This window comes from Mesoflavibacter sp. SCSIO 43206, from assembly GCF_019904215.1.
In the GTDB taxonomy this organism is placed as follows: Bacteria; Bacteroidota; Bacteroidia; order Flavobacteriales; family Flavobacteriaceae; genus Mesoflavibacter; species Mesoflavibacter zeaxanthinifaciens.
The window spans coordinates 2,663,699-2,894,384 of sequence record NZ_CP063201.1 but is presented as its reverse complement, the minus strand read 5'-3'; the positions used below and the strand labels follow the sequence as shown (position 1 = coordinate 2,894,384).

Genomic DNA, 230,686 nt, shown 5'->3' with positions numbered 1-230,686 from the left:
TATATTTCTAATTATAATCAAACTTTAGATGAATTTGATCCTGAATTTCCAAACGGAAATCAAATTAGTATTGCACAACTGTTATCACACCAATCCGGTATTCCAGATTATCAATTTGTGGTTGAAGACGCTGCAGCACAAGGAAACTTTTTTGATGAAGAAGACATCTATGAAGTGATTATGGAACTCATTTCCGAAAACGGACTCAACTTTACACCTGGTGCAGGAAAACAATACAGTAACTCTAACTACCTTATCGCTGCGTTGTTGGTTGAAGAACTTACAGATATGTCTTATCACGAGTACATTCAGCAGAATATTTTCAATCCTTTGCAAATGACAAACACGTACAGAGGCACAGATAATATTAACCCAAATATACATGCAGAAGGCTATAACAATGGTAATGCAAACAGTGTTTACCCGATGAATTTAGCGTTTGGCGCTGGTGATTTTAGCAGCACACCAAAAGATATGGAAACGTGGACAAATGCGGTAAAAACAAACTGGTTTTCAGCTACAGAAAAAGAAGACATATTCGCTCAGGATGTACCAAGTGGCTATGTAGATTTTGGTTTGGGTTGGTTTACAACACAAGAAGGTAACACCACACTATACTGGCATGGTGGCGATATAGACGGTTATTGGAGCATGATTGGTTTTGTGCCAGAATACAACGCAACTATTGTATTATTAAGCAATCAACAAGACGATTCTGGAGAGCAGCGCAATACCATAATTCAGCAACTGTTAACTAATGAGTTTAATTAAGGTTCAATCTTAAACATCACACAAAATGCAACATACCAATATATTATTAGCTGGTGCTACTGGTTATCTTGGTAGACATTTATTAAAGGTTTTAATAGAGAAACAAAACCAGGTGGTTGCTATTGTCCGTAAGCCAAACCAACTAGATAATCCTAATGAAAATTATCTGGAAATTAAGCAAGCCGAAGTCACCAAACCAGAAACTTTAAGAGACATTTGCAAAGGGATAAATACGGTCATTTCAACCGTTGGTATTACGAGGCAAAAAGATGGTTTAACCTATATGGATGTCGATTATCAAGCAAATATGAATTTGCTTATTGAAGCCAAAAAAAATGGTGTTAATCATTTTGTTTATGTGTCTGCCATTAATGGTGATAAACATCGAAATTTGAAGATTTTTGAAGCCAAAGAAAAGTTTGTTGATGCTTTAAAAGCTTCAGGGTTAAATTACACGATTGTAAGACCTAACGGGTTTTTCTCAGATATGAAAGATTTTCTGCAAATGGCAAAATCGGGTCGTGTGTATTTATTTGGATCAGGAAATCAAAAATTTAACCCAATTCATGGAGAGGATTTAGCAAAAGCTATTGTCGATAACTTAGAAGATTACAATAACGAATTATCCGTTGGAGGTCCTGATATATTGAGCTTAAATGATATTAGTAAACTCGCACTGACCTCATTAAAAAAGCCAATAAAAATAACGCATTTACCAGATTGCTTAAGACGATTCACCATTTGGACTTTAAGAACTTTTACCAGCGTTAAAATATATGGTCCTATTGAATTTTTCTTAACATTAATGGCAGACGATAATGTGGCACCTACCTATGGAAGATACCATTTAAAAGACTATTTTAGAGAAGAAGCTAAAACGCTATAAATTATGAATATTCCAGATCCAAATACCGTTTTTCCGTTAGCCAATTACGATAAGTTGTGCTTTTTGAAAAACTCCATTAACAATCCTAATATTGAAGTTGGTGACTACACCTATTATGACGATTTTGAAGATGTTTCTAACTTTGAAAAAAACGTAAAATACCATTTTGATTTTATAGGTGATAAACTCATCATTGGTAAGTTTTGTATGATTGCTTCTGGTGCAACCTTTATTATGAATGGTGGTAATCATTTAACCGAAGCCACATCAGCATATCCATTTGCCATATTTGGTGGTGCATGGCAACACGCTATGGATGGTAAAAGCTATCCAACCAAAGGTGATACCGTAATTGGTAATGACGTATGGATTGGTCATGATGCTACCATTATGCCTGGCGTAACCATTGGTGACGGCGCTATTATAGCCACAAAAGCAGTGGTTGCAAAAAACGTAGAACCCTATACTATTGTTGGTGGAAATCCTGCAAAACCTATTAAAAAGCGGTTTTCTGAAGATACCATTTCAAAACTATTAGAACTTAAATGGTGGGATTGGGATATCGAGAAAATCACTCAACATGTAGATAAACTTTCATCTCATCCTGAAACATTGTTATAAAATATTACCCTAAGAACGAATAAGAGGTTTAGCACTAATTGTGTTAAGCCTTTTTTTTATTCAAAAATACTTCAAATTGAATAATAAGTATTGAATTTCAAAAAGGTTTGAAATCATAATTCAGGACGATTAACATTCACTTCTGTTTCATTTTTGTCACATCAAATAATCAATCAAAATACGAACAATTTAAACATCAATCACAATGAAAAAATTACTAATTATTTGCTTAACATTATTCACAATTCACGGTTTTGCTCAACAGATTTCAAAACAAGGAAAAAACCATGACACAGATTTAAAATACAGAGTTAGTTTTCCGGCAATTATTTTAGGAAATATTGGAAAAGGCGGCGAAAGAACCAACACACAACACATTGAATTACACGTTAAACGTGAGCTTGACGCCAAAAACATCGTTGGTTTTAAATTTGCTACATGGAGATTATTTCAACCTATGGGCATTCAATGGTGGGACGGACTAAAAGATAAAATAGACTCTGAAACCGAATTTTATCTTGGTTATTTACGCGAAACAGGTATAGGTATATCTTATCAACGTATGCTTTGGAAAGGATTATTTGCTTCGGTTGAAGTTTTACCGTTATACAAAACCTATTTAGATCTTGATGACAAAAAAATAACTAACGGTTTTAAACTTTACAACTCATATCATATAGGTTATCATTTTGCTTTTGGAAAAAAGAAACAGTTTTTTATAGAACCACAATTTCATTGTAATGTTTGGCATTTTGACACCAATACGCCAGATTCATTTAAGCAACTCGACAACAAATGGGATTCTTATTTCCTATTTGAGCCTAATCTTTATATTGGTATAAAATTTTAACCTATAAGACCATCTTAAAATTCTAAAACTAACATTATGAAACATCTATTTCTAAGTTTAATATTTTTAGTTGGATTATCAGCTATTGCTCAGCAAACAAAAGAAACAACAATTAAACAACGCTTTGAAACTGAATTAGAAAAAGAGAATATAAAAAGTGGAATACTACACGTGTATTCTGAATCTCGTGGTATTAACATTAAGATAGCGGAAAGTAAAGAAGATTCTATTTCAATAGATCATCCCTTTTATACAGCTAGCATTACCAAGATGTTTACCGCAACAGCAATAGGTATTTTAAAGGATCAGAATAAATTAAATTTTGAAGATAAAATTGCTCAATATTTACCAGATTCATTAGTAAATAATCTTCATGTATTGGATGGTAAAAACTATTCAAAAGAGTTAACCATTGCACATTTATTGCAACACACCTCTGGCTTACCTGATTATTTCACAGACGAAACTAAAGACGGAAGTCCAAATATCATTAATCAACTATTAATGAATCCTAATAAATTGTGGTCTGCAGAAGAACTGATTCAGTTTTCAAAAGACAAGATGACACCACATTTTGTTCCCGGGACAGACTATCATTATACAGACACAGAGTATGTGCTTTTAGCGTTGATTATTGAAAATGTGAGTGGTTTATCTTTAGATAAGTTCTTTAAGCAGCATATTTTTCAACCTTTAAACATGCATAGTTCTTATGTTAACTTAAAATCATTTCCTGTAGAAAACAAACTACCAATCGTTAAGTTTTATGCGAGTCAATATGAATTATCGTCTCTTAAAAGCTTAAGTGCCGATTGGGGCGGAGGCGGTTTAGTCTCAACCACTCACGATTTAATAGCATTTTTAAAAGCCTTTAATACCGATAAAATTGTAAAGAAAGACACACGTTTAGCCATGCAAAATTGGGTAACTGAAACAAAAGGAATGGAATACGGTTTTGGGATAAGACAAGTGTCTATTGATAAATTAACTAATACAAAATCTGACTTGCAGCTTATTGGTCATTCTGGATCTACAGCGTCGTTTTTATGGTATTGTCCGCAATTAGATACATATATTTCGGGGACTTTTAATCAATTAGAAGTTTCGAAAAGCGCTTTAATACTAGTATATAAAATATTAACAATGATAGAAAAACAATAGGCTTATTCTTTTTTAGCTAGAATACATAAATTTACACCCATAATTAAACCTAAAAGTAAAAACCCTTGCAAAATGAATATTTTACAAGGGTTTTAGCGGAGAAAGAGGGATTCGAACCCCCGGAGGTGTGACCCTCAACAGTTTTCAAGACTGCCGCATTCGACCACTCTGCCATTTCTCCAGTGTGTCTCATTGGGTATTTCCCAAATGCGAGTGCAAATATAGATAGCTTTTTGATTTATTTCAAATAAAAATGAACTTTTTTTTATAAAAAAAAAATTCTGATTTTGAAAGAGTTTAAGTATGTTAAATTTATCTTTTTAGGACTCTATATATCAGTAAGCTATATTATTTTTGCTCAAAAAGTTAAGATGAATATTTCAGAAGATTTAAAATGGAGATATGCCACAAAAAAATTTGATAATAATAAAAAAGTATCTAAAGATGATATCGATAAAATTATAGAAGCTTTTAACCTTACAGCTTCTTCTTACGGTTTGCAACCAATAAAACTTGTTGTTTTGCAAGATGAATTAAAACAAGAAGAGTTAGTAAAATTTTCAATGATGCAACAACAAGTAAAGGATGCATCACATGTTTTAGTTTTTTGTATAGACTCTGAAGTTAATGAAGATAAAATTTCAGACTATTTTAATTTAGTAAAGCAAACCAGGAATACTCCAGACGATATTTTAAATCCTTTTAAAAAGTTTTTGATTGAAGATTTTAAACTAAAAACTCAGGAAGAAATTGAAGCATGGGCAAAAAACCAAGCATATTTAGCTATGGGAAACTTATTGACTGTTTGTGCTATGTTAAAAATAGATTCATGCCCAATGGAAGGTTTTAACCCAGATAAATTTGATGAAATTTTAGGTTTAAATAAACTAAATTTAAAAAGTGTATTGGTTATGCCTATAGGTTATCGTTCTGAAGATGATTTTATGGCTAGTCTAAAAAAAGTAAGAAAGCCCATAGAAGATATGATCATCTTTAAATAATGTAATATGTTGGCTTAATTGTTGTTATTTAGATATAAATAATAGATTTTTACATATAATCTTAAAGTAATGAAACATTTAATTTTCATATTTAGTTTATTTTTTTCTTCACTTTTATTTTCTCAAGAGGAAGAACATTCAAGTTTAAACTGGTTAACAGATTTAAGCAAAGCAAAAGTAGAAGCAACATCTTCTAAAAAACCTATTTTAGTGTTATTTACAGGAAGTGATTGGTGTGCACCATGCAAAATGTTAAAAGAAGATTTTTTTGATTCTGATGAATTTGAAACTAAATCTAAGCAATTTGTTTTATTAATGATTGATATACCAAGACGTACAGACATAATTACAGAAGAACAAAGAAAAAAGAATTTTGAAGTTGTAAGAAAATACAACAAAGAAGGTAGTTACCCTAACCTTGTTGCTTTAGATGATAATTTGAAAGTTATAGGAGAGCTGTCAGGCTATACTTTTTTAAGAGAAACAGATAGACATTTTGCATTTATAGATTCAATATTAGAAAATTATTAAATATTAATAATTTATAGAAAAAAGCGTTGTGACTTTATGTTATGACGCTTTTTTTTTCTTCTTATTAATAGTAAATTTGAAATTAATAAAATAAAAATTATGCCAGGATTTGAAAGCTTTGGTGAAGCAGAGCGAAAAGAAGTGCAAGATGTATTAGATAGCGGTATATTAATGCGTTACGGATTTGATGCTATGCGTAACGGACATTATAAAGCTAAATCTTTAGAAGAAGAATTACAATCTACTTTACAAGTAAAGCACGCACAATTAGTTACAAATGGAACAGCTGCAGTTTCTGCGTCTTTAGCAATAGCAGGCGTAGGAGCAGGAGATGAGGTTATTGTACCTTGTTTTACATTTGTAGCGTCTTTTGAAGCTATTATGATGCTAGGAGCTATACCTGTTTTAGTAGATATAGATGACACATTAACTTTAAGTCCTGAAGCAGTAAAAAAAGCAATCACACCAAAAACAAAAGCTATAATGCCTGTACATATGTGTGGTAGTATGGCAGATTTAGACGCTTTAAAAGAAATTTGTGATGACAATAATTTAATTCTTGCAGAAGATGCATGTCAAGCTGTTGGTGGTACTTATAAAGGAAAATATTTAGGAACTTACGGTGATGTAGGTTCTTTATCCTTCGATTTTGTAAAAACTATAACTTGCGGTGAAGGTGGAGCAGTGCTAACAAATAATCCAGAATTTGCCAAACATGCAGATCAGTTTAGTGATCATGGTCATGACCATATTGGTAATGATAGAGGAGCAGAATCTCATCCAGTTTTAGGTTATAATTTTAGGATTTCAGAACTTAATGCTGCAGTTGGATTAGCTCAAGTAAGAAGGTTGAAAGACTTTATAGCTATTCAAAAGAAAAATTACACAACTTTAAGAAAAGCAATATCCGAAATTGAAGAAGTTACTTTTAGAACTGTTCCCGAAGGAGGAGAAGAAAGCTATGCTTTTTTAAATTTCTTTTTACCTAATTTGGATACAGCAAGGAAAGTTATTGCTTCATTTAAAGAGAAAGGTGTAGATGCTTGTTTTCATTATTACGATAACAATTGGCATTATGTACGTAAATGGGAACATTTAAAAGAGATAAAAACCCTATATCCTGTATCTAAAGAGGTAAAAGAAGGTTTGTCTTATCTAAAGGATAAAACATTTGATCAATCAGACCACTTTATTGGTAGAAATATCTCATGCTTAATCAAATTATCTTGGACTGAAGCAGAAGTGAAAGAAAGAGCTAAATTAATGGTTCAAGCTATAAAAGAATCTCTTTAATAATTTACATATTCTACAATTTCTAACCCATAACCAATCATTCCTACACGTTTGGTTTGTTGTGAGTTAGAAATTAATTTTAATTTATGAATATTTAAATCATGAAGTATTTGGGCTCCAATCCCAAAGTCTTTATTGTCCATTGCTATAGCAGGAGCTTTTGTAATTTTATTAGGTACCTGTTTTTCTTTTAAAACCGAAAGACGTTGTAATAAATTCATGCTTTCTGCTTGTTGATTAATAAATAAGATGGCTCCTTTACCTTCTTTATTTATTACTTTAAACATATTATCTAACTTTTGGTCTGCATTATTAGTTAAAGTACCTAAAATATCATTATTTACTAAAGTAGAGTTAACTCTAGTTAATACTTCATCCTTACTAGTCCAATCGCCTTTAGTTAAAGCAATATGAATTTGGTTATTAGTGGTTTGTTGGTAAGCTCTTAACCTGTAATTACCAAAACGTGTTTCTATATTAAAATCTTCCTTTTTAATTATTAAGGAATCGTGTTCCATACGATAAGCCACTAAATCTTCAATAGAAACTATTTTTAAATCGAACTTTTCAGCAACTTTTATTAATTGAGGTAAGCGCGCCATAGTACCGTCTTCATTCATGATTTCAACGATAACACCAGCTGGTTGTAGTCCAGCTAATCTGGCAAAATCTATAGCTGCTTCAGTATGACCAGTACGTCTTAAAACACCACCTTCTTTTGCTACTAAAGGAAATATATGACCTGGTCTTGCTAAATCATAAGGTTTTGTATTTGGATTTATTAAAGCTTGAACGGTTTTAGATCTATCTGCAGCAGAAATCCCTGTTGTTACACCTTGACCTTTTAAATCTACAGATACTGTAAATGCTGTTTCCATGTGGTCTGTATTATTAGTAACCATCATGTGTAGATCTAATTCTTTACATCTTTTTTCGGTAAGTGGTGTACAAATTAATCCTCGACCATGTGTTGCCATAAAGTTAATCATCTCCGGAGTAACTAATTCGGCAGCAGCTAGGAAGTCGCCTTCATTTTCTCTGTCTTCATCATCAACAACTATAATTACTTTTCCTGCTTTAATATCTTGAATAGCTTCTTCTATAGTGTTTAATTTTACGTCTACTGCGCTAACTGTTTTTGTGCTCATTACCTTAAAATTTGTGCAAAGATAAGCTATTTTTAAGCTTTTATAGGTTTAAGATTTGATTTTTAGATTTCTATTAACATGAATAATAGGATAGAGGATAAAACCTAATATTTTAAATAAAAGTGTCTCTTTAGTTTTATTTAAAGTTTTAAGCATTTTACTGTAGTGCCTAAATGTTTTTATATAGTTAAAAATAAAAACTATATAAGATATTGCACTAATCTGTATTCCTGCTTCTGCTAATTGTGGTAACTTATTGTTTTTGAAAACAAAAAATAATATAAATAAAGCTAGAGCCAATATGTAGGTTATAAGACTAATTTTGGAAAGCAGTTTAAATTCTTTTAAAGTAGTCTTATCTATTGGGTTAACTTTTGGTTTTATGATAGTTTCTGTAGTTTCACCTAAAGCCTCTGCTACAATAGCTCTTTTTTTGTCTTGATTGGTTGTTTGTGTTTTTGATTTTTTACTTCCAAATTTCGAGTTGTACCATTTTTTAATTGGTACTGTTATGTGGTCAAATTCAAACAAGCCTCTATCTTCTGTAGCACGTTTTGTTAAAAATATACTTAGAGGAAACATTATTAGTGTAGAAAACCAAGCCGAAAGAACTGGATTTAATTTACCATTTTTGGCACTATTTTCTGCAAATAAACCAATAAAATGATAGGTTAAAAATAATACAATAGCAATAACCATTGGTAATCCTAATCCACCTTTTCTAATTAAAGCACCTAAAGGAGCTCCTACAAAAAATAGAATAATACAAGCAACAGCTAAAGCAAACTTTTTATGTAATTCTATACCATGTTTGTTAATCCAAATACTCTTGTTTTTTAGAGTTTTTTCTTTAGAAGTCATTATTTGTTTTGTACTTGATACATTATTTACCGCATAATCTAATAACTGTACTTTAAATCTAGTATCAAAGAGGTCTAATAATGGTCCTTCGTATATAGTATCTTTTTTTGACTTTAAAGAGATGTTTAAGGTAGCAATGTTTGTTCTATTATACATGGATTTAGAAAACTCCATGACATTATCTTGTCTTTCTAGTTTAAGAGAATCTAAAGTGTGATTTAGCTCTGCTATATTTAGCATCGTGTATTTATTATCAACATTTTTTTCGTCTAAATCTACATTATTTAGCTCTGTTAAATCAATGTTCATAATGTGCTTCTTAAACTCACTTTTTACAAATGGTTTTTTCTGGCGGTCTTTTAGTTTTTTTGGAGGTGTATCATCATAATAATACCCATCATAAAGAATTAGTTTTAGTATGTTAGAATCTTCTTGACTTGCTAACTCACCAGTTTTAGCAACTATCACTGTATGGTTACCAGCAATTGTCTTAGATCCTTTTTTATGAATTGTAACACCTTTTAAAAACTTACCGTTTTCGCCGCTTTTTTCTTCAACTTTAATATTAAAATCATCACCAATGTCATTAAATTGTCCTTCTGCTATTGCCATAGCTGGTTTAACTTTGGCTATATTTTTTCTTAAGTTATGGCTTTCGTAATGTGCCCAAGGAATAACATTATTACTAAAGAAAAAAGTTGTTATAGATAGAATAAATATGAAAACGCCTAAACCAGACATTGCTCTTTGAAGAGAAATACCTGTACTTTTCATTGCAGCAAACTCATAGTTTTCAGCAAAATTACCAAACACCATTATAGAAGATAACAAAATAGTAAGTGGTAAAATTAAAGGAATAAGTGTAGGAGTGATGTACATTAAAAACTTAAGGATAGTCACTACGTCTAAGTCTTTTCCTGCTAATTCTTTAATGTATAACCATATGGCTTGTAAAACAAAAATCAGCATGAGTATTACAAACACGCTGATAAAAGTTTTTAAGTAAGAGGTTAATATGTATCTATCTAGTATTTTCACCCCAAAAAATTAATCTAATTTGTTGATGTAGTAGTCCTTATACTTTTCTTGATCAAATGTAAATAAGGATTTTGATAATGTTTCGTTAGTTTTAAAAGAATTAACAGTTAGGGTTGTTTTAGTACCGTTTTTGCCAATTTCAATTAATCTATAAATGTGTTTCGTTTTATTATCTATGCCTAAAAGCACATATTTAATTTCTGAAGAAGAGTCTATCGGAGTTAATTTTACAAATTGTATTTTTCTTCCTTGTACATTTTGTACAATGTCCATTTTATAAGTAAATCCATCTTCGTAAAAGCTAAGCATTTTACTTGGTGTAATTGTATTTTGATCTTCACTAGAGGCTTTAGAGACAGTAACTTCTTCATCTTCTGGGCTTATACTGTATAAATTTTGACCATCAAAAATACGTGTAATACCTAATATGTTAAGTCTATATTTTTCACCTTCCATGATTACATCACCACGTGTTTCTTGTCTTATATTCTCTTCAGTATTTTCTAATACATATTTAAAGTCAATACTTATGTTTTTGTAATTTTTTGCTTTAGTAGAAACCTCGTCTAGTAAAGCTTTTGCTTTAGCGTCTTGCGCATAAGTTGTTAGAGTAAAAATTGTACTTAAAAAAAGGAATAATAACTTTTTCATTTTAATTTGTTTCGTTTTCTAATAGTTGTTCTAAAGCTAGTAAATCAGGTACTAACACTTGTCTTGCTTTACTACCTTCAAATCCGCCAACAATACCTGCAGCTTCTAATTGATCAATAATACGACCTGCACGATTGTAGCCTAATTTAAGTTTACGTTGTAGTAAAGAGGCAGATCCTTGTTGTGCTGTTACAATAATTTCTGCAGCTTCGCGGAAGAGTTTATCTCTGTCCGATATATCTATATCAAGACTTGTGCCACTTTCTTCACCAACATATTCTGGTAATAAATAAGCATCAGGATATGCTTTTTGTGCGCCAATAAAATCTACTATTTTTTCTACTTCTGGAGTGTCTACAAAAGCACACTGTATACGTATCATATCATTACCTTGTGTGTAAAGCATGTCTCCACGTCCAATTAATTGGTCTGCTCCAGCGCCATCTAAAATGGTACGCGAGTCTATTTTTGAAGTTACTCTAAACGCAATACGTGCTGGGAAATTGGCTTTAATAATACCTGTAATTACGTTTACAGAAGGACGTTGAGTTGCAATAATAAGATGAATACCAATAGCACGTGCTAATTGCGCTAAACGTGCAATAGGTGTTTCTACTTCTTTACCAGCAGTCATTATTAAATCTGCAAACTCATCGACTACTAATACAATGTAAGGTAAAAACTGGTGTCCGTCGTTAGGGTTTAGTTTTCTAGCTTTAAATTTGGCATTGTATTCAGAAATGTTTCTACAAAGTGCATTTTTAAGCAATTCGTAGCGATTATCCATTTCTATACACAAAGAATTTAATGTGTTAATAACCTTTGTGTTATCTGTTATAATAGCATCTTCACTATCGGGTAATTTTGCTAAATAATGTCTTTCAATTTTATTAAAAAGTGTAAGTTCAACTTTTTTAGGGTCTACTAGTACAAATTTTACTTCGGCAGGATGTTTTTTGTATAAAAGTGAAGTTAATACCGCATTTAAACCAACCGATTTACCTTGTCCTGTTGCACCAGCCATAAGTAAATGAGGCATTTTGGCAAGGTCTATAACCAATGTTTCATTACTAATAGTTTTACCAATAGCAATTGGTAATTGCATTTCTGATTTTTGAAATTTTTGAGACGCAATTACAGATCGCATTGATACGATTGTTGCATTTTTATTAGGCACTTCTATACCAATAGTGCCTTTACCAGGAATTGGCGCAATTATACGAATACCAAGCGCAGCTAATGATAAAGCAATATCGTCTTCTAAGTTTTTAATTTTAGAAATACGCACACCAGCTTCCGGAACAATTTCGTAAAGTGTTACTGTTGGGCCAATAGTAGCTTTAATACTATCTATACCAATTTTGTAGTTGTTTAAGGTTTCTACAATTCGGTTTTTGTTTTCTTCTAATTCTTCTTGATTAATGGTAACACCTTCATTATCATATTTTTTAAGTAAGTCTAAAGGCGGATATTGATATTTACCAAGCTCTAAAGTAGGGTCAAATTGTCCAAAATCTTCAACTAATTTATTTGCAAGATTATCAGTTTCAGATTCTTCTTCTTTTACTGTTTCTACTTCAATTTTAACGTCTTCTTCACTATTTTCTTCTTTAATCGAAGTTTTTAAAATAGGTTCTTCAACTTCTTCTTCATCTTTTGGTGTAGATACTTCAAATGTTGTTGATGTTTCGGTTGTTGGATGATTTGTAATTGTAGGTTCTACATCTTTATTGACTTCAAAAGCAGATTTTATATTTTCTGCTTCTTCAGAATGAGAATTATCAACAGGAGTAAAATCTTCTTTTAAATCGTCTTTAATTTCTGCTTTAGCTTTATTGAAAAGCGAAGCTATACGTTGCGGGGTAAATTTAAAACGAACTGCTAAATAGGTTATAAAAGCAAAAATTAATAGAAGTACAGTTCCTAATTTTCCTATATAATCTTGAAAAAAGGTATTAACTTCAAAGCCTATTGTTCCGCTTAAAATGTCATTTTTAGAAGTGAAAAATCCGAATAAAACTGAAAACCATATGATTATTAATGTACCCCAAAACCAATGTCTTCTTAATTTGGTTTTGCTTAAATCCATTAGTACAAATACACCTGAAAGAAAAGTTAAGCCAGAAAATATAAATGACGCAATACCAAAACCACGTTGGATAAAAACATCACTTAACCAAGCACCAACTTTACTAAGCCAATTTTGTGTTTCGACATCTCTAGTTGTAAATTCTGATAAGGCACTTTGATCAGCTTTTCCGGTAAAAATAAAGGATAAGAAAGCAGTAAACAGCAAAAATCCAAGTATAACCAAAAAGCTACCAAAGACTAATTTTTGTTGATTGTTCAACGTAAAATCAGGTTTTTTAAAGCGTGGCTTGTTTTTGGTTTTAGATGTTTTTTTTGCTTTGGCCATTAACGGTTTTTTAATTTGGGTAAAAATACAAATTGTTAACGTTTATCCTAATGGATAATTGTTTAAAAAATCTTAGGAATATAAATTATTAAACCAATAATTGACGCAGCGATTGAAGCAATAAAAACAGCGCCAGCTGCAACATCTTTAATTATTCCAATTTTAGGATGATGATTGGGATGGATAAAATTTGCGACTTCTTCTACAGCAGTATTTAATCCTTCAATACTCATAACCATTCCAATAGCAAAGCATTGCATAATCCATTCTGTGTTAGAAATGGAGTAATAAAAGCCAGCAACAGTTACAATAATTGCAATAACAAATTGTATCTGTATACTAGCTTCTGTTTTAATTAAGCGTAACATACCTAAAAAGGCATATTTAACACTTTTAAGACGATTTATAATAAAAGGTTCTTTTGTTTTATTCATTAGACAAAGCACTAAGAGCTGCTTCATAGTTAGGTTCGTCTGCTACTTCTTCTACTTGTTCTGTGTAAATTACTTTTCCATTTTCATCTAAAATAACAATACATCTAGAATGTAAGGTTTCAAAAGGTCCATTTTTAAACGCTAAACCATAATTATTACCAAACTCACCTGTTTTAAAATCTGATAGCATATCTAAGTTGTCAATACCTTCTGCACCACAAAATCTAGACATAGCAAAAGGTAAGTCTCTTGATATGCAAATTATTTTTGTGTTTTCTACTTCTGATGCTTTTTTGTTAAAAGTTCTTACCGATGTTGCACATGTACCAGTATCAACACTAGGAAATATGTTTAAAACCACTTTACTTCCTTTGTAATCAGCAAGTGTTTTTTCTGATAAATCTGTATTAGTTAAATTAAAATTTGGAGCATCATTACCTACTTTAGGTAAATTTCCAACAGTTTCTACAGGATTGCCTCCTAGGGTTATTTTTGCCATAACATTTAATTTTTTTCAAATTTAAAAATAATACGCTAAACACATTTTTTAAACACTGTTTATTGTTATAATTTGAAATTATTGTTTCGTAAATTTACATAAGTTTAACTTATGATTAAATAGTAACAATCAATTTTTTTGATCAATTTTTTGTAAATTTAATAGTTAATTTTATTGAAATATTATAAAAACTTTAAAACTATTAATATGAAAAGCAATTCTAACGAAAATCCTAATGGAGAGAACTTTGAAATCAATGAAAGTTCAGCAAAATGTCCTTTTCTTAGCGGAACTATCAAAAAAACAGCTGGTGGCGGACTGAAAAACCGCGATTGGTGGCCAAACGAATTAAAATTAAACATTTTACGTCAGCATGCACCAAACTCTAATCCTTTAGACGATGATTTTGACTATGCTAAGGAGTTTAATAGTCTTGATTATAATCAACTTAAGCAAGAAGTCATAGATTTAATGACAGATTCTCAAGATTGGTGGCCTGCAGATTATGGACATTATGGTGGATTTATGATTAGAATGGCTTGGCACAGTGCAGGTACTTACAGAGTAGGAGATGGACGTGGTGGCGCTGGTGGCGGTAACCAAAGATTTGCCCCAATTAATAGTTGGCCTGACAATGGTAACCTTGACAAAGCAAGACTTTTACTTTGGCCTATAAAGAAAAAATACGGACGAAAAATATCTTGGGCAGATTTAATGATTTTAGCAGGAAACTGTGCTTTAGAGTCAATGGGCTTTAAAACCTTTGGTTTTGCAGGAGGAAGAGAAGATATATGGGAACCAGAACAAGATGTATATTGGGGAAGTGAAACAGAATGGGGCGCAAATGAAGCGCGTTATGGCGATAGTAAAGATGTAGAAGAAAGAGATCTTGAAGATCCTTTAGCAGCAGTAATGATGGGTTGGATTTATGTAAATCCTGAAGGACCAGACGGTAATCCAGATCCAATGGGTTCTGCTAAAGATGTTAGAGAAACTTTTGGGCGTATGGCTATGGATGATGAAGAAACTGTTGCATTAATCGCTGGTGGGCATACGTTTGGGAAAGCTCATGGTGCAGCAGATCCTAGCAAATATGTTGGTGTTGAGCCACATGGTGCTTCTATTGAAGAAATGAGTACGGGTTGGAAAAATACTTTTGGTACTGGAGTTTTAGACGATACTATTACTAGTGGAATAGAAGGTGCTTGGACACCAAACCCAACACAATGGGATCACGATTATTTTGATGTATTATTAAATTATGATTGGGAATTAACAAAAAGTCCTGCTGGAGCATACCAATGGAAACCTACTGAAGCTTCAAAAGCTAGAAAGGCGCCAAAAGCAGGTGATCCAAATGGGACACAAGATTTAATGATGACTACTGCAGATATTGCTTTAAAAACAGATCCTGAGTATTTAAAGATTTCTCAGAAATTCCATAAAGATCATAAAGCGTTTGAAGATGCTTTTGCTCGTGCGTGGTACAAATTAACACATAGAGATATGGGACCAATAGACCGTTATTTAGGTCCTGAAGTACCAAAAGAACAATTGTTATGGCAAGATCCAATTCCTAAAGTAAATTATAAATTATCTGAAGGCGATATTTCGAAATTGAAAGAAATGATTTTAGATTCTGGTTTATCAATATCTCAAATGGTAACTACTGCTTGGGCATCTGCTTCAACGTTTAGAGGATCTGATAAACGTGGTGGCGCTAATGGCGGAAGACTACGTTTAGAGCCGCAAAGAAGTTGGGAAGTTAACAATCCAAAAGAATTAGACAAAGTGTTATCAAAATTAGAAGGTATAAAAAACGATTTTGATGGTGAAGTTTCAATTGCAGATTTAATTGTACTTGCAGGAAGTGTTGGTGTCGAACAAGCAGCTAAAAAAGCAGGTCATAATATAGAAGTGCCATTTGCACAAGGTAGAGGCGATGCTTCACAAGAACAAACAGATATTGAAGGATTTAATTATTTACAACCTATCGCAGATGGCTTTAGGAACTATATTAAATCTGATTTAGAAATTGCAGCTGAAGACTTATTTGTTGATAAAGCTAATCTTTTAACGCTTACTGTTCCAGAAATGACTGTTTTAGTTGGTGGATTAAGAGTTTTGGGTGCAAACTATGATGGTTCTGATTATGGTGTATTTACCGATAAAAAAGAAACATTAACTAACGATTTCTTTACTAATATTTTAGATTTTACTTACACATGGAGCGCTACAAGTGAAGACGACAGATATTTTGAAGGTAGAGACAGACGTACTGGAGAAGTGAAATTTAAAGGAACTCGTGCCGATTTAATTTTTGGTTCTAATACCGAATTAAGAGCTATAGCAGAATTTTATGGTGCAAATGATGCACAAGAAAAATTTGTAAAAGATTTTGTGAAAGCTTGGACCAAAGTGATGAATTTAGATCGTTACGATTTAAAAAAATAATCAAACAATTTTAATTTAAGAGTGCTTGCGTGTCAAGCACTCTTTTTATTTTATACAGCTATGACAGAAAACGAATTATTTTTTGCCACAATACAATCTGGCAATGAAGACAATATAAAAGCACAATTAACCAGAAATCCAGATTTGGTTAATATTAAAGATCAAAGAGGTTTTACTCCGTTAATTTTTGCAACTTATTTTAATAAAGAAAATATTGCCGAAATATTGTTAGAGCACAACGCAGATGTTAATGGTAAAGATGCATCGGGTAATACAGCTTTGATAGGTGTTTCATTTAAAGGAAATACTTCAATTGCAGAAAAACTTTTGCAACATAAGGCAGACATTAATGCTAAAAACAATGCTGGTATTACAGCATTAATTTATGCAGCAATGTACAATCAAGTAGATATGGTAAAACTATTGCTTAACCATAAGGCAGATAAAACCATTGTTGATAATGAAGGAAAAAAAGCAATAGATTATGCAAAAGAAAAAGGCTTCAACACTATTGCTGAAACCTTAGAATAAAAAAAACACTTCATTTGAAGTGTTTTTTATTTATCAATCGATCCTAAAACGCGTTGCATAAAGCTGTTTACCGCTTCTTTTTTAGGCATACCATCTTTTATCATTTTATTGACTTCAATAGCACCATACATATTAGAGATTAACTCGCCAATAACATCTAATTCTTCATCTTTTAATGAAGGTACTTCGGTTAAGGCTTCTAATGTTTCAATAGTTTCAACTACGTAATCTTCGTCGTTGTCTTCTATAAACTGTGTAAGGTGTTTTATTACAGGTAATTTCATATTTTATAATTAAGCAACTTCGTTAACTAAATCTTTTAAAACGTCAAATTTGTTAGTTTGTACTTGATTAACAAAGTTTCCGTTTTTAAATGTTGCAAATGTTGGTAAGTTATCTACCGTTGCTAATTTTCTTGACTCAGGAAATTTTTCCGCGTCAGCGATAACAAAGGTTACATTTTCTAACTCGCTAGCCAATTTTTTTACTTTAGGCTTCATTATTCTACAGTTACCACACCATGTTGCAGAGTATTGTACAACTACAGTATCATTACTATTTACTAATTCTTGTAGGTTATCTTGGTCTAATTCTTTAAGCATAATTGAAAGTTTTATTGTAAACACCAAATTCTAAAATATAGAATTTGGTGTTTTTTAAATTAAGGGATTATTCTAGTTTGCGTGAGTTGCTAAGTAACTAGCAACGCCATCTCTGTTAGCATTCATTGCTTCTTTACCTTCTTCCCAGTTTGCTGGACAAACTTCTCCTTTTTCTTGTACGTGAGTTAACGCATCGATTAATCTTAAGTATTCACCAACGTTTCTACCTAATGGCATGTTGTTAATGCTTTCGTGTTGTACGTTTCCTTCTTCGTCAATGATGTATGTAGCTCTGTAAGTTACGTTATCTCCTTCTACAGTTACAACACCAGTTTCTTCGTTGTAAGTTTCGTTAGTAATATCTAAAATACCTAATGTAGAAGCTAAGTTACGGTTAGAATCTGCTAAGATTGGGTAAGTTACACCTTCTATACCACCGTTATCTTTTGGAGTGTTTAACCATGCAAAGTGTACTTCTGGAGTGTCACAAGAAGCACCAATTACGATAGTGTTTCTTTTTTCAAATTCTGCTAAAGCAGCTTGAAAAGCGTGTAATTCTGTTGGGCAAACAAAAGTAAAGTCTTTTGGGTACCAAAATAATAATACTTTTTTATTGTTGTTTTTTGCTTCTTCAAGAACGTTTAATTTAAAGGTGTCACCCATTTCGTTCATTGCGTCTACGTTTAAATCTGGAAATTGTTTTCCTACTAATGCCATGATTAAATTTTTATATAATTAATTAATAAATTTTAAGTAGCAAATATAAGCAGGACTTGAAGATTTATGTATTAAATAAATTTTAAAAATTTATGAAGCTATAGTTTTTGATTATATGTGTCTTAAAAATCTATAAGATAAAGTTATTTTTTGATAAGTTGTCTTATTTTTATTGAAAAAGCAGCGAAAATTAATGTAGTTATAGGGCTTAGCCAATTAAAAATAGCATAGGCAAAATATTCTGCTACACCAACACCTAAAACGCCGCTTTGGTAAGCTCCGCAAGTATTCCAAGGAATTAAAACAGAAGTTACTGTACCCGAGTCTTCTAGTGTACGACTTAAATTTTCTGGTGCTAAATTTTTGTCTTGATATGCTTTTTTAAACATTTTACCAGGAATTACAATTGCTAGGTATTGGTCTGAAGCAATTGCATTTAAACCTAAACAACTAAAGACAGTACTTGCAAAAAGACCAAATACAGTTGTTGCTATTTTTAAAAGCTCGTTAGTAATTCTGGCTAAAGCACCAATTGCATCCATAATACCACCAAATACCATTGCGCAACAGATTAATAAAATGGTCCATATCATACCATTCATTCCTCCAGATGAGAATAGTTCGTTAAGTTTTTCGTTATCTGTAGCTATTTGAGTATCTGTTAAAATAGAATTAAAAATTGCAGCAAATTTAGAATTTGATAAACTTGTTAAAATTTCAGGTTGAAAAATAAAAGCAAATATTGCAGCAAGAACAACTCCTGTTAATAATGCAATAAGAGGTTTGGTTTTCATTAAAATTAAAGCAATAACTACTACAGGAACAATAAATAGAAGCGGAGTAATATTAAACGTATTATTTATACTTGTTAAAAGATTACTTATATCTGCATTACCTGTTGTATCTATAGTTGCGCTTAAAATAGAAAATATAATAATTGTAACTAACACAGTAGGTACTGTAGTAAAAGCCATATATCTTATGTGTGTAAATAAGTCTGTGCCAGCCATAGCAGGAGCAAGGTTTGTAGTATCGCTTAAAGGCGACATTTTATCTCCAAAATAGGCTCCGGAAATTACAGCACCAGCAATCATTCCTGTTGGTATACCTAACGCACTGCCAATACCTATTAAAGCAATACCTACAGTAGCAGATGTTGTCCAAGAACTACCTGTTGCGATAGAAATTATAGCAGCAATAACTACAGAAGCAGGTAAGAATATTTCTGGACTTAAAACTTGTAAACCATAATATACCATAGCTGGTATAATGCCGCTTACTAGCCATGTTCCTGCTAAAGCACCAACTAAAAATAAGATAAGAATAGGTACAAAAACACTTTTTAAGTTTTCCCAGATTTCTTTTCCCATTAAGTTAAAAGATACCTTGTTAAATACACCTACAATAGCAGCAATGCCACCACCAATTAGTAATATAATTTGGTTGGTATAAGCACCAAACCATTCTTGATCATCAACAAAAAAGATATTGTAAGCAAGCAATGCCATTAGGCAGATTACTGGTATTAAGGCTTCTAAAAGGTTTAGTTCTTTATTTTTTACAATTCTTTGCTCGTTAATTTCAATATCAGAAAGGTTGTTATCTTGCATGTTTAGTTAGTTTTCAATTGTAATGTTACGATTTTAGACAGAGCTATGCAAATTGAAATTATCTTTTAGGTTAACTTAACAGATCTGTTAAAACGATATTTAAAACTTAAGTTTTAAGTATAGATATTAATAGATTGATAAATGTTATTTTTAAAAATTTAAGTGATAAAACTAATCTTTAAACTATTATAATTTAGCTATTTATAAAGATTAGTTTTATCACTTTAGTTATAGTTGTATCTAATTAGTATTACAGTATACCAACTTCTTTCATACATTGATTCATCATATTGTATGTACGCTCTATATCGGCATCTAATCCAATAGAAAATCTAATTAATCCATCACTTAAACCCATTTCTTCTTGTTCGTCTTCAGGTATTTCAGAAGATGTAGAAGTTCCTGGAGCAGAAAATAAGGTTTTATAAAATCCTAAACTAACAGCTAAATAACCTAAGTTTTTTTCTTGCATTAATTCCATTAAAGCATTAGCCTTATCTAAGCTACCAACGTCTATGGTAAGCATGCCTCCAAAACCATACTGTTTGTTCATCATATTTTTAAATAATTGATGAGAAGGATGAGATGTTAATCCAGGATATACAGTTTTTAGCCCTAATTTTTCAAATTTTTCTGCTAAGTAACTAGCATTATGACTATGTTGTTGCATGCGTATATGCAGTGTGCGTAAGTTTTTTAAAATAGAAGAAGCGCGTAAACTATCCATTGTACTACCTAGTAGCATACAAGCACCATCGTTAACACTTCTTAATTCGTTAATAAAGTCTTGTGTGCCGCAAACAACACCTCCAACAGTATCACTAGACCCATTAATAAATTTAGTTAAACTATGTATTACTACATCTGCTCCTAATTTTGCAGGTGAAATGGATAAAGGTGAAAACGTATTGTCTACTACTAATTTTAAATTATGTTTTTTTGCAAGATTAGCTAGCCCTTCTATGTCTGCTACTTCTAATAAAGGGTTACTAACACTTTCACAATACAAAACTTTGGTATTTTTTGTAATTGCGGCTTCAACAATATCTAATTTTGTTATATCAACAAAAGATGTTGTAATGCTTAATCTAGGAGCAAAATTCTTTAAAAAAGCATAAGTACCACCATAAATAGTTCTGCTAGAAACCACATGGTCACCAGCTCCGCAAAGCTGCATAATTACAGGTGTAATTGCACCCATTCCAGAAGCTGTTACATTTGCAGTTTCTGTACCTTCCATAGCGGCTAAAGCTTCACCTAAATATAAATTTGAAGGAGAAGAATGGCGTGAGTATAAATAACAACCATCAGCATTACCTTCAAAGGTGTCAAACATGGTTTTAGCTGATAAAAAAGTATAAGTTGAAGAATCTGAAATAGAAGGGTTTACGCCTCCAAATTCTCCAAAATACTGTAAGTCCTGAATATTATTTGCTGGTTTAAAAGACATAGTTTTAAGTTTTATTACATCAAAATTGATAAATACTAGAATTTAAAACAATAATGTTAATATATTTTAGAAAATTAAACTGAATTTTAATAGTTTTACAGAAATTTAGTAATGTGTTTTAAATATAATAATTTGTTTTACAGAAAATTTTTCAACTATGGTATTTGACGATATTGACAAAAAATTACTTCAACTTTTACAAAACGACAGTAAACAAACCAATAAAGCTTTAGCTAACCAATTAAACTTATCTGTTACAGCAGTTTTTGAGCGTATAAAAAAATTAGAAAACCAAGGTGTTATAAGTAAATATGTAGCCTTAGTAAATAAAGAGAAAATAGAGAAGTCTTTTGTTACTTTTTGCCATATAAAACTAATACAACATATGCAAGAATATGTAATTCAGTTTGAAAAAGAAGTAAATAAACTAACCGAAGTTATAGAGTGTTATCATATAAGCGGAGATTATGATTATCTTTTAAAAGTAGCAGTAAAAGATATGGAAGAGTTTAGAAAATTTATGGTAGAAAAATTAACCAATATAAAACATATTGGTAGCACACATAGTATGTTTGTTATCAGTGAAGTAAAACATACTACAGCAATTTCGGTTTAAATAAAAATAATTATATTGTGGTGTAAATGTTAGCTATTATCCCTTATGAAATACTCTAAAATTAAAGAGCTTTATAGCACAATTTTTGATTCTTACGCAAAACCTTCTTTAGAGACTCACATAAAGAAAATTATAGAATTAGATCAGTTTTTACCCTACAGTTCTACTTTTTTTTGCGTTACAAACACACAAGATTTAACTTTTGAATATGTAAGTAAAAATTTTACTAGCTGTTTGGGGCTAGATGATAACGATTTAAAGATTAAAGGTATGCGTTATTTTTGGAGTCGTATTCATCCAGATGATGTCGAAATATGGCTTTCTGCCATGCATCATTTAATGGACTTTACCTTAACCGAAATACCTATTAAACAAAGAAATAAAGCAAATTATACTTGGAATTATCGCTTTAAAAACGCAAAAGATAACTATGTAAATATCATTCAAAACACGACACCATTAGCTTTTGATCCAGATATGAAACCTATTATAGGATTAGCACATTACACCGTTTTAGATCCAAAAATAAAAATGCAAATTACTGCTACAGCAAAGCTACTTAATAAGAATAACGAGTATGAAACCATTTATTATAATAACTTTTCTACTAAACTATTAAAAGATGGCATTTCAAATAGAGAAAGAGATGTAATTAGGTTGTTATTATTGGATCATTCTAGCAAAGAGATTTCAGAAAAATTAAATATAAGTTCGCATACTGTTGATACACACAGACGAAACATTTTAAAAAAATTAAAAATTACATCTACTGGCGAATTAAAAGGTTTATTAAAAGCAAATAATTTATTTATTTAAAAAATACTCAAATTGAGTATTGTAAACCAGTAAACAATACAGCATCTTTACAGTGCTATTAATCTTTTTAGGGAAAAAAAGTCTATTTTAGATCTATGCATATGGTAGATTTATTTATAGGCTTTTTTTATTTATTTCAATTCAAGTCTTTACCACAAATAAAAATCAAATCCGTTGGCTAATAATCATTCAAAATTGTACTTTTGTAGTAGAAATCAATAAATTTTAATTTCCGCGAAAGCGAAAAAAACAATACATATGAGTCAATACGATGTAGCAATAATAGGTTCTGGACCTGGTGGATATGTAGCTGCAATTAGATGTGCGCAATTAGGCATGAAAACTGCTTTAATAGAAAAATACTCAACTTTAGGTGGTACATGTTTAAATGTTGGATGTATTCCTAGTAAGGCATTATTAAGTTCTTCTCACCATTACGAAGAAGCTACAAAACATTTTGAAGAACACGGAATCGAGATTCCTGGAGAAATCAAAGTTAACCTAGAAAAAATGATTGCGCGTAAGCAATCTGTAGTCGATCAAACTACAGGTGGTATTGATTTTTTAATGAAAAAAAATAACATCGATGTTTACCATGGTGTAGGTAGTTTTAAAGACGCAACTCACATCACTATTAAAGGTGAAAAAGAAGAAGAAATTGAAGCTAAACACAGTATTATAGCAACAGGATCTAAACCTTCTAACTTACCATTTATTAACATTGATAAAGAAAGAATAATTACGTCTACCGAAGCTTTAAAACTTAAAGAAGTACCTAAACACCTTATCATTATTGGTGGTGGCGTTATAGGTTTAGAGCTTGGACAAGTATACAAACGTCTTGGTGCAGAAGTAACAGTTGTAGAATATATGGATCGTATCCTTCCAACAATGGATGCAGGATTATCTAAAGAGCTTAATAAAGTCTTTAAGAAAGCAAAATGCAACATGATGGTATCTCACAAAGTACAATCTGTAGAGCGTAACGGTGATGAAGTTGTTGTTAAAGCTGAAAACAAAAAAGGTGAAGTTGTAGAGTTTAAAGGTGATTACTGTTTAGTATCAGTAGGTCGTCGTCCTTACACAGACGGACTTAATGCCGAAGCTGCAGGAGTAAAACTTAACGATAGAGGACAAGTAGAAGTAAACGATCACTTACAAACATCTGCAAGTAACATTTACGCAATTGGAGACGTAATAAAAGGAGCAATGTTAGCACATAAAGCAGAAGAAGAAGGTGTTTTTGTTGCCGAAACTTTAGCTGGACAAAAACCACATATTGACTATAACTTAATACCTGGTGTAGTTTACACTTGGCCTGAAGTTGCAGCAGTAGGAAAAACAGAAGAAGAACTTAAAGAAGTAGGAACTAAATACAAAGTAGGACAATTCCCGTTTAGAGCTTTAGGTCGAGCAAGAGCAAGTGGTGATATAGATGGGTTTGTAAAAATCTTAGCAGACGAAACTACAGACGAAGTATTAGGTGTACACATGATTGGTGCACGTTGTGCAGACTTAATTGCAGAAGCAGTAACTGCTATGGAATTTAGAGCATCTGCCGAAGATATTTCGCGTATGTCTCATGCACATCCAACATTTGCAGAAGCTGTAAAAGAAGCTGCTTTAGCAGCAACAGAAGATAGAGCTTTACATGTATAGTAAAACACTAAAAAGACTATTTATAAAATTAAAGCGAGCTTTTTAGCTCGCTTTTTTTAATTTAAAAAATATATGAATCAACTTACTTTAACAACACCAGCTTTATTATTCTCTGCAATATCATTAATCATGTTGGCGTATACTAATAGATTTTTAGCTTATGCATCTGTGGTTAGAAACCTAAAAGAAAAGTTTTTACAGCAAAAAGACGATGCGCTTTTACTTCAAATTAATAATTTAAGAAAACGACTTTATCTAACACGATCAATGCAAATATTTGGTATTTCTAGTTTGTTACTTTGTGTGCTAACTATGTTTTTGGTTTATATAAACTTGCAAACAATTGCAGTGTGGATTTTTGGTGTTGCTTTAGTATTGTTAATAGTTTCTTTAGGATATTTAATTAAAGAAATTCAAATTTCTGTAGATGCCTTAAATCATCATTTAGATGATATTGAAAGTCACTTATCGGATAAAACAAAGAATTAAAAACGTTCTAGTCGGTTTAAAACCTCTTTTTTATAACTTCTACTTATGGTTAAAGAGGTGTTTTTAAGAGTAATTTCTTCGTTTGTAAAAGATTCAATTTTAGATAAGTTAACTATATAAGACCGATGAATTCTTAAAAAATCTTGCTGAGGTAATTTAGCATCTATCGCACTTATCGTTTCTCTTGTAACTATAATTTTATTTTGAAGATGAATTTTTATGTAATCGCTTAAACTTTCGATGTAGATAATTTCATCAAAATTAATTTTTTGCATTCGTCTTTCAGCTCTAACAAAAATAAAATCGTTAGCTGTAGATTGTATGGATTTCAGTTCTGTTTGTTGCGTATGGACGTCAAAATATCTATTAACTGCTTGCAATAATCTTTCAAAAGAAATAGGTTTTAATAAATAATCTACAGCTTGAAGATTAAATCCTTCTACAGCATAATCACGATAGGCAGTAGTAAATATTATTTTAATGTTCTTATTAATTGATTTTGCAAAAGCAATTCCAGAAATTTCAGGCATATTAATATCTAAAAAAATTAAATCTACAGCTTGGTTATTTATATAATTAAATGCTTGGATTGCATTTTTACATTGTGCAACAACGTTTATATTATCAATTTTAGATAAATGAGATGCTATAACGTCTCTAGCTATATTTTCATCGTCTACTATGATACAGGTTATAGGCTTACTCATCTTTTAATGTTGAATTTAAATTAATTTTTAAGCTAACAGTAAATTTTGATTTTAAGTTAGAAATTTGCAGCGTATGCCTGTTAGGATAAAGTAAATTTAGTCGTTTTTTAATGTTTTCTAATCCTATACCAAAGGTTTTATTGTCATGATTTAAACTACTATTACTCAATTTAAATTCTATTAAATTATTAGTCGCAATTATGGATAAATTTATATCTAAAACGCCATTTTGTAGAGTTCCATGTTTAAAGCTATTTTCTACAAAAGGAATAAAAAGCATTGGTGCGACAGTTATAGATCTAGATTCAATTTTTTTTGTAAAATGAATGCGTAAAGTATCATTAAATCGCATTTTTTCAAGTGAAATATAATCTTCAATATGATTAATTTCGTCTTCTAAACTTACAGATGGTTTATCGACTTGGTATAGTAAATAATCAAGAAGATTAGACAGTTTTAGTATCATTTCAGGCGTTTCGTCTGCCTTTTTTAAAGCAGATCCATACATTGTATTTAATGTGTTAAACAAAAAATGTGGATGAATTTGCATTTTTAAATAATTAAGCTCTTGCTCTTTCAACTTTAACTGTGTTTCTAAAATTTTAGATTCTAAAATTGCTGTTTTTTTATTCGATTTTAGGTTAAGCTGTAATAGTTTAAATGCACTTACCAAGATAACGACTAGATAGACGCTAGAAGTGACTAAAATAATATTTCTGGTAATTGGATTCATTTGATCAAATTCAAAATTTGATAAATAAATCAAACTAAAAAAAATAGAAACCATAATTAAATACAACGAAATAATTAGAGTATAAACACTATATAATGTAAATAAGACATAACGTTTTGTGATTAAATAATCAGGAATTAATTTATAAATAGATACATAAGTTGTTGCAATTGTTGTTGGCATTAAAAAGGCACTAAACATTAAAGTATCTTTAAAATTAGAACTTCCAGCACTAAAAAAATAGGTGAAAAACAGAAGTACAACAGACCAAAATAATAGGTGTTTAAAGGTTTTTAAAATTAATATTTTAGTAATTGTATGTAACTTCAAAGTCTAAATAATATATTTACAATATTACAATTTTAAATGGTCTATAATTTTTTTTGTAGACCAATAACCAATTTAAAAAGGGTTTTAACAATAAGTTAAATCAATATCTAATTTGGTAGTTAGTCGCATTTTATTAAAACTAAACGTATTAAAAAATAAGTTTGTATCACGTTTAATCAAAACATTTACATTATGACTTTACTAACTATTTTTAATCATCATTTTTTAGTTGCTAATCTTTTTCAAGAAGGCGGACCATTATTTATGTCTTTAATTCTAATTGCCTTTTTAACGTCTTTATTTTTTATAATTAAAGGATTTATAAAACTAAAATCACATGCAACTTCTACTAAAGAAATTAAATTAGCAATAGATTGTAGTTTGCTAGCTTTGGTTTTAGGTTTTCTGGGTTCGGTTTTAGGGCTTATTCAAGCGTTTGATAGTGTAGAGGCAATGGGTAATCCAGATCCATCTATATTTGCTGGCGGATTAAAAATATCTTTGCTAACGGCAACTTTTGGATTGTTTTCTTTTGTTGTAACTAGAATAGGAATATTTATTTTAAGACTTGCAAATAAATAAAACTAAAAAGCCAATCTTTAAAGATTGGCTTTTTTTATTTACGTTTTTTATTACGCTTATTATAGTTTTTATCGCCTCGTGTTTTAGGCTTTTTATATTTTTTTGCAATTTCACGTTTGTAACTTCCACCAAGATTAACCTTTTTATTTTTTTCTTTTTTCTCATGAAAAGCTGGTCCAGGCGCATCTTCGTCACGTCTTCGTTTTGTTGGATTGTAACGCTCTTTTATCACTTCGCGTTCTTCAGGAATTAATTCTTCAGAAATGGAAACAGTTTCAGGTATTTCAACTAAATTAATTTCCATTTGCATTAATTTCTCAATGCGTTCTAATGCGTCTTGTTCTTTTTCTGTAGAAAATACTAAAGCATGACCTTCGCGTTCTGCACGACCAGTTCTACCAATACGATGCATGTAGTTTTCTGGATATTCAGGCGTGTCAAAGTTTATTACATGACTAATATTATCAATATCTAAACCACGTGCCATAACATCTGTTGCAACTAAAATTCGGTTAACACCTTCTCTAAATTGCTCAATACTACGAAGTCTGTAATTTTGCGTTTTGTTAGAGTGAATGACACATAATTCTTCTTTAAAAAATTCATCTAAATCTTCAAAAAGCCTATCAGCCATACGTTTATTAGATACAAAAACTAAGACTTTGTTGTATTGTTCTTCGTCTTTTAAAAGTTCGATTAAAAGATTCTTTTTGGTGTGATAATTTGGGACGCTGTATTTAGTTTGTTCTATATTTTCTAAAGGCGTACCAGAAACTGCAATCGAAACACGTTCTGGAGCAATAAAAAAGTCGGTAATTAAGTCGTCTACATCTTCCGTCATTGTTGCAGAAAACATGATGTTTTGTCTACGTTCTGGAAGTATATCAAAAATATTGATTAATTGATGTCTAAATCCTAAATCTAACATCACATCAACTTCGTCTATCACTAATTTTTGGATAGATTTAAGCTGTAACGCTCTACTAACTGCTAAATCGTATAATCTTCCAGGTGTTGCAACAATAATATCTAAACCTTGTGCTACAGCTTGTTTTTGGGTATTTATGTTTGTACCACCATAAACACCAAGCACGCGTACATTGATGTATTTGGCTAGTTTTTCTATATCATCAACCACTTGTACTACAAGTTCTCTGGTTGGAACTAAAATTAAAACACGCGGATTATCTTGTTTTGAAAATTTTAAATTTCTTAAGATAGGCAACATGTAGGCATAGGTTTTACCAGTTCCTGTTTGGGCAATTCCTACCACATCTTTACCACTTGCAACAATACTAAAAGCTTCTGCTTGTATTGGCGTAGGCGACGTAAAGCCTAAATCGTCAATAGCATTGTATAATGGTGTGTTTAATTTTAAATCTTGAAAAGTCACAGCTATAATTTAGGCTACAAAACTACTACTTATATTTTGTTTATTCTAAATGCTGGTTATGTATTTGTATGCTGTAGCTAGCTGTAAATGTTTTATTTGCTGCTAATTTAATAATACCTTCCTTTTTTGTGATATCTTGGTTGGTGTTTTCGTGATCAGCAATGCCCAACCAAGGTTCTATACACACGTAAGGTGCATTTGGTTTTGCCCAAATCCCTAAATATTTAAAATCAGGAAAACTAACATTTAAAATTTCTCCGTGGTTTTTACTTACTAATGCTACTTTTCTGGAGGTTAAATCTTTAAAAATTAAAGCGTCTTCATTAAATAAATCTGGTTTTAAATTAATGGTATTTTTGGTATTGAAAACTGGTTTTGTCTGGTCTGTAACAAGACCGTTATCCATATTTAGTAAGTAACTTTTTGCAGTTTCAGGATGTTCAAATTCTAAATGATAATCAGTGTAATTCTCTTCATCATAAAAAGGACATTTAAACGCAGGATGACCACCAATTGAAAAATACATATCAGAATCGTCTAGATTTTTAACCGTATGAGTTAAAGTTAATATGTTATCTGTAAGTGTATATTTTAATAAAAATTCAAAATCAAACGGAAACCATTCGCTTATTTTTTTGTTTTGTTTCAAGCTAAACGTTAAGCTATTTTCGGTTTGTTCTAAAAGTTTAATATCTTCATTATGTCTAACAAAACCGTGCTTTGGCATATGATAGGTTTTCTCATTAAAAACATAACTATCGTCTTTCATCGATCCAATTATTGGAAATAAATTTGGTGCGTAACTAGCCCAAACTTTTGGATCTGCATGCCACATAAATTGGCGGTTATTTTTAACTGAAGAAATCTCACAAAGCTCAGCACCTTTAGCTTTTACTTTGATGTTTAATAAGTCGTTTGATAATTGAAACATAATAATGGTTTTAAACTACTGTCAAATTAATCGTTTTTTTCTTAAATCTGCTTAACTTTACACTTCAATTTTTTTATTTGAGAACACATAAAACATATAAAGTTGCTAATGTCCAACAGTTTAAACAGTATTTGTTAAACTGGAGCAACCAATTTGAAGATATTATTTGGCTGGACAGTAATAATTACAAACAGCAGTATTCTAATTACGATGCGGTTTTGGCAGTAGATGCATTTACTAGTTTACAAACCGATTTTCATCAAGCTTTTGATAAACTAAAAGATTACCAAACTACGACTAAGGATTGGATTTTTGGCTATTTATCTTACGATTTAAAAAATGATGTTGAGCCACTTCAATCTAAAAATTTTGACGGATTACATTTTCCAGACTTATATTTTTTTCAACCTAAAAAACTATTTTTTTTAAAAGGAAATTCGGTTGAATTACACTATCTAAAGATGGTTGATGATGAAATGGATACAGATTTTGAAACTATATCAAATTTTGAAAATGTAGAACAACCTTCATATAAATCACCAATTAAAATTCATCTTCGTATTCATAAAGATGAATATTTTGAAAAGCTAGAAAAAATGTTAGCTCACATACATCGTGGTGATATTTACGAAGCTAATTTTTGTCAAGAATTTTATGCCGAAAATACAACGATAAATCCGTTAGAGATTTACAATAAGTTAAACGCTATTTCTACGCCACCATTTGCTACATTTTTAAAGCAAAATGACAAGTATTTATTAAGTGCTTCACCAGAACGTTACTTAAAAAAAGAAGGTCAAAAGGTAATATCTCAACCTATAAAAGGGACAGCAAAACGTGATGAAGATTTTATGATAGATAGCTTGCTTAAACACGATTTGGTAGCTAACCCAAAAGAGCGTAGTGAGAATATTATGATTGTAGATTTAGTACGTAACGATCTGTCTTTAACTGCCAAAAAAGGAAGTGTAAAAGTAGAAGAATTATGTAAAGTGTATACTTTTGAGCAAGTGCATCAAATGATATCTACAGTCACGTCTCAAGTTAGGGAAGATGTACATCCTGTAGATGTGATTAAAACCACTTTCCCTATGGGAAGTATGACTGGTGCACCAAAAATTTCGGCAATGAAAATTATCGAAGATTTAGAGGCTACAAAACGTGGATTATATTCTGGTGCTGTTGGTTATTTTTCGCCAGAAGGCGATTTCGATTTTAATGTAGTGATAAGAAGCATTTTATACAATCAATCTAAAAAGTACGTAAGCTACTCGGTTGGTGGCGCAATTACAGCAAAAAGTGATCCGACACAAGAGTATGAAGAATGCTTGATTAAAGCCAAAGCTATGCGAACAGTTTTGGAGGATTAATAATATTTTAATATTACTTTTATAGTATGCTAAAAGCTTTCAAAAATCACATAAATCAACAACTTTCTTTTTTAAAAGAAAGTAAGCTGTTGATTGCTATTTCTGGTGGCGTAGATTCGGTGGTTTTAACGCATTTGTGTAAAGAGGCAAAGCTGGAATTTGCTTTGGCACATTGTAATTTCAATTTAAGAGGAAATGAAAGTGACGCTGACGAGAGTTTTGTTTTAGAGCTTGCAGAAGACTTAAATGTTGAAGTATTTATTCAAAATTTTGATACCGAAAGTTTTGCTAAAAACGAAAAACTATCCATACAATTAGCCGCAAGACAACTCCGTTACGATTGGTTTTTTGAACTATCCGAACAATTAAATTTTGATTACATTTTAACAGCGCATCACGCAGATGATAATTTAGAAACGTTTCTAATCAACTTATCACGTGGTACAGGTTTAGAAGGTTTAAAAGGCATTCCAGAAGTTAACCAAAACATAGTTAGACCGTTGTTGTCTTTTTCAAGAGAAGACATCGAAGATTACGCAAAAAAACACCATTTAAAATGGAGAGAAGATAGCAGCAATGCCTCTACAAAATACTTACGCAATAAGTTGCGTCATGATGTGATTCCTACTTTAAAAAACATAAATCCAGATGTTTTATCAAACTTTCAAAATACGTTGGCGCATTTAAATGATAGTTCAACTATTGTTGAAGATGCAGTAGATTCATTTTTAAATAAAGCGATTGTAAGTATTGATAACAGCCAAATTTCATATAAAATTTCAGAATTTGAAGTTTTAAATAATCCAAAAGCGTATCTGTTTGAAATCTTTAAAGATTACGGTTTTACGCAATGGAAAGACATCGAAAATTTACTAACAGCACAAAGCGGAAAGTTAGTATTTTCTAAAACGCATCAGCTATTAAAAGATAGAGATTGTTTGATTTTAAGTGAATTGACTACTGCAGAAAACAATGAAACAGTTACCATTCTTGAAGATCAAAACGAAATAAAATTACCAAACGGAATTTTATATATAGAGTCTGTTAAAGAAATAGTCGAAACAGATAAATCCACCATTTATATTGATAAAAAAACGTTAAAGTATCCTTTAACTGTAAGACATTGGGAAAAAGGCGACTATTTTTACCCATTAGGAATGCAAGGAAAAAAGAAACTTAGCAAGTTTTTTAAAGACGAAAAATTATCTTTGCTAGACAAACAAAAAACCTTGCTATTGTGTAGTGATCACCAAGTGGTTTGGGTGATTAATCACAGAGCAGATAATAGGTTTAAACTAACTAAACAAACCCAAGACATTTTAAAAATTAAATATCAAAAATGAAGCATTTATTAGCTTTTTTAATTGTACTGTTTTCAATTCAAACTGTTTTTTCTCAAATAGAACCTGTAAAATGGTCTGCAGAAATCGAAAAAATTAGTGATACAGAATATAATCTGATTTATAAAGCAGATATAGAAGATCATTGGCATTTATATTCTCAAACTTTACCAGAAGGCGGCGCAATTCCTACAGAGTTTATCTATAACGAAGATGCTTTAAAAAATGACTTCAAATTAGTTGGTAAAGCTATAGAAAGCGAGAGTATTACTAAGTTTGATAAAGTATTTCAAATGGATTTGACTTATTTTGATAACGCAGCAACTTTTACTCAAAAAATAAAGCTTAAAAATCCCAATATAACACAAATTGAAGCCGAAATTAGTTACCAAGCTTGTGATGATGCCAGATGTATTTTTGAAAGTGAAATCGTTACATTTAACTTACAAGAAGGAAAAGTAAGTCAAAAGACTTTTGATACGTCAAATCTAGATGCTGAAAATTTAGATAAATCAAGACAGTTAGATTTAAATATTACAGGTTGGAACAATTACAAACAAGAAGAAGTTAAAGAAAAAACCAACTTTGGTATTTTCATTCTTGGTTTTATTGGCGGTTTAATAGCATTATTAACACCTTGTGTGTTCCCAATGATTCCCTTAACGGTTTCATTCTTCACAAAAAGCGCAGAAAACAGTCAAAAAGGTATTGCAAATGCAATATTATACGGATTTTTCATCCTTTTAATTTATGTGCTTTTAAGTTTACCATTTCACTTTTTAGACTCTTTAGATCCAGAAATTTTAAATACTATTTCAACCAATGTATGGCTTAATATTATCTTCTTTTTAATCTTAGGCTTTTTTGCGTTTTCATTTTTTGGTTTTTACGAAATCACATTACCAGCGTCTTGGGGAAATAAAATGGACGAAAAATCATCAAGTATAGGTGGTTTTATTGGTATATTTTTTATGGCGTTAACCTTAGCAATTGTTTCGTTTTCTTGTACAGGTCCAATTTTAGGTTCATTATTAGCAGGATCATTAACAAGTGATGGTGGTGCAATGCAATTAACTGCAGGTATGACAGGTTTTGGTTTAGCTTTAGCATTACCGTTTACCTTATTTGCAATGTTTCCAAAATGGTTAAACGCTTTACCAAAATCTGGTGGTTGGCTAAATAGCGTTAAAGTAGTTTTAGGATTTTTAGAACTAGCTATGGCGTTTAAATTTTTATCAAATGCAGATTTAGTGTCGCATTGGGGACTTTTAAAACGTGAAATTTTCTTAGCAATATGGGTGATTTTAGGTATTGGGTTGTTCCTTTATTTAATAGGGAAAATCAAATTTCCGCATGATAGTCCATTAAAAAAGTTAAGCTTTTTAAGGATTAGTACAGCTGTTTTAGTCATCTCATTTGTTATTTATATAGCACCAGGAATATTAAAAAATCCAACATGGGACTTAACAGCGTTAAGTGGTTTTCCGCCACCAATTTCATATAGTATTTATGAAAAAGATTCAGAATGTCCTTTAGGTTTAGATTGTTATAAAGATTTAGACGAAGGTATTGCTGCAGCCAAAGAAGCTAACAAACCAATTATGTTAGACTTTACAGGTTGGGCTTGTGTAAATTGTCGTAAAATGGAAGAACAAGTATGGAGTCAGAGTAAAATCTATAAAATACTTAAAGAAGAGTATATCATTATTTCATTATACGTAGATGATCGTAAAGAACTGCCAAAAGAAGAGCAATTTAAATACGTAAAACCTAACGGAAATTTAAAAAATATTAGAACAATAGGCGATAAATGGGCGACCTTACAAACGCTAAACTTTCAAAATAACTCACAACCATTTTATGTGTTGTTAAATCATAATATGGAATTGTTAAATCACACAACTGCCTACACACCAAACGCAGACGAGTATTTTGAATGGCTCCAAAAAGGCATTGAAAACTTCAAGAAATAAAAAACTAATCCTGCAAATGCAGGATTTTTTTTAGTTTAATTTTGTGACATAAAGAAATAAGCATGAAAACAATCCAAGGTCAAATAGTAGACATACAAAATAGAACAATTTTTAGCGGAAGTATTTTAGTAGAAAACGGAAAAATTAAAGCCATTAAAAAAGAAGAACATAATGTAAAACACTACATTTTACCTGGTTTTGTAGATGCACATATTCATATAGAAAGCTCCATGTTAGTACCAAGCGAGTTTGCCAAAATAGCTGTAAAACATGGTACGGTTGCAACTGTTAGTGATCCTCATGAAATCGCTAATGTGTTAGGTGTAAAAGGTGTCGAGTTTATGATTGAAAACGGGAAGCAAACACCATTTAAATTCAATTTTGGAGCACCAAGTTGTGTGCCTGCAACCACTTTTGAATCGGCTGGAGCAGTTGTAAATTCAGAAGATATTAAAACCTTAATGGCAAATCCAGACATTAAATATTTAGCCGAAATGATGAATTATCCTGGCGTTTTATTTGATGATTCTGAAGTTTTAAAAAAGATAGAATGGGCAAAACATTATAACAAACCTATCGATGGTCATGCACCAGGTTTACGTGGTGACGATTTAACCAAATATATTAGCGCAGGTATTACAACCGATCACGAGTGTTTTACCTACGAAGAAGGCTTAGAGAAACTTCAAAAAGGAATGAAAGTTCTTATTCGTGAAGGTAGCGCCGCAAAAAACTTCGAAGCGCTTATAGATTTACTTCCTGACCATTATCAAAATATCATGTTTTGTAGTGACGACAAACATCCAGACGATTTATTGTTACATCATATAAATAAATTATGTGGCAGAGCAGTCGCAAAAGGTAACGATGTATTTAACGTGTTACAAGCAGCGTGTATAAATCCTGTAAAGCATTATAATTTAGACGTTGGATTATTAAATGAAGGTGACGCTGCAGATTTTATTGTAGTTGAAGATTTAAAAGCGTTTAAAACACTACAAACGTATATTAATGGCGAATTAGTTTTTGATAACGGTACATCTTTAATGCCTCATATTAATTTTGAAAATCTTAATAATTTCAACACAGAGAAAAAAGAAGCATGTGATTTTAAAGTTGAAAGTCAAGCAAAAAATATTAGAGTAATTGAAGCTTTAGATGGCGAGTTAGTAACTAACCAAATCTTAGCAGAAGCTACAATAGAACACGGAAATTTAGTCTCTAATACCCAAACAGATATTTTAAAAATGACGGTTGTTAATCGTTATAAAAATGATACGCCAGCAATAGCATTTATTAAAAACTTCGGATTAAAAGAAGGCGCTATCGCAAGTTCTGTTGGTCACGATTCTCATAATATTATTGCTGTTGGCGTAGATGATGAAGCGATTTGTAAAGCTGTAAACTTAATTATTGAAAATAAAGGTGGAATTTGCGCAGTTTCTAACACAAAACAAGACGTTGTACCATTACCAGTTGCAGGAATTATGAGCGACCAAAATGCCGAAACTATTGGTAAAGCCTATGCCAAATTAGATCAAATGGCAAAAGATTTAGGCGCCACTTTACACGCGCCTTATATGACGTTATCGTTTATGGCATTGTTAGTTATACCTGCTTTAAAATTAAGTGATAAAGGCTTGTTTGATGGTAGTAAGTTTGAGTTTACAAGTGTAGAAGCCTAATGCCAATTTTAAACACAACATACAAACCCAATTTACTATTCCGTAATGGTCATATTGCTACGATTTATTCAGGATTGTGGCGTAGGGTAAAAGGTGTCAACCAAAAACGCGAGCGTATTGTTTTACCAGATCAAGATTTTTTAGATTTAGATTGGAGTTTTTCAACTAAAAAAACCAATCAGTTACTAATAGTTTTACACGGTTTAGAAGGTAACGGTAATAGGCATTACGTACTTGGATCGGCTAAAATAGCTAACCAAAATAATATGGATGCTGTTTGTGTTAATTTTAGAGGCTGTAGTGGCGAAGTCAACAAAAGTTTTCAGTCGTATCATTCTGGTAAAACGGACGATTTAACTGAAGTTATTAATCACATTATAACGCATTATCACTACGATACGATCTATTTAAACGGATTTAGTTTAGGCGGAAACGTTATTTTAAAATATTTAGGTGAAACGGAAGATATACCAAAGCAAATTAAGGCAGCAGTCGCAGTTTCGGTACCAGTGTATTTAAAAGGATCTTTACAACGTTTGATGGCTTTAGATAATAAAATGTATTCCATTAAATTTTTAAGAGATTTAAAGCAAAAACTAAAAGAAAAACAGGTTTTATATCCTGAAAAAATTTCAAATTCCATAATAAAGTCGGTAAAGACTTTAAAAGATTTTGACGATGCTTATACTTCAAAAGCACACGGTTTTAAAGATGCTTACGATTATTATGAGCAATCTAGTAGTCTTCAGTTTTTAAACCAAATTTCAGTACCAACGTTATTAATTAATGCGCTAAACGATTCGTTTTTATCAAAAGAATGTTATCCAATAGAAGAAGCCAAAAACAATCCAAATCTATTTTTAGAACTACCAAAATATGGCGGTCACGTTGGTTTTCATCATAAAAACAATATTTATTATACAGAATCTAGAATGATTTCATTTTTAAATCAAATTTCTAATTCAATTTAATGTTTAAATGCGTCAGGAAATCCTTCGATTGTAATATTCCAAAGTAATGGAAGGATAAAGTAAACAAACAAGGTTAATAAAATAATTGATACTAAATTCATCACAAAACCTTTTTTTACCATATCTGGTATACGTAAATAGCCAGATCCAAAAACTACAGCATTTGGTGGCGTTGCAACAGGTAGCATAAAAGCACAAGACGCCGCAACAGCAGCACCAACCATTAATACAAATGGATGAATATCTATTGAAATAGCCATAGGAGCCAACACCGGTAAAAGCATTGCGGTTGTTGCTAAATTGGATGTGATTTCGGTTAAAAAATTAACCGCAGCAATTAATAATAATAGTAAAATGATAGTGGTTACGCCTGCAAAAGTGTTCATTTGTTCTCCGATCCATTTCGCTAAACCTGTAGTTTCAAAACCTTTTGCTAAAGCCATTCCACCACCAAACAATAAAATAATTCCCCACGGGATTTTTACCGCATCATCCCAATTCATCAATTTTGTTCCTTGTTTTTTAGACGGTAACAAAAACAACACGATAGCAAAAGAAATAGCGATAATTGTATCATCTAAAGCAGGTAAAATGTTTTTAAATAAAAACGAACGCGTAATCCAGAAAAATGCGGTTAAACCAAAAATAAAAGCGACCAATTTTTCTTCATAACTAATGCTGCCTAAAGCTTTTAATTGACGGTTAACTTCGGCTTTTCCTCCAGAAAATTCTTTCTTTTCAAATTTAAAAGCAACTTCAGTTAGGTATTTCCAACAGATAAATAATAATATAATTGAAATAGGAAACCCAAACATAAACCATTGTAAAAAGGTGATTTCGTAATTATAAATATCCGAAACGACTCCAGCTAACACTAAATTTGGTGGCGTACCAATTAATGTCGCAATGCCACCAATAGAAGCGCTGTAAGCAATCGCTAACATTAAGGCTTTTCCAAAGGTTAGGTTTTCGTCTTCTGGCGTATTTGGATTATCTTTTAATTGTAAAATGATAGCTACACCAATGGGAAGCATCATCACAGACGTTGCAGTATTATTAATCCACATAGATAAAAACGCGGTAGCTAGCATAAAACCAAGGATAATTCGTTTTAAATTAAACCCAATAATTTTAATGATATTTAAGGCAATACGTTTGTGAAGATTCCATTTTTCAATAGCAATCGCGAGTATAAAACCGCCTAAATATAAAAACACAAATTTATGTCCAAAAGCACTAGTGGTATCACTTAAATTAAGTCCGCCAGACAATGGGAAAAGTGCAATTGGCAATAAGGCAGTTACCGCAATTGGTATTGCTTCTGTAAGCCACCAAATAGCAATCCAAGCAGTAGCAGCTAATACAGCGCGACCTTCTGTAGATAAACCTTCTGGTTTAAAAAATAATAGTAAGAGTACAAAAACGATAGGTCCTAAAACCAATCCAAATTTTTGAGTGTTTTTCATTTACATTGAATTGAATAAAACGAAAATACAGAATTTATTATTTTAGAGTGAAATAAGTATTTATAAAGTCTGTATAAAAATCCTCCATAACTAGTAAAGAAATCAATATTATTTTTATATTTGTTAAATAAAAATCGCCAATGCTACGAACATTGGCGATTAACGCAATCTTAGGTTGTTTAAAATTTAGCAAATGGAACTAAATTTAATGACTTTCATCTCTAATTTATTTGAGAGACTTCAAAGATTACTAAATGAAGTTGAGTATATTAAACTCGATTTCTTAATGGCTAATGAGACCATTTGAAAACCCTCATTTGAATAATTACATAAGCATCCTTCAAGGGTGCTTTTGCTTTTTCAAATATAATTCAAATTATTTCTTTTTTAAAGTGAAGTTATAAACAATTATTCACAAAAAAAACCACTAATTTTTCTTTATTAATCATTAAAATTAAACATCGAATGGCTTTTCATTCAAAATTTATATATTAACACTCTAAACCAATCATTTATGCTTAAAAAAGTATTTGGAAGTGCCGTTTTTGGTGTCGAAGCAACAACTGTAACCGTAGAAGTTAATGTAGATACCGGTATAGGTTATCATCTTGTTGGACTGCCCGACAATGCTATAAAAGAAAGCAATTATCGTATTGCAGCTGCGTTACAAAATAACGGATATAAAATCCCAGGAAAGAAGATTATCATTAATATGTCTCCAGCAGATTTACGTAAAGAAGGATCTGCTTATGATTTGACGTTAGCTATCGGGATTTTAGCAGCATCTAAACAAATTAAAGCCGAAGATTTAGACCGTTATTTAATTATGGGCGAGTTGTCTTTAGACGGAAATTTACAACCTATAAAAGGTGCATTACCCATTGCAATAAAGGCTAGGGAAGAAGGTTACAAAGGATTTATTTTACCTATGCAAAATGCAAAAGAAGCAGCAATAGTTAACGATTTAGAGGTTTATGGTGTAGAAAATATTAAAGAAGTAATTAACTTTTTTGATAAAGGTGAAGCATTGCAGCAAGTTAAAATTGATACCAGAAAAGAATTTGAAAAAAATCTAGATTTTCCAGAGTTTGATTTTGCAGACGTTAAAGGACAAGAAAGCATTAAACGTTGCATGGAAATTGCAGCAGCAGGCGGACATAACATTATTTTAATTGGTCCACCAGGCGCAGGAAAAACTATGTTAGCCAAGCGTTTGCCAAGCATTTTGCCACCAATGACTTTACACGAAGCTTTAGAAACTACAAAAATACACAGTGTCGTTGGTCGTGTAAAAGACACAGGATTAATGTCGCAAAGACCATTTAGAAGTCCGCATCATACCATATCAAATGTCGCCTTAGTTGGTGGCGGAAGTTATCCGCAACCAGGAGAAATTTCTTTAAGTCATAATGGCGTTTTGTTTTTAGACGAGTTGCCAGAATTTAAAAGAGAAGTTTTAGAAGTAATGCGTCAACCTTTGGAGGATAGAGAAGTTACCATTTCGCGAGCAAAATTCACGGTTACTTATCCATCATCATTTATGCTGGTTGCTAGTATGAATCCAAGTCCTGGCGGCTATTTTAACGATCCAGATGCGCCAGTAACTTCTAGCCCAGCTGAAATGCAACGGTATTTAAGCAAAATTTCTGGTCCGTTGTTGGATAGAATAGATATTCATATTGAAGTAACACCAGTACCGTTTGAAAAATTGTCGGATGATCAAATAGCAGAAAGTTCTGTAGAGATTAGAAAGCGAGTGACTAAAGCTAGAGAAATTCAGACAAAACGTTTCAAAGATTTTGAGAATGTGCATTACAATGCGCAGATGTCTACCAAACAAATACGTAAATATTGTAAGTTGGATGATGCTTCACTTCAGCTTTTAAAAACAGCGATGGAGCGATTAAATCTTTCGGCTAGAGCTTATGACAGAATTTTAAAAGTAGCCAGAACTATTGCCGATTTAGAGCAAAGCGAAACCGTTTTGGGTAATCATATAAGCGAAGCAATTCAATATAGAAGTTTAGATCGTGATGGTTGGTTGGGTTAGTTGATTTATAACATTAACAAAATTTTTCCTACTTTTATGAAGTAAATGAGTTATTAATCAAACTAAAATTAACCAAATGCCAAAACCACAAGGAATAATCTCTGCTCAAGAAGCACAGACATTAAACGACAACTGGACAAACTTAAGAGCAAAAGCTAATGAAGCAGCTGCAGGACAACCAGACAATAGATCATCTTGGTACTCTTTAGATGATATGCAAAACTTTTTAGACTATATAAAAGAAAAAAACGATAACGTTAATGGCGTTCGTTTTTATTTAGGTGTAGAAACTACTAAAGAAGACCCAAAAGGAATGACGACTATTTTTATGGTTCCTACAGAAGAAAAGGATGGTAAAAACATTGATATTGAAGGTGCAGAAGTTATGGATAGAGGCTTAAGAGGCGATCCGCCACCTGCTAATTATCCTCAATAATTAATGGATTCTTTTATATATTATATAAAATCAAATTACGATTTACTTTTTAAAAGTGCAGAAGTTTTAGCAGCTATTATTGGTATATTTTTGTTTAAAAAATATAAAAATGATAATGCTGCTAGGCTTTTTATATATTTTTTAATTTACGTTAATATAGTTGAAACAGTAGGAGCTTATCCACATGTTTTAAGAGGTTATCCTGATGATAATTGGGTTAACTTAGCCTTAAAAAACACCGTTTTTTATCAAAATACTTGGTGGTATACCTTAATGTGGGATATAGGCGTATCTATATTTTTATCTTTTTATTTTTTTAAAATATTAAAAACAAATTTCTTCAAAAAAGTTGTCAAGTACTTTAGTGTAATTTTAATATTATATCAAATTATACTATTTATTTACAAGTTTGACCTATTAATTAACAGTAGTATTTTAAATATTACAATGCTTCATATGATTTTGGTAGTCGTATTAACTTCACTTTATTTTATAGAGTTAATTAATAGCGATTCAATTATTAAATTTTATAAATCATTACCCTTTTATGTAGCAACTGCAACCTTAATATTTACAATAATACAGACACCAATCTATTTTTTTGAAAGCTACTATAATACAAATGATGAAAGTTTTATAGCACTACAAAGAACGATTAACGTATTTTCTATTATACTAATGTATTTTACTTTTGGTTATGGTCTTATTAAATCAGAGCCAGATACAACTACTTAAAATAATTAAGTAGTAAACTAATAAGCATTAAATTGCTGTAATGATTATACTAAATTTTTTTTATTACATTTAACCACATATTAGCTATTAATTAAAACTAACCAAAAATGAAAAATTTACTTAGCCTAATTATAGGATTAATTATCGGAGCTTTTGTTTCTTATTATTTTTTCTGTCCTTCTGGATTAACCACAGCTCCACCAACTAGCGTTGTACCAAAAGGAATCATATCTCCAAGTCAAGCCCAAGATTTAAGTGATAATTGGACTACTTATAGAAAAGCAGTAAACGACTCTGTAGCTTATAAAGGAGAAGAAAACCGATCGTCTTGGTATTCTATAGAAGATATGGAGTATTATGTTAATTATGCTCAAGATTCTTTAAACGCTAACGGGATACGTTTATATTTAGGAGTTAACACAACTTTTGGTGATGGAGGTTTAACAACTATATTTATGGTACCAACTCAAGAAGGAGATACAAGATCTTCTCCTCCTAAAGATATCTCAAATGCAGATGCTTTAGATATGGGACACAACGGAATTCCTCCAGGACACGGTTACCCAAATTAAGAGCTTTGGAAAAGTTTTTTATTGAAAATTATTCATACCTAACTTATTTTGTTGAGTTAGTAGCAGTTATTGCTGGAATTATTACGAACAAAAAATATAAAGGAACACCAGCTACTTTTTTTATTAAAATTATTTGGTTTAGTTTTTTTATAGAACTTATTGGAAGCTATTCTAATTATTATAATACTTTTGATTTTTTAAAACCTATACTTAATTCTATTTTTAAAGTTAACTATTGGTGGTTTACCTTAACCTATTTAATAGGTGTTGTAATATCTATATCCATATTCTATCAGAAAATTTTAGAAAACATCAGATTTAAACTGTTTTTAAAATATTTAACTGTAGCTTATTTTTTATCTGCAGTTATATATTTGCTAATAAATCCAGACTTGTTTTTTAGTCAAATACCGCCTATAATATCTATTTTAGCAGGTATATTGGTCTTAACATCTTGTGTGCTTTATTTGATAGAATTATTGTTAACAGATAAGATTATAAATTTTTACAAATCAGTTTATTTTTATATAACAGTCGGACTATTTTTTTGGTGGATTGTAGTTACACCTTTAACATTTTATGACGTTTATATGGTTAATAGTGATTGGAAATATATTCTTTTGAAATGGCAGGTTTTTCTGTCCTTAAATTTTATGATGTATATTGTATTTGCAGTAGGACTATTAATATCTAAACCAGAAAAAGCTAATGAGTAATTTTATAATTTTATTATTAAAAGATCCAGCAACATCAACAGCTGCAGAAAGATATTTGCTTATTTACATGATATTTGTTTTAATAGCAATTACATCTTTAGTAATCTTATTTTTTATAGTATTTCAAAAAAGAAAAAATAAGCTTTTGATAGATAAAATTAAGCAGAAACAGGCATTTGAAAAAGAATTATCTAATGCACAGACCGAAATACAAGAGCAAACTTTAAAGAATATTGGTTGGGAACTTCATGATAACGTTGGTCAATTACTAGCAGCAGCTAGTATGCAACTTAATATTTTGAAAACAAAATTAGATAATGATGATGTGTTAAATTCATTTAAAGATGCTTCAGATACTGTAAAAGAAAGTCTAAAAGAAGTACGCATGCTTTCTAGATCATTAAATAATGAAGTTATTTTAAATATAGGTTTTGAAAAGTCTATTAGTAATGAATTAGATCGCCTTAAAAAGATGAAGTTTGCTAGTGCAGAGCTTAATGTAAAAGGAGATATAGTAGAATTTGAAAATAAAAAACACGAGATAATTATTTTTAGAATTCTTCAAGAATTCTTTTCTAATACCGTTAAGTATTCTGAAGCAAAAAACCTATCTGTTATTTTAGATTATCAAGAAAATCACCTAAAGATTATAGCTAAAGATGATGGTGTAGGTTTTGATATGACCACCGTTAATAAAGGCGCAGGGTTATTAAATATGCAAAGTCGAGCAGAATTAATTAATATGGAATATCAATTATTATCTCAACCAGGTGATGGTGTTACTTTAGAACTACTTTATCCTTACAAACACGATACTTTAGAGCCATTTTAGTAAAGATTTTAATTTTTTTAATTTACCAGAATAAGGTGCGTATCGCAAGGGAATATCTAGCCAATTTGCTTTTTTTACAATAGCTTTTTTATGGCTAAAAGTATCAAAAGTATATTTTCCGTGATAAGCGCCAATACCACTATTGCCAACACCTCCAAAAGGTAATTTATGATTTGCAAAATGAACAACAGTATCATTAATACAGCCACCACCAAAAGAAAATTCTTTAATTAATTTTTTGGCTTGTGTAGTATTTGTACTAAACACATAAAGGCTTAATGGTTTTGGATAGCGGTTTATAATTTTATGCACTTCATTTAAATTTTTAAATGAAATAACAGGTAAAATAGGACCAAAAATTTCATCTTCCATCACTTTACTGTTTAATGAAGGTTCATCAATTATTGTTGGAGAAATATAAAGGTCTTCTGCATTAGTTTGTCCACCAATTATGCAGTTTTCGTTTGTTAGCATTTCTGATAGTCGATTGAAGTTTTTCTTATTAATTATACGAGCAAAATCTGAAGATTTTTCAGGGTTTTTGGTATAAATAGTTATAAGTTCATCTTTTAAAACTTCATAAAACTTATTCTTAATAGACGCATCAATTAAAATATAATCTGGTGCAATACACGTTTGACCAGCATTAATAAACTTACCCCAAACAATACGTTTTACAGTTAGTTTTATATTAGCAGTTTTATCAACAATACAAGGGTTTTTTCCTCCTAATTCTAAAGTTATAGGCGTTAGATTAGGTGCAGCTGCTTTAGCTACAATTTTACCTACACCAACGCTACCTGTAAAGAAAATATAATCCCAAACTTGATTTAGTAGTTGAGTAGAAGTATCTACACCACCTTCAACCACGGTTACAAACTCTGGTGGAAAAACATGTTTTATAATTTTTGTAAGTAAAGCTGATGTATTTGGTGTTAACTCGCTTGGTTTTAGCACTACAGTATTACCTGCTGCGACAGCACCTATTAATGGAGCTAAGGCGAGTTGGTAAGGATAATTCCATGGTGCGATAATTAAAACTGTTCCGTAAGGTTCAGAATATAAATAGTCTGATGAAGGAAAATTTAATAGGCTAGGAAATACACGTTTTGGTTTTGCCCATTTGTTTATATTATTTATTGTACGTTTTAAGTCTTGTAAAACAATTGCTGTTTCAGTTATAACAGATTCAAATTCTGGTTTTTTAAAATCGTCATAAAGTGTTTTAACAATAAGGTCTTCTTGCTTTATTAATTCTGACTGAAGTTGTTTTAGCAATTGCTTTCTGTAGGCAATAGTTTTGGTTTTACCAGTTTTAAAAAAATCTTTTTGAGAATTTACAATAGCTTCAATCATGCCTCATTTCTTTTTAATAAAAATAAGAATTATTAAACTAAATACAGGCGTCCCAAACTGGATCTTTTGGTAATGGTGCTGTGATATCTAATTCTTCTTTAGATACAGGATGAATAAATTTAATATTTCTGGCATGCAGACTTATACTAGCATCTTTGTTACTTCTATCAAAACCATATTTTAAATCGCCTTTTATTGGGCAACCAATAGTGGATAATTGAGTGCGAATTTGATGGTGTCTACCTGTTTCTAAAGTAACTTCTAATAAGTAGAAATTATCTAGTTTTTTGATAATTTGATAGCTTAATATAGCTTTTTTACTGTCTTTAACTTCGGTAGAATGTGCGTAAGATTTATTGTTTTTAGGATTCTTTTTTAGCCAATGTACAAGTCTATCTGAATCTTTTTTAGGTTTATTTTTAACTAAAGCCCAATAGGTTTTGGTAATATCTTTAGTTGCAAACATTTTATTAAGTCTAGGTAAAGCTTTGCTAGTTTTAGAAAAAATGACCAATCCAGAAGTAGGTCTGTCTAATCTATGTACCGTTCCTAAATAGACATTTCCAGGTTTATTATATTTATCTTTTAAATAAGATTTGACTACATCACTTAATGGTTTATCACCAGTTTTATCACCTTGTACAATATCTCCAGCACGTTTATTAACCACAATTATATGGTTGTCTTCGTAAATGACCTGAAGATTGTTTTTGTTGGATAGATGTTTCGATTTTTGGATCACTAGATGATTAGATTTTTAGATTAGTTTAAAGAAGTATTAAACTTTGAAGTCATTTTGATTATTGAATTTAATTCATTTAATAATGATTCTAAATCTTCATCTGAAATAAACTTTAAATCAGAAGCTATTAGAAGTTGAGTTTCAATTTCAAAAGCAGAACCTAATGTTATTTGTAAAAATCTAGCAAAATCTTTATTTGATTTTCTAGAAGAACCTTCAGCAATGTTAGATGGAATTGATACAGCAGCTCGCCTTAATTGATTTGTTAGCCCAAATTTTTCAGATTCAGGAAAGTTTGAAGTGACTTTATAAATAGCAGAGCAAAAACTTCTACTACGTTTCCAGATTTCTAAATCCTTAAATCTATGCATAAATAGTAATCTAATTAATCTAACAATCTAACAATCCAGTAATCTATATCAATATTGTTCCTTCTCACTAGGAAAATCAACCGACTTTACATCATCCACATATTGAGATATTGCAGAAGTCATATCATCATAAAGATTCATATAGCGGCGTAAAAATCTTGGATTAAACTCATGGGTCATGCCAATCATATCGTGTAAAACTAATACTTGACCATCTACACCATTACCAGCACCTATACCAATTACAGGAATTGACACGCTTTCTGCAACTTCTTTAGCTAATGTAGCAGGGATTTTTTCTAGAACAATAGCAAAACAACCTGCTCTTTCTAACATTATTGCATCAGATTTTAGTTTTTCAGCTTCAAATTCTTCTTTAGCTCTTACTGTATAAGTTCCAAATTTATAGATAGATTGTGGCATAAGCCCTAAATGTCCCATTACAGGTATACCAGCGTTTATTATACGTTTAATAGATTCTTTTACTTCTTTTCCTCCTTCAAGTTTTACCGCATGTCCGCCAGATTCTTTCATAATTCTTATAGCAGATCTTAAGGCTTCTTTAGGATCACTTTGGTAAGTTCCAAATGGTAAATCTACCACTACTAATGCACGTTTTACAGCGCGAATTACAGAAGAGGCATGGTAAATCATTTGGTCAAGAGTAATTGGTAACGTAGTTTCATGACCTGCCATTACATTACTTGCAGAATCACCAACTAAAATAACGTCTACACCAGCGCCATCTACGATAGTAGCCATAGTATAATCGTAAGCGGTAAGCATAGAAATTTTTTCGTTATTAGCCTTCATATCGACTAATGTTTTTACAGTAACTCTCTTATATTCTTTTTTTGCGGTAGACATAATTTTTAATTTGATAGACTGTAAAAGTACTAAAATTAAGGCGTATTGCTAAATTTTTCTTTTAGTTGAAAATCTTATATTTACAATAAATTATATTTAAAATGAAATCAATTTTCTATGTTATTTTGCTATTAATTTCTGTTGAAACTTTTGCGCAAAGTGAAGCTGAAGTACAAAAAACTATCGAAACGTTTTTTGAAGGTTTTCATAAACAGGATTCTACACTATTAAATAAAGTGGTTTATAAAGATGTGACGTTACAAACCATAGCGACTAACCGAGAAGGAAAAACCATTTTACATACCGAAGACTATTCAAAATTTATAACTTCAATTTTATCAATTCCTAAAAATCAAAAATTTGAAGAAAAGCTATTGAGTTTTGATATTAAAATTGACGGAAATATGGCAAATGCTTGGACACCTTACCAGTTTTGGTTTAACGACCAGTTTAGTCATTGTGGCGTTAATTCATTTCAGTTAATAAAAGTAGATAATGCTTGGAAAATTTTCTTTTTAGTAGATACCAGACGTAAAGATTGTGAAAATTAATTAAACTTAATGTCCTCTCTAGCGCAGTCAAGAGGTTGTTTTTTAGGTCTCGAATGCACTCAACCAGACAAGTAAAATTATGTGTCCAAAATCAGTAACCAAGCACTATAGAACAGTTGGAAGCTATGCGTAATCGAAAAATTGATAGCTGAGCGTAGTCGAAGCTAACAATCAGACAAACTTACTCTAACCGCTAATCCACCTTCGCTGGTTTCTTTATATTTAGTATGCATATCTTTAGCGGTTTCCCACATGGTATCTACTACTTTGTCTAGAGGTACTTTTACGTTTTTAGGATCTGTATCTAAAGCTAATTCGGCAGCATTAATAGCTTTTATTGCGCCCATACTATTACGTTCTATACAAGGAATTTGTACTAAACCAGCAATAGGATCGCAGGTTAGACCTAAATGATGTTCCATTGCAATTTCTGCAGCAATCATCACTTGTTCTGGCGTACCACCAAGTAATTCGGTTAAGGCACCAGCAGCCATAGCAGAAGATACGCCAATTTCAGCTTGACATCCGCCCATTGCAGCACTAATAGTTGCACCTTTTTTAAAGATACTACCAATTTCACTAGCTACTAAAAGAAAACGCTTTATGTCGCTAAAATCGCCATCATGATTTTCTATAACCATATAATACATTAACACAGCAGGAATTACACCAGCACTTCCGTTAGTTGGAGCTGTAACCACACGACCTAAAGACGCATTAACTTCATTTACGGCTAAAGCAAAACAGCTAACCCATTTAAGGATTTGTCTAAATTTTACTTCACTTTCTCTTATACTTTCTAACCATTCTTGTGGTGTTGTGTAAGGCACTTCGATATTTAATCGTTTGTGTGTATCGTAGGCACGTCTTCTTACATTTAATCCACCAGGAAGATTACCTTCGGTATGACAACCAATAAACATACATTCTAGCATGGTTTGCCAAATGCGATTTAATTCAAAATCAATTTCTTCGTCCGTACGAAGTGATCTTTCGTTTTCAAGTACAATTTCAGAAATACTAAGATTTTCTTTATGGCAAAACTCTAGTAACTCAGTTGCTTTGTGAACAGGGTATGGAAATTCTTTAAGCAGTTCTACATTTTCTTCATGTACAGTACGTTCTTCTTTAACCACAAATCCGCCACCAATAGAGTAGAAGGTAGACTCATGCGTTTCATTTTCCGCGTAAGCGGTAAACTTAATTCCGTTTGCATGAAATGGTAAAAACTCACGGTTAAACACAATATCCTTTTCGGGTTCAAAAGGAATTACTAACTCATTGTTTAAAACTAATTTGTGCGTATTAGTGATAGACGCAATTACAATGTCAATAGTATCTGTAGGTATACGTTCTGGATCAGCACCACTTAAACCTAGCATAACGGCTAAGTCTGTAGCATGACCTTTTCCTGTTAAAGATAATGACCCATATAGGTCAACTTTTACATTAATAATGCGGTCAAAAAAGTTATCTGCTTTTAGCTCATAAATCCAGCGTTCGGCAGCACGCCAAGGTCCTAAAGTGTGAGAACTTGATGGACCTACGCCAATTTTAAGCATATCAAAAACCGAGATACATTCCATTTACGAAAACGTTATATTTTTCGCAAATATACATTTGTTATTTGTGTTACAATAAAAAAGAGAAAATATTAACTATTAATAAAGTTTATCGTCTTTTAAATGACTTTATATCAAGTAATTCTATGACATTATTAATATCAGAATAATCAACTCTACCAACGTTATCTGCAGGAACAACAACAACTCTAAATATTTGATTATCTGTCCAGACAGGATCTAAAGTACTAAAATTTGTATCTCCTTCTAAGAAAAACCTTACATCGTTTTGAGTAAAATCAAAGTTGTAAGTTAAAGATGTGTTGTCTTCAAAAGTGGTGCTTTGAGGTAACAAACGCCAGATATCTTGACCGTTATCTGTATCCCATAAAATATACACAAGTGTCATGTCGTAAGGAAACAAATCAAAACCATATGGTTCTATAAATTCATAATTATTTTCAGCTGTAAAATCTATAGCAATTTCAAAAGCACTAGAAACAATTAGTCCGCCATCTTGACCATCAAATCCTGGAGGACCTTGAGGACCTTCACAAGCAAATAATAAAGTGATAATAATTAAGGACAATAATTTTTTCATAACTAAAATTTTAATTTTTATAAAGTTACAATTATGTTTTAAAATACTGTTTTATTAGTTGTTTAAATTTAAATCTGACATCGTGTCAGTAAAAATGTCTTGGCATATTAATTGACTTAAAGACGTCGAATAAGTTTTTTAAAACACAACAAAAAAATAAATTATATAAAATTATGAGTAAGATTATTGGAATCGATTTAGGAACAACTAACTCTTGCGTTTCTGTAATGGAAGGTAACGAACCAGTAGTTATCCCTAACGCAGAAGGTAAGCGTACTACACCTTCTGTTATCGCTTTTGTTGAAGGCGGAGAGATAAAGGTTGGTGATCCAGCAAAACGTCAAGCAGTAACAAACCCAACAAAAACTGTTTATTCTATTAAACGTTTTATGGGTAACAAATATTCTGAATCTAAAAACGAAGCAGAACGTGTACCATATAAAGTAGTAAAAGGTGATAACGACACACCTCGTGTAGATGTTGATGGTCGTTTATATACGCCACAAGAATTATCTGCAATGGTACTTCAAAAAATGAAAAAAACAGCTGAAGACTACTTAGGACAAGACGTAAGTGAGGCAGTAATTACTGTACCAGCTTACTTTAATGATAGTCAACGTCAAGCAACAAAAGAAGCAGGAGAAATTGCTGGTCTTAAAGTTAGACGTATCATTAACGAGCCTACAGCAGCAGCTTTAGCTTATGGATTAGACAAAAAAGGAACAGACCAGAAAATAGTAGTATTTGACTTTGGTGGTGGTACACATGACGTATCTATCTTAGAATTAGGAGATGGCGTTTTTGAAGTATTATCTACAGACGGAGATACACATTTAGGTGGTGATGATGTAGATGAAAAAATCATTAACTGGTTAGCAGACGAGTTTCAAGCTGAAGAAAACATGGACTTACGTAAAGATCCAATGTCATTACAGCGTTTAAAAGAAGCTTCAGAAAAAGCAAAGATAGAATTATCATCTTCTGAGCAAACTGAAATTAACTTACCATACATCACAGCTACAGCAAGTGGACCAAAACACTTAGTACGTACATTAACGCGTAGTAAATTTGAGCAATTAATAGACGATTTAGTAAAACGTACTATAGAGCCATGTGAGTCTGCATTAAAATCTGCAGGATTAAGTAAAAGTGATATTGACCAAATTATCTTAGTTGGTGGATCTACACGTATTCCAGCAGTACAAAAAGCAGTAGAAAGTTTCTTTGGTAAAGCGCCAAGTAAAGGAGTAAACCCAGACGAGGTTGTATCTTTAGGAGCAGCTATACAAGGAGGTGTATTAACAGGAGATGTAAAAGACGTATTATTATTAGACGTAACACCATTATCATTAGGTATTGAGACTATGGGTAACGTATTTACTAAGTTAATCGAAGCAAATACAACAATCCCTACAAAAAAATCTCAGGTATTTTCTACCGCAGCAGATAATCAGCCATCAGTAGAAATCCATGTATTACAAGGAGAACGTGCTATGGCGGCAGATAATAAAACAATTGGACGTTTCCACTTAGACGGAATTCCACCAGCACAAAGAGGTGTACCACAAATTGAGGTAACTTTTGATATTGATGCTAACGGTATTATTAAAGTATCTGCTACAGATAAGGCAACAGGAAAATCACAAGATATTCGTATTGAAGCTTCTTCTGGTTTAACAGAAGATGAAATTCAAAAGATGAAAGCTGACGCTGAAGCAAATGCAGAAGCAGATAAAAAAGCAGCAGAAAGTGCTAAGAAGTTAAACGAAGCAGATTCTATGATTTTCCAAACGGAAAAACAATTAAATGAATTTGGTGATAAATTATCAGACGATAAGAAAAAGCCAATTGAAGATGCTTTAGAAGAACTTAAAAAAGCTTACGAAACAAAAGATTTAGCAGTAATCGAGCCAGCGTTAGAAAAAATTAACGAAGCTTGGAAAGTTGCTAGTGAAGAAATGTACAAAGCACAACAAGAAGCACAAGGAGCAGCTGGTGCTACAGACGCTGGTGCAGGCGCACAAGGTCAAGCAGCAGACTCTGGTAACGATGTTGAAGACGTAGACTTCGAAGAAGTGAAATAATTTATTATTTCTTAGTAAAACTTAGAATCTAAATAAAACTAAAAACGCAACCTTTTCGGTTGCGTTTTTGCATTTATATAACCTACATTTGTAGTAAAATTAGTAGATGACTTTTTCAGAAAAAATAAAAGCAAATTACCAACCTAAACGCCTTGCTGTAAAATTAAATGCAAAAGGAGAACAGTTTGTGGTAAAAGGTCATCCTTGGGTATTTTCTAACAGTATTGTTAAGATAAATGACGATGCTAAAACTGGTGATTTAGCTATCATTTTCAGTAAAAACAAAAACAAAGTCATAGCATTAGGTTTGTTTGATGCTAATTCGCCTATTCGTATCAAAATCATACACAATTCTCAAGAAAAGGTTGAAGTCAATTCCGCTTTTTTTCATTATAAAATAGAAAACGCATTTGCTTTAAGGCAACCGTTATTGCAAACTAATACTAATAGTTACCGTTTATTGTTTGGCGAAAATGATGGATTTCCTGGGTTAATTGCAGATGTGTATGACAAAGTTTTGGTCGTTAAATTATATTCCGAAATCTGGCTACCTTACATAGAAACCATTATTCCTAGTTTACAACAAATTTCTGAAGCTGAAACTGTAGTTATTAGATTAAGCCGAAGTTTAGAAAATTCATCTAATCACCAATTAAAAGATGGTGATGTTATTTATGGCGAATTACATAATGAAGTTGTTGAATTTGTTGAACACGACGTAAAATTTTCAGCTCACGTCATTAAAGGTCACAAAACAGGTTATTTTTTAGATCACCGTGCAAATAGAAAACAAGTAGGAGAGTGGAGTAAAAACAAAACCGTATTAGATGTGTTTAGTTATGCTGGCGGATTTTCGGTACATGCATTGTATAATGGCGCAAAAGAAGTAACCAGTTTAGATATAAGTAAACAAGCGCTGGAAGTTGCTGTTCAAAACGGAAAATTAAACGATTATACAGGAATACATAAAACCATTGCAGGTGATGCTTTTGAAGCACTGAAGCAACTTATTAAAGACAAGAAAACGTTTGACGTAGTTGTTATCGATCCGCCAAGTTTTGCAAAACAAGCGTCAGAGATTGATTTAGCTAAAAAGAAATACGCGCAGTTAGCCCAATTAGGAGAACAACTTACTGCTAAAAATGGACTATTAGTTTTAGCCTCATGTTCTTCTAGAGTTGTTCCTCAAGCGTTTTTCGATATAAATAAACAAGTGTTATTAGACAGTAATAGAATTTTCAACTTAATTTTAAAAACTGGACATGACATTGATCATCCAGTAACCTTTCCAGAAGGAGAATACCTTAAATGTGGTTATTATAGATTTCAAAACTAAAAAGTGTTATGCATGCATAATATTTTTTGTATATTTATGCGATCAAATAAACTGATAAATATGCAAACTAAACTTACAGAGTTACTTAATATAAAACATCCTATCATAATGGCGCCAATGTTTTTGGTGTCTAACGTTGCAATGGTTAAAGAAGCAATGAATTCTGGTATTGCTGGATGTATACCAGCATTAAACTATCGTACTTTAGAAGAATTAAGAGCAGCAATTAAAGAACTTAAAGCTAGCAAGCCTGAAGGTGGTGCTTTTGGATTTAATTTAATCGTAAACAAATCTAACCCAAAAGCAAAAGCACAATTAGATGTGCTATGCGAAGAAGGTTGTGATTTTATTTTAACCTCTTTAGGTAATCCAAAAGAAACGATAGAACATGCTCACAAAGTAGGTATCAAAGTGTTTTGTGATATTACCGATTTACGTTTTGCTCAAAAAGTAGAAAGTTTAGGCGCAGATGCTGTTGTTGCAGTAAATAACGAAGCTGGCGGACATAGAGGAAATATCTCACCAGAAGAATTAATTTCAACTTTAAAAGATAATTTAAATATTCCTGTTATTTCTGCTGGTGGCGTTGGCTGTAAGGCAGATATTGATAAAATGTTAAGTTATGGTGCTGTTGGCGTTTCTGTTGGAAGTCCGTTTATAGCCTCAGTAGAGGCTGGCGTTACTGATGAATATAAGCAAGCTTGTGTAGATTATGGCGCAAAAGATATAGTAATGACCGAGCGTATTTCTGGGACACCATGTACAGTCATTAATACACCTTACGTTAAAAAAATTGGTACAAAAGCTACTTGGATAGAAAACCTGTTAAACAAGAATAAAAAATTGAAAAAATGGGTGAAAATGATTCGTTTTTCAATAGGAATGAAAGCTACCGAAAAAGCAGCTAAAAAAGCGACTTACAAAACGGTTTGGGTTGCAGGTCCAAGTATAGAACACACTAAAGAAATTTTGCCTGTAAAAGACATTATTTCAAATTTAGTTTAAGATGAAATACTTATGCTTTATCCTAGTCTTAATAGTCTCTTGTGCAAAAAAAGAGACTATAAAAACTGGTGATGTTATTTTTAGAGAACCCATTTCAATAAGTCAACTTTCTGAAGCTATAAATGAAGTCACCCAAACTCAAAAAGTGACTAATTATACGCATATGGGAATTTGTTTTATTGAAAATGATTCGGTAAAAGTCATTCATTCCGATGCAGATTTAGGCGTTGTAATTCAACCGTTGCAAGTGTTTTTACAACCAGAAGATTCTACAACGTATTTTGCAGATGTTTACCGTATAAATCAGCTTGAATCTGCTCAAGCTTCAAAAGCTATTAGTAACGCAAAAGCATTGCTTGGTCAGCCATACAATACCACTTACATTTTTGAAGATGAAGGTTATTATTGTTCAGAATTTGTCTACGAAGCCTTCAAAGATCATCAAGTATTTCAATTAGAACCAATGACCTTTAAAGATCCTAAAACCAATCAGTTTCACGAAGGTTGGGTTAGTCATTACAAAGCATTAAATATCGAAATTCCTGAAGGTAAATTAGGTTGTAATCCTAACGGAATGGCAAATAACAAGCACCTAACTTTAGTAAAAAGCTTTAGAAATTAGTTAATAAAATATTAATCTCTGAAATTGATTCTTTAAGGGTTTTTAAGTTTTGTAACTTGTAGAAAACCAACTAAAAATCTTAATGAAACGCTTTTTCTATCTTCTTATCATTGTGCTTATAATCTTTATAGGCTTATTATATTGGTCAACTTCTTCTACAGACCAAGTTTTCAAAAAGTCAGAATTAATCAATATTAAAAACATCAATTCGGTAGATTTTAAAACTAAAGATTCTGTTTTAATTGCAGCAAGTTCTTTGTTTAAAGCAGATGAAGTAAAAAAACTAATGCAAGGCGAGCAATACCGTAAAGCTTGGTCAACACCTGTAAAAGTCCCAGTTATGTATTTAGATACATTATTTGGTGGCGTTACTATAGAAAAAGAAGGTGGCGGTAAGCAAACCCATTCTCTAAAATTAAAAACCAAAAATGATATCGAATTAACGTTACGCAGCGTTAATAAAGATCCAGAAGCTTTAATTCCAGAATTTGCAAAAACTTTAGGTTTAGAAAATATTGTAGTAGATGGCATTTCTGCACAACATCCTTACGCAGCTATTTTGGTGGCTAAATTGGCAGAACACGCCAAAGTACATCACACGAAACCTAAATTAGTCTTTGTACCAAAACAGAAAACACTAGGTAATTATAATGATAAATACGGAAATAGATTATTTCTTTTAGAATATGAAACCGAAAGCAAAACCAATTGGACTAAAGAAAATAATGTTGTAGAAATTTTAGATACAGACGATTTACAAGAGCTAAAATTAGAGCAACCAGAACAACTTACACTAGATAAAAAAGCTTTGATTCGCGTACGACTTTTTGATTTATTAATTGGCGATTGGGACAGACATACCAAACAATGGGGCTGGATTGTAAAACAAGAAAATGAAGCGCTAAAAGCTATACCAATTGCAGGAGATAGAGACAATGCTTTTTTTAGTGTAGATGGCGTTTTACCAACCATACTTTCAGATAAAAATGTAGTTCCAGAATTAAGACCATTTACATCAGAAATAGATTTTATGCCAGGATTAGTCTATCCTTTTGATCAATATTTCCTTATAAATACTTCAGAAGAATTATTTGTCGAGCAAGCAAAACAGCTTCAGCAATTATTAACCGATGAGGTTTTAGAACAATCGTTGTCTGTTTGGCCAAAACAAATAGCAGAAATAGATGGAGAAGAAATTATCTCGAAAATAAAATCAAGACGTGACCATTTAATAGAATATGCCAAGCAATTTAAAGCCGAAATTGATAAAAAAGGTTTGGTAAATCAATCATTAAAAGGCTCGGAAGACATTAATTTGCCTGAAAAATTATTACAGTGTTTTGAGTGTAATAATTAAAATTCTTCTAAAATAGTTAGTAAATTTACAGCTCAAAATTATAACAATGCAATACACAAAAGAAGAAGTGCTAGCACAAGCCAATAAAGCTAGTAAAAATACACTAATGGAAACTTTAGAAATAGAAATGGTAGATTTTGGACCAGATTTTTTAGTTGCCAGAATGCCAGTTACTTCAAAGGTACATCAACCAGATGGTGTGTTACATGGTGGCGCAACAGCAGCGTTGGCAGAAAGTGTTGGTAGTTTTGCATCGGTGATATTTACAGACTCTAATTTAATGGTTAGAGGCTTAGAAATTACAGCAAATCACGTGAAAAGTATTAGAGAAGGATTTGTATTTGCAAAAGCAACATTTTTACACAAAGGTCGTACCACGCAATTGTTGGATATTAGAGTTACCGATCAAGATGAAAACCTAATATCTATCTGTAAATTGTCAACTATTTCTTTACCAAAAAAGAAGTAATTAATGCAGCAATCGTTTTTCAATCAATTACAAAATCGTTTAGAAAATCAGTTACCATTTGTAGCGTATCGTAAGCCAAATGAGACTAGCGTTTATGCTATTTTACAAAAGAATGATGCTTTAAATTATTGTCAAGATTTTACTAATTCTGGTTTTGTGTTTTCACCTTTTGAAAATATTGAAAACGCCATTATTTTTCCTTTAAATCAAAGTGAAATTATTGAATTTAAAGATGAAATAATTTTAGATGAAACTGAACATTCTCAATCAAATTTCAATTTAGAAAATAGAGAAAAAGCAAAGCAATTTCACGTTAATTTAGTTGAAAATGCTGTAAATGCAATTAAAAACGAAAGTTTTAAAAAAGTAGTTGTTTCCAGAGTTGAACAATCGCCATTTAATAGTTCAGAAACTATTTTGCTATTTAAAAGATTGCTAAATAATTACAAGACCGCAATGGTGTATTGTTGGTACCATCCAAAAGTAGGTTTGTGGTTAGGAGCAACACCAGAAACGTTATTAAAAATTGAAGGTAACCGATTGCAAACAATGTCGTTAGCAGGTACACAACCGTATGTAAATACAACAGATGTAACTTGGCAAAATAAAGAAATTGAAGAGCAGCAATTTGTGACCGATTTTATTGTAGATAGCCTTAAACCATTGATAAATACAGTAAGTACTACAAAACGACAAACTATAAAAGCTGGTCAATTACTACACTTACAAACAAAAATTTCGGCAGTTTTTGATAAAGCTAATTTCAACTTTAAAAATGTTTTAAAAGCGTTGCATCCTACGCCAGCAGTTTGCGGATTACCAAAAGCGACAGCAAAAGATTTCATTTTAAAAAATGAAAATTATAATCGTGAGTTTTATACCGGTTTTTTAGGCGAACTTAATTTTACTCAAACAAAATCAAGAAATACCAACCGTAAAAATGTAGAAAATAATGCCTACCAAAGCATTAAAACTGTCACTAATTTATTTGTTAATTTACGTTGTCTTCAAATAAAAAATAATCAAGCATTAATCTACGTTGGTGGCGGAATTACAAAAGATTCTAACCCAGAAAAAGAATGGGAAGAAACCGTTGCTAAAAGCTTAACCACAAAAAGCTTACTTTAGGCTAGATTTCTTTTAAAATCAAATTCATTTAGACTTAAAAATTGCGTATTTTTGTAAGTAGAATGAAGTACCCAAAAATTCCTTTAGCACAGACCGTTGTTCAGCTTTGTAAAGCTAAACAGATTCAACATATTATTTTATCACCAGGTAGTCGTAATGCGCCGTTAACCATAGGTTTTACGCATGACGATTATTTTAAATGTTACAGTATTGTAGACGAGCGTTGTGCGGCATTTTTTGCTCTTGGTATTGCACAACAAATTAATGCGCCAGTTGCGGTTGTTTGTACGTCTGGTAGTGCTTTATTAAATTATTATCCAGCAGTCTCAGAAGCATTTTACAGTAATATTCCTTTAGTGGTTTTAAGTGCCGATCGACCAAAATATTTGGTTGGTATTGGTGACGGACAGACAATTAATCAAGAAGATGTCTATAAAAATCACATTTTATATTCGGCAAATTTGAAGTTAGATTTAGACGAAAAAAAATCTAAAAAACAAGACGATTTACCGATAATGAAAAACATTGAAAATAGATTAGAGTCTTTTTTAGGTTTACAGCAGAATATTCAAGACTATAATGAAACTGAAATTAATAAAGCCATAAATACTTCTATAGAAAATTTAGGTCCAGTACACATTAATATTCCGTTTGACGAGCCACTTTATGATAGAGTAGACGCACTTACTGTTAATCCAAAAGAGATACAACCTAATGTTGAAGATGAAATTGAAAGCGATTACCAAACATATGCTGAAATTTGGAATAAAGCAGATCGAAAACTGGTTTTAGTAGGTGTTTTAAGCCCAAATTCTGTAGAGCAAAAATTTATCAACCAATTGGCAGAAGATGATAGTGTTTTGATTATGACAGAAACTACATCAAACCTTCATCATTCTAAGATTGTACCAAGTATAGATAAATTAATAGCAGCGTTAACACCTGAAGAATTTCAAGTTTTAAAACCTGAAATTGTATTAACATTTGGAGGTTTAATAGTTTCAAAAAAAATAAAACGCTTTTTAAGAGATTATCAACCAAAACACCATTGGCATGTTGGTAAAAATAAAGCTAACGATACATTTTTTGTTCTAGATAAAGTCTTTAAACAAAATATAAATTCATTTTTTAATGCTTTTTTACCACTAACTATTACTAATCAAAGTAAATATGCTTCATTTTGGTTATCACAATTAGAAAATCGTAGAAAAAATCATATTGATTACTTAAATAAAATAGAATTTACAGATTTTAAAGCATTTCATTCTATTTTAAATACTATACCAAATAATTGGCAACTTCAAGTTAGTAATAGCTCCACGATTAGATATTTGCAATTATTTGATGTCAATCCTACTTTAGAAGTATTTTGTAATAGAGGAACAAGTGGCATTGATGGTAGTACAAGTACAGCAATTGGAGCAGCGATAGGTAATACAAAACCCACACTTTTTATTACAGGAGATTTATCTTTCTTTTATGATAGTAATGCCTTGTGGAACAACTACATCTCAAATAACTTCAGGATTATTGTTATAAATAATGAAGGTGGAGGAATTTTTAGGATACTTCCAGGTCATAAAAACACTGCTAATTTTGATTATTATTTTGAAACAAAACATCATTTAACAGCAGAGCATCTTTGTAAAATGTACAATTTTGAATATGAAAGAACTAAAGATGAATTTGAGTTAAATGAAGCTTTATCAAAATTTTATGAACTATCAAACAAACCAAAGTTGTTAGAAATTTTTACACCATCTACCCAAAATGATGATGTTTTACTTAATTACTTTAAAGCGATAAAATAATTTTATCGTAAAAAAATACCTTTTATCGTATTTGTTATATTTGTGAATAGTAACCATTTACAATACATCAAAAAATTGTACCTTTAAAGTAGCTAAAAAATATTAATCTATAAAAAGTTATTATTATGAGTAAACGCGATGAATTAATTACTAAATATGCAGCAGATTTAAAAGATAAATGTGGTGTAAATCCTGATATGGATTTGTTAACTAAAGTAACGATAGGTTGCGGACCATCAATCTACAATGCAGATGCAGCAACTGTTTCTGGATCTGATCAATCTGAATTAGATACAGTAAAAAACAATTTTTTAATTAAAAAATTAGGTTTAAATGATGGACCAGAATTAGATAAAGCAATAGATGCTGTTATGGAAACTTACGGTAAATCTAACAGAAATAAATATAGAGCTGTTGTATACTATTTATTAACTAAACATTTTAATAAAGAATCTGTATACTAATAGATAAAAAATATTAAAAAAAGCGTTACACAATTCTGTAACGCTTTTTTTATATGCTTACATTTGCAAAATGATACAAATAGGAGAATATAATACACTTGAAATTTTAAGAGACACACAACCAGGATTATTTCTTGGTGATAGTGAAGGTAACGAAGTATTGTTGCCAAACAGATACGTACCAGAACATTTTGAAATAGGAGATAAGATTGAAGTATTTGTTTATCTAGATAATGAAGAACGTATCATAGCAACAACAACAAAACCTTACATTAAAAACGGAGAGTTTGCAATGCTACGTTGTAATGAGGTTTCTAAATATGGTGCTTTTTTAGACTTTGGTTTAGTAAAAGAATTATTCTGTCCGTTTAAAGAGCAAGCTTTCCCGATGAAAAAAGGAGGTTGGTATTTAGTAAGGTGTTATATAGATGAAAAAACAGAACGTCTAGTAGCTTCAAGTAAAACCAATAGATTTCTAGATAATACTAATCTAACCGTAGAACAGTTTGAAGAAGTAGATTTAATAGCATCACATCCAAGTGATATTGGTATGAATGTTATTGTAAATAATATACACTCAGGATTAATTTATAAAGACAATATTTATCAAGATATAAGTGTTGGAGACAAGCTAAAAGGAATAGTTAAAAAAATTAGACCAGGTAATAAATTAGATATAACTCTAGGTCAAATAGGTTACAGAAGTATAGAGCCTAATGCAGATAAAATCTTAGAAGAATTAAAAGATAACTCTGGTTTTTTACCTTATAATGATAAATCTAGTCCAGAAGATATTAAGGATGCTTTAGAGATGAGTAAAAAAAGCTTCAAAAAGGCAATAGGTACACTTTATAAACAAAAATTAATATTAATTAAAGAAGATGGTATACACCTTAACCAACATTAAACTGTCTATACTTACTTTGATTTCTTAATCTACACCAATTTATAGCTTCATATAAATCATTAAATCTTTCCATCTTAAACCTAAAGAAAAATTTTTCCATTAAAGCACTTTGCCAACTACTTTCAAATTCTGTAACTATAGCATAACCATTTAATTTTAAATTTCCTTTTTGAAATTTTAACCAATCTTGTGGTTTAACAGAGTATTTGTTAACTCTATTGGATATATAACAAATCTGTTTATCAGAAGGATAATGTTTTAAGGTTTCATGTATAATTTCTTGGGCTTCGTCCCATGTATAGGTAACACCTTCATTAATTTCAGAAATTATAATTCCGTCTAAAAAATAAAAGATACCACTATCAGATACATAAACATCTTTTATTTCATTGGCTAAGTTTGTGTTTTCAACTTTCATAAAAATTAATAGCGTTAAATTCTTTATGATTCAAAAATATTTCACTGGTAAATGAAACCATAAATTCAGGGTCAATTAAAATAAACTTTCGATAAAATTCACTTTTATAACGACAAACAAAAATAAAATGAAGAATAAATTATGTGTCTGTAACTATTTGAAAATTAGTTTTTTTAACACCTAAAACGTTTTAGATTTGTAAGAATTAAGCAAATTACTTACAAGTTATTTCTTGGTAAAACACACTAAAATTATATAATTACTTATTTTTACATTATAAAAAATAACATCATGAGCCAAATTAATTGGGAAACAGCCAAAGAATATCAAGATATAACTTATAGAAAATGTAATGGTGTTGCACGTATTGCATTTAACAGACCAGATGTACGTAACGCGTTTAGACCACAAACAACAAAAGAATTATACGATGCTTTTTATGATGCAAATGAAGACACATCAATAGGTGTAGTTCTTTTATCTGCAGAAGGACCATCTTCTAAAGATGGAATTTATAGTTTTTGCTCTGGTGGCGATCAAAAAGCTAGAGGACATCAAGGTTATGTTGGAGAAGATGGTTACCATAGGTTAAATATTTTAGAGGTACAACGTTTAATTAGATTTATGCCAAAAGCTGTAATAGCTGTTGTACCAGGTTGGGCAGTTGGTGGCGGACACAGTTTACACGTGGTTTGCGATCTAACTTTAGCAAGTAAAGAACATGCCATTTTTAAACAAACCGATGCTGATGTAACTAGTTTTGATGGTGGTTATGGATCTGCATATTTGGCAAAAATGGTAGGACAAAAAAAAGCACGCGAAATTTTCTTTTTAGGAAGAAATTATTCTGCACAAGAAGCATATGAAATGGGAATGGTAAATGCAGTAATACCACATGCAGATTTAGAAGACACTGCTTACGAATGGGCACAAGAAATCTTAGCTAAATCACCAACATCTATCAAAATGCTAAAGTTTGCAATGAACTTAACAGACGATGGTATGGTTGGACAACAAGTTTTTGCAGGTGAAGCTACACGTTTAGCTTATATGACTGACGAAGCAAAAGAAGGTCGTGATGCCTTTTTAGAAAAACGTAAGCCTAATTTTCCTAAAAAATGGATTCCTTAAGATGAAAAACACTTTAAAATGGATATCTGCAATGCGCTTGCGCACGCTACCTTTATCAATATCAGGAATAATTATAGCGTCTTGTTTTGCAGAATATAATGGTGTTTTTGATATAAAAATATTTGTATTAGCAATTTTAACCACACTTAGTTATCAAATTCTATCCAATTTAGCTAACGATTATGGAGATGGTATAAAAGGCACTGATAACGATGATCGTATTGGACCACAAAGAGCATTACAAAGCGGTGCTATCACTAAGGAAGAAATGTTTAACGCTATAAGAATAAACATATTAATATCTATAGTTTTAACTGTGGGATTGGTATATTATTCTTTTGGATCAGATAACCTTCTATTAGCTTTACTTTTTTTTGGTTTAGCAGGATTGGCGGTTAGAGCTGCTGTTAAATATACTGTTGGTAAATCTGCTTACGGCTATCGTGGCAAAGGAGATATTTATGTATTTGTATTTTTTGGTTTAGTAAGTGTTATAGGTTGTTATGTGCTGTATGCAAAGCAGATAGACCATGTAGTAATTTTACCAGCTATTAGTGTTGGTATGTTAAGTACAGCAGTATTAAATCTTAATAATATGAGAGATATAATCTCTGATACAAAATCAAATAAAATTACATTAGCGGTCAAATTAGGTAAAGAAAAATCAAAAAAATATCATTACTTTTTAGTTGGAGGTGCTATGATTTGTGCTCTCGTTTTTAGTGTTTTATATTATACTTCTTCACCTTTTAGTTTATTATTTATCATTTCTTACATACCATTACTTATACATTTGTCAAAGGTAAATAAGGTGTCAAATCCAAAAGACTTTGATCCTGAATTAAAAAAACTAGCTTTATCTACTGTATTATTTAGTGTACTTTTAGGTGTAGGTTATTTGTTGTAAATTATTTTATATGAAACTATTTAAAGTTATCGTTTTATCTTTATTGCTTTCAAGTTGCCAGTATAACCAGTCTGTAAAAAAAGACTTTAACACAGATACTTACACTAGAGGAAAAGGTCTTGCATGTAACGATGTCTATATGACAATTAATGATGTAGAGGATAACAGAAATGAAATTATCTACGGAGAAAAAATAAAGTTTATTTTCGATAATATAACAGGATTTAAAGTGGTCGAAGAGAAAGCATATCCTGCTATGTCAATTTATGTTGTTAAAAACCAAAAGGATACAGTTTTAAATATTCCAAACACGATTAAAGATATATCTGTTAATGGTACAGACTTAAAACCATTGCAATTGCAAGCTCATATAACTGCAGGCTTACCTTATTCTAAAAATGAAACATATAAAGTTTTTGTAAATATATGGGATACAAAAGGTAATGGTACTTATAATCTACAAATGCCTTTTACGATTAAAGAAAATGACCTTTTAAGAGTAAAGACTGAAGGGCTAGAATATTCTAATGTTTATTTATGGGACCAAAGCAAAGAGCAAGTATTGACTAGTAAAGATAATTTTAAATTCGGTAAAGAGTATTTATTATTTATTGAAGGTTTAGATGGATTATCAGTTAAGGACAGTCTTGTATATCCAATGTTTTCTTTAGATATTATTGATAATGATAAAGAGGAAATTTTATCAAGCAGTAATTTATTTAATGTTAGTGAAACTAAAGGAGTATCGTACAATGATATAAAAGAAAAATTTTATGTAAACTTCAGTTTTACAGAAGGTTACTTGTCTAATCCTTGTAAATTAAAATCTGTTGTTAAAGATTTATATTCAGAAAAAGAAATAAGAATCTTAACAGAAATTAATATAGAAACTCAAGAATAACTATTTACCTGACATCACTTTTAATAACTAAACTATGTAATAGTTTAGGAAAAAATCGTTTTAAATAAACTCCAAAAATTTCCTTTTTACCAATATATACTTCAAATTTTTCCTTTTGTATCGCTTTAATCATCCGTTTACTGAATTCAGAAACTCTTAATCCTTTTTCAGTAGCTTGATCTTGTTTATTTTGTAAACTTCCATCGCCAATTAAAGCATTTTTTGCAATATTAGTATTGACAAAACCAGGACAAACAATAGTTACTTTTATATTGTCTTTTTGATGTTCCATACGTAAAGCATCAAAAAAACCGTGTAAAGCATGTTTTGCGCCACAATATCCAGAACGATAAGGAGAACTAAATTTACCCATCAGACTTGTAACCACTACAAAATGACCATTTCTATTTTTGATAAAATGTGGTAGTAAAGCTTTACTTAACGCAACGGTACCTAAATAATCAACATCCATCAATTTTTTGTCTACACTAATATCTGTATCCACAATTAATGATCGTTGACTAATACCAGCATTATTAATTAAAATATCAATATTTCCAAAGCAGTTAACTGCGGTTTCAACAACCGTTTTCATGTTATCAATTTCGGCTAAATCAAAAGGAATAACAGTTACATTTTCAGGCGTTTTACAGGTTAGTTTTATAGCTTCTAATTTGGCTTTATTTCTTGCAGAAATAATTAACTTACAATCCATATTAGATAAATGCTCAACAAGACCTTTTCCTATTCCACTAGAGGCACCAGTTATCCAAACAACTTTATTGCTGAAGTTCATTTTGTCTGTTCTTTAACCATTCGTTTCTTAAATCATCGCTTAGTTTTCCTGTACCATCATGTTTCCAACCTGGTGGTTTTATTAGATAATTAATTCTATTTTTTAAAGAAATTTTATGTTTAAAAGTATCTTTAAACATAAAAAACCATTCTATAAAAGCAACTTTTACAGGATTATAAGTTTTAATATTGCTAACTAATCCATAGATCACCTTTTCATCATCTAATTCTTCTTGAAAAGTACCAAAAAGTTTATCCCAAATAATTAAAATACCAGCATGGTTTCTGTCTAAATAAATAGGATTGCTACCATGATGTACTCTATGATGCGATGGCGTATTAAATATAGCTTCAAACCATTTAGGCATTTTGTTAATAGCTTCTGTATGTATCCAAAATTGATACAACAAGCTTATTGACATTTGAAGTAAAATCATACCTGGATTAAAACCAACTAGAGGTAACCATAACCAAAAAATAAAGGTGTAAAAACCACCAGACCACGTTTGCCTTAAAGCTGTACTTAGGTTATAATGCTGAGAAGAATGATGCACAACATGCGAAGCCCAAAATAAACGACATTGATGAGATATCCTATGAAACCAATAATAACTAAAATCGTCAGCAAAAAAGATTAAAACAAAACTCCACCAAGTTACAGGAATCGTAAAAAGCCTAAAATTATCATACACAAAATAAAAGGCTGCTATAACAATAGCTTTGCTTATAAAGCCAAGTAAGACATTGCCAATGCCCATACTTAAAGACGTTACAGAGTCTTTAGTTTGGTAAGATTTTAAATTTAATCTAACAGTATAGACCACTTCTACAACCATAGCTATTATAAAAAAAGGAATAGCGTATAGTATAATATTAGGAAATTGATGCATTATAATTTGGGTTATATATGGACTAAAAATACAAAAATAATTACCTATTTTTGAAACTAACTTTATGAAAGCAACCTACAAAAAACATATTTTAAATTTTAAAGTGCCTAGTGGTACATCTAGAGGTATTTTAAAAACCAAAGAAACTTGGTTTATAATTATAGAAAATGATGGTAAGCAAGGTATTGGTGAATGCGGAATTTTAAGAGGTTTAAGTGCAGACGATAGACCAGATTACGAAGCACAGTTACAATACACGTGTAATAATATAGAAAAAGGTTTAGATGTTCTTTATACTGAAAATGAAGAATTTCCTAGCATTCAAATTGGATTAGAAATGGCTTTTAAAAGCCTAGAAGCTAAAGACCCTTTTGTCTTGTTTCCATCTAATTTTACAAAAGGTAATGACTCTATTCCGATTAACGGATTAATTTGGATGGGCGATAAGTCCTTTATGAATCAACAAATCAAACAAAAAATAGCAGATGGTTTTGATTGTATAAAGTTGAAAATTGGCGCTATAGATTTTCAAACTGAACTTGATATTTTAAAAGGGATTAGGCAAAATTTCAGCGAAAGCGATATAGAAATAAGAGTGGATGCTAATGGTGCTTTTAGTATTGATTCTGCTTTAGAAAAACTTAAACGCCTATCTGACTATAAATTACATTCTATTGAGCAGCCAATACAACCGAAGCAATGGGAAGACATGGCAAAACTTTGTGAAAACACGCCACTTCCAATTGCTTTAGATGAAGAATTAATAGGTGTTTTTAACGATGATAAAAAGCAGGAACTATTGCGTGTAATCAATCCACAATATATCATCTTAAAACCAAGTTTTATTGGCGGATTTAAAGGTAGCAACACATGGATTACCCTTGCTGAAAAGCAAAATATTGGTTGGTGGATTACTAGTGCTTTAGAAAGTAACGTTGGACTTAACGCTATTGCACAATACACATATTTAAAAGGAGTCACAATGCCTCAAGGTTTAGGTACAGGTAGCTTATTTACCAACAATATTTCTTCACCATTAACAGTAAAAAATGGTACATTGCAATACAATACAAATTTAAATTGGGACTTTAATTTTTACCTATGGATTATATAAAACAAGCCTTTTACGCTAAGCATGATGTATGGCGTTATATTGTTGGATTATTAATAATACTAGTTGCTTGGCAGTTTGTTGGCGCTATACCTTTAATGATTGCATTAGTATTAGCAATTGTTAAACAAGGTGGAGATTTAAATAATACGCCAACAGATATAGCAGGATTGGTAGATCTTTTAGGTCAAAATAGCTTTTTGGTATTAATGTTAATCTCGTTTTTAATTGGTCTTATAAGTTTATTTTTAGTTGTTAAATTTATTCATAAACAATCCTTTACTTCATTAACAACAGCTAGAGCAAAAGTAGATTGGAAGCGTGTATTCTTTTCGTTTTTCTTTTGGGGAATTATTTCTTCTGCTATGGTGATTTTAGATTATCAATTAACACCAGAAGATTATGTGTGGAATTTCGATTTACAAAAATTCTTAGTTTTAGCAGTTATCGGTATCGTGTTGCTACCATTTCAAACCAGTTTTGAAGAATATTTATTTAGAGGCTATTTAATGCAAGGTATTGGTGTTGTTGCAAGAAATAGATGGTTACCACTTGTAATTACTTCAGTAATTTTCGGTGTAATGCACATTGCTAATCCAGAAGTAGAAAAACTAGGTTATGTTATTATGGTATATTATATAGGTACAGGGTTTTTCTTAGGAATCATAACTTTAATGGACGAAGGTATGGAGCTTGCACTTGGTTTTCACGCAGCAAATAACTTGTTTACAGCATTACTGGTAACTGCAGATTGGACAGCTTTACAAACAGATTCTATTTTAAAAGACATTTCAGAACCTGGTGAAATGGCTTTAGGAGAAATCTTTGTTCCGGTGTTTATAGTGTTTCCAATTCTATTATTTATTTTTTCTAAAATGTATAAATGGAATAACTGGAACGAAAGACTATTTGGTAAAGTTGAAGCTCCAGAATTAGATATAACTACAGATATTGGCAATGACACCAACGTATAAAAACATTCATAATCGTTTTAAGTTAAACGGTACACATTACAATTTTGAAGATTTAAAAGAAGTCGCTTATAGTTTTATTAAAGAAGGCTTAGATTTTGAAAAACAAATAGGAGACTTTTTAAATCATTGGCAAGATGATAGCGAGTTTATCGATGTAAAAACTTCAGGGTCTACAGGTCAGCCTAAAACCATAAGTTTAAGTAAGCAAGCAATGGTTAACTCTGCAATAGCTACAGGAGATTATTTTGGGTTAGAACCAGGTAATACAGCCTTAATGTGTCTTCCTGCAAATTATATAGCAGGAAAAATGATGTTAGTCCGTGCACTAATTTTAGGTTTAGAAATTGAAGTTATAGAACCAAAAACAAATCCAATTTTTGATAATGAAGTACACTACGATTTTTGTGCAATGATACCTATTCAAGTACAAAAAGCAATACAAAGATTAGATCATATTAACACGTTAATAATTGGTGGCGCTTCGGTAAATTATCAATTAAAAGAAAAGCTTCAAAATTTAAAAGTGAATGCTTATGAAACTTATGGAATGACCGAAACCATTACTCATGTTGCAGTAAAAAAGCTAAATAACTTCAATACAGATAAGGATTTTAATACTGTTGAAGCGTCTTATTTTGAGACCTTACCAAACATTAAAATTTCACAAAATAAATCGCAATGTTTAGTTATTGATGCATCAAATATTTTAGAGGAAACAATAGAAACAAACGATGTTGTAAAATTACATTCTGCTACAACTTTTGAATGGTTAGGACGCAAAGACAACGTGATTAATTCTGGTGGTGTAAAACTGTTTCCAGAACAGATTGAAGCCAAATTACAGCCACAAATAGCTTCACGATTTTTTATTTCAAAAGAAAATAATGATAAGTTTGGAGAGCAAGTTATACTTGTTGTAGAAGATAAAGATTTCAACTTAAAACCTTCAGATTTAAAAGGGTTATCTAAGCTAGAAATGCCTAAAAATATCTACACTGTAGATAAATTTATCGAAACATCTTCCGGAAAAATAAACAGAGGTAAAACATTGCAACTATTTCAAAAGTAGACTTCCCTCAACAAAAAACACACTTTACTCAATAGTTGTTTTATAAGCATTGGTTTGATTATAGTTTAGTTATAAACTTTAAAACCAAGGATTATGAAAACAATTCTATCATTAGTATTATTTCTGTTTTTAACGGTCATTAATGCACAAGAAACAACGCTAACAACTAAATCTTTAAAACTTGATAATCTAATTTCATTTGTAGCAGACAATTTTCCTTTGCAATCGGAAAATAATAACGAAGATGACGAAGATTATGAAGAAGAAGTAACCCAATTAAACTACCAAGTTACTTTTTTATTAGAAACAACGACTTCAAATTTTTCTGATGAAGATGAAATTATATTAAAGCAGGCTTTTAAATTTTTATCAGATAGATTAAGTAAAGAAGATAAGCTTTCAATAGTTGTTTATTCAGGTCAAAACGGATTATTATTAGACAACCAATCACCAAAATCACTTAAAAAAATTCTTCATGCATTAAGTGATGTAAAGAAGAATATCATCGAAGAGTATGACGATGGAATAGAAGAAGCTTATTCTCATGCAAATTCAAGTTTCAATACAAAGTCTCATAACATTTTAGTTATGATAAGAAATCCAGACGCTAAAGAACAAACGAGTGCAACAGAAGAAATTGTTGAAACCTTAAAAGCTAACGGCGCAAAAACTAAAGATAATAGTATTGTGCTTTTAACAGCTATTTCATTACTACCAGAATTAATCGAAGTTATTAAAAAATAAACCATCAAATTATGAAACTATTTTTAAAATCAATTTTAGTACTTTTTACAATAGTACAAATACAAGCACAAGAAAAAATAATAAGCGGTGTTGTCTCTGATGAGAATGGATTGCCTTTACCATCTGCAACCGTTTTAGTTAAAGGAACATCAAATGGCATTCAAACCGATTTTGACGGAAATTACTCTATTACAGCACAAGTAGGAGATATATTAGTATTTAGTTACGTTGGTTACAATACAAAAGAAGTTACAGTAGGATCTTCTAATACAATAAATGTTAGTATGGTACCAGATAATAATTTAGACGAAGTTATTGTAGTTGGTTATGGTACAACTAGACATCGTGTAAAAAAAGAAAGAATAAAAAATGCTAGTCAATTAGTAAGTAATAAACAGCAAGAATCTTCTAATGTGGTACAAGCTTTAAGTGGACAAGTTGCAGGTGTAGCTGTAATAAATTCTTCTGGACAACCTGGTAATACAGCTAATATTAGAATTAGAGGTTATAATTCATTAACAGGGAATAGAGATCCCTTATATGTTATTGACGGAAAAATTTCTAGCAAAGACGATTTAAATACTATTAAAGCAAGAAAAGTATCAGAAGTTAAAGTTGCTAAAAATTTTGTTGGTCAAGCACTTTATGGAGACAAGGGAAAATACGGAGTGGTTTTTGTAAAAACTAAAAATAGCAATTATGTACTACCAGATATAGAAAGTATTGAAAACGAATCCTACACAAAAATTCACGAGAACAAGTTTAAAACTGTAAGTACTTCGCCATTATCAACATTTTCAATAGATGTTGATAAAGCAGGTTATAGTAACGTAAGACGCTTAATTAATAATGGTCAATTTGTGCCAGCAAATGCTGTAAAAATTGAAGAAATGATAAATTATTTCAATTATAATTATCCGCAACCAAAAGACGAGCATCCATTTTCTATCCATACAGAAGTCGCAAAAACACCATGGAATCAAGACACAAAATTGGTTAAAATTGGATTACAAGGTAAAATTTATGAAAATGAAAATTTACCTGCAGCAAATCTTACATTTTTAATTGATGTATCTGGTTCTATGGGAAGTCCAAATAAGCTAGGATTATTAAAAAAAGCATTTAAATTATTAGTAAATCAGCTTAGAGAAAAAGACAAAGTATCTATCGTGGTTTATGCTGGAGCAGCAGGAGTTGTTTTAAAACCAACATCTGGTAAACATAAAGATAAAATTATTGAGGCTTTAGATAATTTAGAATCCGGCGGTTCTACAGCTGGTGGCGCAGGTATACAATTAGCATACAAATTAGCACAAGAAAACTTTAATAAAAAAGGCAATAACAGAGTGATTTTAGCAACCGATGGTGATTTCAATGTTGGCGCATCTTCAGATCAAGATATGGAAGATTTAATTACTGAAAAACGTAAATCTGGCGTATTTCTTTCGGTTTTAGGTTTTGGTTATGGAAATTACAAAGATTCTAAATTAGAAATTTTAGCCGATAAAGGTAACGGTAATCACGCTTACATAGATACAATGCAAGAAGCTAGACGTATTTTTGAAAGTGAATTTGGCGGAACGTTATTTACCATTGCAAAAGATGTAAAATTACAAGTAGAATTTAATCCAAATAAAGTACAAGCTTACCGTTTAATTGGCTATGAAAATAGATTATTAGCAGACGAAGATTTTATTGATGATACTAAAGATGCAGGCGAATTAGGCGCAGGACATACCGTTACAGCACTTTATGAAGTGATTCCTGTTGGTGTAAAAAGCGAATTTATTAAAGATGAAATTGATTTAAAATACACAGACAAAAAAGCGATTAACAATTATTCTGACGAGTTGTTTACAGTAAAATTTAGATACAAAAAACCAGACGAAGATACGAGCATAGAGATGGTTCATGTTCAAAAAGATGAAACAACAGAAGCTTCCGAAAACATGAACTTTGCTAGTGCAGTTGCTTTATTTGGTATGCAATTAAGACAATCTCAGTTTTACAATAACGCATCTCAAGAATTAGTGATTCAATTAGCAGAAAAGGGAAGAGGAGAAGATAAAAACGGTTATCGTGCAGAATTTATTAGACTCGCAAAAACACAAACATTTTAATTAATTGTATAATGAATTTAGAATTAGATTGTATTTTTAATTTTTAATCATTTATTTTTATGGTCTAACTAAAAATACAATCTATGAGTTCTAAATTTTACGATTTTAAAAACTTAAAAGGAGATTTAACTGGCGGATTAGTAGCTGGTGTAGTTGCTTTACCTTTAGCATTAGCATTTGGTGTACAATCTGGTTTAGGTGCAATTGCAGGACTTTATGGAGCAATAGCTGTTGGTATTTTTGCTGCTATTTTTGGTGGTACAGCTACACAAGCAAGTGGACCAACTGGTCCAATGACGGTTGTTTCTGCAGCATTAGTTGCTGCTTCCATAGAAATTACCGGTAGTTTGGAAGCTGCAATGCCAATCATAATTCTTACATTTTTATTAGGCGGAATTTTTCAGATTGTTTTTGGATTTTTAAACATTGCAGGTTACGTTAAATACTTTCCTTATCCAGTAGTTTCTGGGTTTATGAGTGGCGTAGGATTAATAATAATTATCCTTCAGTTGTTCCCATTTGTAGGCTTAGATTCAGAAAAATCAACTTGGTTGGTGATGCAAGATTTACCTAGATTGTTTTCAGATTTTAATTGGCAAGCTTTAGTTTTAGGTGTCATAACAATTATTGTTTATTTTGTTTTCCCGTATATAACAAAAGCGATTCCTAGTGCTTTGGTTGCTTTAATTTTTTCATCTGTATTATCATTTTTATTAAAATGGGACGTACCAATTATTGGCGAAATTCCTTCAGGTTTACCAAGTTTACAAGTTTCTGGATTGTTTTCTGTAGATGCTAGTGCTTACGCTTTAGTGTTAGAATACGCTTTGGTTTTAGCTGTTTTAGGCTCGATAGATTCGTTATTAACTTCGGTTATTGCAGATAATATGACCAAAACAAAACACAATAGTAATCGCGAATTAATTGGTCAAGGAATTGGTAACTCAATTGCTGCAATTTTTGGTGGTATTCCTGGTGCTGGCGCAACTAAAGGAACGGTGATAAATATAAATTCTGGCGGACGCACAAGATTATCTGGCGCAACACATGGGTTGTTTTTATTAGCGGTTTTACTTGGTTTAGGTAAGTTAGCAGCGTTTATTCCGTTATCGGTTTTAGCTGGATTATTAATCCCTATAGCTTTTAAAATTATTGATGTTAAAGGCTTAAAGCATTTACTAGTTGTACCAAGAGCAGATGCTGTAGTTTTAATAATTGTTTTATTAATTACCACATTTGGTAGTTTAATACAAGCAGTAGGAATTGGGTTATTATTAGCCTCTTTATTATTTATGAAACGCGCTAGTGACATAGGTGAAAAAGGCATGGAAGTTGGTACTTTGGCTGGTTTTGATGGAGAAAAACCTTGGCAAGATGAAAAAGAGTTTTACGAAGCGCATAAGGACAAAGTATACATTAAACACCTTTACGGACCGTTATTTTTTGGATTTACCTCTCATTTTCAAGATGAAATCGCAAACATTCCAGAACAAGTAAAGGCGTTAATTATTAGATTAGATCGTGTACCATATATTGACCAATCAGGCTTATATGCTTTAGAAAATGCAGTGTTAGATTTAGAACAACGTGGTATACAAGTGCTTTTAACAGCTGTACAAGAACAACCAAAAGATAAATTAATATCAATAGATATTGTACCAGATTTAATATCTGAAGCACATATTTTTGATACTATAGAAGATGCTTACGCGTATTTAAGAACACATTTTAAACTATAGCAGTTTACAGTCTGTCTTTGTAGACTAAATCTTCGTTTAGATTGTAAGCTCTCCAAAGTCCGACTTGTTTGTCTTTTCGGTATTTACCGCTAATTTTTAAAATACCATTTGGATAAAATTCTTGGTATTTACCGTGTTTTAAACCGTCTTTAAGTTCAACTATAATATGTGGTTTTCCGTTAGCGTAGTTTTTGGTGAACGTTTTTGCGGTAAGGTCTGTTGGATATAATTCAGCAACATTAAATACTGTGTTTTTATCTAAATTTTCTTCGGTAATTTCTATGGAATAAGATGAAGTGTATTGCTTTTCTTCTTTAAAGGTGAAATTGTTTTTCACAGATTCTAAGTCATCGTATTGAATAACAATTTTACTGCTAAAAAACTTGTTTTCAGGTGTTAATTGTAATCCAATTTGAGAAAAACAAATAAAGTAATCTTTGTTAGCTTTTAGTTGTTTTTTTGTGTCATTATCTACAAATTGGTAAGCCGAATTATATAAACTTGTCGTGTTAATGTAGGTAAAAACACTAGATCTATTTTCAAACCGATCTTCAAAGTCTTTAAAAGCTTCAAAATTAGTAAGCGTTTCTTTATCAATGTAAGTGTTTATAATACTTTTAAGCGTGTTTGGATGATTGCTAAACACAACATAATCGTCAATAATAGTGAAGTAAGGCTTTTCAATATCTTCAAATAATCCGCCTAAAAACAGTTTAAAAAAGCCTTTAATTTGCATGTAATTAATAGCGTAACCTTTGTAGTTTATTTCCTTAAATTTTACAGGACTTCGTTTTCTAATTTGTTCTAAAACAAAACCCAAATTTTCTTTAGCATCATCTTTATGTTTTGCTTTTAAAACTAAAGCGACATCTTGTTTAGATTGCGAAACCGACGAATGTAATTGAAGCAAAGCCACTTCGTCATCAACCCAATTTATAAAGTGTCTTTTTATGTTTATTTTAAGGAAACTTTCGACTTGCTCGATACCTTTGCTATAAGATTTAAATTGTTCTGGATTTTCTTTTTGAAGCGTCTCAAAATTTTCATAAAATTCAGAAAAACGACTGAAACCAAAGCTAAGATATAAAGCGGTTTGTTTTGGTGCTATTTCGGTAATACTACGTCCGCCTTTACCTGATTTTTGTAAGGCTTTAAGGTAGATACCAGCATTTGGATTAACATTTGTAATTCCATTTGCGGTAATGATATTTTTATTTAAATCGAAACTAAAGCCACTAAACGCTAAACTTTTACTAATTGATGTGGTTAGTGTGTTTGGTTTATTGGAGAATACTTTGACAAATTCATCTAAATAATCATATTGAAAATATAGACGAAACATATCATCACCGTCGACTTCTTTTTTAACCTCTAAAAAATTAAGATTTCGACCAATTTCTGGTTCTAAATATTGATCAATAGAGGCTTCTACTAACGTGTGCACGTAGGACGCAATCATTTGATTTTTAATAAAACTTATGTATAGCGTTTCGTGTGTTTTGTTATCGTAAACTTCAGTGATTTCATGAGTTTTATAATCTCGTTTACTCACTTTGTAATTGTTATTTACAACTGTATTTAAATGCGATTTTAATACATTTAACCGTGATAGTTTTTGTAGGTCGACTACATAAAAAAAGCCATACTTTTTTGGCGCATACACGTGAGCAGAAACTAACACATCTCTGTTACCAATACGATTAAAAACCGATTCTTTTTCTTTAAAAATAGAATCGAGTTTGTTTAGATTTTTAGCAAGCGTATTAAAATAGTCGTTAGTGTTTAGATGTTGCCAAATGTCACTTTCACTAATGGTAGCCCAATTATCTACAGGTTGATCGGTTTCGATAACATAAACCGCATCTATCGGTACTAAATATATGGATTGAATGTTATCGTTTGTAGCAAAGTAAAACACATAAACTTGATACAAACAAAAAGCTATAAACAATACTCCTAAAGCAGATAAAATGGGACGTTTTTTCATTAATTAAACTTGTAAAACACCCATATTAAAAGGTTTTTCGATAGGCGAGTGGTTAGCTGCTTCTATACCCATACTTATCCATGTTCTTGTATCTAACGGATCTATAACTGCATCTGTCCAAATACGTGCTGCAGCGTAATAAGGTGATACTTGATTATCGTATTTTGCTTTTATTTTATTAAATAATTCTTCTTCTTTTTCTTTAGTAATGTCTTCGCCTTTTTTCTTTAAAGAAGCAGTTTCTATTTGTAATAAAACTTTTGCAGCGCTATTACCACTCATAACTGCTAACTCTGCACTTGGCCAAGCAGCGATTAAAGTAGGATCATAAGCTTTACCACACATTGCGTAGTTACCAGCACCATAACTATTACCAACTACAATTGTAAATTTTGGAACAACAGAATTACTAACTGCATTAACCATTTTGGCACCATCTTTTATGATACCGCCATGTTCACTTTTGCTACCAACCATAAAACCGGTAACATCTTGTAAAAACACTAACGGAATTTTTTTCTGGTTACAATTAGCAATAAATCTGGTTGCTTTATCTGCGCTATCATTATAGATTACTCCACCAAATTGCATTTCGGTTGGTTTGGTTTTAGAGCCTTTAGTTTTTACCAATGTACGTTGGTTGGCTACAATACCTACAGCCCAACCATCAATACGCGCGTAGGCAGTTATAATGGTTTGTCCGTAACCTTCTTTATATTCATCAAATTCAGAATTATCTACTAATCGTTTGATAATTTCTTTCATATCATATTGATCGGCGCGAGATCTTGGTAAAATCCCATAAATATCTTCTGGATTATCTTTAGGTTTTTTAGCATCTATACGATTATAACCAGCTTTATCATAATCACCAATTTTATCTACAATTCGCTTAATTTTATCTAAAGCATCTTTATCGTCTGCAGCTTTATAGTCTGTAACGCCACTAATTTCGCAATGCGTAGTTGCACCGCCAAGAGTTTCGTTATCTATACTTTCGCCAATTGCAGCTTTTACTAAATAACTACCAGCAAGAAATATACTTCCGGTTTTGTCTACAATTAAAGCTTCATCACTCATAATAGGTAAGTAAGCGCCACCAGCAACACAACTTCCCATAACAGCAGCAATTTGTGTAATTCCCATACTACTCATTACCGCGTTGTTTCTAAAGATGCGACCAAAATGTTCTTTATCTGGGAAAATTTCGTCTTGCATTGGTAAATAAACACCAGCAGAATCTACAAGGTAGATAATTGGTAATCGGTTTTCTATAGCAATTTCTTGCGCGCGCAAGTTTTTCTTTCCTGTAATCGGGAACCATGCACCAGCTTTAACTGTAGCATCGTTAGCAACAACGATACATTGTTTACCACTTATGTAACCTATTTTTACAACAACGCCACCAGAAGGACAACCACCATGTTCTTTATACATGTCTTCTCCTGCAAATGCTCCAATTTCAATAGATTTTCTTTTGTTATCTAAAAGATAATCAATACGTTCTCTTGCTGTAAGTTTGCCTTTTTCATGATGTTTAGTAATACGCTTTTCTCCGCCACCAAGCTTTACTTTAGCTAATTTTTTCTTTAGTTCTGAGACTAATAATTTATTGTGATCTTCGTTTTTATTGAAGTTTAAATCCATAGAATGTCATTTTTTCACGAATTTACAAAAAGTAAATGCTTTTTAATACAAAAAATGTAATACGTTAATTAATTCATAAAATGTTACCGTTGTAAATATATTCCTTGGAATATAAATTTATATTTCCTAATTTTGTATTAACAAACAAAAAGATATTTACAATGAAAAAAATAATAGCTTTTGCAGGAAGTGATAGTAAAACATCTATAAATAAGCAATTAGTAACATATGCTTCTAAATTAACTAATGGTTTTGAGGTTGAAATTTTAGACCTTAATGACTATCCATTACCAACATATAGTGTAAATATTGAAAAGGAGTCAGGTTTTCCTGAAAACGTGAAGTTGTTTTTAGAAAAGTTAAAGACTGCAGATGCTTTTATAATTTCTCTTGCAGAGCATAATAATGCTTACACAGCAGTTTTTAAGAGTTTAATGGATTGGTTATCTAGAATAGAGTTAAATTTCTTTTTTAACAAACCTTTACTTTTAATGAGTACTTCACCAGGAGCAAGAGCTGCAATTTCGTCTTTTAGTATGGGTGAAGAAAGGTTTCCAAGACATTCGGCAGAGATTGTTTCAACATTTAATTTACCATCTTTCAATGATAATTTTAAAGATGAAAAAATTATTGATCATACATTAAATGAAGAATTAAAGCAGGCGGTAGATAAATTAACATCAGTTTTAAATAAATAATAATATGTCAAGTTTTTCAGAAGCTATAAATTCATCTTTTAAAGATAATAGAGTTAAGGCTATGCTTAATATTCTATATACTGCAAATTGGATTTCTAGTCATCAAAATGAATTTTTTAAACAGTTTGGATTGTCTCCACAACAATATAATATTTTAAGAATTTTAAGAGGCGCTAAACAGCCAATTAAGGTACAAACTATTAAAGAACGTATGGTAGAACGTGCGCCTAACTTAACACGACTTACCGATAAATTATGTGATAAAAATTTAATAGAACGCATCCCTTTTGAAGGTGATAGACGTGTTGTTTTGATTGGTATTACTAAACAAGGATTAGAATTATTAGAAAAAATAGATCCGCAAAGTCCACAATTAAATTTATTAAAAAATTTAAACGAAGAAGAAGCTAACCAACTTAGTGACTTATTAGATAAAATGAGGAATTAATATTGGGAAAATATTGCTAAAAGAAAAGAAAAAAATGAAAACAATTGTACACAAAGCAGAAGATCGTGGATATGCAAACCACGGATGGTTACAAGCTAATCATAGTTTTAGTTTTGCTAATTTTTTTAACCCAGAAAAAGTTCAATTTGGAGCTTTAAGAGTCTTAAATGACGACATTATAGCTCCTAGTATGGGATTTAGTACACATCCACATGATAATATGGAAATTATTACCATTCCTTTAAAAGGAACTTTAAAGCATAAAGATTCTATGGGAAATAAGTGGGAAATGGTTGAAACAGGTGAAGTACAAGTAATGAGCGCTGGAAGTGGCGTTCAACATTCTGAAATGAACGCCAAAACAGACGAGTATTTAAATTTATTTCAAATTTGGATATTTCCTGATAAAAAAAATGTAAACCCACGTTACGATCAAAAACATTTTAATGCAGAAGATAGGCAAGGTAAATTACAAACCTTAGTATCGTCTATAGATAATAATGACGAAGGTTTAAAAATTCATCAAAATGCTAAGTTGTCAAGAATTGATTTATCAAAAGATGAGTCTTTTACTTATAATTTGATAAGTGAAAATCATGGTGTTTACATTATGACCATTTCTGGAAGTTTTTCAGTAGAAAATAATCAATTAGAATCAAGAGACGCAATAGGTATTTATGATACAAAAGATTTCACTTTAAAAACCACTGAGGAAACTCAGCTATTGTTCATCGAAGTACCGATGAGCTAACACATTTTTAAAGTATAATTTATAAAAAAAGCACTCTAAAAAGAGTGCTTTTTTTATTTATGTTTTCTAATTAGAATAATGATCCCCGCAAGAAGAATTCCTGTACCAGCCATAGCAGCTCCAACCCAATCTGCAGAGGTATAACCGTAACCCATTGCAATTGGTAGTCCTGCAAAATACGCACCAGATGCATTACCAATATTAAATGCACTTTGATTTAAAGAAGAGCCTAAGGTTTCAGAGCCTTTTGATGCTTTTATTATCAATAATTGTATAGGTGTTGAAATTGAAAAAGCTACAACACCGATAATAAAAGTCATTACTAAAACCATTATTTTATCATGTGCCGCATATGTATTGATGATTAAACAAATAGCCATCATAATTAATACAATAGTTACAGCATAAAGCGACGAGAATTTTTCAGCTAATTTAGCACCAACAAAATTACCTATAACCATACCTAAACCTGCCAATATCATTGCATAGGTAACAATATCCTCAGTGTGATGAGCCACTTCTGTGATTAACGGAGCTATATAACTATACCAAGCAAAAAAACCGCCAGTTCCAATTGTTGTTAGAAGTATGATTAACCAAAGTTCTGTACGTTTAAAGATTTTAAATTCTTCTAAAAAGCTCTTATCAGAAGAATTCTTTAAAAATGGCATCCAAAATTTGACACCTAGTACAGCCATAATACCAACTAAACCAACAAGTAAGAAAGATACACTCCAAGAAAAGTTTTTTCCTAAATAAGTACCTAGTGGTACACCTAAAAGGTTAGCAAAGGTTAGTCCGCTAAACATAATTGCTATACCTTGTGCTTCTTTACCAGGTTTAGATAATTTACCAGCAACAACAGCACCAATACCAAAAAAAGCACCATGTGGTAAACCAGATAAAAAACGTAATATAATGAATGAATTATAGCCAGTTGCAAAAGCAGATAGCGTATTAAATACGGTAAACCAAATCATCAAACCTAAAAGCACTTTATTTGAAGGAAACTTGCTTCCAAAACCTATTAATGTAGGAGCACCAACAACAACGCCTAATGCGTACGCCGAAATAAAATGACCAGCTACAGGAATAGTAATATCAAAAGCAGTTGCTACATCTGGTAGAATTCCCATAATAACAAATTCAGTAAGTCCAATTCCAAATCCGCCAATTGCTAAAGACAGTAAGGCTTTATTCATATAAAAAAGGTAGTTTAAGGATAAAACAAGTTGCAAATGTAATTTGTACAATTAACTTTAGAATCCTTAATTTTTATAATAATATGTTAATTGAAAACTCTCTAAAATAACCCCTAAAAAATTAATAAATAAAGAAAAAAAGAGAATCACTTTAATTAATTTATAATAGACAAATTGGTAACTCTTGTAATTAAATTTGTGTGTTAGAATTGTAAAAAAGCACTTAAATTATCTGCTTTTTTTACAAAATAAACGATATTTGTTTTTACTAAACTATAAAAGGATTTAAAATGGCAATGAATAAAAATACAGTCTTAGCATGGGCAACAATAATAATGATAATAGTAGGATTAGCGCTAATAGCACTTGGTGCTTTTAGGTATGATGATGTTGCTGGTTGGGGATTTGCTTCTGTAGGAATTGGTTTTTTTGCAATCGCATGGGTATTTAACGCACTTAAAGGTCGCGTATAATTGTAATAAATAATAAAAAATAAGATATAAAATATGTCAGACGATAAAAAAGTAATATTCTCAATGTCTGGTGTTACCAAAACGTTTCAAAGCGCTAATACACCAGTACTTAAAAATATATATTTAAGCTTCTTTTACGGAGCAAAAATTGGTATTCTTGGACTTAACGGTTCTGGTAAATCTACTTTATTAAAAATCATTGCTGGTGTTGATAAAAACTATCAAGGTGATGTTGTTTTTTCTCCAGGATATTCAGTTGGTTATTTAGAACAAGAGCCACAATTAGACGAAGAAAAAACAGTATTAGAAGTTGTTAAAGAAGGTGCTGCAGAAACAGTTGCAATTCTTGATGAATACAACAAAATTAACGATATGTTTGGTTTAGAAGAAGTCTATAGCGATCCAGATAAAATGGAAAAGCTAATGAATCGCCAAGCTGAACTTCAAGATCAAATCGATGCTTCTAATGCTTGGGAATTAGATACTAAATTAGAAATTGCTATGGATGCACTACGTACTCCTGAAGGCAATAAAAAAATAGGTGTTTTATCTGGAGGAGAAAGACGTCGTGTAGCACTTTGTAGATTATTATTAAAAGAGCCAGATGTGTTATTATTAGATGAGCCAACAAACCACTTAGATGCAGAGTCTGTACATTGGTTAGAGCATCACTTAGCACAATATAAAGGAACTGTTATTGCAGTAACGCACGACCGTTATTTCTTAGATAACATTGCTGGTTGGATTTTAGAATTAGATAGAGGAGAAGGTATCCCGTGGAAAGGAAACTATTCGTCTTGGTTAGATCAAAAATCTAAACGAATGGCTCAAGAAGGTAAAGCAGCTTCTAAGCGTCAAAAAACATTAGAACGAGAGTTAGAATGGGTTAGACAAGGTGCTAAAGGAAGACAAACAAAGCAAAAAGCACGTTTAAAGAATTACGACAAGTTAATGAGTCAAGATCAAAAACAATTAGACGAAAAACTTGAAATTTACATTCCTAACGGTCCACGTTTAGGAACAAACGTTATTGAAGCTAGCGGAGTAAGTAAAGCTTACGGAGATAAATTATTATACGAAGACTTAAACTTTAATTTACCACAAGCAGGTATTGTTGGTGTTATTGGTCCTAACGGAGCTGGTAAAACCACAATTTTTAGAATGATTATGGGTGAAGAAACACCTGATAAGGGCGAATTTAAAGTTGGTGAAACAGCAAAGATTGCTTACGTAGACCAAAGTCATTCTAACATAGATCCTGAAAAAACAATTTGGCAAAACTTTAGTGACGAGCAGGAATTAGTCATGATGGGAGGAAGAGAAGTTAATTCTCGTGCGTACTTAAGTCGATTCAATTTTTCTGGTAGCGAGCAAAACAAAAAGGTAAAATTATTGTCTGGTGGAGAACGTAACAGGCTTCATTTAGCGATGACTTTAAAAGAGGAAGGAAACGTATTACTATTGGATGAGCCAACAAACGACCTTGATGTAAATACACTTCGTGCATTAGAAGAAGGTTTAGAAAACTTTGCAGGTTGTGCGGTTGTTATATCTCACGACAGATGGTTTTTAGACCGTATTTGTACGCATATTTTAGCTTTTGAAGGTGATAGCCAAGTTTACTTCTTCGAAGGTGGATTTAGTGATTATGAAGAAAATAAGAAAAAACGTCTTGGTGGCGATTTAATGCCAAAACGAATTAAGTATAAAAAACTAGTAAGATAGTTTAAAAAAGCCTTCCAAACTGGAAGGCTTTTTTATGAATTAAATTTTATTCTTTAACATTTTAATTTCTTTTTTCAATTTAAAAATTTTGTAAATACTGATTATTAGTAAACAAAATACTATTAGTAAAGAATAAGACAATATGTCCGCTAGCCTTTCTGACCAAGTTACATCAGTAGTTTCTTGAAATAAAAGAAAAATAGTTAAAATCATTTGAGCATTCATTTTAACAGTTGAGGATATAAATATAATATTTTTCTCTAAATTTCATTTTTGAAGAATTTTTAATTTTGCTAACTGCTAACTGCTAACTGCTAACTGCTAACTGCTAACTGCTAACTGCTAACTGCTAACTGCTAACTGCTAACTGCTAACTGCTAACTGCTAACTGCTAACTGTTTACTGATTTGGATACCATTCCAAAAGCTCTACATTAATATCAGGATTACCTTCATTTATAATAGATTTAAATTTTTCTACATCGCTCAAACCTTCAGTACCTCTAAAATGGTAAGGATAAACGGTTTTAGGATTAAAATCTAATACAGCACTTGCTGCACTTTCAATAGGCATTGTATAAGGTAAATTCATACATACAAAAGCTTTATCAATGTTTTTAAGATTTCTCATTTCTGGGATATCTTCGGTATCACCAGAGATGTAAACACGTTCATCTCCAAAGGTTAATACATAACCATTTCCTCTTCCTTTTTCATGAAATTTTAAAGCTTCTTCACGTAAATTATACATTGGTATAGCCTCAATGTTAATGTCTTTAACAACTGCTGTTTGTCCATTATTCAACACTTTAAACATTGGTTTAAAGTCTTCAGGAAACTTATCTACTACAGCTTGTGGCGCTACTATTATTGTGCCATTAAGATTTAGTTCTTTTAAAGTATCAATACTTAAATGGTCACCATGTATATCTGTAATTAAAACAATTGTAGGTTGTTTAAAATCAGCAAATGCTGCTTTGCCACCAGTTGGATCTACGTAAATAGTTTCTTCACCATAATTCATTACCATGGTTGCGTGTGTGATTGGTGTAAAATCTAAGCTAGCTTTGGTTTCTTTTTGTTCAATTACTTCTGTTTTAGCCATTTCAGAAGTCGTTTCTTGTTTCGTATTCTCTTTACAACTAGTCAATAAAACAGACATTGAAAGAGTAATAAATAGTAGTTTTTTCATTTTTTATGGTTTTCTTTTAAAGATAAGTATCAATCGATAGAAAAAATAATTTGTAACATTTTTATAACAAATAATACCAATATTATGAGCATTAAATATTTCTTCAACTAATATTTTTTAACGAAATTGCTTACAGAAAATTTGTCCAACCTTAAATTAAAGTATATATGTCTGATGATTTTGACTTATTAGAAACCAACTCTCAAGAAAAAAACGAAAAAGTAGACGTTAATTGGGGAAAAGCAATTGACACCATGAAGTCTAAACTAGCACAAGAAGACGATCCTGAAAGTCGTCAAAAAATTCTTAACGCGACCTTAGATGATGTTGTTCACATGGCAGAAAAAGACCGTACAACACTTTTAGATGCAATTAAAGACTTAACCGATTATCAAGATGAAGTTGGTATACTTTTCGAGCGTTTTTCGTCTTTAAATGAAGACGAGCAAAAAGTTATAGACGATGCACAAAAAGCTTTAGAACGTGCTAAAATCGAACTTGAAGACGCACAAAACAAACCAGATACGTGGTGGAATAACCTTTGGGGAAGAAAAAGTAAAATCAAAAAAGCCGAAGATACTTTAAAAGAAGCCGAAAAAACACGTGCAGCTGCAGATAACAAAGCAAAAGCAATGTTTCAAGAGCGTATAGAAAGTGCAGATGTACAAACCTTATTAAGCGAACTGTCTTACAAATCTCAAGCTGCAATTACACGATTAAAAAACCGTGAGGTAGAAATTAAAGAAGTAGAGGATAAGTTACAAGATGCCATAGTAGAAGCATCTAAAAACCATACTAAAGCGTTAGAGAAAAAAGCCGAAACCGAATCTAAATTAGAAGAGCAATACGCATTATTAAAACAAGCACGTCAAGCTTTAGAAGAAGTAGCGGACAAACAATCTACAGAATACTCAGAAGCGTTAGCTAAAGTCACAAAACTTGAGCAAAAAGTAGAAGAATTAGAAGGTCTTAAAAACGCTTACACAACTTTAGCTGCATCAAAAGATAGCTTTGTTCACAAGCATAATTTAACGATTAAAGTTTTAACGTCTTTACGCAGTAATTTACAGACGCATCGAGCAAAATTAAAGTCAGATACAGACGAGCGTTTAAAGTACTACGATGGTTACGTAGTAGCGCTTAAAGCACGTACAGACCAAGAGTTTGCGTCTATTTTAGAACATTTAGGAGTAAAAACAGACGAGCATATTGGTGAGACGTTAGCAGCAATGCACACAGCAAGTGCAAGAGCACGTCAAGAGATGATGGACAATATACCAGTTCACGAAAAAGTAATGCAAGGTGTTTACAGTAGTTACGCAGAAGCCTTACAAGAAATCCGTGCTAAAGACGTAGATATTCAAAAGAATTTTGCCGAGCGTTACGGAATCGATATGAAAGAAATTTTTGAAGACTATTACAAAGCAGATGCTAATCAACCTAGTGAAGATAATTCTGGAGGCGTTGGTAATGGTGCTCCAAAACAAGACACCGAAGACGATTTATTAGGTTAAAATTGTCACTTCGAGTGATTTTGAGGAACGAGAAATTGTATCGAGAAGATGGGCGTTACCTACTTTTGCTTTTAATGGCAAAAGTAGCTCAGGCTTTCCGCTATATCTTTTTTGCGAATGGTCACTGAGCGTAGTCAAAGTGATAGAAGCAAAAAAGGATGTCGCTTTAATCCTTAACGCATCACTTAGCCAAGTAAAAGTAAAACGTAAAAGTTAGTCAATATTTACAGTGTAAAATGGATAACTTCATTCAATTTATTAAAGACAATGGATTATCAATAATCATAGTCATTGTTGGTATTTTCATAATAAAAACAACAAGTTCAGATATTGGATTAATTATAGGTAGTATTAATGTATTTGTCTTTGGTGGATTAACATTAAAGGCACTTATTCAATATTTAAAAAAATAAAAGCTAAAGCATAAAGCTAACAGCAAAAACATGTCAATAAACCATATTACAACACCATTAGATTCGGCTATTTTAGATAGTAAAGCACAATATGTGTTTTATCATAAAAAAGTAGATTTTGCTCTTAAAGAATTAATTGTTGCTGTACAGCAAAACAACTTGTGTACACAGCAAGAAATTGTGTTTTTTAAGCAATATGCAGATTTGTTGTTGTATTCTATCGAGGCTATGCGTATTAAATACATGTACGACGAGGAAGATAACATGAAAGTTGATGTAACGGATTCTGGGTTTCCTAATTATTTAGAGTTTAGATACCTATATAATGATTTATCATTACGTCATAATTACATTAATAAATTAAAAGATGTATCACAATTACAGGAAGAGTTTTTAGACCAATTATTAAGGGTAAAAGAACCAGTTAGACGTGATAAATTATTTCAAGCAGCTTCAATAGTTTATTATACTTCTGTAGAACAAAAATATATTTTCAACCGTTTTGTACAAGGTAAAATCATAAAAGCACCAGAAGCTAGTCAAGCAGAATATATGACCAGTTGGAGTTTTTACGATGTGTCTTTAAATAGACCTTTTATTTGCTACATGTATTTTGATTACGATGGTAAAGATCCTTTAAAAGAAAAAGAAGATATCTACGAGGTTTTAAGCAAAGTAGCAGATCGCCAAATGGATTTAGATACTATGGCTTATGGTATAGATAGACGTTTAAAACGTGTGTTACCAAAACATATTAAACGATTAGATGTTGGTGCATTTCATAATGTATTTGCAAAAGACGAAAACGAATTAACACATACCATTTTAGAAGCAATAGCAAAAAAAGAAGTGCCTTTAGAAGCTTACGCATTGTCTTTTAAAGTACATGAGGTTATGTCTGGAAGTACATTTCAAGAAGGTGGGTTTTTCAATAAGCAAGTGTTACAAAACTGGAGTCCAGTTATCAAACAAAAATACGTCTTTGCGCCTCATAGAATCATACAGCTATTATACAACAAAAACCCTGAAATAATGAATAAATTGGCTAAACCGCCATTTCAAATTTCAGATTTAAAAATTGAAAAAGTGTAGTTTGTAGAAGGAAAGAGATATAAGGGAAAAGGTAGAAGACTGAAAAAGAAAGAATAGAATTACAATTTAAAAGTGAAGAAATAGGAAAATTGATTAATTATATGATGAATAATCCTAATAAATTTAGATAAAAAAATAAACTCATGCAGTTTAATAAAGTAGTAGCGCAATACTGCAAACTGCTTACTGTAAACTGCATACTTAAATAAAAGATAATGGAACACAATTCCACATTCCCTATAAAAAAATCAGAACTAGATGTGTTACGTGATGAAGCTTCTTCTTACTTAAAAAGTGTAAGTTGGGAGCAAGGCGCGCGTGCAAAAAATAGAGATAAAGATGCTAAAGACGAGTCTATTTTATTATATCTGTCTCGTGCAAATAATGGTTCTTCAGTTTCTGTAATATCAGTCTCAAAAACCATATTAGCGCTAAAAAAACGTTTGTTGCCAGATAGTATTGCAATTCCAATTCATCTAAACCAGACGTTATATGCCGTTCAAGAAGGTATTACTTTAGGAACATGGATAAAAGATAGTTATTATGATGCATCGGGTTTATCAAGTTTAAACGAGCGTAAATCGGCATTAGATAGTAGCGGAAAACGCGAATACGAAAGCAAAATGCAAACCGCAACAGCGTTTATGTTATTTGCAACATCATATTATATTCTGCATCAAATAAAACCTTATACGTCAGACGACTTAAGTGTGATGAAACAGAAGTTTGCAGGTATTCCGGAAGTGTCTTTACTGTCACCATTAAAAGGAATTTCGTGCACATTATTTTACTATGATAAATATTTAGCGCATCCTGATATAATCAAATCTGATAAGGATGTAGCCGATTTTACAGCGGTTTTTTTTGAAGCTGTAATTGACGAAATTAATTTAAGACGAAGCAGTTTAGAATACACCGAAACGATTGTAGATAGAACATACAAGTTAGAAAACAGTGATTTTGCTATTTCTGGTTGGGAAAACACGTTTCAAGGTACTGCAAAAAGTGTCGAGTTTAATAAAATTAAATTCGAGCAAATTGTAGGAAACAGAGACGCCAAACATTTTGCACGTCGTTTAACCGAAAGAATGCTAAGCTACGATTTTGCAGCGCAGAAAAATCCGTTTCAAGAATTAGGCGGATTCATGCCTGTGTTTATGGGTTACGGTATTCCTGGTACAGGAAAAAGTATGCTTATTGCAGCAATAGCAACACGTCTAAAAGAACATTGTGATAATTTAGACATTCCGTTTTTGTTTCATCCAATGCCAGATACGTTAATTAGTACATTTCAAGGTGGATCTGCCGAAAAAATGGTTGATTGGATGAAACCTTTACAAGATCCAACAAAATTAATTTTTGCACCAATTGATGATGCCGAAAATAACTTGCAAGAACGTACAGCACAAGGTGTTTCGGCTGGTGTAAAAGAAGTTATTGGTGTCTTTTTACGTTATACCGAAGGTGCTTATGCGGTTAATTATGGGAACAGTTCTATTGGTTTGTTTACCAACTTACCAGAAATGTTGGATAAAGCCGTAATCTCTCGTGTACAAGGACGTTTTAAAATTGACGGAGCACGTACAGAACACGATTTTTTAGATCAAGATCATTTATGGTGGCGTAAGTTTGAAAAGACAATGCCAGACTTTGTAAACATGCAAAATCCTGCAAATTATAACTATTTGCAAGATCAAGGTTTGGCAAAAAATATGGGTGAAATTTTAAACGTGTCTAACAAACCAACAGAACAACGCGTTTTAGAAGCTTATGATATTGCCGAAAAGCAACATAAAACAACAGATCATTTATTTTATGCAACGTTGTATAAAGAGATACAAAAGATATTTCCGTTTTTCTCTTCTAGAGATGTTAGGAATATACAAAGCGCAATTTCGTTACGTTTAACCGATTTTGATTTAGAAGAAAGCTGGTTTGAAAATCCAGAGATTTATTTCAAAAAAGATTACGATACCAAGTTTGCGATGCTTCAAGAATTGATGAAAGCTAATATGAAAGGTTTAGATTTTTCTGAAATTAGACGACAAGAAGTAGTACGTTATTTAGATAACGTGGCAACCATTGCAGATACCGATTTTAAGCGTCAAGTAGAAGGTAGAGTTAATCAATTAAATATTGAAATGGAAGCTAGAAAGCAGTTTGATAAATCGTAATTAATCATGGAAACAACTAAGATTGAAACAACAAAGCAAAGTGTAACTAAATATAGTATTCAAGACTATATGTCTATTGGCTATTTGTTTTTATTAGTTTTAGGTGTTGCTAACCAAGCCATATTCTATGGGTTGTTAGGTGTAAATATTTTTGAATATACATCGGTTTTAGATGTGTTATTAAGTCCGTTGGCTGTGATAAGTTCGCATTGGCTAATGCCTGTTATTTTAGCAGTATTAATACCATTAATGATTGGATATTTTAAACTTTTACAATGGTATTATGTAAAACTTTCAAGAAAAGAAAAGTACCAATCTGGAAAAAAGAAAGAAAAATTAGATAAGGTGCTTAAAAGCTTAAATAAAAAGTATGCAGTAATTCCTTTTATATTAATGATGCTAATTTGTATGTTTTTAGGATTTGGATTAGGTGGCGGATATAAAAGTAAAGAAAAGTTAGAAACACAAAAATACAATTACACACATCAAATTGTTTATGAAGATGGAGAAGCTAAAGAAGTGAGAATTTTAGGTAAAAATAGCTTGTATGTTTTTTATGCTACAAAAGATAATAATGAAGTTCAGATTTCACCAGTAGAAGGAAATATAAAAACTATAAAAAAACTACCATCAAAAGATAAAGAAGAGTAATTTGAAAATTTTTGATTCAGATTAAAATGCAAAAACTAAAACAAGCCAATTTATATAGAAGTGAATTAATTCCCGTTAGCGGGAAACTAGTAGAGCGTTATAATAAATGCTTAGTTAAGCTTGGTTTTACGCCAACAAAATTAACTTCATTTTTTATTGATGGCGTTGGTTACAGTCCAGAAATAGCCGAAGAAAAAGGCTCGACGATGTATTTAAATAATGGTGAAGCAAATCCGCATGCTATAATCATTTCGCCTTTACAAAAGGGTAAACCAGTGTATTCTCCATTTCATAGTTTTGATAAAGAAATGATGCAGCAAGTCTTTAGGATTCATGGTGATAAAATAAATGATATTACACGCGATAGTGCTATTTGCTTAGACTTTGATCAAAATATAGATGCGTTTTATGAGCCATTAGATGTTTTAAAATATGATAAAGTAAGTATCAACTTTCATCTAATAGATAATTTAAATAAAGCTCAAAAAGAACAAGAGCAACTTATTGAAACCTTTAAAAAAGGCAATAATTTTATAGATGAAAGTATTCATCAGCAATTATTAGAATCGGCTAAAACATATGGAGACTTACGTCATAGAGATTTAAGTTTACACAGTCTTCAGCATCAGTCAGAATCTTTTTACACCAAAGCTTTTGGTGGTGTTTATGTACTAAGAGATTTTATATCTCCAATCGTGGTTTTTGAAGATTTAAAATGGTATAAAGAAGCTATAAAAGATACGATACACGATGTGTTGATTTATCATATTAATCAACCAGAATTAATAGAAAAATTACGAGATCATATTATTGTAGAATATGATTTAGAAGCTGCGTTAAATACAGATCGATACCAACGTATTAAAAAAATGGAATTTGCAATGTCTTTAAAAGACACACAACATCCAATACAGCAAATACTTAATGATAGTGTGCTATTTAAAAGTTATTTAAATAAATTGGATATTGATACAAGAAAAAAGATTATGGGTGTAGAAATATACCTTGAAAAATTAGAAGTTAGTAATCAATACAAAATACACGATTTGGTAGATATAGGTATTTTTAATGCATTACATACACCACACTCTTCATTACATGTTTCACAACAAGATTTAATATGGAAGTTGTTAATCAATATTTCTCCAAGAGATATTTTATTCTTGTTCTGGTATGATAAAGACGAATTTTACAAACAATATGCTACTTGGGATGAATCTTTTCAAGATTGGGTTGTAGAAACTATATTAAAAAATATATAAAAAAAACAGGTCTAAACGACCTGTTTTTTTGTTTCATTAAGATTATTAATCTATTTTTTTATAAACTTTTCTAAAGATTTTAAACTGTTAGAGTTAATCTCTAAAAAGTACATTCCTTGTGATAAATTTGTAATATTTATTTGATAATTAAGCGTATTATTTTCAAGAGATATTGTACTTATTAATCTTCCATTTATATCGTAAATGGTTAATTTTTCAATATTTGTGTTAGACGAAATATTTAAAATGTTTAACGCAGGATTTGGATAAACTTTATAGTTTTTAATCTCAAACTCTTCATTAGATAGAGCAGCTGCAGGAGCAAAGCTATATATTCCATCAATACCAGTAAAGTCTCCGGTCAAGGTTACTCCGCCATTATAACTACCAATAGTAGCCATAACGTTTTCAACAGTGCCAGAAGTACTTTCTCTATTAATAACTAAGTCGTTTCTTGTATATGTGCCAGCAACAGCAGTTTCCCAACCAGCAACTTCAGCTTCGGTAAAATAAAAGGTCATAGTATTATTTCCAGATTGAGTAGCTTGAGTAGCAGTAACTTCAAACTGCTTATCCATAGCTAGTAAAGGAGCTACACTACCATTAATTGGTTGTCCAGCAGTTCCATCTCTATAAACACTTACATTTACACAGTCGTAATTAAAATTATCATTGTTTTCTAAACTAGCAATAATGTTACCATTACTAGAGTCGTAAGCATAAACTAATCCAGAACTAGCTAAAGGTACAATTGCATTTGTTGTTCCGTTATTAACACTAGTTTGTATGTTTGCATTACCTTGACTAGTTACAATAAAATTATCAATAGCTAAACCATAAGCCCAATTTCCTAAATCATTATATAAGAAAGAAATTAATACGTTAGATTGTCCAGCATAAGCAGAAAGGTCTACATCTACATTGGTCCATTCTGAATACGAAATAAGTTCTGGTCCTACATTTTGCCAAGTTAAACCATTATCTGTAGATGCTTGTATAAAACTATCTGAAGCATATTGATCATTACTATCTGTATAAATAATATCAAAATTTAAATTAGCTGTACTGTAAGCAGAAAAATCAAATGGAGTAGTGTACATTAAGCGTTCTTGATTCATGTTACAATTACAAGCATCATCATTAACATAAGCAAAGTTAGTTGAGTTACCAACTGTACTCCAAGAGCTAGATGAAGATGATGCAGCATCACCTATTGAGAAAGTAGGAAAACCATTTCCTGTAACAGTCCAATTTGTTAATCCAGATTCAAAATCATCAGAAGCTAAAGTTACATTATTACCTATTGAAGGAGCATAATCATCGTCAATTATAGTAAAAGTTTTTGTATCTATAGTACCTAATTGAGCGTCACCACCATTTGCATTTAAAGATAGGTTTAAAGAAAAGGTTTCATCACCTTCAATAAAAGCATCATTATATACTCTAACAGTAAAAGTTTGGTCTGTATCATCTCCTGCTAAAAATGTTATAGGATTAGGTGTTATAACTTCAAAATCTTCAAGGTTTGTAGCCGTTTCATTAATGATATTAACCGTAACATCTGCATTGTTAGATGGAGGCATAGCAATTCTTAAATTAAAATCTATATCTTGATAATCGCAACCGGTAGTTTCATTTACAGTAGAAGTAGCACTAGAAAAAGTTACGTAAGGTGCTTCAGGGTTAGGGTCATCAACTCCACAGTTAGGCATATTAGCACCTATTGCAGCAATTAAATTATCGCTTCTTCCGTAAGAACCATTTGGGCAACCACCAGTATTATGGATTGCAACTACTAAATGATCAGAATAGCGTATTACTGGAGATCCAGAACTACCACCTTCTGTATCACATTGATATTCTACACGATTAGGAAAATCTCCTTGATTTGTAATCACAGCAAATCCGTTTGCATCTCCACCAACGTCTGTATTTACAGCTATTTCTTTTCTTCTTCCTGCTGGATGTTGAGGGATATAAATTCTTTCTCCTACAGGAGCTATTGTAGATGATAAGCTTAAATAGCCGTAAGTAGAAGTTGGGTTAACAGGTAGCATAACAAGCGTAAAGTCTAAATTTGCGTCAGTTTGGATAAAAGTAGAAGATGTAGCTACTAGGTCTTGTAAAGCAAAAGTTGTTTCGGCACAATCAGCATATTTATAATTAAATAAAAATTCTGTATTTAATGCGTCAGTTGAGTTTTCGATACAATGGTTATTGGTCATTAAGTTTCCGTCACAACCTAATAACCAACCTGTACATAATCCACTACCACCAATAAGTAGTCTACATACAGCTTCAGATTTTCTACCCATTTCTGTACCATCGTAGCAAACAATAGCTTCTTTATCATCAAAACTACATACAGTTTCTGTGTCTTGAGGTGTCAAAATTTCAAAAGCACTACTTATTTTATCAACACTATACCCATAGGCTACAGTATCAATATCAAATCCGTAATGGTTATTATTTCCGTTTTGACTGTATAATTCAACAATTATATGATCGCTCCATATAGTTGTAGACCAAAATGTATCAATCATTTGGTCTTCATTACCAATTAATTTACCTTGGTTGTAATAGAAAAACTCTTCAGAAGTTTTTGGGCTATATACCTTTACATAATCTCCAGAGTTTAAATCAAAATTCTTAAAATGTACTTTTACATAGCCAGAACCAGTAGATCTAAATTCTTTCTGAAAAACTATACCGGTTTGATTATTAGAGTAGTATGGGTTTGAGGATATGTCTACACTATATTCATCCCCAATTTTTAAACGACCACTATTGTCTTGAGCAATTATTATATTAAAACAAAAAAGAAATAAAAAGAGAAGTTTTAGTTTCATTAGTTAATTAGTTAAGGGTTACAAAGTTGTAAATATATACGAAAAAAATTAATTATGGTTTATATAATTAATTAACTAATTAAAAGAATATATCTCAAAAAAAATACTTGTTTACCTGTAACTATTGCTATAAATTTACTACAAATAAATAAAAAGGAATGACACTAGAACTTATCATATTTGTAGCTTCAATTTTATTCGGAATTTTATTGTATTGGAGAGAATCCAAAAGCAATAAAGTCTATCGATTTTTTAATAAACTAATGTATTCTAAAGAGTTACAAATGAAATCTGATAGTAAAAAAGGATTCATTTTTCAACAAAATTTTCTGCTAAGGTTAGTCTACATAACCGTATTATTTTTGGTTTCAATAGTTGTTGTTCAATTTATTTTACCAATTTCAGCTTCATTAGTACAATGGTTTGTGTCTGCAATTGTAGGTACATTAATTGGTACGTATCTAGCTAATTTTATACTTAAATCTAGCGATGTTATTGGTGAAAAAAGTGAATCTTTTGAAGACGTTTTAAACGAAAGTATAAACAAAGGAAAAGAGTTTATAGACGACTTAAAAACTAAAGATGCTAAAGTTGTAGAAGAAGCTAAAAATGAAATAAAAGAAGAGCCTAAAAAAGAAGAAAAAAGTGCACGTCAACGTCTTAAAGACAAAGGATTAATGTAGTTGTTTTAAGCTTTTTTTAAATTAGAATACAATATTTATGATAAAAAATTACTGGAATAAAGGCAGAAAACAAAAAACAATAGTCATAACAATAAGCTTGGTAGCAGTAGGACTTTTATTCTTTTTAAGAGACGATTATCAACCTGCATTATTGTTTTTTAGAAAATACATCTTCATAATAATATTAAGTGCAATTGTTTTATTTTTTGGGTTAAAAAAATTCCGAAACTCACCATCAACAGGAACACGTTTAGGTATTCTAGGTATTTTGGTAGCTTTTTTTGGATTGCTTTACGTGTTAGGTTGGCACTTAAAACTTTATGATTATATGAAAACGTATAATGTTTTTAATAATTTAAATAGAGTTGAAATTAATGAGTTGCCTCTTACACAAAACGAACGTATACAACCATTACGTAACATTTTTTCTATGGCTAATGAAAGTGTTGGCGAAACCAAAGACGTTTCGTTACCGCATTTAGTTAGAGTAGATGGCGAAAATAAATGGACTATGGCAATTCAGCCAACCGAAAAGTATGTTTGGCAAGGCATAAGTGATAATACAGAAGAAGTGTTTGCTGTACCAAGCACGACACCATTTCCTCGTTTTTCTAATGAAAACCGAATTCCTGTAACATTTTCAATAGGAGAATCTTTAAAATTTAGTCGTAACACATACAACGCTGTAGTACAACGCTTTAATCCTTGGATGTTATTTAATTACGAACCAAGTGATACGTATTACATGAAAGATGATAGCGGACATTGGGTAGAAGTAGTTAGTTTAATTAAATGGAAAGGATTTTTCTTCCCGTATCCAACCTTTGGTGGCGTTATGATTATTGAAAACGGAGAACATGATTTTAACGATTATTTAGAGCGTGTATTTATAGGAAAAGGAACTTTTGTAGCTCCAAATCAAATGAAAAACTATCCATTTTTAACACGTCAAAATACGCTTGCCGAAAGAGTATCGCGTTTACAAGCAGAATCTTTAAAGTTTCTTGGTGGATTTAGTGATCCTTTACCATGGAATATGGAAACTGCTGTAAAGATTCCTGTTTTACCAGACGATCAAAATCAGCAACCATTTGTAACCGATTTTGATTTTTCTGAAAGTAATAAAGACGCGTATAGTGGATTATACCATTGGTTTGGTTTAGAGCCAGTAGGCGATGAGCGTACTAGTTTAACGTACAGTGTTTTTGTGCCTGCAGACGGAACAGAAAAACTATTTTATTACGATCATGCTAGTAAAAAACAAGGTTATGCAGGTGTTTCTGCAATGCCTTTAAAAGTGATAGAATCTAGAAAAGAATACGATTGGTCTGTAAATAAACCAGTAGAGTTTAGACCATATATAAAAGAAATAGCTGGTAAAAAACGTATGTTTTTTCTAGGTACTATTTCTTCAATTAAAAAGGATAATGCGCAGTTTGATGGTTCTGCAACACCAGATTTAGCATTAATTGATAGCGAATATCGTGATGTAGTTTGGATTGATGCAAAACATCCTAGTCAATGGAATAAAATAGTTTATGATCAGTTAAATGAAGCTTGGCGTGCTAGTGAAGGTATTGGTAACTTTTTTCAAGAAGATAATGCTATGTTAGATGCTATAAGTGGAATGGAAGACAAAGTAATTGAAATAGATTCTACATTAACTAATTCTACAAACAAAGATTTGACCGTTGAAGAATTAAAAGCACAAATTGATTCAATAAAAAATGCTAGAAAACAAAGTGAAGTAGAACGTTTACAACGCGAACTAGACTCATTAAAAGCTTTAGAAAACTAACTAAATTGTTTAAAAATATCGTTTACAACGGTTTCAATTTTTAGGTTTTTTTGTTCTTTTTCTAAGATTTTAGCTGGTACCATTCTTTCGTTACAGTTTTTAATAGCACAACGTTCGCATGTAACACCAACATCAAAATGATTAATCTTTTTATCGTTTAAAAAGGCAATTTTTCTTTTTAATTGTTGGTTAATTAATAATCCTATACTAACGCTTCTATATTGGTCGGTTTTAAACGGATCTTTTGTCGCAGAAGACAATACTAAATACGATTGGTTGCTATCTGGATAATTAGAGATTTGTAAATTAAACACATGTTTGTCGTTTGTATTTACAATGTCTTTTAACACCTTTAAAGACATCCAACGTCTGCAATAATGCTCGTTTGTTTCGTTAGCATGAGGCGAATGTTGATGTGATAAATGGAGCTCTTTGGTTAAGTAAAAGTTTGGACTATTTTTTTTATGTATAAAACGTAAGAAAAATAAATTCTGAATATTAAAATCTTTTGGTAAAATATTGGTTAAACGCTGATAAAAAGATTCTGGAGAAGCGTTAAACGATTGTGCAATTTGTACAAATTGCTTATCGTCAAAAGTTTTTTTCTTGAATAGTTTTTCGACTTGATTGGTAAGTAATTCTTGCGGTAAAATTAACGAACCAGCAAAATAAGACGCGTAAAAATTATTTAATACTTGATCAAAATTTTCAAATTTAATCCAGGAAAATGTATATAATCGTTCTTTATAATTCAAATAATTATACGCAATTTCTTTAGCATAAATAAACGTACGTTGGGCTTCATCAATATGATTAGCCACTAACAACGTTTTTGTTTTAGGAATAAAAATAGATCTTAAATTATCTAATTCTTTATAATTTTCTAATTCTTTATTATTAATGGTATAGCCATATTCTTCAACTAAAATTTCTTCTAATTCTAAAGACGAAATATTAGCTTTTAAATCTAATTGATAAGCTTCTGCAAACTTAATTACGCTTTGCTCTAAAGCTTCAAAATAGTTATTATTTGCTTCTTGAAAAGATCTTACAGACGCCAAATAAAAACTTTCTTTACTAAAGCTGTAATGCTGTGCTATTTCTATAATAGTACTAATAAATGCATTGACTTTATCTGGTGCATTTGCAACAATATCTATCAAGTCGCTTTCTTTTATACCAAATAATTCTAACGGAATTTCCTTTAAAATCTTCGACTTTAAGATATCACCAATTGGCGCTAAATTTTTATCCAATTTTAAGGAAACAAATTGATCGTAAGGCACATCTAATTTTTCAGATAATATTGCAATTTTATCAGGTTTAGGATATTTTTTTCCTTTTTCAATTTCGTTTAAATACGATTTTGATAACCCAGATAATTTAGATAATCCAAATAAGGATAAATTCCTGTCAGTTCTTATCTGTTTTAGCTTTAAGCCAAAAATTAACTTAATATAATCTTCTTCCATAATAGCAAATATAATCAATTTTGCGAATATTATTTTTTAGCGAAAAAATAAAAACAGCGAACGTTCGCTTGTTTTTTTAAAAAGTTTGTTTTAATATTGCTTTATAAATACAAAACGTCATGGAATACAGCACATTAAAATTACCAACAGTACAATTTTCTAAAGCGGTAAAACAGTATTACCCAGAAATTTTAACCGATGAAGCTTTAGAGTTTCTTTCTGCTTTACACGAAAAGTTTAATTCTAATAGATTACAATTATTGTCTAGACGTGTAGAACAACAAAAGGTGTTTGACCAAGGTAAATTTCCAGAATTTCCTAGAGAGACAAAAGCCATAAGAGAAGGTGATTGGACAGCAAATGCAATTCCGGAAGATTTACAAGATAGACGTGTAGAAATTACTGGTCCAATAGATAGAAAGATGATTATTAATGCATTAAACTCTGGTGCTAAAACCTTTATGGCAGATTTAGAAGATAGTAATGCACCAAGTTGGAAAAACTCAATCGAAGGTCAGCAAAATTTATTAGATGCTAATAATAAGTCTATTATTTTACACGATAGCAAACGCGATAAAACCTATAAATTAAACGAGCAAACAGCAGTATTATTAGTGCGTCCAAGAGGATTACATTTAAACGAAAGACATTTACTGTTCAATACAGAAGAAGCGTCTGGAAGTTTAGTAGATTTTGGTTTGTATGTGTTTCATAACACCAAAACCATGCTAGAACATGGTACTGCGCCATATTTTTATCTACCAAAATTAGAACATTATTTAGAAGCACGTTGGTGGAATGAGGTATTTACCTTTGCCGAAAACTATTTAAATGTTCCTGTTGGCACATTTAAAGCAACGGTTTTAATCGAAACTATTACGGCTAGTTTTCAGTTAGATGAAATTATCTACGAGTTAAAAGATCATATTGTCGGACTTAATTGCGGACGTTGGGATTACATTTTTTCTTACATCAAAAAGTTTAGAAATCACCCAAATTTTGTTGTTCCAAATCGTGATCAAGTAACAATGACGTCGCCATTTATGGACGCCTATTCAAAATTAGTAATACAAAGATGTCATAAAAGAGGCATTTTAGCAATCGGCGGAATGGCGGCACAAATTCCTATAAAAAATAACGAAACAGCTAATAAAGCTGCGTTAGAAAAAGTAAGAAAAGACAAAGAACGCGAAGTAAAAAATGGTCACGATGGGACTTGGGTAGCACATCCAGCATTGGTAGAAGTAGCAATGAATGAATTTGATAAGTACATGAAAACGCCTAATCAACTCCACGTAACAAGAGATGATATTACTATAACAGAAGAAGATTTAGTAGAAATCCCAAAAGGAACTGTTACCGAAGCAGGAATAAGAAAAAACATAAACGTCGGTATTCTTTATATCGAAGCCTGGCTACGTGGTTATGGCGCAGTTGCGCTGTATAATTTAATGGAAGATGCAGCTACAGCAGAAATCTCGAGAACTCAAGTTTGGCAATGGTTAAAAAATGAAGTAACTCTTGAAGATGGACGCGTGTTTAACAATCAATTATTTACTGATATTTTTGATGATGAAGTTGAAAAATTGATCACAGAAATAGGTGACGATGCTATAAAAAATACAAAATTTGAATTAGCGATATCGTTATTTAAATCTTTGGTAACCGCTACCGAATTTGAAGAGTTTTTAACATTACCAGCTTATAAATACTTATAAAAAAATGATCCTGCGATTGCGGCAACAATCTACAGGATCCAATTATTAATAATAAATAACTATTACAAAATTATGAAAAATTTATTTGATACTAATTACAATTCTGCTTTACAAACAATACAAGATTTAAAAGCAAAATTTGGTACAACTTGGGAAGCAATTTCGGCACAAAATGGTGCAAGAATGAGGTTTCAAAACCAGTTTAAAACAGGTTTAGACATTGCAAAATACACTGCAGCTATTATGCGAAAAGATATGGCAGAATATGATGCAGATGCTTCAAATTACACACAGTCTTTAGGTTGTTGGCATGGTTTTGTGGCACAGCAAAAAATGATTGCTGTAAAAAAACACCACAATACAACAAATAAAAGATACTTATACTTATCGGGTTGGATGGTAGCTGCATTACGTTCAGAATTTGGACCATTACCAGATCAATCTATGCACGAAAAAACAGCAGTTCCTGCTTTAATTGCAGAGATTTATGATTTTTTACGTCAAGCAGATGCAATAGAATTAAACGATTTATTTAGACGTTTAGAATTAGGCGAAGATGTACAAGATCAAATAGATAATTTTCAAACGCATATTGTTCCAATTATAGCAGATATAGATGCAGGTTTTGGTAATGAAGAAGCGACGTATTTATTAGCTAAAAAAATGATTCAAGCTGGTGCATGTGCGATACAAATTGAAAACCAAGTGTCTGATGCCAAACAATGCGGTCATCAAGATGGTAAAGTAACTGTGCCACATGAAGACTTCATAGCAAAATTAAATGCGGTTAGATATGCATTTTTAGAGCTTGGAGTTGATGATGGGATTATTGTAGCAAGAACAGATTCTGAAGGTGCAGGATTAACACAAAAGCTTCCGGTAAGTAAAACTAAAGACGATTTGGCATCTAAATATTTAGAGTTTGTAGATGCAAATCCAGTTAATATTGAAGACGTAACCGAAAATGAAGTGTTGTTAAAACGAAACGGACAATTAGTAAAACCTGTAAGATTAGCCAACGGATTGTATAAATTTAAAGAAGGCTCTAATATAGATAGAGTAGTGCTAGATTGTATTACTAGCTTACAAAACGGTGCAGACCTTTTATGGATAGAAACTCCAACACCAAACGTAAAGCAAATTGCGCATATGGTAAATCGTGTTAAAGACGTTGTGCCAAATGCAAAATTGGTTTACAATAATTCACCATCGTTTAATTGGACTTTAAACTTTAGAAATCAAGTGTATGAAGAAATGTTAGCCGAAGGAGAAAATATGACTGCTTACGACCGTAATAATTTAATGGATGAAGAATATGATAATACCGAATTATCGTTTAGAGCAGATCAAAAAATTAAAACATTTCAGATGGATGCAGCACGAGAAGCTGGTGTTTTTCATCACTTAATAACATTACCAACATATCACACTACAGCGTTACACATGAATGATTTAACCAAAGGATATTTTGGTAAAGATGGTATGTTAGCTTACGTTAAAGACGTGCAAAGACAAGAAATACGCAAAGGTGTAGCTTGTGTAAAACACCAACGTATGGCTGGATCTGATTTAGGAGACGACCATAAAACATTTTTTGCAGGAGATAATGCTTTAAAAGCTGGTGGCGCAAAAAATACTTCAAATCAATTTGAAACTAAAAAACAGGTTAAAAAAGAGGAAAATACTATAAGCGTTGTTGCTTAATTAATTTGTTAGTTTTAATTGAAAAAGCACTCTAAAAGTAGAGTGCTTTTTTTGTAACAATTATTTTGATTTTCAGACTTATAACTAAAGCAGATTATGGGATACATGGGTTTTGGAATGTTAAGTTGGTTTATAATATGAAACCTCGTAAACCTTTTTCTGTTGAAAGAAAACCGTCTTTTACAGCTGTTCCAGTTTATAAAAGAAAATTTAAGCTTCAGCATTCTAAATCTTCATCTAAAAAAGTTGCTTTAATTGCATTAATAATCTTATTGATTGTTACACCAATTTCATTTTCTATGGTTAATCAGTTTTTAAAACATTCAAAAACTATAACTACAGCTAAGCAAAAGTTAGATAAAAAAGAAGATGAAATTGCGTTTGATTTTTTATTAGAATCAGGTATAAATCGACTGTATTCTAAAGATTATAAAGGTGCTTTTTCTGAGTTTAAATTAGCATATAAAATCAATCCAAAACATTTACAAACGCAAACATTAATTATTGAAACCTTAACTGTATTATGCGTTAATAACAATGATTATTGCAGTTATTTAGACAAGTTTTTAAATGAAATTAATTCATTTTAAATTCCATTTTAATATCTGCTCTTTTGTAAGGTGTATTTTGTTCTAGTTTTACTTCTTTAAAACCATTTTTTTTGTACAAATAAATGGCATTTTCTAAAGATCTGTTAGAATAAAGTAATAAGTTTTTAAACTTATTTTCTTTAGCAAAATTTATAGCATGGTTTAATAGTTTTTGTCCAATTTTTTGACCTCGCATTTCAGGTAAAACAGCCATTTTTGTAAGCTCAAAACCTTCTTTATCTTTTAAAGGCATAAATGCATAGGTACCAACTATAGTATCGTTTAATTTTGCAAAAAAGATGTAACCACCTTTGTTAACAATATACTTTTCAGGTTGACTTAAAACGTCTTCATCTAAAGGTTCTACGTAAAAATAGGTTTCTAACCATTCTTTATTAAGTTTATAAAAATCTTTACTGTAAAGTTTATTAAATGGTATAATATTAATTGTTCCAGTCATTAATTTAAATATATAAAGGTAAATCCAAAAAGTAGTAAACTTATAAACGAAATGAAAAAGGTTAAATTAAGAATTGATTTATCTACAATATTTTTTTTTACCAAATCAATAATCATCCAAATAGGAATTGCGATAATTAAAACTAAACTAGGTATAGTAAATAATTCTGCTAACGCTTGAAACCATTGTGAATCAATACGATTTATGTATAAAAATAAATGAGTGACTATATAAACAAAAACTAAAAAAGCTAAAGCTAATCTTATATATTCAATTTTTAGTTTATTCATTTTTGGTATTTTTAGCTTTAATAAAATCGGTTATTAAGTAAGTAATTAATTTTCCTACTTGATTAGCTGTCTTTTTTGTTGGTGCAGCTTCGCAAATATGCAAATATTTTACATGTTTTCGTTTTGCAAAATAATGTAAAAATTGTCTTGTTTTTTTAACGCTAAATCCACTTGGTGTTTTTGCACTACTAGGTATATTAATGATAGCATCGCAATCTATTTCGATACCAAATTCATTTTTACAAATATGATCCTTACCTCGTTTTAAAGCGTTTTTAAATGATGTTTTTTGTCTTACTTCTATGTCTTCATAGGTTATGTAGTCTAGTTTTTTATCAGTGTCTAAATTCTCGAAAATTGGAGTAGAGGTGTAGTTTTCATGTAAACCAAAAATAAAATACTTTTTTAAAAAACCTTCGTTGTATGCGTAGCTAAAACCATTTCCGCTATGTCTTCCTTCTAAAGCCCTAAAATCGGTATGCGCATCAAAATTAATTGTATTAATCGGTTTTTTTAAGCCTAAAGATGTGCCTTTAATCATTCCGTAAGCATTATTGTGTCCGCCACCAATAGCAATAGGTGTTTTACCAGCGCTAATAATTGTACAAACTAAGTCTGTAACGTGTTTATCAATTTCGGTAACCAATTTTCTTGCACTTTGTATATGTTTTTTGTCGTTTTGCTTAAGTTTTGATAGTTGTTCTAACTCTTCAGTAAAATCTAAATGTCCTAATATCAAAACTCTATTAGCTGCTGTAAAAGGGTTACTTTGTATATTTAACAAAACTTTAATTGTGGCATTCCAAGCGTTGTAAGTGCCAGTATTTCCTAGGTTTGCGAATACACCAACATCTTCTGGTAAACCAAAAATAACGTAGTCAACGTCTAAAGATTTAATTGCGTCGTATATATTAGAAACGTTGGATAATAACTTGATTTGTTCACCAAATTTTATTTCTCCATCACGAGTATTAAGTAAATTGTTTACTTCTAATTTTTCTAATAAAATTAGTTTTTCCATTTGCTTTTTATAAGTTTTGTAGAATAAAATTAAGGTTTTTAAATCAAAGTTTATCCAAAAAAAAGAATTAACGTTTCACCCTTAAAAAAAATTAAATATTATGGCAAACAACACTGCAAGCACAGGATTAAAAGTAGCATTAGGTATAGCTTTAGTGTTATTTATTGGTACAGCTGTTTATACTGGATCTTTATATAGTGAAAAACAAGAAACAGAGCAGCAATTAAAAACAGAAAAAAATGATGTATTAGCTAACTTAAATGCAATGAAGTCTAAGTACGACTTGGCATTAAGCGAAAACGAAGTGACTAATCAAAATTTAGTAGATGCAAGAGAAAGAATACAAGGTCTTATAGATTCTTTACAAACTGCAGAAACTAACGTAAAAAGTTTATGGAGGTACAAACAAAAGTATCTTGCATTACAAGAAGAAATGGATGTTTTATTAACAGAAAATGACCGTTTAAAAGTAGAGAATATGCAGCTTGCAACCACTTTAGATAGTACAAAAGTACAACTTGAAGAAAGAGCAATGTTTAATGACTCTTTAATGATACAAAATACAGCATTAGCTGAAGTTATGGAAAATGCAGCTGTTTTAAATACAGTAAATCTTAAAGGATATGGTGTTTTAGTGCGTAATAATGGTAAGTTAGTGCCTATGGAAAGAGCTAGACGTGTAGATAAAATTAGAGTATGCTATACTGTTGCTAAAAACAAGTTAGTACAATCTGGAGATAAGGAGTTATACGTGCAAGTTATTGATCCAAAAAACAATATTTTAGGAGCAAATCAACAAGTAACCTTTGGAGAGCAAACTTTAAATTATAGTGTTATTAGTAAGTTTAATTACGAAAATGGAAACTTAGATATATGTGAGTTTGTAAGTAATAATACAGACGACGATTTTGAAGATGGTCGCTATCAAGTAAACGTATTTAACGGAAACGAATTGGTATCTAGCTCTGAATTTACCCTTAAATAATATTCAGTAACAATGTAGATATTGTTAATTATTCCACTAAAAAGCCCACGTTAATTTTGGGCTTTTTTTTATGCAATAATTTGACCGTTAATAATTACAGTTTCTATATTATTTTCTCCAAAAGAATACGGTAAATAATAGTAGCTAGGTATTTGTTTAGTGATTATTACATTTGCTTTTTTACCTCTGGTGATACTTCCGTATTGTTTGTCTATACCCATAGCGTAAGCACCATTAATGGTTGCTGCATTAATAGCTTCTTCTGGTGTCATTTTCATTTTAATGCAAGCTGTACTTACGACAAAATTCATATTACCACTTGGTGTAGATCCAGGATTATAATCTGTAGCTAAAGCTAAAGGTAAACCTGCATCAATCATTTTTCTTGCAGGAGTATACGGAATACTTAAAAAGTAGGAGCAAGACGGTAACGCAACTGGTATGGTATTACTACCTTTTAAAACTTCAATGTCTTCATCATTCATTTCTTCTAAATGATCTACGCTTAAAGCATTATTTTCTACAGCTAACGCTACGCCACCAAACGTATTAAATTGATTTACGTGTATTTTTGAAGGCATATGATGTTTTTTACCAGCTTCTATGATTTGTTTAGTATCATCTAAATCAAAATATCCTTTTTCGCAAAAAATATCAATGTAGTCTGCTAATTGCTCTTTATTAATTTGCGGTAGCATTTCATTTATAATTTCATCTAAATAACCTTGCTTATTATTTTTATAATGTAGTGGAAGCGCATGAGCTCCTAAAAATGTAGCTCTTACTTTTACAGGAAATTCCTTTTTTATGCGTTTAATTACGCGAAGCATTTTAAGTTCTGCTTCAGGTGTTAATCCGTAACCAGATTTAATTTCTAATGCGCCTGTACCCAACTCCATAACGGTTTTAACTCGTTGTATAGATTGGTTGTAAAGCTCTTCTTCAGAAGTGTTTTGAAGTGTTTTAGCGCTGTTTAATATTCCGCCACCACGATTGGCAATTTCTTCGTAAGTCAACCCATTAATACGGTCTACAAACTCTAATTCACGATTACCAGCGTAAACAATGTGCGTATGAGAATCGCACCACGTAGGTAGCACAAATTTACCAGTTGCATCAATAGTGGTTTCTGCTTCTATGGAAGATGTTTCTTCCATTGGTCCATAACTTACAATGGTATCATTTTCTATTAAGAGATATGCATTTTCTATTGTAGGAAGCGTTTTCATGTCTTTTCCTGCAATAAAGGATGGACAATTTTCTCTAACTTGAAGTAATGATTTTATGTTGGTAATTAATATGGACATATAGTTGTTTTTAGATGAAATTCAAAGATAGATATTTTAAGAAAAATTTATAATTGAAATATTCGTTCTTTTCAATAATAATGCAGTTTGTCGAATATTTAAATCTAAGTCAAATTTTTCGAAAACTTTTTTGTACTATGTCAAGATTAACTAATTTAATCAAATATCCCTTAAAGTAGCAAATGATAACACCTGACTTAATACAAGCATTTAAAGATAATGTAAGTGATTTTTATGATATTTCTTATGAGTCTTTGCACCTTTTAAAAGAAATAACAGAAGTTAAAGAGCTTAAAGCTGGAACCATTTTAGAAAATGTTGGTGATATACCTAACAGCATTTATGTTATTATTGATGGGTATTGTAGGTCTTATTTTGTAAATGAAAAAGGTAAAGAATTTACAAAAGCAATATATAAACCTTTAGATATTTTTACTTCTTTTAATGCTATTATTAAACAAATACCGGCAGATTGTTATTATGCAACATTAACAAAATGTACTGTGATAGTTACAAATTATAACGAATACATTAATTTAAGAGAACAACATCCTGATATATTAAAGTTTCATTTTAGTTATTTAGAAAATGTAATATGTCAAAACGATGTAAGACATAAAGAGCTTTTAAGTATGAATGCTACAGAGCGTTATTTGAGTTTAAGGAAACAAATACCAAATATTGATAATTTAATACCTCAATATCAAATAGCAACTTATTTAAGTATTACACCTGTGCAATTAAGCAGAATAAGAAATAAGTTAAACCATTAACATATGTTAATGCATAAACTTGATGTTTTAAGTATAATTGTATTGTTATAATACTACACACATATTAATAACTAACTCACACACAAAAAAACCGTTAAAAAGTTAATTTTTAACGGTTTCCTTTTTTAAAGTATATAAAGTTATTATTTAAGACTTCCAACCATGTCTTCTGGTTTTACCCATTCGTCATAATCTTCTGCGCTTACATAACCTAAATTAATTGCTTCCTCTTTTAAAGTAGTACCGTTTTTGTGTGCTGTGTTAGCAATTTCGGCAGCTTTGTAGTAACCTATTTTTGTATTTAAAGCAGTCACTAACATTAAAGAGTTGTTTAATAGTTCTTTAATCACAGTGTGGTTTGGCTCTATACCAGATGCACAATTTACATCAAAACTTACACAAGCATCTCCAATTAATTGTGCAGACTCTAAAATATTAGCAGCCATAACTGGTTTAAACACGTTAAGTTCGTAATGACCTTGTGTACCACCAACAGTAATTGCCACATCGTTACCCATAACTTGTGCACAAACCATGGTTAAAGCTTCGCATTGTGTTGGATTTACTTTTCCTGGCATGATAGAACTTCCAGGCTCGTTTGCAGGAATGATAATCTCGCCAATTCCAGATCTTGGTCCAGACGCCATCATACGTATATCGTTAGCAATTTTATTTAAAGACACAGCAATTTGCTTTAAAGCGCCATGACTTTCTACAATTGCATCATGTGCAGCTAACGCTTCAAACTTATTTGGTGCAGTTATAAATGGTAAACCTGTAAATTCAGCAATATATTCTGCTACACGTTTATCGTAACCTTTTGGTGTGTTAAGACCAGTACCAACAGCTGTTCCTCCTAAGGCTAATTCTTTTAAGTGGTCTAACGTGTTTTCTAACGCTTTTAAACCGTGATCTAATTGTGATACGTAACCAGAAAACTCTTGTCCTAACGTTAATGGCGTTGCATCCATTAAGTGTGTACGACCAATTTTTACAACGTTTTTAAACTCTTCAGATTTCTTTTTTAAAGTATTACGTAATTGTTTAACACCAGGTATGGTTGTTTTTACAATTTTTGTGTACGCTGCAATGTGCATTCCAGTTGGGAAGGTATCGTTAGACGATTGCGATTTGTTAACATCATCATTTGGTTGGATGGTTTTATCGCCTTCACCAATAGTTTTACCAGCTAATTGATGTGCACGGTTAGCGATAACCTCGTTAACATTCATGTTAGATTGTGTACCAGAACCAGTTTGCCAAATCACTAACGGAAACTGATCATCATGTTTACCCGCTAAAATCTCGTCACAAACCTTAGCAATAAGGTCGCGTTTTTCTACCGGTAACACGCCAAGCTCGCAGTTAGTGTAAGCAGCTGCTTTTTTAAGGTAAGCAAAACCGTAAACAATTTCTAAAGGCATAGATGCAGGCGCACCAATTTTAAAATTGTTACGAGAGCGTTCAGTTTGTGCGCCCCAAAGTTTGTCTGCAGGCACTTTAACCTCGCCCATTGTATCTTTTTCTATTCTGTATTCCATGGTATAGTTGATTATAAAAATAAGACTACAAATTTATAAAAAATTGAGGTCTTAATTAAGTGAATGTTAATAAGAAATAAATACTTTTTAGGGTTTGGGTTTGAGGTTTTGAATAATTTGTCGAAATTAGTAGTTAGTCGATAATAAGAATTGTAAAATGCTTTATCTTTAACTTATATGCTATTAAAGAAAAATGAAAAAACTGATTAAAGTCAAATTTTATAAAGAGTGTATTCCTAGGAAAGGAATTTGGTATAATCATTCTGGAACAATTTTTATTTCAGTTATGAGAAAAAGTAAACCCTATATAAGAAGAAAATCTATTCTGCTAAATAATAAAAACGATAATGAATTAAGTGAATGGCACAGAGAATGGCAGTATGATAAAATTGAAACACATTATGGTGTTGAAAAATTTGGAATAAAATCTTACGAAATTTCAATATTTATAAATGGTGAGACTCATAGAATTGATAATGTAGTAAAAAATGTTGCACTTGAATTTCAACATACTTTATCTGTCGATATAGAAGAAATTAATTCTAGATTTAATGCACATTCAGAATACGGTTTTATTGCTTATTTAATTATTGACTTAACTAAGTTCTCGAAAATTGAATTTGAGGGTTCTTTTAATTCAGAAAGAAGAAATCCTTTAAAGACTAAATTGAAAAAATGGTTTGAATCTGATTACTGTAAAGCAGAAAACCTATTTGTTAATTTTAATGATGGTATTTATAGAATTGTTAATTCTATAAAAAATCGATACATAGATATGAGTGAGCAGTATTTTTTAGATAACTTATTAAATTTAGAGGATATTCTACAACTTGAAATTGAAAATTATAAAGAAATTGTAGCTCAAGAAAAGGAAAAAGAAAGAGTAAGTCTTTTGAAAATTAGTGAAGAGAGAAGAGTAAAGAATGAAAAAGAAAGAATTGAAAATCTAAAAAAAGAAGAGAGAATTAGAGATAGAGAATTGTATTATTTTTATCAAGAAGTAAAAGATAATGAATATTTTAAGTTTTATAAAAAATGTTATACAAACCCAATAATAAGACCTTATGTTAATAAATATCTTAGTGAAATTTTTGAATATTTTACCGATAATCATATTGAAGATGGAATTTTAGAAAAAAATCACAATTACTATTCAAAATATGGTAATGCACAAATAATATACAGAACAATAAGTATTTTAAAAAAAGAAAAAACTAACTATTGGTATTCAGAAATTATTATTAGAGAAAAAAACAAGATAATAGTTAAATTTAAATGGGAGAAAGGGAAGAGTCCAGTAAAGCAATTAACAAATGAAAGTTTTATATTTTAGTGAAACATACACAAAGTGGCTTTATTTTTATATCTGAATTTTTCTCAAAATATATTATAATAACCAAACTTCTTAACAACTCTGTTAATAATTTTAAGGATAGTGTTGTTTAAAAAAAAGGTAATAAGTATCTTTGCGGTAACAATAAACAAGTAATTAGACGTAATCATGTTCGAATTTGACCAATATTTAGGCTTTTTAGCATTTTTAACTATCTTAACCATAGGATTTTGGTTAATGATTTTTTTAATCACATTTGTAGTTCCTTATTGGATTGGAGGAAGCTTAATAGAGCGTTTAAAAGAAATTAAAGAAGAGAAAAAAGCAAAAAGACAACAGGCTTAAGCTTTTATTAATCATATTTAAAAAGGGAAATTCTAAAATTAGTTTTAAAATTTCCCTTTTTTTATGCTATTTATTAGAGTTGTTTGTCATTCAGAGCGTAGCGAAGAATCTATGTATTTAAGATTATGAGATTCCTCAATTCTTCGGAATGACAAATGATGTTTCTATTTTGAATTGGAATTCTTAGTATGTCACTAAGAGCTGTTACATTGAGCGCAGTCGAAATGAAAGCGAAGCATCTATTTATTTAAGATTATGAGATTCCTCAATTCTTCGTAATGACAGTTGATTGATATTTTAGAATATAAAAAAGGGTTTATTACAATTTAATAAACCCTTTTTATAGTTTGCTAACTGCTAACTGAAAAACTATCCTTCAAATTCATCATCACCATTATAGTTATTATTTCTGCTACCTCTATTACGATCTTTTTTCTGATTAAATCTGTAAATCATAGATAAGGTAATTTGGCGTTGTCTCCATTGAAACTCTGATGTTACACGTTCTGTAGCTGTTGTTGTAACAGAGTTTCTTTTTCTTGAGTTAAATACATCTCTAACATTTAAAGATAGTGTAGCTTTATCTTTAAAAATTTCTTTACTAAAAGCTAAATCCATAGAGAAAATTCCGTCTGTATCAGATTGTGCATCAGATCTTGCACCTCTATAAAATGCATTTGTTTGCCAATCTATTTTTGCTGGTAATGTTACTTTACTACTAAATCTAGCAAACCAACTTGTGTTTTTTGCGCTGTAATCTACACCGTTAAATTCTCCTTCTGTATTAAATTGAAAGAAGTTAATACTAGAGTTTAAACGTAACCATTTTTCTGGGTTGTATAACACACCAAGTTCGGCTCCAGTACGTTTGTTTGTAGATAAGTTAACAGGAATTGTTCTAATAATATTAATACCATCTGTTGTTACACTACCGGTGTTTTCTTGTACACGCTCAAAAGAATCTGTTTCGTGTTGGTAGTACACAGATGTGGTTAATGTTAATTTATCCCAACGTTTTAAATATCCTAAGTCAAAAGTGCTAGAAAATGCTGGGTCTAGATTTGGGTTACCTTGAAAAACTCGTGTTCTACTTGATCTGGTAGGAAAAGGGTTGATAAACCAACCACGTGGTCTGTTTATACGTCTGTTGTAACCTAGTGTTATGCTTTCTTCTTTTTGATCTTCTTTTGCAAGATTATAAATTAAGTTTACTGTTGGGAATAAACCTAAATAGTTTTTATCAAAATCTGTATCAATCGGGAAACCAAAAGCATCGTTTAATTCTTGATCAGATAATCTTGAGTCAATTTTTCCTTTTAATTGTGTATGCTCTAATCTAAGACCTAATAAAAAAGAGAATTTACCTAATTTGGTACCGTATTGCGTGTAAAGTGCATTTACGTTTTCTGAATAATCAAAAACGTTTGTAATAGTATCGTTTACAAATAAAGATCCATCTGTAATGTCTTCTTGTTCTAAAAGATAGTCTGTCACTTCATTTTGAAAACTACCACGGTAACCAGCTTCAAATCTAGAATCTTCACCAATTGGTAATACATAATCTGCCTGTACTAAATATTCTTTTTGATCTTCTGTTTGATAAATTTGTTCTCTTTGAAATGGTTCTGGGTTGGCATCTTCGGTAAAATCATAATTTTCATCTAAAAATGTAAATTGCTCTTCTTTATCAATTACATACTGAAAATCTGCAGTTAATTGATGACCTTTATCATCAAATTTAGTGATGTAATTTAATGCGAATTGGTAGCTGTTATCTTCTTCATTTTGACGCTCGTATCTTGTAGTTTGTTCTACTAAACCACCATTATAACGTTCTGAAATATTTGTAGATAAGTCTGCATCTTCACCATATCTATAGAAAAAACTTCCTGTTAAAGAGGTTTTATCTGATAAGAAGTATTCCATACCAATGTTACCGTTATAATTACGATTAAGTCTAGTAACATCTTGGTCTTCTATAATTTGTCTATATTCTGGTGTTTGTAAAATACCGTCTTCATCTAAATAATCGAAATAATAGGTGTCACTATCACTTGTTCTTGGTGCATCAAAATATCTAAAACCTATGTTTGAAAATAGGTTGAATTTTTCTGTTCTGTAGTTTAATGTTGTAGCAACACCAACTAAATCTGGGTTACCAGCATTTAAATTAATAGATCCATTAAATCCTAAAGTTTCTTTTTGACGAAGAATAATATTTAAAATACCAGCAGTACCTTCGGCATCATATCTAGCAGAAGGCGACGTAATAACCTCTACACGCTCTATTGCTTCTGCAGGAAGCTGACTTAGCACATTGCTGTCTCCAAAACCAGCAAGTGCAGATGGTTTACCGTTAATTAAAATTCTAACATTTTCGTTACCTCTTAAACTAATACCACCTTCAATATCTACAGAAACTGATGGTACATTATTTAAAGCGTCACTTACAGTTCCGCCAGCTGTGGTTAAATCTTTACCAATGTTGTAGATTTTTTTATCAAGTCTAATGTCTACAGTAGTTTTTTCGGCAACGATTTCAATTTCATCTAAGGTTTCTGCATCTACAGATAGGGAAGTGGTACCTAAGTTTGTATTGCTAGTAATTGATTTGTTATTGATTGTTAGCTTTTTAAAGCCAATATATTCGTATGAAATATTATAAGTTCCTGCTGCTACTTTGATGTTGTAATTACCTTTGGTATCTGTTATTCCTCCGGTAACATCACTTGCATCTGTTGTGCTAGTAAATACAATTGTAGCGTATTCTAATGGTGTTTGAGTGTTAGCGTCTACAATTTTACCTTTTACTGTAATTTCTTTTTCGTTCTGAGCAAAAATTAGCGTTGTAAATAAAAGAATAAAACTGGTTAGTATTTTTTTAGTCATAATTAGGTTTTTGTTCTAAGACGCCAAAAATACTTACAGGTTTAACCAGACTTGGTTAAAGCTTTGTTAAATAAAAATGGATAGTGTTAACGTACGTTAATTAGTCTGGAATTATATTAAAGATGCGTTTTGCAGGTTTTCCTATTAGGGCTTTTTCTCCGTTAATAATTATTGGTCTTTCAATAATTTCTTGATACTCAACCATTAGATCCAAAAGCTCTTCGTTATTAAACTTATGATCATCTTGATGCAAGTGATCAAAATTTTCTTTCCAGACTTTACTTTCTTTCCTAATTAGTTCTTCTGGATTAATTTTAAGAAGCTTTATTATTTTTTGAAGTTCTATTTTATCTAAAGGTTTATCCTGATATTTAATAGCTTCTTGGTCATGTTTACTTGTCTCTAAAATTTCTAAACACTTATTTGAGTTTGGAGAGTCTGGGTTGTGATATATTACTATCATTATTGTTTAAGGGGAGATTTTATTACTCTATAATTATTTATGATTTTAAATATTAATGATTAATAGCGATACAATTTAAATAATTTTTTTAATATTTTCAGGTGGTCTTCCAACAATAGCTTTATTTTTATTTACAACAATTGGTCGTTCTATTAACTTAGGGTTTTCAATCATTGCTGTAATTGTTTCATTGTCAGATAATTGTTTGTTTTTGTAGTTTTCTTTCCAAATAGATTCATTTTTTCTAACTAGGTCAATTGGTTTAATACCTAGTAGTTTTATGATGTCAGAAAGTTCTTCTTTTGTAGGCGTATTTTCTAAATATTTTACAATTTCAAAATCTTTACCTGATTCTTCAAGAATTTGTAATCCTTCTCTAGATTTTCTACATCTTGGGTTGTGATATATTTTAATCATATTAATTTTTAGAGGTTATTATTGTCTTCGGTTTGTTGTCCCATCATCATTAAATAAGACTTTAAAAATGGTTCTATATGACCATCCATTACAGCGTCTACATTACCAGTTTCGTGACCAGAGCGTACGTCTTTAACTAACTTGTATGGATGCATAACGTAATTACGTATTTGGCTTCCCCATTCAATTTTCATTTTACCAGCTTCAATATCATCACGTTGTGCCATTTGTTTTTGAAGTTCAATTTCATAAAGCTGAGATTTTAGCATTTGTAGGGCACGAGCACGGTTATCGTGTTGAGATCGTGTTTCGGAACATGAAATTTGAATTCCAGTAGGTTTGTGTGTTAACTGCACTTTAGTTTCAACTTTATTTACATTTTGTCCTCCGGCTCCACTTGATCTAGCGGTGGTAATTTCAATATCTGCTGGATTAATTTCGATTTCAATAGTATCATCAACCAAAGGATAAACATAAACAGAAGCAAAACTTGTATGTCGTTTTGCGTTACTATCAAATGGCGAAATTCTTACTAATCTATGTACACCGTTTTCGCCTTTTAACCATCCAAAAGCAAAGTCGCCTTCAATTTCTAAAGTCACTGTTTTTATACCTGCAACATCACCTTCTTGAAAGTTAAGTTCTTTTACCTTAAAACCATTTTTTTCAGCATACATTAAATACATACGCATAAGCATACTTGCCCAATCGCAGCTTTCTGTACCGCCAGCACCAGCTGTAATTTGTAAAACAGCGCTTAGGCTATCACCTTCTTCAGAAAGCATGTTTTTAAATTCAAGATTTTCTATAGCAGTTTCAGCTTTTTCAAACCTAGATTCTACATCTTCTAAGCTAGCTTCCTCTTCTTTAAAAAACTCATAAATAACTTCTAAGTCTTCTACAAAAGTTTTGGCAGTATTATAATCTTCTATCCATTTTTTCTTTTCTCTAATGGATTTCATGATTTGTTCTGCAGCTTTAGAATCGTTCCAAAAATTCGGGTCAAATGTTTTTTCTTCTTCGTTACGAAGCTCTATTCTCTTTGCGTCTAAGTCAAAGATATTGCCTTAAAGCATTAAGGCGTTTGTTAAGATCTTTAATTTGATCTGTTGTAATCATATAATATATTGTTTGAAACAAAAATAAAATTATTAGCAAGATTCTAAAATTTATTAAAACAATATTTATAGTTTTATCTCTAAAAAATATACTAATGATTATAGATTTAAGAAGTGATACGGTAACTAAACCAACACCAAAAATGCTTGAGGCAATGATGCAGGCTAAAGTTGGAGATGATGTGTATGATGAAGATGAAACAGTTAACGCTTTAGAAGAAAAAATAGCTAATCTTTTTGGAAAAGAAAAAGCTTTGTTTTTTCCTAGCGGGACTATGGCTAATCAAACAGCTATTAAGTTACACACCAATCCTGGCGACCAAGTAATTTGCGATAAATATGCTCATATTTTTAATTATGAAGGTGGTGGCGCATCTTTTAATAGTGGCGTGTCTTGTAAATTAATAGATGGTAATCGAGGAATGTTTACTGCAAAACAGGTTGAAGAAGCAATAAATCCACCAGATTTTTATCATAGTCCGTTAACCAGATTAGTCGAAATTGAAAATACCACAAACAAAGGTGGCGGCGCATGTTGGGATTTTGACGAAATATTAAAAATAAAATCACTTTGTAAAACACATAACTTAGGATTTCATTTAGATGGTGCAAGATTATGGAATGCTTTAGTAGCAAAAGAAGAAACTACAGAACAATACGGTAAAGCTTTTGATACCATATCTGTTTGCTTAAGTAAAGGTTTAGGTTGTCCTGTTGGATCCGTTTTAGTAGGTGATAAAGCAATTATGGAAAATGCAATACGAATTAGAAAGATATTAGGAGGCGGAATGCGACAGGTTGGTTTTCTTGCAGCTGCAGGTTTATATGCTTTAGATAATAATATTGAAAGATTAGCCGAAGACCATAAAAAAGCAAAGTATATAGCAGAATTATTACAACAATCTAATTACGTTAAAAATGTAGAGTCAGTAGAAACAAACATCGTTATTTTTGAATTGTATGAAGAAACAAGCGAAAAGTTTTTGAAATCGCTTTCTGACAATAAAATTCTTATTACCAATATGGGAAATAACAAACTAAGAATGGTAACACATTTGGAAATTACTGATAATGAAGTTGATATGTTAGAAAATGTAGTTAAGTCACTTTTTTAAAAATAAATTTAATATAATTTAAAAGTTGTTTATGTCGTTTTTTTATGCATTTTATCGATTTTTTGGTTTTTCTTAACAGTTAATGTTAAAATAAGTTTGAATAGTGCTTTTTTTGTCTGAAATTAGTTGTAAGATGCTAATTTATAGTCTTTTATTAATCTATTTATAAACTTAAATTAACAAAAAATGAAAAAAGTATTACTAACGATTTTGTCTTTTGTAGCCTGTACAGCAGTATTTGCACAAGACTTACCAACAAATCCTGAACCAGGAAAATGTTACGTTCGTTGTGTTACTCCAGATGTATGGGTAAACCAAGATGTAACAGTACAAGTGGCACCAGCTTATAAAAAGCTATCTGTTGTGCCAGCTAGTTACAACACGGTAACAGAAGAAGTTATTGTGCAAAAAGCAGGAACAGAATTATCAGTAGTTCCAGCAAAGTACGAAACTCAAAATTTTGATGTAGTAGTACAAGAGGCAAGTCAAAAATTAGAAATCATACCATCATCAGTTTCTTACGAAGAGGAAACAGTTGTTGTGCAAGAAGCTAGCCAAAGATTAGAGGTAGTTCCAGCTGTTTACGAAACTCGTACTTTTGAAGTAGTAACTCAACCAGCAACACAGCGTTTAGAGGTTATTCCTGCTAAATACGAAACAAGAGAAGAAACAGTAGTTGTTCAATCTGCAAGTCAAAAATTAGAAGTAATTCCTGCTGTTTGGGGAACACAAACTATTACATATAAGAAAAGAGAATTTGGTAACACTTTAAAAGTTGTACCAGCTAAATTTACTTCTAGTTACCAAGTTATAGAGGTTAAACCTGCAACTGCAAAGTGGGAAATGAGCGATACACCAGCTGCAGAGTGCCAATCAAGTGATCCTAACGATTGTAGATACTGGTGTTATAAAAGTGTACCAGCACAAAACATTACAATAAATACTACTGAATTAGCTTCTGATGCTTCTGTAATAACAACTCCAGGATGTGATAACTCTAACGGTGGAGCAGATGATTGTGGTATGGCTACTTATACTCAAAAAGTTATAGAAACTCCTGCAACAACAAGAGTTATTGATATTCCTGCTGTTACAAAAACAGTTAAGAAAACAGTAATGGTTACTCCTCCAACGACAAGAGTTATCGAAGTGCCTGCAGTAACTAAAACTATGGAGCGTGTTGTAATGGTAACTCCTCCTACAACAAGAGTTATTGATATTCCTGCTGTTACAAAAACAGTTAAGAAAAAAATCATTACTCCAGAAACAACTCGTGTAGTTACCATTCCAGAAGTTACTCAAACAATGAAGCGTGTGGTTATGTCTACACCTCCAACTACAAGAACTATAGATATAGCTGAGAAACGTTCTACAATCAAGAAAACTGTTTTAGCTTCAGATGCTAGAGTAGAAGAATCTGTTGTACCTGCTGTTAATAAAACAGTTACAAAAGAAGTTTTACAAACTAAAGGAGGTTTAACAACTTGGAAAGAAGTTGACTGTAAGTTAGTAGAATATAATGACCTTAACATAAACTGGAATTTAGGTTCTGCAACTTTAACACCTGCAGCAAAAGCAGAAATAGATGCTAAATTATTACCAGTACTAGCAGATGGTGTATCTGTAGAGATTGCTTCTCATACAGACTCAAGAGGATCTAAAGAATCTAACAGATTATTATCAGAAAGAAGAGCACAAGCTGTAACTAATTATTTAATTTCTAAAGGAATTAATTCTTCAAGAATTACTTCTAACGGTTATGGTGAGTCAAGATTAACTAACAGATGTTCTGATGGTGTATCTTGTACAGAAAGAGAACACTTAGCAAACAGACGTACTCAGTTTAGAGTTATCAACTCTAAATAAGAGTAGAAGGACATAATAAAAAAGGAAGCCATTTGGCTTCCTTTTTTTGTTTATACTTTTATTTAAACATGTCCATGCCAGGTATATTTGGCATGCCATCTTTAGCAACAGCTGCTACTTCTGTTTCATGTACTTCTGTAGCTTTAGTAATAGCTTTATTTAAAGTTAAAATTAAATAGTCTTCTAATTGTTCTTTGTCTTTTAGTAATGCATCATCAATGTTAATAGATTTTATCTCTCTATTGGCTGTTAATGTGACTTGCAATAGGTTGTCATTACTTTTTTCATCAACTAAAACAGTATTTAAACGCTTTTTAGTTTCTTCAACTTTTTTTTGGGTTTCTTTAAGCTTACCCATCATTCCCATTAGGTCTCCAAACATCTTTATTAGTTTTTAAATTATAACTGCAAATTTATTAATTTCAATAGATAAATTTCAACTCAATTATTCATTAAATGATTTAGCTGTTTTGTTATTTAACTTTACATTTGCTTTTTCCTAAAAAAAAGAACTTAAAATGACAGATTTTAATTCTGAATTAATAGCTCCAAAAGCAAAAAAAATAAAAAAAGAGCTTACCATACATAATGATGTAAGAGTAGATAATTATTATTGGCTTAATCAAAGAGAAGATAAAGACGTTTTAGAATACTTGAACGCAGAAAATGATTATACCAATGCAGTATTAAAATCTACAGAAAGTTTTCAGAAATCTCTTTTTGAAGAGATGAAATCTCGAATAAAAGAAGATGACCAAAGTGTACCATATAAATTTAATGGATACTGGTATATCACCAAATTTGAGCAAGGAAAAGATTACCCAATTTACACTAGAAAAAAGGAAACTTTAGAAGCAAAAGAAGAAATTTTGTTTGATTGTAACCAAATGGCTAAAGGCTATTCATACTTTAAGTTAGGTGGTTTTTCTGTAAGTGAAGATAATACGTTAGTATCATTTTCAATAGATACTGTTAGTCGTAGACAATATACCATAAAAATTAAAAATTTAATTACTGGAGAGATTTTAGATGATACTATTGAAAATACTACAGGTAGTTCTACTTGGGCTAGTGATAATAAAACTATTTTCTATGCTAAAAAAGATGAAGTTACTTTAAGGTCGGATAAAATTTTCAGTCATAAAATAGGAGAAAAGGTTGAAGATGATAGATTGGTTTTTATTGAAGAAGATGAAACCTTTCATACCTATGTTTACAAGTCTAAATCAAGAAAATACTTAATTATTGGAAGCTCTAGTACACAAACTTCAGAATATCAAATACTACCAGCTAATAACCCTGAAGGCGACTTTAAGGTGTTTCAATCTAGAGAACGAAACCTAGAATACTCTATAGCTCATTATGATGATAGCTTTTACATAATAACCAATAAAGATGGAGCGACTAATTTTAAAGTTCAAAAAACATTAGAAACAGCTACAACAAAAGAAAATTGGGTAGATGTAATACCTCACAGAGAAGACGTCTTAGTCGAAGACATTGAAATTTTTAAAAATTATTTAGTAGTTAACGAGCGTAAAAATGGATTAAACCACTTACGTATAATAAGTTGGGATAAAAAAGAAGATTACTATCTTGATTTTGAAAGCGAAACTTATACAGCAAGCATAGGTAATAACCCAGATTTTAATAGTGATATTTTAAGGTATACATTTAATGCATTAACACAACCAAGTTCTGTAATAGACTATAATTTTAAGACTAAAACTAAAGAAATTAAAAAGGAACAAGAGGTATTAGATAAAAGTTTTGATAAAAACAATTACACTTCCGAAAGGATTTGGGCGACAGCCAGAGACGGAAAAAAAATACCAATGTCTGTTGTTTATAAAAAAGGTATCAAATTAGATGGAACAAATCCTTTGCTTCAATATGCTTATGGAAGTTACGGCTCTACAATAGATCCTTATTTTTCCACAATAAGATTAAGTCTGTTAGATAGAGGTTTTATATATGTAATAGCTCATATTAGAGGTAGCGAATACTTAGGAAGACCATGGTATGAAGATGGAAAACTTCTAAAAAAAATGAACACGTTTACAGATTTTATAGATTGTTCAAAATATTTAATTGAAAAAAAATATACATCTTCAGAGCATTTATACGCAATGGGAGGAAGTGCAGGAGGATTATTAATGGGAGCAGTAATAAACTTAACCCCAGAATTATATAAAGGTGTTATTGCAGCAGTGCCTTTTGTAGATGTGGTAACAACTATGTTAGATGACACTATTCCATTAACCACAGGAGAGTATGACGAATGGGGTAACCCTAACAATAAAGATTATTATCATTACATGAAATCCTATTCACCGTATGATAATGTAGAAGAAAAAGAATATCCTAATTTATTAGTCACTACAGGACTTCATGATTCTCAAGTACAGTATTGGGAACCAGCTAAATGGGTAGCAAAATTAAGAGAATTAAAAACAGACAATAATTTGTTATTGTTAAAAACAGACATGGATGCAGGACATGGTGGCGCATCAGGTAGATTTGAAGCTTTAAAAGAAGTTGCCTTAGAATATGCTTTTTTATTCTATTTAGAAGGAATTACCGATTAATAAAAAAAAATGCTTATTTTTGTCAGGTTTTAGTAATTAAAACCAAAAAATAAGTAGCTTTTAAACAGCATTTATGGAACAAAGTAAACAAGTTTTTAATAGCGCATTAGATCTAATAGGTAATACGCCGCTAATAAAACTAAACAAAATGGCGACTGAGTTTAAAGGAAACTACCATGCTAAGGTAGAAGCTTTTAACCCAGGTCATTCTTCAAAAGATCGAATAGCATTATACATTATTGAACAAGCAGAAAAGCAAGGTATAATCAAACCAGGTGACACCATCATAGAAACTACTTCTGGTAACACAGGATTTAGTTTAGCAATGGTAAGTGTTATTAAAGGTTACGATTGTATTTTAGCAGTAAGTTCTAAGTCTTCAGCAGATAAAATAGACATGCTTAAAACTATGGGTGCAAAAGTATATGTTTGTCCAGCAAACGTAAGCGCAGATGACCCAAGAAGTTATTATGAAGTAGCTAAACGATTACATAGCGAGATTAAAGGATCGGTTTACATTAACCAATATTTTAATCAACTAAATTTAGACGCACATTACAATTCTACAGGACCAGAAATTTGGAACCAAACAGAAGGTCAAATTACTCATTTAGTAGCTTGTAGTGGTACAGGAGGAACAATTTCTGGTACAGCAAAATACTTAAAAGAACAAAATCCAAACATCAAAATTATTGGTGTAGATGCTTACGGTTCAGTATTAAAAAAATACCATGAAACACGTGAATTTGACAAAGATGAAATCTATCCATATCGTATTGAAGGTTTAGGTAAAAATTTAATACCTACAGCTACAGATTTTGATGTTATTGATAAGTTTGTTAAAGTTACAGACGAAGAAAGTGCACATACAGCAAGAGAAATAGCATTAACAGAAGGTTTATTTGTAGGATATACTTCTGGAGCAGCAATGCAAGCCTTAAAGCAACTAAACGAAGAGGACTACTTTAAACCAACAGACAAGGTAGTAGTTATCTTTCCGGATCATGGTTCAAGATACATGAGTAAGGTTTATAGTGATAAATGGATGAACGATCAAGGCTTTTTTGATAGTCAAAATGAAGCAGCAGCACAAAGCATTCAATACGTTAAGTAACGTTTAAAAATATAAAATTAAAGTTAGCCATAATGAAAATTCATTTTGGTTAACTTTTTTGTTAATAACAGATTGACAATTTATTATGCAAGAATAGTAAAATTGCCTAATTTTGCCCAATCTAACTAAATACTAATAGCTTAAGCCATAGGCTTAATAATCATTTAAAGATGAAAGACTTATTTGAGAAAATATACAAAGACAAAGGACCGTTAGGAAAATGGGCGTCGCAAGCAGAAGGTTACTTTGTATTTCCAAAATTAGAAGGACAAATTTCTAATCGTATGAAATTTCAAGGTAAAGAAGTAATTACTTGGAGTATCAACGATTACTTAGGTTTGGCAAATCACCCAGAAGTAAGAAAGGTAGATGCAGAAGCAGCAGCAAAATATGGTTCTGCTTATCCTATGGGAGCACGTATGATGTCTGGGCACACAGATTTACACGAAAAACTTCAAAATGAATTAGCAGAATTTGTTAACAAAGAAGCGGCTTATTTATTAAATTTTGGTTACCAAGGAATGGTATCTACAGTAGATGCGTTAGTATCTAAAGACGATATTATTGTTTATGATGTAGATGCACACGCATGTATAATAGATGGAGTTAGATTACATCATGGTAAGCGATTTACTTACAAGCATAATGATATAGAAAGTTTAGAAAAAAACTTAGAACGTGCTACAAAAATGGCAGAGCAAACAGGTGGAGGAATCTTAGTGATTTCTGAAGGTGTTTTTGGTATGCGTGGTGAGCAAGGACGTTTAAAAGAAATTGTAGCGTTAAAAGAAAAATTCAACTTTAGATTATTTGTAGATGATGCTCATGGATTTGGAACATTAGGGGCAACAGGAGCTGGAGCAGGAGAAGAGCAAGGTGTACAAGACGATATTGATGTGTATTTTGCAACTTTTGCAAAATCTATGGCTAGTACAGGAGCATTTATTGCAGCAGATCAAGAGATTATAGATTATTTAAAATATAATTTACGTTCTCAAATGTTTGCAAAGTCTCTACAAATGCAATTAGTAGAAGGAGCTTTAAAGCGTTTAGATATGTTACGTACAATGCCTGAGTTAAAACAAAACTTATGGAAAATTGTAGACGCTTTACAATCTGGGTTAAAAGAGCGTGGTTTTGATATAGGTACTACACAAAGTTGTGTAACTCCTGTGTATCTTAACGGAAGTATTCCAGAAGCTATGGCGTTAGTTAAAGATTTAAGAGAAAATTATGGTATTTTCTGTTCTATAGTTGTTTATCCAGTAATACCAAAAGGATTAATCTTATTACGAATGATTCCTACTGCGACTCATACTTTAGAAGATGTAAATGAAACATTAGATGCTTTTGATGCAATTAGAGAACGTCTTGTAAATGGTACTTACAAGCGTATGTCTGCCGCATTAATAAAAGCAATGGGCGAATAATTTCCCCTTACATACAAAACAAAAAATCCGATTTAAATATTTAAATCGGATTTTTTTATCTATAATGTTTTTCGGTAAGTGCTTCGTTTTTTTATAATTTTTGGATCAAAGTTTTTCCAGATTTTATGTATAGCTTCATTGTTTTCTAATTCTGGCGTGCGGTAACAATCTTCTATACCCTTTTCTTTAAAGATAGGGTAGTATTCGTTAAAAATAATACCGTGTACACCTTTGTTTTGATAATCAGGATGTACACCAATTAAATAAAAATTTACGCTCTTACTTTGTTTTTTAGCTTTTAAAAGTTTTAAAAATCCAAAAGGAAATAATTTACCATTCATCTCTTTTAATGCTTCAGTAAACCTAGGCATAACAATAGCAAAAGCTACTAGATTATTTTCTTGATCTACAACAAATTTGATGTATTCTGGATTGATAAAGTTGATGTATTTTTTCTTAAAATATTCTTTTTGAATATCAGTAATTTCAACAAAAGAAGATAGTTTAGAATAAGTTAGGTTAAACAAGTCAAACATCTTATCTACGTAAGGCATTATCTCTTTAGTCTTAGTAAAATTAAGTGGTTTTAATTTGTAACGTCTTTTAACTAAATCTTGAATTTTACTAAAAGCTTCAGGATTTACATTACTAAATTTAAAGGTGCTTTCTATGTAGGTTTTTTCAATAATAAAGCCAAGTGCTTCATAATGTTTTTGGTAATAAGAATAGTTGTACCATGTTATCATATCGTTAGGATAATCAAACCCTTCAGTTAAAACACCAACTTTATCTAAGTTAGAGAAACCTACAGGACCTTCAACAAACTCTAAATTATTGTTCTTTCCTATCTTGATTACTTCTTCTATTAATGCTTTACTAACCTCTAAGTCATCAATAAAATCAAACCAGCCAAAGCGCATTTTTTTATCGCCTTGTTTGTTTACTTCTAACCAATTAATAATCGCAGCTACACGACCAACTATTTTACCATCTTTGTAAGCTAATAATAATGTTGCATCTGCATCATTAAACACAGGGTTTTTTTCAGTGTTAAAAACCTCTAGTTCTTGACTTATTATTGGCGGAATCCAATACTTACAATCGTTATAGATTTTAAAAGGAAACTTTACAAAAGCTTTATAATCTGCTTTAGATTTTACTTCTTTAATGGTTATCATAGATTATAAAATAGGATTATTCGTCGTCAAAATTGATGACTTGTGTTTCTTTCTTGCGTTTTCCATCGTCAGCATTATTGTCATCACCTTTTTTCTTTTTCTTATTTCTGTTTCTGTTAGCTTTTCTTTCGTATTCATCCATCACATTAGTACCATTGTCTACTTGAGGATCTTTATGAAAATCAAGCCTGTAAGATGCACCAAAGTTTAAACTAAATACAGAAGGTGTATCTTTAGTATTAAATGTAAGTGCTGTATCTAACTGAAAATCTTTTCCGAAAAGGTAAGCTCCACCAAATCTAAATAAATTATCGGCATAATAATCTCCACTAATACCTTGAGTTTCTCCAAATAGAACAAATTTTTCGTTTAGAGCTTTTGTTAGTGTTAAAATATATTGAAAGCTAGAAAAATCTGTGCCTAATCTTTCCATAGAAAAGTTAGTGACAAATACCCAACCGCTACTAAAGTTATTTTGCGTAGCAACCATAGCTTTAAAATTAACGCCACCTTCATAAGCAGGACTTGTAAATGGGTTAGAATAAGGAACGTAAATATTGTCTTTTGCATCTAGATTAACGCCACCGTAAACAGCTACCGCAGGAATTAAATTACTCCACTTAAATTTTCTATTAGCATGATAACTATATAAATTAGGTTTTTCTTCTTCTTTGTTTTTATAAGGATCATAGACTAAATACTTGGCTCCTAAAGCAAAATTTCTAAAGTTAGATCGGTTTGTTTCATTTGGAGAAAGTGAAGATCTGTTATCTGTAAAAGTATCGTTTTGATAAGTTCCTTCTAGATTAATTTCTAACTCTTCCCAAAGTAAACCGTAGCGTAACGCAAAGTCAATTCCAAAACCTTTAGCTTCATTCTTTAAAGGTGTATGTTTTTCGTTTACAGTATAAGGTCCAGCTTCAATCTGACCAACATTTACACCAACAGCAAAAGCGCTTTTAGACTCGCCAGGTCTATTAGAGTTTATAACTTCTGTATACTGAGAAAATGCTGAAATACTGAAGAAAAATAATATGTATTTACAATAGAATTTTGGGTTAAGCATAGCTATTTGTTTAAAGTCAAATATAGAGATTTTATATTTTTTTTAGCTATTAAATAACGAAATTAAAATTAGAGAATTGTATTTTTGTAATTATAGAATAAAATTTGAATTATGGGTTTATTAAGAACCATTTTAATAATATTATTAATTTACTACGGATTTAAAATCCTATCAAGAATTTTAGCGCCTGTCTTATTTAAATACGCTGCCAAAAAAGCTGAAGAACGTTTTGGTGGTGCATTTAATCAACAACGTCAACAACCAATTAATAAAGAAGGTGAAGTGACGATAGACAAAATGCCAGAAAATAAATCTTCAAATAAAAATGTAGGTGAATATGTAGATTACGAAGAAATTGACTAATTTTCAACCTCATTGAATTTATAATTATTTATGCCATTTTCTTTTAAAAAGTTGTTGCCACACGTAATAGTGCTGGTAGGTTTTATTGTTTGCGCCTTGTTATATTTTAATCCTGTTTTGCAAGGCAAAACCATTTTCCAAAGTGATATTGTCCATTACCAAGGTATGGCAAAACAGCAAAAAGATTTTAAAGCAGAAACTGGTAAAGAAACTTATTGGACCAATAGTGCATTTGGCGGTATGCCAACCTATCAATTAGGAGCAAAATACCCAAATAATTATATCAAAAAATTAGATTTATCATTACGCTTTTTGCCTAGACCAGCAGATTACTTATTTCTTTACTTTTTAGGTTTTTATATTCTGCTTTTAGTGCTAAAAGTAGACTGGAAATTGGCTGGATTAGGCGCGTTAGCGTTTGGGTTTTCAACTTATCTTATCATTATACTCGGCGTTGGTCATAATAGTAAAGCACATGCTATTGCTTATATGCCTTTAGTGTTAAGCGGTATTATCCTCACCTTCAGAAAAAAATATATCGCTGGTTTTTTACTAACAGCTGTTGCAATGGGATTAGAGCTTGTTGCAAATCACTATCAAATGACCTATTATTTACTATTGCTAGTCATAATTTTAGGGATAGTATATTTAATAGATGCTTATAAAAAACAAGAATTACCGCACTACTTTAAGTCTATTGGTATTTTAGTTTTAGCTGTAATTTTGTCTATAGGTCTTAACGCTACAAATATTTTAGCCACAAAAGAATATGTTAATGAAAGTACACGCGGAAAATCTGAATTAACCATTAATCCAGACGGTACAAATCGAGAAAACACAAACGGTTTAAGTAAAGAGTACATCACAGAATATAGTTACGGTATAATTGAAAGTTTTAATCTATTTATTCCAAGATTTTATGGTGGCGGAAGCGGTGAAGATGTCGGCGAAAACTCTGCAATGTATAAGTTTTTTACAGATAGAGGCGTTTCTCCTGTAGAAGCTAAAGAATATGCAAAAAGTACACCAACATATTGGGGCGATCAAACCATAGTAGAAGCACCAGCATATATTGGTGCAGTTGTGATTTTTCTATTTGTATTAGGATTGTTTTTAGTAAAAGGTCGCCTAAAATGGTGGCTTGTTGGAGGCACAGTTTTATCACTTCTTTTATCCTACGGAAAGAACCTAGAATTTCTAACCGACTTTTTTATAAACTTTGTACCGTTATACAATAAATTTAGAGCAGTAAGTTCAATTCAAGTTATTTTAGAATTGTGTATTCCTATTTTGGCAATAATTGCAATAAAAAAATTATTTGATAATACTTCTGATGAAGAAAAGCTAAACGCACTAAAGAAAACAACAATGATAACTGCAGGATTTGCAGTACTAATTTTGTTAGGAAAACTATTTGGAGTATTTGATTTTGTTGGTGGTAACGACGGTTATTATCGTCAAAATTACGGTCAAGAATTTGTAGATGCTTTACGCGAAGACAGAGCAAGCTTCTTAACAATGGATACGTTTAGAACGTTAATTTTCGTGTTACTTTCCGCAGAAATTATTTATTTATTCTTAAAGAAAAAAGTAAACGAAACTAAAGTTATTCTTGCGTTTGCTGTTCTAATTGTAGTAGACTTAGTAAGTGTTGATAGACGTTATGTTAATAATGACGATTTTGTGTCGAAAATTAAAATGGAACGTCCATATCAAGCTAATAAAGCCGATTTACAAATCCTAAAAGACGATTCTAATTATAGAGTGTATGATTTAACTTCTGGTGGCGCAAAAGCAAGTTATTTCCATAACGCTTTAGGTGGTTATCACGCTGCAAAACCGAATCGTTATCAAGATTTATACGAATTTTACCTATCAAAAAATAACATTAATGTTCTTAATATGCTTAATGCTAAGTATATTATTGGACAAGGTGAAAACGGAGAGCCTTTCCCATATCTAAATAATGACGCTAATGGCAATGCATGGTTTGTAAAACAACTTAAAAAAGTCAATAATGCAGATCAAGAAATAAAAATATTAGATAGTTTAGATAATAAAAATGTAGCTGTTTTTAGTATAACAGATCTTAAAGCAAAAACTTTCAAAGTAGATTCTACAGCATCTATAAAAGTGGAAACGTATAAACCTAACTACATTAAATACAGTTCAAATAATTCAAACGAAGGTTTTGCAGTATTTTCAGAAATGTATTACGCTAATGGTTGGAATGCTTATATCGATGGAAATTTAAAACCACATTACAAAGTCAATTATGCGCTAAGAGGCCTTCAAATTCCTAAAGGCAAACACACCGTTGAATTTAAATTTGAGCCAAAAGTAGTTAAAAGTGGTAGTCAGATTGCTTTAACAAGTTCAGTAATATTATTCCTTTTAATTATAGGAGGATTATTTTATCTGTTTAAAACTAACAAACCAGAATAGTATGCCTAAACGTGTTCTTATAGTGACTTACTATTGGCCACCAGCTGGTGGACCAGGTGTACAACGTTGGTTAAAATTTGTAAAATACTTACCAGAACACGATATAGAACCTATAGTTTATTGTCCTTCTAATGCTAATTACCCAATAATTGATGAGTCTTTGAAGGGTGAAATCCCTGAAAGTGCAATCATTTTAAAACAACCCATAAAAGAGCCATATAAATTTGCTAATTTGTTTTCTAAACAAACCAAAACCATTAGTAAAGGGATTATAAAAGAAAAAAACAAGCAAAGCATACCAGAACGTTTGTTGTTATTTATTAGAGGAAATTTTTTTATTCCAGACGCCAGAAAACAATGGGTAAAACCATCTACTAATTTTTTAACAACTTATATTCAAGATTTTAATATAGATACTGTAATTACAACTGGTCCGCCACATAGTTTACATTTAATTGGTTTAAAAATTAAACAAAAATTAGATGTGAATTGGATTGCAGATTTTAGAGATCCTTGGACAAGTATAGGTTACCATAAGCAGCTTAAATTAACCAATTATGCAAAAAAGCAACACAAGCAATTAGAAAGCAAAGTACTTAATCAAGCCGATCATATTGTGGTAACAAGTCCAAGTACAAAAACTGAATTTGAAACTATTACAAATAAGCCAATTAGTGTGATAACAAACGGTTACGATAAAGAAAAAGTAATAGTTAACGATTTAGATGAAAAATTTACCATATCTCACATTGGTTCTTTATTATCTAAAAGAAATCCTGAGATTTTATGGCAAGCACTTTCTGAATTTGTTAAGGATGATGAAAATTTTGCAAAACATTTTCAGTTAAATTTAGTAGGTGAAGTAGGAGAGAACGTTTTAAATTCTTTAGAAGCTCATAATCTAACCAATTACGTAAATAAAGTTGGTTATGTATCACATAGTGAAGCTGTTAAGTTTCAAAAAAAATCACAAATATTATTGCTGATTGAAATAAATTCTGAAGATACAAAAGCTATTATTCCTGGTAAATTATTTGAATATATGGTATCTAACAGACCAATTTTAGCAGTTGGACCTAAAGGTGCGGATATTGAAGGTATTATCAAGCAAACAAATACAGGACAGTTTTTTGATTATTCAGAATTTTCAGCGTTAAAAACAGCTATAAAACAACTTTTTGAAGATTATCAAAATAATTCTTTAAAGGTTAATGCTATTGGACTGCAACGTTTTTCGCGACAAGCGCTTACAAAACAATTAGTAGATTTGATTAATAATCTATAAATTTCAACCACATAATTTAATTTGTAAACTTAATGGGTATAGTCGTTAATCAATCCATAAAAAACACGGTAATTACTTACCTTGGTTTTGGTATTGGAGCTATTAATGTAGTGTTTTTATACACTAAATTTTTATCTGACGACTATTTTGGATTAATTACTTTTATACTCTCTACAGCCAACATTTTAATGCCTTTAATGGCTTTTGGTACACATAATACGATAATTAAATTCTTTTCGTCTTTTAAGACTAGACAATCACAAAATGGGTTTTTAACCTTAATGTTATTTTTACCTTTAATTGTCATAATTCCGTTAGGTTTTATAGGTGTTTTAGCATATGATACCATTGGAAATTGGCTAGCAAAAGAAAACCCAATTATCAAAGATTACAGTTGGTTAATTTACGTTTGCGCTATTGCTTTTGCTTACTTTGAGGTGTTTTATGCATGGAGTAAAGTACATTTACATAGTGTGTTTGGTAATTTTATGAAAGAGGTTTTTCATAGACTTTGTATTTCTATTTTGTTGTTAGCACTTCATTTTGGATATTTAAATGTACAGCAGCTTATTTACAGTATAGTTATCGTTTATATTGTAAGAATGGTTATGATGAAACTTTATGCTTTCAACTTAAAACTACCAGTATTTAAATTTGTTAAAATTCCTAAATTATCTAGTGTTTTAAAATACTCTTCATTAATAATTATTGCAGGTTCTATTGCAAATATCATTCTTGAAATTGATAAGTTTATGATTGGTCAGTTTGAAGCATTAAATAATGTAGCTTATTATGGCGTAGCTATTTATATTGCTACGGTTATTGGTGTACCATCACGATCTATGCATCAAATTACAAACCCATTAACAGCTCAATTTTTAAATGAAAAAAATAAAGTTGAACTTAAAAAATTATACCAAAAAAGCTCGTTAAATTTATTCATAATTAGCGGATTTATCTTTTTAGTAATTATAGTCAATATCAATCAGCTATATACAATGATTCCTGATAATTACTCAGAAGGTTTTTTAGTAGTTCTAGTTATTGGTTTAGCTAAACTATTTGATAATCTTTTAGGAAACAATAACGCTATTCTTTTTAATAGTGATTATTATAGAATGGTATTAGTCTTTGGAGTTATGTTGGCTATTTTAACCATAATTTTAAATCTGGTTTTTATTCCCGTTTACGGTATTAATGGTGCAGCTTACGCAAGTTGTATAACCATCTTTGTGTACAATACTGTAAAGTTGTTATTTGTTTATAGTAAATTTAAAATTCAACCGTTTACCAAAGAAACATTAAACTCTGCGTTACTAATTTTAATTTGTGCTTTTGGTTTATTCTTTTGGGAATTTCCTTTTCATTCAATAATTAACATCGGTTTAAAATCGTTACTTCTTGTATTAATTTATGGATTAAGCGTTTATAAGCTTAATTTATCTTCAGAAATTACAGGAATTTTAAATTCATTTTTAAAGAAATAAAAAAGCCCTGTAACTTAAGGTTGTATTAACCATTGTTACAGGACTTATAGTAAGTGTTATAAATTATTATCCTCTTCTTCCAGATCTAGAAGACGATCTTGATGTACTTCTTGATTTAGAACTTGATCTGCTTGAAGATGCTTTTGATCTTGAGTTAGATCTACTTGTAGTTGCTTTAGTAGATGTTTTTGGTCTACTAGTGTTAGCTCTAGTTTGTGTTCTAGTTCTAGGTCTAGAAGTAACAGTTTTATTTCTAACTGCTCTTGGTTTAGAAGCATTACTATTACTGCGTGTTCTAGGTTTTGTAATATTTTTTGAATTACCTCTAGTTTTTGGAGCGCTAATAGAGTTATTTCCTCGTGTTCTAGGTTGCGTAGCAGAACTATTTCCTCTAGTTCTTGGTCTAGAAGCTACTGCGTTTCCTCTGGTTCTAGGAGAAGAAGTAGTTGCATTGCTACGTGTTCTAGGTACATTATTTCTTGTAATATTTCTTACAGCTCTACCATTACCTCGAGTAGCTAAACTTCTGTTTCTTGATATTGTATTACCACGTCTTGTTGCTACAGCTGTTGTACGTCTGTAATTGTTTACAAAAGGTCTTGTATATGCATATCTAATAGGTCTATAATATCTTCTATATGGAGTAGTATAAACAACTCTGTATAATGGTGCAGGTACTACATAATATGAATGCCAAGGTCTATATACATAAACTCTATTGTAAATATTTATAAATCCTGTACAGTGAGAAAAGCGGTTGTAACGATTATAATGCACATAAAGTCCGCCAACTCTAGTAACAAAACCACGATTGTTATAGTTAATCCTAACGTTACCAATTTGATTTACACGTCCATAATAATCATAGAATATTGGTGTGTTTTCAACTTGAATAATAGCACCATATTCATCATATTGTACATATGGATTATAATCATAGCCAGTATTAAAACTAATAGAAGCATTTGGAGTATTTACTGAAACATTTACGTTAGGACCGTAATTTGGTATATAAAAGTCAAATTGCCCATCTGCAAAAACCGAAAATTCAATTCCTGCTTCTGTAAAAATGAAAGAATTGCCATAACCTCGGTTATAAGATTCGTTTATAGTTAAACTTTCGGCGTTTTTTGTTGTGTCTGCATTAACAGCAAAAATACTTAAAGTAAATGCTGATAATAAAAGGAATAATTTCTTCATAACTAATTGTTTTATGATTGAACATTTAAATATTTACAAGCATCATGCCAAAAACCAAAACTGCTGTAATTGTTATTAGGTTGTAAAATGAAATAACCTCGTAAATAAAGACTTACGAGGTTTTTTTGTTTTGATTGAAATTATTTTTTCAATTTAGGTTTTTCGGTTTTTACACCATTTCTGTAGTAGTAAAAATCGTCATTATTATAATTGTAATCATAATTATTATCTATTGGTGATCCGTATGGATTTCCGTAGTTATTATCTAACACAAAAGACGTATTGTATCTATTTACATGACCAATTGTTCTAATTAACCTTCCGTGTCTGTTATAAATCAAACGCATTCCGCCAATACGACTTACCAAGCCTTGTCTATTATAACTTATATAAACAGACCCTAATCGTTTAACCTGTCCTTGTCTATTATAATTTAAAAACACATAGCCAACACGTCTTACTTTACCAGATCTATCGTGTAAAACAATGGTTCCGTTGTTTGTTGGTCCATAGTAGGTATTGTAAGTGCCTGGTGCACCATAAGTACGATTTATACTGCTACGTCTTGTGTTTACATTTACATTGCTACGTCTGTAATAATTATCACCTTGTGTATAATCTAATTGAGTATTAAAATCAAAGCTTCCATCAGGAAAGATTAAAAATTCTACACCACGTTCTACAAACATAATAGGTTGTACAAAACGGTTTGGGTTAACAACTAAATCTTCACCTTGCGATGCAGACTTATTTTCTGCTGTTACAGTGGTTAATCCCATTAACACACTTGTAATTAATAGTACTAGTTTTTTCATAGTATTAAGGATTTAGATTTTGCCTACTGTTTAGCGTTTCGGCAATCGCTATTTGATAAATTAGTTTCAATAGCTGTGCCAAACTTGAAACACGTTGGTTTTACTGGTGTTTTGATACGATATTAGATTTCTATTATTTCAATTTTAAAAAAGAAATTAGGCAACTTTTAAAGTTTATTTTTACATTTACCTAAACAATCAACCAACATGTCACTTCAATATAAAGTTTGCGAAAACTGTGAAACAGAATTTAAAGATAGCTTTAAGTTTTGTCCTTGTTGTGGTATGAAAAATAGAGAAGAGTTAACAGTTAGAAGTCTTTTTTATAATACTATTAATAATTATTTACTATGGGATTCTAAATTTTTAAAGAGCTTTTTGCCTTTAATGACAAAACCTGGATTTTTACCAAAAAAGTTTTTACAAGGCAAACGTTTAACGTATTTACATCCTGCACAGTTTTATTTATTTGTTTCGGTAGTTTTTTTCTTCATCTTCTCATTTTATATTAGAGAAACTAGAACAAAATTAGATAAAGCTATACAGGAAGAATTAGCAGTAAAAAAGGAAAAAGAATACCGTGAAGCTTTTGAAAGAGTAGCAGATTCTATAAAGTTAGATTCTTTAGTAAATGAAAAAATAGACGCTAAAGACCGAAAAGCTAATGGTAGTGTTTTTGGAACTTCTTTTACTTATGATGAAAAAGAAATAGACTCTTTAATTGATGCAGGAGCAGACAAAAAAATTATCTTAAAAAAAATGGGAATGCCTGAAGATGCAGGTTATTTAAAACGAAAGTTTTTTGAGCAAATGTTTAAATTTCAGAAAGATAAAGGTGTCGGGTCTATTTATCAAACCATTACAGACAGTTTTCCTATAGCTATGTTTTTTTTACTACCAATTTTTGCGTTGCTTTTAAAGGTTTTCTATTTTAATAAAGGAAGATACGCCTTCCATTTGGTATTTAGCTTTTATTTTTTCTCTTTTATATTTGCGGTAATGGCTATAGATTTAGGCATAAATTGGTTTTATGATATGCCCGATTGGTTAGACTTTTTATTGGTTTTATCTACTTATTTCTACTTTTTTAATGCAGTAAAAAAGTTTTACAATCAAGGTTGGTTTTTAAGTTTTATAAAAAGCGGAACTATAACTACAATTTTTATGGGCATGATTATTCCTTTTGCTTCAATATTAATTGCAGTATTAGCCTTTATGATTTATTAAATCTTATCTTTTAAGTATTTAGCGGTTGCGCTTTCTTTAACTTTTGCAACTTCTTCAGGTGTACCAAATGCGACTAATTGTCCACCATTTTCACCACCTTCAGGACCAAGATCTACAATATAATCTGCACATTTAATCAAATCTAAATTATGCTCGACAACAATAATAGAGTGTCCTTTTTCAATTAAAGCATAAAATGATTTTAGTAATTTTTGAATGTCATGAAAATGCAAACCTGTTGTAGGCTCATCAAAAATAAATAAGGCTTTGTCTTTAGTATTTCCTTTTCCTAAAAATGTAGCTAGTTTTATACGCTGTGCCTCACCACCAGAAAGGGTAGAACTACTTTGACCTAGTGTTACATAACCTAAACCAACATCTTGTAAAGACTGAAGCTTGTTTTTTATTTTATTTTGTTTGTGCTTGTCGAAGAAAGAAATAGCGTCGTCAATGGTCATATTAAGCACATCATCAATGCTTTTATTTTCAAAAGTAACTTCTAAAACTTCCTTTTTAAAACGTTTACCATTACAGGTTTCGCAGACTAAATGGACATCTGCCATAAATTGCATTTCTATTGTAACTTCGCCTTCACCTTTACACGTTTCGCAACGTCCACCATCTACATTAAAACTAAAATGTTTAGCTGCAAAATTTCTAATTTTACTTAGTTTTTGTTTGGCAAACAAAGCTCTAATATCGTCATAAGCTTTTATATACGTTACAGGATTAGAACGTGATGAACGACCAATAGGGTTTTGGTCAATAAACTCGATATGCTTGATGTTACTAAAATTTCCTTTTAATTCTGAAAATTGACCTGCTTTATCACTAAATCCTGTTAGTTTTTTTTGAATGGCAGGAAATAAAATTTTCTTAACCAATGTACTTTTTCCGCTTCCTGAAACACCTGTAATAGCGGTTAACATTTCTAAAGGAAAAGTAACATTAATATTTTTTAAATTATTTTCTCTTGCACCAACAATTTCTATGTTATACTTACTTGTACGACGTTTTTTAGGGACTTCAATTTTTAATGTTTCGTTTAAATATTGAGCAGTTAGTGACTTTGATTTTAAGATATCTTTAAAAGTACCAGTAGCAACAACTTCACCACCAAAAGTACCAGCTTCGGGACCAATATCTATGATGGTGTCGGCTTGTTTCATGATGTCTTCATCATGCTCTACAACAATTACTGTATTACCCAAATCGCGTAACGATTTTAATACCGATATTAGTTTTTCCGAATCTTTTGGATGTAAGCCAATACTAGGCTCGTCTAATATATACATAGAACCAACTAAGCTACTTCCTAGTGATGTTGCTAAATTAATACGCTGACTTTCTCCTCCTGAAAGTGTGTTAGATCGTCTATTTAAGGTTAAATAATCTAAACCAACGTTGCTTAAAAAGTTTAAACGATTTTTTATTTCAACAAGTAAACGTTCTGCAATTTTAGTGTTATAATCATTCAATTCTAATTGGTTGAAAAAATTAGACAATTTATTTAATGGCATTTCTACTAAATCTGTAATTGTAGTGTTTCCTACTTTTACATAACTAGCTTCTTTACGAAGACGTTTACCACCACAAACATTGCATTTTGTTTTTCCGCGATAGCGAGATAACATCACACGATTTTGAATTTTATAAGCTTTGCTTTCTAGTTCTTCAAAAAAGCTATTTAAACCTTCAAAATACTGATTACCTTCCCAAATTAAATTTTTATGTTCTTGACTTAATTGAAAATAGGGTTTGTGTATAGGAAAATCGAATTTATGCGAATTGTTTACCAATTGATCACGGTACCAACTCATACTTTCTCCTCGCCAAGGGAAAATAGCCTCTTCATAAACCGAAAGCGCAGTATTTGGAATTACTAAATCCTCATCAATACCAATAACATCACCGTAACCTTCACATTTTGGACATGCACCGTAAGGGTTATTAAAGCTGAATAGATGCACATTTGGCTCTAAAAACTGCATGTTATCTAATTCAAATTTATTACTAAAATGTCTTATGGAATTATCTTTTAAGGTTTCAATGTAACAATTCCCTTTACCTTCAAAAAAAGCAGTTTGAATGGCATCTGCTAATCGGTTATAAAAATCGTCATCGTCTTTTGTTACAATTCTATCAACAACTAAAAACACATCTTCTGTAGATGTTAAATCTTTTGCTTGATCAATTCTTAAAACTTCATCTTTTACTTTAATTCTAGAATATCCTTGTGCATTTAAGGCGCTAAGTTTATCCTGAAGTGCTCTACCTTCTTCTAAATAAATAGGAGCTAGAAGTAAAAGTTTTTCTTTTAAATCAATAGTTTTTATAAATTCTAAAACATCTGTAACAGTGTCTTTTTTGACTTCGTTACCAGAAATAGGAGAGTAGGTACGACCAATACGGGCAAAAAGTAGTTTTAAATAGTCGTAAATCTCGGTTGTAGTTCCGACAGTAGAGCGTGGATTAGTAGAATTAACTTTTTGCTCAATAGCAATTGCAGGCGCAATACCTTTAATATAGTCTACTTTAGGTTTGTTAAGTCTACCTAAAAATTGTCGTGCATAACTACTAAGACTTTCTACATAACGACGTTGTCCTTCTGCATACAACGTATCAAATGCTAAACTAGATTTACCAGAACCTGATAGACCTGTTATAACAACTAATTTACGTCTAGGTATAACAACATCTATATTCTTAAGGTTATGTAATTTAGCACCTTTAATTATGATGTTCTCTTTAGGGTTTACTGCAGAAAGCGTAGTCTTCATAGTCAATTTTCGTATAGATTTGCAAAGATAACACAACAATTTCAGCTTAAAAAATAGATTATTGTGCATTAAAATGTTAAAACTTGAAATTATGTTTGCATTTTTGGAATAATTGTTGTTACATTTGAAACATATCAATTAACCCACAAACACTTTTGCCTATAGCAAAACATTACTTTTTTAATTTATAAACCCCAAGCCCGAAACACGTTTTCTGTGCAAAAAAAAGTAATGATTATGCAAAAAGAATTAATCTCTGATGCTCAATTAGTGAGTAATTATATAAGAGGCGAAGAATCTGCTCTAGAAGTTTTAATTACAAGACATAAACAAAGAATTTACAGTTTTATATACTCTAAAGTTTTTGATAGAGATATATCTGAAGATATTTTTCAGGATACCTTTATCAAAGTAATAAGAACTTTAAAAAGAGGTAAATATAACGAAGAAGGTAAGTTTTTACCATGGGTAATGCGTATAGCTCATAATTTGGTTATAGATCATTTTAGAAAAAACAGTCGTATGCCTAAATTTGATAACTCAGGAGATTTTAATATTTTTTCTGTAATAAGTGATAATGCTTTAAATGCAGAGAAAACAATTATTAAAGGTCAAGTAGAAGCAGATGTAAGACGTTTGATTGACGAGTTACCAGAAGACCAAAAAGAAGTATTGGTAATGCGTATGTATAAAGATATGAGTTTTAAAGAAATCTCAGAACGTACAGGAGTAAGTATAAATACTGCTTTAGGACGTATGAGATATGCATTAATTAATATGAGAAAAGTAATAGAAAAGCACAATATTGTTTTAACAAATTAGGATAAACAATAAAGTTAAATCTTATCCGTTATAATGTAGTAACAAACTAAAAATCTACATTACATGGCAAAACTTTACTCTAGAAAACCTAAATCAGATTTTAAATTGAACCCAAAAGATGAAACAATAAGTTTTATCCTTAATTACTCTAAGGCTTTAAGTGTTATAAATTATAAAAGCATGAAGTTTGAATCACTTCAAAATTAAAAGAAAAACGTCCTAAAACATTAGGACGTTTTTTTATGATATTCTTTTAAAACTGTAGCTCTTCCAATGGTTTTTGTAATAATATCTTTATCTAAATCCCAACCACGAGCTGGAGAATATTCTCTTCCATACCAAATGATTTGCAGATGTAAATCGTTCCATAGTTCTTTAGGAAATAGTCGTTTAGCGTCTTTTTCGGTTTGAGCTACGCTTTTTCCGTTAGATAAATTCCAACGATACATCAAACGATGGATATGTGTGTCTACAGGAAAAGCAGGTACACCAAATGCTTGACTCATTACAACACTAGCTGTTTTGTGTCCAACAGCAGGTAACTCTTCTAAAGCTTCAAAAGATTGCGGAACTTTACCGTTATGTTTTTCTATTAAAATTTTTGAAAGACCGTAAATACCTTTACTTTTCATTGGTGATAAGCCACAAGGTTTTATTATCTCTTTAATTTCTTCTACAGTTAATTTAACCATATCATAAGGGTTATCTGCTTCTGCAAATAATAAAGGCGTTATTTGGTTAACTCTAACATCTGTGCATTGAGCAGATAATAAAACAGCAACTAAAAGAGTGTATGGATCTTTATGATCTAAAGGAATAGGAATTTCAGGATATAACTTATTTAACGTATTTATAACAAAATGTACCTTTTCTTGCTTAGTCATTAATTCGTATTTTTGAATAAATCAAAATTACAACTATGAATACATTAAAACAAGGTGATAAAGTACCAAATTTTACAGTTAATGACCAAGATGGTAATGCTGTATCTTTATCTGACTATAAAGGAAAAAAATTAATTGTTTTTTTCTACCCAAAAGCAAGTACGCCAGGATGTACTGCAGAAGCATGTAACTTAAGAGATAATTATAAGGTTTTACAAGATAAAGGGTTTGAGTTATTAGGTGTTAGTGCAGATTCTGAAAAAAGACAAAGCAATTTTAAGAACAAATATGAGTTTCCTTTTCCTTTATTAGCTGATGAAGAAAAAGAAGTAATTAATGCATTTGGTGTTTGGGGATTAAAAAAGTTTATGGGTAGAGAATATGATGGTATACATCGTAAAACTTTTTTAGTTGATGAAGAAGGAGTGGTAGCGCATGTTATTGATAAAGTAAAAACTAAAGATCATGCAGCTCAAATTTTAGAATTAGTTTAATTGAATTTAATCTTTTTAAAATAAAAAAGGCGCTAATTTATATTTAGCGCCTTTTTTATTTATTGTAAACTGTATTATTTATTCTGAATTTCTTCAGTTTCACAACCAAACAAGCTTTGTTCTGCAATTAATTTAGAGACACCTTCTGGTAACATAGGTTGCCAACCATCTTCACCTTGGGCAATCATTTTTAAAACTTTTCTTGAAAATACACTTAATGTTGATGGGTCATAGTCTGCAATATCTACAACTTTACCGTTGTATTTAAAGAACTTATAAAGCTCTTTCATACGAGGATGTACTTTTAAGTTATCACTTGTGGTAATGGTTCCATCTTCATTTTCCATAGGGTAAAGATATACACGTAAATCTTTAAAGAATAACTTACCAAAAGCCTCTAAAATACCACCACTTAAATGACGATAATACTTCTCGTCAAAGATATCTACAAGATTATTTACACCCATTGCTAATCCCATACGGTTTTTAGTGTATTGAGAGAAATATTCTACTAATTTATAGTACTCTTGGAAGTTAGATATTAATACGGTTTGTCCTAAAGAACATAGTAAACGTGCTCTATCCATAAAATCTTGCTCGTCTATTTCTCCTTCTGCTCTTAGGTTTGATAAAGTGATTTCAAAAATTACTTGTGTTCTTTCTTCGTCAACTTTATTTTCTTTAATAAACATATCTAAAGACTTCTGGTACATGTCCATATTTACCTTTGTTACAGGTCTAAAGCTACCACGAAGTGCTAAAATGTTTTTCTTATATAAAACTCTTGCAGGAAGTACGTTATTACCATCTGGAGCAAACATTACGGCGTCAGTCATTCCATTTTTAACTAGCTGTAAGCTCATTAAACGGTTATCTACGTTTTTAAATACAGGACCAGAAAAGTTAATTGTATCAATTTCTAATTGATCTTTATCCAAATGGTCGTATAAATATCTTAATAATTTTTTAGGTTCGTTGTATTTATAGAATGCACCGTAAATTAAGTTAGTACCTAATATACCAAGAGTTTCTTGTTGTAATCTTGCGTCATTTTCTTTAAAACGAATATGTAGAATAATTTCGTTTACTTCTTTATCTTCAGGATCTATTTGGTATTTAATACCAACCCAACCATGTCCTTTATATTTTTTTGCAAAATCTATTGTAGCAACAGTGTTAGCAAAACTAAAAAACATTCTATGTGGGTTACTTTCTCTACCTATACGCTCTTCAATTAATCTATATTCATGATGAAGCATTTTGCGTAACCTAGCTTCGGTTACGTAGCGTCTATCATCTTCAATACCATAAATAGCATCGCTAAAACTTTTATCATAAGCAGACATTGCTTTTGCGATAGTACCAGATGCGCCACCAGCTCTAAAAAAATGTCTTACAGTTTCTTGTCCAGCACCGATCTCGGCAAAAGTACCGTAAATGTTTTCGTTTAAGTTAATACGAAGCGCTTTATCTTTTAAGGATGGAATATTTTCAAATTCTTTATCTCCTTTTAGCGTAATTTCCATAAAAAAATCCCTATAAATTTAGTGTTACAAAGGTACCAAATAACTATAGTAAACAAAAAAATTAACTTATTTTTGTTTTCAAATTTTATAGATTTTGAAAATTACTTTTTTAGGTACTGGTACATCTCAAGGAATTCCTATTATTGGAAGTACTCATCCAGTGTGTTTAAGTAAAAATCCTAAAGATAAACGTTTGCGTGTTTCAATTTTGGTAGAATGGGATGATTATACCTATGTTATAGACTGTGGACCAGATTTTAGACAACAAATGCTTCGAGCTAATGTAAATAAAATTGACGGAATCATTTTTACGCACGAACATGCAGACCATACCTCTGGTTTGGATGATATTAGACCCTTCTTTTTTAGACAAGGAGATATACCTATTTACGCACATAAGAGAGTAGTAGAACAACTTAAACAACGTTTTGCTTATATATTTGCTACAGAAAATAAATATCCTGGCGTACCAAACTTACAGGTAAATGAAATTGAAAACAAACCTTTTAAATTGAATAATTTAGAAGTACTTCCTGTAGAAGTTTTTCATCATAAATTGCAAGTATTTGGATTTAGATTTAACAACTTTGCTTATTTAACAGATGTTAAAACCATTCCGGATCAAGAAATGGAAAAACTAAAAAACTTAGATGTTTTAGTAATTAATGCCTTAAGAGAAGAGACTCATATTTCGCATTTAAATCTAGAAGAAGCATTACAAATTATAAATACATTACAACCTAAAAAGGCTTATTTGACACACATAAGTCATTTATTAGGTTTTCATGAAGAAGTCCAACAAAAGCTACCTAAAAATGTGTTTTTAGCTTACGATGAACTTCAAATTAAACTTTAAAATCAAATATTATAATGAAGAATAAAATTTTTATGTACTTGTTTATCTTTACGTTACTTGTTGTTTTGTTTCAGTACGTAAACACTAAAAACTATGTAAAAGCTAATGATAGTCAGTTTAAAAGTTTAAAAGAAAAAAATATTAGAATGAAAGATTCTTTAGCGCTTTTAAACAATCAGCTAAATGATTTTATCATGTTTGATTTTAGGTATAATCAAGAAGCTAAAGATTATTTTTATGATAGAGGTATTGATACTGATAAGCTTACAATACTTATAGAAAATGAATTATACGATTTAACAGACGCACCTGGAGAAGATCATCCACTAATTCCTTACGCTGCTTCAGGTGGCAAAAAAATGCAATTTAATTCTATAAAAATACTAAACCATAAATGGGTTATAGCAGATTTTTCTGATGGTGTTTTTTGGGGAGAATTACTAATTAAATATGAAATTACTCCTGATAATCAGTTAAACTTTAAAGTTTTAGATCACTTATTGTATCCTACAAATTAGAGTTTGCTTTCAACCATTCTCTAAACTCATAAAAATTCTGTGGCGCAACACCATGACCAACAGGAAACTCGCTATACTTATAGTTAACTCCTAATTGCTCCATAAACGGTTTGGTTTGTCTAGCCCAATCTACAGGTATAACTTGGTCAACACTACCATGTGAACAATAAAAATTAAGATTTTTATATGTTTCTGGATCTTTTAATTTAAATAAATCAGGATTTACATAACCGCTTAAAGCAATAACATTTTTAACTTTTTCAGGATATGTAAATGCTACCGCATAACTTAAAATAGCACCTTGACTAAAGCCTAAAAGCGTTACATTATTGCTATCTGCATTGTATTTAGCTAAAATTTCGTCTATAAAATTAGCAATTAAATCTCTAGATTGTTTTGCTTGATTATTGTCGCTCCATTTTCCTTTTTCCGCATCAAAATTTATGGCGTACCAAGCATTTCCAAAAGGTTGCATTGGGTAAGGCGCTTTCGCAGAAATAATTAAAAACTCTTCAGGTAATTCTGATGCAAAACTAAATAAGTCGTTTTCATCACTTCCATAACCATGAAAGAGTAGAAGTAATGGCGCGTTTTCTTTTAAAGTAGAAGGTCTAGATATATATTCTAAGCTTAAATCTGTCATGTTTTTATTTTCCTAATGATGAAAAGATTTTTTGAAAAAAAGGTCCTACTAGAGGAACAGCTTGCATTTTACCGCTAATAGCATTTATAATTCCGTAGAAAAATAATAAACCCATTCCTACCCAAAAAGCGACAGAGATTTGCATGTTATCAAATTGACTAATAAAATATCCAATAATCATATACATTAAACAAAGTCCTAAACCTTGACGGTTATGAAATGCTGTAAACTCGTTTTTTTTATCATTATTCATTATAATAGCAATAACACTACCTATGATGGTTAAGTAGCTTACTACTGCTAATGTTTTTCCTTCTTCAGCTGTATTTTGATTCATTATAAAACTATTTTTTTGTTGGCATAAATACCATATACTTTTCCTTTTAATTCTTGTCCTATAAAAGCACTATTTTTTGATTTTGATAAAATGTTTGAATTACTAAATACGTATTTTTCATTTGGATTAAATAGCGTAATGTTTGCAATTTCTCCTTCTTCAATTTTAGAAGTTATAGTACCAAAACGTTCTTTTCCTTTAGTTAATAGTTGAATAGATTTTTTTGTGGAAAATATCTGGTTTAAAGCACCAAAAGCACTTTCTAATCCAATAGTACCGTAGTTGGCGTGGTCAAATTCTACTTTCTTTTCTTCTATGGTTTGAGGGTTATGATCACTGGTTACCATATCTATCGTACCGTCTTTTATACCTTCAATTAAAGCATCTATATCGTCTTGAGTACGTAATGGCGGATTGACTTTGTAACGTGTATCAAATTCGTTTAAAACATCGTCAGTCAAAAACAAATTATGTATAGCAACACTACAAGTAACGTCTAATTTTTTTTCTTTGGCTTCTCTAATTAGCTTTACACTTTCTTTAGTTGAAATGGTAGGAATATGAAGTTTACCACCAGAATATTCTAAAATGTATAAATCTCGAGCCACTTGTAAAGATTCGGCTAAATTCGGGCTTCCTTTTAGACCTAACATAGTGCTAGAAACATGCTCGTTAACAATACCTTTACCAGCAATTTTTTGTTCTAAAGGAAAACTACATACCAAGCCATCAAAATTACTAGCATATTGTAAAGCAATCTTTAATAGATTAGGGTTAGTAATTGGTTTTTTATAATCACTAAACGCTACTGCGCCAGCGTTTTTCATATCGAAAAGTTCAGCTAAATCAACGCTTTCGCTATTTTTTGTTAATGCGCCAATTGGTAACAAATCAACGGGTTGTGTTTGTGCTTTTGATAAGACAAAAGTAACGTCAGAACTGGTATCTATGATTGGATTTGTGTTAGCTTGCAATGCAATGCTTGTAAACCCAGATTTTGCAGCTGTTTTTAAACCGTTTTCTATAGTTTCTCTATCTTCAAAACCAGGTTCGCCAAAGCAAACGCTAGAGTCAAACCATCCTTGAGAGATGTGTAAATTATCTAACTCAATTTCTTTATAATTGCTAGTGTTTTTAATAGATTTAGCAATTTGTGAAATCTTTCCTTTTTCAATTAAAACATCAACAATTTGATTATGAAACTTGCTTGATGTATCAATTACTGTTGCCGATTTGATTAAGACGTTCATTTAAAATATTTTAAGATGAGCATTTCTATGATTAAAAACACTAAAGCCAAAATTACAAACCATTTCCATAACTCATCAACTTTAGTGTCATTTTTTATTGTGTTAAAAGCTTCTTTAACAGAGTTTGAAACAGTGATGCCTTCTATGTTTTCAAGGTTTTGATAGGTTAAATCACTTTCGTTTCTGTTGTAGTTAAAGCTTACGTATTCTAAAATTTCATTTTTATTCTTTATTTCATAAACACCAGCGTTTTCTGGTAAATCGTTAGTTTTTATAACCACTTTATTGTTGTAGTATTGCTGTTCTGGTATTATAGATTCTTCATTATTAACAAGAGTTAATACAGTATCTGGTTGTAAATTTACAGACACATCAAATTGATTGTTTAGACCGATTGTATAATAAAGTTGGGCAGCATTTAAGCTTTGTTTAGCAATGTTATAAAATGTAGGTACAATTAGATTTATATTTTTAAAGTTTGAATTGTCCTCATTAATTGCTGCGCTAAAAACAAATACATTATTACGTTGTGATAAAAATGGTTTGTTATCTTCAAATTGAAGGATAGCAGTGCTTTGAGATGTATTTTGTGGAAAATACAGATTGACTTTTGGATACTGAAAGTTATCTATACGCTTTTCAAAAACACCATTAGCGTAAATTGGATGCGCATAGTTTATGGATGTAATGCGCTTTTCTTGCTCTAAAATTGAATTAAAAACACTAAAGTTAAATTGCTGTAAAAACGTGTTGTAGTCTTGTAAATTACCTTTTGTATTAGGTATAAAAGCAACAACGCCACCTTTATCTGTAAACACTTTAAGAGCAGTAATTAAAGTATTTGGTAGGTTTTCAATTTCGTTTAAAACGACTAGATTTTGCGTATCAAAAAGCGCATAATCTAATGTGTTTGGTGTTTTTTGAGTGAAATTAAATTCGTCTTCTGTAAAAATTCCTTTTAAATAGTTAGCATCATCATCAGACACTGCTAAAACATTAATTTTTGAAGGCGTATTTATACTAAAGTGTAAAGTGTTATCAAATTGAAGCTGCGCCTCATCAATAGTAATTTTACCTTTTATAGTTTGATTGTTAGGTATTGTAAAAATAGCTTTGTTTTCGTCTTTAATTTCAACTGAAACTTTTGAGACTAATTGATCATTATTATATAAAGAAACAGGTAAATTAATAGTAGTAGTTTGATTACTTTTTAATAAAGCAGTCAACTCATAATTAGTTGCGTTTTGTTTAGAAATATACAAGCTATCAATAAACGTATTTGTTTTATTTACAGAGTTTAACTGAATAAAACTTAAAGTAATACTTGAATCTTTTTCAATACTAAATTCTTGTGTTTTTTGCTGAAAATCTGACACAAAAATCAAGTTTTTAATGTTATTTGCTTTATTAGAAAATAGCTTTTTAGCTTTCAATAAAGCAGTGTCATAACTTAATTGATTTGAAGAATATTCAAGTTGAAGTAATTCGTTTTTAATTGCCTTTATAGTTGTGTTTCTATAACTATCAGTATTGGTAATTAGTGATAATTTTTCATTCTCATCAATAGAAGTAATGATATCTTGTATTGCACGTTTTAAAAGTGGACCATTATTACCTTTAGCTTGCATACTAAACGAGTTGTCTAGGTATATAACGGTTTCCTTTTCTGTGTTAAAACTATTAGTTTTTGAAAAATAGGGCTGAGCAAAAGCAATGATAATAGCAGTTAAAAGTAGTAGCCTAGTTAATAAGACTAGCCACTTTTTAATTAGTTGACTTTTACGTGTTTGTAATTGTACTTTCTTTAAAATAGCAACGTTTGTAAAGTATTCTTTTTGAAACTTTCTTAGTTGAAATAAGTGAACAATAATAGGAATTAGCAGTAAGAAAAGCGCGTAAAGAAGTTCTGGATTTTTAAACTGCATGTGTTATTAAAAGTTTGTCAAAGATAATAATTGAACAATTAAAAACAGCAATAAGAAATTAACATTTTAACAAAATCTTAATCTTTACGATTGTAACAAATTTTACTTTTGAGCGTCTTGTTACCAAGACCATTAACAAATAATATTTAAATATGAAAAAACTCCTATTATCAACACTTGCTTCAGGACTTTTACTAGTAGGTTGCGGTGGATCTAAAACCACTACAAGTCTTTTAGCAACACAAACAGCTATTGAAACTTCAATAGACTTATCTAAAGTTACAAATGATAAAGTACCAGTAACGATTAACCCTGGTCGTTTTACTACAGAAACAGTAACGTATAGACTGCCAAGAGTTGTACAAGGAACATACTCGGTAAGCGACTTTGGTAAATATATAGATAGCTTTAAAGCCTTTAATTATAAAGGAGAAGAGTTATCTACAAGTAAGGTAGACACAAATACTTGGACAATTTCTGATGCTAAAGATTTAGATTACATTACTTATTATGTAAATGATACTTTTGATCAAGAAGTTGAAGGAGGAATAGGAGGCGAGCAACCTTTTTCGCCAGCAGGAACAAACATAGAGCCAACAAACTATGTAATGAATTTACATGGATTTATAGGGTATTTTGACAGTTTAAAAAACAGTCAATATAAATTAGATGTAACTGCGCCAGCAAACTTTAAACGTACATCTGCTTTGCAGGAAACTTCAAATAAAACAAGCGAAGACGGAAGCTTAATCACATCAAGCTACTTTGCACCAAGATATTTTGACATTACAGATAACCCAATGTTTTATGGAGAATTAGATGTAGAAGAATTTCAAGTAGGAGACATTAAAATTGTATTAAGTGTTTACTCTCCTAACAAAGTACATTCAGCTACAGAAATTAAAGGTGTTGTTGAAAAAATGATGCAAGCTCAAAAAACATATTTAGGCGATATAAACAGCACACCTCGTTACGATATCTATTTATACTTATCTGATGGATCAGAAGGTTCTCCTAAAGGATTTGGAGCTTTAGAGCATCATACATCTACAGTAGTTGTTTTACAAGAAGATATGCCATTTGATGCTTTAGCAGAAAGTATGATAGATGTCGTATCTCATGAGTTTTTTCACATCGTAACACCATTAAGTGTACATTCAGAAGATGTACATTATTTTGATTACAACCAGCCAACATTTTCTAAGCATTTATGGATGTATGAAGGCGTAACAGAGTATTTTGCAACGTTATTTCAAGTAGATCAAGGTTTAGTGGATAACCAAGAATTTTACGGTGATATTTTACAAAAAATACAAACCGCTAAAAACATGAATGACTCAATGAGTTTTACCGAAATGAGTGAAAATGTTTTAGATGAGCCTTACGCACCACAATATTATAACGTTTATATGAAAGGTGCTTTAATCGGTATGTGTATTGATATCATTATGCGTGAAGAAAGTAATGGACAGCGTGGTATTTTATCTTTAATGAAAGAATTATCTAACAAATACGGAAAAAATAAACCATTTGAAGACGATAAATTAATAGACGAAATCACAGCAGTGACTTACCCAAGCGTTGGCGAATTTTTAAATACACATGTAGTTGGAGGAACACCAATAGACTATAATGTATATTTTGAAAAAGTTGGTTTAATGATGAGTGAAGGAAAAGTAAAAACTAACTATATCCAGAATGGTGGCGAGTTAATTTTTGCTCCTAATCAAGAAACTATGAAACTTCCATTTTCTGAAGCTGTAAAAAACAACAGTTTTTGGGCAGATAATGGTGTACAACCTGGTGATGTAATGAAAACCGTAAATGGTGAAGCCTTTTCTTTTATGACTGCGCAAAAAATCTTAACAGATATGTATATGTGGAAACCAGGACAAGAAGTAGAAGTTGTTATTGATAGAAATGGTAAAGAATATACTGTAAAAACAAAACTAACACAGTCTTATACTACAGGAAAAACTATTACCGAAAACCCTGAAGCTACACAAAAACAAAAAGAAATTAGACAAGCTTGGCTAAAAGGTTAATCTTGTAGTAAATTATTTATAAGAACTTGAAAAGCTTGGTTTTGTACCAAGCTTTTTATTTTGATATAATAAGTGAATAATAAGTTAAATGTAAAATCAAACAGTAAAAAATTAGTATATTTATTAATGTTAAAATCTAAATAAGATGAAACAAGTTATCCTTTTAGTATTCGCTCTATTTATGACAACAGGAGCAGTAATGGCACAAGACACAATGCAAGTAGAAGATGCTAATTATGTTATTTTACTAAATGAAAAAGTTTTTCATTATAAAAAAACAGGTGTAGAGTTACTCAAATCTGATTTAAAATTAAATAATGGAACAGTTGTTAAAACTGATGGAAGTTATATTACAAAAGATGGAGACAAAATGATGCTTAAAGATGGGCAGTGTTTAGGCATGAGTGGTAAATTATACAAGGATCAAGCTACATTATCCAAAAAGCTTAAAAAAGAAATGAAATAAATAATACAATATAATATTGTGAAAAAGCCTGATAATAATATCAGGCTTTTTTTATTTTTCTACTGAAAAACTAAAAGTCGTTCCTTCATTAACTTTCGATGTTAGACTAACTTCACCACCTAATTTTTCAACTAAAGTTTTTACAGTATACAATCCAATTCCTGTACCTTTATTTCCATATTTATCTGCATCATGTGCTGTATTAAACAGGTCAAATAAAGATTCTTTTTTACTTTCAGGAATACCATTACCATTATCTGAAACAGAAAAGTGATGGTGCGTTTCATTTTCCTTATAATCTAAAACAACTAATGGATTATTGTTTGTGTTATATTTAACTGCATTATCTACCAAATTAAGAATAATTTGAGTTATAGCAGATTTATTGATATCTCCTAAATTTGGATTGTTTTTTAACTTAAACTGAGTATCTTTTAAGCTAAGCATCTGTTTTACATCATTAAAAATATTAGACAAATCTATTGTTTGTTTCTTATCTTGTAGTAACGCTTCAGATTTATAATGTTTTAAAATTCCGTCTATGTATGCTCTTAACGTATCAGCAGACTCTTCAATAAAGTCTAAATATTCTAAATTTATTTCAGGATTAGACGCTTTTAATTCATCTTTAAATAATTGAGATAATGATGTAATGTTAGCTAAAGGCGACTTTAAATCATGAGACACTTTTCCTGCAAAAGTTTTTAAGGATTGGTGTCTTTCATCTAACAAATAATATGCGTTGGTTAGTTGATTGTTTTTTAATCTTAACTCAAATAGGTTAACAACTTGTTTGGCTAAAATAATCATAGCTTCTTGTTGTTGTTTAGTAAGTTTTTTGGGTTTTACATCATAAACGCATAATGTTCCTAAAGGAAAACCTTCTGGATTGATTAATGGTACACCTGCATAAAATTTAACGTTGTGATCCTTTATTAAAGGATTGTTGTAAAAACGTTGATCTTTAGTAGCGTCTTCAACAATAAAAATAGAATTGTTTTCTAAAATAGCATGACCACAAAAAGATATATTTCTTGGTGACTCATTAAAAGGTATGCCATAATGAGATTTTAAAAAATTTCTGTCAGCATCTAAAAGAGAGATTAATGAGATTGGTACATCACAAATATTAGCTACAAGGTTAGTTATATTATCAAAATCTTCTTCTGGTAATGTGTCTAGTAGTTTATATTCTTTTACTGCTTTTAAACGTTTTTTTTCGTTTTTTGGTAATTTGGGTGCAATCATTATTTGTGTAGGTAAGCTTGGTTTTTGATAAGCTTACGTAAATATAAGAGTCTAGGTTTTGAATTATGTTAAAACTTTTCGAAAACTCCTAAACCAAATAAAGCAAAGTCATATTTAACAGGATCTATAGGATCTAATAGTCTTAAATTTTTATCTAATTCTTGTAAAGCCTTAGCATCATTTTGTTTTCTACTTAAAAGCCCAAGTTTTCTAGCTACATTGCCAGAGTGGACGTCTAAAGGACAAGATAATTCTGAAGGTTTAATACTTTTCCAAATGCCAAAATCTACACCAGTATTATTAGGTCTTACCATCCAACGTAAAAACATGTTAATACGCTTTGCCGCACTATTTTTTAAGGGATCACTAATATGCTTTTGAGTTCTTGGTAGGTGATTAATCTCAAAAAAAATCTGTTTAAATTGAGAAATAGAATGCTGTAAATTTTCATTTCTACCTTTACTGAAAACAGTTTCTAAACCATTGTGATTATTATAAATATTTTGAAGTGCTTTTATAAAAGTAATACAGTCTACACTATTAAAAGTGCGATGTACAAAGTTGTCAAAGCGTTGTAAGTCTTCTTCTTTATGGTTTAAAATAAAATCGTGTGGTGAATAATCTAATAAATCCATTAATTTATTAGCGTTATTGATGATGCTTTTACGGTTTCCCCAAGCAATTGTAGCGGTTAAAAAACCTGCTATTTCAATATCTTCTTTTTTAGAAAATTTATGCGGAATTTGTATTGGATCACTTTCAATAAACTTTGGGTTGTTATAAAGAATAACTTTTTCGTCTAAAAACTCTTTGAGATTATCTATAGTCTTCAATTTTTATTTTTTGATAGAAAATTTAAAAGTACTACCAACACCAACTTTAGAGTTAACAGTTATATTTCCGCCTAAATTTGTAACTAATTTTTTAACTGTAGATAGGCCAATACCATGACCTTTTTGACCAAATCTATCGGTCTCTTCAATGGTGGAAAATAACTTAAATATTTTTTTCTGCTTTTTTTTAGGTATACCAATACCGTTATCTTTTACTGTTATAAAGTTAAGATCTTCTTGGGTTGTGTCTAACTCTACATCTATTATAGTTTCTTCTTTATCGTTGTATTTTAGACTGTTGGTAATTAAATTAAGTAAAATAAGCTCTAAAGCAGCTCTGTTACTTGTAATATCAAAGTCTTTTTCGGGTAAATTAATGGTGCAGTCTACTTTGATATTTATAATATCTATAACTTCTTCTAGTAAATGATTAAAAGAAAAAGTATCTACAGAAGTTGAAGATGTATTACTATTTTCGTAATAGTTTAATAGGTTATTTATATAGCTACTTAATGATAAAGATGAAGATTTAATGTTTTGTAAATAATTAATACCAGTATCATCTATATGTTTTTTGTATTTAGATTTTAATATGTCTGTAGTTAAAATCATGTTAGCTAAAGGCATCTTCATGTCATGTGCTACCTGAGATGCAAATCCTTTTAGCATTTTATTTTTTTTAGTTAGTTTTTTCTTAGTTTGTTTAAGATTGACATTACTTTTATTAAGCTCTATTAATTTTACAACTTGTTGCGCTAGTAGTTTTAGTGCTTCTTTTTGATCTTTATTTATTGCATTAGGCTTATGATCTATCACACATAAAGTACCTAGTTTATGGTTGTCTTTATCTGTTAGACATACACCTGCATAAAAAGCTATAGATTTATCTCCGTTTTTAGTATAAGGATGGTTTACAAAACGTAAATCTTTTTTTGTGTTTTCAACTATGTAAACATCATCATCACTAGCTATAGCATAACTACAAAAGGATAATTCTTTTTCAGAGCTGCTAATTTGCATGCCTTTTGCAGATTTAAACCAAACTTCGTCCTTATCTACTATAGAAATTAAAGAGACAGGCATATTGGTTATTGTTGTAGCCAGTGCAGTTATATTGTTAAAACTGATGTCTTTTTGACATCTGTTTAGCTTATAACTTTTTACAGCTAAAAGCCTTTCTTTATCATTTTTAGGAATCGTGTTTAGCTGCATTGTTTTGAGAGTCAGAAATTTTGTTTAACTAAATTAGTAAAAATATAAACACGGATAAGAAAAAAGTTAAACAATTTTTCCATCAACCATTGTAAGTTTTCTATCTGCTAGATTGGCTAACTCTTCGTTGTGTGTTACAATCACAAAGGTTTGTCCAAATTCATCACGAAGTTTAAAGAATAGATTATGAAGGTTTTCTGCACTTTCGCTATCTAAATTACCAGAAGGTTCGTCTGCAAAGATTAGTTCTGGGTTGTTAACTAGTGCTCTTGCTACTGCAACACGTTGTTGTTCTCCTCCAGAAAGCTCGTTAGGTTTATGGTTGTACCTGTGTGACAAACCTAAAAAGTCTAATAATTCTTTAGCGCGTTTGTTAGCTTCTGTTTTATTAGTTCCTTTTATAAATGCAGGAATACATACGTTTTCTAAAGCTGTAAACTCTGGTAATAATTGATGAAACTGAAAAATAAAACCTATGTGCTTGTTTCTAAATTCAGCTAATTGTTTTTCGTTTAATTCTGTAATATTTTTATTATTAATAATTAGCTCTGTTTCTGAGCTTTTATCAATAAAATCTAGAGTGCCTAATATTTGAAGTAAGGTGGTTTTTCCTGCGCCAGAAGCACCAACTATAGAGACAATTTCACCTTTTTTAATAGTAACGTCTACACCTTTTAAGACATGTAAATCGTCATAATATTTATGAATGTTTTTTGCTTTAATCATGGGCTTATATAAAGCTTGAAAATTACTACTTTAAATTAGCTTTAGCAAGGTTAGATTAAGTTACTTTTTTTAGTAAATACCTTTTTTAAATCGTTATAATCTATAAAATAAACCATTCTTAAAGATACAGTGTTACGCTGCTTTTGCTTAAATAAATCGTCTAAAGTATCAAAATAACTAGCTTCTGAGTTTGAAGATTGATTAAAAATCTGGTTACGATATAAAGCGGTTAATTGGCTACCAGGTGCAAATTGCCAAGTATAGCTTAAGTCTAAATTCCATGTATTAAAATTAATGTCTGGATTAAAATTAGGATTGTAACTTATGTTATCTTTAGTATAAACTTCAGACTGTACAAGACTACCGTTGTTTTGTAGTACATACATTTCAGTGTCATAAGTTACAGTACTTACATAGTTTCTAAAACTTAGTGTTAATGCGTTAAAAGAGTTAAAATTGTAGCTGCCGGATATATTTGAGGTTATTTGCTTTCTGTCGCGTTGACCAAATATTATACGATCGTAAATTTGTTGTCCGTTTACATAACCTCTATCTGCTGTGTAATCGTCATAATCAAAACCTAGTAATAGTAAAAACTTATCATTAAACTTAAACCTTGGATTGATGCCAAACCAATAATTATTAAAATTATCACGCTCTTTATCAAAAAATCGACCGTAACCAAAGTTAGCATCTATAGCAAAAAAGTTGTTGTAGTTAGAAGAAATCCACATGTTTGCTTGAGCGTAATTTTTGGTTGTAAAAAAGCTATTAAAACCATTACGAGGCTCAAAATAATCATGTTGTTCGCCAATATTCCAATTACCATTAATACCAAAACTGTGTAGTTTTTTATTAGTTGCATTAAAGTTAAAACCAGTGTTTTTTCCTGTATACACGCTTGGCGTAGCTAGCATGTTATAATTAAACCATGTGCCTAAATACATATTGTTTAGATGCTTAGTAGGCTCAAAAATACGGTAACTAGCGTCAAAGCTATAGTTACTGTAGTTATTCCTGAATTGAATACCTAAATCGTTTGGATCAAAATTAACATCTGCATAATTATAGTCTAAAGATACACGATATTTACCACTAATTTTTCCAATTCCTGCTTCTACAGCATAACCATTTTGTTTATTAGATACGTCATTAAACGTACTCATCTTTCCGTTAGCATAGACGCCATAGGTATTCTTTTTATTGACTAAATTGGTTAAAAAACCAGTAACGTTAGCATCTCTAAAATCGCCATCTCTAGTAACATTGGTGTTGATTAAAGTTACAGACGAGTTTTTATTAAACTGCTGATCTAAAACCATGATATTGTAGTTAGCTAATGGCTCTACTATAGCGCGTCTATTAGATTTTCTAATTTCTTCAGCTTCAGAATTTGGGTTTAAAACTTCAGTTTTTTTAATATCTACATAGGTTTTTTCTGTAATAGCATTAAAAAACCCAATACCTAAACCGTTTTTTGTACGTCCGGAAATTTTAACTGCATTTAATAGCTGAACTTTTTCAGGATATTCGACAATATCTTCATCTTCATCTAAAATAGGAAATCCGCTAGGTGCATCACCAATACGTCTAGAGTAGAATAGGTTACCTTTACTAAATAAATCAATACCTTCTGTAAAAAACTGGCGTCTTTCTGAAAATTGTTGCTCAAAAGGACCAAGGTTTAATATGACATTGTCAAAACCAGCTTGGCTAAAATCTGGTATTAAAGTAGCATCTAAAGTAATATTTTCTGTAATCCCATATTTCACATCCATACCTGCAGCAAGTTCGGTTTCTGTTTCTCCGTCAAAAGAGCTTGTTAAACCAGATGCGTAAGGAAAAAAACTAAGTCTTATTGGAGGCGAAATGTTTTTTAATCCCTTTAATTCTGCATGATATAATCCATTATTTCCTTTTGTTGGGTCTAAAGGATTCCATGTCATTTGCTCTCTTGTTTTACGATAATGTCTATGAAATTGTATACCCCAAGTTGGGTTTTCTTGTTGTGTAAAACGTAAAGCTCTATATGGTATTTTAACCTCTACAATCCATCCGTCATTTTGCATTTTTACACTACTTTCCCAAACGGCGTTCCATCCAAAATCTTCACCATTATTTGGGCTTTCTACAGCATCTGCTTGTGTACCAGAGCTAAACACAAAAAAATTAGTGTTGTTTTGCGCATCATTATTTGGATTAAAAATAATAGCAAAAAAATCTGATTGTCCAAAATTATCACGTTGTGTAAACTGCGTCATTATATCTTCTGGATTATCATAGCAGTAAGCAGCAATGTAGATTCCAGAATCATCATAAGTCATTTTAACTTCTGTTCTTTTCTCTTTACTAGGTAAGTCGCCTAAATCCGGTCTAAACTCGGTAAAGTTTGTTGCTATTTGTGCGTCATTCCAGGCTATATCATCTAAAATACCATCTATTTTTGGAGCTATATTAGTACGCTTGATTTGATAAGTTTTTTTGTCTTGAGCTTGTAATTGACAACTTATAAAAATGAAAAATAGCGCTTTAAATAAAATTTTCATGATGGTTTAAAAATTTCGGTATTCTCAATAAAGAGTAAACTAAAATATAAATGTTACACTTAAAGACACAAAACTAACTTTGTTGTTATACTTTTCTCATAATATAACGTTAAAATCTTTTTTGAAACTATAGATTATAACCCGTAAATTAACAGAAAACACTATTTTTATTGTAAAGTGATTTGACATTATGTTATATCAAAGATTTTAATATAAAGGTCAAAATTGATGTTTATAAAGAACAATTTATATTAATAGTGAGTAATAATGGTGACTAATTAAGTTTAGTAACTTATTACTATTTTTTCTTGTTTATTTTGGAACACTATTTGCTTATAACTTGTTAGAATTTAAAATCTTATAAATGAACAACAACACAAACAAATACACAAAACTGTTTTTAGGTTTGCTTTTTGATGCTTTAGGATATGTTACTTTTATTATACCTGGTATTGGCGAATTTGGAGACATTATTTGGGCACCAACATCTGCATGGTTAATGACCAAACTTTATAAAGGTAAAACGGGTAGAGTAGCAGCAGTAGTGTCTTTTATAGAAGAGGCGTTACCTGGTTTTGACGTCATCCCAACCTTTACTATCATGTGGTTATATACCTATGTATTTTCAAATAAAAAACAAGATCAAACTATAGAAGTGAAATAGGATTGGTTTTTCATAACGCTGAATTAAAAAACACCTCTTTTTGAGGTGTTTTTTTATGTCTGAAAATTTGTAATATCAAAAACATCTTTTTCTTTAAACTTTTGTTTCCATATTTTTTTTGATAATTTTTTTTCTTTTATGCCTTTAATAATTAATTCTGCCCAAGCATCTTGATAAACGTAATCATTGTGAACTTCATCATAATGACAGTAATTTATATTTGTGTCAAAAGGATCGTCAATATCATTTGAGCTTGAAGGTCTGATTTTAAAACAACTATACAAACATTTATGATCATAATGATTAATAGTAAAATCAATTTCAGAATTTACTTTACTTATTACATCACTAGGCTTTCTTTTTCCAGGGTTTATGGCTTCTTTTTTAACGACTTTATCTTTTATTATGGCAGTAACTTTATCATAACTTTTTTTATCAGATTCAGAAACTGAATTCCAATTAACAAATTCGATAGCTAGATCATTACGATTCGTATTTGATATTTTGGGAACTTGGACAAGTTTAATACTATATTCTTGAGTGTTAAAAATATCTTCAGATAAAGAGTTTCTATAAGTTTCTATAAAGTATTTTAATTCTTTTATCTCTTTAGATAATAATTTTTTACTAGCCAATAGCTGTGATTTATTTCTTAAACGAGAGAATTGAAGAGAAAAAGCAAGGCTTTCATTTAGTGCATATTCTTCACCAAAAAAGTTAATTAAAATATTCTCATAATTAAATAATAAAGCTTGACATTCACCAAATATTATTACACCAATTTCATCTCTGTCAATGTGTCTATGCTCTATTTTGTTTCTTAATTTTATAAAGAAAATTAAGTTAGATTTTACTGAAGCAGGTAGTTTACCATGTTTAGTAATACAGGTTTTAAGCTCCCAAGATTTCTTTTCACCATCAATTAATTGATATCTTCCATTAGAGTTTTTATAATAGTATTTATTTCCAATAGTATTATGAAAATGAGCATGAAATAATCTAGTCCATGCCATAATCATTTGTGTTATAAAACCTTCAACCCTAAAAGGTGTTCGAGGTTTATTATAAATTTCTACAGCTAATAGAGCAGATTCAATTGAACTTTCAAGTGTTGATTTAGTTTTCCCTTTCCTTAATGTCACTTTATAAATGGATATTAATTACATTCATAAATATAAAAAATCCCAACGCTAAGTCGGGATTTTTTTGAAGTAATCTTCACTATGTTATTAACAGTTATAAGGTATAATTTAAACCAAAACTAATATTGCGTCCCATATTAGCAATACCATCTGTTTTTAAGCGTGATAAATGGTTAATATACACTTTGTCGGTTAAGTTAGTACCTGCAATGCTTATATCTAAAGGATTTTTAAATAATGTAACCGTTGTGCCAACACCAGCGCTTAAAAGGTTGTAGCTTGGTGTTGTGGTTTCAAACTGGCTAACATTGTTTTGTGCAAACGTGGTGCGTAGTTTTACAAATGCATAACTATTTTTTAGGGTATTGGTATTAAACTCTGCACGTAACGTATTGGTTAAACTGTTAGCAGGTATTAATGGTAAATAATCATCATTATCTTGTTGACCTGTTACGGTTTCAAAACTAGATTCTAAATGTAACCAATCTAAAGGATGCGGATGTAAGTGTACACCAAACTCGCCACCATATAAACGCGCATTACTTTGTAAATAGTTATATACAGGTGTGTTGTCTATAACATTTCCGTTAGGTGCTAAATAGATGTAATTATTAATGTGGTTATAAAAACCGTTGGCAAAAATTTCAAAATGCTCGTTAGTATATTCTAAGGCTAAATCGGTTTGAAAATTTTGCTCATTTTTAAGGTCTATATTTCCTACTTCGTATCTATTTGTTCCGTGGTGAGTCCCATCAGACACTAACTCAGATAAATTTGGTGCTCTAAATCCAGTAGCTAGGTTTAATCGTGCTACGATAGCTTTAGTCACATTAGCTTTGATGCCAGCAGCACCATTAAAGCTGTTAAATTGTTTAGTAATAGCATTGTCTATATCTATATTTCTGTGATCAAAACGTGCACCTAATTGCACATCAAAAGTTTCAAAATGAATATGTGATGTAGCTAACACACCAACATCATTAGTTGTTGCGTCTGGTATTAATTGTTCTTCGCCATAATTACTGTTATTTTGAAGCATACCTTGTACACCAACAATAGTTTCAAATTTACCCATAGTAGGTAAGTTGTATTTGATGTTGTAGTTAAAGGTTTTTAGCTTCATGTGTAGTGCTGGCGCTTCGTCTTCGTGGTGTTCATCTTTATGATCATGGTTGTCTTCATCTTCGTCATGGTGTTCTTCACCGTGTTCTTCGTGATGATGGTCTTCAAATTCTTGTCTATCGTTGTAGATATAACCTAAGTTAATATCTAAGCTAGAATTGTCAAAAAACCACGTACTTTTTGAACTTAAAATATGGTTGGTTAAGCTTTGGTAAGGCTCTAAAGGTGTTTTTAAATCAGACTGAATTCCAATTTCCTCAGGAATACCAAGTTTAGAAAGGTTAACATTGTATCTAAAATCGGTTTTAAAATTGGTGCTTTGGTAACCTAAACCAGCCTTTAAATCTTGTTCTCTAAAACGTGTATTGGTTACTCTATAATCTTGGGTTTGATAGTCGCTGTGTTCTGCTTGACCTAATCTAATTAAGAATTTAAATTTATCGGCAGATGCTTTATGCCCAAAATTAACATTGTAACCATCTGTATTTGTAAAAAATTTAGTGTTTATATTAGTTGCAGTACTATTTGGATCTGCAAAACGCTCAGGATTTAAATATAAAACGCCACCAAGTGCATCACTACCGTAAAGTAAAGAAGCAGGACCTTTAATCACTTCGACGCTTTCTATACCAGCATCGCTAATGCCTAAACCGTGTTCTGCACCAAACTGTTGGTTTTCTAGTCGTACACCTTGCGCGTAAACTAACACACGATTACTACTTAAACCTCTAATAACAGGTTTACCAATTCCCATACCAGTTGTAATGCTTTCTACACCAGCGATATTAGTGATTCCGTCAGATAAAGTTACAGCACCTTTTGCTTTTAAAGTGCTTATTTTTTCTTGTTCAACCTTCATTACATTATCTTTTTGAAGCTTATGAAATGGCGTTGAAAGTATAACTTCACTCATTTCTATAGCAGAAGGTTTTAGTTGAAATTGAAACGGACTTGTTGCTGGTAGCGTAATGTTTTCTGAAAAGGTCTCAAAACCAATCACCGAAATGGTTATTTTTTGAACACCAGAAGGTAAATTATTAATAGTGAAATTTCCGTTGTCATCGGTAGTTGTTCCTTTTTCTAACTGCGGAAAATAAATATTTGCATAAGGAATAGGCTCTGAAGAATCATTAATGGTGACTTGTCCAGATATATAGTTTTGTGCAATTGTTACGGTAGATACCATAGCAATTAGCATAAATAAAAATTGTTTCATGTTTTTAAATATGAATTTGTATAAAGTGTTTTAAATAATAAATTTGATATCGCGAAAGCGAAATCTATAACAGCGTTTATACAAATTGTGGCGGACCACGAAGTACAATACCTAATCTCTGGTAAGAGCTAATAAATTGGTATTGAGAATGAATAGGTTTGTGATTATTTTTAACCTCTAAAAGTGTGTAACTAAATACAGAAAATGATAGCGAATTGTTGAGTTTTATTTTATAAAAGTCACAATCTACATCTAGTTGGTGTAAGTGATGATCGCTAGTTTTATCTGTACACACCTCATGTTTGTGGTTTTCAAACACATGCATAGCTTTTACCGCAGCAGGTAACAACACAGCTACTGTAAGTAGTACAGCAAAGCCTTTTGTTAGTATGTGTTTAATAGTGTACATTTATTCGTTTAAAAAACGTCCTAAACCAAAACGTTTTAGCATTTTCTTTTCAAAGTTCCAAAAAAATTGAAATTGACCAAATAACCAACCATAAAATACTAGTAAAACTTGGTAAAAAATGAGGCCAATAATAATATATAAAATCCAATAAATAAAAGGATTTAAGTTTTCTTTAGTAATTCCTATATATTTTATTAAAGGTCTTCCAATAAACAAAGAGGAAGATCCTGTAATGGCAAATACTATAAAGATAGCTATTAATTCCCATCTATAAGTTACTTTCCATTTATCTTCTAATTTGCTAAACAAGAATAAAGTAACCTTTAATAATAGGTATGTTATAATAATAGTAAAGCTAATTTTGAAGTAAATATTTTCAAAAAATAAATTAGCTAGTTTATATCCAGAATAAAGTAAACCTAATAAGCCTAAAATAGGAAATAGAAGCTGCCAATTTTTTTGAATTTGCCAGCGTTGTTTAAATACTTTCATAGCTGTTTTTTAAGTCTGCAAAAGTACAAAACGATTTAAAAAGGAGGCACACGACCACCTAAAAGATTTTGATTATATTTATTTTGGAAGTAAATAAAGTAATTATACAATTTATAATTAAGCTCATAACCATAATCAATATTCTGTCTATAGTCAATTTGCATTTCATATAAATTAGGATTGTAACGTTGTGGTTGCAAAACTCTGTTATTCCATGCTTGTACATAGAAAATATTTTTATTTTCTAAATAAGTTTGATTGTAAAACCCTTTTGGTCTTGCAGTTGTATTTAACCAAACATTAAAACCTGGTTCTATTATGATTATTTCGTATTCTGTTTTATCACTAGTTATTTTAATAGTATCTCCAATTTGTGCAGAACTATTATCTGCTTCTACAGTTTTTTTAGATGTAGTACAGCTATAAACAATTAAAATAATGCAAGCAGCTAAAGCTAAATTTTTCATCGTTCTGTTTTTACTAAAGTTACTAAAATTAAAGGATAAAAAAAGCCAAACATTTTGTTTGGCTTTTTCTTTAAATATTTAATAATAATTATTTTCCAAATAATCCTCCTAAAAGTCCGCCAAGACCGCCTTTTTTCTTAGCGCCTCCTAAAACCATACCAGCTACGTCATCTACAACGCTACCATCGCCATCTGCATCTAATATTTTTTCTAAAAAGCTTTGTTCTTCTTTAGCTTCACTACCGCCAAGTAAACCACCAAGTAAACCTCCTAAATCATTAGTAGAACTAACGTTATTTTGTCTTGCTTGTTTACCTAAAACACCCATTAAAATTGGTGCAGCTACTTTAAGTATATTACCAACAGAATCAGCATCTAAACCAGCTTTTTGACCTATTATTTGTTCTACACCTTGTTTTTTTGCACCTAAAACATGACCTAAAATTTTATCACCATCAGTTTTTACAGACTCATCAACACCACCATTAAATAATCCACCAAGGTTATCTAAAATACTACCATCATGTTTATCCATTATAGCTCCAAGTAATCCTTGTGCGCCTTCTGGAGATGCAGAAGCGTTACGCTCCATAGCTTTCATTAATACAGGTAAAGCCATAGTTAATACGCTTCCTGTTCTATTTTCGTCTGTTCCTGTAGATCCAGAAACACCACTAATAATTGTTTTTCCTAAATCTGAATTTAATAAGTCTAAAATACCTGCCATTTTTTTATGTTTTAAAGTTTGATTAAATTTTGTGACTGTAAATTACAAAAAAAAAGTCCCAAGCTATTCTTGAGACTTTAATTAATAATTTTTTTAAAAGAAATCCGATAAAAAGTGAATTTTAATCGTTTAAAAGCAAGCTTTTAATCTGATCTGCTAACTCAACTCCAATTCTGTCTTGTGCTTCGTTAGTTGCTGCACCAGTATGTGGAGTTAAAGATAAGCTACTATTCATTAATAATTGAATTTCTGGTTGAGGCTCTTTTTCAAAAACGTCTAGTGCTGCTCTTGCTACTTTTCCGCTTTCAATAGCATTAACTAAAGCGATTTCGTCTAAAACGCCACCACGAGCTGCATTTACAATAATAACACCTTCTTTCATTTTAGCAAATTCGTCTTTACCAATCACATATTCTTTTTGTGCAGGTACATGAAGTGTTAAAAAGTCTGAGTTTTTAATCACTTCTTCTTTAGACACAGTTTTAATATCGAAATTTAGTTTTTGACCATCAAAAAATTCTAATTCTAAATCGGCTTTTTCAATAAATGGATCAAAAGCAATTACTTTCATTCCTGCGCCAATAGCTACTTTTGCTGTAGCTTGTCCAATACGACCAAAACCAATAATACCTAGTGTTTTTCCTTTTAATTCTGTTCCTTTAGCATAAGCTTTTTTTAATGCCTTAAATTTAGTGTCTCCTTCTAAAGGCATGTCTCTATTGGCATTATGTAAAAATCTTGCTAAACCATAAAGGTGAGCAAAAACTAGTTCTGCAACAGAATGAGAAGATGCTGCAGGAGTATTGATTACGTGTATACCTTTATTACGTGCATAGTCTACATCGATATTATCCATACCAACGCCACCACGACCTATTATTTTTAGTTCTGGACAAGCGTCAATTAGGTCTTTTCTAACTTTTGTTGCGCTTCTTACTAAAAGTACAGTTATATTATTGTTATTAATGTAATTTATTAATTGTTCTTGTGCTACAGTAGTGGTATTAACTTCAAATCCAGCAGCTTCTAAAGCTTCGATTCCGCTATTTGATATACCATCGTTTGCTAATACTTTCATTATTATATTTTCTTTTTCTGTTTAAAAATGATTAAGCTTTACTTTCTAATTCGCTCATAACTTCTACTAATACTTTAACGCTGTCTAATGATAAAGCATTATACATACTTGCACGGTAACCACCAACACTTCTGTGTCCGTTAAGTCCATTAATACCAGCTTCTTTCCACATAGTATCAAAAGTTTCTTTTAAATCGTCGTTTGTTAATGTAAAAGTTGCATTCATGTAAGAACGATCTTCTTTAGCTGCAAATCCTTTAAATAGAGGATTTAAATCTATTTCAGAATAAATTAAACGCGCTTTCTTTTCGTTTTCTTCTTCAATTGCTTTAATACCTCCTAAATCTTTTAACCATTGTAATGTTAACATGCTTGTATATACTGCAAATACTGGAGGCGTATTAAACATTGAGCTTTTTTCAATATGCACTTTGTAGTCTAACATAGAAGGTATCTTGCGTGATACTTTACCTAAAACATCTTCTTTTACTACAACTAAAGTAGTACCAGCAGGACCCATATTTTTTTGAGCACCAGCATAAATAATATCAAATTTTGAAAAATCTAAGGTTCTTGAAAAAATATCGGAACTCATATCACAAACCATTGGTATTGGTGAATTTGGAAACTCTTTTATTTGTGTTCCAAAAATGGTATTGTTAGATGTACAGTGAAAATAATCGTAATCCTCTGGAATTTCGTATCCTTTTGGGATATAATTGTAATTAGCATTTTTAGAAGACGCGACTTCAATAATGTCATCAAAGATTTTAGCCTCTTTAATAGCTTTGTCAGACCAAGTACCTGTATTTAGATACGCAGCTCTTTTTTCTAACATATTTTGAGCAACCATTAAAAATTGCATACTAGCGCCACCTTGTAAAAATAAAGCTTTATAACCTTTGCCTTCTAAACCAAGTAATTCTAAAGCCAAAGATCTTGCTTGCTCCATAATATCTACAAAAGATTTACTTCTATGAGAAATTTCAATTAAAGATAATCCGTTGTCATAATCTAAAACCGCTTGAGAGGCTTTTTGTAATACTTCTTGAGGCAATACGCATGGTCCTGCGCTAAAATTGTGTCTTTGCATTTTTTAATATTTTATGCATACACTGTAAAAGATTTACAGTATATATAGTTTGTTTAGCATTACAAAGGTGCTAATTAATACTGTAAAAAATGTTATTAATATGATAATTTATCAACTATATTTTTAACAAAAATTCAATTGTGTTCACGTTATCTGCATAGTCCCAAAGTTGTGGTTTTTGGGTCATGCCAAAATCTACATCGTTTTCGGTTAACCCTTTAGACACAACACATTGAATTAAATCTTTATCAATGTTTAGTTTGTTTTGAAGTTGTTCTAAGCTATCATAGTATTCATAAAAAACAGTTGCGATAGGAGATGCATAGCTTGAGTCTTCTTTAATCATTAAAAAACCATTTTCTAGCATGTCAAATTCGCTCATTAAATAGACTGCTTTATTATAATCATAATTATTAGCGTATTTAGCTTCTTCAATTATAGGATGCCATTTATACATCGCGTTAAAAAAGCCATCAAAATTGTAATTTTTTGGAACAAATAGTTTTGAAACGTTGCGACAACCTAATCCATAATATCTAAAAATATCTTCTGATAAGGCATTAAGTTGATCTTCAGTTTCATCACCAGTTAAAATTGCTACCGAGTTTCTATTTTGCCTAATTATTGATGGTTTATTTTTAAAATAATACTCAAAATACCTAGCAGTATTGTTGCTTCCGGTTGCTATCACAGCATCAAAATCTTGAAGTTTATCTTCGGTAAATGTTATTTTTCCTTTTAATTCAGGAGAAACATATTCTAAATATTTAGCTAAAAAAGGTAAAAGGTGTTTATCGTTAGACGATTGTTTTACCAACACATCATGTCCAGTGATTAAAACACTTAAAAAGTCATGAAATCCAACCAAAGGGATATTTCCTGCCATTATAATAGCTACTTTTTTCGGTTCGACTTCACTTAAATTATAACTTGATAACCATTGTTTTAAATTGTTTTCAGTCAATAAATTAGCCCAACCTTCTAAAGCGAATAAAATATTGTTTTCGGTAAACCAGCCATTATGTTCTTCAGCTAATTTTATTTGATGTTTAAATCCATCAAAAAACAAGTCATTGTGTAGAATATTTTCTTTTTTTTCAATTCCTTTAGTGGTAAATTGGCTTAAAAATTGGCCTAATTCAGCGAAAGCTTTAGTTATGTAATATTTGTTACCCATTATAATTTGTATAACCGTATTTTTGGCTTTATTTTTGTACAAAGTTAAGTAAACAAAAACGAAATTACGCTATGGCAATTATTATAACAGACGAATGTATTAACTGTGGAGCTTGCGAGCCAGAATGCCCAAACACTGCAATTTACGAAGGTGCTGACGATTGGAGATATAAAGACGGAACAAGTTTAGAAGGCAAATTAGTTTTACCTGATGGAAAAGAAGTTGATGCAGATGAGGCGCAAGAGCCTTTAAGTGACGAGATTTATTACATTGTCCCTGATAAATGTACAGAATGTAAAGGGTTTCATGAAGAGCCACAATGTGCTGCAGTTTGTCCTGTAGACTGTTGTGTACCTGATGATGATCATGTAGAAAGTGAAGAAACCTTACTTGGTAAACAAAAATTTATGCATCCTGATGGATAATATAATATTTATCTAAAAAATTAAAATCTCAAGTTAACACTTGGGATTTTTTATTGGATTAATGTGTACATTTGCACTCGTTAAAAATAAAATATAACAATGAAAGCAGGAATTGTAGGCTTACCAAACGTAGGAAAATCGACTTTATTTAATTGTTTGTCTAATGCAAAAGCGCAAAGCGCAAACTTTCCGTTTTGTACGATAGAGCCTAATATTGGTGTGGTAAATGTACCAGATCCAAGGTTGGAAAAGTTAGAAAGTTTAGTAAAACCAGAACGTGTTTTACCAGCAACAGTAGAAATTGTTGATATCGCAGGATTAGTAAAAGGAGCTAGTAAAGGAGAAGGTTTAGGTAATCAATTTTTAGCAAATATTAGAGAAACAGATGCAATTCTACACGTGTTACGCTGTTTTGATAACGATAATATTGTACATGTAGATGGAAGTGTTGATCCAATAAGAGATAAAGAAACTATAGATATAGAGCTGCAATTAAAAGACCTAGAAACAGTAGAGAAAAAGCTTGATAAAGTAAAAAGAGCAGCAAAAACAGGCGATAAAGAGGCGCAAAAAGAAGAAGCTGTTTTATTAAAAATAAAGGAAGCTTTAGAGGCAGGAACATCAATTAGAGCTTTAGATTTTTCTGAAGAAGACCATAAAGCTTACGTAAAACCATTACAGTTTATCACAGAAAAGCCAGTAATGTATGTGTGTAATGTAGACGAAGGTAGTGCTGTTTCTGGTAATGAATATGTCGAAAAAGTTCGTGAAAACGTAAAAAATGAAAATGCTGAAGTTTTAGTGTTAGCAGTAGGTACAGAAGCAGATATCAATGAATTAGATGATTACGAAGAGCGCCAAATGTTTCTACAAGATATAGGATTAGACGAGCCAGGATCTGCAAAATTAATCCGTTCTGCTTATAAATTATTAAACCAACAAACCTACTTTACTGCAGGAGTTAAAGAAGTAAGAGCTTGGACTGTAAATGTAGGAGCAACTGCACCACAAGCAGCAGGAGTAATTCATACCGATTTTGAAAAAGGATTTATTAGAGCAGAAGTTATTGCTTACGATGATTATGTACAATTTGGTAGCGAAGCTAAAGTAAAAGAAGCTGGTAAAATGCGTGTTGAAGGTAAAGAATACATCGTAAAAGATGGCGATGTGATGCATTTTAGATTCAATGTGTAATTTAGATTTTTAGATTACTTCGCAATTAGTTATTAAGATTTAAGACATTAAAAACGAGATGAATTTTCATCTCGTTTTTTGTTTTAAAAGTGATTGACTTAAAATGTAAAACGCTAGATGATTTTTGAAAATTCGTGAAATTCGTGTCGTTAAAAAATAGTTTACTACTTATCAAAATATATTGTTAATTAATTTCATAGTCTACTATTTCATTTTTTACTGGGTTGTATTATATTAGCAACATATCTCACATTTTGCACCTAAATTTATGTCAGAACAAACAAATTATACCGAAGACAATATACGCTCGTTAGACTGGAAAGAACACATCCGTATGCGACCTGGTATGTATATTGGTAAACTTGGTGATGGATCATCGCCAGACGACGGTATATACATTCTGCTTAAAGAAGTGTTAGACAACTCGATAGACGAGTTTGTTATGGGTGCAGGAAAAACCATCGAGATATCCATACAAGGCAATAAAGTTATTGTACGCGATTATGGTCGTGGTATTCCATTAGGAAAAGTTGTAGACGTCGTGTCTAAAATGAATACCGGTGGTAAATACGATTCTAAAGCCTTTAAAAAATCGGTTGGACTAAACGGAGTTGGTACAAAAGCAGTTAACGCTTTATCAACATATTTTAGAGTAGAATCATCACGTGATGGTAAAAGTGCTTCTGCCGATTTTGAGCAAGGAAACCTTGTAGATCAAGAGTTTTTAGAAGAAACCTCTAGACGAAAAGGAACAAAAGTCTCATTTGTTCCTGACGAGACAATCTTTAAAAACTACAAGTTTCGTCATGAGTATGTGGCAAAAATGCTTAAAAACTATGTGTACTTAAATCCTGGTTTAACCATAGTTTTTAATGGCGAAAAATACTTTAGTGAAAATGGTTTAAAAGATCTTCTTTCAGAAAAAATAAAAGAAGACGATCAACTTTATCCAATAATACACTTACGTGGTGACGATATTGAAGTTGCAATAACACACAGTAAAACCCAATATAGCGAAGATTACAATAGTTTTGTAAACGGACAAAACACAACGCAAGGAGGAACGCATTTAAACGCTTTTAGAGAAGCAATTGTAAAAACTATCAGAGATTTTTATGGTAAAAATTACGATGCTTCAGATGTAAGAAAGTCTATTGTTTCTGCAATTGCCATAAAGGTAATGGAACCAGTTTTTGAAAGTCAGACTAAAACAAAATTAGGTTCGACAGATATGGGTGGAGATTTACCAACTGTTAGAACTTATGTTAACGATTTTATCAAAACGAACTTAGATAACTTTCTACATAAAAATACTGAAACAGCCGAAAAGCTTCAACGTAAAATATTACAAGCAGAGCGTGAACGTAAAGAGCTTTCTGGTATTAGAAAATTAGCTAAAGATCGTGCTAAAAAGGCAAGTCTTCATAATAAAAAATTACGCGATTGTCGTGTGCATTTTGGTGATACAAAAAACGAAAGAAATCTAGAAACCACATTATTTATAACTGAGGGAGATTCGGCTTCGGGAAGTATCACAAAATCTAGAGATGTTAACACGCAAGCCGTTTTTAGTTTAAAAGGAAAACCATTAAACAGTTATGGTTTAACCAAAAAAATAGTTTACGAAAACGAAGAGTTTAATCTACTTCAAGCAGCTTTAAATATAGAAGAATCTTTAGAAGATTTACGTTACAATAACATTGTAATTGCAACCGATGCCGATGTAGATGGTATGCATATTAGACTGTTGTTAATTACTTTTTTCTTACAGTTTTTCCCAGAAGTTATTAAAAACGGACATCTTTACATCTTACAAACACCATTATTTAGGGTAAGAAACAAAAAAGAAACTATTTATTGTTACAGTGAAGAAGAACGCCGTAATGCTATAGAAAAACTAAAGCCAAAACCAGAAATTACACGATTTAAAGGACTTGGTGAAATTAGTCCAGACGAATTTAAACATTTTATAGGTGACGATATAAGACTCGATCCAGTAATGCTTGACGATAATATGTCTATAGAAGAATTATTGTCTTTTTACATGGGTAAAAACACACCATCGCGACAAGAGTTTATCATAGATAACTTAAAGGTTGAAATGGATATAATAGACGAGAAGTAGGATGAAATATAAAGCTATATTAAATTTATTATTTGTTTTATTCTTATGTTTTAATTGTTCTTCTAACGATGAAAACGAAGATTCAATTCAAAGTTGTACAAAAACAATTACCATACCGCAGTTTTATATTCTTGACGGAGCATCTTACAGCTATAACACAGAACAAGAAGTACCTTGTGATTTTCCAGAGTCAACTGATGCAGAACAAATAGAACCTCAAAAATTAGAAGACTTTAGCTATGATGTAATTCAGTTTGAATACACACAAGACACAGGTAATAATACATCTAGATTACAATTTGAAATTCAATTAAATAACCTTAGCGACCAACCAGTAGAAGGTGTACAAAGAATAACTATTAATTCAGATAATATCCAATTTTCAACTAATTATGGCATAAATTCTTGTACATCAATTGATGCAAATTCAAGTTGTGTTATTACATATGATGTTGAAGAGCCGCATTCAACAGGCATATCAAATACTTTTGAATTGATAGATGTAGAATATTATTTAACTATCGAATAATTAAAACTTATATTTAAGTCTAAATAAATAATTTCCTTTAAACAGGAATAACAATATGGCAGAAGAAGAAAACGAAGACTTAACAAACGACCAAAACCAAGACGCTAACGAAACCATTACCAGGATTACTGGTATGTATAAAGAATGGTTTTTAGATTATGCGTCTTATGTTATTTTAGAACGTGCAGTACCAGCAATAGAAGATGGTTTTAAACCAGTGCAACGTCGTATCATGCATTCTATGAAAGACTTAGATGATGGTCGTTACAATAAGGTGGCTAATATTGTTGGTCATACCATGCAGTATCATCCACATGGTGACGCCAGTATTGCAGACGCTATGGTACAGATTGGTCAAAAAGACCTATTAATTGATACACAAGGTAACTGGGGAAATATCCTTACCGGAGATAGCGCAGCAGCATCACGTTATATCGAAGCACGTCTTTCTAAATTTGCTTTAGACGTAGTCTATAATCCAAAAATTACCGAATGGCAAGCATCTTACGATGGTAGACGTAAAGAGCCAATCAATCTACCAGTAATGTTTCCGTTATTGTTAGCGCAAGGCGGTGAAGGTATTGCAGTAGGATTATCAACAAAAATATTACCACATAATTTTATAGAGCTTATCGATGCGTCTGTCAAGCATCTTCAAGGTAAGCGTTTTACAATTTTACCAGATTTTCCAACTGCAGGTATTGCAGATTGTGGCGATTATAACGATGGTATGCGTGGCGGAAAAGTGCGTGTACGTGCAAAAATTTCGCAATACGATAAAAACACTTTGGTAATTACCGAAGTACCTTTTGGTACAACAACATCGTCTTTAATAGATTCTATCTTAAAAGCAAACGACAAAGGTAAAATCAAAATCAAAAAAATAGAAGATAATACTGCTGCAGAAGTAGAAATCTTGGTGCATTTACCGTCAGGAATTTCACCAGATAAAACTATAGATGCACTTTACGCTTTTACAAATTGCGAAATCTCTATTTCGCCATTAGGCTGTGTGATTGAAGATAATAAACCCTTATTTATAGGTGTTTCTGAAATGTTGCGTCGTAGTACAGACAACACAGTTCAGTTATTAAAACAAGAATTAGAAATCAAACTTAACGAGTTTGAAGAGCAGTGGCATTTTGCATCGTTAGAACGTATTTTTATAGAAAACCGTATCTATCGTGATATTGAAGAAGAAGAAACTTGGGAAGGCGTTATACAAGCGATAGACAAAGGACTTCAACCACATATAAAACATTTAAAACGTGCCATTACAGAAGAAGATATTGTACGTTTAACAGAAATTAGAATTAAACGAATTTCTAAATTCGATATCGATAAAGCGCAACAAAAAATCGATGCTTTAGAAGATCAAATTGCCGAAGTTAAACACCATTTAGCTAACCTAATAGATTACGCTATTACTTATTTTAAACGCTTAAAAGACACGTATAGCGAAGGTAAAGAGCGTAAAACAGAACTACGTGCTTTTGAAGATGTAGATGCTACAAAAGTGGTGATTAGAAACACAAAACTTTACGTAAATAGAGAAGAAGGTTTTATTGGTACATCGTTAAGAAGAGACGAGTATGTTTGCGATTGTAGTGATATAGACGATATTATTGTATTTACTGCCGAAGGTAAAATGATGGTCACTAAAGTAGATAGCAAAACCTTTATTGGTAAAAATATTATACACGTTGCAGTCTTTAAAAAGAAAGACAAACGTACTATTTACAATATGATTTATCGCGATGGAAGTAAAGGACCATCGTACATTAAACGTTTTGCAGTTACGTCTATAACAAGAGATAAAGAGTACGACTTGACTAATGGAAACAAATCGAGTAAAGTTTGGTATTTCTCTGCAAATCCTAATGGAGAAGCTGAAGTCATTTCGGTATTTTTAAGACAAGTAGGAAGTATTAAAAAACTTAAATGGGATATAGATTTTGCAGACATTTTAATAAAAGGTCGTGCAAGTAAAGGTAATGTGGTTACCAAATACGCTATCAAAAAAATAGAATTAAAAGAAAAAGGTGTGTCTACGTTAAAACCACGTAAAATATGGTTTGACGACACAGTACAGCGTTTAAATGTAGACGGTAGAGGCGAGTTGTTAGGCGAGTTTAGAGGTGAAGATCGACTATTAGTAATCAACCAACGTGGTTATGTAAAAACTATAATTCCAGAAGTAACAGCGCATTTTGATGACGATATGATTGTTTTGGAAAAATGGATACCTAAAAAGCCAATTTCAGCAATTTATTATGATGGCGATAAAGAACGTTACTACGTAAAACGTTTTTTAATTGAAAACGAAAGTAAAGAAGATTTATTTATATCAGAACATCCAAAATCGCAATTAGAAATTGTGTCTACCGGCTGGAAACCTATGGCGGAAGTAGAATTTACTAAAGAAAGAGGTAAAGATAGAAAGGAAAATCTTCAAGTTAATTTAGAAGAGTTTATAGCAATTAAAGGTATAAATGCACTTGGTAATCAATTAACTAAAGATAAGGTAAACCAAATAAGTCTTTTAGATCCTTTACCATATGAAGCTCCAGAAGACGTTCCTGCAGATACCATTGATGTAATAGACGAAGAAGATGTTTCTTCAAAACCGTCAGAAGATTTAGAAGAAGGAAGTAACCTTGATGATTCCGGTCAACCTACACTTTTTTAGTAGGTTTTTTGCTTATTTTCTGATTTAAAAATTCTACAAATAAAGAAAATGCAATTGCAAAATATAGATATCCTTTAGGTATTGCACCAACCTTTTTATCAAAGAAAGTTGTGTGAGATAAATGACCAGCTTCTGTAATTAGCATAAATCCAATTAAGATTAAAAAAGAAAGCCCAAGTATTTGTATACTTGGGTTTTTGTCTATAAAACGTCTAATTTTATTAGCAAATCCAATCATTATTATTATTGAAATAACAACCGCAATTATCATTAAAATTAAATTGTAGTTGTGATTGTCTGATAAACCATTAGTCATACCAACAGCTGTTAAGATAGAATCTATAGAGAAAATAAAATCTATAATTAAAATTTGAATTATAGCTTGTTGTAAAGATTTAATAGCTTTGCCTTTAACTTCATCTTCATCATGTTTTGGATCAGAGACTTTTTCTCTTATTTCAGAAGTACTTTTATAGATTAAAAATAATCCTCCAGCAAATAAAATTATAGCTTGCCAACTTAACTCTAAATGCATCCAATTTAAATCTAAAGTATAAAAAGGCTTAGATAAACCAACTAAAAAAGACACAAAAAACAACAAAATAATACGTTGTACCATTGCTAGTAAAAGTCCAATATTTGTGACTTTACCACGTTGTTCTTCAGGAAGTTTGTTTGCAGCGATAGAGATAAACACAATATTGTCTATTCCTAAAATTATCTCTAAAAATGTTAGCGTTAGTAATGCAAAAATGGCATCACTAGAGGTTAAAAACTCTATCATGGTTATTGTTGTTTATAAGCTATACCTTTTTGTTTTTTAGATTCGCCAACATAAGAATATTCAAAGGTATAAGTAGAATCTGTTGTGGTTAATATCTTTAAATGAATATCTTTTTGCTCTGCCATACTCTTTGGATTTATAGTTTTAAAAATAACTTCGCAATTATTAATCCATCGTAAAGAAGAACTATCAGTTTTACCTTCGTAAGTTTCTACTTGTAGCGTATCATTTCTAAAAAATGTAGACTTATACAGTTTATCATTAATGGTTACTTCACTAGTAAACTTACCTGTTTTAAAATCTTTACAATTTCTTTCAACCTGATAACAACTAAATAGACTTAATGTTAAAAGCAAAAGGATAAAATGTTTCATAAAAAAATATTTACTACAAAATTACAAAACTAGCTTATTAAAATCGTATAATTTTTCACCTACTTATAACTTTCGTATTTGAAAATTTTATGGACTTAGTTACGAATTCTCAAAATTTTGAAAACTACCATCCTTATAAAAAATCACAATACGATCAATTTCTTTTTTTGAATTTTGTTCAATTCGTGAAATTGAAGTCGAATTTGTTTCTTGAGTTTTCTCTTCAACTTCAGAAAATAAATTTTGTGATTCTGGTCGAGTAGGAATTTCAGATTTAATTTCTGTTGAATTTTTTTCAGCAGGAAAATTTCCTTTGCCATTTAACAACCAATACAATTCTACTTCAGGATAAGAGGATAGGACTTTTAAAACAAATTCTAAACTTGGCTTATTTCTACCAGATAGTATGTGCGAAATACTTGAGCGTTGCACACCGATTTTTTCAGCAAAAGAAGAGCCACTTTCACCGTAATAATCTATGACTTTTTGAAGTCTTTTAGCAAATTCTGTATTGTTTATCATAGTGATACAAATGTAAACAAAGAAGTTCAAATTTCAATGTTACAATTGTAAAAAAATAGTTAATTATGTAAATATTATTGCTTATTTACAGTTAAAATATTTAAAGTTAAACTTTAAATAAACAGCATAAATAACTGATAAACAATAATCAATAAGTGATTTTTATTTGTTTGAGCTTTCATCTACTTTCTTAATTAAAAAGCCTTTTAATATTGATTACAGATGTTTACAAACGTAAATTACAATTGTAAATTATGTTGTTTACATTTGTAAAGTTTAGTTTGTTTACATTTGTAACGTATAAAATTTAATATGACAATTACAGACTTAAACACTAGACATAAACAAGATAAAGAACACACTTTATTTGGGCGTTATATTTCATTAAATGACATAGCTCCTTTAATAGATAAATTACCTTCAAATTTTATAACTGAAATTATTGGACGTTCTGTATTAGATCAAAAAATCTATTCTATAACTATTGGTAATGGACCAAAAAAAATACTAATGTGGTCGCAAATGCATGGTAACGAGTCTACAACCACCAAAGCAATTTTTGACTTATTAAACAGCTTTAAAAACAATTATTTTGATGATATATTAAAATGCTGTACTATTAAAATAATACCCATGCTTAATCCTGATGGAGCTAAAGCTTATACTAGACTAAATGCTAATAATGTAGATTTAAACAGAGACGCTCAGGATTTATCACAACCAGAAAGTAAAGTACTGTTAGATTGTTATAATGCTTTTAAACCTGACTTTTGTTTTAATTTACATGGACAACGTACCATATTTAGTGCAGGTAAAACAAATAATGTAGCAACATTGTCTTTTTTATCTCCAGCAGTAAACAAAGAAAGAGATATTAATAGCACAAGAGCTATAGCTATGCAGATTATAGCCTCGATTAATAGTTTTATGCAAGCCGAGTTACCTAATCAAATTGGTCGTTATGATGACGATTTTAATGCTAATTGTGTTGGTGATAGCTTTCAAATGAAACAAACTCCAACAATTTTATATGAAGCTGGTCATTATAAAGATGATTATAATAGGGAAGAAGTAAGACGATTTACATATCAAGCTATAATAGCAGGGTTATTAAGTATAACTAAGGAAGATATAAAAGGTGACAATTATAAGGCTTATTTTGATATACCAGAAAATAAAAAACTATTTTATGATGTTATTATAAAAGACGCATTAATAGACGGAGAAATTAAAGATGTAGCTATTCAATTTCAAGAAAAATTGATTGATAATAAACTGAATTTTATTCCTAAAGTTGAGAAAATTTTTAAAAATGATTCTTTTTTTGCTCATAAATGGATTGAAGCCAATAATTTAGAGGTAAGGACAGTAAATAAGGAACAGTTATATGAAGGTTACGAAAACGATTTCGTTTTTGTGAATAATGTGAAAAAATCATTAAAACACTAAAAATCTTTGTTTAAAATACAGAATAATCAAAGATTTTGTACTATTTTTGCCTAAAATCTATTAATTCAATAAAATGGCAAAGTTTAAATTAGACGAAATTGATCATCAAATTCTTGACATGTTAATCGATAACACAAGAGTTCCTTTTACAGATATCGCTAAAAAATTATTAATCTCTGCTGGTACAGTCCATGTACGAGTAAAAAAGATGGAAGATGCAGGTATTATTAAAGGGTCTTCTTTAACTTTAGATTATAAAAAATTAGGATATTCTTTTATTGCTTATGTAGGAGTTTTTTTACAAAACACATCGCAAACTACTTTTGTTTTAGAGCGTATAAACGAAATACCTTTTGTTACTGTTGCACATATTACTACAGGAAAATTTAATGTATTCTGTAAAATTAGAGCAAAAAATACAGAACACGCAAAAGATGTAATCTTTATGCTAGATGATATTGAAGGTGTTTATAGAACAGAAACAATGATATCTATGGAAGAAAGTATTAATGATAAAAAGCGTTTAATGCACAGTATTTTTAACGAGCTTTAAGCTTTTTTCATTTTTAAAATATTAAAAACGCTTCAGGTATAATTATCTGAAGCGTTTTTTTTATTCTTCCTCATCAATTAAAACGATATCATTACTTAGTGTTGTGTCTTTATTAAAATCCATCACAACATGTCCGTCGCTATTAGTTGTAAAATCTAAATTGCTATCAAAATTTGTCATGGTGTAGTGTAGTTTACTACTAACTTTTACAAGATAAATAGCATCTTTTGTTTTTACTTCAATAGCTTCAATACTATGGTTGTGATGATCATCAAACTTGATAATATCATCATCTCCATAACCATCAGGAAATCTTTCTGTAAGTAATTGTAATACTTCAGGCGTTAATTTTTTGTAATCGACAATAACTTTTTTCATACCTAATAATTTAAAAATTAAGAGGTTAGTGTAGTCATGTAAAAAGTAAAGTATTTAAAATTACAATTTATTTTAATATAATGATGTTAATTATTATAAAATTCAAAAGATTTGATAATCAACTCGTTAGGTGCTTCTTGGTTAATTTTACAGGTTCCTATATTTTCTAAAAGCACAAATTTAATTTTACCATTTTCGTTTTTCTTGTCATGTTTCATAAGCCCTATAATTCCTTCATAGTCTTTAGGATCAATTTTAGGTTGACCAAATGTTTTAATTAAAAATGACTTAATTTTTTCAACAGAATTAATGTCTAACCCAAGTATTTTGTGTGATAAATAACTTTCTAAAACCATTCCTATAGCTATCGCTTCACCATGTAATAAAGCTTTATCTACTTGGTTTAAGTAGTAGGATTCTATAGCATGACCAAGTGTATGGCCAAAATTTAAAGTTTTCCTAAGGTTTTGCTCTGTTGGGTCTTTTTCAACAATTTCTTTTTTAACATTAATAGAGTCATGAATTAACCAATCTAAATCTTCAAGTGTTAAATTAGATAAGTTTTGTAAATCACTAAAATGCTTTGGGTTACTTATTAGTCCATGTTTAATCATTTCTGCTAATCCAGAACGCAAATCGCGTTGTGGTAAACTGTTTAAAAATGAGGTGTCAATTAAAACCATAACAGGTGTTTTTATTATACCTATTTGGTTTTTTAAAGCTCCTAAATCTACACCGTTTTTGCCTCCAATAGACGCATCTACCATAGATAATAGGGTAGTGGGTATATTTATAAAATCAATACCACGTTGGTAGCAACATGCAACAAAACCACCTAAATCTGTAACAACGCCACCACCTAAATTAATCATTAAGCTTTTTCTGTCTGCTCCAAGTTCGCTTAAAGCATTCCATAAGCTATTACAAGTATCTAGGTTTTTATGCTGTTCTCCAGGCTCAATCTCTAAAACCTCAATTCTAATATCTGTATTTATATTGGTCAAAAGTTGTGATGAGCAATGTTTATTAGTATTACTATCGGTTAAGATGAAAATTGAAGAGTAATTTTTATTATTTATTAGTTGGTTAAGATTATCGTAAGATTTTTGATTAAAATAAATAGTGTAATCTTGTGTTTGGATAGCTGTCATATTGTGTAAAATGAAGTGTAAAAATAAGGAGTTTTTTAAATAATTTCTATTATAGTTCATTTATATTTGCACATAATTTTTTTGATAATGGTCGATAAAAAACTTTTTGAAAATACAGAGATAGCTTTTAAGCTTAAAAGCGACTCTCAATTAGATCGTGCTTACTTTTTGTTTAAAATGATAGCTAACGAACCGTTAGTTAGAATAGGTACAGCAGCAACAAACTTTGCTTTAAAAGCTCATTTACCTATCGAAGGTCTTATTAGAGCAACTGTTTTTGATCATTTTTGTGGTGGAGTAAGTGAAGAAGATTGTTTGGATGTTATAGATAAGATGTATGAAGCTAAAGTGAGCTCTGTTTTGGATTACTCTGTAGAAGGAAAAGAAATAGAATCTCATTTTGATGACGCAGCTCAAAAAATTATAAAAATAATTCGGTTTTGTGAAGAAAGAGAAGCAATGCCAATAGTTGTATTTAAACCTACTGGTTTTGGTCGTTTTTACTTATTTCAGAAAAAAGGAGAAGGAAAACCGTTTACTGAAGAAGAACAAAAAGAATGGGATAGAATAGTACAGCGTTATCATGATGTCTGTAGTTTAGCAAAACAGAAAGACGTAGAAGTTTTAATAGATGGTGAAGAAAGTTGGATGCAAGATGCTGCAGATGAGTTAGCTGAAGAAATGATGAAAGTTTACAATACAGATGTTCCTATAGTTTATAATACTTTACAAACTTATCGTCATGATAGGTTGGAGTTCTTAAAAGCTTCTCATAAAAGAGCAAAAGAGCAAGGATTTAAGCTTGGTTATAAAATTGTAAGAGGTGCTTACATGGAGAAAGAAAGAGAACGTGCAGAAGAAAAAGGCTATGAAAGTCCTATTTGTAAAGATAAGGCAACTACAGATGCTAATTTTAATGACTGTTTAACATATATTTTACATCACATTGATGATATTTCAGTTTTCATAGGAACACACAATGAAATTAGTAATTACATTGCTATGGAGCTTATGGAGACTTTAAATATAGATATAAAAGATAATCGTGTATGGTTTGGACAGCTTTACGGTATGAGCGATAATATTAGTTTTAATTTAGCCGCTAAAGGATATAATGTTGCCAAGTACTTGCCATTTGGTCCCGTAAAAGATGTTATGCCTTATTTGATTAGAAGAGCAGAAGAGAACACATCTGTTGCAGGACAAACTAGTAGAGAACTAACATTAATTAAAAAAGAAAGACAAAGAAGAAAAAATGCTTAATCTTCAATCTTTATTGATTGCAACGTGGCGGTTTTTTTACAATTTTTTACAGTAAGGATAATAGTTTTATTATCCTTTTCTTTTTCAATATGATAAATGCCGCAAGGTTCTTTTCTAGGTTCGCTTTTAGAGAAAACAACATCACCTTCTTTTAGTATGTTTTTTATGGTAGTAGTATCAATTATTTTATTCTGCAGTAAGACTTGACTATCTTCAGAGTATTTTAAGACCTTATTATTTATATCTTTTAACACTCTAGATTCTGGACCATAATCGTATTGGCAAGACGTTTTACTTCCGTTTAAAAAAAAAGCTAATAATACTAATCCGATTGCAAAACCACCAAGGTAATATCCTAATCTGTGAATAAATTTCATGTAGTTTAAAATTTGAGCAAAATTCGTAAAATGATTTCACTTAAATAATAAATTCTAAAAGTATTTTTAGAAAATAAGAAGGTTAATGTCGCTATGTTTTAAATCAAACCATTCTCCAACAGCACGACTAGTTAAAATTCCATGATAAAAGTAAAGACCGTTTTTTAAGCCTTTATCAAATCTAATAGCATGTTCAAGACCGCCATCATCTGCTATTTTTAATAAATAAGGTGTAAATATATTACTGATAGAAGCAGAAGCTGTTCTAGAATATCTTGCAGGAATGTTAGGGACACAATAATGAATTACGTCGTGTTTTCTAAATGTTGGCTTGTTATGAGATGTAATTTCGCTGGTTTCAAAACATCCTCCCATATCAATACTAACATCTATAATTACGGAGCCTTTTTTCATGTTTTCAACCATTGCTTCTGTAACTATGATAGGAGATCTATCTTTTCCTCTTACAGCTCCAATGACAACATCGCATCGCTTTAAAGCTTTACTTAAATATTTAGGCTGAATAGTAGACGTATATATTGTGCGATTTAAGTTAGTTTGTAAGCAACGTAATTTTGTTATAGAATTATCAAATACTTTTACATTAGCTCCTAATCCTATGGCGCTTCTTGCTGCAAATTCGCCAACAGTTCCTGCGCCTAGTATAACAACTTCTGTAGGAGGAACACCGCTAATATTACCAAACATTAGACCATTACCTTGACTAGAGCTGCTTAATAGTTCTGATGCTATAAGTACAGATGCTGTACCAGCAATTTCACTTAAAGCTCTAACAGCAGGGTAAGCACCTACATCATCTTTTATAAACTCAAAAGCTAGTGCTGTTATGCGTTTTGCTGCTAGTTTTTCAAAATATTTTTTTGTTTGAGTCTTTATTTGTAACGCAGAGATAAGTGTTGCTTGAGGATTTATTAGATCTAATTCTTCTAAAGTTGGTGGTTCAACTTTTAGAATCATAGGGCAACTATAAACTTTAGCTGTATCTTTTGTTATTTCGGCACCAGCTTCACTATAATCTTTATCAGAAAAATTAGCGCCAAGTCCAGCTTCAGATTCAATAAGAACTCTGTGTCCATTATTAACTATAGCAGAAACAGCATCTGGAGTTAAGCATACACGTTTTTCTTGAAAAGCAGTCTCTTTTGGTATACCGATAAAAAGTTCGCTTTTATGCTTATAAATTTCTAAAGTTTCTTCTTGAGGGATAAGTTGTGCTTTAGAAAACGGCGTTATGGATTTAGACATTGATAAGTCAGTTTTTAAATATGAAACAAATTACGAAATAAATTGTAATTGCTAAACATTAAAAATACTGCTTAATTTTTCCCCAAAGCGATTTTGGTCTAAAAGTTAATTCGTCTTCTAATTCTTGAGTGGATTTATTTACAGAATTTATCCTATTGAATATTCTCGCTCTAACAAGGTAGATAGAAGGTATAATAATTATCATAACTGGAAGTAATACAAGCATTTCGTTTTGGTCTGCAAAAGACAAATCGTCATCTAAAATTACGATGATTTGATATATAAACATGCCTATAGGAATTAATATAGCATGATACCACCAATGTCTACAAGTAAAAATCCATATAAACATTAAAAGCAAAGGAATAAGCTTGCTCATTAACGTCCAAGCCATTACAAAAGCGCTTTGATAATACTCGCTGTTATATGTAAAAAAATAAGTGTTCCAGATTTTTTGATCTGGAACACTTACATAAGCATTAAATAATAATGGTGTTAGAGCTATTATAGTAGCTATTATACTTCCATATATTACATTTGTTTTACTTTTATTTACCTTGTCCAGGGACTTTAATTCTTGACTTTTCGATACTTGTTGTTTGTTGCTCATTTAAATCAATAAGATTTGTCGCTTGTGCAGTGAATAAAACGCCACCAAAAATTGCTAAGGCAATTACATACTTTTTAGTTTTCATAATGTTAGGGATTTAATTAATTAATACCGCTAAAGTATGTTGAAAACTAATATGATTTCAAGCTAAATGTTAAAATAATGTTAAAAAATATATTTTTCCAATTTTTTGTTGTGGTTAAAACCGCAAACGCACCAAAAATACATTTTTTTGTTAAAAAAAGAAGAGATTTTTTATTTAGTGTTAGTCAATTTAATTTGTCTAGAGCTATTGTTAGTGGTTGTAAAACTTAAAACTGTATACTCTTCTTGTAACATTGATTTTAATAAGTCAGGCCATTCAACAAAAACATACTTATCACTATATATGTATGTTTCTATTCCAAAATTATAAAGCTCTTCTTCTTCGTTTACGCGATATAAATCAAAATGATAAATAATATTATCATTTGTTTCATATTCGTTTACTAAAGAAAAAGTAGGACTGCTTACAGTATCTTGACTTCCTAGTTGCTTTACAAGTTTTTTAATTAGAGTGGTTTTTCCTGAACCCATTTCGCCTTCAAAAAGGATGATTTTGGATTTAGCATTTTTTAAAACAAAATTAGCAGCCTCTTCTAGTTGATCTAATGTGTATGTAAAATTCACTATTATTTTTTTTGCAAAATTAGCTTATTTAGGATTTAGTACAACAAAAGGAATAATCATTTCTTCTAAAGATACACCACCATGTTGATAAGTGTTTCTATAATGACTAACATAATGGTTGTAATTATTAGGATATGCAAAAAACAAATCGCTTTTAGCAAAAATGAAAGAGCTACTCATCGTAATAGAAGGTAAGTGTATTGTTTTTGGGTCTTTTGCAACTAAAACATCTTTTTCTTCATAGCTTAAGCTTCGTCCTGTTTTGTAACGTAGGTTTAAGCTGGTGTCACGATCACCAATTACTTTTGAAGGATGTTTAACATTTATAGTACCATGATCTGTTGTAATGATTAATTTAAAACCAAGTTGTTGGGCTTGTTGAATCATCTCTAATAAAGGTGAGTTTTTAAACCAACTTTGGGTTAAGGATCTATATGCCTTATCATTAGAAGCCAGTTCTTTAACAACCTCCATATCTGTCTTTGCATGAGATAGCATATCTACAAAATTATAAACAACAACAGTTAAATCGTTATCTTTAAGACCTTTAAAATTGTCTGCTAATTGTTTGCCGCTTTTAAGGTTTGTAATTTTATAAAACTCATGTTTTAAGTGTGTTAAGCCTAATCTTTTGATTTGGGCTTCTAAAAAATCTGCTTCATATAGGTTTTTTCCACCTTCATCTGTATCATTCTTCCAAAGATTTGGATGAAGTTTTTCCATATCGGCTGGCATTAGCCCAGAGAAAATAGCATTTCTAGCATATTGTGTAGCGGTTGGTAAAATGCTATAAAACGCTTCTTCATTTTCTTTTTTATAATGATTAGCTACAGTTGGCTCAAAAGCTTTCCATTGGTCATACCTTAAATTATCTACTACAATAAGTAATGTAGGTTGCTCTTTACTAAGTTCTGGAGCAATTTTTTCTCTAAAAAGTGTATGAGATAGTATAGGAGCGTCTGTGTTAGGTTTAAACCAAGTAGGGTAATTTTTATCTATAAACTTACCAAATTGTATGTTGGCTTCGTTTTTTTGAGATTCTAGGATTTCAAACATACTTGGGTCTTCGATATTTTCTAGTTGAATTTCCCAATAAATCAGTTTTTGATATAACGAAACCCAATCTTCATAACTATTAACCATAGCAAGATCCATTGCTATTTTTCTAAATTCTTGTTGGTAATTTGAAGTTGTTTTTTCGCTAACCAATCTTGAATGATCAAGATTTTTCTTTAGACTTAGTAGTATTTGATTAGGATTTACAGGCTTTATTAAATAATCGGCTATTTTATTACCAATAGCTTCTTCCATAATATATTCTTCTTCACTTTTGGTAATCATTACAACAGGAATGGTATCTTTTATTTCTTTAATTTCATTTAAAGTCTCGAGTCCTGTAAGTCCTGGCATATTTTCATCTAAAAAAACAATGTCAAAATTCTTTTCATTTAAAATTTCTAATGCTTCTGTACCGCTATTACAAGTTGTAACATTGTAGTTTTTTTGTTCTAAAAATATGATGTGTGGTTTAAGTAAATCAATTTCGTCGTCTACCCAAAGAATATTTATATTGTTCATGTATATTTGTTATCTAATTATAATGTAAAGATTTAGTTTGAGAAAAATAAACAAACTTAAAATATTAAACGATCCAATTTACGGATTTATTACTATACCAAACTCGACAATTTTTGATTTAATAGAGCATAAATATTTTCAAAGGTTGCGACGTATTTCGCAAATGGGTTTGTCATATTTGGTATATCCTGGTGCGCACCATACAAGATTTCATCATGCTATTGGCTGTATGCATTTAATGCAAAAAGCTGTGCAAGTGCTTCGCTTTAAAGGTGTTAAAATCTCTAAAGAAGAAGAGGAAGCGCTTTACATAGCTATTTTGTTACATGATATTGGTCATGGTCCATTTTCTCATGCAATGGAACATAGTATAGTAAATGGAGTGTCTCATGAAGAAATCTCTGTGCTTTTTATGCAAAAGTTAAACGAAGAATTTAACGGCGATTTAACACTAGCAATAAAGATTTTTAAAGGCGATTATCACCGTAAGTTTATGCTTCAGCTAATTTCTAGTCAAATAGATATGGACCGTGCAGACTATTTAAAACGAGATAGTTTTTACACAGGTGTTTCTGAAGGAAATATAAATAGCGAACGTATAATAACAATGCTTAATGTAAAAGATGATGAGCTGGTTATTGAACATAAAGGTATTTATAGTGTAGAAAAATTTTTAGTAGCAAGGCGTCTTATGTATTGGCAAGTCTATTTACATAAAACAAGTTTAGTAGCAGAACAGCTTGTAATAAGAGTTTTAAAAAGAGCAAAAGAACTAAGTAGGCAAGGCGTAAAATTAGAAGCTAGTAAACCATTACAGTTTTTCTTAAAAAATGAAATAACATTAAACGAATTTGATGATAATTGCTTAGATACTTTTGCAAAATTAGATGATTATGATATCATTTCTGCAATGAAATCTTGGCAGCATCATGAAGATTTTGTGTTGAGTAATCTGTGTGAAATGATAATTGATAGACAACTACTTAAAGTTAAAATAAAGAAAAAACCAATAAAAGAAGACATCTTATTTACTCACTTAAAGTCTTTAATGGATAAATATAATATTACAGAGGATGAAGCGAAGTATTTTGTGTTTAAAGGGGAAATAAGTAATCAGGCATATACAAGAAGTAAGCAGAATATAAAGATTCTTTATAAGTCTGGAAAAGTTGATGATGTAGTCAAAGCTTCTGACCAATTAAATTTAAAAGCGCTATCAAAAAAGGTAACAAAACATTATATATGTTATCCAAAGCAGAAACTTTAATTCATTTTTTCTATTTTTGCCAATAATGAAATTTACAGCAGAACAAATAGCTGGTATTTTAGAAGGTGTCGTAGAGGGAAATCCTCAAGTAGAAGTTTCTAAATTATCAAAAATAGAAGAAGGGGAAGAAGGTGCATTAACCTTTTTAGCAAACCCTAAATACACACATTATATATATTCTACAAAAGCATCAATTGCTATTGTAAACAATACATTTATACCAGAACAAGACCTTAATTGTACACTAATAAAGGTAGAAGACGCTTATAAAGCATTTTCTAAATTATTAGAATACTACAATCAAGTAAAGCTTAATAAATCAGGAATAGAGCAACCTTCTTATATTTCAGATAATGTAAAGCAAGGAGATAATATTTACATAGGTGCATTTACTTATATAGGTAATAATGTTACCTTAGGTAATAACGTAAAAATTTTTCCTAGTAGTTACATAGGAGACAATGTAACTATAGGAGACGATACGGTTGTTTTTTCTGGAGCAAAAGTATATTCAGAATCGATAATAGGTAAAAACTGTGTGATTAATTCTGGAGCCATAATTGGCGCAGATGGTTTTGGTTTTGCGCCTGATGAAAACGGAGAATATTCTAAAGTACCGCAAATAGGTAACGTTATTTTAGAAGATTTTGTAGACATAGGAGCAGCAACAACAATAGATAGAGCTACTTTAGGATCTACAATCATAAGAAGAGGCGTAAAGTTAGATAACCAAATACAAATAGCTCATAACGTTGAAATAGGTAAAAACACTGTAATAGCAGCCCAAACAGGTGTTGCTGGTTCTACTAAAATTGGCGAAAATTGCCAAATTGGTGGTCAAGTAGGTATTGTAGGACATATTACTATTGGTAATAATGTGAAAATACAAGCACAATCTGGTATAGGCAGAAATGTAAAAGACAATGAAGTATTACAAGGTTCACCAGCACTATCTTACGGTGATTTTAATAAATCTTATGTATATTTTAAAAACTTACCAAAAATAGTTAAAACTGTAAACGACTTAGAAAAAAACAATAATGGCAATAATTAATACAGACGTCAAACAAAAAACCATTAAAAGTGAAATATCTCTTACAGGTGTTGGTTTACACACAGGTAAAGATGTAACATTAACCTTTAAGCCAGCGCCAGAAAATGCTGGTTTTGCTTTTAAACGTATAGACTTAGAAGGCGCTCCAGTAATTGAAGCAGACGCTAACTATGTTACTAATACACAGCGCGGTACTTGCTTAGAAAAAAATGGGGTAACAATACAGACATGTGAGCATGTTTTAGCGGCATTAGTAGGAATGGGTATTGATAATGCTTTATTAGAATTAGATAATTCTGAACCACCAATAATGGACGGTTCGTCTAAGTTTTTTGTAGAAGCTATAGAAAAAGCTGGTATTGTAGAACAAGAAGCAACAAGAGAAGTATTTGAAGTTACAGACGTTATTTCTTATACAGATGAAGAAACTGGTAGCGAAATTTTAGTTATGCCAGCTTCAGATTACAAGGTTACAACAATGGTAGATTTTGGAACTAAAGTTTTAGGAACTCAAAATGCTACTTTAGATAAAATGGCAGATTTTAAAGATCATATTTCTTGTTCAAGGACTTTTAGTTTTTTACACGAATTAGAATCTTTATTAGAACACGGTTTAATTAAAGGTGGCGATCTAAACAATGCAATTGTTTATGTAGATAAAGAAATATCACCTAACACTATAGAAAAACTTAAAATAGCATTTAACAAAGATACTATAGCAGTTAAACCAAATGGTATTTTAGATAACTTAACCTTACATCATCCAAATGAAGCAGCCAGACATAAATTGTTAGATGTTATAGGAGATTTAGCTTTAATAGGAACACATATAAAAGGGAAAGTTATAGCTAATAAACCAGGACATTTTGTAAATACACAATTTGCAAAAAAAATGTCTAAATTAATTAAAAACGAAAGACGTAACAATGTTCCAAAAGTTGATTTAAATCAAACACCTTTAATGGATGTTAATCAAATTATGGATATGTTACCACATAGACAGCCATTCTTATTATTAGATAAAGTTTTTGAACTTACAGATCAATATGTAATAGGAGCAAAAAATGTAACCATGAATGAAGACTTTTTTAGAGGTCACTTTCCTGGTGCACCAGTAATGCCTGGTGTTTTAATAGTAGAAGCTATGGCGCAAACCGGTGGTATTTTAGTATTAAGTACCGTGCCAGATCCTGAAAATTATTTAACATTTTTCATGAAAATGGATAACGTTAAATTCAAACAAAAAGTAATGCCAGGTGATACTTTAATCTTCAAATGCGAATTAATCACACCAATACGTCGTGGTATTTGTCATATGCAAGGTTACGCTTATGCAAACGGTAAATTATGTGCAGAAGCCGAATTAATGGCTCAAATAACTAAAGTTAAAAACGACTAAAAAATGAATCAACCATTAGCATACGTTCATCCTGGAGCGAAAATTGCAAAAAATGTAGTTATAGAACCATTTGCTACTATCCATAATAATGTTACAATTGGAGAAGGCACATGGATAGGTAGTAACGTAACCATCATGGAAGGTGCTAGAATAGGAAAAAATTGTAACATTTTTCCTGGTGCAGTTATTTCTGCAGTACCTCAAGATTTAAAATATAACGACGAAGATACATTAACTATTATAGGTGATAATGTAACTATTAGAGAATGTGTAACCATAAATAGAGGTACAACAGATAAAATGAAAACTGTTGTTGGTGATAATTGTTTAATTATGGCGTATTGCCACATAGCACACGACTGTACTGTTGGTAACAACTGTATATTCTCTAATAATAGCACCTTAGCAGGACATATAACCATTGGTGATTATGTTGTTTTAGCAGGTATGACGGCAGTACACCAATTCTGTTCAATTGGTAATCATGCTTTTGTAACAGGTGGATCTTTAGTACGTAAAGATGTTCCGCCTTTTGTTAAAGCAGCAAGAGAACCTTTATCTTACGTAGGTATAAATTCTGTTGGTTTAAGACGACGTGGATTTACAACCGAAAAAATTAGAGAAATTCAAGATATTTTCAGAATTCTTTATCAAAAAAATTATAATAACTCTCAAGCAGCTGCAATAATTGAAGCTGAAATGGAAGCAACTCCAGAACGAGACGAAATCCTTCAATTTATCAAAAATTCTCATCGTGGAATTATGAAAGGATATTTTACATCAAATTAAAAATTCAAATTAAAAGTAAATAATGGCAACAACATCAGATATTAGAAACGGTTTATGTATTAGATATAACAATGATATATATAAAATCATTGAGTTTTTACATGTAAAACCAGGAAAAGGTCCTGCTTTTGTTAGAACAAAATTAAAAAGTGTAACTAACGGTAAAGTAATAGATAATACCTTTTCAGCAGGACATAAATTAGAAGATGTTCGTGTAGAGACTCATAAATTTCAGTATTTATATAATGATGGTGAGTTTTATCATTTTATGAATGAAGCAGATTATACTCAAATTAGATTATTAGAAGCTGCTTTAGATAGACCAGATTTATTAAAAGAAGGAGAAGTGGTAACTATTCAGATAAACTCTGAAGATAATATGCCACTTTCTGTAGATATGCCTGCTACAGTAATTTTAGAAGTAACAGCTACAGAACCTGGAGTTAAAGGTAATACAGCAACAAATGCTACAAAACCTGCAACTGTTGAAACTGGTGCAACTGTTAATGTGCCTTTATTTATTAATGAAGGTGATAAAATTAAGGTTGAAACAGAAAAAGGAACTTATAAAGAAAGAGTTAAAGAATAATTTAACTCTTTTGTTTTTTTAAAATGAAATTCCCAAAACCTCATACACTTCAGCAAATATCGCAACTAATTAGTTGCAAGTTTGTTGGCGATGAAAACTTTGAAGTTTTAGGCATGAATGAAATTCATGTTGTAGAACCTGGAGATATCGTATTTGTAGATCATCCAAAATATTACGACAAAGCTTTAAATAGCGCAGCAACAATAATACTTATTAATAAAGAAGTAGATTGTCCAGAAGGAAAAGCTTTATTAATTAGTGATGATCCTTTTAGAGATTTCAATAAGCTAACTAATCATTTTAAACCATTTACACCTTCAAGTTCTGCAATTTCAGATACTGCTAAAATTGGAAAAAACACCATAATTCAACCAAATTGTTTTATAGGAAATAACGTGACTATTGGTGATAATTGTGTCATTCATTCTAATGTAAGTATTTACGATGATACAATTATTGGTAATAATGTGACTATTCATGCAGGCTGTGTATTAGGAGCAAGTGCTTTTTACTATAAAAATAGACCAGAGGGTTTTGATCAATTAAAATCTGGTGGACGCGTTATCATTAAAGATAATGTAGATATTGGTGCTATGTGTAGCATCGATCGTGGTGTTACTGGAGATACAACTATTGGTGAAGGATCTAAACTAGATAACCAAATTCAAGTTGGTCATGATACTGTAATTGGTAAAAAATGCTTAATAGCTTCTCAAACAGGCATAGCAGGTTGTTGTATTATTGAAGATGAAGTCACGCTTTGGGGACAAGTTGGTACAACTAGTGGTATAACTATTGGTAAAAAAGCCAATGTATTAGGTCAAACAGGAGTAACAAAATCTATTGCAGGCGGAAAATCGTATTTTGGTACGCCAATAGAAGAATCTAGAGAGAAACTGAAAGATTTAGCGTATGTCAAAAAAATTCCTGAAATTTTAAAACAACTAAAAGAAAAGTAATGACAGCAAAAGAGGTTGTAAAATCATTTTATAGTTTAGACTTAGCTAAAGATAACGAAGCTATAAAGTTTATTCATAAGGATTGCTTATTACATTGGAATAGTAGTAAAGGCTACATGTGTTCTGATTATAAAATGATTAAAGAGCGAATAGAAACCTTAAAAAAAGCATTTCATTCGTTTAATTACAAGCTTAGTCATTTGTTAGAGGATAATAATACAGTAACTGCAAGATATACCATTTATGTAACTTCAATTGAAAAACCTGAAGACGAAGAACCTTTAGCGCATTTTATTTCAATTTGGGAAGTTAAAAATGGACAACTTTATAGAGGACATGAAATAAGTCAGCTAGCAGACGAAAATTCTCAAAATTTAAACTCATTTTCTGAAATTAAAGTTTAAAAATACTTTAGTAATAGCAATCAAAAACTTATTTTTGTTACACGAAATATAAAAACATTTAAAAATTCTTAATAATACAAAACATGAGCGTTTTAGTAAACAAAGATTCAAAAATAATAGTTCAAGGTTTTACAGGTAGCGAAGGTACTTTCCACGCTGGTCAAATGATAGAATACGGTACTAACGTTGTTGGTGGTGTAACACCAGGTAAAGGTGGTCAATCTCACTTAGATAGACCTGTATTTAACACAGTATCAGAAGCTGTAGAAAAAGTAGGAGCAGACACTTCAATAATATTTGTTCCACCAGCATTTGCAGCAGATGCTATTATGGAATCGGCAGACGCTGGTATTAAAGTAATTATTTGTATTACAGAAGGAATTCCTGTAGCAGACATGATTAAAGCTGCAGATTATATTAAAGGTAAAGACTGTCGTTTAGTCGGTCCTAACTGTCCAGGTGTAATTACACCAGGTGAAGCAAAAGTTGGTATCATGCCAGGTTTTGTTTTCAAACAAGGAAAAGTAGGTATTGTTTCTAAATCAGGAACATTAACTTACGAAGCAGCAGACCAAGTTGTAAAACAAGGTTTAGGTATTACTACTGCAATTGGTATTGGTGGTGATCCAATTATCGGTACTACAACTAAAGAAGCTGTAGAATTATTAATTAATGATCCTGAAACCGAGTGTGTTGTTATGATTGGTGAAATTGGTGGGCAATTAGAAGCAGACGCAGCTAATTGGTACAAAGCTTCAGGAAGTAAAAAACCAATTGTCGGATTTATAGCAGGTGAAACTGCGCCAGCTGGTCGTACAATGGGACACGCAGGAGCAATTGTTGGTGGATCTGATGATACAGCTCAAGCTAAAAAAGCTATTATGAGAGATTGCGGAATCCACGTGGTAGATTCTCCAGCAGAAATAGGTAAAAAAGTAGCTGAAGTAATGGGATAAGCCCAATAACATAAACTATTTTAAGCCTCATAATTTTATGACAATTATGAGGCTTTTTCTTATCAATAACATTCTAAATAACTATATTTGAAATACTAATTGAAAACAGAATTATAAATGAAACTTTTAGAAAATAAAACAGCTATTATTACAGGTGCTTCAAGAGGAATAGGAAAAGGAATAGCACAAGTCTTTGCTCAAAACGGAGCAAATATAGCATTTACATATAGCTCTTCTGTTGAAGCAGCAAATGAATTAGAAGAAGAGCTAAACGCTTTAGGTGTTAAAGCTAAAGGATATCAAAGTAACGCTGCTAGTTTTGAAGAAGCTCAAAAATTAGCAGAAGATGTGTTAGCTGAATTTGGTAGCATTGATGTGTTAGTAAATAATGCCGGTATTACTAAAGATAACTTGTTAATGCGTATGGGCGAAGAAGATTTTGATAAAGTAATCGAAGTAAATCTTAAATCTGTATTTAACATGACAAAAGCTGTACAACGCACTATGCTTAAACAACGTAAAGGATCTATTATCAATATGAGTTCTGTTGTTGGTGTTAAAGGTAATGCAGGACAAACTAACTATGCAGCAAGTAAAGCTGGTATTATTGGTTTTTCTAAATCTGTAGCTTTAGAGTTAGGTTCTAGAAACATTAGAAGTAACGTAATTGCTCCTGGTTTTATCGAAACTGAAATGACAGGAAAATTAGACGAAAAAACTGTGCAAGGTTGGCGTGATGCTATACCATTAAAACGTGGTGGTACGCCAGAAGATATTGCAAATGCTTGTGTATTTTTAGCTAGTGATATGTCTGCTTACGTAACAGGACAAACGATTAACGTTGATGGCGGAATGTTAACGTAAATTTTTATCCTAGGTTTTTTTTGAAATACTATTTATCTATAACAAAATAGTACTTCATATATTAAAAGATGTCTACACAAGATATATTATTAATCATATTAGCAGGAATTATAGCGCTACTTTTAGCGCTTTTCCAGTATAAATACAAAACAAAAAGCGCATTAAAAGACAATGCGCTTTTTGTTTTTTTAAGGTTTTTCGCCTTTTTTTCTGTGTTTTTGCTTTTAATTAATCCTAAATTTGAGCAAAATTCTACATATACAGAAAAACCTAATTTAGTTATTGTAGCTGATAATTCAGCATCTATTTCTCATTTAAAACAAAATGAAAAAGAACTTGAATTTATAAGTCAACTAAAAGAAAATCAAAAGATTAATGATAAGTTTAATGTTGAATATTTTACTTTTGGAAATCAATTAAACACATCAGATAGTTTAAATTTTAAAGACCAACAAACTAACCTAAATAAAGTATTTAGAGATTTATCCGAGATTTATAAAAACTCAACAGCGCCAACGCTATTAATTTCTGATGGAAATCAAACTATTGGTAGCGATTATCAATTCTCTGCTAATAACTATAAACAACCGATTTATCCAATCATACTTGGTGATACTATTACGTATTCCGATTTAAAAATTAGTCAGTTAAACGTTAATAAATATGCGTATTTAAAAAATAGATTTCCAGTTGAAGCTATTATTGTTTATAACGGAAATGAAACAGTAACCAAAAACTTTACTATTACACAAAATGGTAAAGCGGTATATTCAAAGACAATTACATTTTCAAAAGACAAATCATCACAAATAATTAATACTACTTTACCAGCATCTTCTGTTGGTGTTAAAAGTTATCAAGCTCAAATAGTTCCAATTTCAACTGAAAAAAATAAGATTAATAATTATAAAAATTTTGCTGTAGAAGTTATCGATCAAAAGACAAAAGTTGCAGTTGTTAGCACTGTTTTGCACCCAGATTTAGGTGCTATTAAAAAAAGTATTGAAAGTAATGAACAGCGCGAAGTTTCATTTTTAAAACCAAATGAAATTTTAAATCAACCCAATGATTTTCAGTTAATTATAATATATCAACCAAACAATTCATTTAAACAATTATTTGAAGCTTTAGAAGATCAAAATAAAAATAAATGGGTGATTTCTGGAGTAAAAACAGATTGGAGATTCTTAAATTCGGTATCCAAAAATTATAACTTAGAAATCACATCTCAAACTGAAGATTATCAAGCTAACCTTAATCAAAATTATAACAATTTTATTGTAGATGATATCGATTTTGAAAGCTTTCCTCCATTAAAATCCAATTTTGGCACACCAAATTTTTCTGTGCCCTACCAATCTATTTTAAATAAAACCGTTTCTGGTATTCCAACAAACGAGCCTCTTTTAGCAACTTTTGAAATTAACGGAAGAAGAGAAGCTGTACTTTTTGGAGAAAACCTTTGGAAATGGCGCTCTCAAAACTATTTAAACGATCAGTCGTTTGAAGCGTTTGATGCTTTTATTGGTAAAATGGTGCAGTATTTAGCTTCAAAACAACGTAAAAATAGGTTGATAGTCGATTATAATTCATTTTATAACGGTAGTGATAAAATTGTTATCAGCGCACAATATTTCAATAAAAACTACGAATTTGATGCAACTGAAAACTTAAATATTTCACTTAATAAAAAGGACACTAATCAAAAAATATCAAGACCATTAATACTAAAAAACAACAGTTATCAAGTTAATTTAAATGGTTTAGACGCTGGAGATTACAGTTTTACAGTTAGTTCTACTACAGATAAATTATCATCGTCAGGTAATTTTAAAATTATACCATTTAATGTAGAACAACAATTTTTAAACGCTAATGTAACAAAGTTACAACAAGTTGCTACTAATAGTAAAGGTCAAGCTTATTTTATTGATAACACTTCTACTTTGGCAGATAGTTTATTATCAGATAATCGTTATCAGCCAATTCTTAAAACCAATAAAAGAGTTGTACCTTTGATAGACTGGTATTATCTACTATTTTTTATAGCATTATGCTTAGCTTTAGAATGGTTTATCAGGAAATATAAAGGATTAATTTAAAATAAAAATTACAATGGAAAGATTACCAAAAATTGCATTCCCTTTTATAATTGCGGGAGTTATATTTATAATTATCATAGCTAAATCTGCTGTCACCATAGATGCCGGTCATGCTGCAGTTTTATATGAAACTTTAGGAGATGGAGTAGACTCTAATAAAGCACCTTTAGGTCCAGGTTTTCATATAATTGCTCCATGGAATAGAGTTATAGATTACGAAACACGCCAGCAAGAAATTCCAGAAAAAATGTCTGTATTATCATCTAATGGATTAGATATAAAATTAGATGCATCGGTGCTATACGAACCAGATGTTAAAAACTTAGGGAAATTGCATAATGAGAAAGGAGAAAATTATTTAAGCAGAGTTTTACAACCTGCTATAAGAAGTGCTGCAAGAAGTGTAGTAGGTCGTTATACTCCAGAACAATTATATTCTACTAAGAGAGATGCTATTCAAGAAGAAATTTTTGAAGAAACTAGAAAAATTGTAGAAAGTCAATACATTCAACTTAATAATGTTTTGATTAGAGATGTTACGTTACCACCTACAATTAAAGAAGCTATAGAAAGAAAACTTAGACAAGAACAAGAATCTTTAGAGTATGAATTTAGATTGGTTACTGCTGAAAAAGAAGCTCAAAAACAACGTATTGAGGCGCAAGGTAAAGCTGATGCAAACCGAATCTTAAGTGCATCCTTAACTGATAAAATTCTACAAGATAAAGGTATTGAAGCAACTAATAAATTAGCGGAATCACCTAATAGCAAGGTAGTTATCATTGGTTCAGGAGATAGCGGAATGCCTATTATTTTAGGTAATCAATAATGATTAAATTAATTTTAACATTTCAAAATTTGGAATTTTAATTATTAATTTACAATCTTTGTACAGAACAATACAAGACATGACTTTTATTCAATTACATCATCATCATTTTCATACTTGCACTCAAGCGAGCTGAAAATGTATTGAATAAAACCAAGATATTTTTAAAACCGTTTGAGTAAATCAAGCGGTTTTTTTATTATCAAAACTTCACCAAGATTTACTCAAACACTTTTAACTAAAAAGAAAAATGAGTAAACTAAAAATTGCAATTCAAAAATCAGGACGATTAAATGAGGATTCTATGAAAATCCTTAAAGATGTTGGTATTTCCATCGATAATGGTAAAGATCAACTCAAGGCATCAGCTAAAAATTTCCCATTAGAAGTCTTTTATTTACGTAACGGAGACATTCCTCAATATTTAAAAGATGGTGTTGTAGACGTTGCTATTATTGGCGAAAATGTTTTGGTAGAAAAAGGACAAGACATCACTATTGCAGAGAAATTAGGATTTTCTAGCTGTAAAGTGTCTGTCGCGATTCCAAAAGGAAAAAGCTATAATTCTATTAAAGATTTAGAAGGAAAACGTATCGCGACGTCGTATCCAAACACAGTCAACCAATTCTTAAAAGACAACAACGTTAACGCCAATTTACACATCATTAACGGTTCTGTAGAAATTGCGCCAAACATTGGATTAGCAGATGCTATTGTAGATATTGTTTCTAGCGGAAGCACTTTGTTTAAAAACAACCTTAAAGAAGTTGAAGTTATTTTAAAATCGGAAGCTGTTTTAGCAGTTTCACCTCAAATTTCAACTGAAAATCAAGCGGTTTTAAACAAGTTACAGTTTAGATTGCAATCAGTTTTAAAAGCAAGAAACTCACGCTACGTGTTACTAAATGCACCAAATAACAAGGTTGACGACATTATAAATATTTTACCAGGAATGAAAAGTCCAACGGTTTTACCGCTAGCTGAAGAAGGTTGGAGTTCATTACATTCCGTAATTGATAAAAACGATTTCTGGGAAATTATAGACGAATTAAAAGCCAATGGAGCAGAAGGTATATTAGTTTGTCCAATAGAAAATATGGTGCTCTAAATTCCTGAGCAATCAGGAATCTAATATTTAAATTTAATGTCTGGCTGAGCGCAGTCGAAGCCTAATTAACGAGAAGAAATGAAAACAATAAAATACCCAAATAAAAACACGTGGTCAGAACTTTTAAAACGACCAACACAAACTATTAACGATATAGAAAGTACGGTAAATCAAATTTTTGAAGACATACAACGCAACGGTGATGCTGCAGTTTCAAAATATACAAAGTTATTTGATGGAGCAGACTTACAATCTAATCTCGTGACTACACAAGAGATCAAAGAAGCATCTTCAAAATTATCTACAGAATTAAAAGCTGCAATTAACCAAGCGAAGTCAAATATTGAAGTCTTTCACAAAGCACAAAAAACAGAAAAGGTAAGCGTAGAAACGTCTGTTGGAATTACTTGTTGGCAAGAAAAACGTGCCATACAAAAAGTTGGGATTTATATTCCTGCTGGTACAGCGCCATTATTTTCAACGGTTTTAATGTTGGCAATTCCTGCAAATATCGCTGGTTGTAAAGAAGTTGTGTTATGTTCGCCACCAAATAAAGACGGTAAAATTGCTAACGAAATTTTATACGCAGCTCAACTTTGTGGTGTAACTAAAATTATAAAAGTTGGTGGTATTCAAGCGATTGCAGGATTAACGTTTGGAACAGAAACAATTCCTCAAGTTTATAAAATCTTTGGTCCAGGAAACCAATTTGTAACCGTCGCAAAGCAATTAGCAACTAAATATGGTGTTGCTATCGATATGCCTGCAGGACCAAGTGAATTGTTGGTTGTGGCAGACGATAGTGCAAATGCAAGTTATGTGGCTTCAGATTTATTAAGTCAAGCAGAACACGGAACTGATAGTCAAGTCATTTTGGTATCAACGTCTGAGAATTTTATTAATGAAGTTGAAGCTGAAATTAATATGCAAATCAAAGCATTACCAAGACAAAACATTGCACAACAAGCTATCAATAATTCAAAATCTATTTTAGTGAAAACTGATGAAGAAGCATTAGATTTAATTAATGATTACGGTCCAGAACACTTTATTGTAGCGACTAAAAACAACGATTTTTATGTTGATGGCATTCAAAATGCAGGTTCTGTATTTATTGGTAATTACACACCTGAAAGCGCTGGCGATTATGCGTCTGGCACCAATCACACCTTGCCAACCAATGGATTTAGCAAAGCGTATTCAGGCGTAAATTTAGACAGTTTCACAAAAGCGATTACGTTTCAAAACATCACAAAAGAAGGTTTAAAAAACATAGGAAACACCATAGAACTAATGGCTGAAGCTGAAGGTTTACAAGCGCACAAAAACGCAGTTTCGATTAGATTAAAAGACTTAACGAATTAATGTCATTCAGAGCTGTCACATTGAGCGCAGTCGAAATGAAAGCGAAGAATCTAAAGATTATAATATGAAACGAAATTTCAACATAAATAACTTAGTCAGACCAAACATAGCTGCCTTAAAACCGTATTCTTCGGCGAGAGATGAGTTTAAAGACGCAACATCAAACCAAATGATTTTCTTAGATGCTAATGAAAATCCGTTTGAAAATGGTGTAAATCGTTATCCAGATCCGCAACAAAAGGATGTAAAATCGATGTTGTCAAGCATAAAAAATATTCCAACCGAGAATATCCTGTTAGGTAACGGAAGTGATGAAATGTTAGACTTAATTTTTAGAGCCTTTTGCGAGCCAAACAAAGATAATATTATCACATTACCACCAACTTACGGTATGTACGACGTATTAGCAAGTACAAATGCTGTAGACATTTTAAGGGTTGAATTGGATACTGATTTTCAACCTAAAGTTGACGATATTCTTAACACTCAAAACGACAATACAAAACTGTTATTTTTATGTTCGCCAAACAACCCAACAGCGAATAGTTTTGAAGTTTCAAAAATTCAAAAATTATTAACTGATTTCAATGGAATTGTAGTCATTGATGAAGCATATATCGATTTTTCAGAAGACGAAAGTTGGATATCGAGATTATCAGATTTTCCAAATTTAATAGTCACACAAACGCTATCTAAAGCTTACGGAATGGCAGGAATTAGACTAGGAATTTGCTTCGCTTCAACCGAAATTATTTCAATTTTAAATAAAATAAAACCACCATATAACGTCAATCATTTAACTCAGCAAAAGGCAATCCAACGTTTAGAAAAGCAACAAGAGGTTCAAAACGAAATTCAGAATATAATTTCAGAAAGAAGCTTGTTAATTAAAGCATTAGGGTCGATTACTTGGATTGATACTATATATCCAACACAAGCTAATTTTGTGTTAGTAAAGGTAGATAAAGCGACAAAACGATACAATCAGTTAGTTGAAAAAGGCATCGTTGTTCGCAACCGAACCAATCAGCCACTTTGTGAAAACTGTTTGCGTTTTACGGTTGGTACAAGTGAAGAAAATGAGAAATTGATTGCAGTATTAAAAAATATATAAACGTCACATCGAGTGATTTCGAAGAATGAGAAATTGTATCGAGATGCTAAAGTTCTCGATACGATTTTCAAAAGAAAATCACTCGAACTGACGAAAACATAGAAAAAAATGAAAAAAGTATTATTCATAGACCGAGACGGCACATTGATTAAAGAATCAGCAGACGAGCAAATCGATAACTTTGAGAAGTTGGTATTTTATCCAAAAGTCTTCACGTATTTAAGTAAAATCGCTAAAGAATTAGATTTTGAAATAGTAATGATTACCAATCAAGATGGATTGGGAACAGATGTGTATCCAGAAAACACGTTTTGGCCAGTTCACAATTTCGTGATTCAATCCTTTGAAAACGAAGGTGTTATTTTTGAAGAACAGTTTATTGACAAAACATTTGCTAAAGATAACGCACCAACTAGAAAGCCAAATACAGGTTTGTTGACCAAATATTTTAGCGAAGATTACGATTTAGAAAATTCGTTTGTTATTGGTGACCGATTAACCGATGTTGAATTAGCTAAAAATCTGGGTTCGAAGGGTATTTTTATTAACGACAATACCAATTTAGGAACTGATGAAATTACGGTAAAACGCGAAACTTTAGATGAATTTATTGCTTTAGAAAGTAACGATTGGGAAGAAATCTATAAATTCTTAAAAGCCAAAGAACGTACAGGAAGAATCGAACGAAACACTAACGAAACCAAGATTAAAATCGATTTAAACCTTGACGGAACAGGACAAAGTAATATCGATACTGGTATTGCTTTTTTTGACCATATGTTGGACCAAATTGCACGTCACGGACAATTAGATTTAAACATTAAAGTTGATGGTGATTTAGAAGTAGACGAGCATCACACGATTGAAGATACAGCAATTGCTTTAGGTGAAGTGTTTGCTACAACTTTAGGTAACAAATTAGGTATAGAACGATACGGTTTTAGCTTACCTATGGACGATTGTTTTGCACAAGCTGCAATAGATTTTGGTGGTAGAAATTGGTTGGTTTGGGAAGCTGACTTTAAACGTGAAATGATTGGTAAAATGCCAACCGAAATGTTTTTTCACTTCTTTAAATCCTTCACAGATGGTGCAAAATGTAACCTAAACATCAAAGCAGAAGGTACAAACGAACACCATAAAATAGAAGCTATTTTTAAAGCATTTGCAAAAGCCATAAAAATGGCTGTAAAACGCGATGTTGAAAAAATGATTTTACCAAGTACAAAAGGAATGTTGTAATTAGCTTCTAGTCTTTAGCGTTTAGCTGTTAGCTAAAAACTAAAGGCCAAAAGCCAAAAGCTTAAAAATGAAAATAGTAATCATAAATTACGGTGCAGGAAACATAAAAAGCATTCAATTTGCTTTTAAACGTTTAGGTCTTGAAGCGTTGTTAACCAATAATCCTGAAGAAATTAAAGCTGCAGACAAAGTGATTTTTCCTGGTGTAGGCGAGGCGAGTAGTGCAATGCAAAAGCTAAAAGAATCAGGTTTGGACTCGTTGATTCCGCAGTTAAAACAGCCTGTTTTAGGGATTTGTTTAGGTATGCAATTAATGTGTAACTCTACAGAAGAAGGAAATACAAAAGGTTTAGGCATTTTTGATGTAGCTGTAAAACGCTTTTCAAACGCAGTAAAAGTGCCACAAATGGGTTGGAATACGATAAGTAATCTTCAATCAGATTTGTTTAAAGATATCAAAGAGAATGAATTTATGTATTTGGTGCATAGTTTTTATGCAGAACAATGCAAAGACGCAATCGCAACAACAACTTATGATGTTGAATACGCTTCAGCATTACAAAAAGATAATTTTTACGGTGTGCAATTTCATCCAGAAAAATCATCCTTAGCAGGTGAACAAATTTTGAGAAATTTCATCAATTTATAAAATAAAAATGTCAGGCTGAGCGCAGTCGAAGCCTATATATTAACTAAAAAGATTCCTGCCTACGCAGGAAATGATTATGAGAATAATACCAGCAATAGATATAATAGAAGGAAAGTGCGTAAGATTAACTAAAGGTGATTATAGCACAACAAAAATGTACAATGAAAATCCGCTAGAAGTTGCCAAGCAATTTGAAGATGCAGGCATAGAATACTTGCATATGGTAGATTTAGAAGGCGCTAAAGCAGATCACGTAGTCAATTATAAAGTGTTAGAACAGGTTGCGACAAAAACCAATTTAAAAATCGATTTTGGTGGTGGACTTAAATCCGACGACGATGTATTTATAGCATTTAATTCTGGTGCTAAACAAATTACAGGTGGTAGTATAGCAGTAAAAAACACCGACACTTTTTTACGATGGATTAATAAATACGGAACCCAAAAAATCATTCTTGGTGCCGATTGTAAAAACGAGACAATCGCTATTTCTGGTTGGTTAGAAGAAAGTAGTTTAGAGGTTGTACCGTTCATACAAGACTATCAAAAAAACGGTATTCAATATGTGGTATGTACAGATATTTCAAAAGACGGAATGCTTCAAGGACCATCAGTAGATTTGTATAAAAAAATAATCAACGAATGTACCAATGGTAGCGCAGATCAATCTGTAAAACTAATTGCTTCTGGCGGAGTAACAACTATTGAAGATATTGAAGTTTTAGCAGACATAGGTTGCGATGGAGTCATAATCGGAAAAGCCATTTACGAAAACAGAATAAGTTTGAAAGAATTAGAACGCTTTTTATAATAAAAAATTAATGTCATTGCGAGTGTAAGCGTGGCAATCTCATTCTTTGTAAAAGATTGCTTCACTATGTTCGCAATGACGAATAGAATTTATGCTAACAAAACGAATCATACCTTGTCTAGATATTAAAAACGGTCGAACCGTTAAAGGCGTTAATTTTGTTAATTTAAGAGACGCAGGAGATCCTGTAGAATTGGCAAAACAGTATGCGGTAAAAGGTGCAGACGAATTGGTGTTTTTAGATATTTCTGCAACTTTAGAAGGTAGAAAAACAATGATTGAAATGGTACTGAAAGTCGCCGAACAAGTCAATATTCCATTTACTGTTGGTGGCGGAATTTCATCTGTAGAAGATGTAGATATACTTTTAAAATCTGGTGCAGATAAAATATCTGTCAATTCATCTGCTGTAAAACGCCCAGAATTGGTAAACGAATTATCAAATAAATTTGGTAGTCAATGTGTTGTGGTTGCTATAGATGCCAAACAAGTTAATGGACAATGGAAAGTACATTTAGCAGGCGGAAGTATTCCAACCGAATTAGATTTATTTGATTGGGCAAAAGAAGTTGAAACAAGAGGCGCAGGCGAAATCTTATTTACTTCAATGAATAACGACGGAACAAAAAACGGATTTGCAAACGAAGCTTTAGCTAAACTGTCAGAAACTGTAAATATCCCGATAATTGCTTCTGGTGGCGCAGGAACTATTCAGCATTTTACAGATACATTTAAAGAAGGAAAAGCAGATGCAGCTTTGGCTGCAAGTGTATTTCATTTTGGTGAAATTGAAATAAAAAATTTAAAAGAAGAATTAAAGCAGAAAGGTATTTCTGTTAGATTATAAATTTTATCCTGAACTTGATTCAGGATCTCATAAAGCGTAAAAATATAATGAACATAAATTTCAATAAAAACAACGACGGATTAGTCCCTGCAATCATTCAAGATGCAACAACCAAAAATGTGTTAATGTTGGGTTATATGAACGAAGAAGCGTTTAAAAAGACTCAAGATACGAAGTTAGTGACCTTTTTTAGCCGTACCAAAAACCGACTTTGGACCAAAGGTGAAGAAAGCGGTAACGTTTTAAACCTAGTAGATATTAAATTAGATTGTGATAACGATACATTATTAATTACAGTAAATCCAAAAGGACCAACTTGTCATAAAGGAAGCGATACATGTTGGAATGAAGCTAATACAGAATCTTACGGATTTTTAACCCAATTAGAAAACATCATAAAAAGTAGAGTAGAAGCTGGTAACACAGAAAAATCTTATGTAGCATCATTATTTGCAAAAGGAATTAATAAAGTGGCTCAAAAAGTTGGTGAAGAAGCTGTAGAAGTTGTAATTGAGGCTAAGGACAATAACGACGATTTATTTTTAAATGAAAGTGCCGATTTGTTATTTCACTATTTAATGTTGTTGCAGGCTAAGAGCTTTAAATTAGAAGATGTTATAAATGTGCTAAAACAAAGAGATAAAAAAAACGCTAGATAGGCATCTAGCGTTTTTTGCTTTATAATTCGTTTACAAGCGTTATTTTAAACTGCGGATAATTTTCTTTTAATTCCTTTTCTAACCCTATTATATGAGCAGCACCAACAATAACAATATTTCGTGTTTTATCTGAGACTTTTACGCTATCACTGATGTTTTTTGCCATACGCATATTTCTTTCGTTCCAGTATTTTTCGCCTTGTTTACAACCATCGGTCATATTTTTTGTGTAAGTAAATGCAGCTAATTGATGGCTTGTTTTTAAAGATTTTCTCTTATTAGTGTGTTTACCCAAACCTCTAAATATTGCAGGTAAAATTGCCGAGTTATAGTCCTTTTTATTTAGTTTTTTCATTATGGCGTTATTCCCATTATTTTTTCCCTCTTTATAACATTTAGACCAACCTTCATGATATTTATCGTTTGTTTGTTGATCATCCATAGCATTTAATAGTTTAATATTTTGATGTATGGCTAATTTATAAGTAAGATCACCATCTTCATAACGGGTTGGTTTTTTACTTCCTTTTACGCCGTGCTTTAAAATATAACTGTAAAATCCAAAATTAGCGTCGTCTCTATGGTAAGCAAATGTTTTTTGTAAATATTGTAAATCTTGTTTAGTCATGGCTGAAAAGTCTTTTTCTAAAAGTGATAAAACTTTAGTACTATCTGGTGTAAAAACGTTTTTAATAGAATCTGACAAATGGTAGAATTGCTTATAACTTTTAGACCATCCATTTTTTAAATATGCCCAACTTAAACTGTCATTTCCTTTAGGACTCTCTACATATATTGCTGTCGGATTATATTTTTTGGCACGTCTTAGCATAGGTTTATAACTATACTTTACAATTTTTGGAACCTTATGCATTGTGCCGACTAAGACAATTTCTTTTTGTACTTGTTGTTGTGCATTTAGATTGAAAATAGATAGGCAAACGATTAAAATTAGCATTACAATAGATTTCATCTTTATTAAATTTTGATTAAACTTCGATACTGCTAAATTAAAATCTAATCTTGATAAAACCCTTTGTTTTATTGGGTTTGGGGCGAAATGTTATGCTGTTGTGGTAGAATTAAACCGTTGTTTTATGCTACTTAAATATGTTTTTGAAATAGGAATTTCGATACTATGATTTAAAATTAAAAAATGCTTTCCTTTTTCGGTTTTCCATTGCTGAAAATGATATGGATTAATAAGATATGAACGATGTGTTCTAATCAATTCGTCAAAAGTTTCATCAATAACCGAAAGTTTATTTCTTATTAAGGTTTTCTTTAATTCATTTCCTGATAGATATAATACTTCAATATAATTATCTGAAGATTGTATGCTAATCAGGTCATTTAAATGCAATCTTATACCTTCAAAATTACCTTCACCTTTAATTTCTATTTTTTGATCTTCAACTTGTTTTTCAAAATATTTACCAAAAGCAAATCTAGCGATTATGATTATAGGTATAATAGTACCAGCTGCAGGTAGTAAAATAGCTTTAAGCATGTAACCCAAAGTGTAAGGGTTTGGAATGCCGTCCATAATTACATATAAGTAGTACAATCTAACAAACGTTAGAGTTATAATGGTATAGGTAAGCAGAAAAACAATTTCTTTAGCAATAGTCCATTTTTTTATCTTATAAGACAATATTTTGTATTGTAAAGGCAAAAATAAAAGGTAAGAAATACCGCCAATTATACCATATCCAGGCAAGTATATTAATTTTTCTGTATCGCCAAACTCGTCTACGTCTAAAGGTTCTGTAAAATAAAGAAAGACAAAAATCCAAATAGCCAATAATAAACCAATAAGTAAATGATTTTTTATTTTAGGATCAAATGGATATTTCATCTTTAATTTTTATTCAATTTATAAATAATAATCCCTAAAACAGTTGTTACGATTAGCAATATAAATCCTTTTAAAATATCACTATAAATAAAACTTCCAATTGAAAACAATAATGCGTAAACACCAAAAACACCACAGAAAAAACTAATTGTTTTGTTGCCAAACCCTTTAAATTTTGATTCGTCACCAAAAATTAAAGCATTAAAAGTAGCTAAAGTTTTTGCATCTGTAGGTTGCGTTAGTAAAGTCACGATAATCCAACCTAAAGTTGTAATTACTACACCCAAAACTAATTGCCAATGTCCAGCAATAGTAACCAATGGATTATCTAATTTTCCGTTTATAAAGAAGAATACAGCAATTAAAAACGAAATGATCATAGCTGCAATTTCGCTATAGGGATTAATTCTGCTCCAAAACCAACGTAAAATAAATAGTAATCCAGTTCCAGCTCCAATTTGAAGTAATAAATTAAATACATCTGCTGCCGATTGTAAATAAAATGAAAATAAGGCAGCGCATAACATTAATAATACTGTAGAGATACGTCCAACTAATACTTGTTGTTTTTCGGTAGCATCTGGTTTAATAAAGCGTTTATAAAAATCGTTAACAATATATGAGCTTCCCCAATTTAATTGAGTAGAAATAGTACTCATAAACGCTGCAATAAGTGATGTTAAAACAATACCAATTAAACCTGCAGGTAAATACGTCATCATTGCTGCGTAAGCTACATCGTGACCTTGCATTTGCTTTGTAAGGTTAGGAAAGGTTTCTGAGATGGCATCTAGATTAGGGAAAACAACAATTGATGCCAAACCAACCACAACCCAAGGCCAAGGACGAATTGCATAATGTGCTACATTAAAAAATAGAGTTGCCCAAGTCGCGTGTTTTTCGTTTTTAGCGGCTAGCATACGTTGCGCAATATATCCGCCGCCACCAGGTTCTGCACCAGGATACCACGTGCTCCACCATTGTACTGCTAACGGAATAATTAGCAAAGTTATTAGTGCTTCTGTGTTACTAAAATCAGGAAAAAATGCTAATTTATCTACTACATTTTCATTTATTAAAAGGTTATCTATTCCACCAATTTCAGGGATGTTAACTATGTATATTGTAGCCCAAATACTTCCAACCATTGCAATGATAAACTGAATAAAATCGGTAATCAAAACACCTTTTAATCCTCCTAATGTTGAGTAAACAACTACAATAATAGAGGCATAAAGCAACATTTCTTCTTGAGAAATTCCTAATAAAATATTTGCAATTTTCGCACCAGCCAAACATACGCCAGCCATAGTAATAATATTAAAAATAACACCAAGATAAATAGCTCTAAATCCACGTAAAAAACTAGCAGTTTTTCCGCTATAACGTAATTCGTAAAACTCTAGATCTGTTGTTATTCCGCTTTTGCGCCATAATCTAGCGTAAAAAAATACGGTTAACATACCGGTTAGTAGCATTGCCCACCAAACCCAGTTTCCAGAAACACCGTTGGTCCTAACCAATTCGGTTACTAATCCAGGTGTATCTGCAGCAAAAGTTGTAGCAACCATACTTACACCAAGTAACCACCAAGGCATGTTTCGGCTTGATAAGAAAAACGATTTTGTGTCTTTACCAGCTTGTTTAGAAACAAAAATTCCTATTCCTGCAAACAAGATTAAGAAAAAAGCAATTATTACCCAGTCTAAAGTAGATAAAACCATAATTATAAATGTTGATAAACAAATCTAAGATTTATTAATAAATAAAAAAGCATTAGAAATTTCTAATGCTTTTTTACTTGAGTTGTAGTTTATTATTTAAGCCAGCCTTTTGCAATACCTTTGTTTGAAAATACTATTAATAAAATAGCTATTATAGGTATTGAAATTGACATACTTGTGTCAAATCCAGACATTTTATCTGAGATTGGTGACATAAAAAACGTGTAAATAGATTGAACGATTACAGCAATAAAAGAAACTATAAAAAAGATGTTAGCTAGTTTTTTTCTCAATAATAATAGGATGCATGCTCCAAATCCAGCAAAAACAGCAATTGCAAATGCAGCAGTATACCAAGCAGGAAAATCTATACTATAAATTTCTTGTTGTTCTGGTGGCATTGCTGCGATAGCTTCTTCGGTTAAAAATGCTTGTCCTAAGTAAGCCATTACGCCCATAGCATTCCATATTAAAGCAATAATGCTTATTATCCAGAACCAAATTGGAGGTTTTTGTGTGGTTGTTGTCATAAATTTTAAAATTTAGTTAGTTTTTAATAATATACAATTTATAAAATTTTTGTCAATTGAAATGTAATAACTTATTTTCGGCAATAATTATGAAAAAGAAATTTTTTTACGTTATCACCATTCAATATTTAGGCTATCGTTTTCACGGTTGGCAAAAACAACCCAATGTAAAGACGTTACATTTAATGGTAGATCGTACTTTAAATTTCATTTTAAATAAAAAACCATTTAAAACCTTAGTTTCTGGTCGTACTGATGCTATGGTTAGTGCAGAAAACGCTGCTTTTGAGTTGTTTTTAGAAGAACCTATTGAAGATTTTGAAGCGTTTTTAGAGTTGTTTAATTACAATTTACCTCAAGACATTCGTGCTAAATCCATCAGAGAAGTAGATAGTAAATTTAATATTATTCAATCTTCAAAAACAAAAGAATACATATACATATTTGCATTTGGTGGTAAGTTTCATCCGTTTTGTGCTCCAATAATGACTACTATTTTAGATCCTCTAAATATTGAAGTCATGCAAGAAGGTGCAAAACTTTTTGAAGGTAGACATTATTTAAAAAATTACTGTTTTAGACCTACCAATAACGGAGTTTACGACAGAGAAATTGATTCTTGCGAAATCGTAGAAAACACACTTTACACTGCAAATTTCTTTCCAGAAAAAACATACATGCTTCGTGTTAGAGGTAAAGGTTTTATGCGTAATCAAATACGATTAATGATGGGTGCATTAATCAATTTAGGTAAAGGAGAACTTACTTTAAACGACATTAAAGCTAGCTTAACACCCGAAAACACTGTTGCTATAGATTATGTGGCTCCTGCATCTGGACTTATTCTTCATAAGTTAGAATTTGATTAAACTGTTAATCGTTTTAACACCTCATTATTTTCTTAACACAATTTTATGTTAAAAGGCTAAGCTATTAGTTAAAGCTAGTTAAATGGCTAGTAATCAATATTGTTTAATTGTAATTTAGAACTATTAAACAAAATAAACAACCCAAAATATAATATTGATTATGAGTTATTTGAATATGCAAGATGAAAAATTATTACCAGTAGTAATGGATTTAAATACATTATTATCTGACTATCATATGTACTACCAAAAACTAAGAAGTTTTCACTGGAATATATTAGGAAAAAACTTTTTTGACCTACATGAACAGTTTGAAGACATGTACAATGATGCACAAATTAAAATTGATGAAATAGCTGAGCGAATTTTAACACTTAGACATCATCCTGTTAGTAAATTTAGTGATTACATTAAAATAGCTACTGTACAGGAGGAAAGCGCTATGATTTCTGACCAAAAAATGATAGAAACTCTTTTAAACGACCACAAAATTATCTTAGCGCAAATGTCTAGTGTTATAGATTCTGCTGAAAATGCAGGAGATGAAGGTACAATTGATTTAGTTGGTGCTTATATAAGAGAATTAGAAAAAACTAGCTGGATGTTAAATGCTTGGACAAAAAAGTCTACAGAGCAATTGAAGGAAGAAGCAGTAGCTAGCTAATATTTTAGCAATTTAGATACAGTACTAACCTTAAAAATTTAACATTATGAAAGATCAATTATCTGAAGCATATAATTTATTGATAGATAAATTAGAAGGCTGGTTTAATATAATAGTAACCAATATACCAAACTTAATTTTAGCAATCTTAGTACTATTTGCCGCATATTTTGTTTCAAAATATGTAAACAAATATGTAAGCAAGCTAATGGCTAAAAAAGTAGAACAAAACTCTATAACTAATATGGTAGGACGCATTTCTGCAGTAGTTGTAGTATTAGCTGGATTATTTTTAGCCTTAGGTATATTAAATCTTAGTAAAACATTAACCTCATTATTGGCTGGTGCTGGTGTTGCTGGATTAGCAATTGGATTAGCTTTACAAGGTACATTATCTAACACCTTTGCAGGTATTGTATTGTCTTTTAGAAAGAAAATACAAATAGGGCATTGGGTAGAGACCAATGGATTTTCTGGAGAAGTTATGGATATTAACCTTAAAGATTTCACCTTAAAAGAAGCAGATAATAACATTGTAGTTATTCCAAATAAGAAGATTTTAGAAAACCCACTAAAAAACTACACACTAACTACAAAAATGAGAGTGTTTTTAGAATGCGGTGTTGGATATGAGTCGGATTTAGAACAAGTAGAGCAATTAACTAAAGAAACAATCTGTAATACTTTTGATCAGATAGAAAAACCAGAAGATGTAGAGTTTTATTTTACAGAATACGGGTCAAGTTCAATCAACTATTTATGCAGATTCTGGATTGATGCCGAAAATGCTCTAGAAAAATTAAGAGCAAAAAGTACAGCAATTATAGAAATTAAAAAAGCATACGATAAAGCGGACATTAACATTCCGTTCCCTATCAGAACACTTCAATTTGATAATAAATTATCATTTGAATCACAAAATTTAGAGAAACAATTCTCTAACAACTAAAAGCAAAGTGCTGTTAGTTTAATATTAACCATTTAAAACCAAAAAATTATGTTACGTTGGACAATCACATTTATCATTATCGCAATTATAGCCGGAATCTTAGGATTTGGAGGCGTTGCAGGAGCAGCTGCAGGAATTGCTAAAATCTTATTCTTTGTTTTTTTAGTGTTATTTGTAGTATCACTATTAAGAGGAGCAACTAGATAAATACTAGTCAACTAATCAGTTACTTAAAATAATCTAGAAGCAAAAATAAGCTAGCTGATTAGTTCTATTTATTAACCAATAAAAACCAAAAAACGATGAAAAAATTAATATACACCTTCTTAATCTTGTTCTCACTAACCACAGTATTTACAAGTTGTAGAGAAGAAAAGAAAACACCAGAAGAAAAAATTGAAGAAACTATGGATGAAATGCAAGACGACATTGATGAAGCTTCAGACGATGTTAAAGATGCAATGGAAGACGTAGAAGATGAAATTGAAGAAGTTAAAGAAGAAAGCAAAGCAGAAGTCGAAGAAATGACTGATGAACAATAAATATTAACCACTAAAAACCAAATATTATGAAATTTACTTTAAAAAAATCTATTTATGCATTTATTTTAATGTTCTCATTAGCAGCAGCATTTACATCTTGTAGAGAAGAAAAATCTACAGGAGAAAAAGTAGAAGATACTGTAGAAGATGTTGCAGATGATGTAGAAGATGCAGTAGATTAATAACTACATAAATTGCTATGAAACAAAAAAACCTCAGTTTAAACTGAGGTTTTTTTGTAATTTTAATAAAAATTAAATCTTAATGAAATCGACTATATCTAAACACGTATTCACATTTTTAAAACAACTAGAAAAAAATAATAATAGAGATTGGTTTAATGAAAGAAAACCAGAATTTAAAACTATAGAAAAGGAAGTAAAAGCGTTTAATGAGGAATTATTTACTCTAATTAATAAACATGACCAAGTAGATAAGTTAAAGCAGTTTAGAATATATAGAGACGTAAGGTTTTCTAAAAACAAACAACCTTATAAAACCCATTTTGGGTGTTCCTTTAATCGTGTGAAACCTAAACTTAGAGGTGGATATTACATACATATTCAACCAAATAACGAAAGTTTTATTGCTACAGGGTTTTGGGATCCAAATAAAGAAGATTTACTACGCATTAGAAAAGAGTTTGAAATAGACGATCAAGAAATGCGCGATATATTAAACGATAAAAACTTTTCTAATATTTGGGGAGATTTTAAAGGAGACAGCCTTAAAACAGCACCAAAAGGATTTGATAAAGAACATCCAGCAATAGACTTAATTCGTCGTAAACAGTATATTTTTACTAAACAGTTTACAGACAATCAAGTTTTATCAGATAACTTTATAAATGAAGTAGATACAGCATTTAAAGCCATTCGTCCATTTTTTGATTATATGAGCGATGTCTTAACTACAGATTTAAATGGAATATCAATAATTGATTAACCTCAATTAAACCGCAGATAAATATTTAGGCTTTTCAAATAATTGAATATTGCTTTGTAAACGTTGTTTTACAATATTCATCATACGTTTATTTAGCGAAGACGAGTTTTTTATATACGTCAAATATTCATCTACTGTAAATTGACCAATCACCATACCTTTAAGGCTGTTTCTAAACTTAATATCTTTATGTATAGCATTTTCAATATAATTTAAACGCTTTTCTAATGTCAATTGGTAAAATACATTTTTATGTTTTGCAATGTAGTTTCTAAAAACCTCAATAAATAAATCATTTTGCAATTTAATTACTGGTCTTAACGTTTCATTTTGAAAGCGTTCTTCACTACTCATTGTTTCATTAATAATAATACTTTCAATAATTGGTCTTGCAGCTAACAGTTGTTGATCTCGCGTAGTCATGATAGTAATTTTTACTAAAATTATCGATAAATAATAGCAATACAGACATAGTAAAAAATTGTTTTTAACGGTCTTATTAACAATCTATAAATTGTAATTTTGAAGTAAATATGTATTAAATGAAATTTGGAAGCGTTACTAACCCAGAAGATATAGATTTTACTTTACCAAAAGACCATAAAGACACAAAACGTGTGCTTAATTTGGTAAAAGATGATAATGAACCAGAAATTTATGTTGGTTGCGCAAAATGGAATAGAGCAGACCTAAAAGGCTTCTATCCAAGAGGTACAAAAGACGAATTGGAGTATTATTCTTCACAATTTAATAGTATAGAACTTAACGCTACATTTTACCGTATTTTCCCGCCAGAACAATTTGAAAAATGGAGAGAAAAAACACCATCAAATTTTAAGTTTTTTCCTAAGCTAAATCAAGAAATTAGTCACTGGAAACGTCTTAACAAAGTTAAAGAAGTTGTAGATAATTACTTATATTCTGCAGTTAATTTACAAGAAAAATTAGGAACTATCTTTTTGCAAATGCATAATAATTTTGCGCCAAAAGACTTTAATCGTGTGGTTAGTTTTATTGAAGATTGGCCAAAAGAAATTCCATTAGCAGTAGAGTTTAGACATACCGATTGGTATAACGATCCAACAGTTTCAGAAGAGTTATTTCAACTTTTAGAAAGCAATAACATATCAAATGTTATTGTAGATACAGCAGGAAGACGTGATTTAATGCATATGCGATTAACCAATCCAACTGCTTTTGTGCGTTATGTTGGTGCTAATCATCCTACAGATTATACACGACTTGATGATTGGATAAAAAGATTAAAAACTTGGAAAACACAAGGAATTAAAGAGATAGACTTTTTTATACATCAAAACATAGAAAAAGAATCACCTTTACTTTCAGCATATTTTATAAAACAATTAAATGCAGAATTAGGCGCTCAATTAAAAGTCCCTAACGAAGTTCAACAACAAAATTTATTTTAGCCTATGAGATTTCATACAAGAAAATGGGTAAAACCAGAAGACTTAAATCCAAACGGTACTTTGTTTGGTGGTAAATTACTAGCTTGGATTGATGAAGAAGCTGCACTTTACAGTATAGTACAATTAGAAAACAATAAAGTGGTTACTAAATACATGAGTGAAATTAACTTTATGAGTAAAGCAACCGAAGGTGATATTGTAGAGATTGGTATTGATGTTAAAAAGTTTGGTGGCACATCGTTAACCCTTAAATGTGAAGTGCGTAATATGCGTACACGCGAAACTATTATCACTGTAGAAGATATTATAATGGTAAATTTAGGTGAAGATGGAAAACCTAAACCACACGGAAAAACACAAGTAGAATACGTTAAAGACCGATTAAAAAAGTAGGAGATAAGCCTACTTTTTTTTAGCTAAAAACTTTTTGTCTACGTAAAAAGTCCCGAAAGGAATTAAAGAAGCAACAAGTACTACTAAAAACGTACGGTTATTCCATTTTTGTTCTGGTTTTAATAACACAGCCAAAGCTATGTAAGCCACAAATAATAACCCATGTGGCATACCTAAAAGCTTAACATATGTAGGGTCGTTTGCAAAATACTTAATAGGTGTTGCAATAAAAAGTAATAATATATAAGATACACCTTCTAATAAGGCGACAATTCTGAAAATACTAAGTAAACTCATTCAAAAAATTTTTTTGTAAAATTACGGGTTATACTTAGTAAAACCAATAAAAAAAGAAAGACATCATGTTGATTTTGATGTCTTTTTTGTTTTACTAATATCTAAAAAAAGATTCCGTATCACACTTCGACTACGCTCAGTGGGACACTACGGAATGACAGTCTTAACAACCCATCAAACCAAAAGAAATAACTAACTCTTGTTCAACAGTGTTACCGTTTTCATCTTTTGCTGGTGTCCAAGTACCAGGTAAATCTTGCAATAATTTAATAAGTTGTTTATCAACTTTTGGATAGTTAGAGCTATGGTCCAAATGTATGTTTTCAATATCTCCTGTTTTGGTTACAGTAAAGTACAGTTTACCAGCTTTTAGTTGTTTAGGATCAACATTTTGTCTAACTGTTTCGGTTTGGTTTTTAAAATAGGTTTTTAATGCTTTAAAACCTTTAGAATATTGCGCCTGTACGTCTGGTACAATGGTATGATGTGGTGTAGAATAGTTATAACCGCCAGAATATTTATCTATAAATTCTGTTCTAAAAATTATATTATCGCCGTAATCTAGCGTTTGTAAGTAATTAAGTTGATCTTTAGTAAAAGTTGTAGTTGTTCCTGCTAAATTTAAATCTTGTTGTCTATCGTTAACCACTTTTAGTAATCGTACAGCTTGTAAGCTTTTCATGCTGTTAAGTGTTTCTAAGTCGTAAACATCTTTTAGTTTTTTTGCATTAATCACTACCGATTTTTTAATAGGCATAAAACGAGTGCCAATTTCATAGATAAAATCTTCAAAGACTTCATTTTTAATAATTGGATGGTGTTCCATAGGTCCATAAATTACGTCTTCAGTTTCAGTAGTGGTTATTTGCGTTGGTGCAACGTCTTTACTATCTTTTTTAAAAACGGAAAACGCTGTTAATGCAAATGCAATAATTACTATACCAAGGATTAAAACTTGTTTTTTCATAACTTAAAATTTAATGATTAATGAGATTTAAAAAATTTGATATTATAAAACTATAGCGATAAGCCGTTAAAAGTGTCAAAAAAGTGTAAAAGAAGTGTCAACAGTTGTAAAATCTCATAAAAATATATGTTATTTACAGTAATTATGAAGTTAATACGTCCATTTTTTAAACCTGTAATCGTACTAATTATGGTTAGTATGGTATTACAATCTTGCACAAAAATACAAGAACCAGCAGCTAACCAAGTAGTAAAAATAGCTTTAAGAGATGTTGGTCACCAACTATTATTAAGTAATCAAGACAGTACAACGGTAGTACCGCCAATACAAGATTTGGGCGATAACCGTTACCAATTACAATTTAATACACGGTTAAGTATACATCCTGATAGTTTAGTACAGCAAGTAAAAACTAGTTTTGAAAAAGCTAATTTGCCTAATAATTATATAACCGAAGTACAGCGTTGTGACGATAACCAAGTAGCGTATAGCTACCAAATAAAACAAGATATAGAACAAGGTATTGTGCCTTGTGGTGGTAGAACTTTAAAACAAGATTGTTATACTATAACCGTAGCATTTTATACCTTAAAAACCACAACGCCTTTTGCTTATTATGCTATACCATTAGTCTTATTAATTATAGGACTATTGTTGTATTTAAAACTGAAACCTAAACCCAAAGCCACAGTACAACCCATTAGTACAAATACTAAAACTATTGGTAGTTTTACCTTTTATCCAGAACAAAACAAGCTAATTAAACAGGCTAAAGAAATTACCTTATCCAAAAAAGAATGCGAGCTACTTAGCATTTTTATAGCACAGCCAAACCAAATTATTAAACGCGAAACTTTATCTAAACGCGTTTGGGAAGACCATGGAGTTGTAGTTGGTAGAAGTTTGGATACTTACATTTCTAAACTGCGTAAAAAACTACAAGAAGACCAAAGTATTAAACTAACCAACGTACATGGTGTTGGTTATAAGTTGGAAGTGGAGTAGTGGTTACATATTTACTTTCTAAACTATTTCTTAATTATTCGTCAAACCAATATAAGAGCCATACATTTGTAACTATTTACAAATTATAAACAAAAATTATGAGTAAAGTAAAAGCAAACGATACTGTAAAAGTACATTACACAGGTAAATTAACTAATGGACAAGTGTTTGATACATCTGCAGAAAGAGAGCCGTTACAAGCACAATTAGGACAAGGACAATTAATACCTGGTTTTGAAAACGCTTTAATTGATATGGCAGTTAACGAAAAGAAAACTGTAACAATAGCCAAAGCAGATGCTTACGGAGATGTGCGTACAGAATTGTTTCAAAAAGTTGCAAAAGAAGAATTACCAAAAGAAATTACTCCAGAAGTTGGAATGGGCTTAGTTGCATCTGCACCAGATGGATCTCAACAACAATTACGTGTAGCAGAAGTTAATGAAGATCATATTGTTATAGATGCTAATCATCCGTTAGCTGGTCAAGATTTAATCTTTGATTTAGAAGTAGTTGGAATAAACTAATATATTCCTGCGAAAGCAGGAATCTTAATATCACATAATTATAGAGTAAAAGCGATGAAATTCCTCTTCGTTCCTCATTCGGAATGACATCAAAATATTAACGTCATGCTGAATTTGTTTCGAGCACAGTGAGAAATCACAGAATAAAAGAATCTATCAAAAATTAGATTTATAATCAAAAACGCTTTAGAAAATTCTAAAGCGTTTTTTTATGATAAAAATTAAATTCTGTATCTAATCCTGAATAATATTTTATTATGTAAAATAGAATTAATGTAAAATGATTTTTATAATTATATCTTTTAATTTACTATTAATTTTCTAATCGCTGAGAATCGCGTATTTGAAAATTCACAGTCACTTGTACAGAATATTAAAATTATGAGAATTATGAAATATGACCATTTTTATGGTTTTTAAAGTCATTTCGAACAGCGTGAGAAATCACATTATTTTGAAATCAAATTTTATGTCAGTTTCACTGATTAGTTAATTTATTATATTTTAAGATATAGATTCCGCATCAAGTGCGGAATGACAATTATATTTATTATGGATTGATAAAATTTAGCTCTACATAATCATTTACGATATAAGTCTAAAATTATATCGATGACTATGTAAAATAGCACTTCTTGCTATTACGCTAATTATTATAATTGTTCTATAATTTATATTATGCCACTTCTAACATACTGTAAGCCAGTATTGTAATAACTTTTTGGCAAAAAATCCCTAAAACTGCCTTTTTTTTCATTTAATATCGAAAATGAAAAAAATTAAAGCTGAAATTATTAAGACTCCCAAAGGATATGAGATACCTATTGGTAACTCATTGACTTTAAGCTTTAAGAATAAAAAAAAGGCTGAAAAGTTTGTGATTAAGTTTTCGCAATTAATTGATCTTACCTTACAATCAATATCTCAATTAAACGCTAACGTTTACACGTTGTATCGCCAATACTATTTTCAGTTACCTATTTCTACTATACACGTAATAGATGAAAATCTAAGTGATTTTAATGATCGTTTTAGGTATGTTTTTAAGGAGTTTTCAAAAGGCAATTCAGCTTTTGTATTTCAAAATATAGATCTATTGTTTATCTATACTAATACGCCTCTTGATCTTCTTAAATCATTTGCTTTTACACACAAAGAAGTAGCTTTAAAAAATCAGACAAAATCACTTATAAACCTGCTGGAGATAGTTAGATCCGATTACGATGATAATCGATACAATCCACAAAATGTTAGCAAATTAAATTCCCTTAAACCTCTAATTAAATTAAAAGCTAATGTTAATTAAAAATTTACAATCAGTTATTTGGTCAAACTTAATGACTGTTACTCTTCTTCCAAAAAAACAATTACAAACTCTATTACCTAAAATCTGTAAAGATATTGCGGATCATAAAAAATCCTATTCAGATTATTCAAAGCAAATTCAAATAGCTATCGATATTTATATTGAAAATTTAGAATTGTTAGAGTTGTAATATGGTAGATACAATAGACTTTATTCTACATAACTGCAATACATACCGTAAAAGAGATCCTTTAGAAACCGAAGAGCAACATCAACAAAATCCGTGGTTAAACAAGTCTAACCACGATCTTTTTATGGCTTTAAAAGAGTATAAAAACCAGTTTGTAGAGCGTAGGATCGAATTACATTCAGATTATTTAACTGCCGATGAAAATCCTAAAAATGCTTTAGAAAAAAAGCAATTTAAGGCTTATCACGTTTTTTCGCCAAAAATATTATTGGTAGACAAAGACTCTGAATTACTATATACCAAAAATACACGTGGTAAGGTTACACTTGATAGTAGTAATTATAACGTTGTTTTTGATATGTTATCAAGTCAAGATAAAATTAAATTTTCATTATCAATACCTAAATATTTATATGGTCATTCAATAGCGCAATTTGTTCCGAATATTAACTCTCCTAAGTTTTATCAATCTGCGGATCGTTTAACCAGTCCTTTTTTTCAAGCTACAATTATCCAGCACAGAATTACCAGCTTTATTATGGGTTTTTTAAAAGATCTTTCATATTTATTTTCAATACCATATCAAGGCGATCCTCAAGATATTGAGATTAGGAGATTAGATTTTTGTTATAATCAATTTTTTAGATCTAAAAATGAAGCTTTAGAGTTTTTATCAGCACAAAAAAAGATTATTTCAAAAAACAAACGTAAATCAGCTTTTTCAAAATCAGAAGATACGTCACTTTATTATCGAAATTCAAAGCGAACGTACCTTTTTAAAATTTATCACAAAGGATCAGAATTTTCAAAACAAGGTGACTCCGATCTTAAAAGATTGCTAAAATTAAACGAAGATTATTTTGTCCGCAATTATGACAAATTGTTTGAAGAGATAGGATCGTTAAAAGATCTACTTTCATCAGATTATGAACATAGATCTATTGAGAGTTATTTTAACATTTACAAAGTTTCAGTTCACAAAGGTATTAACGTTAAGTTTTGTAAAGCTTTTGAGTCCTTTATGCCTTACAAATGTTTCTTTCTGCTGGATGAAGCTAACAAGATTTTAAGATATGAGATGAATTTTACTACAACTTATATTTCAACCATTTATAAAAAAGAGATCTATTGCAAAGACTCTATAGACTATAAAAAATTGAAAGTTAATTACAAGAGAGTTCAACAATACTACAATCACTTAAACAAAGGCAATATTTCTAAATCAAATCAGATAAAAAGAAGATATAATATTACCAATCAATGTATATCAGAATATGACGCTTTTAAATCTCATATTGAGTCTAAAAATAATTTCTATTTAAGAGTTCCAGAAGATGTATTAAAAAGCGAAAAAGCTTTTAATAAAGTCAATAGACTATTTAAAGTAAAAGGTAGACTAAGGATCAATAGTTTTAAAGAAGCTTTATTATCCGATAAATTACTCGAAAAAATGATTGATCTTTTTTTTGCTGAAATTGATCAATTTCAGATCAAGCGAATTGAAAATCCTATGAGTGTTTTAGATAAGCTTGATAAGTATAATAAAAACGTAATAGAGCGACAAAAACAATTTACAAAGCTTGAATTAAAAAATCTTACAAGATCAAAAAAAATCAAAATGGATCTTATTGTATTTAATCGATCTCGATTAGAGATCTATTTAAAAGAGATAGACAAAGGCGAAAGTATGGATACAATAAAAGAAAAGTTTAAAATATCAAGATCTACATTTTATGAATTAAAAACAATTTTGAAAAAATTTAATCTTAATGAGAAAATGATCAAAAGTAAATTTGATTTTAGTCATATTAAAACCAATTTTCATAAGTATTATCAAAACTTTAGTATTGATAAAAATTATGGTCATTCTTTTTTTTCAGATCCTAAATTAATGCTCAAATCAGATACATTCATTTATAGATTATCAAAATAAAATTATATCGTTTTAAAAAAACACTTTAAATCGATCTTAAATTTACAGTCAACAATATTAATAAAATTACAATTATGAAAGGATTTCCGTTCGTTACCGCTATTATTTGCGCTGTTGTAGGGGCAAAATATGCAGATCAAATCAAGGATATGTTAAAAGACATTCCAGTTATAGGCGATTTTTTAAACTCTAACAAAGGTTAATAGATTATGAGAGAAACAATTAATTTTTCAGCGTATAAAACAGTAGAGTTAAAAAATGGATCATTTAATGGTCTTGATCTTAACTTTAAAATAAAGTTAAATCGTACAACTGCTGAAATGGATGCTTTACCACAATTTTTGGCTTTAAGCGAAGATGCTTTATCAAAAATTTCAGTAACAGCAACATTGATCGGACAAACTACAAAGCAAATTAAGATCTACAACGATCTTACACTTGCTCAAATTATCGATCAAAAAACAAATTCAGCAAAGGACTACAAAACTGCTATTGTAGGTCATAAACTTATGATCACAAATGAAAAGTCATTTGTAGATGTTCCAGTTCGTTTGCCAATATCAACATTAAATTTAAGTGGTAACCACTTACTTAAAGTTGAGATCAAATTCAATGGTTTTGGATTTGAAGAGAGAGATGCGAACGATAATATGGACTTAGATAAGTCATTTATCGAGGTTACTCCAAGTCATACATTAGCTGTTCAGCACGAAGTTGAGATCATTGATAAAATTCAAGTTCAAGATGATCGTAAAAAAACTTACAACTTCTTACAGTCTGCAAGTAAGATCGCTCTTACTCAAGCTGGAGATCAGCCTTTTGATTTTGTAGAGGGTAGAGTTGAGTCTGACGTTTTTAACGAAGATGTAAGTTTAGCAAATGCTATTACTAACACTCAAAGCAATTATTCTGACAATCCAACTAAATCTTATTTAGTGCTTGTCAATGCAAGTCAGATCCCTTTAAACAATGCTCAAATCGACTTAGAGCGTAGAAACCAAGCGGACTCTCCAATGGAGTTGTTGGTTACTTATAACCGTGTTATGACTTTAGTGAATAACGCAAATAAAGTGCAAACGATTGCACGTAGAAACCAAAGAGTAAAAGCTTTATCATAAAAATTTACTTCTTTTCTTCTTAGATTTTTAGCTATCTAAAAGGCTGGTTAATCTTAATCAGCCTTTTTAAAAAAAACAAATTATGTTAGGTATTACAACTGCTCAAAATATTTCATCTCAATTATCAGACATCAATTTCGATAATTTGAGTTCAACCACTTCAAGTGGTTTTAACTTTGGTGGCTTAGTTGGTGGCTTAACTGGTGGTGGTCTTTCATTCGATGATCCCGTAGGATCATTAGCAAATGTTGGCGTTTCTGCTTTAACTGGTGCTGTTCCCGGTCTTTCAACTCTTTTAGGAGTTATGGACATTAACATAGGTCAAAACCTATCAAATGTAACATCATACGGCTTAAATAGTTGGGGTGCTACAACATCTCCAGAAAATATAGGTCAATATTTGCAACAATACGAAGCTGAAATTATAAAACCTTTAGTTCAAAACTTTGAAAATGATCTTGAAAATTCAGTTAATGAATTATCAGATTTTTTACACTGGGGTTTACAATTTTACCAACGTATGCGAAGAGATCACGCAAAGGCAAATTCAACTAAACAAGCTTACGATATGGCAATCGATTTTTTCAAAAAGCAATTTGAAAAGGTCTTTGTACCTTTTGTAAAGCCTTTTTTAGACAAAGGTTTAGCCACTGGTAAAACCGTTCCTAAAAAGTTGAATAACTATTTACACTTAGGTCAGCCAGTAAATCCAAACGATCCAGCAATTCAAACGCGAGTTTACACTTTTGATCTTCAAAAAATAAACGCTTTAGTTAAGGGTGTTCAAAATGGTCAAACTGTAAATACAACAAATCAAAGTACAACGAATAATGATCAAAATAGTTCTTCTGAAAATGGCTCAAGTCAAGACAAAAGTTCTTCTAAATCATTATTAACATTATTAAGTGCTTTCTTATTATTAAGACAGTTATAAATTAATTCAAAAACAAGTCAAAAAAATGAATTTAATCACAGTTATAAAAAGAGTTTATATAAATCGATTTTACTGGATTTCAGAAAATCAAGATGATATACAAAAGGCTTTTCATCGTTTAGAGGTTTGGGGGCAAAATGCCACTACTGACTCTGAAAATGGACTTGCTAAATTATATGCGAAATTACACGCCAATCCGTGGTTTCCATTAATGTTGCCTTTAATCTTCATCTTTTTAAGCTTTAAAGCGGCACAATTTTCAGATCAAGACTGGTTAAGCGATCAAGTTCGCAAAGCTACAAGCGGTCAGCCAGAAGATGAATATTAACTCCTAATAAATTAAAATTATGTTAGATATTTTAAAAAAAGACACAGGTTTACAAGCTTTAGGACTTGTAAAAAAACCACGTAAAAGACGTAGAAAAAAAACAGTTTCAAAAAAATCAGCATCATACAAAGCTGGTCGAAAAGCTGGTTATAGATCAGGCAAAAAGGCTGGATCTAAAGTAGGTTACCGAAAAGGTAAAAAGGCTGGTATTAAAATGGCAAAAGGTTGGTAGGATGAAAAGATTTTTAATGAAAAACTGGATGTACATTGCTATCATATTATTTTTTCTTTTAAGAAAAAAGAAGAGTTCAGATCAAAAAGGATCTGAAACTAATGATCAGCAAAAATCTACTTTAGTAGATTCCGTAGAAACTGAAACTAAAGATCCGATAACAGAAGATGTTTTAAATCAAGATTATAATGAGATAAACTCTCAACCAAGATTTGATATGTCAGATCCTTTGTTATCAGATCCTAAACCAAAAGGCGATTTTACAAGCTGTTAGTCTTTGTTTTTTTTTATTTGGTTATAAGTAATGGCGAAGCCTATTACTAATATCAACCAAGTTATCCAAAAAAACTGTTGTAAATTTCTAACTAACTCTTGTAATAATTCAACGTTGTTAATTTCCATAATTTATGTTTAAAAAGATTAATACAACAAATATAGCTATAATAACAATTATACTAATTTTTGTTACAAAGTGGTTGTCTAAAGACAAACCTAAACCAGATGATCCTCTTCCAGTTTCAGACATTGATCCAAACTTATTTACAATAAGTGAAGATCAAGCCGAAGATTATGCAGATAATTTTTTAGATGCTTTTGATCATACAAGTATTTTGGATGCTGGTACAAATACGGACTCTCTTAATTCAATTTTAAATCAAATTAACGAATACGATCTAAAATTGATCTATGATAAATTTGGTTTAAAACCTTATTTATATTTAGGATCGCATCCCGAGTGGTTGGGCGGTGTTCCTTACGATCTAAAAAAGTGGATTGAATTAGAGATCGATGAAGATCACGAAGTTTACCAAAAATTTAAGGTTATGTTTAAAAAAGTAGGCATAAACTTAGCTTAAAAAAACAAGTCAAAAATGAAATATCTCTTAACACTTATTTTACTTATACTATCTCCATTAATCATTGTTGCTGGTGTTATAGTATCTCCTATTTATTTTACATACAAAATTGTAGATCGTAGATATACATTTGTAGAGCGTAAAAATGGATATGGCAAAAAAGAAGATAAAAATCCGTTACCAAGTTTAATAAACTTTGCTATGGATTTCGCAAAAAAACAATAATGTTAATTTTTACTTACAATATAATTACTGGTTTTAACTACTACTTAGATGAAAATTTAAGTAGTATTAAAGCTGGATCTCAATATCATAAATAAAAAGTCTGCCTGGTTGGACTTTTTTTTAAAACTAATTAGATCAATGAAAATATCTCAAAACGGTATAGATTTTATAAAATCTCACGAAGGCTTTAGAGCTGTTGCATACGATGACTTAAATCCTAATGCAACATTAAACAATGACTCAATAATACAAGGTGTTTTAACCATTGGATATGGTCATACGCATAACGTAAAAGTTGGAGATTATGTAACAGAAGATGAAGCTGAACAACTTTTAAAAGAAGATCTATTTTTTGCGGAGTCTGCTGTAAAAGATTATGTCCAAGTTGAGATTACCCAAAATATGTACGATGCTTTAGTTTCATTGTTTTTCAATGTTGGCATCCATAATATAGCTACAAAGCAATATCCTAATAATAATTTTGTAGGATCAACACTTCTACACAAATTAAATCAATCAGATTATTTAGGTGCTTCAAATAGATTTCCAGACTTTGTAAAAGCTGGTGGTCAAGTTCTACAAGGTTTAGTTACTCGTAGAAACGAAGAAAAGGATCTTTTCTTAAAAGATATGTCAGTCTTAAATTATCAATTACCAACATTTGGATCTATGACTGACGGTATCAATTTAGATAATGTTTACTTGTCTAATAAAAAAAAAAGTAACGTTGCAATAATCATTTTAATACTACTTGCTTTATTTTTTATAACACGATGAAAGATATTATAAAAACGTTTGAGATTTCAGTTTTCGGACTCTTAACTTCTGAATATTTCACGCCTTTTTCACTTGCTTTAGCAAATGATATAATGCAAGTTTTAATAGGTATAGCAACGTTTATTTATATTATCTACAAGATTTTACACTTAAAAAAAGATAAAAAAGATGTTTGAAAAAATACTTAAAATCATTACTGGAGGTAATGGCATAAAAGATGTTGCAGACATCTTACAAGATGTATTCAAAGGTAAGGATGCAAAGCGAAGAGAGTTTGAAATATTACTTGCTGAACGTTTAAAAGAGTCCGTAGAGATCGAAATTAAAGACTTACAAAATGCAAGAGAGATGCAAATTGAAGCTTTAAAACAAGAAGATCGTTTCTCGAAACGATTTGTTTATTATTTAACAGCGTTCTTACTTTTTGTAACATCTTGTTTAGCTATCATTCCTTATTTGTTTGAATTTCCTCAAGCAAATTTAGATATGATTAAACAAGGTCAAAATTTTTTCTATATGGTCAGCGGTGCCAGAATTATCGCTTTTTTCTTTGGATCAAAAACACAATTAACTCAAAACAATAAATAAATATGTTTACAAGTATTTGCGACATAAAAAGGATGCTAACAAATGTTTATGGATCAACATTTGTTAAAGACATCCAGCACGTAATTTATAATGATATGGATCAGATTAATAGATCAGATAAAAACGTAGTTTTTTATGGATCTTTTAATGAAGAGATGCAACTTAAATTAGGAGAAAAGGATATTAGATATTATTTAGATTCGACTCCTATATTATTTTCAGAATGTTTACCGCTAAATTTTGATTACCAATTTATTGGTTACAAAATTATTGTTTCAGACATACAAAAACTTATAGGAGTTCAGCAAAGAGAGTCTATAAAAATAGTTTTAAGATCATTTGCTGGATCTTTATTACCGTACCAAGATTTTATAATTAAAGATGTTTTAACGCAATCAGATTATATATCACGTACCGATAAAAATGGCGAAGCTAATTTTTATAAGTTAGGTATAAATCCAGCAAATCCAATACAAGCTTTTCTAACTGGAGAAAGTAATGATCAGTTAGAGTTTGCTCAAGCTGAAAATACAGACATATCATTTGGAGAATTTAAGGATATAGCAGATCAACAAAATTTTGTTTTGTTATCTACTATTGCAACAAATGAGAGATAATTTAATTTTGAGTCTTTTATTTTCATTTAAAATTTCTTCTAATTTATCAAAGTCATAGATTAAAGACTTTAACGCTTTTGACTCTGTTTTATGACCGTAGTAAGATTTGATTTTTTCAATCTCTCTACGGTCTTTTTCATTTTTATTACTTAAGATAATTTTCATTTATAAAATTGTCAGTTGTTTAGACTTTATTTCTGAAGCTACAAGATCTTCCTTAATATTCTTCTTTAGATCATTTGTAATAATATTGATCTCTTCCATATAACTATCAGCATAAATATCGCTTACAAAGTTTTCTATATACTCGATCTTGTTATAGTTTTTAGTAAACCTTAATCTCATTAAAGCTACAATATCAACATATTCAGCTTCAACATTAAGCTTTTTAAAAAGCTTAATGTCATTGTAGAGATTTAGCTTAGCTAAAAGTTTTGTGCTTTTAATAGTAATATCAGATACATTAACTTTTATCTCTCCAAAAACGTTTTTTAGTTCCTCAAAGCTTGGGTTATAACATACCGTAACATCTTTAAGTTCTTTTTTCAATTTATTTATTTTCTTATCTAAATTCATTACAATACAATTTTAAATAGATCATCTCCAGTAGTTAAGCATACAAAAGTTATAATTTCATTATTTTGATCACTATAAAAAGCAATTTTAGTCTGCTTTCTATATTCACTTTCATTTAAAAAGTTTGTTACTTCATCAAAAGTTACTTTTTGATTTTTATCTACACTTTTTATTAAAACTGCAAGATTTAATAAGTTTAGACTCTCTGTATTTTTTATTGAATTTTCTACTATAATTTTCATAATGTTTCAGTAATTAAGTTTTGTTTAAACTTTTTAAAAAGTTTGATTAGTAGGGTGGTTAATCATAATGAGTGGGGTAGGTGGGTTAAAGAAAAAAAGTCTGCCTGGTCGGACTTTTTTTTCTTATTCGTTTTAGATCTGCTTTTCCTTTCTTTCTAAAGCTCTTTTTTCTAATCTTAAATCAAAGCTATTAAAACCAAGTTTTTCAGCTTTTTCTATTAAAAATCTTCTTTCCCATTCAATGTGGCTTTCAATACATTGTCTTTGTTTAAGATCTTCATTTTCTCTTTTAACCTCTCTGTAACAGTAATAACCGTTATCAACTGGAGATGGTTTCATAAACTCTATTTTTCTCTTCTTTCCGCAAATTCCGCATATTGCTCTTTCCATAATGTATTAGTAATTAGATTTTGTTTAAACTTTTTTAAAAAGTTTGATTAGTAGGGTGGTTAATCTTAATGAGTGGGCTTCGTGGGTATTTGAAAAAAGGCTTTTAAGCCTTTTCTCAATCTATAAGTTATACATTTCTTTAACATCCATTAGCTCTTGTATGCAATTTTCAAGAGCGAACCAGCTATACCAGTTGCTTAATGGTTCTGTTTTTTCAAGCGTTCCGCAATCCTCTTCAAAATTTCTAACTGCTTCAAGAATTAAAATGCTGTTTTTTTTAAAAAATTTTTCAGTTTCTCCGTAATAAATAAAACCGCTTACACCGTTTCCAGCGTTTCTGTAGTATTCCAGATTTTCCATAATTTCCCAAAAACGCATCCCCATTTGTTTAATAACTTTTTTGTTTAATTCTTCGTTTGCTGTTTCTCTTAATACTTCGTTTTTTTTCATCTTCTTAAATTTTTATAGTTTATAGTTCTCTTAAATCGTTAAATAAAAAATTTGCTTTAACTCCTTTTTTAGGTTTTATTTTCCAACCGCCTATGCAAAAAGGATCTTCTAAGGCTTGAGTATGACATTTTGTTTCATTTACTACTATTGTTTTTAATCCTCTGTAAAAATTCACGGTTAAAAAATTGCTGTGTATTTTTTTTGGTGCTTCAATTCTAAACTTCATTTTTTATTGTTTTTTAGTTATTAATATTTTTATCGTAAAAAGCTTTTTTTAGCTTGTGTTTAACCGTTAATAAAGCTTCTTGATGCTCAAGGCTTAAATTTTCGCAAAGTGCGTTAACAGTTTTTGAAAAGCCTTGTATTTGGCTCTCTTCAAACTCTACCACGATATTTTTAAAAAATTTTATCGGGTAATTAGTTTTAGTATGACCTTTTTTATTTTTTTTCATTTGTTTAAATTCAGTTATAGAAAAATTTGATTTCATCGGTGCAAGTGAGTTTTGAGTTTTATTCCTTTTGTCTTTTTAAAGCTTAAAATCTCCATTTGGTACATATAGCTTTTTAGACTTAGTAATTCAAGCAATTTCTAATTGCTTAGAATTAGTTAGTTTAAACAGTTTATGCTGTACCAACTGGAGATTTTTAGTAAGCTTTGACAACAGGAAAAAACACAAAAGTTACTTGTGCTGACCTCATAATTTTATAACTGGATTTAGGCGAATGAAAAAAGATACTTTAATCAAGCTTTGGGTTTGTTTTTAAATCGCCTAAAAGCGTTTAAAAATAAATCCTAAGCTTACCTTATAATTGAATTTAAACTGTCTTAAAAGTCCTAATTTCTAATTTGGACCTTTAAGAGTGTTTAAAATCACTAAAAACTTCAACTGTTAAAATCCTATGGCGTGGGACAGTAACTACACGCCGTAATAGTCCGACTCTCGGACTGCTAATAATGTCGCAAATCCTTGATTTGCACCTAAATAACCTTGTTTTCGTAGTACGTTTCTTACAGTTGTTAAAATTGTGTTAAAATAGCTATCATTTTAACCTTGTTTTTGCTGTTCTTAAAATTTGTCTTATCATTGTGTAGAATTGTAAGAAAAAAGACAGTTTTTGTACTATAATTTATATTATGTAAAATAGAAGTTTTAAGATTATGCTTTATATTTTCAATTTATAGTAATTTAAAAACGCCTAGATTGCTCTAAGCGTTTTAAAACTAACTAATCAAAACTATTAATAGTAATAGTATTCTCAGGGATTCACTTTTAATAATCTGTATAACCTTCTTTTCCTGGTGTGTAAAACGTATCAGGATTTGGGTCTTGTAATTCTTTATGATTTTTAAATCTTTCAACTAAATCTGGATTAGATATAAATGGTCTACCAACGTAAACTAAATCCATACCTTCATCTAAAACTTTTTGAGCATCTGCTTCACTAGCAACGCCACCACCAGAAATTACAGTACCTTCAAAACTTCCTTTAATGGTTGCTTTAATATCTGATTTAAATTCTGGTGCGCCCATAGCAGTATGATCTGCAATGTGTATGTATGCTATACCAAGCTTTTTAAGTTCTAAAGCTAAATAGTTGTATAGTTCTACTAAATCGTCATAATCATGTTGTACATCACCATTTACACCATAAGGAGAAACACGAATTCCAACTTTATCTCCACCAATAGCAGCAACAACTTTTTGTGTAGTTTCTAGCACAAAACGAGCTCTATTTTCAAAATTTCCACCGTAATTATCATCTCTAACGTTTGATTTTGGATTTAAAAACTGCTCTAATAAATATCCATTTGCAGCGTGTAATTCGATACCATCAATTCCTGCATCTATTAATTTTTTAGCGCTATTAACAAATTCGTTTTGGGTGCTTTCTATATCTTTTAATGTCATTGCTCTTGGTGTAGTATGTGGCAACATCCCTTTTGTATCGGTATACATTTCACCATCAGCTTTTATTGCACTTGCAGATAAAACTTCTCCACCATCAGGAAGATTTTCATCTACAGCCATTCTTCCGCAATGCATAAGTTGTACAAAAATTTTACCATCATTTTTATGTACTCCTTTTGCTATTTGTTTCCAGCCTTCAATTTGTGCTGGACTAAAAGCGCCAGGAATACGCGCATAACCAAGCCCGTTAACTGAAGGAGAAGTTCCTTCACTTATAATTAATCCTGCTCCTGCTCTTTGACTGTAATATTCTGTCATTAAATCATTTGGAATATTATCTATTGCTCTGCAACGCGTCATCGGAGCCATAACTATTCTATTTTTAAGCGTTATGTTTTTTAAATTGTAATCGTTATATAAAGTCATGTTTTAAATTTTTATTAAAAATAAATACCATGGAAAATATTTCCAAGTGATTTAACTTAATTTTATAAGTGTATTACATGTGTATATTGAAAGCTTGAGTGTTTAAATTAGTTTAATGACAATTAAATTAATTAATGATTTGTCCATTTTCTCTAAACTCTACATCTTTATTTTTACCTTTTTGCTTGAATTCTACATCATAAAAAGTGCCTTTTGTAGCGCTTTGTACATATTCTACTTCTGTTATATCTTCATCTTTAAACTTGCTGCTAATAACTTGTTTGATTGCTTTAGGTAAATTTTCTTTTTTAATGCTTAATTCTGTTTCAATCCAATTTCCTTTAGGTGAAAAATCTGCGCGGTATTTTTTTCCATCTTTTTTGAAATGTGCTTCAAAATTTCCATGTGAATCTTTTTCCCAATTCGGATTTTTTTCACTTGGATACTTATTTTTAAAAGCTGTCTTTACGGTTTTAGGCACTTGTCCATTTACTGTGTTATTACAACTTATAAATAAAATGACTAGTAAAAGTAAACTTGATGTCTTAAGTAATTTCATAATTTTATTTTTTATTAATGGTTTCTAATGGCTGAATATTTTCTTTAATCTGCTTATAAACATCTAATTGAATTGATGTTAAAATATCTGCCATTTCTGCAGTTTCTTCACGCTGCATATTGTATAATTTGGCTAATTTGGTTTTTCCTGTGAAGTTATTTTCTATTTTATTTCTTGTAATTAGAAACTCCTCTACTTTCTTTTCAAACAGCATAAATTGTTTATTGGTCATTTCTAATTGTTTGTCGTATGCTTTAGCAATTTCTGTAGCTCTTTCATCTAATTTTTCAGAATGTTTTTGAGTGAAAGTATCTTGAGCTAAAATTGATGTGGTAATTAAAAATGCTAAAATGGTAAGTATCTTTTTCATAATTGTAACTTTTTGGTTTACAATAATATAATTTGATTTAAAGGCTTTGTCAAATCATTTAAGCAAACTTTAATATTTAACTATAAAGGTTTAACAGTTATTAATATTTAGAAATAAAAAAAGCGCAACTTAAGTTGCGCTTTTTTACTAATATGTTTTATGGTTATAGCTTATTACCATAAATATCAAGTTCTATAACAGGTTTACCAAGTTTTTTGACTTCTTCAAACTGTGTGGCTTTATCACCAACTACTAAATAAGTTAAGTCTTCTTCATCCATATATTTATTAATAATAGACTTATAGTCTTGCAGTGTCATGTTAATTAATTCTTCTTGATTTTTATCAAGGTAATCCTCTGCTCTATCGTATTTACTCATTTGTCTTAAAATGCCTAATTGTGCACCTAAACTTTCGTATGCTCTTGTGTTTCCTTTTAAGATTTTGTTTTTAGTAAGTTCTACTTCATTTTCTGAAAAGCTATTTTCATAATCTTTAACCATATTTTTAATAATTTCTAAAGATTTTAAAGTAGCATTAGCACGTACGCTTGTTCTGATTGTAAATGGGCTAATAATATTAGCTTGCGAAATACTAGAATATGCACCGTAAGTATATCCTTTACCAATTCTTAGGGTTTGGAATAACCTTCCGCTAGAGCCTCCACCTAAAATTTCGTTAGCAAAATCTAAGTTATTAGCATCTTCATCTTTACCAGATAAGGCTAGTTTACCTATATATAATACAGATTGTTTTGCGTTTGGAACATCTACAAAATATAGTTTTCCTGCAGTGTCATTTGTTTTAACATCAGCTTCTGGAATAGAAACCGCTACTCCTTTCCATTGGTTTAATGGTTGAAGTGCTGCAACAGTTTCGTCTTTATTAACATCTCCAGCAATATGGAAAGTAGCTTGACTTGGTACTAAATTTTTGTAATAACTTTTCATGTCTTCCATAGTAATGTCTTTAGTGCTTTGTAAAGTACCAGAACTTGGGATACCGTAACGGCTATCTTCGCCATATAACAATTGACTGTAAACATTGCTTGCAATAGCATTTGGATTAGCTTCACGTCCTTTTAAATTTGTTTCTAAAGCTTGTTTTAGACGGTCAAATTCTTTGTCATCCCAACGTGGTTCTAAGATAATCTCTTTAACTAATTTAATAGTTTCTTCAAAGTTTTTAGTTAAACATGATCCAGCGATATGAAAATCTTCATCACTGCTATACATATATATATTAGCACCTAACAATCCAATAGCTTCTTCTAAATCTGCTGGTGATTTTGTAGCTGTACCTTGCATCATTATATCACTAAATAAGCTAGCAACACCTTCTTTTCCTTTTGGGTCTAAAAGTTGTCCGCCAGGAATTGTAATATCAAACTGAACTAATGGAACTTCTGTATTTTCTATACCATATAAATCCATACCGTTAGCTAACTTACCTTTCCAAATGTCTGGAGATTTAAATACTGGTAATTCTCCAAAAGGTGGCTCACTTCTATCGTATTTACTTGGTGTTTTTTCGTAAACAGCTTCTTCTCCTTGACTCACTTCTTCGTTAGCAACGTTTTGCTTTACTTCTTCAATCCAAACTTCTGCTTCTTTGCTATTTGTTACTGCCAAGTCTATTTGGTTTTTAGGCACGAAACTGGTCATTACGTAGTTTTTGTTTTTAATGTATTTATTATATACACGCATAATGTCTTCTGCAGTAACAGCGTTAGTTAAATTTGCTGTTTTTGTAATGTAGCTTGGATCACCACCAAACTCGTTATCTTGCACTAATTGAAATGCTTTATTTAAAACCGTACTAACACCTTGATATAACTGTGTTTCTAGCTCTGCTTTAATACGTTTTAATTCTTTTTCATTGACACCATTTGATTCAAAACGTTTTAAGCCTTCTTCTATAGCAACTTTTACGCTATCTAAATCTGTATTGGCATTTGCACGAACTCTAAATACAAATTCTCCTGCAAGTTCACTACTGCTTTGGTAAGAGCTAACTCCTGGAGCTAATTTTTCTTCTTCTACAATAACATTATATAAAGGCGATTTTTTACTTCCGCTTAATATTTGTCCTAAAATATTTAAAGCAAAAGTGTCCTCATGATATTCTTTAACTGTTGGTATTACCATACGTAATTCTGGTAATTTTGCAAAGTTATCTTCAAAGTACAATGCTTTA

229 protein-coding genes and 1 tRNA gene (2 of these 230 cut by a window edge) are annotated in these 230,686 nt (G+C 30.8%); 135 read left to right on the top strand and 95 right to left on the bottom strand.

Going from position 1 to position 230,686, the window contains the following annotated elements; all coding sequences use genetic code 11:
* The 5 genes from INR78_RS13320 to INR78_RS13300 all read left to right on the top strand — a co-directional run.
* Positions 1 to 771, top strand: the 3' portion of a protein-coding gene (locus INR78_RS13320) for a serine hydrolase (RefSeq protein WP_223076910.1). 309 nt of this gene lie to the left of the window's left edge; only the last 771 of its 1,080 coding nucleotides appear in the window; its start codon lies off the left edge, out of view; the stop codon is at positions 769 to 771.
* 25 nt (positions 772 to 796) lie between these two features.
* Entirely contained in the window at positions 797 to 1,657 is an 861-nt protein-coding gene (locus INR78_RS13315) for an SDR family oxidoreductase (protein ID WP_223076909.1), read from the top strand.
* A 3-nt stretch (positions 1,658 to 1,660) separates the two neighbouring features.
* Positions 1,661 to 2,278: a CatB-related O-acetyltransferase gene (locus INR78_RS13310; protein WP_223076908.1), complete on the top strand. Its 618-nt coding sequence runs from the start codon at positions 1,661 to 1,663 to the stop codon at positions 2,276 to 2,278.
* Positions 2,279 to 2,483: 205 nt separating this feature from the next.
* Entirely contained in the window at positions 2,484 to 3,128 is a 645-nt protein-coding gene (locus tag INR78_RS13305; RefSeq protein WP_223076907.1) for a hypothetical protein, read from the top strand.
* A gap of 36 nt (positions 3,129 to 3,164) precedes the next feature.
* Complete coding sequence (locus tag INR78_RS13300) at positions 3,165 to 4,289, top strand: serine hydrolase (RefSeq protein ID WP_223076906.1); 1,125 nt, start codon at positions 3,165 to 3,167, stop codon at positions 4,287 to 4,289.
* A 96-nt stretch (positions 4,290 to 4,385) separates the two neighbouring features.
* On the opposite strand, the gene INR78_RS13295 is transcribed toward INR78_RS13300, so the two are convergent.
* A tRNA-Ser gene (locus INR78_RS13295) sits at positions 4,386 to 4,470 on the bottom strand.
* Positions 4,471 to 4,660: 190 nt separating this feature from the next.
* Here INR78_RS13295 and INR78_RS13290 point away from each other — a divergent pair.
* The 3 genes from INR78_RS13290 (at position 4,661) to INR78_RS13280 (ending at position 7,114) form a co-directional block, all read left to right on the top strand.
* The gene (locus tag INR78_RS13290; protein WP_223076905.1) at positions 4,661 to 5,290 is read left to right on the top strand and encodes an NAD(P)H-dependent oxidoreductase; all 630 of its coding nucleotides are present in this window, start codon (positions 4,661 to 4,663) and stop codon (positions 5,288 to 5,290) included.
* Positions 5,291 to 5,359: 69 nt separating this feature from the next.
* Positions 5,360 to 5,821 carry a thioredoxin family protein gene (locus tag INR78_RS13285; protein WP_223076904.1) on the top strand — a complete coding sequence of 154 codons (462 nt, stop codon included), beginning with the start codon at positions 5,360 to 5,362 and terminating at the stop codon, positions 5,819 to 5,821.
* 99 nt (positions 5,822 to 5,920) lie between these two features.
* Positions 5,921 to 7,114, top strand: coding sequence for a DegT/DnrJ/EryC1/StrS aminotransferase family protein (locus INR78_RS13280; protein ID WP_223076903.1), 1,194 nt, complete (start codon positions 5,921 to 5,923; stop codon positions 7,112 to 7,114).
* Here INR78_RS13280 and ribB read toward each other — a convergent pair.
* The 6 genes from ribB to tpx form a co-directional block, all read right to left on the bottom strand.
* Positions 7,111 to 8,262 (bottom strand): 3,4-dihydroxy-2-butanone-4-phosphate synthase, encoded by a 1,152-nt coding sequence (gene ribB / locus INR78_RS13275; RefSeq protein WP_027878804.1) that lies wholly within the window; start codon positions 8,260 to 8,262, stop codon positions 7,111 to 7,113. The two genes, INR78_RS13280 and ribB, sit on opposite strands and share 4 nt — an antisense overlap.
* Positions 8,263 to 8,310: 48 nt before the next feature.
* Positions 8,311 to 10,161, bottom strand: coding sequence for an LptF/LptG family permease (locus INR78_RS13270; RefSeq protein ID WP_223076902.1), 1,851 nt, complete (start codon positions 10,159 to 10,161; stop codon positions 8,311 to 8,313).
* Positions 10,162 to 10,170: 9 nt separating this feature from the next.
* Positions 10,171 to 10,812 (bottom strand): outer membrane lipoprotein carrier protein LolA, encoded by a 642-nt coding sequence (locus INR78_RS13265; RefSeq protein ID WP_106678128.1) that lies wholly within the window; start codon positions 10,810 to 10,812, stop codon positions 10,171 to 10,173.
* 1 nt (position 10,813) lies between these two features.
* Positions 10,814 to 13,228: a DNA translocase FtsK gene (locus tag INR78_RS13260; RefSeq protein ID WP_223076901.1), complete on the bottom strand. Its 2,415-nt coding sequence runs from the start codon at positions 13,226 to 13,228 to the stop codon at positions 10,814 to 10,816.
* A 62-nt stretch (positions 13,229 to 13,290) separates the two neighbouring features.
* Positions 13,291 to 13,662, bottom strand: a complete 372-nt coding sequence (locus tag INR78_RS13255) for a diacylglycerol kinase (protein WP_223076900.1) — start codon at positions 13,660 to 13,662, stop codon at positions 13,291 to 13,293.
* Positions 13,655 to 14,161 carry a thiol peroxidase gene (tpx, locus tag INR78_RS13250; RefSeq protein ID WP_223076899.1) on the bottom strand — a complete coding sequence of 169 codons (507 nt, stop codon included), beginning with the start codon at positions 14,159 to 14,161 and terminating at the stop codon, positions 13,655 to 13,657. The genes INR78_RS13255 and tpx overlap by 8 nt, the downstream gene beginning before the upstream one ends.
* Positions 14,162 to 14,368: 207 nt before the next feature.
* On the opposite strand from tpx, the gene katG reads away from it, so the two are divergent.
* Together katG and INR78_RS13240 are read left to right on the top strand one after the other, a co-directional pair.
* Positions 14,369 to 16,615: a catalase/peroxidase HPI gene (gene katG / locus INR78_RS13245; RefSeq protein WP_223076898.1), complete on the top strand. Its 2,247-nt coding sequence runs from the start codon at positions 14,369 to 14,371 to the stop codon at positions 16,613 to 16,615.
* 60 nt (positions 16,616 to 16,675) lie between these two features.
* The gene (locus tag INR78_RS13240; RefSeq protein WP_223076897.1) at positions 16,676 to 17,146 is read left to right on the top strand and encodes an ankyrin repeat domain-containing protein; all 471 of its coding nucleotides are present in this window, start codon (positions 16,676 to 16,678) and stop codon (positions 17,144 to 17,146) included.
* A gap of 26 nt (positions 17,147 to 17,172) precedes the next feature.
* On the opposite strand, the gene INR78_RS13235 is transcribed toward INR78_RS13240, so the two are convergent.
* The 5 genes from INR78_RS13235 to INR78_RS13215 form a co-directional block, all read right to left on the bottom strand.
* Positions 17,173 to 17,430 carry a hypothetical protein gene (locus INR78_RS13235; protein ID WP_223076896.1) on the bottom strand — a complete coding sequence of 86 codons (258 nt, stop codon included), beginning with the start codon at positions 17,428 to 17,430 and terminating at the stop codon, positions 17,173 to 17,175.
* 9 nt (positions 17,431 to 17,439) lie between these two features.
* Positions 17,440 to 17,748: a co-chaperone YbbN gene (locus tag INR78_RS13230; protein WP_027878813.1), complete on the bottom strand. Its 309-nt coding sequence runs from the start codon at positions 17,746 to 17,748 to the stop codon at positions 17,440 to 17,442.
* A 72-nt stretch (positions 17,749 to 17,820) separates the two neighbouring features.
* Positions 17,821 to 18,465, bottom strand: coding sequence for a peroxiredoxin (locus tag INR78_RS13225; RefSeq protein ID WP_027878814.1), 645 nt, complete (start codon positions 18,463 to 18,465; stop codon positions 17,821 to 17,823).
* Between the two features lie 143 nt (positions 18,466 to 18,608).
* Positions 18,609 to 20,075, bottom strand: a complete 1,467-nt coding sequence (gene nhaC, locus INR78_RS13220; protein WP_223076895.1) for a Na+/H+ antiporter NhaC — start codon at positions 20,073 to 20,075, stop codon at positions 18,609 to 18,611.
* Between the two features lie 250 nt (positions 20,076 to 20,325).
* The gene (locus INR78_RS13215; protein WP_223076894.1) at positions 20,326 to 21,525 is read right to left on the bottom strand and encodes an aminotransferase class I/II-fold pyridoxal phosphate-dependent enzyme; all 1,200 of its coding nucleotides are present in this window, start codon (positions 21,523 to 21,525) and stop codon (positions 20,326 to 20,328) included.
* A 157-nt stretch (positions 21,526 to 21,682) separates the two neighbouring features.
* On the opposite strand from INR78_RS13215, the gene INR78_RS13210 reads away from it, so the two are divergent.
* From INR78_RS13210 to INR78_RS13195, 4 genes are all read left to right on the top strand, one after another.
* Complete coding sequence (locus INR78_RS13210) at positions 21,683 to 22,141, top strand: Lrp/AsnC family transcriptional regulator (protein WP_027878817.1); 459 nt, start codon at positions 21,683 to 21,685, stop codon at positions 22,139 to 22,141.
* A gap of 45 nt (positions 22,142 to 22,186) precedes the next feature.
* A complete protein-coding gene (locus tag INR78_RS13205; RefSeq protein ID WP_223076893.1) occupies positions 22,187 to 22,957 on the top strand; it encodes a LuxR C-terminal-related transcriptional regulator in 771 nt (256 codons plus the stop codon).
* 258 nt (positions 22,958 to 23,215) lie between these two features.
* Positions 23,216 to 24,616, top strand: coding sequence for a dihydrolipoyl dehydrogenase (gene lpdA, locus INR78_RS13200; RefSeq protein WP_223076892.1), 1,401 nt, complete (start codon positions 23,216 to 23,218; stop codon positions 24,614 to 24,616).
* A gap of 72 nt (positions 24,617 to 24,688) precedes the next feature.
* The gene (locus INR78_RS13195; RefSeq protein WP_223076891.1) at positions 24,689 to 25,105 is read left to right on the top strand and encodes a DUF2721 domain-containing protein; all 417 of its coding nucleotides are present in this window, start codon (positions 24,689 to 24,691) and stop codon (positions 25,103 to 25,105) included.
* Here the strand turns inward: INR78_RS13195 and INR78_RS13190 are convergent.
* Both INR78_RS13190 and INR78_RS13185 read right to left on the bottom strand, forming a co-directional pair.
* Positions 25,102 to 25,812, bottom strand: coding sequence for a LytTR family DNA-binding domain-containing protein (locus INR78_RS13190; protein WP_223076890.1), 711 nt, complete (start codon positions 25,810 to 25,812; stop codon positions 25,102 to 25,104). The two genes, INR78_RS13195 and INR78_RS13190, sit on opposite strands and share 4 nt — an antisense overlap.
* Positions 25,805 to 26,875 (bottom strand): sensor histidine kinase, encoded by a 1,071-nt coding sequence (locus INR78_RS13185; protein ID WP_255593083.1) that lies wholly within the window; start codon positions 26,873 to 26,875, stop codon positions 25,805 to 25,807. The genes INR78_RS13190 and INR78_RS13185 overlap by 8 nt, the downstream gene beginning before the upstream one ends.
* A 192-nt stretch (positions 26,876 to 27,067) precedes the next feature.
* On the opposite strand from INR78_RS13185, the gene INR78_RS13180 reads away from it, so the two are divergent.
* Positions 27,068 to 27,457 carry a MotA/TolQ/ExbB proton channel family protein gene (locus tag INR78_RS13180; RefSeq protein ID WP_223076889.1) on the top strand — a complete coding sequence of 130 codons (390 nt, stop codon included), beginning with the start codon at positions 27,068 to 27,070 and terminating at the stop codon, positions 27,455 to 27,457.
* 34 nt (positions 27,458 to 27,491) lie between these two features.
* On the opposite strand, the gene INR78_RS13175 is transcribed toward INR78_RS13180, so the two are convergent.
* Both INR78_RS13175 and INR78_RS13170 read right to left on the bottom strand, forming a co-directional pair.
* Positions 27,492 to 28,850, bottom strand: coding sequence for a DEAD/DEAH box helicase (locus INR78_RS13175; protein ID WP_223076888.1), 1,359 nt, complete (start codon positions 28,848 to 28,850; stop codon positions 27,492 to 27,494).
* A gap of 40 nt (positions 28,851 to 28,890) precedes the next feature.
* Positions 28,891 to 29,781 (bottom strand): aldose 1-epimerase family protein, encoded by an 891-nt coding sequence (locus tag INR78_RS13170; RefSeq protein WP_223076887.1) that lies wholly within the window; start codon positions 29,779 to 29,781, stop codon positions 28,891 to 28,893.
* 77 nt (positions 29,782 to 29,858) lie between these two features.
* Between INR78_RS13170 and pabB the strand changes: the two genes are divergently transcribed.
* The 5 genes from pabB (at position 29,859) to INR78_RS13145 (ending at position 37,120) form a co-directional block, all read left to right on the top strand.
* Positions 29,859 to 31,151: an aminodeoxychorismate synthase component I gene (gene pabB / locus INR78_RS13165; protein WP_223076886.1), complete on the top strand. Its 1,293-nt coding sequence runs from the start codon at positions 29,859 to 29,861 to the stop codon at positions 31,149 to 31,151.
* A gap of 26 nt (positions 31,152 to 31,177) precedes the next feature.
* Positions 31,178 to 32,494 carry a tRNA lysidine(34) synthetase TilS gene (tilS, locus tag INR78_RS13160; RefSeq protein WP_223076885.1) on the top strand — a complete coding sequence of 439 codons (1,317 nt, stop codon included), beginning with the start codon at positions 31,178 to 31,180 and terminating at the stop codon, positions 32,492 to 32,494.
* Entirely contained in the window at positions 32,491 to 34,464 is a 1,974-nt protein-coding gene (locus INR78_RS13155) for a cytochrome c biogenesis protein CcdA (RefSeq protein WP_223076884.1), read from the top strand. Before tilS ends, INR78_RS13155 begins: the two co-directional genes overlap by 4 nt.
* Positions 34,465 to 34,526: 62 nt before the next feature.
* Positions 34,527 to 36,149, top strand: a complete 1,623-nt coding sequence (gene ade, locus INR78_RS13150) for an adenine deaminase (protein WP_223076883.1) — start codon at positions 34,527 to 34,529, stop codon at positions 36,147 to 36,149.
* Positions 36,149 to 37,120 carry a YheT family hydrolase gene (locus INR78_RS13145; protein ID WP_223076882.1) on the top strand — a complete coding sequence of 324 codons (972 nt, stop codon included), beginning with the start codon at positions 36,149 to 36,151 and terminating at the stop codon, positions 37,118 to 37,120. The genes ade and INR78_RS13145 overlap by 1 nt, the downstream gene beginning before the upstream one ends.
* Here INR78_RS13145 and INR78_RS13140 read toward each other — a convergent pair.
* The gene (locus INR78_RS13140; protein WP_223076881.1) at positions 37,117 to 38,586 is read right to left on the bottom strand and encodes a DASS family sodium-coupled anion symporter; all 1,470 of its coding nucleotides are present in this window, start codon (positions 38,584 to 38,586) and stop codon (positions 37,117 to 37,119) included. The genes INR78_RS13145 and INR78_RS13140 overlap by 4 nt on opposite strands.
* A 514-nt stretch (positions 38,587 to 39,100) precedes the next feature.
* On the opposite strand from INR78_RS13140, the gene INR78_RS13135 reads away from it, so the two are divergent.
* The 6 genes from INR78_RS13135 to INR78_RS13110 all read left to right on the top strand — a co-directional run bounded on the left by INR78_RS13135 (position 39,101) and on the right by INR78_RS13110 (position 43,927).
* Entirely contained in the window at positions 39,101 to 40,636 is a 1,536-nt protein-coding gene (locus INR78_RS13135) for a YifB family Mg chelatase-like AAA ATPase (protein ID WP_223076880.1), read from the top strand.
* 76 nt (positions 40,637 to 40,712) lie between these two features.
* A complete protein-coding gene (locus INR78_RS13130) occupies positions 40,713 to 41,072 on the top strand; it encodes a hypothetical protein (protein WP_223076879.1) in 360 nt (119 codons plus the stop codon).
* Positions 41,073 to 41,075: 3 nt separating this feature from the next.
* Complete coding sequence (locus INR78_RS13125) at positions 41,076 to 41,807, top strand: hypothetical protein (protein WP_223076878.1); 732 nt, start codon at positions 41,076 to 41,078, stop codon at positions 41,805 to 41,807.
* 107 nt (positions 41,808 to 41,914) lie between these two features.
* Entirely contained in the window at positions 41,915 to 42,379 is a 465-nt protein-coding gene (locus INR78_RS13120) for a hypothetical protein (RefSeq protein WP_027878835.1), read from the top strand.
* A 5-nt stretch (positions 42,380 to 42,384) separates the two neighbouring features.
* A complete protein-coding gene (locus INR78_RS13115; RefSeq protein WP_223076877.1) occupies positions 42,385 to 43,095 on the top strand; it encodes a hypothetical protein in 711 nt (236 codons plus the stop codon).
* Positions 43,088 to 43,927, top strand: coding sequence for a sensor histidine kinase (locus INR78_RS13110; protein WP_027878837.1), 840 nt, complete (start codon positions 43,088 to 43,090; stop codon positions 43,925 to 43,927). Before INR78_RS13115 ends, INR78_RS13110 begins: the two co-directional genes overlap by 8 nt.
* On the opposite strand, the gene INR78_RS13105 is transcribed toward INR78_RS13110, so the two are convergent.
* From INR78_RS13105 to panB, 4 genes are read right to left on the bottom strand one after another with little or no spacing between them, the layout of a single operon-like run.
* Positions 43,913 to 45,283: an aldehyde dehydrogenase gene (locus INR78_RS13105; RefSeq protein ID WP_223076876.1), complete on the bottom strand. Its 1,371-nt coding sequence runs from the start codon at positions 45,281 to 45,283 to the stop codon at positions 43,913 to 43,915. The two genes, INR78_RS13110 and INR78_RS13105, sit on opposite strands and share 15 nt — an antisense overlap.
* Positions 45,284 to 45,320: 37 nt before the next feature.
* Positions 45,321 to 46,025 (bottom strand): RluA family pseudouridine synthase, encoded by a 705-nt coding sequence (locus INR78_RS13100; RefSeq protein WP_255593082.1) that lies wholly within the window; start codon positions 46,023 to 46,025, stop codon positions 45,321 to 45,323.
* A 20-nt stretch (positions 46,026 to 46,045) separates the two neighbouring features.
* Positions 46,046 to 46,396 (bottom strand): four helix bundle protein, encoded by a 351-nt coding sequence (locus INR78_RS13095; RefSeq protein WP_223076875.1) that lies wholly within the window; start codon positions 46,394 to 46,396, stop codon positions 46,046 to 46,048.
* Positions 46,397 to 46,444: 48 nt separating this feature from the next.
* Complete coding sequence (panB, locus tag INR78_RS13090; protein ID WP_027878841.1) at positions 46,445 to 47,263, bottom strand: 3-methyl-2-oxobutanoate hydroxymethyltransferase; 819 nt, start codon at positions 47,261 to 47,263, stop codon at positions 46,445 to 46,447.
* Positions 47,264 to 47,364: 101 nt separating this feature from the next.
* On the opposite strand from panB, the gene INR78_RS13085 reads away from it, so the two are divergent.
* A complete protein-coding gene (locus INR78_RS13085; protein ID WP_223076874.1) occupies positions 47,365 to 47,814 on the top strand; it encodes a nuclear transport factor 2 family protein in 450 nt (149 codons plus the stop codon).
* Between the two features lie 164 nt (positions 47,815 to 47,978).
* Here the strand turns inward: INR78_RS13085 and INR78_RS13080 are convergent, their stop codons facing one another.
* On the bottom strand, positions 47,979 to 49,400 hold the full coding sequence (locus INR78_RS13080; protein ID WP_223076873.1) for an L-serine ammonia-lyase: 1,422 nt from the start codon (positions 49,398 to 49,400) through the stop codon (positions 47,979 to 47,981).
* An 85-nt stretch (positions 49,401 to 49,485) separates the two neighbouring features.
* Complete coding sequence (locus tag INR78_RS13075; RefSeq protein WP_223076872.1) at positions 49,486 to 49,977, bottom strand: hypothetical protein; 492 nt, start codon at positions 49,975 to 49,977, stop codon at positions 49,486 to 49,488.
* Between the two features lie 173 nt (positions 49,978 to 50,150).
* On the opposite strand from INR78_RS13075, the gene dnaK reads away from it, so the two are divergent.
* The 10 genes from dnaK to INR78_RS13025 all read left to right on the top strand — a co-directional run bounded on the left by dnaK (position 50,151) and on the right by INR78_RS13025 (position 61,160).
* Positions 50,151 to 52,061, top strand: a complete 1,911-nt coding sequence (gene dnaK, locus INR78_RS13070; RefSeq protein ID WP_223076871.1) for a molecular chaperone DnaK — start codon at positions 50,151 to 50,153, stop codon at positions 52,059 to 52,061.
* A 106-nt stretch (positions 52,062 to 52,167) separates the two neighbouring features.
* Positions 52,168 to 53,397 carry a class I SAM-dependent rRNA methyltransferase gene (locus INR78_RS13065; RefSeq protein ID WP_223076870.1) on the top strand — a complete coding sequence of 410 codons (1,230 nt, stop codon included), beginning with the start codon at positions 52,168 to 52,170 and terminating at the stop codon, positions 53,395 to 53,397.
* A gap of 60 nt (positions 53,398 to 53,457) precedes the next feature.
* Positions 53,458 to 54,402 (top strand): nitronate monooxygenase family protein, encoded by a 945-nt coding sequence (locus INR78_RS13060; RefSeq protein WP_223076869.1) that lies wholly within the window; start codon positions 53,458 to 53,460, stop codon positions 54,400 to 54,402.
* Position 54,403: 1 nt separating this feature from the next.
* Positions 54,404 to 55,024 carry a YiiX/YebB-like N1pC/P60 family cysteine hydrolase gene (locus INR78_RS13055; protein ID WP_223076868.1) on the top strand — a complete coding sequence of 207 codons (621 nt, stop codon included), beginning with the start codon at positions 54,404 to 54,406 and terminating at the stop codon, positions 55,022 to 55,024.
* Positions 55,025 to 55,106: 82 nt separating this feature from the next.
* A complete protein-coding gene (locus tag INR78_RS13050) occupies positions 55,107 to 56,381 on the top strand; it encodes a hypothetical protein (RefSeq protein ID WP_223076867.1) in 1,275 nt (424 codons plus the stop codon).
* 46 nt (positions 56,382 to 56,427) lie between these two features.
* A complete protein-coding gene (locus INR78_RS13045) occupies positions 56,428 to 56,850 on the top strand; it encodes a PaaI family thioesterase (RefSeq protein ID WP_027878851.1) in 423 nt (140 codons plus the stop codon).
* Between the two features lie 3 nt (positions 56,851 to 56,853).
* Complete coding sequence (locus INR78_RS13040; RefSeq protein WP_223076866.1) at positions 56,854 to 57,978, top strand: chorismate-binding protein; 1,125 nt, start codon at positions 56,854 to 56,856, stop codon at positions 57,976 to 57,978.
* A gap of 62 nt (positions 57,979 to 58,040) precedes the next feature.
* Positions 58,041 to 59,789, top strand: a complete 1,749-nt coding sequence (menD, locus tag INR78_RS13035) for a 2-succinyl-5-enolpyruvyl-6-hydroxy-3-cyclohexene-1-carboxylate synthase (RefSeq protein ID WP_223076865.1) — start codon at positions 58,041 to 58,043, stop codon at positions 59,787 to 59,789.
* Between the two features lie 125 nt (positions 59,790 to 59,914).
* Entirely contained in the window at positions 59,915 to 60,253 is a 339-nt protein-coding gene (locus INR78_RS13030; RefSeq protein ID WP_106678042.1) for a DUF2853 family protein, read from the top strand.
* 70 nt (positions 60,254 to 60,323) lie between these two features.
* Entirely contained in the window at positions 60,324 to 61,160 is an 837-nt protein-coding gene (locus INR78_RS13025; protein ID WP_106678040.1) for a S1 RNA-binding domain-containing protein, read from the top strand.
* On the opposite strand, the gene INR78_RS13020 is transcribed toward INR78_RS13025, so the two are convergent.
* Positions 61,147 to 61,578 (bottom strand): hypothetical protein, encoded by a 432-nt coding sequence (locus INR78_RS13020; protein WP_223076864.1) that lies wholly within the window; start codon positions 61,576 to 61,578, stop codon positions 61,147 to 61,149. The two genes, INR78_RS13025 and INR78_RS13020, sit on opposite strands and share 14 nt — an antisense overlap.
* 291 nt (positions 61,579 to 61,869) lie before the next feature.
* On the opposite strand from INR78_RS13020, the gene INR78_RS13015 reads away from it, so the two are divergent.
* Genes INR78_RS13015 through INR78_RS13005 form a run of 3 tightly spaced genes read left to right on the top strand, consistent with a single transcriptional unit; the run spans position 61,870 to position 64,517 of the window.
* On the top strand, positions 61,870 to 62,709 hold the full coding sequence (locus tag INR78_RS13015; RefSeq protein ID WP_027878857.1) for a 1,4-dihydroxy-2-naphthoyl-CoA synthase: 840 nt from the start codon (positions 61,870 to 61,872) through the stop codon (positions 62,707 to 62,709).
* 1 nt (position 62,710) lies between these two features.
* The gene (gene menA / locus INR78_RS13010; RefSeq protein WP_223076863.1) at positions 62,711 to 63,616 is read left to right on the top strand and encodes a 1,4-dihydroxy-2-naphthoate octaprenyltransferase; all 906 of its coding nucleotides are present in this window, start codon (positions 62,711 to 62,713) and stop codon (positions 63,614 to 63,616) included.
* Between the two features lie 10 nt (positions 63,617 to 63,626).
* A complete protein-coding gene (locus INR78_RS13005; RefSeq protein ID WP_223076862.1) occupies positions 63,627 to 64,517 on the top strand; it encodes a hypothetical protein in 891 nt (296 codons plus the stop codon).
* Positions 64,518 to 64,521: 4 nt separating this feature from the next.
* Here INR78_RS13005 and INR78_RS13000 read toward each other — a convergent pair whose 3' ends face one another.
* Together INR78_RS13000 and INR78_RS12995 are read right to left on the bottom strand one after the other, a co-directional pair.
* Positions 64,522 to 65,313 (bottom strand): SDR family oxidoreductase, encoded by a 792-nt coding sequence (locus tag INR78_RS13000; RefSeq protein WP_223076861.1) that lies wholly within the window; start codon positions 65,311 to 65,313, stop codon positions 64,522 to 64,524.
* Positions 65,297 to 66,202, bottom strand: coding sequence for a sterol desaturase family protein (locus INR78_RS12995; protein WP_223076860.1), 906 nt, complete (start codon positions 66,200 to 66,202; stop codon positions 65,297 to 65,299). The genes INR78_RS13000 and INR78_RS12995 overlap by 17 nt, the downstream gene beginning before the upstream one ends.
* A 64-nt stretch (positions 66,203 to 66,266) precedes the next feature.
* Here INR78_RS12995 and INR78_RS12990 point away from each other — a divergent pair, with 64 nt between their 5' ends.
* The 6 genes from INR78_RS12990 (at position 66,267) to INR78_RS12965 (ending at position 73,959) form a co-directional block, all read left to right on the top strand.
* Entirely contained in the window at positions 66,267 to 67,316 is a 1,050-nt protein-coding gene (locus tag INR78_RS12990; RefSeq protein ID WP_223076859.1) for an o-succinylbenzoate synthase, read from the top strand.
* Positions 67,304 to 68,287, top strand: a complete 984-nt coding sequence (locus INR78_RS12985; RefSeq protein ID WP_223076858.1) for a CPBP family intramembrane glutamic endopeptidase — start codon at positions 67,304 to 67,306, stop codon at positions 68,285 to 68,287. The genes INR78_RS12990 and INR78_RS12985 overlap by 13 nt, the downstream gene beginning before the upstream one ends.
* A complete protein-coding gene (locus INR78_RS12980) occupies positions 68,271 to 69,356 on the top strand; it encodes an AMP-binding protein (protein WP_223076857.1) in 1,086 nt (361 codons plus the stop codon). Before INR78_RS12985 ends, INR78_RS12980 begins: the two co-directional genes overlap by 17 nt.
* 93 nt (positions 69,357 to 69,449) lie before the next feature.
* A complete protein-coding gene (locus INR78_RS12975; protein WP_223076856.1) occupies positions 69,450 to 70,100 on the top strand; it encodes a hypothetical protein in 651 nt (216 codons plus the stop codon).
* Between the two features lie 11 nt (positions 70,101 to 70,111).
* Positions 70,112 to 72,220, top strand: coding sequence for a VWA domain-containing protein (locus tag INR78_RS12970; protein WP_223076855.1), 2,109 nt, complete (start codon positions 70,112 to 70,114; stop codon positions 72,218 to 72,220).
* Positions 72,221 to 72,303: 83 nt separating this feature from the next.
* Positions 72,304 to 73,959 carry a SulP family inorganic anion transporter gene (locus INR78_RS12965; protein ID WP_223076854.1) on the top strand — a complete coding sequence of 552 codons (1,656 nt, stop codon included), beginning with the start codon at positions 72,304 to 72,306 and terminating at the stop codon, positions 73,957 to 73,959.
* A gap of 4 nt (positions 73,960 to 73,963) precedes the next feature.
* Here the strand turns inward: INR78_RS12965 and INR78_RS12960 are convergent, their stop codons facing one another.
* Positions 73,964 to 75,946 (bottom strand): DUF3352 domain-containing protein, encoded by a 1,983-nt coding sequence (locus tag INR78_RS12960; RefSeq protein ID WP_223076853.1) that lies wholly within the window; start codon positions 75,944 to 75,946, stop codon positions 73,964 to 73,966.
* A gap of 3 nt (positions 75,947 to 75,949) precedes the next feature.
* On the bottom strand, positions 75,950 to 77,593 hold the full coding sequence (locus INR78_RS12955) for an acyl-CoA carboxylase subunit beta (RefSeq protein ID WP_223076852.1): 1,644 nt from the start codon (positions 77,591 to 77,593) through the stop codon (positions 75,950 to 75,952).
* 161 nt (positions 77,594 to 77,754) lie between these two features.
* Between INR78_RS12955 and INR78_RS12950 the strand changes: the two genes are divergently transcribed.
* The 3 genes from INR78_RS12950 to INR78_RS12940 are packed head-to-tail and all read left to right on the top strand — an operon-like array spanning position 77,755 to position 79,490.
* Complete coding sequence (locus INR78_RS12950) at positions 77,755 to 78,291, top strand: NADPH-dependent FMN reductase (RefSeq protein WP_223076851.1); 537 nt, start codon at positions 77,755 to 77,757, stop codon at positions 78,289 to 78,291.
* A 4-nt stretch (positions 78,292 to 78,295) separates the two neighbouring features.
* The gene (locus INR78_RS12945) at positions 78,296 to 78,739 is read left to right on the top strand and encodes a MarR family winged helix-turn-helix transcriptional regulator (RefSeq protein ID WP_106678009.1); all 444 of its coding nucleotides are present in this window, start codon (positions 78,296 to 78,298) and stop codon (positions 78,737 to 78,739) included.
* Between the two features lie 34 nt (positions 78,740 to 78,773).
* Positions 78,774 to 79,490, top strand: coding sequence for a pirin family protein (locus INR78_RS12940; RefSeq protein WP_223076850.1), 717 nt, complete (start codon positions 78,774 to 78,776; stop codon positions 79,488 to 79,490).
* Positions 79,491 to 79,543: 53 nt separating this feature from the next.
* Here INR78_RS12940 and INR78_RS12935 read toward each other — a convergent pair whose 3' ends face one another.
* The gene (locus INR78_RS12935; RefSeq protein WP_223076849.1) at positions 79,544 to 80,692 is read right to left on the bottom strand and encodes an MFS transporter; all 1,149 of its coding nucleotides are present in this window, start codon (positions 80,690 to 80,692) and stop codon (positions 79,544 to 79,546) included.
* Between the two features lie 290 nt (positions 80,693 to 80,982).
* On the opposite strand from INR78_RS12935, the gene INR78_RS12930 reads away from it, so the two are divergent.
* Both INR78_RS12930 and ettA read left to right on the top strand, forming a co-directional pair.
* Positions 80,983 to 81,165: a CAL67264 family membrane protein gene (locus INR78_RS12930; RefSeq protein ID WP_223076848.1), complete on the top strand. Its 183-nt coding sequence runs from the start codon at positions 80,983 to 80,985 to the stop codon at positions 81,163 to 81,165.
* 33 nt (positions 81,166 to 81,198) lie between these two features.
* Positions 81,199 to 82,890: an energy-dependent translational throttle protein EttA gene (ettA, locus tag INR78_RS12925; RefSeq protein WP_223076847.1), complete on the top strand. Its 1,692-nt coding sequence runs from the start codon at positions 81,199 to 81,201 to the stop codon at positions 82,888 to 82,890.
* A 399-nt stretch (positions 82,891 to 83,289) separates the two neighbouring features.
* Here the strand turns inward: ettA and INR78_RS12920 are convergent, their stop codons facing one another.
* Positions 83,290 to 84,081, bottom strand: a complete 792-nt coding sequence (locus INR78_RS12920; RefSeq protein ID WP_223076846.1) for an MBL fold metallo-hydrolase — start codon at positions 84,079 to 84,081, stop codon at positions 83,290 to 83,292.
* A gap of 167 nt (positions 84,082 to 84,248) precedes the next feature.
* Here INR78_RS12920 and INR78_RS12915 point away from each other — a divergent pair, with 167 nt between their 5' ends.
* From INR78_RS12915 to INR78_RS12890, 6 genes are all read left to right on the top strand, one after another.
* Positions 84,249 to 85,595, top strand: a complete 1,347-nt coding sequence (locus tag INR78_RS12915; protein ID WP_223076845.1) for a microtubule-binding protein — start codon at positions 84,249 to 84,251, stop codon at positions 85,593 to 85,595.
* 236 nt (positions 85,596 to 85,831) lie between these two features.
* The gene (locus INR78_RS12910; RefSeq protein WP_223076844.1) at positions 85,832 to 86,008 is read left to right on the top strand and encodes a hypothetical protein; all 177 of its coding nucleotides are present in this window, start codon (positions 85,832 to 85,834) and stop codon (positions 86,006 to 86,008) included.
* A 30-nt stretch (positions 86,009 to 86,038) separates the two neighbouring features.
* Positions 86,039 to 87,100, top strand: a complete 1,062-nt coding sequence (locus tag INR78_RS12905) for a hypothetical protein (protein WP_223076843.1) — start codon at positions 86,039 to 86,041, stop codon at positions 87,098 to 87,100.
* 215 nt (positions 87,101 to 87,315) lie between these two features.
* A complete protein-coding gene (locus INR78_RS12900; RefSeq protein WP_223076842.1) occupies positions 87,316 to 89,274 on the top strand; it encodes an AAA family ATPase in 1,959 nt (652 codons plus the stop codon).
* A 6-nt stretch (positions 89,275 to 89,280) separates the two neighbouring features.
* The gene (locus INR78_RS12895) at positions 89,281 to 89,925 is read left to right on the top strand and encodes a hypothetical protein (protein WP_223076841.1); all 645 of its coding nucleotides are present in this window, start codon (positions 89,281 to 89,283) and stop codon (positions 89,923 to 89,925) included.
* 26 nt (positions 89,926 to 89,951) lie between these two features.
* Complete coding sequence (locus INR78_RS12890; protein WP_223076840.1) at positions 89,952 to 91,187, top strand: DUF6638 family protein; 1,236 nt, start codon at positions 89,952 to 89,954, stop codon at positions 91,185 to 91,187.
* Positions 91,188 to 91,237: 50 nt separating this feature from the next.
* On the opposite strand, the gene INR78_RS12885 is transcribed toward INR78_RS12890, so the two are convergent.
* Positions 91,238 to 94,036, bottom strand: a complete 2,799-nt coding sequence (locus INR78_RS12885) for a trypsin-like peptidase domain-containing protein (protein WP_223076839.1) — start codon at positions 94,034 to 94,036, stop codon at positions 91,238 to 91,240.
* A 158-nt stretch (positions 94,037 to 94,194) separates the two neighbouring features.
* Here INR78_RS12885 and INR78_RS12880 point away from each other — a divergent pair, with 158 nt between their 5' ends.
* Together INR78_RS12880 and INR78_RS12875 are read left to right on the top strand one after the other, a co-directional pair.
* Entirely contained in the window at positions 94,195 to 94,719 is a 525-nt protein-coding gene (locus INR78_RS12880; RefSeq protein ID WP_223076838.1) for a hypothetical protein, read from the top strand.
* 37 nt (positions 94,720 to 94,756) lie between these two features.
* Complete coding sequence (locus tag INR78_RS12875) at positions 94,757 to 96,517, top strand: hypothetical protein (protein ID WP_223076837.1); 1,761 nt, start codon at positions 94,757 to 94,759, stop codon at positions 96,515 to 96,517.
* Here INR78_RS12875 and INR78_RS12870 read toward each other — a convergent pair.
* Complete coding sequence (locus tag INR78_RS12870) at positions 96,514 to 97,989, bottom strand: helix-turn-helix domain-containing protein (protein WP_223078072.1); 1,476 nt, start codon at positions 97,987 to 97,989, stop codon at positions 96,514 to 96,516. The genes INR78_RS12875 and INR78_RS12870 overlap by 4 nt on opposite strands.
* A gap of 119 nt (positions 97,990 to 98,108) precedes the next feature.
* Between INR78_RS12870 and aceB the strand changes: the two genes are divergently transcribed.
* From aceB to INR78_RS12855, 3 genes are all read left to right on the top strand, one after another.
* A complete protein-coding gene (aceB, locus tag INR78_RS12865; RefSeq protein ID WP_223076836.1) occupies positions 98,109 to 99,707 on the top strand; it encodes a malate synthase A in 1,599 nt (532 codons plus the stop codon).
* A 72-nt stretch (positions 99,708 to 99,779) separates the two neighbouring features.
* Entirely contained in the window at positions 99,780 to 101,411 is a 1,632-nt protein-coding gene (locus INR78_RS12860; protein WP_223076835.1) for an isocitrate lyase, read from the top strand.
* Between the two features lie 65 nt (positions 101,412 to 101,476).
* Positions 101,477 to 102,001: a hypothetical protein gene (locus INR78_RS12855; RefSeq protein WP_223076834.1), complete on the top strand. Its 525-nt coding sequence runs from the start codon at positions 101,477 to 101,479 to the stop codon at positions 101,999 to 102,001.
* On the opposite strand, the gene INR78_RS12850 is transcribed toward INR78_RS12855, so the two are convergent.
* From INR78_RS12850 to INR78_RS12840, 3 genes are read right to left on the bottom strand one after another with little or no spacing between them, the layout of a single operon-like run.
* Positions 101,988 to 102,461: a GNAT family N-acetyltransferase gene (locus tag INR78_RS12850; protein ID WP_223076833.1), complete on the bottom strand. Its 474-nt coding sequence runs from the start codon at positions 102,459 to 102,461 to the stop codon at positions 101,988 to 101,990. The genes INR78_RS12855 and INR78_RS12850 overlap by 14 nt on opposite strands.
* Positions 102,461 to 102,751 (bottom strand): hypothetical protein, encoded by a 291-nt coding sequence (locus INR78_RS12845; RefSeq protein ID WP_223076832.1) that lies wholly within the window; start codon positions 102,749 to 102,751, stop codon positions 102,461 to 102,463. The genes INR78_RS12850 and INR78_RS12845 overlap by 1 nt, the downstream gene beginning before the upstream one ends.
* Positions 102,744 to 103,772 carry a formimidoylglutamase gene (locus INR78_RS12840; RefSeq protein WP_223076831.1) on the bottom strand — a complete coding sequence of 343 codons (1,029 nt, stop codon included), beginning with the start codon at positions 103,770 to 103,772 and terminating at the stop codon, positions 102,744 to 102,746. The genes INR78_RS12845 and INR78_RS12840 overlap by 8 nt, the downstream gene beginning before the upstream one ends.
* A gap of 100 nt (positions 103,773 to 103,872) precedes the next feature.
* Between INR78_RS12840 and INR78_RS12835 the strand changes: the two genes are divergently transcribed.
* On the top strand, positions 103,873 to 104,757 hold the full coding sequence (locus INR78_RS12835; protein ID WP_027878894.1) for a hypothetical protein: 885 nt from the start codon (positions 103,873 to 103,875) through the stop codon (positions 104,755 to 104,757).
* 68 nt (positions 104,758 to 104,825) lie between these two features.
* Here INR78_RS12835 and hutI read toward each other — a convergent pair whose 3' ends face one another.
* Positions 104,826 to 106,064, bottom strand: coding sequence for an imidazolonepropionase (gene hutI, locus INR78_RS12830; RefSeq protein WP_223076830.1), 1,239 nt, complete (start codon positions 106,062 to 106,064; stop codon positions 104,826 to 104,828).
* A 182-nt stretch (positions 106,065 to 106,246) separates the two neighbouring features.
* Here hutI and INR78_RS12825 point away from each other — a divergent pair, with 182 nt between their 5' ends.
* Entirely contained in the window at positions 106,247 to 106,837 is a 591-nt protein-coding gene (locus INR78_RS12825; RefSeq protein WP_223076829.1) for a Crp/Fnr family transcriptional regulator, read from the top strand.
* Positions 106,838 to 106,980: 143 nt separating this feature from the next.
* On the opposite strand, the gene fumC is transcribed toward INR78_RS12825, so the two are convergent.
* Complete coding sequence (gene fumC / locus INR78_RS12820) at positions 106,981 to 108,378, bottom strand: class II fumarate hydratase (protein ID WP_223076828.1); 1,398 nt, start codon at positions 108,376 to 108,378, stop codon at positions 106,981 to 106,983.
* Between the two features lie 193 nt (positions 108,379 to 108,571).
* Here fumC and INR78_RS12815 point away from each other — a divergent pair, with 193 nt between their 5' ends.
* On the top strand, positions 108,572 to 109,711 hold the full coding sequence (locus INR78_RS12815; protein ID WP_223076827.1) for a hypothetical protein: 1,140 nt from the start codon (positions 108,572 to 108,574) through the stop codon (positions 109,709 to 109,711).
* Between the two features lie 168 nt (positions 109,712 to 109,879).
* A complete protein-coding gene (locus tag INR78_RS12810) occupies positions 109,880 to 110,056 on the top strand; it encodes a hypothetical protein (protein ID WP_027878899.1) in 177 nt (58 codons plus the stop codon).
* Positions 110,057 to 110,425: 369 nt separating this feature from the next.
* Here the strand turns inward: INR78_RS12810 and INR78_RS12805 are convergent, their stop codons facing one another.
* The 4 genes from INR78_RS12805 to prfB all read right to left on the bottom strand — a co-directional run bounded on the left by INR78_RS12805 (position 110,426) and on the right by prfB (position 114,944).
* On the bottom strand, positions 110,426 to 112,945 hold the full coding sequence (locus tag INR78_RS12805) for a TonB-dependent receptor domain-containing protein (protein WP_223076826.1): 2,520 nt from the start codon (positions 112,943 to 112,945) through the stop codon (positions 110,426 to 110,428).
* A gap of 100 nt (positions 112,946 to 113,045) precedes the next feature.
* Positions 113,046 to 113,408, bottom strand: coding sequence for an ArsC/Spx/MgsR family protein (locus tag INR78_RS12800; protein WP_223076825.1), 363 nt, complete (start codon positions 113,406 to 113,408; stop codon positions 113,046 to 113,048).
* 75 nt (positions 113,409 to 113,483) lie between these two features.
* Positions 113,484 to 113,825 carry an arsenate reductase (glutaredoxin) gene (arsC, locus tag INR78_RS12795; RefSeq protein WP_223076824.1) on the bottom strand — a complete coding sequence of 114 codons (342 nt, stop codon included), beginning with the start codon at positions 113,823 to 113,825 and terminating at the stop codon, positions 113,484 to 113,486.
* Between the two features lie 8 nt (positions 113,826 to 113,833).
* Positions 113,834 to 114,944, bottom strand: a protein-coding gene (gene prfB / locus INR78_RS12790; protein ID WP_223076823.1) for a peptide chain release factor 2 whose coding sequence is annotated in 2 segments (ribosomal slippage) — positions 113,834 to 114,880 and positions 114,882 to 114,944 — 1,110 coding nt in all. Because the reading frame shifts where the segments join, the coding sequence is not laid out codon by codon here.
* A 94-nt stretch (positions 114,945 to 115,038) separates the two neighbouring features.
* On the opposite strand from prfB, the gene INR78_RS12785 reads away from it, so the two are divergent.
* Together INR78_RS12785 and INR78_RS13690 are read left to right on the top strand one after the other, a co-directional pair.
* Complete coding sequence (locus tag INR78_RS12785; RefSeq protein WP_223076822.1) at positions 115,039 to 116,058, top strand: low specificity L-threonine aldolase; 1,020 nt, start codon at positions 115,039 to 115,041, stop codon at positions 116,056 to 116,058.
* Positions 116,059 to 116,244: 186 nt separating this feature from the next.
* Positions 116,245 to 117,924 (top strand): OmpA family protein, encoded by a 1,680-nt coding sequence (locus INR78_RS13690; RefSeq protein WP_223076821.1) that lies wholly within the window; start codon positions 116,245 to 116,247, stop codon positions 117,922 to 117,924.
* Between the two features lie 58 nt (positions 117,925 to 117,982).
* On the opposite strand, the gene INR78_RS12775 is transcribed toward INR78_RS13690, so the two are convergent.
* Entirely contained in the window at positions 117,983 to 118,306 is a 324-nt protein-coding gene (locus tag INR78_RS12775; RefSeq protein WP_106677936.1) for a YbaB/EbfC family nucleoid-associated protein, read from the bottom strand.
* A 136-nt stretch (positions 118,307 to 118,442) separates the two neighbouring features.
* Here INR78_RS12775 and INR78_RS12770 point away from each other — a divergent pair, with 136 nt between their 5' ends.
* The 3 genes from INR78_RS12770 to INR78_RS12760 all read left to right on the top strand — a co-directional run bounded on the left by INR78_RS12770 (position 118,443) and on the right by INR78_RS12760 (position 123,056).
* Positions 118,443 to 120,512: a S9 family peptidase gene (locus tag INR78_RS12770; protein ID WP_223076820.1), complete on the top strand. Its 2,070-nt coding sequence runs from the start codon at positions 118,443 to 118,445 to the stop codon at positions 120,510 to 120,512.
* Positions 120,513 to 120,585: 73 nt separating this feature from the next.
* The gene (locus tag INR78_RS12765; RefSeq protein WP_027878908.1) at positions 120,586 to 121,626 is read left to right on the top strand and encodes a PLP-dependent cysteine synthase family protein; all 1,041 of its coding nucleotides are present in this window, start codon (positions 120,586 to 120,588) and stop codon (positions 121,624 to 121,626) included.
* 170 nt (positions 121,627 to 121,796) lie between these two features.
* Positions 121,797 to 123,056: an aminotransferase class I/II-fold pyridoxal phosphate-dependent enzyme gene (locus INR78_RS12760; RefSeq protein ID WP_027878909.1), complete on the top strand. Its 1,260-nt coding sequence runs from the start codon at positions 121,797 to 121,799 to the stop codon at positions 123,054 to 123,056.
* Between the two features lie 59 nt (positions 123,057 to 123,115).
* Here the strand turns inward: INR78_RS12760 and INR78_RS12755 are convergent, their stop codons facing one another.
* Positions 123,116 to 124,234: a GTP cyclohydrolase gene (locus tag INR78_RS12755; protein ID WP_223076819.1), complete on the bottom strand. Its 1,119-nt coding sequence runs from the start codon at positions 124,232 to 124,234 to the stop codon at positions 123,116 to 123,118.
* A 16-nt stretch (positions 124,235 to 124,250) separates the two neighbouring features.
* Positions 124,251 to 125,300, bottom strand: coding sequence for a transporter (locus INR78_RS12750; RefSeq protein WP_223076818.1), 1,050 nt, complete (start codon positions 125,298 to 125,300; stop codon positions 124,251 to 124,253).
* 111 nt (positions 125,301 to 125,411) lie between these two features.
* Here INR78_RS12750 and INR78_RS12745 point away from each other — a divergent pair, with 111 nt between their 5' ends.
* Genes INR78_RS12745 through INR78_RS12730 form a run of 4 tightly spaced genes read left to right on the top strand, consistent with a single transcriptional unit; the run spans position 125,412 to position 130,880 of the window.
* The gene (locus tag INR78_RS12745) at positions 125,412 to 125,663 is read left to right on the top strand and encodes a DUF4834 family protein (RefSeq protein ID WP_223076817.1); all 252 of its coding nucleotides are present in this window, start codon (positions 125,412 to 125,414) and stop codon (positions 125,661 to 125,663) included.
* Positions 125,664 to 125,693: 30 nt separating this feature from the next.
* The gene (locus tag INR78_RS12740) at positions 125,694 to 128,108 is read left to right on the top strand and encodes a YfhO family protein (protein WP_223076816.1); all 2,415 of its coding nucleotides are present in this window, start codon (positions 125,694 to 125,696) and stop codon (positions 128,106 to 128,108) included.
* Between the two features lies 1 nt (position 128,109).
* On the top strand, positions 128,110 to 129,393 hold the full coding sequence (locus INR78_RS12735; RefSeq protein ID WP_223076815.1) for a glycosyltransferase family 4 protein: 1,284 nt from the start codon (positions 128,110 to 128,112) through the stop codon (positions 129,391 to 129,393).
* Between the two features lie 32 nt (positions 129,394 to 129,425).
* A complete protein-coding gene (locus tag INR78_RS12730) occupies positions 129,426 to 130,880 on the top strand; it encodes a lipopolysaccharide biosynthesis protein (protein WP_223076814.1) in 1,455 nt (484 codons plus the stop codon).
* A gap of 66 nt (positions 130,881 to 130,946) precedes the next feature.
* On the opposite strand, the gene INR78_RS12725 is transcribed toward INR78_RS12730, so the two are convergent.
* Both INR78_RS12725 and INR78_RS12720 read right to left on the bottom strand, forming a co-directional pair.
* Positions 130,947 to 132,080, bottom strand: a complete 1,134-nt coding sequence (locus INR78_RS12725) for a hypothetical protein (protein WP_223076813.1) — start codon at positions 132,078 to 132,080, stop codon at positions 130,947 to 130,949.
* Between the two features lie 140 nt (positions 132,081 to 132,220).
* Entirely contained in the window at positions 132,221 to 132,895 is a 675-nt protein-coding gene (locus INR78_RS12720; RefSeq protein ID WP_223076812.1) for a hypothetical protein, read from the bottom strand.
* A 207-nt stretch (positions 132,896 to 133,102) separates the two neighbouring features.
* Here INR78_RS12720 and INR78_RS12715 point away from each other — a divergent pair, with 207 nt between their 5' ends.
* Positions 133,103 to 134,122 carry a DUF3667 domain-containing protein gene (locus INR78_RS12715; protein WP_223076811.1) on the top strand — a complete coding sequence of 340 codons (1,020 nt, stop codon included), beginning with the start codon at positions 133,103 to 133,105 and terminating at the stop codon, positions 134,120 to 134,122.
* On the opposite strand, the gene uvrA is transcribed toward INR78_RS12715, so the two are convergent.
* Positions 134,119 to 136,902 carry an excinuclease ABC subunit UvrA gene (gene uvrA, locus INR78_RS12710; RefSeq protein ID WP_223076810.1) on the bottom strand — a complete coding sequence of 928 codons (2,784 nt, stop codon included), beginning with the start codon at positions 136,900 to 136,902 and terminating at the stop codon, positions 134,119 to 134,121. The genes INR78_RS12715 and uvrA overlap by 4 nt on opposite strands.
* A gap of 237 nt (positions 136,903 to 137,139) precedes the next feature.
* On the opposite strand from uvrA, the gene INR78_RS12705 reads away from it, so the two are divergent.
* Positions 137,140 to 137,724, top strand: coding sequence for an RNA polymerase sigma factor (locus tag INR78_RS12705; RefSeq protein ID WP_027878920.1), 585 nt, complete (start codon positions 137,140 to 137,142; stop codon positions 137,722 to 137,724).
* 63 nt (positions 137,725 to 137,787) lie between these two features.
* Positions 137,788 to 137,931, top strand: coding sequence for a hypothetical protein (locus tag INR78_RS12700; protein ID WP_223076809.1), 144 nt, complete (start codon positions 137,788 to 137,790; stop codon positions 137,929 to 137,931).
* Between the two features lie 20 nt (positions 137,932 to 137,951).
* Here the strand turns inward: INR78_RS12700 and nth are convergent, their stop codons facing one another.
* On the bottom strand, positions 137,952 to 138,608 hold the full coding sequence (gene nth, locus INR78_RS12695; protein WP_223076808.1) for an endonuclease III: 657 nt from the start codon (positions 138,606 to 138,608) through the stop codon (positions 137,952 to 137,954).
* A 35-nt stretch (positions 138,609 to 138,643) separates the two neighbouring features.
* Here nth and bcp point away from each other — a divergent pair, with 35 nt between their 5' ends.
* Positions 138,644 to 139,102 (top strand): thioredoxin-dependent thiol peroxidase, encoded by a 459-nt coding sequence (bcp, locus tag INR78_RS12690; RefSeq protein ID WP_223076807.1) that lies wholly within the window; start codon positions 138,644 to 138,646, stop codon positions 139,100 to 139,102.
* Between the two features lie 74 nt (positions 139,103 to 139,176).
* On the opposite strand, the gene INR78_RS12685 is transcribed toward bcp, so the two are convergent.
* Complete coding sequence (locus INR78_RS12685; RefSeq protein WP_223076806.1) at positions 139,177 to 140,628, bottom strand: TonB-dependent receptor; 1,452 nt, start codon at positions 140,626 to 140,628, stop codon at positions 139,177 to 139,179.
* Between the two features lie 94 nt (positions 140,629 to 140,722).
* Here INR78_RS12685 and INR78_RS12680 point away from each other — a divergent pair, with 94 nt between their 5' ends.
* Positions 140,723 to 141,484, top strand: a complete 762-nt coding sequence (locus INR78_RS12680; RefSeq protein ID WP_223076805.1) for an MBL fold metallo-hydrolase — start codon at positions 140,723 to 140,725, stop codon at positions 141,482 to 141,484.
* A gap of 14 nt (positions 141,485 to 141,498) precedes the next feature.
* A complete protein-coding gene (locus INR78_RS12675; protein WP_255593080.1) occupies positions 141,499 to 142,002 on the top strand; it encodes a hydrolase in 504 nt (167 codons plus the stop codon).
* On the opposite strand, the gene INR78_RS12670 is transcribed toward INR78_RS12675, so the two are convergent.
* From INR78_RS12670 to INR78_RS12655, 4 genes are read right to left on the bottom strand one after another with little or no spacing between them, the layout of a single operon-like run.
* Positions 141,992 to 142,645, bottom strand: coding sequence for an alpha/beta hydrolase (locus INR78_RS12670; RefSeq protein WP_223076804.1), 654 nt, complete (start codon positions 142,643 to 142,645; stop codon positions 141,992 to 141,994). The genes INR78_RS12675 and INR78_RS12670 overlap by 11 nt on opposite strands.
* Before the next feature lie 4 nt (positions 142,646 to 142,649).
* Positions 142,650 to 142,982: a hypothetical protein gene (locus INR78_RS12665; RefSeq protein WP_106677892.1), complete on the bottom strand. Its 333-nt coding sequence runs from the start codon at positions 142,980 to 142,982 to the stop codon at positions 142,650 to 142,652.
* The gene (locus tag INR78_RS12660; RefSeq protein WP_223076803.1) at positions 142,982 to 144,232 is read right to left on the bottom strand and encodes a dihydroorotase family protein; all 1,251 of its coding nucleotides are present in this window, start codon (positions 144,230 to 144,232) and stop codon (positions 142,982 to 142,984) included. Before INR78_RS12660 ends, INR78_RS12665 begins: the two co-directional genes overlap by 1 nt.
* Entirely contained in the window at positions 144,229 to 146,157 is a 1,929-nt protein-coding gene (locus tag INR78_RS12655) for a BatA and WFA domain-containing protein (protein WP_223076802.1), read from the bottom strand. The genes INR78_RS12660 and INR78_RS12655 overlap by 4 nt, the downstream gene beginning before the upstream one ends.
* A 152-nt stretch (positions 146,158 to 146,309) precedes the next feature.
* Here INR78_RS12655 and INR78_RS12650 point away from each other — a divergent pair, with 152 nt between their 5' ends.
* Both INR78_RS12650 and INR78_RS12645 read left to right on the top strand, forming a co-directional pair.
* Positions 146,310 to 148,202 carry a peptidase M61 gene (locus INR78_RS12650; protein WP_223076801.1) on the top strand — a complete coding sequence of 631 codons (1,893 nt, stop codon included), beginning with the start codon at positions 146,310 to 146,312 and terminating at the stop codon, positions 148,200 to 148,202.
* A gap of 145 nt (positions 148,203 to 148,347) precedes the next feature.
* Positions 148,348 to 148,668 carry a DUF6799 domain-containing protein gene (locus tag INR78_RS12645; protein WP_223076800.1) on the top strand — a complete coding sequence of 107 codons (321 nt, stop codon included), beginning with the start codon at positions 148,348 to 148,350 and terminating at the stop codon, positions 148,666 to 148,668.
* Between the two features lie 51 nt (positions 148,669 to 148,719).
* Here the strand turns inward: INR78_RS12645 and INR78_RS12640 are convergent, their stop codons facing one another.
* The 5 genes from INR78_RS12640 to INR78_RS12620 form a co-directional block, all read right to left on the bottom strand.
* Entirely contained in the window at positions 148,720 to 149,916 is a 1,197-nt protein-coding gene (locus INR78_RS12640; protein WP_223076799.1) for a GAF domain-containing sensor histidine kinase, read from the bottom strand.
* A 68-nt stretch (positions 149,917 to 149,984) separates the two neighbouring features.
* The gene (locus INR78_RS12635) at positions 149,985 to 150,749 is read right to left on the bottom strand and encodes a TIGR02757 family protein (RefSeq protein WP_223076798.1); all 765 of its coding nucleotides are present in this window, start codon (positions 150,747 to 150,749) and stop codon (positions 149,985 to 149,987) included.
* Positions 150,750 to 150,752: 3 nt separating this feature from the next.
* Positions 150,753 to 151,961 (bottom strand): GAF domain-containing sensor histidine kinase, encoded by a 1,209-nt coding sequence (locus INR78_RS12630; protein ID WP_106677874.1) that lies wholly within the window; start codon positions 151,959 to 151,961, stop codon positions 150,753 to 150,755.
* A gap of 66 nt (positions 151,962 to 152,027) precedes the next feature.
* Entirely contained in the window at positions 152,028 to 152,687 is a 660-nt protein-coding gene (locus INR78_RS12625) for an ABC transporter ATP-binding protein (protein ID WP_223076797.1), read from the bottom strand.
* 50 nt (positions 152,688 to 152,737) lie between these two features.
* Positions 152,738 to 155,233, bottom strand: a complete 2,496-nt coding sequence (locus INR78_RS12620) for a DUF5916 domain-containing protein (protein ID WP_223076796.1) — start codon at positions 155,231 to 155,233, stop codon at positions 152,738 to 152,740.
* A 364-nt stretch (positions 155,234 to 155,597) separates the two neighbouring features.
* On the opposite strand from INR78_RS12620, the gene INR78_RS12615 reads away from it, so the two are divergent.
* A complete protein-coding gene (locus tag INR78_RS12615; protein ID WP_223076795.1) occupies positions 155,598 to 155,897 on the top strand; it encodes a hypothetical protein in 300 nt (99 codons plus the stop codon).
* Positions 155,898 to 155,950: 53 nt separating this feature from the next.
* Here the strand turns inward: INR78_RS12615 and INR78_RS12610 are convergent, their stop codons facing one another.
* From INR78_RS12610 to INR78_RS12570, 9 genes are all read right to left on the bottom strand, one after another.
* On the bottom strand, positions 155,951 to 157,039 hold the full coding sequence (locus INR78_RS12610) for a DUF3644 domain-containing protein (protein ID WP_223076794.1): 1,089 nt from the start codon (positions 157,037 to 157,039) through the stop codon (positions 155,951 to 155,953).
* Positions 157,040 to 157,133: 94 nt separating this feature from the next.
* Positions 157,134 to 159,377 (bottom strand): TonB-dependent receptor, encoded by a 2,244-nt coding sequence (locus tag INR78_RS12605; protein ID WP_223076793.1) that lies wholly within the window; start codon positions 159,375 to 159,377, stop codon positions 157,134 to 157,136.
* A 76-nt stretch (positions 159,378 to 159,453) separates the two neighbouring features.
* Positions 159,454 to 159,786 (bottom strand): hypothetical protein, encoded by a 333-nt coding sequence (locus tag INR78_RS12600; RefSeq protein WP_223076792.1) that lies wholly within the window; start codon positions 159,784 to 159,786, stop codon positions 159,454 to 159,456.
* Positions 159,787 to 160,278 carry a DUF6787 family protein gene (locus tag INR78_RS12595; protein ID WP_223076791.1) on the bottom strand — a complete coding sequence of 164 codons (492 nt, stop codon included), beginning with the start codon at positions 160,276 to 160,278 and terminating at the stop codon, positions 159,787 to 159,789. It abuts the gene before it with no gap.
* A gap of 35 nt (positions 160,279 to 160,313) precedes the next feature.
* Positions 160,314 to 160,745 (bottom strand): DUF6146 family protein, encoded by a 432-nt coding sequence (locus INR78_RS12590; protein ID WP_223076790.1) that lies wholly within the window; start codon positions 160,743 to 160,745, stop codon positions 160,314 to 160,316.
* Positions 160,746 to 160,833: 88 nt separating this feature from the next.
* Complete coding sequence (locus INR78_RS12585; protein WP_223076789.1) at positions 160,834 to 161,472, bottom strand: DUF937 domain-containing protein; 639 nt, start codon at positions 161,470 to 161,472, stop codon at positions 160,834 to 160,836.
* Between the two features lie 121 nt (positions 161,473 to 161,593).
* Positions 161,594 to 162,550 (bottom strand): D-2-hydroxyacid dehydrogenase, encoded by a 957-nt coding sequence (locus INR78_RS12580; protein ID WP_223076788.1) that lies wholly within the window; start codon positions 162,548 to 162,550, stop codon positions 161,594 to 161,596.
* A 31-nt stretch (positions 162,551 to 162,581) separates the two neighbouring features.
* A complete protein-coding gene (serC, locus tag INR78_RS12575; protein WP_223076787.1) occupies positions 162,582 to 163,643 on the bottom strand; it encodes a 3-phosphoserine/phosphohydroxythreonine transaminase in 1,062 nt (353 codons plus the stop codon).
* Positions 163,644 to 163,758: 115 nt separating this feature from the next.
* Positions 163,759 to 164,820, bottom strand: a complete 1,062-nt coding sequence (locus INR78_RS12570) for an acyl-CoA reductase (RefSeq protein WP_223076786.1) — start codon at positions 164,818 to 164,820, stop codon at positions 163,759 to 163,761.
* A gap of 71 nt (positions 164,821 to 164,891) precedes the next feature.
* On the opposite strand from INR78_RS12570, the gene INR78_RS12565 reads away from it, so the two are divergent.
* The 5 genes from INR78_RS12565 (at position 164,892) to INR78_RS12545 (ending at position 171,782) form a co-directional block, all read left to right on the top strand.
* Complete coding sequence (locus tag INR78_RS12565) at positions 164,892 to 165,245, top strand: 4Fe-4S dicluster domain-containing protein (RefSeq protein ID WP_106677846.1); 354 nt, start codon at positions 164,892 to 164,894, stop codon at positions 165,243 to 165,245.
* 99 nt (positions 165,246 to 165,344) lie between these two features.
* Positions 165,345 to 166,439 carry a redox-regulated ATPase YchF gene (gene ychF, locus INR78_RS12560; protein ID WP_027878949.1) on the top strand — a complete coding sequence of 365 codons (1,095 nt, stop codon included), beginning with the start codon at positions 165,345 to 165,347 and terminating at the stop codon, positions 166,437 to 166,439.
* A gap of 268 nt (positions 166,440 to 166,707) precedes the next feature.
* Entirely contained in the window at positions 166,708 to 168,564 is a 1,857-nt protein-coding gene (locus tag INR78_RS12555) for a DNA topoisomerase IV subunit B (protein WP_223076785.1), read from the top strand.
* Between the two features lies 1 nt (position 168,565).
* A complete protein-coding gene (locus INR78_RS12550) occupies positions 168,566 to 169,093 on the top strand; it encodes a hypothetical protein (protein WP_223076784.1) in 528 nt (175 codons plus the stop codon).
* A 55-nt stretch (positions 169,094 to 169,148) separates the two neighbouring features.
* The gene (locus tag INR78_RS12545) at positions 169,149 to 171,782 is read left to right on the top strand and encodes a DNA gyrase/topoisomerase IV subunit A (protein ID WP_223076783.1); all 2,634 of its coding nucleotides are present in this window, start codon (positions 169,149 to 169,151) and stop codon (positions 171,780 to 171,782) included.
* Here the strand turns inward: INR78_RS12545 and INR78_RS12540 are convergent.
* The 3 genes from INR78_RS12540 to INR78_RS12530 form a co-directional block, all read right to left on the bottom strand.
* Positions 171,769 to 172,566, bottom strand: a complete 798-nt coding sequence (locus INR78_RS12540; protein ID WP_027878953.1) for a TerC family protein — start codon at positions 172,564 to 172,566, stop codon at positions 171,769 to 171,771. The two genes, INR78_RS12545 and INR78_RS12540, sit on opposite strands and share 14 nt — an antisense overlap.
* Before the next feature lie 2 nt (positions 172,567 to 172,568).
* Positions 172,569 to 172,940 carry a hypothetical protein gene (locus INR78_RS12535; protein WP_027878954.1) on the bottom strand — a complete coding sequence of 124 codons (372 nt, stop codon included), beginning with the start codon at positions 172,938 to 172,940 and terminating at the stop codon, positions 172,569 to 172,571.
* A 99-nt stretch (positions 172,941 to 173,039) separates the two neighbouring features.
* Positions 173,040 to 173,462 (bottom strand): helix-turn-helix domain-containing protein, encoded by a 423-nt coding sequence (locus INR78_RS12530; RefSeq protein WP_027878955.1) that lies wholly within the window; start codon positions 173,460 to 173,462, stop codon positions 173,040 to 173,042.
* A 312-nt stretch (positions 173,463 to 173,774) separates the two neighbouring features.
* Between INR78_RS12530 and INR78_RS12525 the strand changes: the two genes are divergently transcribed.
* On the top strand, positions 173,775 to 174,911 hold the full coding sequence (locus INR78_RS12525; RefSeq protein WP_223076782.1) for a M14 family zinc carboxypeptidase: 1,137 nt from the start codon (positions 173,775 to 173,777) through the stop codon (positions 174,909 to 174,911).
* Between the two features lie 73 nt (positions 174,912 to 174,984).
* Positions 174,985 to 175,464: an Lrp/AsnC family transcriptional regulator gene (locus tag INR78_RS12520; protein ID WP_027878957.1), complete on the top strand. Its 480-nt coding sequence runs from the start codon at positions 174,985 to 174,987 to the stop codon at positions 175,462 to 175,464.
* A 60-nt stretch (positions 175,465 to 175,524) separates the two neighbouring features.
* Here INR78_RS12520 and INR78_RS12515 read toward each other — a convergent pair whose 3' ends face one another.
* Positions 175,525 to 175,842: a hypothetical protein gene (locus INR78_RS12515; RefSeq protein WP_223076781.1), complete on the bottom strand. Its 318-nt coding sequence runs from the start codon at positions 175,840 to 175,842 to the stop codon at positions 175,525 to 175,527.
* An 86-nt stretch (positions 175,843 to 175,928) separates the two neighbouring features.
* Entirely contained in the window at positions 175,929 to 176,993 is a 1,065-nt protein-coding gene (gene aroB / locus INR78_RS12510; protein ID WP_223076780.1) for a 3-dehydroquinate synthase, read from the bottom strand.
* Between the two features lie 87 nt (positions 176,994 to 177,080).
* Between aroB and INR78_RS12505 the strand changes: the two genes are divergently transcribed.
* Positions 177,081 to 178,256, top strand: a complete 1,176-nt coding sequence (locus tag INR78_RS12505) for a proline dehydrogenase family protein (RefSeq protein ID WP_223076779.1) — start codon at positions 177,081 to 177,083, stop codon at positions 178,254 to 178,256.
* On the opposite strand, the gene INR78_RS12500 is transcribed toward INR78_RS12505, so the two are convergent.
* The 6 genes from INR78_RS12500 to INR78_RS12475 all read right to left on the bottom strand — a co-directional run bounded on the left by INR78_RS12500 (position 178,253) and on the right by INR78_RS12475 (position 182,756).
* A complete protein-coding gene (locus INR78_RS12500) occupies positions 178,253 to 178,633 on the bottom strand; it encodes a hypothetical protein (RefSeq protein WP_223076778.1) in 381 nt (126 codons plus the stop codon). The genes INR78_RS12505 and INR78_RS12500 overlap by 4 nt on opposite strands.
* A 66-nt stretch (positions 178,634 to 178,699) precedes the next feature.
* Positions 178,700 to 179,899: an alanine dehydrogenase gene (locus tag INR78_RS12495; protein ID WP_027878962.1), complete on the bottom strand. Its 1,200-nt coding sequence runs from the start codon at positions 179,897 to 179,899 to the stop codon at positions 178,700 to 178,702.
* A gap of 58 nt (positions 179,900 to 179,957) precedes the next feature.
* Complete coding sequence (locus tag INR78_RS12490; RefSeq protein WP_255593079.1) at positions 179,958 to 180,509, bottom strand: hypothetical protein; 552 nt, start codon at positions 180,507 to 180,509, stop codon at positions 179,958 to 179,960.
* Positions 180,448 to 180,594 carry a hypothetical protein gene (locus INR78_RS12485; RefSeq protein WP_169558267.1) on the bottom strand — a complete coding sequence of 49 codons (147 nt, stop codon included), beginning with the start codon at positions 180,592 to 180,594 and terminating at the stop codon, positions 180,448 to 180,450. The genes INR78_RS12490 and INR78_RS12485 overlap by 62 nt, the downstream gene beginning before the upstream one ends.
* 170 nt (positions 180,595 to 180,764) lie before the next feature.
* Entirely contained in the window at positions 180,765 to 181,178 is a 414-nt protein-coding gene (tsaE, locus tag INR78_RS12480) for a tRNA (adenosine(37)-N6)-threonylcarbamoyltransferase complex ATPase subunit type 1 TsaE (RefSeq protein WP_223076777.1), read from the bottom strand.
* A 24-nt stretch (positions 181,179 to 181,202) separates the two neighbouring features.
* Positions 181,203 to 182,756, bottom strand: a complete 1,554-nt coding sequence (locus INR78_RS12475) for a response regulator (protein WP_027878965.1) — start codon at positions 182,754 to 182,756, stop codon at positions 181,203 to 181,205.
* Positions 182,757 to 182,793: 37 nt separating this feature from the next.
* On the opposite strand from INR78_RS12475, the gene INR78_RS12470 reads away from it, so the two are divergent.
* From INR78_RS12470 to hisIE, 19 genes are all read left to right on the top strand, one after another.
* Complete coding sequence (locus INR78_RS12470; RefSeq protein ID WP_223076776.1) at positions 182,794 to 184,023, top strand: HD domain-containing protein; 1,230 nt, start codon at positions 182,794 to 182,796, stop codon at positions 184,021 to 184,023.
* Positions 184,024 to 184,048: 25 nt separating this feature from the next.
* Complete coding sequence (gene lpxD, locus INR78_RS12465; RefSeq protein WP_223076775.1) at positions 184,049 to 185,077, top strand: UDP-3-O-(3-hydroxymyristoyl)glucosamine N-acyltransferase; 1,029 nt, start codon at positions 184,049 to 184,051, stop codon at positions 185,075 to 185,077.
* The gene (locus INR78_RS12460; protein WP_223076774.1) at positions 185,064 to 186,476 is read left to right on the top strand and encodes a bifunctional UDP-3-O-[3-hydroxymyristoyl] N-acetylglucosamine deacetylase/3-hydroxyacyl-ACP dehydratase; all 1,413 of its coding nucleotides are present in this window, start codon (positions 185,064 to 185,066) and stop codon (positions 186,474 to 186,476) included. Before lpxD ends, INR78_RS12460 begins: the two co-directional genes overlap by 14 nt.
* Before the next feature lie 3 nt (positions 186,477 to 186,479).
* Positions 186,480 to 187,265, top strand: a complete 786-nt coding sequence (gene lpxA / locus INR78_RS12455) for an acyl-ACP--UDP-N-acetylglucosamine O-acyltransferase (RefSeq protein WP_027878969.1) — start codon at positions 186,480 to 186,482, stop codon at positions 187,263 to 187,265.
* A gap of 22 nt (positions 187,266 to 187,287) precedes the next feature.
* Positions 187,288 to 187,854 (top strand): elongation factor P, encoded by a 567-nt coding sequence (gene efp / locus INR78_RS12450; protein ID WP_223076773.1) that lies wholly within the window; start codon positions 187,288 to 187,290, stop codon positions 187,852 to 187,854.
* A 23-nt stretch (positions 187,855 to 187,877) separates the two neighbouring features.
* On the top strand, positions 187,878 to 188,813 hold the full coding sequence (locus INR78_RS12445) for a UDP-3-O-(3-hydroxymyristoyl)glucosamine N-acyltransferase (RefSeq protein ID WP_223076772.1): 936 nt from the start codon (positions 187,878 to 187,880) through the stop codon (positions 188,811 to 188,813).
* On the top strand, positions 188,813 to 189,217 hold the full coding sequence (locus INR78_RS12440; RefSeq protein WP_223076771.1) for a nuclear transport factor 2 family protein: 405 nt from the start codon (positions 188,813 to 188,815) through the stop codon (positions 189,215 to 189,217). The genes INR78_RS12445 and INR78_RS12440 overlap by 1 nt, the downstream gene beginning before the upstream one ends.
* 83 nt (positions 189,218 to 189,300) lie before the next feature.
* A complete protein-coding gene (sucD, locus tag INR78_RS12435; RefSeq protein ID WP_106677801.1) occupies positions 189,301 to 190,173 on the top strand; it encodes a succinate--CoA ligase subunit alpha in 873 nt (290 codons plus the stop codon).
* Positions 190,174 to 190,290: 117 nt separating this feature from the next.
* Entirely contained in the window at positions 190,291 to 191,037 is a 747-nt protein-coding gene (gene fabG, locus INR78_RS12430; protein WP_027878974.1) for a 3-oxoacyl-[acyl-carrier-protein] reductase, read from the top strand.
* A 68-nt stretch (positions 191,038 to 191,105) separates the two neighbouring features.
* Positions 191,106 to 193,139 (top strand): VWA domain-containing protein, encoded by a 2,034-nt coding sequence (locus tag INR78_RS12425; RefSeq protein ID WP_223076770.1) that lies wholly within the window; start codon positions 191,106 to 191,108, stop codon positions 193,137 to 193,139.
* Positions 193,140 to 193,152: 13 nt separating this feature from the next.
* On the top strand, positions 193,153 to 193,968 hold the full coding sequence (locus INR78_RS12420) for a prohibitin family protein (RefSeq protein WP_223076769.1): 816 nt from the start codon (positions 193,153 to 193,155) through the stop codon (positions 193,966 to 193,968).
* A gap of 250 nt (positions 193,969 to 194,218) precedes the next feature.
* Positions 194,219 to 195,076, top strand: a complete 858-nt coding sequence (gene hisG, locus INR78_RS12415; RefSeq protein ID WP_223076768.1) for an ATP phosphoribosyltransferase — start codon at positions 194,219 to 194,221, stop codon at positions 195,074 to 195,076.
* 78 nt (positions 195,077 to 195,154) lie between these two features.
* Positions 195,155 to 196,441: a histidinol dehydrogenase gene (hisD, locus tag INR78_RS12410; RefSeq protein ID WP_223076767.1), complete on the top strand. Its 1,287-nt coding sequence runs from the start codon at positions 195,155 to 195,157 to the stop codon at positions 196,439 to 196,441.
* A gap of 64 nt (positions 196,442 to 196,505) precedes the next feature.
* Positions 196,506 to 197,555 carry a histidinol-phosphate transaminase gene (gene hisC / locus INR78_RS12405; protein WP_223076766.1) on the top strand — a complete coding sequence of 350 codons (1,050 nt, stop codon included), beginning with the start codon at positions 196,506 to 196,508 and terminating at the stop codon, positions 197,553 to 197,555.
* A gap of 108 nt (positions 197,556 to 197,663) precedes the next feature.
* On the top strand, positions 197,664 to 198,797 hold the full coding sequence (gene hisB, locus INR78_RS12400) for a bifunctional histidinol-phosphatase/imidazoleglycerol-phosphate dehydratase HisB (RefSeq protein ID WP_223076765.1): 1,134 nt from the start codon (positions 197,664 to 197,666) through the stop codon (positions 198,795 to 198,797).
* A gap of 67 nt (positions 198,798 to 198,864) precedes the next feature.
* Complete coding sequence (gene hisH / locus INR78_RS12395) at positions 198,865 to 199,446, top strand: imidazole glycerol phosphate synthase subunit HisH (RefSeq protein ID WP_223076764.1); 582 nt, start codon at positions 198,865 to 198,867, stop codon at positions 199,444 to 199,446.
* A gap of 76 nt (positions 199,447 to 199,522) precedes the next feature.
* Entirely contained in the window at positions 199,523 to 200,257 is a 735-nt protein-coding gene (hisA, locus tag INR78_RS12390; RefSeq protein WP_223076763.1) for a 1-(5-phosphoribosyl)-5-[(5-phosphoribosylamino)methylideneamino]imidazole-4-carboxamide isomerase, read from the top strand.
* 91 nt (positions 200,258 to 200,348) lie between these two features.
* A complete protein-coding gene (gene hisF / locus INR78_RS12385) occupies positions 200,349 to 201,104 on the top strand; it encodes an imidazole glycerol phosphate synthase subunit HisF (RefSeq protein ID WP_223076762.1) in 756 nt (251 codons plus the stop codon).
* 47 nt (positions 201,105 to 201,151) lie between these two features.
* A complete protein-coding gene (gene hisIE / locus INR78_RS12380; RefSeq protein ID WP_223076761.1) occupies positions 201,152 to 201,763 on the top strand; it encodes a bifunctional phosphoribosyl-AMP cyclohydrolase/phosphoribosyl-ATP diphosphatase HisIE in 612 nt (203 codons plus the stop codon).
* A 19-nt stretch (positions 201,764 to 201,782) separates the two neighbouring features.
* Here the strand turns inward: hisIE and INR78_RS12375 are convergent, their stop codons facing one another.
* From INR78_RS12375 to INR78_RS12360, 4 genes are all read right to left on the bottom strand, one after another.
* Positions 201,783 to 202,736 carry a DUF5694 domain-containing protein gene (locus INR78_RS12375; protein ID WP_223076760.1) on the bottom strand — a complete coding sequence of 318 codons (954 nt, stop codon included), beginning with the start codon at positions 202,734 to 202,736 and terminating at the stop codon, positions 201,783 to 201,785.
* A gap of 90 nt (positions 202,737 to 202,826) precedes the next feature.
* Positions 202,827 to 203,621, bottom strand: a complete 795-nt coding sequence (locus tag INR78_RS12370; RefSeq protein ID WP_223076759.1) for a LytTR family DNA-binding domain-containing protein — start codon at positions 203,619 to 203,621, stop codon at positions 202,827 to 202,829.
* Positions 203,622 to 203,623: 2 nt separating this feature from the next.
* Complete coding sequence (locus INR78_RS12365) at positions 203,624 to 205,345, bottom strand: sodium:solute symporter family protein (protein WP_223076758.1); 1,722 nt, start codon at positions 205,343 to 205,345, stop codon at positions 203,624 to 203,626.
* A gap of 92 nt (positions 205,346 to 205,437) precedes the next feature.
* The gene (locus INR78_RS12360; RefSeq protein WP_223076757.1) at positions 205,438 to 205,875 is read right to left on the bottom strand and encodes a hypothetical protein; all 438 of its coding nucleotides are present in this window, start codon (positions 205,873 to 205,875) and stop codon (positions 205,438 to 205,440) included.
* 89 nt (positions 205,876 to 205,964) lie between these two features.
* Here INR78_RS12360 and INR78_RS12355 point away from each other — a divergent pair, with 89 nt between their 5' ends.
* The 7 genes from INR78_RS12355 to INR78_RS12325 all read left to right on the top strand — a co-directional run bounded on the left by INR78_RS12355 (position 205,965) and on the right by INR78_RS12325 (position 209,844).
* On the top strand, positions 205,965 to 206,744 hold the full coding sequence (locus INR78_RS12355; protein ID WP_370632460.1) for a tRNA pseudouridine(38-40) synthase TruA: 780 nt from the start codon (positions 205,965 to 205,967) through the stop codon (positions 206,742 to 206,744).
* Positions 206,745 to 206,904: 160 nt separating this feature from the next.
* Positions 206,905 to 207,408: a Dps family protein gene (locus INR78_RS12350; protein WP_027878990.1), complete on the top strand. Its 504-nt coding sequence runs from the start codon at positions 206,905 to 206,907 to the stop codon at positions 207,406 to 207,408.
* A 46-nt stretch (positions 207,409 to 207,454) separates the two neighbouring features.
* Positions 207,455 to 208,357 (top strand): mechanosensitive ion channel family protein, encoded by a 903-nt coding sequence (locus tag INR78_RS12345; protein WP_223076756.1) that lies wholly within the window; start codon positions 207,455 to 207,457, stop codon positions 208,355 to 208,357.
* Positions 208,358 to 208,405: 48 nt separating this feature from the next.
* Positions 208,406 to 208,564: a DUF1328 family protein gene (locus INR78_RS12340; RefSeq protein ID WP_027878992.1), complete on the top strand. Its 159-nt coding sequence runs from the start codon at positions 208,406 to 208,408 to the stop codon at positions 208,562 to 208,564.
* Between the two features lie 95 nt (positions 208,565 to 208,659).
* On the top strand, positions 208,660 to 208,899 hold the full coding sequence (locus INR78_RS12335; protein ID WP_223076755.1) for a hypothetical protein: 240 nt from the start codon (positions 208,660 to 208,662) through the stop codon (positions 208,897 to 208,899).
* Positions 208,900 to 208,925: 26 nt separating this feature from the next.
* The gene (locus INR78_RS12330) at positions 208,926 to 209,081 is read left to right on the top strand and encodes a hypothetical protein (RefSeq protein ID WP_169558268.1); all 156 of its coding nucleotides are present in this window, start codon (positions 208,926 to 208,928) and stop codon (positions 209,079 to 209,081) included.
* A gap of 82 nt (positions 209,082 to 209,163) precedes the next feature.
* Entirely contained in the window at positions 209,164 to 209,844 is a 681-nt protein-coding gene (locus tag INR78_RS12325) for a DUF2461 domain-containing protein (protein ID WP_223076754.1), read from the top strand.
* A gap of 6 nt (positions 209,845 to 209,850) precedes the next feature.
* Here INR78_RS12325 and INR78_RS12320 read toward each other — a convergent pair whose 3' ends face one another.
* Positions 209,851 to 210,267 carry a hypothetical protein gene (locus tag INR78_RS12320; RefSeq protein WP_027878996.1) on the bottom strand — a complete coding sequence of 139 codons (417 nt, stop codon included), beginning with the start codon at positions 210,265 to 210,267 and terminating at the stop codon, positions 209,851 to 209,853.
* Between the two features lie 119 nt (positions 210,268 to 210,386).
* On the opposite strand from INR78_RS12320, the gene INR78_RS12315 reads away from it, so the two are divergent.
* Together INR78_RS12315 and INR78_RS12310 are read left to right on the top strand one after the other, a co-directional pair.
* Positions 210,387 to 211,274 carry a DUF72 domain-containing protein gene (locus INR78_RS12315; RefSeq protein ID WP_223076753.1) on the top strand — a complete coding sequence of 296 codons (888 nt, stop codon included), beginning with the start codon at positions 210,387 to 210,389 and terminating at the stop codon, positions 211,272 to 211,274.
* A 3-nt stretch (positions 211,275 to 211,277) separates the two neighbouring features.
* Positions 211,278 to 211,667 (top strand): acyl-CoA thioesterase, encoded by a 390-nt coding sequence (locus INR78_RS12310; protein WP_223076752.1) that lies wholly within the window; start codon positions 211,278 to 211,280, stop codon positions 211,665 to 211,667.
* A 9-nt stretch (positions 211,668 to 211,676) separates the two neighbouring features.
* Here INR78_RS12310 and INR78_RS12305 read toward each other — a convergent pair whose 3' ends face one another.
* Positions 211,677 to 211,964, bottom strand: coding sequence for a DUF3817 domain-containing protein (locus INR78_RS12305; RefSeq protein WP_223076751.1), 288 nt, complete (start codon positions 211,962 to 211,964; stop codon positions 211,677 to 211,679).
* A 163-nt stretch (positions 211,965 to 212,127) separates the two neighbouring features.
* Positions 212,128 to 212,931: an energy transducer TonB gene (locus tag INR78_RS12300; RefSeq protein ID WP_223076750.1), complete on the bottom strand. Its 804-nt coding sequence runs from the start codon at positions 212,929 to 212,931 to the stop codon at positions 212,128 to 212,130.
* A 144-nt stretch (positions 212,932 to 213,075) separates the two neighbouring features.
* Here INR78_RS12300 and INR78_RS12295 point away from each other — a divergent pair, with 144 nt between their 5' ends.
* From INR78_RS12295 to INR78_RS12230, 15 genes are all read left to right on the top strand, one after another.
* The gene (locus INR78_RS12295) at positions 213,076 to 213,936 is read left to right on the top strand and encodes a winged helix-turn-helix domain-containing protein (RefSeq protein WP_223076749.1); all 861 of its coding nucleotides are present in this window, start codon (positions 213,076 to 213,078) and stop codon (positions 213,934 to 213,936) included.
* Between the two features lie 98 nt (positions 213,937 to 214,034).
* The gene (locus tag INR78_RS12290; RefSeq protein WP_027879004.1) at positions 214,035 to 214,463 is read left to right on the top strand and encodes a peptidylprolyl isomerase; all 429 of its coding nucleotides are present in this window, start codon (positions 214,035 to 214,037) and stop codon (positions 214,461 to 214,463) included.
* A 769-nt stretch (positions 214,464 to 215,232) separates the two neighbouring features.
* Complete coding sequence (locus INR78_RS12285) at positions 215,233 to 215,769, top strand: hypothetical protein (RefSeq protein WP_223076748.1); 537 nt, start codon at positions 215,233 to 215,235, stop codon at positions 215,767 to 215,769.
* A gap of 191 nt (positions 215,770 to 215,960) precedes the next feature.
* Entirely contained in the window at positions 215,961 to 217,892 is a 1,932-nt protein-coding gene (locus INR78_RS12280) for a phage/plasmid replication protein (RefSeq protein ID WP_223076747.1), read from the top strand.
* 74 nt (positions 217,893 to 217,966) lie between these two features.
* The gene (locus tag INR78_RS13665; RefSeq protein ID WP_255593078.1) at positions 217,967 to 218,095 is read left to right on the top strand and encodes a hypothetical protein; all 129 of its coding nucleotides are present in this window, start codon (positions 217,967 to 217,969) and stop codon (positions 218,093 to 218,095) included.
* Between the two features lie 6 nt (positions 218,096 to 218,101).
* Positions 218,102 to 219,010, top strand: coding sequence for a hypothetical protein (locus INR78_RS12275; RefSeq protein WP_223076746.1), 909 nt, complete (start codon positions 218,102 to 218,104; stop codon positions 219,008 to 219,010).
* Between the two features lie 82 nt (positions 219,011 to 219,092).
* Positions 219,093 to 219,944 (top strand): hypothetical protein, encoded by an 852-nt coding sequence (locus INR78_RS12270; RefSeq protein ID WP_223076745.1) that lies wholly within the window; start codon positions 219,093 to 219,095, stop codon positions 219,942 to 219,944.
* Between the two features lie 25 nt (positions 219,945 to 219,969).
* Positions 219,970 to 220,272 (top strand): hypothetical protein, encoded by a 303-nt coding sequence (locus INR78_RS12265; protein ID WP_223076744.1) that lies wholly within the window; start codon positions 219,970 to 219,972, stop codon positions 220,270 to 220,272.
* Between the two features lie 19 nt (positions 220,273 to 220,291).
* Positions 220,292 to 220,504, top strand: a complete 213-nt coding sequence (locus tag INR78_RS12260; protein ID WP_223076743.1) for a hypothetical protein — start codon at positions 220,292 to 220,294, stop codon at positions 220,502 to 220,504.
* 1 nt (position 220,505) lies between these two features.
* Positions 220,506 to 220,778 carry a hypothetical protein gene (locus INR78_RS12255; protein WP_223076742.1) on the top strand — a complete coding sequence of 91 codons (273 nt, stop codon included), beginning with the start codon at positions 220,506 to 220,508 and terminating at the stop codon, positions 220,776 to 220,778.
* Positions 220,779 to 220,911: 133 nt separating this feature from the next.
* A complete protein-coding gene (locus tag INR78_RS12250) occupies positions 220,912 to 221,361 on the top strand; it encodes a hypothetical protein (protein WP_223076741.1) in 450 nt (149 codons plus the stop codon).
* A gap of 15 nt (positions 221,362 to 221,376) precedes the next feature.
* Complete coding sequence (locus tag INR78_RS12245) at positions 221,377 to 221,586, top strand: hypothetical protein (RefSeq protein ID WP_223076740.1); 210 nt, start codon at positions 221,377 to 221,379, stop codon at positions 221,584 to 221,586.
* A gap of 138 nt (positions 221,587 to 221,724) precedes the next feature.
* Positions 221,725 to 222,363 (top strand): lysozyme, encoded by a 639-nt coding sequence (locus INR78_RS12240; RefSeq protein ID WP_223076739.1) that lies wholly within the window; start codon positions 221,725 to 221,727, stop codon positions 222,361 to 222,363.
* 168 nt (positions 222,364 to 222,531) lie between these two features.
* The gene (locus INR78_RS12235) at positions 222,532 to 222,951 is read left to right on the top strand and encodes a hypothetical protein (RefSeq protein ID WP_223076738.1); all 420 of its coding nucleotides are present in this window, start codon (positions 222,532 to 222,534) and stop codon (positions 222,949 to 222,951) included.
* A 32-nt stretch (positions 222,952 to 222,983) separates the two neighbouring features.
* Positions 222,984 to 223,568, top strand: coding sequence for a hypothetical protein (locus INR78_RS12230; protein WP_223076737.1), 585 nt, complete (start codon positions 222,984 to 222,986; stop codon positions 223,566 to 223,568).
* 165 nt (positions 223,569 to 223,733) lie between these two features.
* Here INR78_RS12230 and INR78_RS12225 read toward each other — a convergent pair whose 3' ends face one another.
* From INR78_RS12225 to INR78_RS12180, 10 genes are all read right to left on the bottom strand, one after another.
* On the bottom strand, positions 223,734 to 224,144 hold the full coding sequence (locus INR78_RS12225; RefSeq protein WP_223076736.1) for a hypothetical protein: 411 nt from the start codon (positions 224,142 to 224,144) through the stop codon (positions 223,734 to 223,736).
* Positions 224,144 to 224,386, bottom strand: coding sequence for a hypothetical protein (locus INR78_RS12220; RefSeq protein ID WP_223076735.1), 243 nt, complete (start codon positions 224,384 to 224,386; stop codon positions 224,144 to 224,146). The genes INR78_RS12225 and INR78_RS12220 overlap by 1 nt, the downstream gene beginning before the upstream one ends.
* Positions 224,387 to 224,518: 132 nt before the next feature.
* On the bottom strand, positions 224,519 to 224,776 hold the full coding sequence (locus INR78_RS12215) for a hypothetical protein (protein WP_223076734.1): 258 nt from the start codon (positions 224,774 to 224,776) through the stop codon (positions 224,519 to 224,521).
* Between the two features lie 120 nt (positions 224,777 to 224,896).
* On the bottom strand, positions 224,897 to 225,226 hold the full coding sequence (locus INR78_RS12210) for a hypothetical protein (protein ID WP_223076733.1): 330 nt from the start codon (positions 225,224 to 225,226) through the stop codon (positions 224,897 to 224,899).
* Positions 225,227 to 225,245: 19 nt separating this feature from the next.
* Positions 225,246 to 225,452, bottom strand: coding sequence for a hypothetical protein (locus INR78_RS12205; RefSeq protein ID WP_223076732.1), 207 nt, complete (start codon positions 225,450 to 225,452; stop codon positions 225,246 to 225,248).
* A 13-nt stretch (positions 225,453 to 225,465) separates the two neighbouring features.
* The gene (locus INR78_RS12200; protein ID WP_223076731.1) at positions 225,466 to 225,678 is read right to left on the bottom strand and encodes a hypothetical protein; all 213 of its coding nucleotides are present in this window, start codon (positions 225,676 to 225,678) and stop codon (positions 225,466 to 225,468) included.
* 819 nt (positions 225,679 to 226,497) lie between these two features.
* Positions 226,498 to 227,562: an alkene reductase gene (locus tag INR78_RS12195; protein WP_223076730.1), complete on the bottom strand. Its 1,065-nt coding sequence runs from the start codon at positions 227,560 to 227,562 to the stop codon at positions 226,498 to 226,500.
* Between the two features lie 127 nt (positions 227,563 to 227,689).
* Positions 227,690 to 228,121 (bottom strand): PepSY-like domain-containing protein, encoded by a 432-nt coding sequence (locus INR78_RS12190; RefSeq protein WP_223076729.1) that lies wholly within the window; start codon positions 228,119 to 228,121, stop codon positions 227,690 to 227,692.
* Positions 228,122 to 228,125: 4 nt separating this feature from the next.
* Positions 228,126 to 228,491, bottom strand: coding sequence for a hypothetical protein (locus tag INR78_RS12185; RefSeq protein WP_223076728.1), 366 nt, complete (start codon positions 228,489 to 228,491; stop codon positions 228,126 to 228,128).
* Positions 228,492 to 228,654: 163 nt separating this feature from the next.
* Positions 228,655 to 230,686, bottom strand: partial view of a pitrilysin family protein gene (locus tag INR78_RS12180; RefSeq protein ID WP_223076727.1) — the 3' portion only. Its footprint extends 806 nt past the window's final position; 2,032 of the gene's 2,838 nt are visible here — the last part of the coding sequence; its start codon lies beyond the right edge, outside the window — the gene reads right to left on this strand; its stop codon occupies positions 228,655 to 228,657.

What these genes read in the sequence shown, in the direction of transcription:
- INR78_RS13315 (WP_223076909.1), top strand. Translation starts at nt 797, where the DNA reads ATGCAACATACCAATATATTATTAGCTGGTGCTACTGGTTATCTTGGT.
- INR78_RS13310 (WP_223076908.1), top strand. Translation starts at nt 1,661, where the DNA reads ATGAATATTCCAGATCCAAATACCGTTTTTCCGTTAGCCAATTACGAT.
- INR78_RS13305 (WP_223076907.1), top strand. Translation starts at nt 2,484, where the DNA reads ATGAAAAAATTACTAATTATTTGCTTAACATTATTCACAATTCACGGT.
- INR78_RS13300 (WP_223076906.1), top strand. Translation starts at nt 3,165, where the DNA reads ATGAAACATCTATTTCTAAGTTTAATATTTTTAGTTGGATTATCAGCT.
- INR78_RS13290 (WP_223076905.1), top strand. Translation starts at nt 4,661, where the DNA reads ATGAATATTTCAGAAGATTTAAAATGGAGATATGCCACAAAAAAATTT.
- INR78_RS13285 (WP_223076904.1), top strand. Translation starts at nt 5,360, where the DNA reads ATGAAACATTTAATTTTCATATTTAGTTTATTTTTTTCTTCACTTTTA.
- INR78_RS13280 (WP_223076903.1), top strand. Translation starts at nt 5,921, where the DNA reads ATGCCAGGATTTGAAAGCTTTGGTGAAGCAGAGCGAAAAGAAGTGCAA.
- ribB (WP_027878804.1), bottom strand. Translation starts at nt 8,262, where the DNA reads ATGAGCACAAAAACAGTTAGCGCAGTAGACGTAAAATTAAACACTATA.
- INR78_RS13265 (WP_106678128.1), bottom strand. Translation starts at nt 10,812, where the DNA reads ATGAAAAAGTTATTATTCCTTTTTTTAAGTACAATTTTTACTCTAACA.
- INR78_RS13260 (WP_223076901.1), bottom strand. Translation starts at nt 13,228, where the DNA reads ATGGCCAAAGCAAAAAAAACATCTAAAACCAAAAACAAGCCACGCTTT.
- INR78_RS13255 (WP_223076900.1), bottom strand. Translation starts at nt 13,662, where the DNA reads ATGAATAAAACAAAAGAACCTTTTATTATAAATCGTCTTAAAAGTGTT.
- tpx (WP_223076899.1), bottom strand. Translation starts at nt 14,161, where the DNA reads ATGGCAAAAATAACCCTAGGAGGCAATCCTGTAGAAACTGTTGGAAAT.
- katG (WP_223076898.1), top strand. Translation starts at nt 14,369, where the DNA reads ATGAAAAGCAATTCTAACGAAAATCCTAATGGAGAGAACTTTGAAATC.
- INR78_RS13240 (WP_223076897.1), top strand. Translation starts at nt 16,676, where the DNA reads ATGACAGAAAACGAATTATTTTTTGCCACAATACAATCTGGCAATGAA.
- INR78_RS13235 (WP_223076896.1), bottom strand. Translation starts at nt 17,430, where the DNA reads ATGAAATTACCTGTAATAAAACACCTTACACAGTTTATAGAAGACAAC.
- INR78_RS13230 (WP_027878813.1), bottom strand. Translation starts at nt 17,748, where the DNA reads ATGCTTAAAGAATTAGACCAAGATAACCTACAAGAATTAGTAAATAGT.
- INR78_RS13225 (WP_027878814.1), bottom strand. Translation starts at nt 18,465, where the DNA reads ATGGCATTAGTAGGAAAACAATTTCCAGATTTAAACGTAGACGCAATG.
- nhaC (WP_223076895.1), bottom strand. Translation starts at nt 20,075, where the DNA reads ATGCAAGATAACAACCTTTCTGATATTGAAATTAACGAGCAAAGAATT.
- INR78_RS13215 (WP_223076894.1), bottom strand. Translation starts at nt 21,525, where the DNA reads ATGTCTTTTAAACCAGCAAATAATATTCAGGACTTACAGTATTTTGGA.
- INR78_RS13210 (WP_027878817.1), top strand. Translation starts at nt 21,683, where the DNA reads ATGGTATTTGACGATATTGACAAAAAATTACTTCAACTTTTACAAAAC.
- INR78_RS13205 (WP_223076893.1), top strand. Translation starts at nt 22,187, where the DNA reads ATGAAATACTCTAAAATTAAAGAGCTTTATAGCACAATTTTTGATTCT.
- lpdA (WP_223076892.1), top strand. Translation starts at nt 23,216, where the DNA reads ATGAGTCAATACGATGTAGCAATAATAGGTTCTGGACCTGGTGGATAT.
- INR78_RS13195 (WP_223076891.1), top strand. Translation starts at nt 24,689, where the DNA reads ATGAATCAACTTACTTTAACAACACCAGCTTTATTATTCTCTGCAATA.
- INR78_RS13190 (WP_223076890.1), bottom strand. Translation starts at nt 25,812, where the DNA reads ATGAGTAAGCCTATAACCTGTATCATAGTAGACGATGAAAATATAGCT.
- INR78_RS13180 (WP_223076889.1), top strand. Translation starts at nt 27,068, where the DNA reads ATGACTTTACTAACTATTTTTAATCATCATTTTTTAGTTGCTAATCTT.
- INR78_RS13170 (WP_223076887.1), bottom strand. Translation starts at nt 29,781, where the DNA reads ATGTTTCAATTATCAAACGACTTATTAAACATCAAAGTAAAAGCTAAA.
- tilS (WP_223076885.1), top strand. Translation starts at nt 31,178, where the DNA reads ATGCTAAAAGCTTTCAAAAATCACATAAATCAACAACTTTCTTTTTTA.
- INR78_RS13155 (WP_223076884.1), top strand. Translation starts at nt 32,491, where the DNA reads ATGAAGCATTTATTAGCTTTTTTAATTGTACTGTTTTCAATTCAAACT.
- ade (WP_223076883.1), top strand. Translation starts at nt 34,527, where the DNA reads ATGAAAACAATCCAAGGTCAAATAGTAGACATACAAAATAGAACAATT.
- INR78_RS13145 (WP_223076882.1), top strand. Translation starts at nt 36,149, where the DNA reads ATGCCAATTTTAAACACAACATACAAACCCAATTTACTATTCCGTAAT.
- INR78_RS13140 (WP_223076881.1), bottom strand. Translation starts at nt 38,586, where the DNA reads ATGAAAAACACTCAAAAATTTGGATTGGTTTTAGGACCTATCGTTTTT.
- INR78_RS13135 (WP_223076880.1), top strand. Translation starts at nt 39,101, where the DNA reads ATGCTTAAAAAAGTATTTGGAAGTGCCGTTTTTGGTGTCGAAGCAACA.
- INR78_RS13130 (WP_223076879.1), top strand. Translation starts at nt 40,713, where the DNA reads ATGCCAAAACCACAAGGAATAATCTCTGCTCAAGAAGCACAGACATTA.
- INR78_RS13125 (WP_223076878.1), top strand. Translation starts at nt 41,076, where the DNA reads ATGGATTCTTTTATATATTATATAAAATCAAATTACGATTTACTTTTT.
- INR78_RS13120 (WP_027878835.1), top strand. Translation starts at nt 41,915, where the DNA reads ATGAAAAATTTACTTAGCCTAATTATAGGATTAATTATCGGAGCTTTT.
- INR78_RS13110 (WP_027878837.1), top strand. Translation starts at nt 43,088, where the DNA reads ATGAGTAATTTTATAATTTTATTATTAAAAGATCCAGCAACATCAACA.
- INR78_RS13105 (WP_223076876.1), bottom strand. Translation starts at nt 45,283, where the DNA reads ATGATTGAAGCTATTGTAAATTCTCAAAAAGATTTTTTTAAAACTGGT.
- INR78_RS13095 (WP_223076875.1), bottom strand. Translation starts at nt 46,396, where the DNA reads ATGCATAGATTTAAGGATTTAGAAATCTGGAAACGTAGTAGAAGTTTT.
- panB (WP_027878841.1), bottom strand. Translation starts at nt 47,263, where the DNA reads ATGTCTACCGCAAAAAAAGAATATAAGAGAGTTACTGTAAAAACATTA.
- INR78_RS13085 (WP_223076874.1), top strand. Translation starts at nt 47,365, where the DNA reads ATGAAATCAATTTTCTATGTTATTTTGCTATTAATTTCTGTTGAAACT.
- INR78_RS13080 (WP_223076873.1), bottom strand. Translation starts at nt 49,400, where the DNA reads ATGGAATGTATCTCGGTTTTTGATATGCTTAAAATTGGCGTAGGTCCA.
- INR78_RS13075 (WP_223076872.1), bottom strand. Translation starts at nt 49,977, where the DNA reads ATGAAAAAATTATTGTCCTTAATTATTATCACTTTATTATTTGCTTGT.
- dnaK (WP_223076871.1), top strand. Translation starts at nt 50,151, where the DNA reads ATGAGTAAGATTATTGGAATCGATTTAGGAACAACTAACTCTTGCGTT.
- INR78_RS13065 (WP_223076870.1), top strand. Translation starts at nt 52,168, where the DNA reads ATGACTTTTTCAGAAAAAATAAAAGCAAATTACCAACCTAAACGCCTT.
- INR78_RS13060 (WP_223076869.1), top strand. Translation starts at nt 53,458, where the DNA reads ATGCAAACTAAACTTACAGAGTTACTTAATATAAAACATCCTATCATA.
- INR78_RS13055 (WP_223076868.1), top strand. Translation starts at nt 54,404, where the DNA reads ATGAAATACTTATGCTTTATCCTAGTCTTAATAGTCTCTTGTGCAAAA.
- INR78_RS13050 (WP_223076867.1), top strand. Translation starts at nt 55,107, where the DNA reads ATGAAACGCTTTTTCTATCTTCTTATCATTGTGCTTATAATCTTTATA.
- INR78_RS13045 (WP_027878851.1), top strand. Translation starts at nt 56,428, where the DNA reads ATGCAATACACAAAAGAAGAAGTGCTAGCACAAGCCAATAAAGCTAGT.
- INR78_RS13040 (WP_223076866.1), top strand. Translation starts at nt 56,854, where the DNA reads ATGCAGCAATCGTTTTTCAATCAATTACAAAATCGTTTAGAAAATCAG.
- menD (WP_223076865.1), top strand. Translation starts at nt 58,041, where the DNA reads ATGAAGTACCCAAAAATTCCTTTAGCACAGACCGTTGTTCAGCTTTGT.
- INR78_RS13030 (WP_106678042.1), top strand. Translation starts at nt 59,915, where the DNA reads ATGAGTAAACGCGATGAATTAATTACTAAATATGCAGCAGATTTAAAA.
- INR78_RS13025 (WP_106678040.1), top strand. Translation starts at nt 60,324, where the DNA reads ATGATACAAATAGGAGAATATAATACACTTGAAATTTTAAGAGACACA.
- INR78_RS13020 (WP_223076864.1), bottom strand. Translation starts at nt 61,578, where the DNA reads ATGAAAGTTGAAAACACAAACTTAGCCAATGAAATAAAAGATGTTTAT.
- INR78_RS13015 (WP_027878857.1), top strand. Translation starts at nt 61,870, where the DNA reads ATGAGCCAAATTAATTGGGAAACAGCCAAAGAATATCAAGATATAACT.
- menA (WP_223076863.1), top strand. Translation starts at nt 62,711, where the DNA reads ATGAAAAACACTTTAAAATGGATATCTGCAATGCGCTTGCGCACGCTA.
- INR78_RS13005 (WP_223076862.1), top strand. Translation starts at nt 63,627, where the DNA reads ATGAAACTATTTAAAGTTATCGTTTTATCTTTATTGCTTTCAAGTTGC.
- INR78_RS13000 (WP_223076861.1), bottom strand. Translation starts at nt 65,313, where the DNA reads ATGAACTTCAGCAATAAAGTTGTTTGGATAACTGGTGCCTCTAGTGGA.
- INR78_RS12995 (WP_223076860.1), bottom strand. Translation starts at nt 66,202, where the DNA reads ATGCATCAATTTCCTAATATTATACTATACGCTATTCCTTTTTTTATA.
- INR78_RS12990 (WP_223076859.1), top strand. Translation starts at nt 66,267, where the DNA reads ATGAAAGCAACCTACAAAAAACATATTTTAAATTTTAAAGTGCCTAGT.
- INR78_RS12985 (WP_223076858.1), top strand. Translation starts at nt 67,304, where the DNA reads ATGGATTATATAAAACAAGCCTTTTACGCTAAGCATGATGTATGGCGT.
- INR78_RS12980 (WP_223076857.1), top strand. Translation starts at nt 68,271, where the DNA reads ATGACACCAACGTATAAAAACATTCATAATCGTTTTAAGTTAAACGGT.
- INR78_RS12975 (WP_223076856.1), top strand. Translation starts at nt 69,450, where the DNA reads ATGAAAACAATTCTATCATTAGTATTATTTCTGTTTTTAACGGTCATT.
- INR78_RS12970 (WP_223076855.1), top strand. Translation starts at nt 70,112, where the DNA reads ATGAAACTATTTTTAAAATCAATTTTAGTACTTTTTACAATAGTACAA.
- INR78_RS12965 (WP_223076854.1), top strand. Translation starts at nt 72,304, where the DNA reads ATGAGTTCTAAATTTTACGATTTTAAAAACTTAAAAGGAGATTTAACT.
- INR78_RS12960 (WP_223076853.1), bottom strand. Translation starts at nt 75,946, where the DNA reads ATGAAAAAACGTCCCATTTTATCTGCTTTAGGAGTATTGTTTATAGCT.
- INR78_RS12955 (WP_223076852.1), bottom strand. Translation starts at nt 77,593, where the DNA reads ATGGATTTAAACTTCAATAAAAACGAAGATCACAATAAATTATTAGTC.
- INR78_RS12950 (WP_223076851.1), top strand. Translation starts at nt 77,755, where the DNA reads ATGAAAAAAATAATAGCTTTTGCAGGAAGTGATAGTAAAACATCTATA.
- INR78_RS12945 (WP_106678009.1), top strand. Translation starts at nt 78,296, where the DNA reads ATGTCAAGTTTTTCAGAAGCTATAAATTCATCTTTTAAAGATAATAGA.
- INR78_RS12940 (WP_223076850.1), top strand. Translation starts at nt 78,774, where the DNA reads ATGAAAACAATTGTACACAAAGCAGAAGATCGTGGATATGCAAACCAC.
- INR78_RS12935 (WP_223076849.1), bottom strand. Translation starts at nt 80,692, where the DNA reads ATGAATAAAGCCTTACTGTCTTTAGCAATTGGCGGATTTGGAATTGGA.
- INR78_RS12930 (WP_223076848.1), top strand. Translation starts at nt 80,983, where the DNA reads ATGGCAATGAATAAAAATACAGTCTTAGCATGGGCAACAATAATAATG.
- ettA (WP_223076847.1), top strand. Translation starts at nt 81,199, where the DNA reads ATGTCAGACGATAAAAAAGTAATATTCTCAATGTCTGGTGTTACCAAA.
- INR78_RS12920 (WP_223076846.1), bottom strand. Translation starts at nt 84,081, where the DNA reads ATGAAAAAACTACTATTTATTACTCTTTCAATGTCTGTTTTATTGACT.
- INR78_RS12915 (WP_223076845.1), top strand. Translation starts at nt 84,249, where the DNA reads ATGTCTGATGATTTTGACTTATTAGAAACCAACTCTCAAGAAAAAAAC.
- INR78_RS12910 (WP_223076844.1), top strand. Translation starts at nt 85,832, where the DNA reads ATGGATAACTTCATTCAATTTATTAAAGACAATGGATTATCAATAATC.
- INR78_RS12905 (WP_223076843.1), top strand. Translation starts at nt 86,039, where the DNA reads ATGTCAATAAACCATATTACAACACCATTAGATTCGGCTATTTTAGAT.
- INR78_RS12900 (WP_223076842.1), top strand. Translation starts at nt 87,316, where the DNA reads ATGGAACACAATTCCACATTCCCTATAAAAAAATCAGAACTAGATGTG.
- INR78_RS12895 (WP_223076841.1), top strand. Translation starts at nt 89,281, where the DNA reads ATGGAAACAACTAAGATTGAAACAACAAAGCAAAGTGTAACTAAATAT.
- INR78_RS12890 (WP_223076840.1), top strand. Translation starts at nt 89,952, where the DNA reads ATGCAAAAACTAAAACAAGCCAATTTATATAGAAGTGAATTAATTCCC.
- INR78_RS12885 (WP_223076839.1), bottom strand. Translation starts at nt 94,036, where the DNA reads ATGAAACTAAAACTTCTCTTTTTATTTCTTTTTTGTTTTAATATAATA.
- INR78_RS12880 (WP_223076838.1), top strand. Translation starts at nt 94,195, where the DNA reads ATGACACTAGAACTTATCATATTTGTAGCTTCAATTTTATTCGGAATT.
- INR78_RS12875 (WP_223076837.1), top strand. Translation starts at nt 94,757, where the DNA reads ATGATAAAAAATTACTGGAATAAAGGCAGAAAACAAAAAACAATAGTC.
- INR78_RS12870 (WP_223078072.1), bottom strand. Translation starts at nt 97,989, where the DNA reads ATGGAAGAAGATTATATTAAGTTAATTTTTGGCTTAAAGCTAAAACAG.
- aceB (WP_223076836.1), top strand. Translation starts at nt 98,109, where the DNA reads ATGGAATACAGCACATTAAAATTACCAACAGTACAATTTTCTAAAGCG.
- INR78_RS12860 (WP_223076835.1), top strand. Translation starts at nt 99,780, where the DNA reads ATGAAAAATTTATTTGATACTAATTACAATTCTGCTTTACAAACAATA.
- INR78_RS12850 (WP_223076833.1), bottom strand. Translation starts at nt 102,461, where the DNA reads ATGACTGGAACAATTAATATTATACCATTTAATAAACTTTACAGTAAA.
- INR78_RS12845 (WP_223076832.1), bottom strand. Translation starts at nt 102,751, where the DNA reads ATGAATAAACTAAAAATTGAATATATAAGATTAGCTTTAGCTTTTTTA.
- INR78_RS12840 (WP_223076831.1), bottom strand. Translation starts at nt 103,772, where the DNA reads ATGGAAAAACTAATTTTATTAGAAAAATTAGAAGTAAACAATTTACTT.
- INR78_RS12835 (WP_027878894.1), top strand. Translation starts at nt 103,873, where the DNA reads ATGGCAAACAACACTGCAAGCACAGGATTAAAAGTAGCATTAGGTATA.
- hutI (WP_223076830.1), bottom strand. Translation starts at nt 106,064, where the DNA reads ATGTCCATATTAATTACCAACATAAAATCATTACTTCAAGTTAGAGAA.
- INR78_RS12825 (WP_223076829.1), top strand. Translation starts at nt 106,247, where the DNA reads ATGATAACACCTGACTTAATACAAGCATTTAAAGATAATGTAAGTGAT.
- fumC (WP_223076828.1), bottom strand. Translation starts at nt 108,378, where the DNA reads ATGGAATACAGAATAGAAAAAGATACAATGGGCGAGGTTAAAGTGCCT.
- INR78_RS12815 (WP_223076827.1), top strand. Translation starts at nt 108,572, where the DNA reads ATGAAAAAACTGATTAAAGTCAAATTTTATAAAGAGTGTATTCCTAGG.
- INR78_RS12810 (WP_027878899.1), top strand. Translation starts at nt 109,880, where the DNA reads ATGTTCGAATTTGACCAATATTTAGGCTTTTTAGCATTTTTAACTATC.
- INR78_RS12805 (WP_223076826.1), bottom strand. Translation starts at nt 112,945, where the DNA reads ATGACTAAAAAAATACTAACCAGTTTTATTCTTTTATTTACAACGCTA.
- INR78_RS12800 (WP_223076825.1), bottom strand. Translation starts at nt 113,408, where the DNA reads ATGATAGTAATATATCACAACCCAGACTCTCCAAACTCAAATAAGTGT.
- arsC (WP_223076824.1), bottom strand. Translation starts at nt 113,825, where the DNA reads ATGATTAAAATATATCACAACCCAAGATGTAGAAAATCTAGAGAAGGA.
- INR78_RS12785 (WP_223076822.1), top strand. Translation starts at nt 115,039, where the DNA reads ATGATTATAGATTTAAGAAGTGATACGGTAACTAAACCAACACCAAAA.
- INR78_RS13690 (WP_223076821.1), top strand. Translation starts at nt 116,245, where the DNA reads ATGAAAAAAGTATTACTAACGATTTTGTCTTTTGTAGCCTGTACAGCA.
- INR78_RS12775 (WP_106677936.1), bottom strand. Translation starts at nt 118,306, where the DNA reads ATGTTTGGAGACCTAATGGGAATGATGGGTAAGCTTAAAGAAACCCAA.
- INR78_RS12770 (WP_223076820.1), top strand. Translation starts at nt 118,443, where the DNA reads ATGACAGATTTTAATTCTGAATTAATAGCTCCAAAAGCAAAAAAAATA.
- INR78_RS12765 (WP_027878908.1), top strand. Translation starts at nt 120,586, where the DNA reads ATGGAACAAAGTAAACAAGTTTTTAATAGCGCATTAGATCTAATAGGT.
- INR78_RS12760 (WP_027878909.1), top strand. Translation starts at nt 121,797, where the DNA reads ATGAAAGACTTATTTGAGAAAATATACAAAGACAAAGGACCGTTAGGA.
- INR78_RS12755 (WP_223076819.1), bottom strand. Translation starts at nt 124,234, where the DNA reads ATGATAACCATTAAAGAAGTAAAATCTAAAGCAGATTATAAAGCTTTT.
- INR78_RS12750 (WP_223076818.1), bottom strand. Translation starts at nt 125,300, where the DNA reads ATGCTTAACCCAAAATTCTATTGTAAATACATATTATTTTTCTTCAGT.
- INR78_RS12745 (WP_223076817.1), top strand. Translation starts at nt 125,412, where the DNA reads ATGGGTTTATTAAGAACCATTTTAATAATATTATTAATTTACTACGGA.
- INR78_RS12740 (WP_223076816.1), top strand. Translation starts at nt 125,694, where the DNA reads ATGCCATTTTCTTTTAAAAAGTTGTTGCCACACGTAATAGTGCTGGTA.
- INR78_RS12735 (WP_223076815.1), top strand. Translation starts at nt 128,110, where the DNA reads ATGCCTAAACGTGTTCTTATAGTGACTTACTATTGGCCACCAGCTGGT.
- INR78_RS12730 (WP_223076814.1), top strand. Translation starts at nt 129,426, where the DNA reads ATGGGTATAGTCGTTAATCAATCCATAAAAAACACGGTAATTACTTAC.
- INR78_RS12725 (WP_223076813.1), bottom strand. Translation starts at nt 132,080, where the DNA reads ATGAAGAAATTATTCCTTTTATTATCAGCATTTACTTTAAGTATTTTT.
- INR78_RS12720 (WP_223076812.1), bottom strand. Translation starts at nt 132,895, where the DNA reads ATGAAAAAACTAGTACTATTAATTACAAGTGTGTTAATGGGATTAACC.
- INR78_RS12715 (WP_223076811.1), top strand. Translation starts at nt 133,103, where the DNA reads ATGTCACTTCAATATAAAGTTTGCGAAAACTGTGAAACAGAATTTAAA.
- uvrA (WP_223076810.1), bottom strand. Translation starts at nt 136,902, where the DNA reads ATGAAGACTACGCTTTCTGCAGTAAACCCTAAAGAGAACATCATAATT.
- INR78_RS12705 (WP_027878920.1), top strand. Translation starts at nt 137,140, where the DNA reads ATGCAAAAAGAATTAATCTCTGATGCTCAATTAGTGAGTAATTATATA.
- INR78_RS12700 (WP_223076809.1), top strand. Translation starts at nt 137,788, where the DNA reads ATGGCAAAACTTTACTCTAGAAAACCTAAATCAGATTTTAAATTGAAC.
- nth (WP_223076808.1), bottom strand. Translation starts at nt 138,608, where the DNA reads ATGACTAAGCAAGAAAAGGTACATTTTGTTATAAATACGTTAAATAAG.
- bcp (WP_223076807.1), top strand. Translation starts at nt 138,644, where the DNA reads ATGAATACATTAAAACAAGGTGATAAAGTACCAAATTTTACAGTTAAT.
- INR78_RS12685 (WP_223076806.1), bottom strand. Translation starts at nt 140,628, where the DNA reads ATGGAAATTACGCTAAAAGGAGATAAAGAATTTGAAAATATTCCATCC.
- INR78_RS12675 (WP_255593080.1), top strand. Translation starts at nt 141,499, where the DNA reads ATGAAGAATAAAATTTTTATGTACTTGTTTATCTTTACGTTACTTGTT.
- INR78_RS12670 (WP_223076804.1), bottom strand. Translation starts at nt 142,645, where the DNA reads ATGACAGATTTAAGCTTAGAATATATATCTAGACCTTCTACTTTAAAA.
- INR78_RS12665 (WP_106677892.1), bottom strand. Translation starts at nt 142,982, where the DNA reads ATGAATCAAAATACAGCTGAAGAAGGAAAAACATTAGCAGTAGTAAGC.
- INR78_RS12660 (WP_223076803.1), bottom strand. Translation starts at nt 144,232, where the DNA reads ATGAACGTCTTAATCAAATCGGCAACAGTAATTGATACATCAAGCAAG.
- INR78_RS12655 (WP_223076802.1), bottom strand. Translation starts at nt 146,157, where the DNA reads ATGCAGTTTAAAAATCCAGAACTTCTTTACGCGCTTTTCTTACTGCTA.
- INR78_RS12650 (WP_223076801.1), top strand. Translation starts at nt 146,310, where the DNA reads ATGAAAAAACTCCTATTATCAACACTTGCTTCAGGACTTTTACTAGTA.
- INR78_RS12645 (WP_223076800.1), top strand. Translation starts at nt 148,348, where the DNA reads ATGAAACAAGTTATCCTTTTAGTATTCGCTCTATTTATGACAACAGGA.
- INR78_RS12640 (WP_223076799.1), bottom strand. Translation starts at nt 149,916, where the DNA reads ATGATTGCACCCAAATTACCAAAAAACGAAAAAAAACGTTTAAAAGCA.
- INR78_RS12630 (WP_106677874.1), bottom strand. Translation starts at nt 151,961, where the DNA reads ATGCAGCTAAACACGATTCCTAAAAATGATAAAGAAAGGCTTTTAGCT.
- INR78_RS12625 (WP_223076797.1), bottom strand. Translation starts at nt 152,687, where the DNA reads ATGATTAAAGCAAAAAACATTCATAAATATTATGACGATTTACATGTC.
- INR78_RS12620 (WP_223076796.1), bottom strand. Translation starts at nt 155,233, where the DNA reads ATGAAAATTTTATTTAAAGCGCTATTTTTCATTTTTATAAGTTGTCAA.
- INR78_RS12615 (WP_223076795.1), top strand. Translation starts at nt 155,598, where the DNA reads ATGAACAACAACACAAACAAATACACAAAACTGTTTTTAGGTTTGCTT.
- INR78_RS12605 (WP_223076793.1), bottom strand. Translation starts at nt 159,377, where the DNA reads ATGAAACAATTTTTATTTATGCTAATTGCTATGGTATCTACCGTAACA.
- INR78_RS12600 (WP_223076792.1), bottom strand. Translation starts at nt 159,786, where the DNA reads ATGTACACTATTAAACACATACTAACAAAAGGCTTTGCTGTACTACTT.
- INR78_RS12595 (WP_223076791.1), bottom strand. Translation starts at nt 160,278, where the DNA reads ATGAAAGTATTTAAACAACGCTGGCAAATTCAAAAAAATTGGCAGCTT.
- INR78_RS12590 (WP_223076790.1), bottom strand. Translation starts at nt 160,745, where the DNA reads ATGAAAAATTTAGCTTTAGCTGCTTGCATTATTTTAATTGTTTATAGC.
- INR78_RS12585 (WP_223076789.1), bottom strand. Translation starts at nt 161,472, where the DNA reads ATGGCAGGTATTTTAGACTTATTAAATTCAGATTTAGGAAAAACAATT.
- INR78_RS12580 (WP_223076788.1), bottom strand. Translation starts at nt 162,550, where the DNA reads ATGAAAGTATTAGCAAACGATGGTATATCAAATAGCGGAATCGAAGCT.
- serC (WP_223076787.1), bottom strand. Translation starts at nt 163,643, where the DNA reads ATGCAAAGACACAATTTTAGCGCAGGACCATGCGTATTGCCTCAAGAA.
- INR78_RS12570 (WP_223076786.1), bottom strand. Translation starts at nt 164,820, where the DNA reads ATGGGTAACAAATATTACATAACTAAAGCTTTCGCTGAATTAGGCCAA.
- INR78_RS12565 (WP_106677846.1), top strand. Translation starts at nt 164,892, where the DNA reads ATGGCAATTATTATAACAGACGAATGTATTAACTGTGGAGCTTGCGAG.
- ychF (WP_027878949.1), top strand. Translation starts at nt 165,345, where the DNA reads ATGAAAGCAGGAATTGTAGGCTTACCAAACGTAGGAAAATCGACTTTA.
- INR78_RS12555 (WP_223076785.1), top strand. Translation starts at nt 166,708, where the DNA reads ATGTCAGAACAAACAAATTATACCGAAGACAATATACGCTCGTTAGAC.
- INR78_RS12550 (WP_223076784.1), top strand. Translation starts at nt 168,566, where the DNA reads ATGAAATATAAAGCTATATTAAATTTATTATTTGTTTTATTCTTATGT.
- INR78_RS12545 (WP_223076783.1), top strand. Translation starts at nt 169,149, where the DNA reads ATGGCAGAAGAAGAAAACGAAGACTTAACAAACGACCAAAACCAAGAC.
- INR78_RS12540 (WP_027878953.1), bottom strand. Translation starts at nt 172,566, where the DNA reads ATGATAGAGTTTTTAACCTCTAGTGATGCCATTTTTGCATTACTAACG.
- INR78_RS12535 (WP_027878954.1), bottom strand. Translation starts at nt 172,940, where the DNA reads ATGAAACATTTTATCCTTTTGCTTTTAACATTAAGTCTATTTAGTTGT.
- INR78_RS12530 (WP_027878955.1), bottom strand. Translation starts at nt 173,462, where the DNA reads ATGATAAACAATACAGAATTTGCTAAAAGACTTCAAAAAGTCATAGAT.
- INR78_RS12525 (WP_223076782.1), top strand. Translation starts at nt 173,775, where the DNA reads ATGACAATTACAGACTTAAACACTAGACATAAACAAGATAAAGAACAC.
- INR78_RS12520 (WP_027878957.1), top strand. Translation starts at nt 174,985, where the DNA reads ATGGCAAAGTTTAAATTAGACGAAATTGATCATCAAATTCTTGACATG.
- INR78_RS12515 (WP_223076781.1), bottom strand. Translation starts at nt 175,842, where the DNA reads ATGAAAAAAGTTATTGTCGATTACAAAAAATTAACGCCTGAAGTATTA.
- aroB (WP_223076780.1), bottom strand. Translation starts at nt 176,993, where the DNA reads ATGACAGCTATCCAAACACAAGATTACACTATTTATTTTAATCAAAAA.
- INR78_RS12505 (WP_223076779.1), top strand. Translation starts at nt 177,081, where the DNA reads ATGGTCGATAAAAAACTTTTTGAAAATACAGAGATAGCTTTTAAGCTT.
- INR78_RS12500 (WP_223076778.1), bottom strand. Translation starts at nt 178,633, where the DNA reads ATGAAATTTATTCACAGATTAGGATATTACCTTGGTGGTTTTGCAATC.
- INR78_RS12495 (WP_027878962.1), bottom strand. Translation starts at nt 179,899, where the DNA reads ATGTCTAAATCCATAACGCCGTTTTCTAAAGCACAACTTATCCCTCAA.
- INR78_RS12490 (WP_255593079.1), bottom strand. Translation starts at nt 180,509, where the DNA reads ATGAGCAACAAACAACAAGTATCGAAAAGTCAAGAATTAAAGTCCCTG.
- INR78_RS12485 (WP_169558267.1), bottom strand. Translation starts at nt 180,594, where the DNA reads ATGAAAACTAAAAAGTATGTAATTGCCTTAGCAATTTTTGGTGGCGTT.
- INR78_RS12475 (WP_027878965.1), bottom strand. Translation starts at nt 182,756, where the DNA reads ATGAACAATATAAATATTCTTTGGGTAGACGACGAAATTGATTTACTT.
- lpxD (WP_223076775.1), top strand. Translation starts at nt 184,049, where the DNA reads ATGAAATTTACAGCAGAACAAATAGCTGGTATTTTAGAAGGTGTCGTA.
- INR78_RS12460 (WP_223076774.1), top strand. Translation starts at nt 185,064, where the DNA reads ATGGCAATAATTAATACAGACGTCAAACAAAAAACCATTAAAAGTGAA.
- lpxA (WP_027878969.1), top strand. Translation starts at nt 186,480, where the DNA reads ATGAATCAACCATTAGCATACGTTCATCCTGGAGCGAAAATTGCAAAA.
- efp (WP_223076773.1), top strand. Translation starts at nt 187,288, where the DNA reads ATGGCAACAACATCAGATATTAGAAACGGTTTATGTATTAGATATAAC.
- INR78_RS12445 (WP_223076772.1), top strand. Translation starts at nt 187,878, where the DNA reads ATGAAATTCCCAAAACCTCATACACTTCAGCAAATATCGCAACTAATT.
- INR78_RS12440 (WP_223076771.1), top strand. Translation starts at nt 188,813, where the DNA reads ATGACAGCAAAAGAGGTTGTAAAATCATTTTATAGTTTAGACTTAGCT.
- sucD (WP_106677801.1), top strand. Translation starts at nt 189,301, where the DNA reads ATGAGCGTTTTAGTAAACAAAGATTCAAAAATAATAGTTCAAGGTTTT.
- fabG (WP_027878974.1), top strand. Translation starts at nt 190,291, where the DNA reads ATGAAACTTTTAGAAAATAAAACAGCTATTATTACAGGTGCTTCAAGA.
- INR78_RS12425 (WP_223076770.1), top strand. Translation starts at nt 191,106, where the DNA reads ATGTCTACACAAGATATATTATTAATCATATTAGCAGGAATTATAGCG.
- INR78_RS12420 (WP_223076769.1), top strand. Translation starts at nt 193,153, where the DNA reads ATGGAAAGATTACCAAAAATTGCATTCCCTTTTATAATTGCGGGAGTT.
- hisG (WP_223076768.1), top strand. Translation starts at nt 194,219, where the DNA reads ATGAGTAAACTAAAAATTGCAATTCAAAAATCAGGACGATTAAATGAG.
- hisD (WP_223076767.1), top strand. Translation starts at nt 195,155, where the DNA reads ATGAAAACAATAAAATACCCAAATAAAAACACGTGGTCAGAACTTTTA.
- hisC (WP_223076766.1), top strand. Translation starts at nt 196,506, where the DNA reads ATGAAACGAAATTTCAACATAAATAACTTAGTCAGACCAAACATAGCT.
- hisB (WP_223076765.1), top strand. Translation starts at nt 197,664, where the DNA reads ATGAAAAAAGTATTATTCATAGACCGAGACGGCACATTGATTAAAGAA.
- hisH (WP_223076764.1), top strand. Translation starts at nt 198,865, where the DNA reads ATGAAAATAGTAATCATAAATTACGGTGCAGGAAACATAAAAAGCATT.
- hisA (WP_223076763.1), top strand. Translation starts at nt 199,523, where the DNA reads ATGAGAATAATACCAGCAATAGATATAATAGAAGGAAAGTGCGTAAGA.
- hisF (WP_223076762.1), top strand. Translation starts at nt 200,349, where the DNA reads ATGCTAACAAAACGAATCATACCTTGTCTAGATATTAAAAACGGTCGA.
- hisIE (WP_223076761.1), top strand. Translation starts at nt 201,152, where the DNA reads ATGAACATAAATTTCAATAAAAACAACGACGGATTAGTCCCTGCAATC.
- INR78_RS12375 (WP_223076760.1), bottom strand. Translation starts at nt 202,736, where the DNA reads ATGAAATCTATTGTAATGCTAATTTTAATCGTTTGCCTATCTATTTTC.
- INR78_RS12370 (WP_223076759.1), bottom strand. Translation starts at nt 203,621, where the DNA reads ATGAAATATCCATTTGATCCTAAAATAAAAAATCATTTACTTATTGGT.
- INR78_RS12365 (WP_223076758.1), bottom strand. Translation starts at nt 205,345, where the DNA reads ATGGTTTTATCTACTTTAGACTGGGTAATAATTGCTTTTTTCTTAATC.
- INR78_RS12360 (WP_223076757.1), bottom strand. Translation starts at nt 205,875, where the DNA reads ATGACAACAACCACACAAAAACCTCCAATTTGGTTCTGGATAATAAGC.
- INR78_RS12355 (WP_370632460.1), top strand. Translation starts at nt 205,965, where the DNA reads ATGAAAAAGAAATTTTTTTACGTTATCACCATTCAATATTTAGGCTAT.
- INR78_RS12350 (WP_027878990.1), top strand. Translation starts at nt 206,905, where the DNA reads ATGAGTTATTTGAATATGCAAGATGAAAAATTATTACCAGTAGTAATG.
- INR78_RS12345 (WP_223076756.1), top strand. Translation starts at nt 207,455, where the DNA reads ATGAAAGATCAATTATCTGAAGCATATAATTTATTGATAGATAAATTA.
- INR78_RS12340 (WP_027878992.1), top strand. Translation starts at nt 208,406, where the DNA reads ATGTTACGTTGGACAATCACATTTATCATTATCGCAATTATAGCCGGA.
- INR78_RS12335 (WP_223076755.1), top strand. Translation starts at nt 208,660, where the DNA reads ATGAAAAAATTAATATACACCTTCTTAATCTTGTTCTCACTAACCACA.
- INR78_RS12330 (WP_169558268.1), top strand. Translation starts at nt 208,926, where the DNA reads ATGAAATTTACTTTAAAAAAATCTATTTATGCATTTATTTTAATGTTC.
- INR78_RS12325 (WP_223076754.1), top strand. Translation starts at nt 209,164, where the DNA reads ATGAAATCGACTATATCTAAACACGTATTCACATTTTTAAAACAACTA.
- INR78_RS12320 (WP_027878996.1), bottom strand. Translation starts at nt 210,267, where the DNA reads ATGACTACGCGAGATCAACAACTGTTAGCTGCAAGACCAATTATTGAA.
- INR78_RS12315 (WP_223076753.1), top strand. Translation starts at nt 210,387, where the DNA reads ATGAAATTTGGAAGCGTTACTAACCCAGAAGATATAGATTTTACTTTA.
- INR78_RS12310 (WP_223076752.1), top strand. Translation starts at nt 211,278, where the DNA reads ATGAGATTTCATACAAGAAAATGGGTAAAACCAGAAGACTTAAATCCA.
- INR78_RS12305 (WP_223076751.1), bottom strand. Translation starts at nt 211,964, where the DNA reads ATGAGTTTACTTAGTATTTTCAGAATTGTCGCCTTATTAGAAGGTGTA.
- INR78_RS12300 (WP_223076750.1), bottom strand. Translation starts at nt 212,931, where the DNA reads ATGAAAAAACAAGTTTTAATCCTTGGTATAGTAATTATTGCATTTGCA.
- INR78_RS12295 (WP_223076749.1), top strand. Translation starts at nt 213,076, where the DNA reads ATGAAGTTAATACGTCCATTTTTTAAACCTGTAATCGTACTAATTATG.
- INR78_RS12290 (WP_027879004.1), top strand. Translation starts at nt 214,035, where the DNA reads ATGAGTAAAGTAAAAGCAAACGATACTGTAAAAGTACATTACACAGGT.
- INR78_RS12285 (WP_223076748.1), top strand. Translation starts at nt 215,233, where the DNA reads ATGAAAAAAATTAAAGCTGAAATTATTAAGACTCCCAAAGGATATGAG.
- INR78_RS12280 (WP_223076747.1), top strand. Translation starts at nt 215,961, where the DNA reads ATGGTAGATACAATAGACTTTATTCTACATAACTGCAATACATACCGT.
- INR78_RS13665 (WP_255593078.1), top strand. Translation starts at nt 217,967, where the DNA reads ATGAAAGGATTTCCGTTCGTTACCGCTATTATTTGCGCTGTTGTAGGG.
- INR78_RS12275 (WP_223076746.1), top strand. Translation starts at nt 218,102, where the DNA reads ATGAGAGAAACAATTAATTTTTCAGCGTATAAAACAGTAGAGTTAAAA.
- INR78_RS12270 (WP_223076745.1), top strand. Translation starts at nt 219,093, where the DNA reads ATGTTAGGTATTACAACTGCTCAAAATATTTCATCTCAATTATCAGAC.
- INR78_RS12265 (WP_223076744.1), top strand. Translation starts at nt 219,970, where the DNA reads ATGAATTTAATCACAGTTATAAAAAGAGTTTATATAAATCGATTTTAC.
- INR78_RS12260 (WP_223076743.1), top strand. Translation starts at nt 220,292, where the DNA reads ATGTTAGATATTTTAAAAAAAGACACAGGTTTACAAGCTTTAGGACTT.
- INR78_RS12255 (WP_223076742.1), top strand. Translation starts at nt 220,506, where the DNA reads ATGAAAAGATTTTTAATGAAAAACTGGATGTACATTGCTATCATATTA.
- INR78_RS12250 (WP_223076741.1), top strand. Translation starts at nt 220,912, where the DNA reads ATGTTTAAAAAGATTAATACAACAAATATAGCTATAATAACAATTATA.
- INR78_RS12245 (WP_223076740.1), top strand. Translation starts at nt 221,377, where the DNA reads ATGAAATATCTCTTAACACTTATTTTACTTATACTATCTCCATTAATC.
- INR78_RS12240 (WP_223076739.1), top strand. Translation starts at nt 221,725, where the DNA reads ATGAAAATATCTCAAAACGGTATAGATTTTATAAAATCTCACGAAGGC.
- INR78_RS12235 (WP_223076738.1), top strand. Translation starts at nt 222,532, where the DNA reads ATGTTTGAAAAAATACTTAAAATCATTACTGGAGGTAATGGCATAAAA.
- INR78_RS12230 (WP_223076737.1), top strand. Translation starts at nt 222,984, where the DNA reads ATGCTAACAAATGTTTATGGATCAACATTTGTTAAAGACATCCAGCAC.
- INR78_RS12225 (WP_223076736.1), bottom strand. Translation starts at nt 224,144, where the DNA reads ATGAATTTAGATAAGAAAATAAATAAATTGAAAAAAGAACTTAAAGAT.
- INR78_RS12220 (WP_223076735.1), bottom strand. Translation starts at nt 224,386, where the DNA reads ATGAAAATTATAGTAGAAAATTCAATAAAAAATACAGAGAGTCTAAAC.
- INR78_RS12215 (WP_223076734.1), bottom strand. Translation starts at nt 224,776, where the DNA reads ATGGAAAGAGCAATATGCGGAATTTGCGGAAAGAAGAGAAAAATAGAG.
- INR78_RS12210 (WP_223076733.1), bottom strand. Translation starts at nt 225,226, where the DNA reads ATGAAAAAAAACGAAGTATTAAGAGAAACAGCAAACGAAGAATTAAAC.
- INR78_RS12205 (WP_223076732.1), bottom strand. Translation starts at nt 225,452, where the DNA reads ATGAAGTTTAGAATTGAAGCACCAAAAAAAATACACAGCAATTTTTTA.
- INR78_RS12200 (WP_223076731.1), bottom strand. Translation starts at nt 225,678, where the DNA reads ATGAAAAAAAATAAAAAAGGTCATACTAAAACTAATTACCCGATAAAA.
- INR78_RS12195 (WP_223076730.1), bottom strand. Translation starts at nt 227,562, where the DNA reads ATGACTTTATATAACGATTACAATTTAAAAAACATAACGCTTAAAAAT.
- INR78_RS12190 (WP_223076729.1), bottom strand. Translation starts at nt 228,121, where the DNA reads ATGAAATTACTTAAGACATCAAGTTTACTTTTACTAGTCATTTTATTT.
- INR78_RS12185 (WP_223076728.1), bottom strand. Translation starts at nt 228,491, where the DNA reads ATGAAAAAGATACTTACCATTTTAGCATTTTTAATTACCACATCAATT.